A 191299-nucleotide genomic window follows, 5' to 3' on the forward strand; every position below is an offset into this window, starting at 1 on the left:
GGCCTCAAGGGGCGGGCCCGCTGGGTGGAGCGGGCGACAGTGCTTGGGTTTGGGCGGAGCCCGGCGTCGGGCGGGCGGTCACCCGCCGAGGGACAGCGCGATCAGCGCTGTTGTCGTCGCGGTTTCGGCGAGGGTGCCGAAGACGTCGCCGGTGATGCCGCCGAAGCGGCGGCGGCAGTGACGGAGCATCAGTTCGGCGGCGGCGAGGGAGAGGAGGAGGGCGCCCGCGGAGCGAACGGCGGGGGAGGGGCCGTAGGCGAGGCCCGCCGCCGCGCAGGCGATGGTCACGGCGGTCACGGCCACCGCCGCCGAGCGGACCGGGACCACGCCGGCGACGGCCGCGCCCAGACCTTCGGGCCGTGCCGCGGGCACCCCGGCCCGGGAGGCGAGGGTCAGGGCCGTACGGGCCGCGACCGCGGCCACCGCCACGGCGAGCGCGCCGCGCGCCCAGCCCGCGCCGTACAGCTCGTACACGGCGGCGACCTGGCCGAGCAGGACGAAGACCAGGGTCAGCACCCCGAAGGGGCCGATGTCCGACTGCTTCATGATGCGCAGCGCGTCCTCGGCCGGCTTGCCGCTGCCGAGCCCGTCGGCGACGTCCGCGAGGCCGTCGAGGTGCAGCCCGCGGGTGAGCACCGCCGGTACGGCGACGGTGGCGACCGCGGCGAGCAGCGGGCCGGCGCCCAGGAACAGCAGCGCCCCGCCGACCGCCGCCGCGCACAGGCCGGCCGCCAGCCCCACGAGCGGCGCGGCCAGCATTCCGCCGCGGGCGGCCGGCCGGTCCCATCGGGTCAGCCGTACGGGCAGCACGCTCAGGGTGCCGAAGGCGAAGCGCAGGGCGTCGCCGAGGGAGGCGCGGCCCGCGGCGGAGTCGGGGGCGGTGTCGGTCATCGCGCGCAGGTTATCCGACGTCTTGCGACGTCAGGGGCGTTAGGTTTCCCCTAGCGGGCAGATTCGGGAGCGTCGTCATGGGTCACTGGTGGAGTCGCAACATCGTCGAGCCGGGCAAGCTGCCGCTGCTGCTGGCGCTGGCCTCGTTCGTGCTGACGTTCCTGGTGACCCGGGTGATCACGCGGCTGATCCGGGCGGGCAAGGGCCCGTTCCGCAACATCCGGCCGGGCGGGCTGCACATCCACCACGTGGTGCCCGGCATCGTCTTGATGGTGGTCGGCGGGTTCGGCGCGGTGGCCGGCGGGCGGCACGGCTTCGGCACGGCGGTGACGGCGGTGCTGTTCGGGGCGGGCGCGGGCCTGGTGCTGGACGAGTTCGCGCTCGTACTGCACCTGGACGACGTGTACTGGAGCGAGCAGGGGCGCAAGAGCGTCGAGGTCGTGGTGCTGACGGCGGCGCTGGTCACGCTGATGCTGGCGGGCTTCTCGCCGTTCGGGGTCGACGCGCTGACACCGGAGGAGCTGCGCAGCCGCGGCCTGGTGACGACGAACGTGCTGTTCAACTTCGCCATCGCGCTGTTCGCGCTGGCCAAGGGGAAGCCGCGGATAGCGGTGATCGGGGTGGTGGTGCCGTTCGTGGCGATCATCGGGGCGGTACGGCTCGCCCGGCCCGGTTCGCCGTGGGCGCGGCGCTGCTACCGCCACCGGCCGCGGGCCCGGCGCAAGGCGCGGGTACGGGCGTACCGGCACGACGCGCGCTGGCAGGCGCTGCGCCGCCGCTTTCAGGATCTGGTGGCGGGGGCGCCGGACCCCTGACCGCAGGCGTCGGGCAGCGGCAGGCGCTCGCCCGGCCCGAGCCCGTACGAGACCGGGGGCCGCTCCGGGGCCTCCGGCGGCCTGGTGCGGCGCTCTGAACTCCGCCCGCCGCCGTCGGGGCCGCCCCGCGAACCGCCGCGGGCCGCCGGCCCCCGGGCCCGGTACGGGTCGCGCGGCTTGCGCCGCCTGCGCGCCTCGTCGAGTACGCACACCACGAGCATCGTGGTGATCGCGGCCAGGTGCTCCCGGCCCGCCAGGTTGGGCTTGAGGATCACCTCGGCGGTCATGGCCGCGATCACCACGGCGCAGCTCAGCCAGGCCCGGTAGCGCCAGGTCACATACACGGCGATGCCGACCACGGCGGCCGACGGGCCGGTGTCGATGGCCCTGGCGGCGTGCGCCGGCAGGCCGAGGACGGAGTCGGGGCCGATGTGCACGGCCAGCCGCGCGTACATCGTCCCGGCGAGGGTGGCGAGGTAGGCGATGGCCAGGGTGCGCTTGCGGCCCAGGCAGACCTCCGCGATGCCGAAGGCGAGGAGGAGCTGGGCGAGGGCGCCCCACATCGGCAGGTCGAGGGCGGGCACGAACAGCGACAGCGGGGTGCGCAGCAGCGCCAGCCACCACGGGAGCTGCGCCTGGACCGAGCCGATCCGCTGGACCGGCTCGTAGCCCCAGGGCTGGTTCTGGACGATCTGGAGCACCGAGGTGAGGCAGACCGCGGCGATGGTCATGGGGATGGCCCGCAGCTTCTTGCGGACCAGCGCCTCGCGCACGGTCCCCAGCAGGGGGCCCCACTCGGCACGTGCGGCGCGTCGGAGCGCCGCACGGTTCATCGCTTGCTCTCCAGATGCTTGCGGTTCAGCCACTTCGGCAGGCCCGGCGCTTCGAGGAAGCCCTCGGCCCGGCCGCTGGCGATGCCGATGCGCAGCAGGTCGCTGCTCTTCTCGAAGAGCATGAACCGGGGCTCCCAGATGGGCCGGTACTTCGCGTTGGCGCGGTACAGCGACTCGATCTGCCACCAGCGGGAGAAGAAGGTCAGCAGCGAGCGCCACATCCGCAGCACGGGGCCCGCGCCGAGCTTGGAGCCGCGCTCGAAGACGGACCGGAACATCGCGAAGTTCAGCGAGACCTGCTCGACCCCGACCTCGCGGGAGCGCTGCATCATCTCGATGACCATGAACTCCATCAGGCCGTTCTCGGACTCCCGGTCGCGGCGCATCAGGTCGAGCGAGAGGCCCTTGGGCCCCCACGGCACGAAGCTGAGCAGGGCGCGCAGCTTGCCGTCGGCGTCGTGGCACTCCAGCATCACGCAGCGGCCGTCGCCGGGGTCGCCGAGCCGGCCGAGCGCCATCGAGAAGCCGCGCTCGGTCGCGCCGTCGCGCCAGTCGTCGGCGTGGCGCAGCAGGTCGGCCATCTCGTCCTCGGGGATGTCCTCGTGCCGCCGGATGCGCACCGTGTACCCGGCGCGCTTGACCCGGTTGTACGCCTGGCGCACGGTGCGCATGGCCCGGCCTTCGAGGGTGAACTCGTCGGTCTCCACGATCGCCTCGTCGCCGAGTTCGAGGGCGTCCATGCCGTGCCGCGCGTAGACGGTGCCGCCCTCCTCGCTCGCGCCCATCACGGCCGGGATCCAGCCGTGCTCGCGGGCCTCGGTGAGCCAGGGCTCGATGGCGCCGGGCCACGCCTCGGGGTCGCCGATCGGGTCGCCGGAGGCCAGCGAGACCCCGCCGAGCACGCGGTAGGTGACGGCGGCCTTGCCGGTGGGGGACCAGATGACGCTCTTCTCGCGGCGCAGCGCGAAGTAGCCGAGGGAGTCGCGGTCGCCGTGCTTGTCGAGGAGGGCGCGCAGCTTCTCCTCGTCGTCGGGGGTGATCGGGTCGGTGGCGCGGCGCGAGCGGAAGGCCGCGTACAGCACGAGGAGCAGCAGGACCGTGGACATCACGTTGATGACGACGTTGACCCAGCTCGGCGCGGAGATGCCCGGGTACCGGGACTCGTCGCTGGCCAGCGAGATCAGCCGCATCACGCCGTAGTGCCAGCGGTCGAGGAAGCCGGCCTTGTCGTCGTCGTGCGCGTCGTTGGTGAGGGTGACCAGCAGCGCCGCGATCAGCGAGGTGACGAGCAGCCCGCCGACGGCGACGATCGCCGCCAGCTTGGGGTTGGAGCGGTCGCCCTTGGCATAGAACTCGCGGCGGCCCACCACGAGCGCCACCACGAACAGCACGGTGATGATCGTCGAGAACCAGTTCAGGCCGTGCCGGTTGAACTCGCGGAAGCCTATGGCGAAGACGTAGAGCACGCCCGTGGCCCCGGCCAGCACCAGGTTCAAGATCCACGCGGCGCGCTTGCGCCGGCGCAGCGTGATGGCCATGAACAGTGAGAAGAGGGCCGAGGCGAAGCCCGCGGTCGCCAGGTACGGGGTGTAGAACTCCTCGACGTTGTGGCGGCGGATGTCGGCCCCGAAGGACAGCCACACCGCGCTGAGGAGGTTGACGAACGTAACGGCGCGCAGATACCACACCGCGAAGCCGGCGGCTCGCCGCGGCCAGATGCCGTGACGGGCGCCCTCATCCGGAGTCAAGCGGACTTCTCCCATGAAAAGTGATCATATGGGGCGTCATGCGCGCCGGAGGCTCCGGCGCGGGTGACGCAGGGACGTCAGGGGCGCACGGGCAGCTCCGCTGCCAGGGCCGCCGCGGCCTGAACCATCGGCAGAGCGAGCAGCGCCCCTGTCCCCTCGCCTACACAGACGCCGTGATCGAGCAAAGGGTTGAGTGCCATCCGGTCCAAAGCTTTCGCCTGGGCCGGCTCGCCGCTCACCTGACCGGCCAGCCACCAGTCCGGCGCCCGGAACGCGACACGCTGCGCCACCAGCGCGCACGCCGCCGAGACGACTCCGTCGAGGATCACCGGCAGCCGTCTGACCGCGCTCTGCAGCAGGAAACCCGTGATCGCCGCGAGATCCGCGCCGCCGGCCGTCGCCAGCAGCTCCAACTGGTCCCCGAGGACCGGGCGGGCCCGGCGCAGCCCGTCCCGGATCGCCGCGCACTTGCGCATCCACGCCAGGTCGTCGATGCCGGCGCCGCCGCGGCCGGTCACCACGGAGGCGTCCGTACCGCACAGCGCGGCGATCAGCGTGCCGGCGGCGGTGGTGCCGCCCACGCTCAGGTCGCCGAGCACCACGAGATCCGTGCCGGAGTCGGCCTCCTCGTCCGCGACGGCCATCCCGGCGCGGAAGGCCCGCTCCGCCTCGTCCGCGGCGAGCGCGTCCTCGACGTCTATCCGGCCCGAACCCCGCCGCACCCGGTGCCGCGTCACCTCCTCGGGCAGCTCGGCCGGGTCGCAGTCCACCGACATGTCGACGACCCGCACCTGGGCCCCGCACCGTCGCGCCAGCACCGCCGCCGCGCTCTCCCCCGCCAGCACGGCCCGTACGAGCGCCACCGCGCCCTCGGCCGGGCCGCCGGACACGCCCAGTTCGGCGACCCCGTGGTCGCCCGCGAACAGCAGCAGCTTCGCCCGCTCGACGGGCTTCACCGGCACCGCCCCCTGCGCCGCCGCCAGCCACTCCCCGAGCTCGTCCAGGCGCCCCAGCGCCCCCGGCGCCGGCACCAGCCGTTCGCGGTGCTCCTCGGCGTCCCGGCGCACGCCGGAGTCCGGACGCTCGATCAAGGTGGCGAAGTCATCGAGATTCAGGCCGCTCATCCGCAGAACACTACCCGCCCCGCCCCACCCCAGTCCCCCGCGCCGGAGGCGCGCCCCCCCGTGGGCCCGGAAGGCCCGTGTGCGGGAAGGTCAGCGCAGGGTCATGGACTGGCCGGCCACGGTGAGGAGGACGTGTTCGCATTCGGCTGCGATGTTGGCGTTGAGGCGGCCCAGTTCGTCGCGGAAGCGGCGGCCGGCGGGGGTGGCGGGGACGACGCCGGAGCCGACCTCGTTGCTGACGGCGACCATGGTGCGGCGGGTGGCGCGTACGGCGGCGACGAGTTCGTCGACGCGCTCGCGCAGCGCCTTGGCGCCGCCGTTGGCCCAGGTGTCGTCGGACCAGGCGCCGACGGAGTCCATGGCGTCGGTGAGCCAGAGGGAGAGGCAGTCGATCAGCAGCGGCGGGCCGTCGGCGGCGAGCAGCGGCGGGAGGTCGCAGGTCTCCGCGGTGCGCCAGGAGGCCGGGCGCCGCTCGCGGTGGGTGAAGATCCGTTCGGCCCACTCCTGGTCGCCGTCGCGGGTGCCGCCGGTGGCCACGTACGTGACGTCCGGGAACGCCTCCAGCCGCCGCTCCGCCTCGACCGACTTGCCGGACCGCGCGCCGCCCAGCACCAGCGTGCGCCGCGGCAGGTCCGGCACCGCGTGGTACTCGCCGACCAGCAGCGTCGTGCCGTCCGGCACCGCCCGCGCGCCCGCCGCCGCGAGCCGCCGGCGCAGTTCGCCGCCGGGCGGCACCTCGTGGTCGAGGTGGACGGCGATGACGTCCGTGGTGGCCGCGACCGCACCCGCCGCCCGGAGCCGGGCCAGCGCGTCGGGCCGCCCGACGACGTCCAGCAGCACCATGTCGTACGGGTCACGGACGCCGCCCGGCGCCAGCCCGGCCGCGGCCGCGCCGGGCGGCAGGTAGAGCAGCCGCTCGCCCTCCGGCCCGACCACCTCGTACCCGGTGCCCGGCGCGTCCAGGGCCACGGCCCGTACCCGGTGGCCGCTGATCACCGCCAGCTCCCGGCCGTCCGCCACCCGGCCCGGCGCGGGCAGCCCGGCCGGGAACTCCACGGTGGGGCCGTCGTGCGGGTGCGAGAGCAGCACCTGCCGCACCCCGGCGATCGAGTGCCCGGCGCGCGCCGCCGCGAAGGCCGGCCCGGGGGTCAGGTCGAGGAGCAGCGCGCCGTCGACGAGCAGCGCCGTGGCGGCCCGCGCCGCGTCGCCGACCGAGGTGGCGCAGACCGCGCACGGGCATCCGGGGCGCGGCAGTCCGTCGGGGGCCCCGGTGCCGAGGAGAGTGAGTTCCACCCCCCGATCGTCTCGCGTCCCGGGGCCCCGGGCGCGCGGGGCTCGCCCTTTGCGGGGCTTTACGGGCCCTGTTCACCGACCGTTAGGCTGCGCTGCACAGTACGTGCGCAGCAGGTATTCGGGACTCAGGAGGCGGACATGGCCTGGACGTGGCGGTTCGAGAAGTCCGACGGGGCGGAGGTCCCTCCGGCGGTGGAGCCGGAGGAGTTCTCCACGCAAGGAGACGCGGAGTCCTGGATCGGCGAGGTGTGGAAGGACCTGCTGGACGGCGGCGCCGACCAGGTCAGGCTGTTCGAGGACGGCACGGAGATCTACGGGCCGATGAGCCTGCACGCCAGCGAGGGCTGACACCGCGTCCGGGGCGCGCTGCGGGCCGCCCGTCGCCGTACGCTGCGCCGCCCGTAGCCGTACGTACGGTACGGGCGGCCCGCGGCCCGCGCGAGCGCCCCGTCAGCCCCGCACGCCGCACAGGTGCAGCAGCGCCGCCACCGACCGGTACGGATCGGTGCGCCCGGCCCGGTCCTCGGCGGCGAGCAGCCGGTCCAGCGCCTCGCCCGCGGGCGGTGGCGCCTCGTCGTCGGCGGCCTGGTCGGTGAAGACGCGGACGCCGTACCAGGTGTGCAGCGGGGCGCCGATCCCCGTCAGGGTGGCCGTCAGCGCCTCCAGCCGGTCGGCGCGGGCCTTGAGGCCGAGACGGTTGGTGTAGTCGGGGGAGTCGAAGGCGGCGAGGGCGGCATCGAAGTCCCCGGCGAGGCCGGGGCGCATGGCGAGCGCGTCGGCGTTCCGCACGACCAGGGAGAGCAGTCCGCCGGGGGCGAGCACGCGGGCCATCCCGGCGAGCATCGGGTCGGGCTCGGTCACGTACATCAGCACGCCGTGGCACAGGACGATGTCGAAGGCGCCGGGCGGGAAGTGGGCGCCGGTGTCCCGGCCGTCGCCCTCGACGACCCGCACCCGTTCGCGGATGCCCTCCGGCTCGGCGTCGAGCGCCTCGCGGAACGCCGCGGCCATCTCGGGGTCGGACTCCAGGCCGGTCACGTTGTGCCCGGCGCGGGCCAGCCGCAGCGCCTGGGTGCCCTGGCCGAGGCCGACGTCGAGGACGCCGAGGCGCTGCCCCACCGGGTAGCGGGCGGCTATCTGCTCGTCGAGTTGGCGGGCGACGAGCTCCTGGCGGACGGTGTTCCGCAGTCCGCCGAGCCCGCCGAGCCAGCCCGCGGCGCCGCCGGTGAATCCGGCAGGGGCCGCGCTCAGGGCTTCTCCCCGCGCTTGACCTTCGGCTTCGGCAGGCGCAGCCGGCGCATCTGGAGCGTACGCATCAGGGCGTACGGCACGGCACCGCGCAGGTTCTCGTTCGGGAAGCGGGCGCGCAGGCCGCGCTTGAGGCCGACCGCGGTGATCACGGAGTTGGCCACGATCAGCAGGATGACGATCATCCACAGCAGCAGCACGTACGCCTGGAAGGCACCGCGGTTGATCATGCTGAGCACCAGGATGATCACCGCGAGCGGCAGGAAGTACTCGGCCACGGTGAACCGCGCGTCCACGTAGTCGCGGGCGAAGCGGCGGACCGGGCCCTTGTCGCGGGCGGGCAGGTACCGCTCGTCGCCGTTGGCGAGGGCTTCGCGCTGCTTCGAGAGGTCCGCCCGGCGCGCCACCTTCTGGCGCTTCATGGCGTCCTTGCGGTTGGCCGGCGTACTGGCCAGGCTGCGGCGCTGGCTGGTGGCCTCGCTGCGCTTCGGCGTCGGGCGGCCCTTGGGCGCCTGCGGGTCACGGGGCTGCTGGGGCTGGTCCGCGGTCACCTTGGTGGCGGCGGCCTGCTCATCCTTCGAACGGCTTCGGAACACAAAACCCAAGGGTACGTGGTGCGGACGCGTGGGCCCCAGCCGCGCGGGGAACGATCCGGCAACGGGCGCCCGCGCCGATCCGGGACCGAGGGTCGCCCGTCAAACGGGATGAAGCGGCACCTTTGCCGTCGTTCTCCCCGACTTCACCTTTCGCTTTCCGGTCATTTCGCACCCTCCCTGAGGCCCTCCTACTCCTTGGGCCGGAGAGCGGCGACCTTGTGATCGTCCTGTAGGAGGAGCGCATCGGGGGCTGAACAGTGCGGTAATGGACGCAGGGCCCGTACTGTGGGGTCTTGATAGATGCTGGAGTCCGTAGTCCGTCAGAAGGGGGCGCGCGAGGCCCATGAGCGGTGTCATGAAGCGTATGGGGATGATTTTCCGCGCCAAGGCCAACAAGGCCCTGGACCGGGCCGAGGATCCGCGCGAGACCCTCGATTACTCCTACCAGAAGCAGCTCGAACTGCTGCAGAAGGTGCGCCGCGGCGTCGCCGACGTGGCGACCTCCCGCAAGCGCCTGGAGCTGCAGCTCAACCAGTTGCAGGGACAGTCCTCCAAGCTGGAGGACCAGGGCCGCAAGGCCCTCGCGCTGGGCCGTGAGGACCTGGCGCGCGAGGCGCTGTCGCGCCGCGCCGCGTTGCAGCAGCAGGTCACCGACCTGGAGACGCAGCACACCACGCTGCAGGGCGAGGAGGAGAAGCTCACCCTCGCCGCCCAGCGGCTTCAGGCCAAGGTCGACGCCTTCCGCACGAAGAAGGAGACCATCAAGGCCACGTACACCGCGGCCCAGGCCCAGACCCGCATCGGGGAGGCGTTCTCCGGCATCTCCGAGGAGATGGGCGACGTCGGCATGGCCATCCAGCGGGCCGAGGACAAGACGCAGCAGATGCAGGCCCGCGCCGGCGCCATCGACGAGCTGCTCGCCTCCGGCGCGCTCGACGACCCGACCGGCACCGCCAAGGACGACATCACCGCGGAGCTGGACCGCCTCTCCGGCGGCACCGACGTGGAGCTGGAGCTCCAGCGGATGAAGGCCGAGCTGGCGGGCGGCAGCGGCGCCGGCAAGCAGGCGATCGAGGGCGGCGCGGGCGGTGCCGGGCAGGGCCAGTCGGCCCAGCAGCGGGACACCCCGCGCTTCGACAAGCAGTAGCCGGGATAAGCCTCTTCGAGATCCTCTGAGCACTGAACAAGGGAGACCGTCGTGATCGTACGGATCATGGGGGAGGGGCAGGTGAAGCTGGCCGACGGCCACTTCGCCGAGTTGAACGCGCTGGACGACGACCTGCTCACGGAGATCGAGGGCGGCGACGAGGAAGGCTTCCGGCGCACCCTCGGCGCCCTGCTCGACGCGGTGCGGCGGCTCGGCGAACCGCTCCCCGACGACGCGCTGGAACCCTCCGAGCTGATCCTCCCCGCCGCGGACGCCTCGCTGGACGAGGTCCGCTCGATGCTCAGCGACGACGGGCTCATCCCCGGCTGACCATCCGGGCCGACGCCCGGCAGCGTCCGGCGGCACCGCCCGCCAGCGGACCCCAGCACCGCCCGCGCCCCCGCCCTCACCGAGGGACGGGGGCGCGCGTGGTACGGGCACCCGCGCGCCACCCCGTACTTTTGACCCCGTGACCCCCCTCACCACGGCCCCGGGCCTCGGCCGGGTCCGCCAGTGGCTGAGCGCGCACCCGCTGGCCGCCGACGCCCTGCTCGCCGCCTTCGTCCTCGCCGCCGCGCTGCTCGGCACGGCCGTCGGCCCGCACTCCCGGCGCTTCCCGCTGGGCCTCGTCTTCGTGCTGTTCACCACCCTGGCCTGCGGCGCCCTGGTGCTGCGCCGCCGGGCCCCGCGGACCGTACTCGCCGCGACCGTCCTGCTGGCGGTGGCCGAGATCGTCGCGACCCGGCACGACGAGACGTACGGGCAGGTGACCGCGGCTGTCGTCATCGCGCTCTACACCGTGGCCTCCGGCATGGGCCGCACCGTCGCCTGGCGGATCGCGGCCCTCGCCGTCGGCGTGCTCACCGCCACGGTCATGGCCTTCGGCGCCCGCCCCTGGTACGCGCAGGAGAACTTCGGCGTCTTCGCCTGGACCGCGCTGGCCGGCGCCGCGGGCGACGCCGTGCGCAGCCGCCGCGCCTTCGTCGCCGAGATCCAGGAGCGCGCCGTACGGGCCGAGCGGACCCGCGACGAGGAGGCGCGCCGCCGGGTCGCCGAGGAACGGCTGCGCATCGCCCGCGAGCTCCACGACGTCGTCGCCCACCACATCGCGCTCGTCAACGTCCAGGCCGGGGTGGCCTCGCACGTCATGGACAGCCGCCCCGACCAGGCCAAACAGGCCCTCGCGCACGTTCGCGAGGCCAGCCGCTCCGCCCTCGACGAGCTGCGCGCCACCGTCGGCCTGCTGCGCCAGCACGGCGAGACGGCGGCCCCCACCGAACCGGCCCCCGGCCTCGCCGTCCTGGATCAGCTCGTCGACGGCTTCGCCCGGGTCGGGCTGCGCGTACGGGTCGCGGCGGCGGCCGCCGAACCCGTCGCGGCCGGCCGGCCCCGCGCCGGCGACACGGCCGCCGAGGTCGCCGCCGTCGTCGGACCGCTGCCCGTCGCCGTCGACCTGACGGCCTATCGGGTCCTCCAGGAGGCGCTCACCAATGTGCACAAGCACGCGGGCCCGGCGGCCACCGCCGAGGTCGGCATCCTGCGGGGCCGCGCGTCCCTGCTCCTGACCGTCCGCGACAATGGCGACGGACCTCCGCCGGACCGTACGGACGGCACGGGCCCGCGCCCGGACACCGGCGCCGGCCCGGGCGGACACGGTCTGATCGGGATGCGCGAGCGTGCGGTCGCGCTCGGCGGCACCTGCGAGGCGGGGCCCGGCCCGGACGGCGGCCCCGGCTTCGCGGTCCGCGTCGAGCTGCCGCTGCAAGCGCGTACGGGAGGGGACGCATGACGATCAAGGTGCTGCTCGCGGACGACCAGGCGCTGCTGCGCAGCGCGTTCCGGGTGCTGGTGGACTCCGAGCCGGACATGGAGGTGGTCGGCGAGGCGTCGGACGGCGCGGAGGCCGTCGAACTGGCCCGCGCGAAGGGCCCCGACATCGTCCTGATGGACATCCGGATGCCCGGCACGGACGGGTTCGCCGCCACCCGCGCGATCTGCTCGGACCCCGCCCTGGAGCACGTACGCGTGGTCATGCTGACCACCTTCGAGATCGACGAGTACGTCGTGCAGTCGCTGCGCGCCGGGGCCTCCGGCTTCCTCGGCAAGGGCGCCGAGCCCGAGGAACTGCTCTCCGCGATCCGCGTCGCGGCGGCCGGCGAGGCGCTGCTGTCGCCCGTCGCGACCAAGGGGCTGATCGCCACCTTCCTCGCCGAGAGCGAGGGCCCGGACGCGGCCTCCGGCGGCTACCAGGCGGAGCGGCTGGCCGCGCTGACCGGGCGCGAGCGCGAGGTGCTGATCCAGGTCGCGGGCGGCCACTCCAACGACGAGATCGGCGAGCGGCTGGAGGTCAGCCCGCTGACCGTCAAGACCCATGTGAACCGGGCCATGGCCAAGCTGGGCGCCCGCGACCGGGCCCAATTGGTGGTCATCGCCTACGAAACCGGACTCGTACGCCCAAGGGTGGAGTGACCCTTAGGGGCGCGTACTGCGCCTGCGGTACACGCCCGGTACGAGAATCGACCTGCGAGCGAGGTATTCACGCCGGGGCACGGGCGATGGTAGAGGCGGGCCGCTGCCGCGCCCGCCGATCCGCTCGGCAAGATCCGCTCAGCAAACAGAAGAGAGAGCCACCACCCATGTCCTGGCTGTCCAGAATCAGCCTCGTACAGCGGGGACTGATAGCTCTGATGGCGATAGTCGCCGTCGTGTTCGGGGCCATCGCCATCCCGCAGCTCAAGCAGCAGTTGCTGCCGACCATCGACCTGCCCATGGTGTCGGTGATCGCGCCGTACCAGGGCGCGTCCCCGGACGTGGTCGAGAAGCAGGTCGTCGAACCGCTGGAGAACAGCATCAAGGCGGTCGACGGCATCACCGGCGTCACCTCCACCGCCAGCGAGGGCTCGGCCGTCATCATGGCCAAGTTCGACTACGGCAACGGCTCCGACAAGCTCGTCGCCAACGTCCAGCAGGCCGTCAACCGGGCCTCCTCGCAGCTTCCCAAGGACGTCGACCCGCAGGTCGTCGCGGGCTCCACCGACGACATCCCGACCGTCGTGCTCGCCGCCTCCTCGACCGAGGACCAGCAGGCGCTCGCCGACAAGCTGGACCGCAGCGTCGTACCGGCGCTCAAGAACATCGACGGCGTCGGCCAGGTCAACGTGGACGGCGTGCGGGAGCGCGTCGTCGCCGTCACCCCCGACGACGCCAAGCTCGCCGCGGCCGGGCTGACCCCCGCCGCCCTCGGGCAGACGCTGGAGGCGAACGGCGCGTCCGTACCGGCCGGCGCGTTCTCCGAGGCCGGCAAGAGCCGCACCGTGCAGGTCGGCGGCGGCTTCACCTCGCTGAAGCAGATCGAGGACCTGCGGATCAACCCGGCCGCCGCGCCGGGCGCGGACGGCAAGGGCGGCAAGCCCGTACGGGTCGGCGACATCGCCACCGTCGAGCAGCGGCCGGCGGCCCCCACCTCCATCACCCGCACCGACGGCAAGCCCAGCCTCGGCATCGCCATCACCATGGACCACGACGGCAGCGCCGTCGCGATCTCCGACGCCGTCAAGGACAAGCTGCCGCAGCTCCGCGCGGACCTTGGCGCCGACGCCAAGCTGACCGTCGTCAGCGACCAGGGCCCCGCGGTCTCCAAGTCCATCGACGGCCTGACGACGGAGGGCCTGCTCGGCCTCCTCTTCGCCGTCGTGGTGATCCTGGTCTTCCTCGCCTCGCTGCGCTCCACGCTGGTCACGGCGATCTCCATCCCGCTGTCCGTGCTGCTCACGCTGATCGTGCTGTGGACCCGGGACCTGTCGCTCAACATGCTCACCCTGGGCGCCCTCACGATCGCCATCGGCCGCGTCGTCGACGACTCGATCGTGGTCCTGGAGAACATCAAGCGCCATCTGTCCTACGGCGAGGAGCGCCAGCAGGCGATCCTGACGGCGGTCCGCGAGGTCTCCGGCGCCGTCACCGCCTCCACCCTCACCACGGTCGCGGTGTTCCTGCCGATCGGCCTGGTCGGCGGCATGGTGGGCGCGCTCTTCGGCTCGTTCTCGCTGACCGTCTCGGTGGCGCTGCTGGCCTCCCTGCTGGTGTCGCTGACGGTCGTTCCCGTCCTGTCGTACTGGTTCCTGCGCGGGCCCGTCGGAGATGCAGCCAGCGAGGGCGCCGACCCGGAGGAGCTGCGGCGCAAGGCCGAGGAGAAGGAGACCCGCGGTCGGCTCCAGCGGCTGTACGTGCCGGTGCTCGGCTTCGCGACCCGGCGCCGCGTCACCAGCCTGGTGATCGCCGTCCTGGTGCTCGTCGCCACCTTCGGCATGGCCCCCCTGCTGAAGACCAACTTCATCGACGGCGGCGAGCAGGAAAGCCTCTCCGTCAAGCAGGAACTCCCCCCTGGCACCAGCCTGGAGGCGGCCGACGCGGCGGCCAAGAAGGTCGAGAAGCTCCTCGACGGCGTCGCCGGCGTCAAGGACTACCAGGTCACCGTCGGCTCGTCCGGCATCATGGCGGCCTTCGGCGGCGGTACGGGCGCCAACCAGGCCTCGTACGAGGTCAAGCTGAAGGACTCCGGCAAGGCGGACGCCGTCACCGACACCCTCCGCGCCGGCCTCAAGAAGCTCGACGGCATCGGCCGCACCACCGTCTCGGCGGGCGGCGGCTTCGGCGACCAGGACCTGAGCGTGGTGGTCAAGGCCCCCGACGCGAAGACCCTCAAGTCGGCGTCGGAGAGCGTGCGTTCCGCGGTGGCGGGCCTCGACCACGTCACCGACGTCCGCAGCGACCTCTCGCAGAGCGTGCCCCGCATCTCCGTCAAGGGCAACGACAAGGCCGCCGCGGCGGGCTTCACCGAGACCAGCCTCGGGCAGACCGTGGCGCAGGCGGTGCGCGGCACCACCAGCGGCAAGGCGGTCCTCGACGACACCGAGCGCGACGTGGTGGTGAAGTCGGCCCACCCGGCCACCACCCTGGACGAGTTGAAGAACCTCCAGCTCGGCTCCCCGGCGGGCAAGGTGCGGCTCGGCGACATCGCCGAGGTCAAGGTCGTGCCCGGCCCGGTCCAGATGACCCGCATCGACGGCGCGCGGGCGGCGACGATCACCGCCAAGCCGACCGGCGACAACACCGGAGCGGTCTCCACGGCCCTCCAGAGCAAGATCGACAAGCTGAAGAAGACGCTGCCCAAGGGCGCGACCGTCGACATCGGCGGCGTCTCCTCGGACCAGAACGACGCCTTCGCCAAGCTGGGCCTCGCCATGCTGGCCGCCATCGCCATCGTCTTCATGGTGCTGGTCGCAACGTTCCGCTCGCTCATCCAGCCGCTGATCCTGCTGGTCTCCATCCCGTTCGCGGCGACCGGCGCGATCGGCCTGCTGGTCGCCACCGGCACCCCGATGGGCGTCCCGGCGATGATCGGCATGCTGATGCTCATCGGCATCGTGGTCACCAACGCGATCGTGCTGATCGACCTGATCAACCAGTACCGCCGGCAGGGCCTCCCAGTCGTCGAGGCCGTCGTCGAGGGCGGCCGGCACCGGTTGCGCCCGATCCTGATGACCGCCCTCGCGACGATCTTCGCGCTGCTGCCGATGGCGCTGGGCGTCACCGGAGAGGGCGGCTTCATCTCCCAGCCGCTGGCCGTGGTCGTCATCGGCGGCCTCGTCACCTCGACGCTGCTCACGCTGCTGCTCGTGCCGACGCTCTACACCATGGTCGAGCTGCGCAAGGAGCGCCGGGCCAAGAAGAAGGCCGCCAAGCGCGACCGGAAGAACGGCGCCCCCGCCCGGAGCGAGGACGACCGCGCCCCGGAGACCGCGGGCGTCTGACGCCCCCGCCTCCCGCGCACGGAGCCCCCACGGCCGCGATGGCCGTGGGGGCTCCCGCCGTGTTCCGGCGCGCTGCGGGGGTACGAGCGCCCCCGCGGGTAGCCTCGTCGCGTACCCGCGCCGACCGCGGGTCCACCACCAGCGGATCCAGCACGTCCAGCACGTCCAGTACGTCCGGCAGAGCGAGCAGGGGGCCGTCTTGGCAGCAGCGACACTACATACGGGCCGGGTCGAGGTCGCCGACACCGCGCGGGGCGTCGGCGGGCTGGCGGCCGATGACTGGGCGGAGGCCGTCGCGGTCACCACGGGCGGCTCGTCGCTGTCCCCGCGCTCGCCGGAGCAGTGGGCCAGATCCGTCTTCGAGGACGCCCCCGGCCCGGTGCGCTGGTTCCTGGTCACCGGCTGGCGCTCGGTGCTCCGCCTGCGGCTCGGCCCGCGCCCCGCCCCCACCCATGTGCTCGGCTGGCGCATCCTGACGATGGCGACGGACGTGATCGTCCTGGAGCTGACCTCGCCGCTCATGACCGCCCGCCTCGTCCTGCGCGCCGAGGCGGCCCGCGTGGTCATGACCACCTTCGTCCGCTACGAACACCGCGCGGCCCCCGCCATCTGGTCCCTCGCCGCCCTCATCCACCGCCGAGCCGTCCCCTACCTCCTCAAGCGCGCGGCGGCCCAGCCCCCGAAACCCCGCTGAGGGTGCGGGCCGGGCCCGTATCCGCACCGATGGGGCCGGGCCCGGGCCGGTACCGATGGGGCCGGGCCCGGGCCGGTACCGACGGGCCCGGGCCCGGGCCCGTCTTCAGACGATCGTCGGCCCGCCCGGCATGACCGCGGTGAACGTGCCGAGCTCCGCCCGTTCCCGCTGCATCCGCGTCAGCTTCCGTACGAAGAGGATCGCGAGCGCGGCCGCCGCGAGGTTCAGCAGGTCGCCGAGCATCACGGTTCCCGCGGCCTGCTGGAGCGATTCCGGGGTGTCCGCGCGGTTGTAGAGGGTCTGGGCCGTCCTGCCCACCGCCAGTGACAGCAGCCACAGCAGCCACCAGGCGCGCACGGGCGCGCGGGAGATCTCGCGCAGCGTGCCCTCCGGTGTCTGCGGAGCGCTGGCCTGCCAGGTCTCGGCGGCCACGCGGAAGGGCAGCCAGAGGTTGGCGAAGGGGACGAACCAGCCGCCGATGGACCAGCCGCGGCCCAGGGTGCAGATGTCCTGCGTGAAGATCTCGGCGTTCGTCCGGACCCGGTAGAACCAGATGATGAAGACCACGGCGGTGGCGGTCGTGGCCAGCCCCTGAAGGCGGCCGGCCGTCGTGTAGAGGTCGTCGGCCCGCTTCAACTCGCCGGCCTGAATGGTCAGAAAGTCGTCCAGCAGCGAATAGATGTGGGAGTCCGCGTAGAGCGCGAAGAGGTCGCAGGCGGCGACCACGCCGAACAGCACGGTGACGGCCGTCGCGAGGCCGACGGGCGACCGGAGAACGGGGCCGCCGGCCGGGTACGGCGCGGGAGCGCCGAGCGGCGGGCCGACGGGGTGGTGAGACATGACGGAGATCCCCCCAGGGACGAAGAGGCCGCCCTCGGGGGCGGCTCGCAGAGGAGGAACGTACGCCATACTTCATGCGGTATCCAATTATTTGCCCGTGGCCTATGACTCCAGGGCGAATTGGGTGATTCGGTGGTCGCGGCCCAGGGCTCGTACGCAGTCGGCTATGAGGGCGGGGCGGGCGCGGTCGGCTTCGGTTATGGCTTCGGGGCGGCCGGTCTCGGTCAGGCTGGTCAGGTGGGACTCGCGGCTGCCCAGGGTGTCCGGGTGGTACGGGCCGAGCACGCGGGCCCGGTCGGCGGCCAGCGCGGCGTAGCGGCTCGCCTCGCCGTCGTGTTCGCCGAACTCGCAGTGTTCGGCGGCCTCTTCGTCCCGGCACGCGAACGTGTCCGGGTGGTCGGGCCCCAGAGCGTCGGCGTGCTCGGCCGCCAACTCGGCCCACAGCCGCAGCAACCGCCGATGGCCGTCCGGCGCGGGCGGCTCGTGCGCGGTGCGGTGGTCGAGCTTGTACGCGCGGCAGACGCACGCGACATGGCGGCGGCGCAGCCGCAGCGTCCGGGGGTGCCGGGGGCCCAGCAGTCGCGTCTGCCGCTCCACCAGCGACGCGAGGGCCGTCGGCGCCTCTTGCGCCGCCGCCCCCTCGTACTCCTCCAGCCGCTCCATCGCCTGAACGGCCAGTACGTCGATGGTCACTTGGTCGTCCGGGCCCAGCGCCCGGAGGCAGTCGGCGGCCAGCGGGTCGGCGAGGTCGAGTACGCGCTCGACGCAGCCGACGTGCTGGTGCGCGTACTCGACGAGGTCGCGCCGGGCCGCCAGCGCGGCGGGGTGCCCGGGCCCCGACGCCCGGCCCGCCTCGGCGGCGACGGCGCGCAGCCGCTTTGCCTCGCGCCGTTCCAGCGCGTCGCGCCGTGCGGTCTCGGCGTCGTGTTCGGCCTCCGACCACGTCAGGGCTTCGAGGTCGAGGGCGGGTTCGGAGGGGGAGGGGGCGTCGGGGGCTGACATGGCTGTGACCCTGCCAGAGCGGCCGCCGCCGCACCACCGCGTTCCGCACCGGCCCGCCGACCTGCGCGTACGGACCGGAGCGCGGATGGGCCGCGGGGGCGTACGGGCAGGAAGGGTGTATTGGCCGGCAGGGCGTACGGGCAAGGAGGACGTACGGGCCGGCAGGGCGTACGGGCCGGCGCGCCGGTGTTACGGGAGGGCCAGCATCCGCTCCAGGGCCAGCTTCGAGAAGGCCGCGACCTCCGGGTCGACCTCGATGCGGTTGACGACCTTGCCGTCGGCGAGCGATTCCAGGGCCCAGACCAGGTGCGGCAGGTCGATGCGGTTCATCGTGGAGCAGAAGCAGACCGTCTTGTCGAGGAAGACGATCTCCTTATTCCCGGCGGCCTCGTCGGCGAAGCGGTTCGCGAGCCGCCGCACGAGGTTGAGCTCCGTGCCGATGGCCCACTTCGAACCGGCGGGGGCGGCCTCCAGGGTCTTGATGATGTACTCCGTCGAGCCGACGAGGTCCGCCGCCGCGACGACCTCGTGCCGGCACTCGGGGTGCACCAGCACATTGACGCCGGGTATGCGCTCGCGCACGTCCCGTACGGACTCCAGGGAGAACCGGCCGTGCACCGAGCAGTGCCCGCGCCACAGGATCACCTTGGCCGCCCGCAGCTCGTCGGCGGTGAGCCCGCCGCCCGGCTTGTGCGGGTTGTAGAGGACGCAGTCGTCGAGTGACAGCCCCAGATCGCGTACCGCGGTGTTGCGGCCGAGGTGCTGGTCCGGGAGGAAGAGGACCTTCTCGCCCTGCGCGAAGGCCCACTTCAGGGCGCGCTCCGCGTTGGAGGAGGTGCAGATCGTGCCGCCGTGCTTGCCGGTGAACGCCTTGATGTCGGCGGACGAGTTCATGTACGAGACGGGGACGGTCGTCCCGGCCACGCCGGCGTCCGTGAGGACGTCCCAGCACTCGGCGACCTGCTCGGCCGTGGCCATGTCGGCCATCGAGCAGCCCGCGGCCAGGTCGGGCAGGACGACCTGCTGGTCGTCGCCGGTGAGGATGTCGGCGGACTCGGCCATGAAGTGCACGCCGCAGAAGACGATGTACTCGGCGCCGGGCCGGGCGGCCGCGTCGCGCGCGAGCTTGAAGGAGTCCCCGGTGACGTCCGCGAACTCGATGACCTCGTCGCGCTGGTAGTGGTGGCCGAGGACGAAGACCTTGTCCCCGAGCCGGGCCTTGGCCGCGCGGGCGCGCTCCACCAGATCCGGGTCGGAGGGCGCCGGCAGATCGCCGGGGCACTCCACGCCGCGCTCGCTCCGGGGGTCGGCCTCGCGGCCCAGAAGCAGTAGCGCCAGCGGCGAGGGCTGGACATCCAGGGGTTGGGCGGTGGTCACGACACGCACCCTTTCTCTTCCGCGAAACAGCCTTGTCGTCAATTTGACGCTATCTATCATATCTGCTTCACGTCACTTTGACGATGGGCCTTGTGTCAATGTGACGCACCCCGCTCGTGGTGATCTCCGGCGACGACCGCGACGGGCGGCCGGCGGCCGTAGCCCGGCGCCTGGAGTCCGGCGCCTGGAGTCCGGAGCCCGGCGGCCGGAGCCCGGCGCCTGGAGTCCGGAGCCCGGCGGCCCGTACCCGTAAGAGGGGTGGTGTGCGAGCATGAATGGAGAGAGAAAGTGCTGGGCCCGGAATGAATCCGGGGTGCCGGAGGTTGCATCCGACGGCAAGCGGTCCGAACAACCCGGGAGAGAACCAGATGAGCGTTCAGGACGAGACCACCGTGAGCGACGGCATCATCCTGTCGGACGCCGCCGCGTCGAAGGTCAAGGCCCTGCTGGACCAGGAAGGCCGCGACGACCTCGCGCTGCGCGTCGCCGTCCAGCCCGGAGGCTGTTCCGGCCTGCGCTATCAGCTCTTCTTCGACGAGCGCTCGCTCGACGGCGACGTCGTGAAGGACTTCGACGGCGTGAAGGTGGTCACCGACCGGATGAGCGCCCCGTACCTGGGCGGCGCCTCCATCGACTTCGTCGACACCATCGAGAAGCAGGGCTTCACGATCGACAACCCGAACGCCACGGGCTCCTGCGCCTGCGGCGACTCCTTCAGCTGAACCGGCCGGCCGGCGCGCACGGCCGGTACGGACGACGACAGAAGGCGGCGGCCCCACCAGGGCCGCCGCCTTCGTCATGCGCACGCCGTCGGACCGCGTCATCTGTCGCTTCTTCCACTTCTCACTGCGAGCGCCCCTTACTCGTCCGGCCCTTACGTCTCCGGCCTGTTACTTCCCCGGTCCCTTACTTCTTCGGCACCGCCTGGCCCGTCATCGCGTCCACGACCTTCCGGCCGTCCAGCGGCTTGTCCAGGCGCACCGTCTCATCGAACCCCTTCGCCATCATCACGCACATCCGCCCCGGGTGCTTCTCCTTGCCCGTCACGCTCACCGTGACCGACCCGGCGGACTGGTCCCGCGCCGCGGCGGTGTAGTCGCTGCACACCCCGCCCCAGAAGTGCAGCGTGAGCGTCCTGTTGTCCTTACCGCTCACGCTGTACGAGGCGATGCGCGTCGCCCCGGACGCGGCGGGACCCGACGACGGCCCGGAGGGCGCGGGCGACTCCGCCCCTGGCCGCGCCTCCTTGATGTATTTGGGATCGACGGCGGGCTGGTCCACGGTGAAGGTGCTCGCCTCGTCCGCCTTGTCTGCCTTGTCGTGGGTGCCCGGCACCTGCGTGGCGAAGAGCCAGGAGGGCACCAGCGCCTGCCGCCCCGCGACGGACCGCGCCGCCAGGGCGAACGTCGCCCCGCGCACGGCCACCGGATCGGGCTTCGCCTTCGGGGCGCAGGGGAGCGTCGAAGCGCTCTTTCCGGGCTTTCCGGCGCCCTCTTCAGCGCCCTTCTCAGAGCCCTCCTCGGTGCTTTTCTCCGTGCTCTTGCCGGCCACCGCCGTGAGCGGTGCCGCCGTGGCGCAGCCGCCGATGCCGACCTGGCCGTTCCCGGCGCGCTTGTTCAGCTCGTCGAGGGCGGCGCTCGCGCTGATCACCGGGTAGGTGCGGGTCTTCTCCGGCTTCGCCAACTGCCCGCTGCCGCCGGTCATCTGCCCGTCCGAGCCGACCTGGAGGCTGGTCTGCCAGCCGTACGTCGGCAGGCCGCCCAGCACCGGGTCGGCCTTCACCACCCGCGTCGCGCCGAAGTGCTGCGCCGCGTCGAGCTTCGCGTCCCGCTGCCCGACCGACTCCAGCACGGGCTCCGCCGCGCGCTTCGCCGCCGCCTCGGACACGGGCTCGGAGCCGCCGTCCGCCGCCCCCGAACCATCGCGGTACGTCGGGCAGGTGCTCGTACCGGAACCGGAACCGGAACCCGTCGCGGGTGCCGTACCGGAACCGGCGTCGGGGGCCGCGTCCGGCCGGGCGCCCGGCGGGTGCTCGCAGTGCGAGCCGCCCAGCGTGCCGTAGCGCGCGTACGACCAACTGCCCGGTCCCTTGTGGCTCACCTGGAGCGAGGGCCCGCCCTTGCCCTGGGCGGCCCCGACCTTCCAGGTGGCGCCGTCGAGCCGCGGCGTGCCCGGCACGCGCAGGGCCTTCGCCAGCCGGGCGACCTGCTCCCGGCCGATGTCGTCCTGGGAGAGATAGACCGGCGCCGACTCCGGGCCGTCCGGCAGCTTTCCGGTCGCCCGATAGCGCGCGTTTCCGTGCGGGTCCGGTTCGCCGGGCGCGATCCCCCGCGAACCCGGGTCCTGGGAACTCGGGTCCTGCGAACCCTGCGCGGCCCCGCGTACGTAACCGTCGAGAGCCAAGGGGGGTGGTGCGCCGTCCTCGCCGGGCGTGGCCGAGCCACCGCCGTCGCCGGCGGTCGAGGCCCAGTAGGCCCCGCCACCGCCGGCCAGCAGCACCGCGGCCGCCACCGAGACGACCACCAGCGGCGACCGGCGCCGCCGCGGCGTGCTGTCGGGGGGATCCTGGGTGCTCACAACATCGCTCCTTCAACTCCGCTCAATGTGTACTGCCCCATCCCCCGTGAGGGGGACGGGAATTGGACGGAGCGGGGGAGCGGGCGGTTCCATCCGCCGGTTCGGCCCTCGGTTCAGCCGCCGGTTCGGTCGCGGTTCAGTCGCCGTACTCGGACATTCCGTCCAGCAGCCGGGCCGAGGAGACCGGCACCGAGACGCCGTGGAGGCGCGTCGGCGGTACGGGCGCCGGCGCGGGGCCGGGCGCGGCGGTCTCCGGCGGCGTCCACCGCGAGGCCATGCGGGCGCAGTCGCCCCGCAGCTCGGCGAGCGACTCCGGCTCGGCGGCGGGGAGTGTGACGGGGTTCACAGGATTCGGCATATCCGCACCGTACGCACCACCCGACCCGCGAAGAAAGACCTACTATTGGGTAGTTTTGGCCGGTCGGAAAGGCGAATGCGCACCCGGTAGCTTGGACTGGCTGTTTTCTGTTTCCCTCTGCGTTCCGCGCTACGTCCCCCGCACGTTTCCTCTCCGCGCCTCTTCACCTTCCCCCTTCCTTCCTCGCTCCCTTCCTTCCTCGCTCCCTTCCTTCCTCCCTCCCTTCCTTACCGACTCCCGCCCTTCCTTTCCTTACTCCGCCCCTTCGCCCCGCAGGAGCACCCGCCGTGCGTATCGCTGTCACCGGCTCCATCGCCACCGACCATCTGATGACCTTCCCCGGCCGCTTCGCCGACCAGCTCGTGGCCGACCAGTTGCATACGGTCTCCCTCTCCTTCCTCGTCGACGACCTCGACGTCCGCCGCGGCGGCGTCGCGCCCAACATCTGCTACGGCATGGGGCTGCTCGGCCTCAGCCCGATCCTGGTCGGCGCGGCCGGCGAGGACTTCGCCGACTACCGCGCCTGGCTCGACCGGCACGGCGTCGACACCGGCTCCGTCCACATCTCCGACGTGCTGCACACCGCCCGGTTCGTCTGCACCACGGACACCGACCACAACCAGATCGCGTCCTTCTACACCGGCGCGATGAGCGAGGCCCGCCAGATCGAGCTGCAGCCCGTCGCCGACCGCGTCGGCGGCCTCGACCTCGTGCTGATCGGCGCGGACGACCCCGACGCGATGCTCCGCCACACGCAGGAATGCCGCTCGCGCGGCATCCCGTTCGCCGCCGACCCCTCCCAGCAGCTCGCCCGGATGCCCGGCGAGGACATCCGGGTGCTGGTGGAGGGCGCCGCGTACCTCTTCACCAACGAGTACGAGAAGGCCCTCATCGAGTCCAAGACGGGCTGGACGGCCGACGAGATCCTGGCCAAGGTCGACACCCGCATCACCACCCTGGGGGCCAGCGGGGTGCGCATCGAGCGCGTCGGCGAGCCCGTCATCGAGGTCGGCTGCGCGGAGGAGGAGGCGAAGGTCGACCCCACCGGCGTCGGCGACGCCTTCCGCGCGGGCTTCCTCGCGGGCACCGCCTGGGGCCTCTCCCTGGAGCGCTCCGCCCAGCTCGGCTGCATGCTCGCCACGCTCGTCATCGAGACGCTCGGCACCCAGGAGTACGAGCTGCGCCGGGGCCACTTCATGGAGCGCTTCACCAAGGCGTACGGCGAGGAGGCCGCCGCCGACGTACAGGCGCACCTGTCCTGACGCCATCCGCGTGACGCGGTCGCAGGCCCCCTCCCGCCGGGCGGGGGCCAGGCCCTACCCCTCCCGGCGGCGCACCGTATAAGCGGTGCCGCGCTCCGCCGCGCGCTCCCCGGCGTACTCGTGGCCGCGCATCTCGCACCACGCCGGGATGTCCAGGCGCGCCGCCTCGTCGTCCGCCAGCACCGTGACGGTCCCGCCGACCGGGACGTCGCCGATGACCTTGGCCAGCTCGATCACCGGGAGCGGGCAGCGCTTGCCCAGCGCGTCGACGACGAGGCCGGGGGCGGCACTGGAAGGGGCGGCAGGGGCAGAAGGGGCAGAAGCGGAAGCGGGGGAAGCGGGGGAAGCAGGGGAAAGGGCGGAAGCGGAGGGCGCCGACAGATGCTCGCGGACCGACGCCACCGTCTCCGGGAGCACCGCCAAGAAGCGCTCCACGTCCTTTGCCGAGGCCCCCGCCGGCAGCGACACCCGCACATTGCCCTCGGAGAGCACCCCCATCGCCCGCAGCACATGGCTCGGCGTCAGCGTGCTCGACGTGCAGGAGGAGCCGGACGACACGGAGAACCCGGCGCGGTCCAGGGCGTGCAGCAATGTCTCCCCGTCGACATAGAGACAGGAGAACGTCACCAGGTGGGGGAGCCGGCGCACCGGGTCGCCGACCACCTCCACATCCGGCACCAGCTCCGGCACCCGCGCCCGGATCCGGTCCACCAGTGCCCGCAGCCGCGCGCCCTCGGCCGCCGCGGACGCCCGTACGGCCCGTAGCGAGGCCGCCGCCGCCACGATGGCGGGCAGGTTCTCGAAGCCCGGCGCGCGACCCGACTCCCGCTCGTCCGCCGGCCCCTGGGGCGCGAACCGCACCCCCTTGCGCACGGCCAGCAGCCCGACCCCCGGGGGGCCGCCCCACTTGTGCGCGCTCGCGGTCAGCAGCGACCAGCCCGCCGGGGCGGGGCCCCAGCCCAGCGACTGGGCGGCGTCCACGAGCAGCGGCACCCCGGCCGCCCGGCACGCCTCGGCGGCCTCGGCCGCCGGCTGCTCCGTGCCCACCTCGTGGTTGGCGCTCTGGAGCACGGCCAGCGCGGTGTCCGGGCGCAGCGCCGCCGCGTACGCCGCCGGGTCGGCCCGGCCCGTACGGTCCACCGCGACCTCGGTGACCGAACCGCCCGCGGCCTCGTGGACCGCGGCCGAATGGAGTACCGACGAGTGTTCGACGGCGCTCACGATCAGGTGGCGGCCGACACGCCGACGTCCCGCGAGGGCGCCGGCCATCCCGTCGTGCACGGCGCGCGTCCCCGAGGCGGTGAAGACCAGCTCGTCGGGGCGGCACCCCGCCTCCTCGGCGGCGGTGGCGCGCGCGGCGTCCAGCAGCAGCCGGGCACGCCTGCCCTCGCGGTAGAGGCGGGCCGGGTCGGCCCACCCCTCGTCCAGCGCGGCGAGCAGCGCCTCGCGGGCGACGGGGTGCAGGGGAGCGGCTGACGCGGCATCGAAGTAGGGCACGTTCCGAACGCTAGCGCCCGGCCCCGGCAAGGGGTGCGGCGCGGCCCGCGGAGCGACCTGACGGACCTCCAGATCGCTCGCGGAGCGGGGGATTCCACCCCTTCGGGGAGTAGCGCGGCGCGTTGGGCACCCTCCCCGCGCGACCCCAAATAGCGTCCAGTAGGGTTTGGTCCGCATAAACATCCAAACCCCTGCCCGCGCCGGGCCGGCGACCGACCCATCAGACGGCCGCAGCCGGAACCGCGGGCGAGACTCTCGGGAAGGCGCTACGTGAGTCCCAACGGCTCCGACCGCTCGTCGCGGCGCCCGGTGCGGCGGAAGCTGCTGCAGGCGCTGGCCGCGGGCTTGGTCCTGGCGACCGCCACCGGTTGCACATCCAAGGACTTCCCCCGCCTCGGAATGCCCACCCCCGTCACGGAAGAGGCGCCGCGGATCCTCTCCCTGTGGCAGGGCTCGTGGGCGGCTGCGCTCGCCACGGGCGTACTGGTGTGGGGCCTGATCCTGTGGAGTGTCATCTTCCACCGACGCTCCAGGACCAAGGTCGAGGTTCCCCCGCAGACCCGGTACAACATGCCGATCGAGGCGTTGTACACCGTGGTCCCGATCATCATCGTCGCGGTGCTCTTCTACTTCACCGCCCGTGACGAGAACAAGCTGATGACCAACCCCAAGAAGCCGGACCACGTCGTGAACGTGGTGGGCTTCCAGTGGAGCTGGGCCTTCAACTATCTGGAGGACGTGAAGGGCAGTCCCCGGCCGTCGAAGCCGCTCCGCGACAACAAGGAACTCGCCGCCATCCCGGACCGGTACCTGGCGAAGGCGCCCCAGAACGCCGGCGGCGTCTACGAGGTCGGCACGCCGGCCACGAGGGACCCTGACACCAACAACCCGGGCCCGACGCTGTGGCTGCCGAAGGGCGAGACCGTCGAGTTCGTCCTCACCTCGCGGGATGTCATCCACTCGTTCTGGGTGGTGCCGTTCCTGATGAAGCAGGATGTCTTCCCGGCGCACACCAACAGCTTCACGGTGACCCCGAACAAGGAGGGCACCTTCCTCGGCAAGTGCGCCGAGCTGTGCGGCGTGGACCACTCCCGCATGCTCTTCAACGTGAAGGTCGTCTCTCCCCAGGAGTACAAGGCGCACCTTGAGGAGCTGGCGAAGAAGGGTCAGACCGGTTACCAGCCGGCGGGCATCGCGCAGACGGATCACGCGAAGAACGCGGAGACCAAGAACAAGTGAGCATCCTCAACGAACCCCAGGGTGCCGCCGCCGACACGGCTCCGGCAGCACCGCCCGTACGCCAGAAGCAACCCGGCGCCGCCGTGGTCAAGTGGCTCACCACCACCGACCACAAGACGATCGGCACGCTGTATCTGGTCACGTCGTTCGCGTTCTTCTGCATCGGCGGCGTCATGGCGCTGCTCATGCGCGCCGAACTCGCCCGTCCCGGCACGCAGATCATGTCGAACGAGCAGTTCAACCAGGCGTTCACGATGCACGGCACGATCATGCTGCTGATGTTCGCGACGCCGCTGTTCTCCGGATTCGCGAACTGGATCATGCCGCTCCAGATCGGCGCGCCCGACGTGGCGTTCCCGCGGCTGAACATGTTCGCCTACTGGCTCTACCTCTTCGGCTCGCTCATCGCGGTGGGCGGCTTCCTGACCCCGGACGGCGCGGCCGACTTCGGCTGGTTCGCCTACTCCCCGCTGTCGGACGCGATCCGCTCGCCGGGCGTCGGCGCCGACATGTGGATCATGGGTCTGGCCCTCTCCGGCTTCGGTACGATCCTCGGCTCGGTCAACTTCATCACCACGATCATCTGCATGCGCGCTCCCGGCATGACGATGTTCCGGATGCCGATCTTCTGCTGGAACGTCCTGCTGACCGGTGTGCTGGTCCTGCTGGCCTTCCCCGTCCTCGCCGCCGCGCTGCTCGCCCTGGAGGCGGACCGCAAATTCGGCGCGCAGGTCTTCGAGGCCGCCAACGGCGGCGCCCTGCTCTGGCAGCACCTCTTCTGGTTCTTCGGCCACCCAGAGGTCTACATCATCGCGCTGCCATTCTTCGGCATCATTTCCGAGGTCATTCCGGTCTTCTCCCGCAAGCCGATGTTCGGCTACATCGGGCTGATCGCCGCGACGATTTCCATCGCCGGCCTCTCGGTGACCGTCTGGGCGCACCACATGTACGTCACCGGCGGCGTGCTATTGCCATTCTTCTCCTTTATGACCTTCCTTATCGCGGTACCGACCGGTGTGAAGTTCTTCAACTGGATCGGCACCATGTGGAAGGGCTCGCTGAGTTTCGAAACACCGATGCTCTGGGCCATCGGCTTCCTGATCACCTTCACCTTCGGTGGTCTGACCGGTGTCATTCTGGCCTCGCCGCCGATGGACTTCCACGTCTCCGACTCGTACTTCGTGGTCGCGCACTTCCACTACGTCATCTTCGGCACCGTGGTCTTCGCGATGTTCTCCGGCTTCCACTTCTGGTGGCCGAAGTTCACCGGCAAGATGCTGGACGAGCGGCTCGGGAAGATCACCTTCTGGACGCTGTTCGTGGGCTTCCACGGCACGTTCCTGGTGCAGCACTGGCTGGGCGTCGAGGGCATGCCGCGCCGCTACGCGGACTACCTCGCGGCGGACGGCTTCACCACGCTGAACACCATCTCGACGATCAGCTCGTTCCTGCTCGGCCTGTCGATACTGCCGTTCTTCTACAACGTCTGGAAGACCGCCAAGTACGGCAAGAAGGTCGAGGTCGACGACCCCTGGGGCTACGGCCGCTCGCTGGAGTGGGCGACCTCCTGCCCGCCGCCGCGGCACAACTTCCTCACGCTGCCGCGCATCCGCTCCGAATCCCCGGCGTTCGACCTGCACCACCCGGAGATCGCGGCGCTCGACCAGCTTGAGAACGTCCCCGGGGCGCAGGACGACAAGGCTCTCGCGGGCGGCAAGGAGGCCGGCAAGTGAAGATCCAAGGACGGATGTTCATCTGGCTCGCCCTCTTCATCCTCGTCATGGCGATCGTCTATGGCGTGTGGTCGAAGGAGGCGGCCGGTACCACGGCGCTCTTCATGGCCTTCGGCCTGAGCATCATGATCGGCTACTACCTGGCCTTCACGGCTCGCCGGGTGGACGCCGGAGCGCAGGACAACAAGAACGCGGACGTCGCCGACGACGCCGGTGAGCTGGGCTTCTTCTCCCCGCATAGCTGGCAGCCGCTGTCCCTGGGCATCGGTGGCGCGCTCGCCTTCATGGGCGTCATCTTCGGCTGGTGGCTGATGTACTTCTCGGCCCCGATCATCCTGGTCGGCCTGTTCGGCTGGGTGTTCGAGTACTACCGCGGCGAGAACGCGAACCAGTAACCCGTCCGGCGCACAGCGCGGAACCGGCCCCCGCACACCCCACGGTGTGCGGGGGCCGACCCATTTGCACCCGCCCCGCGAGCCGCGGCCGCCGATCCTCCCTACCGTGTGACCATGAGTCACACTCCTCGCTGCCGGACCGTGCTGAGCTGGGCGCTGCTCCTCGCCCCCCTCGCGGTGGGGATCACCGCATGCGGCGGCTCGTCGTCCGACCCGCTGGCCGACAAGCCGTACGACGCGGCCGGCCAGGTCGCCCTCGCGGGCGTCGAGGGCGGCGGCAAGGCCGACCCGGACAAGCCCCTGGAGGTCCGCGCCAAGGGCGAGGACCGGATCACGGACGTCACGGCCACCGACGCGGCCGGGCGGTACGTACGGGGCGAACTCGACGCGGACGGCTCCCACTGGCGCTCCACGGTGCCGCTGGCCGCCGGCGCGCACTACACGGTGCGGGTCAGCACCGAGGACGAGGACGGCGCCCAGGGCCGCCGTACGGTCGGTTTCGACACGGCCCCGGCCGACAACCTGCTGCGGGTCAAGTTCGGCCCGGACAGCGGCACGTACGGCGTCGGACAGCCCGTCACCGCCGAGCTCAGCCGGCCCGTCAAGGACCCCGCCGCCCGCGCGGTGGTCGAGCGGGCCCTGAAGGTCGACTCACAGCCCTCCGTGGAGGGCGCCTGGCACTGGGTGGACGGCCGGACCCTGCACTACCGGCCGCGCGAGTACTGGCCCGCGCACGCCACCGTGCGCGTGCGCAGCGGCCTCGCGGGCATCAAGGTCGGCCCCGGGCTGCACGGCGGCCCCTCGAAGCCCGTGACGCTCCGCACGGGCGACCGGATCGAGGCCATCACGGACGCCGGATCGCACTACATGACGGTGCTGCGCAACGGCAAGGAGATCCGCTCGATCCCCGTCACCACCGGCAAGCCCGGCTTCTCCACCCGCAACGGCGTCAAGGTGGTCCTCGGGCGGGAGTCCTTCGTCCGGATGCAGGGCACCAGCATCGGCATCGCCGAGGGCAGCGCGGACTCCTACGACCTGCCCGTGCACTGGGCCACCCGGGTCACCTGGAGCGGCGAGTACGTGCACGCGGCGCCCTGGTCCACCGGCTCCCAGGGGGCCGCCAACGTCAGCCACGGCTGTACGGGCATGTCCACCGAGGCCGCCCACTGGTTCTTCGACACCGTGCGGGTCGGCGACATCGTCAAGGTCGTCAACAGCGGCGGCGAGATGATGACGCCGTTCGACAACGGCTTCGGCGACTGGAACCTGAACTGGCGGGCGTGGCGCGAGGGAAGCGCCCTGCACGCCGGGGTCCGAGAGGGGAGCGGCCCCGCCGATGCGGCCCGCCTCCGCCCCGGGATGTGAGCCGGCGGGCCGCCGCCCGCCGCGCCCCTCAGGCCCGTACGGCCGTCCGTACGCGCACCAGAGCGGCCAGCGCGTCCGCGAAGGCCACCGGGTCCAGCGGATGCGTCACCGCGGCGTCGGCGCGGCTCCAGGTGGCCAGCCAGGCGTCCTGCGGGCGGCCGATGAGCACCAGCACGGGCGGGCAGTCGAACACCTCGTCCTTGATCTGCCGGCAGACGCCCATGCCGCCCGCGGGGGCGCTCTCGCCGTCGAGCACGCACACGTCGACGCGGTGCTCCGCGAGGGTCTTCAGGACGGCCGGGAGCGTCGCGCACTCCAGGAACTCCACCGGCGGCACGTCGGCGGCGGGGCGGCGCCCGGCGGCCAGCCGCACCTGCTCCCGGGTGCTCGCGTCATCGCTGTAGACCAGCACCGTGGCAGTGGGCTGCATCGTTCCTCCACGCTTCTAGAGAGCACAGTTGTGGGACGGACCGTTGCGCGGATGCTACTCCGCGAGCACCGCGCCGGTGGAGGGTCCGGACCGGACCAAGATCGGGCCGATGGGCCGTCAGGAGGGGTGTGCGCAGGGTGCGCAGGAGGTGGCGCGGGGTGTGCTTCCCCCCTTCGGGGGACCCCCGCAATGGGCCGTACGAGCAGGGCATACGGTCTTGACACACCGAACGGCACCCCCCGGAGTGAGCGCAAGATAAGGGACCGACATAATGTCGGTCGTGGCGACAGCAACAGCAGTAGATACCGGGCATGCGCACCCCTCGGTCAACCGGCCGAACCTCACCAGCGTCGGAACCATCATCTGGCTGAGTTCCGAGCTGATGTTCTTCGCGGCCCTCTTCGCGATGTACTTCACCCTGCGATCGGTGACCGGAGCCGACCACTGGAAGGAAATGGCATCGTCGCTGAACGTTCCGTTCTCGGCGACGAACACCACCATCCTGGTGCTCTCCTCTCTCACGTGTCAGCTCGGCGTGTTCGCCGCCGAGCGGGGCGACGTGAAGAAGTTGCGCACGTGGTTCTCCATCACCTTCGTGATGGGTGCGATCTTCATTGGCGGCCAGATCTTCGAGTACACCGACCTGGTGAAGAAGGACGGGCTCTCGCTCTCCTCGGACCCGTACGGCTCGGTGTTCTACCTGACGACCGGCTTCCACGGCCTGCACGTGACGGGCGGTCTCATCGCCTTCCTGCTGGTCCTGGGCAGGACGTACGCGGCCAAGAGGTTCACTCATCACCAGGCGACGGCGGCCATCGTCGTGTCCTACTACTGGCACTTCGTCGACGTGGTCTGGATCGGGCTCTTTGCCACGATCTACTTGATCAAGTAATCGGTCCCGCACAGGACCACAGTCCAGAAGCATCGACGCAGAAGATCCTGACACCGGGGTAATCCGTGAAAAAGCTCTCCGCACGACGACGCCATCCGCTGGCGGCGGTCGTCGTCCTACTCTTCGCGCTGGCGGTCACTGGGGGGCTGTACGCCGCGTTCGCGCCGGCGGACAAGGCCAAGGCCGAGGACACCGCCCAGTCTCTTGCCATTGAGGAGGGCAAGAAGCTCTACTCCGTCGGCTGCGCAAGCTGCCACGGCACCGGCGGTCAGGGCAGCTCCGACGGCCCGTCCCTGGTGGGCGTGGGCGCCGCCGCCGTGGACTTCCAGGTCCGTACCGGCCGTATGCCGCTGCAGCAGCAGGGCGCGCAGGCGCCCAGCAAGAAGGCCATGTACTCGCAGGCCGAGACCGACCAGCTCGCCGCGTACATCGCCTCGCTCGGCGCGGGTCCCTCGGTTCCGACCAAGGGCCAGTACAACCCGGACGGCGCGGACATCGCCAAGGGCGGGGAACTCTTCCGTACGAACTGCGCCCAGTGCCACAACTTCACCGGCAAGGGCGGCGCGCTCTCGAACGGCAAGTTCGCCCCCTCGCTTGAGGGCGTCGAGCCCAAGCACATCTACGAGGCCATGCAGACCGGCCCGCAGAACATGCCTTCCTTCCCCGACACGACGATGCCGGAGAAGAACAAGAAGGACATCATCGCGTACCTCGGCGCGGTCAACAGCGACAAGTCGGAGAACCCCGGCGGCCTCGAACTGGGCGGGCTCGGCCCGGTCAGCGAGGGTCTGTTCGCCTGGATCTTCGGGCTCGGCGCGCTGATCGCCGTCGCCATCTGGGTCGCCGCCCGGACCGCAAAGGCCAAGAAGTCATGAGTAGCCAAGACATTCCAGAAGAGAACCTGCCGAGCGAGCAGGGCGACGCGCACGACGGCGCGGTCGCCACCACCGCCGACCCGTTCGCCGACCCGGGCCTGCCGCCGCACGAACACCGCGTCCAGGACATCGACGAGCGGGCCGCCAAGCGCTCCGAGCGCGTGATCGCGTTCCTGTTCCTGCTGTCCATGCTGGCCACGGTCGGCTTCATCGCCTCGTACGTGGCACTGCCGGTCGACAAGATCATTTATGTCTACCCGATCGGCCACGTCAGCGCCCTGAACTTCTCGCTGGGGCTCACCCTCGGCGTCGCGCTGTTCTGCATCGGCGCGGGCGCGGTCCACTGGGCCCGCACCCTGATGTCCGACGTGGAGGTCGCCGACGACCGCCACCCGATCTCGGCCGAGCCCGAGGTCAAGGCCAAGGTCCTCGCCGACTTCAAGGCGGGCGCCGAGGAGTCGGCCTTCGGACGCCGCAAGCTGATCCGCAACACCATGTTCGGCGCGCTGGCCCTCGTGCCGCTCTCCGGCGTCGTACTCCTGCGCGACCTCGGCCCGCTGCCGGGCACCAAGCTCCGGCACACCCGCTGGTCCGCGGGGAAGCTGCTGATCAACCAGAACACCAACCAGCCGCTGCGGCCCGAGGACATCTCGGTGGGCTCGCTGACCTTCGCCGTGCCGGAAGGCATGAAGGAGGACGACCACGACTTCCAGCAGGAGGTCGCGAAGGCCGCCCTGATGATCGTCCGGATCCAGCCGGAGAACATCAAGGACAAGAAGGAACTCGACTGGTCGGCGGACGGCATCGTCGCCTACTCGAAGATCTGCACCCACGTCGGCTGCCCCATCAGCCTGTACGAGCAGCAGACGCACCACGTGCTCTGCCCGTGCCACCAGTCGACGTTCGACCTCTCCGACGGCGGCCGGGTCATCTTCGGCCCGGCCGGCCACGCCCTGCCGCAACTGCGGATCAAGGTCAATGAGAAGGGCTACCTAGAGGCGTTGGGCGACTTCGCCGAGCCCGTCGGTCCTTCCTTCTGGGAGCGCGGATGAGTACTGAAAGCAGCAACCGCAAGGCGCCCGCCGGCGAGCGGGTGGCCGACTGGGCCGACGGCCGGCTCGGCATCTACGGCCTGGCCAAGGCCAACATGCGCAAGATCTTCCCGGACCACTGGTCCTTCATGCTGGGCGAGGTCTGCCTCTACAGCTTCATCATCATCATCCTCACGGGTGTGTATCTGACGCTGTTCTTCCACCCGAGCATGCAAGAGGTCACGTACCACGGCTCGTACGTGCCCATGCAGGGCATGAAGATGTCCGACGCCTTCCAGTCGACGCTGCACATCAGCTTCGACGTGCGCGGCGGTCTGCTCATCCGGCAGATCCACCACTGGGGCGCGCTGATCTTCCTCGCGGGGATGTTCGTGCACATGATGCGCGTCTTCTTCACGGGCGCGTTCCGCAAGCCGCGCGAGATCAACTGGCTCTTCGGCTTCCTGCTCTTCGTGCTGGGCATGTTCACCGGCTTCACCGGCTACTCCCTGCCGGACGACCTGCTCTCCGGCACCGGCGTCCGGTTCATGGAAGGCGCCATCCTGTCCGTGCCGATCATCGGCACGTACATCTCGATGTTCCTGTTCGGCGGCGAGTTCCCCGGCTCGGACTTCGTGCCGCGGTTCTTCTCGATCCACGTCCTGCTGCTGCCGGGCATCATGCTCGGCCTGCTGGTGGCCCACCTGATCCTGGTCTTCTACCACAAGCACACGCAGTTCCCCGGCCCCGGCCGGACGAACAAGAACGTGGTCGGCATGCCGCTGCTGCCGGTCTACATGGCCAAGGCCGGAGGCTTCTTCTTCCTGGTCTTCGGCGTGATCGCGGCCATCGCCGCCATCGCGACGATCAACCCGATCTGGGCCATCGGCCCCTACCGGCCGGACCAGGTCTCCACGGGCGCCCAGCCCGACTGGTACATGGGCTTCTCCGAGGGCCTGATCCGAGTGATGCCTGGCTGGGAGATCAACCTCTGGGGCCACACGCTGGTCCTGGGCGTGTTCATCCCGCTGATGATCATCTTCCCGCTGGTGCTCGCGTCCATCGCGGTGTACCCGTTCATCGAGTCCTGGGTCACCGGGGACAAGCGGGAGCACCACCTGCTGGACCGCCCGCGCAACGCCCCGACGCGCACCGCGTTCGGCGCCGCCTGGATCAGTTGGTACTTCGTGCTGCTCGTCGGCGGTGGAAACGACCTCTGGGCCACCCACTTCCACCTCTCGATCAACGCGATCACCTGGTTCGTCCGCATCGGCTTCTTCGTGGTGCCGGTACTCGTCTTCATCGCGACCCGCCGCATCTGCCTCGGGCTCCAGCGCCGCGACCGCGACAAGGTGCTGCACGGACGCGAGTCCGGCATCATCAAGCGACTGCCGCACGGTGAGTTCGTCGAGGTCCACGAGCCGCTCTCGCAGGAGCAGCTCCACACCCTCACGGCGCACGACCAGCCCAAGCCGCTGGAGGCCGGCCCCGAGGTCGACGAGAACGGCGTCGAGCGCAAGATCGGCCGGACCACCAAGCTCCGGGTCAAGCTCTCGAAGGGCTTCTACGGCGAGGGGACCCAGATCCCCAAGCCCACCGCCGAGGAGTACGAGGAGATCACCAGCGGCCACGGCCACCACTGATCCCACGCCCCCCAGCGTCACCCGCTGACCGCCACAGCGAGAGCCCCGTCCAGCGCATGGACGGGGCTCTTCGCCGTCCGTACGGCTCGATAGGGTGACCCCGCTGACCCAGACGACCACCAGGAGCGTGGACCATGAACGTTGCGACCCCGGCAGGCGGCGACAGCGCGACGGCCCGCACCTGGCCGGGCATCCTCGACGCGCTCCTCGGCCACCGCGACCTCGACGCCGCCGACACCGCCTGGGCCATGGACCGCATCATGCGCGGCGAGGCGACCGACGCCCAGATCGCCGGCTTCGCGGTCGCGCTGCGCGCCAAGGGCGAGACCGTCGCCGAGATCTCCGGTCTCGTACGGGCCATGTACGCGCACGCCAGGCTCATCGAGGTGCCCGGCCCCAGTGTCGACATCGTCGGCACCGGCGGCGACGGCGCCAAGACCGTCAACATCTCCACCATGTCCTCGATCGTGGTGGCCGGCACGGGCGCGAAGGTCGTCAAGCACGGCAACCGCGCCGTGTCCTCCGCCAGCGGCGCCTCCGACGTGCTGGAGAAGCTCGGCGTCAACCTGGACCTCCCCCCGCGGCGCGTCGTGCGGGTCGCCGAGGAGGCGGGCATCACCTACTGCTTCGCCGTGAAGTTCCACCCGTCGCTGCGCCACGTCGCCGCCGCCCGGCGCGAGCTGGGCATCCGCACGACCTTCAACGTCCTGGGCCCGCTGACCAACCCCGCCCGGGTCAAGGCCCAGGCCACCGGCGTCGCCGACGCCCGGATGGCGCCCATCCTGGCCGGCGTGCTCGCCGAGCGCGGCTCCAGCGCGCTGGTCTTCCGCGGCGACGACGGGCTGGACGAGCTGACCACGACGGCCACCTCGCGGGTCTGGATCGTGCGGGACGGACGGGTCCGCGAGGAGGCGTTCGACCCGCGGGACGTCGGCATCGAGCTGGTCCCGGTCTCGGCGCTGCGCGGCGCCGACGCCTCGTACAACGCGGACGTCGCGCGCCGGCTGCTCGCCGGGGAGACCGGGCCCGTACGGGACGCGGTGCTGCTCAACTCTGCGGCGGCGCTCGTCGCGCTGGAGCCCACCGACGAACCGCTCGCCGCGCAGATCTCGGCGGGGATCGCGCGGGCGGCGGAGTCCATCGACTCGGGGGCGGCGCGGGGGGCGCTGCGGCGCTGGGTCGAGGCGAGCAACGCCTGACGCCGGGCGGCGCGCCGCGGCTCCGATGTGACGCGAGGCGCGGTCCACACTGCGGACCGCGCCTTGCGCATCGAAGATCGTGTGGCAAGATACCGCACAGGTCATGAGTGACAGCGACACAGGCCCCGGCCCGCTGTCCGGCAACCCTCCGTCCGTGGCGGGGTGCCCCGGGTGAAGACCAGGTCGTGGTCAGCGAGGTCCACGGCAAGCGCGGGCCCCTCGTCCAGGGGTCCTGGTCTTGAGGGAGCAGTCTCGTGAGCAAGCGAATGCGATAGGGCCGAGGGCCCCTTTTCTGACGTTCTCTGAGTACGCCTCAGGATTTCTCAGACTTTCTCAGGCTTTCCCAGAGAGTTCTTTCTCTTCATCGCCTCCGTACGTGGTGCGACCCGTGCGTCGAGGCGTCCCGCACGCGTGCCCGAGCGCGTGCGCCACCGAAGACATTCCGCCTGCACCGCCGGGAGAGTTCAGCATGTCCGCATACGCCACCGCCGCCGCCCCCTCCGCCGCTTCCGACGCCCGTTGTGACGATGCCCGTTGTGGCGACGCCGACCAGCCGCTGCCGGTGCTCGGCCGGGACGTCAGCGTCCCGCTGGTCACCGGGGGCGAGGTCACGTACGCGGCGCTCGACTACGCCGCCAGCGCCCCCGCGCTCCAGCGGGTCTGGGACGACGTGGCCGCCTACGCGCCCTACTACGGCAGCGTGCACCGCGGCGCGGGCTACCTCTCGCAGCTCTCCACCGACCTCTTCGAGAACAGCCGCGCCGACGTCGCCGACTTCCTCGGCTGCCGCGCCGACGACCAGGTGATCTTCACCCGGTCCACCACCGACTCGCTCAACCTGCTCGCCGCGGCGCTGCCGCGCGGCACCCAGGTGTTCGTCTTCGAGACCGAGCACCACGCCTCGCTGCTGCCGTGGGAGCGGCGCGCGGCGGCGTCCGAGGTCACCGTCGTCTACCTCGACGCGCCGCGCAGCCCGGCGCAGGCCGTCGAGACGCTGGAGAAGGCGCTGGCCGACCGCCAACCTTCCCCCAGCTCTCAGCTCCGTTCGAGCAGGGGAGGCCCCATTGGGCCCGCGCTGGTCTGTGTGACGGGCGCGTCCAATGTGACGGGCGAGGTGTGGCCCGTACGGGAGCTGGCGGCCGCCGCCCACGCGCACGGCGCGCGCATCGTCCTCGACGCCGCGCAGCTCGCGCCGCACCACCCGGTGGACGTGGCGGCCTCGGACGTGGACTGGGTGGCGTTCTCCGGCCACAAGCTGTACGCGCCGTTCGGCTCGGGCGTGCTCGCCGGGCGCCGGGACTGGCTGCTGGCGGCCGAACCGTACCTCGCGGGCGGCGGCGCGAGCCGCCGGGTGGAGCGGCGCGCGGACGGCGGCGTGGCCGTCGAGTGGCACGAGACCGAGGCCCGGCACGAGGCCGGCTCGCCCAACGTGATCGGCGTCTACGCGATCGCCGCCGCCTGCAAGGCGCTGACGGAGGCCGGCTTCGACGCCCTCGTCGAGCGCGAGCAGCGGCTCGTGGCCCGGGTCCGCGAAGGGCTCGCCGAGCTGCCCGAGGTGAAGGTGCTCTCCCTCTTCGGCGACGACGCCCCGCGGGTCGGCGTCCTCTCCTTCGTGGTCGACGGCTGGAACAGCTCCCACTTCGCCGCCGCGCTCTCCGCCGAGTACGGCATCGGCGTCCGCGACGGCCTCTTCTGCGCCCACCCCCTGGTGCGCACCCTCCTCGGCGCCGACGACGACGAGGTCGGCGAGTGCGGCGCCCCCGAGGCCGCCCCCGGCGAACGCTCCCTCAACGCCATCCGCGTCAGCTTCGGCGCCGGCACCCCCGACGAGCACATCGACCGCTTTCTCACCGCCGCCCGCGAACTCATCACCTCCGGCCCCAAGTGGACGTACCGAACCGAAAACGGCCGCTGCGTCCCGGTGTCCGCCTGACGGCACGTACCGGACGGTCCGGCCGGCCCCGGCGCGCCGTCGTCCGCCCCGCGGGGACGCTGGTCCTCCGGCCGTGGTGTGTTCGGGCCGTGCGCCCGTACCGGACGGGGGCCGCCCCCTCCCAGGGGGCGGAGGGTTGTGGGGGAAGACCCCGCCGGAGGCGCTACGCGTCGAGGCCGATGGCGAAGGCGGCTTCCAGGTCGTGCTGGGAATAGGTGCGGAAGGCGATGTGGGTCTCGGTGGAGGCGACGCCCGGGACCTTGCTGATGCGGCCGGGGATGACGTCCGCGAGGTCGTCGTGGTCGGCGACGCGGACCATGGCGATCAGGTCGTGGGCGCCGGTGACCGAATAGACCTCGCTGACGCCCTCCAGGGCGGCGATCTTCTCGGCGATCTCGGGGATCTGGTCCACGCTCGTCTTGATGAGCACGATCGACGTGATCAAAGGCTGGCTCCTCCTCGCGGGTCCGGGGGCCCGTGGCGTCAGCCGCTGAGGTCGGGGTCCCCGGGTGGGCGCGCCCCCTCGCTGGGCGGGGCCGCGCCTTTCACTCTAGCCGGACGCCGGTAGCGGACCCACGCGTAGAGGAAGCCGAGCGTGAACCCCATGAGGTGGGCGAGGTAGGCGACGCCCGGCCGGGGGTCGGCGGTGCGGGCGGCGAGGCCCTGGAGCACGAACCAGAAGACCAGTACGGCCCAGGCGGGGAAGCGCAGGGGCAGGAAGAAGAGGAACGGAAAGAGACTCGTGACCCGCGCCGTGGGGAAAAGGCAGAGAAACGCGCCGAGCACCCCGGAGATCGCTCCGGACGCCCCGACCAGGGCCTGGGTGGAATCGGCGTGCACGGTGGCGTAACCGAGCAGGGCCAGATATCCGGTCGCGACGTAGAAGACGGCGAAGTGGAACCGGCCCATGCGCTCCTCCGTCATCGCGCCGAAGACGAAGAGGAAGAGCATGTTGCCCAGCAGATGCAGCCAGTTTCCGTGCACGAAGAGCGCGGTCAGCGGGGTGAGCGGTTCGAGCGGCACGCCGCGCCACAGATCGGCGGGGACGATGCCCCAGTGTTCGAAGTAACGGCTCTGCGCGGCGATCAGGGCGGCGTCGGCGCCGTACGACCGGTTGAAGCCGGAGGCGGGGCCGGCCAGGAAGACCAGGCAGCTCAGGGCGGTCAGGCCGTAGGTCATCACGGGTCCCGTGGAGGTGCCGGCCCGGCCGCCCGCCGCCTTCTTGATCATGCCCGGATCATCTCGTATCGGGCGGAACCTGTACGGACCGCCTCGCCGAGGCGGCCCGGCGGCACCAGGCCGTAGGGTTACGGAAAGCACTCCCGTAGTTCGACGGCGCACCGCGGCCCGTGAGAACAACCCGCGAGCAGACCTTCCGCGAGCAGACGAGCAGACATGAGGACGGACGACACGATGGGCGTTCCCCAGCCGACAGCCGAGACTCGGTGGCGCTGCACGCTGTGCGGCAACCTCACCCGCTTCGACGTGACCCGTGCCACCAAAGCCGTCGACTACGTCCATCTCGACCTGGCCGGAGAGCCGACGGTCGAGGAGCACGAGGTCGTCAGTGAGACCATCGAGTCCGTGCGCTGCCGCTGGTGCAACGCGGCCGACCAGATCGAGCTGGTCGGCCGCCCAGGTGCGAGCGCCTGAGAACGGAGCGATGAGCGGTGGCCCAGCACACAGGCGACGAGGGCGCGGCCGGTGACGCCGACGGCGCCTTTGAGGTGCTCGACCGCCCCCTGCCGGAGGCGGTGCGGCGCCGGGTCGTGGCCCTGGTCGCGGACGCCTTCGGCGGGCTGACCGTCTCCGAACTCCCGCCCCAGTTGCGGCAGTACGCCCGGTTCACCCCCAACCGCCGGGCCAAGTTCGCGGGCAACGCGATGGCCGCGGCGATCGAGAACGACGCCGTCTTCCGGCAGCGGATCGCGGCCCGGCTGCGCGAGGCGCAGCCGGAGCTGGCCGAGGCGCTGGACAACGGCGCGCCGCCGGCCGCCGCCGACCCGGTGGACGTGGCCGCGGTCGCCTATGTGATGCGGCCGGTGGGCTGGGCCAAGCTCGTCGCCGCGGCCGGCGAGGAGGCGCAGCGCGCCACGGCCGAGCGGGCGGGCGAGGAGGCGCAGCGGGAGCTGCGGCGGCTGCGCGAGGAGCTGGCGGAGGCGCGCGGGGCGGCCCGTACCGAGGTCGACCGCGTCCGCCAGGAGCTGGACGCGGCCCGTAAGGAGGCCGACGGCTATCAGCGCAAGCTGCGCAGCGCGGTGAGCGATGTGCGCCGCGGCGAGGCGGCCGTACGGAAGGCGGAGGCGGCGCTGGAGGCACTGCGGGCGTCGGCGGCGGCCGAGAAGACGGCGGCCGACAGCGAGGCGCGGCGGCTCAAGGCGCGGCTCGCCGAGGCCGAGTCGGCGCTGGAGGCGAGCCGGCGGGCGACCCGCGAGGGGCGCAGCGTCGAGGACATGCGGCTGCGGCTGCTGCTGGACACGGTGCTGGACGCCGCGCAGGGGCTGCGCCGCGAACTGGCGCTGCCGCCCGCCTCCGTACATCCGGCGGACACGGTGGAGGCCGTGGAGCCGGGGAAGATGACGCCGAAGGACATCGCGACGCGCGCGCTCTCCGAGATGGACCCGGCGCTGCTCGACCAGTTGCTGGCGCTGCCCCAGGCGCATCTGGTGGTGGACGGCTACAACGTCACCAAGACCGGCTATCCGACGATGCCGCTGGACAAGCAGCGGCTGCGGCTGCTGGGCGGGCTGGCGGTGCTGGCGGCGCAGACGGGCGCGGAGATGACGTGTGTCTTCGACGGCGCGGAGCTGGTCGCGCCGGTGCTGCTCGCGCCGCCGCGCGGGGTGCGGGTGCTGTTCAGCAAGCCGGGCGTGACCGCGGACGAGCTGATCCGGCAGCTCGTACGGGCCGAGCCGCCGGGCCGGCCGGTGGTGGTGGTCTCCACGGACCGCGAGGTGGCCGACGGCGTGGCGAAGGCCGGCGCGCGGCCGGTGGCATCGGCCCTGCTGCTGAAGCGACTTGCGCGCACCTGACTGTTTCATCCGAACAGTCGTCCCGCTATTAGTGCCTGAGCGTCAGTTAATCGTCACCGCGTGTGTGTTGTTGGTAAAAGATGTGCTCAGGGTGCAGATTTTGCCTATGAGGATTTGAACGGATCACAAGAAGGTCACTAGGGTCGGGCCTCGAACCTTCACGCGGTCGATCATCCATCCGGGATGACGGTGAAGGTCCCGCCGAATCCGTGCAGTTCACGCGGAGCCGGGGTCCTCCCCACCAGGCCCGGCAGGCGGTTGGAGGATGAAGGAGCTCGCCTTCGTGGCGTCCCACCGTCGACCCAAGCAAGCGAGCCGCACGCGGGTGACCGTACTCACCGCGACCGCAGCCGCAGCCGTCGCTCTCACGTCCCAGGCCGCACACGCCGACCCCAAGCCGGACAAGAAGGAAGTCAAGGCGAAGGTCGACGCGCTCTACGAGCAGGCGGAGCAGGCCACCGAGAAGTTCAACGGGGCCAAGGAGAAGCAGGACAAGCTGGAGAAGCAGGTCAGCGCCCAGCAGGACAAGGTCGCGCGCGGCCAGGAGGAGCTGAACAAGCTCCGCGACAGCCTCGGTTCGATGGCCACGGCGCAGTACCGTTCCGGCGGCATCGACCCCTCCGTGCAGTTGCTGCTCTCCTCCGACCCGGACACCTACCTCGACAAGGCGTCCACCCTCGACCAGCTCTCCACCAAGCAGGCCGACGCGCTCAAGCAGATCCGCGAGAAGCAGCGGACGCTCAAGCAGGAGCGCCAGGAGGCGACCGACAAGCTCGCCGACCTCGCGAACACCCGCAAGACGCTGGAGGAGAAGAAGAAGGAGGTCCAGGGCAAGCTGGCCGACGCCCAGCACCTCCTCAACACCCTGACTGCCAAGGAGAAGGAGGAGCTGCAGAAGCAGGAGAACGCGGGCTCGTCCTCCGACTCGCGCGCCGACCGGTCCGGCTCCGGCAGCCACGCCGACCTCGGTCACGACGTCCCCGACTCGCAGCGCGCCGCCGCCGCGCTGGCCGCCGCGAAGACCAAGCTCGGCTCCCCGTACGTGTGGGGCGCCACCGGTCCCAACTCCTTCGACTGCTCCGGGCTGACCTCCTGGGCGTACGCGCAGGCCAACATCCACCTCGACCGCACGTCGCAGGACCAGGCCAACAACGGCACGCGCCTGACGCGCAGTCAGCTCAAGCCGGGCGACCTGGTGCTGTTCAACTCCGGGCTGACCCACATCGGCCTGTACGCGGGCAACGGCCAGGTGCTGCACGCCCCCCACACCGGCGCGGTCGTGCGCTACGAGTCGATGGACAACATGCCCTTCCAGTTCGGCGTCCGCGTGGCCTGAAACCCCCCGCTGTACCGCCCGTTCGGGCGAATCGCGGCATTGACAGCCGACTGAGCGCCCCGCTGGTGACCTGCGTCTCCGGCGGGGCGTCGGTTTTGCCCCACGGCGCGTTCCGTGGACCCCGCGTGATCGCACGGCTACTGTCTGGCGCGCGGTTCCCCGGCATGTCGTACGCCCGTCCCCGGGCGGCAGGGGCCGCACACAGCGGAAGGAGTGCGGCTTCCAGTGGCGTCCCATCGCCGTCCCACGCAGTCCGGGCTCACCCAGGCCACCGTCATCTCCGTAGCCGTGGCCACCGCCGCGGCCGCGCTGGCGGTCACCCCGGCCGGAGCCGAGCCGAGGCACCCCGCGCCCACCCGGACCGTCAAGGCCCGCGTGGACCGGCTCTACGAGCAGGCCGAACGGGCCACCGAGCGGTTCAACGCCGCGGGGGAGCGCAGCCGGCACCTGCGCGGCCAGGTGGCGCGCATCCAGGACCGCGCGGCACGCGGCCAGGAGCGCGTCAACCGGATGCGCACGGCGCTCGGCGCCATCGCCGGCGCCCAGTACCGCTCCGGCGGCATCGACCCGAGCGTCGCCCTGCTGCTCTCCGCCGACCCGGACGGCTATCTGGAGAAGGCGGCCACCCTCGACCGCCTCTCGGGCCGCCAGGCCGGCCAACTGCGGGCGCTCCAAGGAGCCCAGCGCTCGCTGGCACAGGAACGCCTCGAAGCCTCCCGGCTCCTCGCCGACCTGGAGGCCAGCCGCCGGACGGTCCAGAGGCACAAACAGGAGGTCGAGCGGAAGCTCGCCGCCGCCCGCACGCTGCTCAACTCGCTGACCGACGCCCAGCGCCGCGCCTACGACCGGGCCTCGCGCTCCGGCGCCCGCCCCGCCTCGCTGCCGGACATCGCGGACGGCGCCGCCGCCTCCGGGCGGGCCGCCGCCGCGGTCGCCGCCGTACGGGCCGCGCTGGGGTCCCCGTACGTATGGGGCGCGTCGGGCCCCGGCTCCTTCGACTGCTCGGGGCTGATGCAGTGGGCGTACGGACGGGCCGGGGTGTCGCTGCCGCGCACCTCGCAGGCGCAGCGCGACGCGGGAGCGCACGTACCGGTGGGCCAGGCGCGCCCCGGCGACCTCGTCGTCTACCGCGACGACGCCAGCCACGTGGGCATGTACGTCGGCAACGGACAGGTGGTGCACGCCCCTTACCCCGGCGCGTCGGTCCGCTCCGACCCGGTCGGCATGATGCCGATCTCCTCCGTCACCCGGCCGTAGCCCCTGACGCCGCGGCCCCCTCGCCGCCCGCGGCGGAGGCGGGATCGTGACGGCGGGGACCGGGCCGCGCCGCCCGTACGATCGGGGAGTGGAGTTGCGGAGGCGGCGGGTCGGGCGGCGGACGGTGCTCTGCGCCGCGGTGGCGGCCCTCACGCTGCCGGGACTCGCCGGCTGCGGCTCCACCGGAGAGCACGCCCCCGGCACGGCGGGCGTGCAGCGGATGCTCGACCGGCGGGCCGCCGCGGTCCGGGAGCGGGACGAGACCACCTTTCTGGCCACCGTCGACCGGGACGCCACGGCGCTGCGCGCGCGGCAGCGGAAGGTGTTCGGCAACCTCGCCCAGGTGCCGCTGGCCTCCTGGGAGTACCGGGTGCGCGGCACGGGCGGCTTCACCCCGGCGGCGGGCGGCGGCAAGCGCCTCGCCGTCCGGGCCGACCTGCGCTACCGGCTCGCCGGGTACGACACCGCGCCCGTCACCGTCGAACGCGAGCTGACGCTGGCCGAGCGCGGCGGCCGGTGGTACGTGGCCGCGGAGGAGAGCGGCGGCGACCAGCTCTGGGACCAGGGCCCCGTCACCGTCGTACGGGGCGCGCACAGCCTGGTGATGGGCGTCGGCCAGGACCGCGCCAGGCTGCGGGCGCTCGCCGACGACGCCGACCGGGCCGTACCCGCCGTCGACGCGGCCTGGCGGGGCGCCTGGGCGCACCGGGTGGTGATCGAACTGCCCGCCTCCCTGGAGCGGATGGCCGGTCTGCTCAGCGCGCCCGCGGCCTCCTACAGCGGCATCGCCGCCGTCACCACCGGCGAGGTCGGCGGCGCGGGCGCGGCCCCCGCCGACCGGGTGATCGTCAACCCCGAGGCGTACGGCACCCTCGGCACGCTCGGCCGCCAGGTGGTGCTCACCCATGAGACCGCGCACGTGGCCACCCGCCCGTACACCTCGTCGGCCACGCCGCTGTGGCTCTCCGAGGGGTTCGCGGACTGGGCCGGCTACCGCGCCACCGACCGTACGGCCCGCGAGGCGGCCCCCGAACTCGCCCATGCCGTCGCCCGCGGCCAGCTCCCGGCACGGCTGCCGGCCGACGCCGACTTCGGCTTCACCGGCGAGGCGCGGCGGCTGGCCCGGGCGTACGAGGAGGGCTGGCTCGCCTGCCGCATGATCGCCGACAAGTGGGGCGACGCGAAGCTCGTCGAGCTCTACCGCGCGGTGGGCGCCGCCCGCCAACGGGACGGGGCCCTGGATGCGGCGCTGCACGACGTACTCGGCCTGGACACGGCGGAGTTCACGGCGCGCTGGCGCTCGTACACGAAGGCCGAACTGGGCTGAGCGGCGGGGGGCGCGTGCACCGGGCCGCGGGGAGGCCGGGGGACGCGCGGGGCGGGGGCGCGCCCGTCGGACGGCGGGCAGGTCAGGGGCCGAGTGGGGCGGGGCCCGGTCGTGGAGCACGGAAAGGTGAAGGGCCGGCGCGGTGGGGCCCGCTCGTGGCTCGCGGGGAGGTCAGGGGACCAGTGCGGCGGGGGTCCGGTCGTCGGGCCGGGGGAGGGGCGCGCGCTCGCGCGGCTCGGCGACCGTCTCGCGCCACAGCCGCCCGCACGCGATCACTGTCGCCGCCACCAGCAGGCCGTTGCGCAGCGCCAGCGGGACGACGCCCTGCCAGTCGCTGTGCGAGACGTGCGAGAACCAGACGGGGAATTCGAGCTGCGTCAGCGGGGCCGCGATCAGCACCAGGACCGCGGGCAGCCGCTGCCGGGTGGTCCGGGTCGTCAGACAGACGGCGGCCAGGCCGATCAGCCACACCACGTACTGCGGGCTGATGACCCGGCTGGTGGTGGTGAAGAGCAGGACCGCCGCGAACGCCGCGTCGAAGGGCGTACGCGCCGTGAAGCGTCTCGCCCGCAGCCGCCACAGCAGCAGCCCGCCGAAGGCGAGCACCGTCAGCGCCAGCGCGCACCGGCTGACCACCGCCACGTACGGGCCGATGAACTCCACCGAGCCGTAGGTGTACCGCACGTGGCCGCCCCACCCGAAGTGGCGGGCCATATGGAAGACGAGGGCGCCCAGCGACTCGACCTCGGTACCGCGGTCGCGTTGGAAGGTCAGGAAGGAGAACGCGCCCGGCATCGACGCCACGGCCAGCAGGGCGACGGCGAGGGCGGTCACGGCGGCCGCGCCCCACGCCGCGCGGGTGCGCCTGCCGCGCGCCACCCCGATGAGCAGCAGGACGGGCCAGACCTTCAGCAGCGCGCCGAAGCCGGCCAGCGCGCCCGCCGTACGCGGCAGGCGCGCGGCGACGAGCAGCGCGGCCACGGCGACCGCGGTGACCATCAGGTCGTAGCGGGCGTAGACGATCGGGCCGAGCAGCGGCAGCCCGGCGACCCACAGCCACGCGCCCGAGCCGCTGCGGCCCGCGCGCCGCCCCGCGACCAGCAGGGCGGCGAAGACGACCGCGTCCGTCAGGCAGGACAGCGCGAAGAACGCCGGGGCGTAGCCGAGGAACGGCAGCAGGCCGGGGGAGAGCACGGCCAGCGCGGCGGCCGGCGGGTACTGCCAGGTCACGTCGGTCTGCGGGAAGGTGCCGGAGCGCAGCACCTCGTACCAGCCGTGGTAGATGAACTGCACATCGAAGGCGACGTCCGAGCCGGGCAGCGGCCACACCCGGAACAGCTCCAGCAGCAGCACGGTCCGGGTCACGAGCCACGCGCCGCCGATGACCGCGATCTTGAGTTTCATCCCATTCCTCCGCATTCGGCCAGAAAGGCATGATGCCGTTCGCGGCGGCGCGGGACGGTGACGTGGCGGGGCGCGGCGCGGCTGCCGCCCGATCGCACCCGGTACTGTCACAGGCGATGGACAAGACCTTGATCGTCACCAACGACTTTCCGCCGCGCCCCGGCGGCATCCAGGCGTTCCTGCACAACATGGCGCTCCGCCTCGACCCCGAGCGGATCGTCGTCTACGCCTCCACCTGGAAGCGCGGGCGGGAAGGCACCGAGGCCACCGCGCGCTTCGACGCCGAGCAGCCGTTCCGCGTCGTGCGCGACCGGACGACGATGCTGCTGCCGACGCCGCGGGTGACGCGGCGGGCGGGCGAACTGCTGCGCGAACACGGCTGTACGTCCGTATGGTTCGGGGCCGCCGCGCCGCTCGGGCTGATGGCCCCCGCGCTCCGGGCGGCCGGCGCCAGGAAGCTGGTCGCCACCACCCACGGGCACGAGGCCGGCTGGGCGCAGTTGCCCGCCTCCCGGCAACTGCTGCGGCGCATCGGCGAAGGCACCGACACGATCACCTATCTGGGCGAGTACACCCGCTCCCGCATCGCCCCCGCGCTGACCCCCGCGGCCGCCGCCCGCATGGTCCAACTGCCGCCCGGCGTCGACGAGAAGACCTTCCACCCCGACTCCGGCGGCGCCGAGGTACGGTCCCGCCTCGGCCTCACCGACCGCCCCGTCGTCGTCTGCGTCTCCCGGCTCGTACCGCGCAAGGGCCAGGACACGCTGATCCAGGCCATGCCGCGGATTCTCGCCGCCGTCCCGGACGCCGTGCTGCTGATCGTCGGCGACGGGCCGTACGGGCGCGAGCTGCGCAAACTCGCCGCCGACAGCGGGGTCGCGGACGCCGTCCGCTTCACCGGCCCCGTGCCGTGGGCCGCCCTCCCCGCCCACCACGGCGCGGGCGACGTCTTCGCCATGCCGTGCCGCACGCGGCGGGGCGGGCTCGACGTCGAAGGACTCGGCATCGTCTACCTGGAGGCGTCCGCCACCGGGCTCCCCGTCGTCGCCGGAGACTCCGGCGGCGCGCCGGACGCCGTGCTCGACGGGGAGACGGGGTACGTGGTGCGAGGCGGCTCCCCCACCAGCGCCGCCGAGCGGATCATCGCCCTCCTGCGCGACGCCGATCTCCGGCGGCGGATGGGCGCGCGCGGGCGCGCCTGGGTGGAGGAGCGCTGGCGCTGGGACCAACTGGCCGACCGCCTCCAGTCTTTGCTGTAGCCGACGCCGATGCCCTCAATCGCCGGGCGGGCTCTGTCCTCAGGCGCCGGACGGGCTGGGCGGGCTCTGTCCTCAGGCGCCGGACGGGCTGGGCAGGCTTGTCCGCAGGCGCCGGACGGGCTACGGAACTTCTTCCTCAGGCGCCGGACGGGCTGGGCGGGCTTGTCCTCAGGCGCCGGACGGGCTACGGAACTTCTTCCTCAGGCGCCGGACGGGCTACGGAACTTCTTCCTCAAGCGCCGGACGGGCTGGGGGGCGTCCTCAATGTGGAACGTTCCGATCTGCCGTGTCCGGCCGGGTGTGCGCCGGGGGCGCGTTGTGACAAGCCGGCGCTGTTTCGAGCTTCCCCCTGGCTGCGTGCTCCCTGTTTCGGGCGGTGAGCCCTTGCGACTCTGTGCCGGAGGAAGGCGCGCGGCGAGGGAGGGCGGCGACCGGTGTTCGAGCGGGCAAAGAGCCACAGAGTCACGGCCTCGTCGACGGCCCTTGCCACGGCGCCTGGGGCGTTGCCGGGCCTCGGGCATGGCCTGCATCTGGCGCGTGACCCGCTGGCGTTCTTGTCGTCGCTGCCGGCGCACGGGGACCTGGTGTGGGTCGGCTTGGGCCCCCATCGGGTGCTCATGGTGTGCGATCCGGCCCTGACCCGCCAGGTGCTGTTGGATATGCGAACGTTCGACAAGGGAGGACCGTTCTTCGATCGCATCCGGGAGGTGGTCGGCAGCGGGGTCGGTACCTGTCCGGCCGATGAGCACGCGCGGTTGCGCCGCCAGTGCCAACCGGCCTTCCATCCGGACCGTATGCCCGCTTACGCCAGGCTGATGGCCGAGTCGGCCGCCCGGGTCACGGCCGGGTGGAAACACGGCGAAGTCATCGATGTCGCCCGGCAGACGGACCTGCTCGCCACGCACACCCTGGTACGGGCGATGTTCTCCGCCTCGCAGGACGGGCGACTGCACGACGAGGCGATCGAGGACGTCACCGTCGTGCTGCGGGGCATCCTGCGACGGATGTTCCTGCCCGAGGCGGTGAACCGGGCCCCGGTGCCGGCCAACCGGCGCTACGAGCGGTCCCTGCGCCGGCTTCGCGTTCGCATGGGGGCGATCATCGAGGCTCGCCGGGCCGATCCGACTGACCGCGGAGACCTGCTGTCCACGCTCCTCGGAGCGCCCGGCCCCGCCGGCCCCGATGGCCGCCCGGCCCCGGCCGAGCACGAAGTGGCCGCCCAGTTGATGACCTTCTTCATCGCCGGCACTCGTACCACCGCGGCTACGCTGGCCTGGGCCCTGTACGTGCTGGCCGCCGACCCCTTGGAGCAGGCCCGCGTCCAGGAGGAAACCGACCGGGCGTCGGCCGCCGAGGAGACGGCCGGATGGACGTCCCCGTCCGAGTTCGCCGCCATCGAACGGATCATCACCGAGACCCTGCGGCTGTTCTCCCCGGGCTGGCTGATGACGCGCCTGGTCACCCGCGACACTGCCCTGGGCGGCGTCCCGGTCGCGGCAGGGACGATGATCGCCGTCAGTCCCTGGATCATCCACCACCGCCCGGACCTGTACCCGCACCCGGAACGTTTCGATCCCTCCCGCTGGAGCGAACCGCCCGCCCGGGAGGCGTTCCTTCCCTTCGGCGCCGGGGCGCGCAAGTGCATCGGTGACCGCTTCGCCGTCACCCAGGTCTCGGTAGCCCTCGCCCATATCACTTCGCGATGGCACCTGGTGCCGGCCGGTCGGCCGCCCCGGATCACGCCGGGGGCGGCCCTGTTCCCCCGCGGCATGCGCCTGCAGGTCCGGGCCCGCGACACCGCCCCTCGTGGGTGACCTCGTGCACGACCTCTGGCACCCGCCCGACGCCCAGTCGGTCCGAGAAGAGGTGGAGGCACATCTGCGGTCCTTGGTCGCCGACCAGGCCCCGCAACCGGGCACGCGCGAACCCGCGGCGCCGCCACGCCTGCTGCGGGTACTGACCGACTACCTGTTCCCGGGCGGCAAGCGACTGCGCCCCCTGCTGTGCGTCACAGGATGGCGCGCGGCCGGCGGCCGCGGCCGCCCCGGGGCGCTGACCACTGCTGCGCGAGCGCGCCCGCGCTGCCGCCGGTCACACCGCTTTCCACCCCGCCACGACCGTGGAACTGCGCGGCTGGGCCGAACACCTGACAGCGTCGGCCGACCACGGCCGGCACCGAGAAGACGACGCCGGGGGACCTTCCCGATGACCAGCGCCCGCTTCGTCCTACCCGACCTGCCCTGCCCCTTCGCCTCGAACTTCACCCGCCGTGCCCATCCCCACGCCGAAGCCGCCGAGCAGGACGTCCTGGCGTTGCTGCGCGCCCGCCCGATGCCACCCGGCCTTCGGGACGCACTGGCCGGAATCCGGCTCGGCGAGTTCACCGGCAGGCTTCACCCCACCGCCTCTCCGGAAGGGCTGCGCCTGCTCATGCTGAACAGCGTCATGTTCAGCCTGCACGACGACTGGGCCGGCGAACCGGCGACGAACGGACAACCGCGCCCGGCAGCCGAACTCACCGCAGCCCACGACCGCACGCTCGAAGTCCTCGACGGCGCTCCCCTCACCCCTGGCGACATCTCCCTCGCCCACCTGGCCGCGCTCCTCGCCCAGTCACTGCGGCGCTCGGGCCCCTCCCCCCACGCCGCGCGCTACCGCACCGCACTGCGCGACTATCTACGTGCCCACCTGTGGGAAGTCGACCTGCGACGCCACCACCGCACACCCTCCCTCGGCGAGTACCGGCACCTTCGGCCCCACCTCCTGGGCATCCGGCCGCTGACCGCCCTCCTGCCCCTGGCCACCAACACACCGGTCCCCTCCGCCCTCCTGGACCACCCTGTCGTCCGTACCCTGCGCCGCATCCTGGCCTACCACCACGTCCTGGTGAACGACCTCTACTCCTTCGCCAAGGAACTGCGGACCGAACAGCCGGTCAACATCATCCTGGTGCTCCGCGCGGAGCAGGGACTGACCCAGCAGCAGGCCATCGACGCCACCGCCCGCGCGCTGGCCGAAGAACAGCAGGCCTACCTCCATCTGAAGTCCTCGCTGCCCCGCACAGGGCTGGACCACCCGGCACTGTTGAGACACCTCGGCGACCTCGAAGCCCTCGCGGCCGACGCGATCGCCTGGCACGCCGCAGCCCCCCGCTACGGCCACCCTCCACTGGACAGCGAGGCCGGCCCGTGAGCACCGCCCACGACAAAGCGCTGCACCGCCTGTGCGGCCTGGTCGGCGAACTCGGCACCGACGGCGGCACCCTCACCCCCGCGGTGTACGACACCGCCCGCATCGCCACCCTGCTGCCTTCCCGCCGGCACACCGACGGGATCCTCGACTGGCTCGCCTCCCGGCAGCGGGCCGACGGCGGCTGGGGCGCCCCGCGGATACCGCACGCCCGGGACCTGCCCACGCTCGCCGCCATCCTTGCCCTCCACCGCAGCCCGGCCCACCGTGCCGCCGCGCGCTACGGCGCGGACTTCCTGCGCCGGCACGCCCCACGGCACTGGGGCGGCCCGCCCGGACAGGACATCCCCGTCGGCCTGGAACTCCTCCTGCCCCCACTCCTGGACGAAGCCCGCGCCGCCCGCCTCCCCCTCCCCGACGCCCCATACGAAGCGCTGCGCGCGCTCAACGAACACCGGCGCCATCTCCTTCGCCGCCGAGCGCCGCACGCTCCCGGCACCGCGCCCGTCCACTCCTGGGAAGGCTGGGGCACCACCATCCACAGCCTGCCCGTCGACGGCAGCGGCAGCATCGGCCACAGCCCCGCCGCCACCGCGACAGCCCTGGCACAAGCCGCCGACCACCCCCTGGCCGACCGTCTGGAGGACTACCTCGCGCGAGCCGCCGGCTCCGCGCGCCCGCCCCTGCTGCCCACGGTCTGGCCCATCGACAACTTCGAACGCGTCTGGGGTCTCCACGCCCTCGCCCTGGCCGGGCTGCTCCACCACCGGCTGCTCGCCGACGTCTGCGCCCGGCACCTCGACCTCCTCCAGCGATCCCTGACCCCCGAAGGCATGGGGATGAGCGACCACTTCACGGCCGACGGCGACATCACCGCCACCGCGACCGCCGTCCTCGCACTGGCCGGCCGCCCGGCCGGCATCGCTGCGGTCGACCGCTTCCGGCACCGGGACCACTACCGCACCTACCCCCACGAACTCCAGACCTCGCTGACCACCACGGCCCACGCCCTCCACACCCACGCCCTCCACACGGCACCCGGACACCTGAGAAGCGGACGGCCCGAATCCGTCCTCCAGTTCATCCGCGAGCGCCAGCACCGTGACGGGCGGTGGAGCGGCGACAAGTGGCACACCTCCTGGATCTACACCACCGCCCAGATCATCACCGCCCTGCCCGCCGGCCCAGCCGTCCAGCACGGCGTCCAGGCCCTCCTGCGCGCCCAGCGAACGGACGGAGGCTGGGGAGCCGGCGGGCAGGCGACCGCAGGCGAAACCGGATACGCCGTCCTCGCCCTCCACACCGCCGCCCGCCACGAGCCCCTCACCACCACAGCCCTCCACCGCGCCGCCGACTGGCTCAGCCACTGGCAGGAGACCCGACAACCATGCGACTGCCGCCTCTGGACCGGCAAAGAGCCCTACTGCCCCACCCGCGTCGACCAGACCGTCGCCCTCGCGGCCCTCGCCACCCCACCCGCCCGGGCCACCTGACTCCGAACTCCGAACTCCGAACGCTGGGCCCGGTCAGGCCGTCCGGTGATTGGGGGCGTCGGGGGCGTAGAGGGAGTCGATGTCGGTGGCGAAGTCCTTGGCCACTACTCCGCGCTTCAGCTTCAGGGAAGGGGTGATGTGGCCCGATTCTTCGGTGAATTGGGCCGGGAGGACCCGGAACTTGCGTACGGACTCGGCCTTGGAGACGGCGGCGTTCCCGTCGTCGACGGCCTTTTGGACGTCGGCGAGGAGTTCGGGGTCGGAGGCGAGATCGGACGGCGTCAGGCCGGCCGGACGGCCGTGCTCGGCGAGCCAGCGCGGCAGGAACTCCTCGTCCAGGGTGATGAGCGCGCCCACGAAGGGGCGCCCGTCGCCGACGACCATGCATTCGGCGACGAGCGCGTGCGCCCGGACGCGGTCCTCGATGACGGCGGGGGCGACGTTCTTGCCGCCGGCCGTCACGATGATCTCCTTCTTCCGGCCGGTGATCGACAGGTAGCCCTCCTCGTCGATGGTGCCGAGGTCCCCGGTGTGGAACCAGCCGTCGGCGAGCGCCTCGGCGGTGGCCGCCTCGTTGTTCCAGTAGCCGGTGAACAGGTGCTCGCCGTGGAGCAGCACCTCGCCGTCGTCGGCGATGCGGACGACGGAGCCGGGCAGCGGCTGCCCGACCGTGCCGATCTTCTGCCGGTCCCAGGGGTTGAAGGCGCTCGCCGCGCACGTCTCGGTGAGCCCGTACCCCTCCAGGACCGCGAAGCCGATGCCGCGGTAGAAGTGGCCGAGCCGTTCGCCGAGCGGCGCGCCGCCGGAGATGGCGTGGGTGGCGCGGCCGCCGAGTACGGCGCGGAGCTTGCGGTAGACCAGCCGGTCGAAGATCTTGTGTCTGAGGCGGAGGCCCAGCGCGGGGCCCTGCGGGGTGTCGAGGGCGCGGCTGTAGGCGACGGCCGTCTCGGTGGCGCGGTCGAAGATCTTGCCCTTGCCGTCGGCCTGGGCCTTGGCCCGCGCCCCGTTGTAGACCTTCTCGAAGACCCGCGGCACGCCGAGGATCAGCGTGGGCCGGAAGGCGGCCAGTTCGTCGGTGAGGTGCTTGACGTCGCTGACGTGTCCCAGCTTGATCGGGGCCATCACCGCGGCGAGCTCCACCAGCCGGCCGAAGACGTGCGCGATCGGCAGGAACAGCAGGATCGCCGACTCGCCCGTGGTGAACAGCGGCTTCAGCCGCTCCACGACGTTGCCGACCTCGGCGAAGAAGCTGCGGTGGGTCAGGACGCACCCCTTGGGGCGGCCGGTGGTGCCCGAGGTGTAGACGATGGTCGCGGGGGAGTCGGCGACGGCGAGGGCGCTGCGCTTGTCGACGACGGCGTCGGTGAGCCCTTCGCCGGCGCTGCGCAGCCGCCCGATGGCGTCGCGTTCGAGCTGCCAGATGTTCTTGAGCTCCGGCAGCCGGTCGCGTACGGACTCCACGGCGGCCTCGTGCGCGGGGGTCTCCACCAGGATGGCGACGGCCCCGGAGTCGCCGAGGATCCACTGGATCTGTTCGGGCGAGCTGGTCTCGTAGACGGGGACGGTGACGCCGCCCGCGCTCCAGACGGCGAAGTCCAGCAGCGTCCACTCGTACCGGGTGCGGGACATCAGCCCGACCCGGTCGCCCGGCCGCACCCCGGAGGCGATCAGTCCCTTGGCGGCGGCGCGGACCTCGGCGAGGAAGGCGGCGGCGGTCACGTCCTGCCAGCGGCCGTCGACCTTGCGGCCGATGACCGCCACGTCCGGGCGCTGCGCGGCGTTGCGGCGGATCAGATCCGTCAGGTTGCCGTCCGCGGGGACCTCGTACAGGGCCGGAAGGCTGAACTCGCGCAAGACTGCTGCTCCTCGTCGGGCGCCGGCGCCGCTACGTCGTCGGGGAGCGTCGCGCCGGCTGCGGTCCATGTCAGGCAAGGATTGGACGGCCCGGACGTTACCCACCGGTATGGCCAGGGGATAGGGGGTGCCGTCCAGATGTTCGTTGCGTCACACGAGGCGCCGTATGACATGGGACTGGTCCTGGCAGACTAGTCCCTCCTTCCGGTGACCGGGAAGTAACCGCAGGTCGGGGACCTTCCGGCGGCGACGACATTCGGCCTAGGGTGATCCGTATGCGAGTCCATGTGGTCAGTGATGTGCACGGCAACAGCACGGATCTCGCCAGGGCGGGCGACGGCGCCGACGCGCTGGTCTGCCTGGGCGATCTCATCCTGTTCCTCGACTACGCCGACCACTCCCGCGGCATCTTCCCGGACCTCTTCGGCGTGGCCAACGCCGACCGGCTCGTCGAGCTGCGCACCGCCCGCCGCTTCGACGAGGCCCGCGAGCTGGGCCGCCGGCTCTGGGACGGGATCGACCGCGAGAGCGCCATCGAGACCGCCGTGCGCAAGCAGTACGCGGAGCTGTTCGCCGCCCTGCCCACGCCCACCTACGCGACGTACGGCAATGTCGACATCCCCCGGCTCTGGCCGGAATACGCGGGCCCCGGCACCACCGTGCTCGACGGCGAGCGGGTCGAGATCGGCGGCCGGGTCTTCGGCTTCGTCGGCGGCGGACTGCCCTCGCCGATGCGCACCCCGTACGAGGTCGACTGGGACGCGTACGCCGCGAAGGTCGCCGCCCTCGGCGAGGTCGACGTGCTCTGTTCGCACATCCCGCCCGAGGTGCCGGAGCTCTGCTACGACACCGTCGCGCGCCGCTTCGAGCGCGGCAGCTCGGCCCTCCTCGACGCCATCCGCGAACTGCGCCCGGCCTACTCCCTCTTCGGCCACGTCCATCAGCCGCTGGCCCGCCGGATGCGCATCGGGGCGACAGAATGCGTCAATGTCGGTCACTTCGCGTCCACGGGCAGGCCGTGGGCCTTGCAATGGTGACTTGCAATGGTGAATCGGGGCACTTCTAGGGAGAAGGCGCGGAGGCGCGGGCCCGCGGCCGGCGGTCCGGCCGGGCGAGGGCGGGGGCCGGCCGTCACGCCGAGTCGAGGTGCGGTCTGCCGTTCGACCGGCGCGCGGTAGCCTTCACCGGCAGGCACACCAGGCGGCGGACCGGTACGGAGGAGCCACGGAGATGGCGGAACACACCAGCTCAAGCATCACGATCGAGGCGGCCCCGAACGAGGTCATGGCGGTGATCGCCGACTTCGACCGCTATCCGGAGTGGACCGGGGAGGTCAAGGAGGCCGAGGTGCTGGCCAAGGACGACCAGGGGCGCGCCGCCCAGGTCCGCCTCGTCCTCGACGCCGGCGCGATCAAGGACGACCACGTCCTCGCCTACACCTGGGACGACTCCGGCGCCATGGTGAGCTGGTCGCTGGTCAAGTCCCAGATGCTGCGCCAGCTCGATGGCTCGTACAGCCTGGCCCCGGCCGCCGGAGGCAAGCACACCGAGGTGACGTACCAGCTCACCGTCGACGTCAAGATCCCCATGCTCGGCATGATCAAGCGCAAGGCCGAGAAGGTCGTCATCGACCGCGCGCTGGCCGGACTCAAGAAACGCGTCGAGGGCGGCGGGGCGCCCGGTACCGCCGCGAAGTAACGCCGCCAGGCCCCCCACCGGGCTTTTCCCCCACCACGCTCCCCCCCCAGCACCACCACGCTCCCCACCGCCGGAGGCTCCTCGTGCGCACGGTCCTCGTCACCGGAACCGGCGGGGCGGGCCGTACCACCGTCGCCGCCGCCACGGCGCTCGCCGCCGCCCGCGAAGGCCGCCGGACGTTGCTCCTCACCGCCGACCGCGGCCCCGTACCGGATGCGCTGCTCGCCACCGCGCTCCCCGCCGAATCGCTCGGGCCCGCCGAGCCGATATCCGCCGCCCCCGGCCTGTGGGCCGCCCGCATCGACGCCGCCGCCCGCTTCCGCGACCACGCCCAGGACCTCCAGGAGCGCGGCGCCTCCCTCCTCGACCTGCTCGGCGCGGCGCCCTTCGACGCCGAGGAACTGACCGAACTGCCCGGCGCCGAGGCCTTCGCGACGCTCGCCGCCCTGCGCTCCGCGCACGCCGCCGGCGGCTGGGACCTGATCGTCGTCGACGCCCCGACCGTGGCCCGGACCGTCCGGCTGCTCGCGCTGCCCGAACAGCTCCGCCGCTATCTGCGCCGGCTGCTGCCCACCGAGCGGCAGGCGGCCCGCGCGCTGCGGCCGGTGCTCGCCCAGCTCGTCGGCGTGCCGATGCCCGCGCAGCGGCTGTACGAGCACGCGGAGCACTGGGACGGCGAACTCGCGGCCGTACAGGGCATCGTCGAGTCCGCCGCGACGACCGTACGGCTCGTCGTCGAGCCCGGCGCGCACGCCGCCGAGTCGCTGCGCGCCGCCCGCGCCGGGCTCGCCCTCCAGGGCTGCCGCGTCGACGCCGTCGTCGCCAACCGGCTGCTGCCCACCGGCTCCGCGGACCCCTTCCTCGCCGCCCTCTCCGGCCGTCAGCAGACCGCGCTCAAGGAGATCCACGAAGCGGCCGAGGAGTACGCCCACGGCACGGCGGCCCGCTGCGAACTGCCCCACCTCGGCCGCGACATCCAGGGCCCGGACGACGTGGCGGAGCTGGCCGGCCGGTGCGTGACGGCGGCCGGCGACGACGCGGCACGCGCGCTCGTCCCCGAGGCCCGCGCGGCGCGGGAGGGCCGGGCGCCCGACCCGTGGAGCGTCGAGGACCGGCTCGCGGAGGACGGGGTCCTTCTGTGGCTGCTGCCGCTGCCCGGCGCCCGGCGCGACGGCCTCGACCTGGTGCGGCGCGGCGACGAACTCATCGTCAGCGTCGGCCCGTTCCGCCGCGTCCTGCCGCTGCCCTCCGCGCTGCGCCGCTGCGCCGTCTCCGGCGCGGGGCTGCGGGACGGCGTGCTGCGGGTGCGGTTCACGCCCGACCCCGACCTGTGGCCCAAGGGCCTCTGAGGCCGCGCGTCGCGCGGCGCGGCGGGGGAGACCACCGCTGTGCGCCGTTCGGGTAACGTCGAGGGGAACAGCAGCCTCGCCGCAGGAGTCCGCCATGAGCGATGCCACCGAGCGCCCCGTCGACGACAGGCCGGAGCCCGACGCCTGGGAGAAGGCGTGCGCCGAGGACCTCGCCGCGGAACGGGCGCGCCGCCGCAAGCAGTACGGCCCGCCCCCCGGCTCCGCCGCCGAGGAACTGCGCAAGCTGGTGGACGCCGTGGCGGACAAGGTCTCCGGCATCGAGCTGCCGATCGCCGGCATGGTCGCCCAGGGGGCCGTACGGCAGCTCATCACGCAGGCGAAGAGCGCCGTGGAACCGGTGATCGAGCGCAACCCCGAGGTCTTCGACCACCTGGCCGCGGCCGGCTCGGAACTGCTCGCCGCCTACCGGTCCGCCGTCGAGAACCAGGAGCGGCGCTGGACCAGGGGCGCGGAGGGCGCGGGCGGCGCGCGACGCGCGCCGGAGGCCCAGGGGCCGGCCGGTGCGGGCGGCGCGGCCGACGGGGAGGGCCCGGCCGGCGCGGGCGGCACGGAGCGGATCGACCTCGACTGACCCGCGGCCCGAAGCCCCTCTCGCGGTCCGGACCGGACGCCGCGCCCCCTCCGGTAACGTGGGCCCCGGCGGGGTTCGACCGAAAAACTGAGGGACACATGGGACTCACCATCGGCGTCGACATCGGCGGTACGAAGATCGCGGCCGGCGTTGTCGACGAAGAAGGCTCGATCCTCGCGACGTGCAAGGTGCCGACCCCGCAGACCCCCGAAGGCGTCATCGACGCCATCGCGGAAGCGGTGCGCACGGTCAGCGCGGGCTACGACATCGAGGCCGTCGGCATCGGAGCCGCGGGCTATGTGGACGACAAGCGGGCCACGGTCCTCTTCGCCCCGAACATCAACTGGCGCCACGAGGCGCTCAAGGACAAGGTCGAGCAGCGGATCTCGCTGCCCGTCGTCGTCGAGAACGACGCCAACGCCGCGGCCTGGGGCGAGTACAAGTTCGGCGCGGGCAAGGGCCACGAGGACGTCATCTGCATCACGATCGGCACCGGCCTCGGCGGCGGCGTCATCATCGGCAACAAGCTGCGCCGCGGCCGGTTCGGCGTCGCGGGCGAGTTCGGCCACATCCGCGTCGTGCCGGACGGGCTGCTCTGCGGCTGCGGCAGCCAGGGCTGCTGGGAGCAGTACGCCTCCGGCCGCGCCCTCGTGCGGTACGCCCACCAGCGCGCGTACGCCACCCCGGAGAACGCCGAGATCCTGCTCTCCCTCGGCGACGGCACCATCGACGGCATCCAGGGCCGGCACATCAGCGCCGCCGCCCGCCGCGGCGACCCGGTGGCCATCGACTCCTTCCGCGAACTCGCCCGTTGGGCCGGCGCCGGCCTCGCCGACCTGGCCTCGCTCTTCGACCCGTCGGCGTTCATCGTCGGCGGCGGCGTCTCGGACGAGGGCGACCTGGTCCTCGACCCGATCCGCAAGTCCTTCCGGCGCTGGCTGGTCGGCGGCCAGTGGCGGCCGCACGCCCAGGTGCTCGCCGCCCGGCTCGGCGGCGAGGCGGGGCTGGTGGGGGCCGCGGACCTGGCGCGCCAGGGCTGACCGCGAGACCCACCCCGTCAGCAGTACGGACCCACAACACCCACCACGGATACAGAACAGGGGCGATGCGATGCTCGCGGACCTGCCCGCTTCCCGTACCGAACCCGACGGCTCGGCGCTGGTCCGCGTGCTCAGCTACAACATCCGCTCCATGCGCGACGACACCGACGCGCTGGCCCGCGTCATCCGGGCCTGCGCCCCCGACGTCGTCTGCGTCCAGGAGGCGCCCCGGTTCTTCCGCTGGCGCAAGGCCGCCGCCCGGCTCGCCCGCGCCACCGACCTCGTCTACGTCGGCGGCGGCGCCACCGCCTCCGGCCCGATGATCCTCTCCACGCTCCGGCCGCACGTGGAGCAGGCCCGCGACATCCTGCTGCCCCGCACCCCCGGACTGCACCAGCGCGGCTTCGCCACCGCCGTGCTCCGCTTCGGCCGGGCCCGCCTCGGCGTCCTGAGCTGCCATCTGAGCATGAGCGACGCGGAGCGGTACGGGCAGGGCAGACTGCTCCTCGACGAGCTGGCCGCCCTCGGCGTCCCGCACGCCGTGGCGGCCGGCGACCTCAACGACCGCCCCGACGGCCGCACCTTCGGCCTGCTGGCGGACGCGCTGCACGACGGCTGGGCCGCGAAGCCCTGGGGCCGCGAGCACACCACCCGGCTGGGCGACCCCCTCCAGCGCATCGACGCCGTCTTCGCGACCGACGGCGTCGAGATCCTCGGCTGCGGCGTCCCCATGGGGCTGCCGGGCGTCACCGAGAGCGACCTGCGGGCCGCCACGGACCACCTCCCCGTGCTGGCCGCGCTGCGGGTGCCGGCCGCCGAGTCGTGAGCGTACGTCCGTAGCGCCGGTGGGCCGGGCCCGTGGATCGAGAGAGCGCCCGCCCGGGAGGGGATTCCGGGCGGGCGCTCGTACGTACCAGGGCTCTCGTACGTACCGGCGCTCGTACGTACCGGGGCCGGGGTTCAGACGACCGCGCCGCGGCCCGGGTCGTCGTCCTCCTCGTCGTCGCTGTCCTTCATCCGTATGACCAGCGTGGCGAAGCCGCCGAGGAAGCCGCCGACGCCCAGCGTGGTGATCCACCAGGTCAGCTCCTGGCGGAGCAGGACCATGACGAGCAGCAGCAGCGGGCCGCCGAGGACCGCGAGCCAGGCGAAGCGGGCCGTGACGTCCATGGAGGGGAGCGGCGGCGGCTCGGGCGGCACGAAATGGCCCTCGTCGGGGCCCTCCTCGGCCGGGGTGTAGTCGCGGGGGCCGACGCCGGGGGCGTACACGACGAAGCCGCCCGCGGACCGGCCGGGCCCGCCCGCCCCGCCCGGCTTGTCGAGCCGGTTCGGCTGGTCCTGCTCGGGCAGCGCCGGGTCCGGCGCCTCCTTGACCGGCCCCTTCCGCTCGTCGCGCGGCAGTTCGTCGCCGGGGCGCGCGTCCCCGGACCGCGCACCGTCGGACCGCGCGCCGCCGGGCGGTGTATCGCCGGGCGCGTCGTACGCCGTGTCGCCGCCGGTGGCGGGCCAGCGGCCGGTCTCCGGGTCGGGCTGCTCCCCGTACGCGGCGACGAGCCGCGCCCAGATCTCGTCCTCGTCGGCCTCGTCGGCCTCGTCGTTCACGTCGAGCGGCTCCGGCGCGGGGTCCGCCGCAGGCTTCGGCGCGTCGGCTGCGGGCGTGGCCGGCGCGGCGGGCCCCGCCTCCTCCGGCGCCCCGGGGGCCGGTTCGTCCGCGCCCTTCGCGGGCCGGCCCTCGCCGCTCCCGCCGCCCGTACCGCTCAGCGGATCGCGACCGTCCTCGCGATCCGCGTTTCGTTCAGCCACTGGCGGCCGTCCCCTCCTTGCCGGCGCGCTCGGCGGCGCTCGGGGCGAGCCGGCCGATGAACGCGTACGTCTCCTCGAAGACGAAGTCCGCGTCGTAGTCGAGCGTCGCCACGTGGTAGCTGCGCTCCAGCAGCCGCTCCGTGACGTCCCGCGAGGAGACACGGCCCAGGATGCGCGCCGAGTCGACCGGCGGCACCACATGGTCCTCGGGGCTGTGCATCAGCAGCAACGGCTGGGTGACCCGCGGCAGTTGGGCGTCGACCACCTGGAAGAGGCGGCGCAGCGAGTGCGCGGCGTGCAGCGGCACCCGGTCGTAGCCGATCTCCGGGGAGCCGGGCTTGGCGATGTCGCTGGCGATGCCCTTGGCCGTACGGACCAGATGCCGGGTCACGGGCAGCGTCCGGGCGGCCGGGCCGTGCAGCTTGTTGCCGGGGTTGACCAGCACGAGGCCGCGCACGCCCGCGGGGTGCTCGGCGGCCAGCCGCAGCGCCAGCGTGCCCCCCATCGACAGCCCGCACACGAAGACCTCCGCGCAGCGCTCGCGCAGCGCCCGCAGCTCCCGGTCCACCTCCGCGTACCAGTCCTGCCAGCCGGTGACCTGCATGTCCTGCCAGCGCGTGCCATGGCCGGGCAGCAGCGGCAGGGACACCGTCAGGCCCCGCCCGGCGAGGTACTCGGCCCAGGGCCGGACGGACTGCGGGGAGCCGGTGAAGCCGTGACACACGAGGACGCCTACCTCTCCGCCTTCGTGGCGGAACGGCTCGGCTCCGGGGAGGAGCGGCACCGATGTCTCCGATCGGTCAAGGGGGGCGGGAGGGTCTGCACCTCAGCGTACGCGGAGCGCCGCACGGCGGGTAGGCAGGTAAGGTCTCCTCGTCGCATACAGGAGGTCCTCGGTTGTTCTACGGCGCTATGAAGCTGTCCATCGGCGGGTCGTTGAAGGTCGCCTTCCGGCCGTGGGTGGAGGGCCTGGAGAACATCCCCGACGAGGGCCCCGCGATTCTGGCCAGTAACCACCTGTCGTTCTCGGACTCCTTCTTCCTCCCGGCCGTCCTCCACCGCAAGGTCACCTTCATCGCGAAGGCGGAGTACTTCACCTCCCCGGGGGTCAAGGGGAAGCTGACCGCCGCCTTCTTCAAGGGGGTGGGCCAGCTCCCGGTGGACCGCTCGGGCGGGCGGGGGGCCGGCGACGCGGCGATCAAGAGCGGCTTGGACGTGCTGGCGCGCGGCGAGCTGTTCGGCATCTACCCGGAAGGGACCAGGTCACCGGACGGCCGCCTCTACCGCGGCAAGCCGGGCGGGCTCGCCCGGGTGGCGCTGGCCAGCGGGGCGCCCGTCATCCCCGTCGCGATGATCGACACCGAGAAGATCCAGCCGCCGGGCAAGGTGATGCCCAAGCTGATGCGGCCGGGCATCAGGATCGGCGAACCGCTGGACTTCAGCCGCTACCACGGCATGGAGAGCGACCGGTTCATCCTGCGCTCGGTGACCGACGAGGTCATGTACGAGATCATGAAGCTCGGCGGCCAGGAATACGTGGACATCTACGCGACGGCCGCCAAGCGGCAGATCGCCGAAGAGGCGAAGAAGGCCGCCGAGGAAGAGAAGGCCGCGAAGGCCAAGGGGGCCGAGGCCGCCAAGGCGCGCAAGCCCGGGGCGTAGCCGCTCCCGGCGAGGGATGGGGCAATGGCACAGGACAGAGGCGGGCGGCGGACGAAACCGCCGCGTGTCATACGGATGTCGGTCGAGCTGCCGCTGTGGCGGGCGCTGACCGGCTACCGCATTCTGACGCTCGGCTACGCGCTCGCCCTCTTCATCGTCAACTACCGCGACTTCGCACACCCCCTCGGCGCCGCCTGCTACATGGCGGGCCTCACCGGCTGGATGGCGCTGACCTGGAGCCGGACCACGTCCCCGGAGCGCTGCACCAAACGGTTCCTGATCGCCGACCTCACGATCGCGCTCGGCGGCATCCTGCTCACCTCCGCCGTCGACTCCTGGGCCCGGATAGACGACGGGGCGCCCACCCTGCCGTCCATCTGGGTGGCCGGCGCGGTCCTCGGCTTCGCGATCAAGGGCGGCTGGCGGTGGGCCGCGCTCGCCTCCACCCTCGTGGCCATCGCCAACCTCGTCGAGCGCGGCGGCATCGCCCGCGACACCGTCCACAACGTGCTGCTCGTCTGGGTCGCCTCCATCGCCATCGGCTACATCGTCGAGGTGGCCCGCGCCAGTGAGCGGACCCTGGCCCGCGCCCTCCAGATCGAGGCGGCGACCCGCGAGCGCGAACGGCTCGCCCGCGACATCCACGACAGCGTCCTCCAGGTGCTGGCCATGGTGCAGCGGCGCGGCGCGGAGATCGGCGGCGAGGCCGCGGAGCTGGGCCGGATGGCGGGCGAGCAGGAGATCGCGCTGCGCTCCCTGGTCTCCAGCGGGCTGGTGCCGTCCCAGCGCACACCCGAGCAGGACGCCAAGGACGCCAAGGACGCCGAGCTGGTACAGGCCGTACGGGCGTCCGGGGAGCTGCCGGCCGCGCCGCGAGACGGCGACGACGGGCTCTGCGACGTACGGGTGCTGCTCGCCGTGCACGCCGGGGCGCGGGTCTCCTTCGCCGAACCGGGCTCCCCGGTGCTGCTCGGGGCGGGGGCGGCGGTGGAGCTGGCGGCCGCTGTCAGTGCCGCGTTGGACAATGTGCGCCAGCACGCGGGCGAGGAGGCGCGGGCCTGGATTCTGCTGGAGGACGAGCCGGGGGAAGTGCTCGTGACGGTACGGGACGACGGCCCCGGCATCGCCGAGGGGCGGCTCGCGGACGCCGAGCGGGAGGGGCGGATGGGCGTCGCGCTGTCCATCCGCGGGCGGCTGCGGGACCTGGGCGGCAGCGCCGAGCTGGTGTCCGTACCGGGGCAGGGCACGGAAGTCGAGTTGAGAGTTCCGCGGGGGAATGGAGGACGGCAGTGAGTGAGAGCGAGAGCGAGACGGTGGGCGGGGCGGCGGACGACCGGCCGCTGAAGGTCATGGTCGTCGACGACCACCCGATGTGGCGGGACGCGGTCGCCCGCGACCTGGCCGCGGCCGGGTTCGACATGGTCGCCACGGCCGGCGACGGCCCGCAGGCGGTGCGCCGCGCCCAGGCCGCCGCGCCGGACGTGCTGGTCCTGGACCTCAACCTGCCCGGCATGCCCGGCGTGCGCGTCTGCCGCGAGCTGGTCGGCGAGAACCCCGCGCTGCGGGTGCTGGTCCTCTCCGCGAGCGGCGAGCACGCCGACGTCCTGGAGGCGGTGAAGTCCGGCGCCACCGGCTATCTGATGAAGTCCGCCAGCACGGAGGAGCTGGTCGACGCCGTCCGCCGCACCGCCGCCGGCGACCCCGTCTTCACCCCCGGCCTCGCCGGCCTGGTCCTCGGCGAATACCGCCGCCTCGCCACCGACCCCCTCCCCGCCGCCCCCGACGAACCCAAGGCCCCCCAGCTCACCGACCGCGAAACGGAAGTCCTCCGCCTCGTCGCCAAGGGCCTCTCCTACAAACAGATCGCCGAACGCCTCGTCATCTCCCACCGCACCGTCCAGAACCACGTCCAGAACACCCTCGGCAAGCTCCAGCTCCACAACCGCGTGGAACTGGTCCGCTACGCCATAGAACGCGGCCTCGACGAGGCGTAGCCGAGCCGCCGCGCTCGCGTGCGGCACCGCCGTTCGCGCCTTCTCGCCGCCCGATCGTGCCGTCGTGTCGATTCGGCGTGCGCTCGTACGGGTGAACGCTTTGGGTCAAGTCGCCTGCCGGGGCGGGGAATTCGCCGGGTGGGGCATCCCTTGTGGCGTGGATCACTATTAGCGTGGCCGGGGTCGGGTCCCTGTGCGAGAAGGAGAGAATCCATGCGGGTCGGAGTGCTGACCGGTGGGGGCGACTGCCCCGGGCTCAACGCGGTCATCCGCGCGGTCGTCCGCAAGGGCGTCCAGGAGTACGGATACGAGTTCGCCGGCTTCAAGGACGGCTGGCGCGGGCCGCTCGAAGGGGCCACGGTGCCCTTGGACATCCCGGCCGTCCGCGGCATCCTGCCGCGCGGCGGCACGATCCTGGGGTCGTCGCGGACCAACCCCCTCAAGGTGGAGAACGGTATCCGCCGGATCAAGGAGAACCTTGCCAAGCAGGAGGTCGACGCGCTCATCGCGATCGGCGGGGAGGACACCCTCGGCGTCGCGGCCCGGCTCTCGGGCGAGTACGGCGTCAGTTGCGTCGGCGTGCCCAAGACCATCGACAACGACCTCTCGGCGACCGACTACACCTTCGGCTTCGACACCGCCGTCAACATCGCCACCGAGGCCATCGACCGGCTGCACACCACCGCCGAGTCGCACATGCGCGTCCTGGTGGTCGAGGTGATGGGCCGGCACGCGGGCTGGATCGCCCTGCACTCGGGGCTCGCGGGCGGCGCCAACGTCATCCTCATCCCCGAGCAGCGCTTCGACGTCGACCAGGTCTGCTCCTGGGTCACCTCCCGGTTCAAGTCCAGCTACGCCCCGATCGTCGTCGTCGCCGAGGGCGCCATGCCGAAGGACGGCGACATGGTCCTCAAGGACCAGTCGCAGGACTCCTTCGGCCACGTCCGGCTGTCGGGAGTGGGGGAGTGGCTGGCGAAGGAGGTCGAGCGGCGCACGGGCAAGGAGGCCCGGACGACCGTGCTCGGCCATGTGCAGCGCGGCGGCACCCCCAGCGCCTTCGACCGCTGGCTCGCCACCCGGTTCGGGCTGCACGCCATCGAGGCGGTGCGGGACGGCGCGTACGGCTCGATGGTCGCCCTGCGCGGCACGGACGTCGTCCGCGTCCCGCTCGCCGAGGCGACGGCGAAGCTCAAGACCGTCGCCCCCGAGCTGTACGCCGAGGTGGGTGTCTTCTTCGGCTGACGGCTTCTCCGGCCGGGGGCCGGGCGACCGTGCGGCCAGGACCGAGTGGCCGGGCCCGGCCCACGTCGCGGGAGCCCGGCGACTCCGCCAGAGCCCGTGCCCGGGCCCGGTCCGAGCGCCGGTCCGAGCGGGGCCTGGGCGCGGCCTCCCGCTCGGCGGTCTCTGTCGCAGGCCGCGCCAGGCGATCGTCAGCCGACCGACACCGCCGCCATCACGTCCGCCACGATCGCCGCCCCGTTCAGCGTCAGCACCGACTCCGGGTGGAACTGCACCCCGGCGAAGCCCGCGCCGCGCAGGGCGTGGACGTCGCCGGTCGCGGCGTCGCGGCTCAGCTCGACGCGGTGCATGGCGAGTTCCACCTCGGCCCGGTCGGTGCAGCGGGCGGTGAAGGTGTTGTAGAAGCCGACGGTCTCCGTACGGCCGAAGAAGTCGATGCTCTCCTGGGCGCCCTGGTGGGGCACCGCCTTGCGGGCGATCTCCAGGCCGAGTTCCGCCGCGATGAGTTCGTGGCCGAGGCACACGCCCAGCAGCCCGTGCCGGTGGCCGCGCAGCAGTTCGGCGGTGAGGGAGCGCAGGAAGCGCATCTTGGGGTGGGCGGTGTCCGTGGGGTCGCCGGGACCGGGGCCCAGGACCACCGGCCCGCCGTGGGCCAGCGCCGCCGCCCGTACCCCCGGCTCGTCGTAGCGCCGCACCGTCACCTGGAGCCCGGAGGAGCGCAGCAGGTGCGCGAGCATCGCGGTGAAGGTGTCCTCGGCGTCGACGACCAGCGCGTGGCCGCGCAGCCCGCCGGTCAGCTCCGCCGTCTGCATCCGCAGCCAGAACGGCGCGAGGTCGTCGCGCCGGGCGTCCAGGGCGGCCCGCACCCGCGGATCGTCCGCCAGCCGCGCCGCCGGCGCCGCCGTGTCGCGTACGGGCGCGGGCCGCACCCCGAGCGCGGCGAGCACCCCGGCGGCCTTGGCGTGCGTCTCGGCGACCTCGGCACGCGGGTCGGAGCGGCGTACGAGCGTGGCGCCCACCGACACCTTGAGCGCGCCGTCGCCGCCGATGTCGGCGGTGCGGATCAGGATCGGCGAGTCCAGGGTCTGCGCGCCGCCCGCGTCGCGGCCGATGAGGGCCAGCGCCCCGGCGTAGTAGCCGCGCCCGTGGTGCTCGTACCGCTCGATGACGCGGCAGGCGTTCTGCACGGGCGAGCCGGTGACGGTCGCGGCGAACATCGTCTCCCGCAGCACGTCCCGCACGTCCCGCGAGGTCCGCCCGCGCAGCTCGTACTCGGTGTGCGCGAGGTGGGCCATCTCCTTGAGCCGCGGGCCGACCACGACGCCGCCCATGTCGCCGACGGTGCACATCATCTTCAGCTCCTCGTCGACGACCATCGACAGCTCCTCCACCTCCTTGCGGTCGTGCAGGAACGCCAGCAGCCCGTCGGCGCCGGGGCCCTCGGCCGGGTAGCGGTAGGTGCCGCTGATCGGGTTCATCACGACGGTCCCGCCGGACATCCGCACGTGCACCTCGGGGCTGGCGCCGACCAGCGTCCGCTCCGCGGTGTGCACGACGTACGTCCAGTACGCGCCGCGCTCGCCGGCCAGCAGCCGCCGGAAGAGGGCCAGGGCGTCGGCGGCGCCGAAGCCGTCGATACGGCCGTCGAAGGTCCGCCGGATGACGAAGTTGGCGCCCTCGCCCGTGCCGATCTCGTCCTCGACGACCCGCTCCACGATCCGCGCGTACGCGTCGTCGCTCACGTCGAAGCGGCCGTCCTCGACCCGTACCTCGTGCGCGGGCAGGGCGGCCAGGGCGTCGGCGAGCGGCAGTTCGTGGCACTCGCGGGGGAGCAGCACCGACAGCGGCGTCCCGTCGTCGCGCACGTCGAAGCCGCGCTCGCGGATCTGCCGGAACGGCACCAGCGCGAGCGCGTCGTGCACCGGGCCGGTCCGCGCCCCGGGTGCCCCGGTGGGCAGGGGGATGTCGGTCAGCCGCTCGGCCTCGACGACCGGCCCGAGGAGGAGTTCGACGGTGTCCTCGGCGCGGCCGGGCGTGCGGCGGTGCAGCAGGGCGAACGGCGGGCAGTCGGCGTCGAGCAGCCGTGCCACCAGGGCGGCGGTGTCGTGTCGCATGGCGGGGTTCCTTCTGTCGTGAGGAGGAACGGCCGTGGAACGCACGGAAGGCCGCCCCTCGGGCGGCCTTCGCGAAGTCTGGATGTACGCGCGATCAGCGGGCCGCCGAGTAAGCGGTCCACCACCAAGCCTGGTTCGAGTGTGTCAGTACTGCGTGCGCGAACATGCCGGTCACCTTACCGGACGGACCGGCCCGGAACGCGGCGTTCGGGGAGACGAGCCGGCCCGTCCGTACCGGAAGGGTCAGTTCCAGGGGTTGGCCGGCTGGTCGTCGATCGCGGTCCAGAACCGGGTGTTCTTCGGCAGGTCGCCGTAGGCCCAGAACGACCAGCCGCCCGAGTACTGGAGGTCGGGGCCGTAGCGGCCGTCGTGGAACTCGGCCATCCGCCAGCCCGCGCCGAAGGCCGCCGCGCACACGCTGTCGGCGGCGGCCCGGCTGTTGAGCCGGGAGCCCTTCACGGGCCGGCTCGCCGCGACGGTGCCCTGCGCCCAGCCCCCGTAGAAGTCCGGGGTCAGCCCGTCCGGCAGCGGGCTGCCGTCGACTCTCAGGCAGAGCACCGGGAGCTGCGCGGTGGCGGGGGTGTCGCCCTTGTACGGGTCGCTCTGCGTGCCGCCGGGCCCGCCGACCCGGACGCTGCCGTCGGGGCCGTCGGCCATCCGCGCCCAGGTCATCCCCGGGTGGGTGGCGGGCGGCGCGGCCTCGGCCGGCGCGGCGGCGAGCGGCAGCAGCGCGGCGGCGGCCGCGGCGGCGGTGACGATGGTGGAGCTGCGGAAGATCTTCACAGGCACTCCTCGCAAGACGTCGGCCCCGGCCGTGACCCGACCGAGGCGGAGAGAGAGTCCCAGATGCGGTCACACCCTGACCACAACTCCTTCACCAAACGGTCATAATCGGCCATTTTTCGGGCTTCCATGGACTCGGGCCCCAAACGGAAGCGTGCGGAGGCTCGTACGGGCGTACGGACGCGGCGGCGCGGGCACGTACGACAAGCCGTACGGACGCCGACCGGGCCGCATAGGGAACGGCGTAAGAGGTGTCGGCAGAGCGCGTACGGGCATACCGGCCAAGAGACGTAGGGCGAGGCGTACGGGCGTGTCGGCCGTCTCATCTTCCGGGCGCGGGGCCGACGCGCCGCCGCGACCACGTAACCTGTGGCGGGTGACCGTGAACGCTGAATCCCACGCCGGTGGCAACACCTGGCGCTCCCTTCCCGCGGCGCAGCAGCCCGACTGGCCGGACCAAGAGGCTCTGCGCGATGTGATCGCGGAGCTTGAGTCCTATCCGCCGCTCGTCTTCGCGGGCGAGTGCGACCAGCTCCGTCAGCGCCTGGGAGCGGTCGCCCGTGGTGAGGCGTTCCTGCTCCAGGGCGGCGACTGCGCCGAGGCGTTCGACGCCGTCGGCGCCGACCAGATCCGCAACAAGCTCAAGACGCTGCTCCAGATGGGCGCCGTGCTGACCTACGCCGGGTCGGTGCCGGTGGTCAAGGTCGGGCGGATCGCCGGCCAGTACAGCAAGCCCCGCTCGAAGCCGACCGAGACCCGCGACGGGGTGACCCTGCCGACGTACCGCGGCGACTCCGTCAACGGCTTCGAGTTCACCGCCGCGGCCCGCACCCCGGACCCGCAGCGGCTCAAGCGGATGTACCACGCCTCCGCCGCCACACTGAACCTCGTGCGCGCCTTCACCACCGGCGGCTACGCGGACCTGCGCCAGGTGCACGCCTGGAACCAGGACTTCGTGAAGTCCTCGCCCTCCGGGCAGCGCTACGAGGCGCTCGCCCGCGAGATCGACCGCGCGATGAACTTCATGAACGCCTGCGGGGCGGACCCGGAGGAGTTCCGGACCGTCGAGTTCTACGCCTCGCACGAGGCGCTGGTCCTCGACTACGAGTCCGCGCTGACCCGCGTCGACTCGCGGACCGGCGACCTCTACGACGTCTCCGGCCACATGGTCTGGGTCGGCGAGCGCACCCGCCAGCTCGACGGCGCGCACCTGGAGTTCGCCTCCAAGATCCGCAACCCGATCGGCGTCAAGCTCGGCCCGACGACCACCCCGGAAGAGGCGCTGACCCTCATCGAGCGGCTCGACCCCGAGCGCGAGCCCGGCCGGCTCACCTTCATCACCCGGATGGGAGCCGACAAGATCCGCGACCGGCTGCCCACCCTGGTGGAGAAGGTCACGGCGTCCGGCGCGCAGGTCGTGTGGGTCTGCGACCCGATGCACGGCAACACCTTCGAGGCGGCCTCCGGCCACAAGACCCGCCGCTTCGACGACGTGCTGGACGAGGTCAAGGGCTTCTTCGAGGTGCACAAGGGCCTCGGCACCCACCCGGGCGGCATCCACGTCGAGCTGACCGGCGACGATGTCACGGAGTGCGTGGGCGGCGGCGACGAGATCTTCGTCGACGATCTGCACCAGCGCTACGAGACGGCGTGCGACCCGCGGCTCAACCGCAGCCAGTCGCTGGACCTGGCGTTCCTGGTCGCGGAGATGTACCGGGACCAGTGAGCGTCGTCCGGCATTGGTAAGCGGGCGGTACGGCTTACGCACAGTGGGGCTACGAACTGTGGGGCGCGGATCGATCCTGTGATCCGCGCCCCACGGCGTTGTTCGCGGCCCTCCGGAGCGGGTAAGGTAAGGGTAACCTCACTAAGCGATCTCGGGTGGTGAACCGCGTGTACGTCTGCTCCTGCTTCGGCATCACCGAGCAGCAGGTTCGCGACCACGCGGACACCGGGGCGTGCACCCCTCGCCAGATAGCGTCGGCCTGCAAGGCGGGCACGGACTGCGGAGGCTGCGTCAAGCGCATCCAGGCCCTGCTCGGCCGGGGCGCCTGCCCCCGCCGGCAACTGCTCGACCGGGGCGAGCCCACGGCGCTCGCGGCGCAGCCCTCGCGGATCGGGACCGATCAACCGTCGATCACGGCCGCGCAGACGCCGACGGGAACCGATCGGACGTCGATCGGGACGGATCGGCCGTCGGTCGGGGCCGAACCGCCGTCCATCGGGACCGAGCCGCCCTCCATCGGCGTCGAGCCCCCGCCGTACCGGGCCGAAGCCGCCTGACCCTCCGGCCGCCCACGCCTCGCCACCCGCCCGCCGCCGGGGCGCCCCGCGGTCAACTGTCCGGCTGCTCGATGACCTGCGCGATGTACAGCGCCTCCCCGAGCTTCTCGACCAGGTCGAGCTGGGTGTCGAGGTAGTCGATGTGGTGTTCCTCGTCCGCCAGGATCGACTCGAAGATATTGGCCGAGGTGATGTCGCCCTTGGCCCGCATGACCTCCACCCCGCGCCGCAGCCGGTCGATGGCCTCGACCTCCACCTGCCGGTCCGCCTGGAACATCTCGGTGACCGTCTGGCCGACCCGGACGTGGAAGAGCCGCTGGTAGTTGGGCAGACCCTCCAGGAACAGAATGCGGTCGGTGAGGATCTCCGCGTGCTTCATCTCGTCGAACGACTCGGAGCGGGTGTACTTCGCGAGCTTGGTCCAGCCGAAGTTCTCCTGCATCTTCGCGTGCAGGAAGTACTGGTTGATCGCGGTCAGCTCGGCGGTCAACTGCTCGTTGAGGAATTCGATGACCTCGGGGTCGCCCTGCATCGCCAAGGCTCCTTCCAAGCGGGGGGACGGGCAAGTTGCGCGCATCCTTCCACCGCCCTTACGGGCCGTCCAGTAAGTGCACGCTTAGTATGAGTTGCCCCAATAGTGGTTGTGCTGGTCATGGCCATACCCGAAGGTCTGACACCATGGACCCATGGGTCAGTCGCAGAGTCGTGAGGGAGACCACCTCAAGCTGCCCCCGGGGCAGCGGCTGCAGCGCGGCTGGCCGGTGACGCACTACGGGCCCGTCCCCAAGTTCCGGCCGGACCGCTGGGAGTTCCGGGTCTTCGGCGCCACGGCCGACGGCGACAAGCACTGCTGGACGCACGAGGAGTTCGCGGCGCTGCCGTACGACACCATCACCGCCGACCTGCACTGCGTGACGAAGTTCAGCATGCTCGGCTCCGAGTGGGGCGGCGTCCCCGCCACCGCGCTCGTCGCGCTCGCGCCGCCGGCGAGCGATGTGACCCATGTGATGGTCTGGGCCGAGTACGGCTTCAGCTCGAATCTGCGGCTGTCCGACCTCACCAGCCCGAAGACCATCTTCGCCACCCACAAGGACGGCGACCCGCTCACCGCCGAGCACGGCTTTCCGGCCCGGCTCGTGGTCCCGCACCTCTACGCGTGGAAGGGCCCCAAGTGGGTCCGCGGCATCGAGTACATGACCGCCGACCGCCGCGGCTTCTGGGAGGAGCGCGGCTACCACAACATCGGCGACCCGTGGCGCGAGCAGCGCTACTCCTACCAGGAGGAACCGGGCGACGGCCCGGAACTCTAGAAGCCGCTCGCGGGCGGTCCGGGGCAGCGGCCGACGCCCGCCCCGGCGGCAGGTCTCCTACGCCCCCGTCTCTTACGCCCCGGTCTCTTCCGGCCCGTCGCGCAGGGCCTTCAGCCGCGCGACGTCCGCGGCGTGGCCCTCCTTGCCGCCCGGCGTCTCGATCGTCAGCGGCACGCCCTCCGTCGCCGGGTGCGCGAACAGCTCGCGGAACGGCTCGGCCCCGATATGGCCGGAACCGATGTTCTCGTGCCGGTCCTTGTGCGCGCCCACGACGTCCTTGGAGTCGTTGGCGTGGATCAGTTTCAGCCGGCCCTCGCCCACCACCGACACCAGCTCGTCGAGCGTCTGCTTCATCCCGCCGGGCCCGGCCAGATCGTGGCCCGCCGCGAAGACATGGCAGGTGTCCAGGCAGACGCCGAGCTTCGGGTGGCGGTCCAGCGCGTCGAAGTACGGGCCGAGGTCCGCCATCCGGGAGCAGAGCGAGGCGCCCTGCCCGGCCGTCCCCTCCAGCAGCAGCCACGGGTCGTCCTCGTGGGTCAGCTCGTCCAGCAGCGGCAGCAGCCGCTCGCGGACCTGCGCCAGCGCCTCGCTCCGGGGCCGGCCGCCCGTCGCCGCGCCCGTATGGACGACGACGCCGCGCGCGCCGATGTCCCGGCCGCGCCGCAGCGAGTGGCGCAGCGACTCGACGGAACGTTCCGCCGTCGCCTCGGTGTGGGAGCCGAAGTTGATCAGGTACGGCGCGTGGACGTACACGGGCAGGGACCGCGCGGCGCAGCCGGCCCGGAACGCCTCGTCCTGCTTCGGGTCGCCCGCCGGCGTCGCCCAGCCGCGCGGGTTGGCGACGAAGACCTGCACGGCCTCCGCGCCCATCTCCGCCGCGTACGGCAGGCCGGTCTTCGCGAGTCCGCCGGCCACGGGGATGTGGCCGCCTACGGGGTTGCGCATGAGTCTCAGAGTCCCTTGAGCGTAATCGTGATCTTGCTGCCCTTGGGGGCCTCGTCGCCGCCGTGGACCGACTGCTTGTCCACGGTGTCCTTCGGGAAGAAGAACGGCTTCTTCACCTCGACCTCGAACCCGAGGTCGGACAGCTTCTTCTTGGCGTCGTCCACCTTGTCGCCCGTGACGTCCGGGACCTCGACCATCTCCTGGCCCTTGGAGACCGTGAGCGTGATGGTGTCGCCCTTCGCCGCCGGAGCGTCCTTGGCCGGGGACTGCCGGGCGACATCGCCCTTGTCCTCCTCGGAGAAGACCCGCTCGTCGGCGATCTTCACCTTGAAGCCCTTCTCGGTCAGCTCCTTGGCGGCGTCCTCGACCGAGTCGCCCGTCACCTCGGGGACGTCGAGCTTCTTGCCCTTGCTGACGGTGAGCGCCACGGCCGAGTCCGGCCTGCGCTCGCTGCCGGGCCCCGGTTCGGTGGTGAGCACCGAGCCCTGGGCCGTCTCGTCGCTGAACTCCTGGCGGACCGTGCCGACCGTCAGACCGGCGTCCTTGATCTGCTTCTTGGCCTGGTCGAGCGGGATGCCCGCGACATTGGGCACCTTGGTGTGCTCCGGGCCCCGCGAGACGGTCAGGGTCACCGTGCCGTTGCCGCGGACGCGGCCGCCCGGCTTGGGGTCGGTGCCGATGACATGGCCGCGCTCCACCACGTCGCTGAAGTCCTGCCGCGCCTTCGTCTTGAGCCCGGCCTCCGCCAGCTTGTGCTCCGCCTGCGCCCGGGTGAGGTCGAGGACGGCCGGCACCGTGGAGAACTGGCCGGAATTGATGTACCAGACGCCCGTGCCCACCAGGATCACCAGCACCGCTCCGAGCAGCGCCAGCACCGGGCGGCGCGGCCCGCGACGGCCGGCCGCCGCCGCTTCCGGGGGGCCGGCGGGCGGGGCGGGCGGCCGCTCCAGCCGGGTCGTACGGGCGTACGAGGCGTCGTCCGCGGCCCGCGCCGCCCGCGCCTCGATGGAGCGCGGCAGGACGCTCGTACGGTCCTCGGAACCGTCGTGCGCCACCGTCTGCGCCCGCGGCGGCATCGCGTCCAGCTCCGCGTCGCTCATCGCGGCCCGCGCCGCCCGCGCCAGGCCGAGCAGCGCCACCGCGTCGGCGGGGCGCGCCTCGGGGTCGCGGGCGGTCGCGGCGGCCACCAGGTCGTCCAGCACGGCGGGCAGCCCCGGCACCGTCTCGGACGGCGGCGGGATGTCGTCGTGGAGGTGCTGGTAGAGGACCTGCGCCGGGGTGCCGCCGGTGTGCGGCTTGGCGCCGGTCAGCATCTCGTAGAGCACCACGCCGCACGCGTACACGTCGGCCGGGGTGTCCGCGGTGCCGTGCTCGATCTGCTCGGGGGCGAGGTACGACACCGTGCCGAGCACGGACCCCGTGGAGGCGGTGGTGTTGTTGTCCACGGCCCGTACGAGCCCGAAGTCGGCGACCTTGACCCGGCCGTCGTCGCCGATCAGCACGTTCTCGGGCTTCATGTCGCGGTGCACGAAGGCCGCCCGGTGGGCGGCGCCCAGCGCGGCGAGGATCGGCTCCAGGATGTCGAGCGCGGCGCGCGGCTGGAGCGCGCCGCGCTCGCGCAGCACGTCGCGCAGCGTGCACCCGGCCACGTACTCCATCGCGAGATAGACGTACGTGCCGTCGGTGCCCTGGTCGAAGACGCCCACCACATTGGGGTGCGCGAGCCTCGCCACCGACTTCGCCTCCCGGATGAACCGGTCCACGAAGGCGCCGTCCGCGGCGAGCGCCGGATGCATCACCTTGAGCGCGAGCACGCGGTCGAGCCGCGTGTCGACGGCCCGGTAGACCGTGGCCATGCCACCGACGGCGATCCGCGCCTCGACTCGGTAGCGGCCGTCGAGCAACTGCCCGACGAGGGGGTCCTGAAGGGTCGTATCCACGACAGACGAGTCTACGAGCAGTCACCGACACCGCCGGTGCCGCGCGCCCGCCGCCGCCCGTACTGAAGCCGAACGGTGACAGCGACCGGCGCGTACGGGCGGGTGCGGGGCGATGCGCGCGGGCGCGTACGGGTGGGCCGGGGCGATTGCGCGGGCGCGTACGGGCGACGCGATGCGGCTTCGCGGCTGTGGTGCGTACGGGCGCGGGCGCGCGGCTGTTGTGCGGTGTACGGGCGGGGCGGCGCCTGCCGGAAGGGCCGGGCCGGTCAGAACGCCGGGCGTTCCGGGTCCAGCTCCGCCAGCCCCTCCATGGCCGAGGACGCCCGCGCGAAGTGCCGGCGCGGGATGCGGCCCGCGCGGTACGCGAGCCGGCCCGCTTCGACGGCGTGCCGCATGGCGGCGGCCATCAGCGCCGGCTCCTGCGCGCGGGTCACCGCCGAGGCGAGCATCACGGCGGCGCAGCCCAGCTCCATGGCGAGCGCGGCGTCGGAGGCGGTGCCCGCGCCGGCGTCCAGGATCACCGGGACGCCGGCGCGCTCGGTGATCAGTTGGAAGTTGTGCGGGTTGCGGATGCCCAGGCCGGAGCCGATGGGCGAGCCCAGCGGCATGATCGCGGCGCAGCCCGCGTCCTCCAGCTTGCGGGCGAGCACGGGGTCGTCGTTGGTGTACGGCAGCACGGTGAAGCCGTCGTCGACAAGGGTCTCGGCGGCGTCCAGCAGCTCGATCGGATCGGGCAGCAGGGTCCGCTCGTCGGCGACGACTTCGAGCTTGACCCAGTCGGTGCCGAGGGCTTCGCGGGCCAGCCGCGCGGTGAGGACGGCCTCGCCGGCGGTGAAGCAGCCCGCGGTGTTCGGCAGCACCCGGATGCCGTGCCGGGAGAGCACGGAGAGCACCGAGCCCTGCACGGTCGCGTCCAGGCGGCGCATGGCGACCGTGGTCAGCTCGGTGCCCGAGGCGAGCAGGGAGCGCTCCAGGACGTCCAGGCTGGGCGCGCCGCCCGTACCCATGATCAGCCGGGAGCCGAAGACGGTGCCGCCGATGGTCAGCGGGTCCTCTGCCGCTGCCGTCCCGGCGGCCTCTGGAAGGAACGCGGTGTCGGTCATGTCAGCCTCCCTGGACCGCGGTGAGGACCTCGACGCGGTCGCCGTCGCCGAGCGCGGTGGCCTGCCACTGGCCGCGCGGCACGACGGTCTCGTTGACGGCGGCGGCGACGCCGCTGTGCGCGGCGGTGAGCGTGGCCACCAGCCGGTCCAGGGTCAGACCGGCGGGGACCTCGCGGGGCTCGCCGTTGAGGGAGAGCCGGACGGAGGCGGGCGGGGAGGAGGTCATACGGGCTGCTCCTGGTTCATGCGGGCTGCTCCTGGTGGGCTGCGCGGGCCGGGAAACGCTGCGGGGAGAAGGGCCGGGCCGCCTCCGGGAGCGCCTCGCCGGCCAGCACCCGGCCCATCACGTCCCCGGTGAACGGGGTCAGCAGGACGCCGTTGCGATGGTGGCCGGTGGCCGCGAGGAGGCCGGGCAGGGCGGTCGGCCCGAGCAGCGGCGCATTGTCGGGGGAGCCGGGGCGCAGCCCGGCGCGGGTCTCGACGAGCGGCAGCTCCGTGATGCCGGGCACCAGCTCGTGCGCGTCGCGCAGCAGCTCGTACACGCCGCCCGCGGTGACGGTGGTGTCCCAGCCCAGCTCCTCGGTGGTCGCGCCCAGGACCAGCTCGCCGTTCTCGCGCGGCACCAGGTAGACGGGGCCGCCGCGCACCACGGCCCGTACGGTCCGGGAGAGGAACGGCGCGTACGGGCCGGGCACGCGCAGCCGCAGGACCTGGCCCTTGACCGGGCGGACCGGGGGCACCACGTGCGGGGGGACGCCCGCGAGGCGCGCGCTGTGGCTGCCCGCCGCGAGCACGGTCCGGTCCGCGCGGACGCGGGAGCCATCGGCCAGCTCGGCGCCGGTCGCCCGGTCCGCCTCCACCAGGAGGCGCCGCGCCTCGGCCCGGTGGAAGACGACGCCGGCGCGCTCGCAGGCCGTCAGCAGGGCGCGGGCGAGGCGCCTCGGGTCGGCCTGGTGGTCGCCGTCGACCCGCACGCCGCCGCGTACGCCCGGCGCGAGCATCGGCTCCAGGCGGCGGCACTCGCGCCCCGACAGCCACTGCGAGTCGAGGCCGGAGCGCTGCTGCAACTCGTGCAGTTCCCGCAGGTGGGCGCGGTCGTCGGCGTCGAGGGCGACGGCGAGCGTGCCGCAGGCGCGATAGCCGATCTCCTGGCCGCTCGCCTCCGCCAGCTCCGCCGCGAACGCCGGATAGCGGCGCGCCGAGGCCAGGTTGATGGCGAGCAGATCCTGCTCGCCGTAGTGCAGTTCGGTGACGGCGGCCAGCATCCCGGCCGCGACCTGGGCGGCGCCCCCGCCGGGCGCGGGGTCCGCGACGGCGGTGCGCAGTCCGAGCTGGGCCGACCGCCAAGCGGTGACCAGCCCGATGATGCCGCCGCCGATGACGAGAACGTCGACGGTACGGACGGTACGGCCCGTCCCCGAGACCTCGCCGATCTCGGAGACCTCTGGCGGCTGCGAAGAAGACGCGTGCATGCGTCCAGCCCCTCCCTTCGCCGGCATGACCCGGATCAGGTTCGTACGGTCGGAGGCCGCCCAGCCTCCCTCTCAGCCCGGTCCGCCCGGGCTCCCGCGAGTGCTCTACGCCCGCCACCCTAGTACGCGCCCCGAATCGGCCGGAAGCCGGCCGGACGAGAGTGTCGGATACGGGCCAGGGAGCCGCCCGGGGCGCAACCGGGCCGCCCCGGGCCCCGGTTGTGGTGGAGATCTCGCTGCGCGACGCTCCGGCTCGGCGCGTTCGCAGCCATACAGTGAGCGGGTGAGCGATCAGACGAATACCACCAGTGACCAGCGTCGTGTCGTGATCGTCGGCGCGGGGGTGGCCGGGGTGCAGACCGCCGTAGCCCTACGCGAACAGGGCTGGACCGGCGCGATCACACTGCTCGGCGCGGAGCCCCATCAGCCCTACGACCGACCGCCGCTCTCCAAGGCCGTGCTGCTCGGCAAGTCCGAGGGCTCCGCCTTCGAGGTGGACTTCGACTCCCTCGGCATCGACCTGCGCCTCGGCCGCGAGGTCACCGGGCTGCGGCCCGAGGAGCGCGTCCTGGACACCGCCGACGGCCCCGAGCCCTACGACCGGCTCGTCATCGCCACCGGCGCCGAGCCCGTCGTGCTGCCCGGCACCGAGGGCATCCCCGGCGTCCACCTGCTGCGCACCCTCGACGACGCGACGCGGCTGCGCCCCGTCCTCGCCGACCAGCACGATGTCGTGGTGGTCGGGGCGGGCTGGATCGGCGCGGAGTTCGCGACCGCCGCCCGCGAGGCGGGGTGCAAGGTGACCGTCGTGGAGGCCGCCGACCGGCCGCTCGCGGGCGCCCTCCCGGCCGAGGTCGCCGCCCACATGGTCGGCTGGTACGCCGACTGCGGCGCCGAACTGCTCACCGGCGCCCGGGTCGTCTCCCTCTCCGAGGGCGCCGTGCTGCTGGACGACGGCACCCGGCTGACGGCCGGCGCGGTGGTCGTCGGGATCGGCGCGCGCCCCTCGACCGACTGGCTGGCCGGAACCGGCATCGAGCTGGCCGCGGACCGGTCCGTGGTCACCGACGAGCGGCTGCGCACCAGCCTCCCGGACATCTACGCGGTCGGCGACTGCGCCTCCTTCCCGTCCGCCCGCTACGCCGAGCGGCTGCTCGTCCACCACTGGGACAACGCGCTCCAGGGGCCGCGCACCGTCGCCGCCAACATCGTGCGCGGCGAGGCGGAGGGGCCGCTGTACGACCCGGTGCCCTACTTCTGGTCCGAGCAGTTCGGCCGGTTCGTGCAGTACGCGGGGCACCACGCCGCCGCCGACGAACTCCTGTGGCGCGGCGATCCCGCCACCGCCGCCTGGTCGGTGTGCTGGCTGCGCCAGGGCGTCCTGGTCGCGCTCCTCGCCGTGGGCCGCCCCCGGGACCTCGCCCAGGGCCGCAAGCTCATCGAACGGGGCGCCCGGCTGGACCAGCGGCAGGCCGCGGACCCGTCGGTGCCGCTGAAGTCCGCGACCGTCTGAGGCTGCCCGAGGCCGGGTGGGGCGGGCCGGGCGCGACACGGGCGCCGCGCGTCCGACGGCCTCCCGGCTACCGACTGTCAGTCCTAGATGGCAGGCTTGTCCCGTGACCGAGATTGACGCAAAGATCGATGCTCTCGTCCCCGCCTGGCTCAACCTGCCCGACATCGCCGAACGGCTCGGCGTCGAGGTGACGCGCGTCCGGCAGCTCGTCAAGGAGGGCCAGGTGATCGCGGTGCGCCGTGGCGAGAACAGGGCGCTCCAGGTGCCCGCCGATTTCATCGGCGACGCCAAGGTCGTCAAGGGCCTGGCCGGCACCCTGACGCTCCTGCGGGACGACGGCTTCAGCGACGTGGAGATGCTGGAGTGGCTCTTCACCCCCGACCCGACCCTGCCGGGGACCCCGGCGCAGGCCCTGCGTGAGAATCGCGGCACGGAGGTGAAGCGCCGGGCTCAGGCGCTCGCCGTCTGACCCCGCCGGCCCGTCCGGGCCGCCGGCTGATCCGCCGCCTTTCGGCGGTCCCCCTGAGCCCGTATCAGCCTGTGGCAGTTCCCTCAGGCCGTACGGGCTCGCGGGGCCGTACGGACTGCATGGGCCGTACGGGGCGTATCAGCCGGGAATGTCCGCAGCCGCACAGCAATCACCTATCCAACCGCTCGGTGTACGGGCCGGGGCCGCGTGCCACGGTCCGTACACCGCCGACCCGGGGGGAAACTCGCCGCATGTCCGCCACAGGTGCCACAGACGCCGCTGATGCCGCAGCACTTTCGGGAGCCGCAGGCACCCCGGGGCCCGCGGGGAACTCCGAGGCTCCGGCGGCCCGCGACGCCCCTGGGGGCTCCGACGCTCCGGCGGTCCGCGGCGCCCCGGTGAGCGCGCGGGAGCGGCTCGCCGACGCCCGGCTCTACCTGTGCACCGACGCGCGCAAGCGCCAAGGCGACCTGCCCGAGTTCCTCGACGCCGTCCTCTCCTCGGGCGTCGACATCGTCCAGCTCCGGGACAAGGGCATGGAGGCGGGGGAGGAGCTGGAGCACCTGGCGGTCTTCGCCGCCGCGGCCCGCCGGCACGGCAAGCTCGTCGCCGTCAACGACCGCGCGGACGTCGCGCACGCCATCGGCTCCGACGTGCTGCACCTGGGCCAGGGCGACCTGCCGGTGCCGGCCGCGCGGGCGATCCTCGGCGCGGAGACGCTGATCGGCCGCTCCACCCACGCCGAGTCCGAGGCCGCCGCCGCGGCCGTCGAGCCGGGCGTGGACTACTTCTGCACGGGTCCCTGCTGGCCCACCCCGACCAAGCCCGGCCGGCACGCCCCCGGGCTGGCCCTGGTGCGGTACGCCGCCTCGCTCGCGACCGTACGGCCCTGGTTCGCGATCGGCGGCATCGACGGATCGAACCTGGACGAAGTGCTCGAAGCGGGCGCCCGGCGGGTCGTCGTGGTGCGCGCCATCACCGAGGCCGACGATCCGGGAGCCGCCGCGGCCGGGCTCGCCAAGCGCGTCCGCGCCTACGGAGCGTGATCACGAGGGGCGGCGTGGAGCCGCCCCGGGGCCTACCGATCGTCCGGGGGCTGGGCGAATGGTGTCCAAGGGGTGGACACGATCGTGGCGAAATCTCGGCTGAGGCGTGCCGAAAGCTCGCTGAAAGGGTCATAACGCGGGACAGGGTTGGGGGCCCGACGGGCCCCGGTTAACCTGCCCGTATGGCCCTTGGCACACCTTCCACCAGGACAGACCGCGCACGTACGGTGCGTGACCTGCTCGCCTCCGGTGAGCGCTCCTACTCATTCGAGTTCATGGCCCCGAAGACCGAGAAGGGCGAGCGGACACTGTGGAACGCCATCCGCCGGGTCGAGGCGGTCGCCCCCACCTTCGTCTCCGTGACCTACGGCGCGGGCGGCTCCTCGCGTGAGGGGACGGTGCGGGCCACCGAGCGGATCGCCACCGACACCACGCTCACCCCCGTCGCCCACCTCACCGCCGTCAACCACTCGCTGACCGAGCTGCGCAACGTCATCGGGCAGTACGCCGACGCCGGCATCCGCAACATGCTCGCCCTGCGCGGCGACCCGCCCGGCGATCCGCTCGGCGACTGGGTCCCGCACCCCGAGGGCGTCACCTACGCCGCCGAACTCGTACGGCTCATCAAGGAGTCCGGCGATTTCTGCGTCGGCGTCGCGGCCTACCCCGAAATGCACCCGCGCTCCACCGACTGGGACACCGATATCCGGCATTTCGTCGACAAGTGCCGCGCCGGGGCGGACTTCGCCATCACACAGATGTTCTTCAACGCCGAGGACTATCTCCGGCTGCGGGACCGCGTCGCGGCGGCGAGTTGTGCGACACCGATCATTCCGGAGATCATGCCGGTCACGAACGTCCGGCAGATCGAGCGGTTCGCACAGCTCAGCAATGCCGTGTTCCCGGCGGAGTTGGCGAACCGGATCCTCGCGGTGAAGGACGACCCGGCCGCTGTACGCTCAATCGGTATCGAGTACGCCACGGAGCTGTGCGCCCGGCTGATGGCTGAGGACATCCCCGGACTCCACTTCATCACCCTGAACCACTCCACGGCGACCCTGGAAATCTACGAGAATCTGGGACTGCATCAGCGGTCCTGACGGCCTGTCCGGCGAGCGGCGGCCGCACGAGAGGGGCGTATATGGGCTGGGCGGTCCTCTACATCGCGTTCGGCGCCGTCGCGCTCTGGCTGCTGAGCGAGGTGCTCCTGCAGCACAAGGCCCGGCTGCGCTGGCGGCTGCTCGCCTTCTTCGGCTTCCTCGGCGTGGTCGCCGGCGTGCTCATGCCCTCCGTGCCGGTCATCGCGGTCGGCGCCATCGCCTTCGCGGTCGGGCAGACCTATGTGACGCTCTCCTTCCGCCGCGGCTTCTCCGAGGGGTGGGCGATCGGCGGCCGGCCGTCCGTCAAGCGGCGGCGCAAGTCCTCCCGGTCCGCCCGGGCCGCCGAGCCCAAGCTCCAGGTCAGCGACGTCGAAGAGGAACCGGTCAAGGAAGCGGCCGAGGGCGCGGCGGCCGGGCGCGCGGGCGGGACCGGCGGCGGGAGTGGCGGGAGCGCCGCCGACGCGCCGCTGGTGGAGCAGACCGCGCAGATGCCGCCGATCGCCATGGCCGAGGACGCCTTCCCGGCCGCGCCGGCCCCGACGCCGGAGCACGTGCCGACTCCGGAGGCGGCGCCGATTCCGGAGTCGGCGCCGGAGCAGGTGCCGACCGGCCAGTACACCGGCTACGACCAGAACGGCTACGCCACCGGCCCCGCCGCCGCGGGCTACGGCACGTACGACGCCTACGCCGGCTACGCCCCCCAGGGCGACGGGACCGCTCAGGACCCCTACGCCGCCGGGCAGTTCGACTACGGCCAGCAGCAGTACGCCGCGTACTCCGACCCGTACATCGGCTCGGCCCAGCAGCCCTCGTACGACCCGTACGCGCCCTACGCCCCCCAGCAGAACGACGCGAGCGGCTACCCCGGCGGCTACGCCCCCCAGGCGTACGGCCCGGACGGCTACCCCGTGCCCCAGCAGCAGTACGACGCCGACACCCCGCCCGGCGGGGTCTGGGTGCCCCAGCAGCGCGGCCTCAACGCCCCCTACCCGCCCCCGGACCAGCAGCAGCCCGCGCCCTCCCCGTACGAACAGCAGCAGCCGGCCCCCGGCACGGGCCACGACACCGGCCATGGGTCGGGCCACGGCACGGGCTACGACGAGCGGTACCGCTACTGAGCGGCCGCCTTCCACTCCAAGAGGCGTGTACGAGCAGGGCGTTGGGCGCGCTCCGCTGACCCTCCTGGGCGACCGGCTCCGTGCTCCTCGCACCCGTGACCCGCCGCCCGTACGGGCGTTGGGGGCTTCGCCGGCCGCACGGCCCGTGGGGCGCGGGCCGCGCGGCTACTGGGAGCCGCGCCAGTCGGCTCCGTCCACGATCAGACCGGCCACCATCGCACCCGACATGCCCGCGTGGGCGAGGCCGCCGCCCGGGTGCGACCAGCCGCCCGCGAGGTACAGGCCCGGCAGCCGGGTCGCGTTGGCGGGGCGCAGGAACTCGCCGTCGGCACCGGCGAGTACGGGCCCGGGGACCGCGCCGTCCACCGCCCCGGTCTCGGCGGCGGTGTCCGCCGGCGTACGCACCGCGCGCCACAGCGTCCGGTCCCGCAGCCCGGGGACCGCCGCCTCGGCGACCGCCGCCAACCGGTCGGCGTATCTCTCCACCGCCTCGGCGTCCCGCCAGTCGACCGGGCCGTGCGGGGCGACGGCCGCCGTCAGCGTGACGGCCTCGTGGCCGTCGTCCGGGCGCGTGGTGGGGTCGTCCGGGCGCAGCACGGTCACCGTCGGCCGCTCGCAGGGCGTGCGCGCCCCGCGCGGGCGGCCGTCGCCGTCCCCGAAGACCCCCGCCAACTCGGCCGTACGGTCCGGGGCGTGGACGACCGTCCGGTGCGCCGCGCTCTCGGGGCGCGCGCCGCGCACCGCCAGGCAGACCGTGAACCGCCCGACGCCCCGGTCGCCTCCCGCGGCCCCCGCGTTCGGCTTCGGCCCCGCCCCCGGCCGTACGTCCTCTTCCTCCCAGGGGCCCGTCCCGCCGAGCATCGGGGCCAGCAGCGCGGGGTCGACGCCGCAGACCACGGAGTCCGCCGCCGCGACCGCCCCGTCCGCCAGCTCGACGCCCGCCGCACGGCCGTCCTTCTCGACGATCCGCGTCACCTCGGAGCCGAAGGAGAACTCCACCTTCCGCGCGCGGCACCGCTCGTACAGCGCGTCGGCCAGCGCCCGCATCCCGCCGCGCACGTACCAACTGCCGAACGTCTGCTCCAGATAAGGCAGCGCCGTGGCGCTCGCGGGCGCGCGCCGGGGGTCGAAGCCGTACGCCAGGGCGTAGCTCTCCAGGAGGGCGACGAGGCGCGGGTCCCGGAGCTCCCGCTTGCCGACGTCCGCCAGCATGGCCGGACCGGCGCCCCGGCGGAACAGCCCGCGCCTGCGGGGCGCCGGGTAGGGGTCGCGGCCCAGCACCCGCCAGTCCGGCCGCAGCGGCTCCTCCAGCAGCGGTCTGCGCGTCGCGTCCCACACCTCGCGCGCCCGGTTGACGAGATCGCTCCACCGCTCGCCCATGCCCGCGCCCACGGCCCCGTCCAGGGCCTGGACGACGCCCGCGCGCGAGGCGTTGGGCAGCGAGAGGACCGTGCCGTCCGGGAAGAGGTGCCGGCTCGCCGGGTCGACCTGGGACAGCTCGACGCTCTGCTCCAGCGACTCCTTGCCGGTCTTGACGAAGAGATCACGGTAGACCGCCGGGAGGTGCAGCAGCCCCGGCCCCGTATCGAAGGCGAAGCCGTCCCGCGCGAGCCGCCGCACGCCGCCGCCGTGCGTGTCCCCGCGCTCGTACACCGCCACCCGGTGGCCCGCGACGGCCAGCCTGGCGGCGGCCGCCATCGCGCCCATCCCGGCGCCGATCACCGCAATCCTTGCCATGCCCGTGACCTTATCCGCCGCCACTGACAACGCGGCCGGCCGCCGTGCTCGTGCGGGGCAGTCGGGGCCGGCGGGGCTGATGGGCCGGAGCGGGGGCTGTGGGGGTCAGCACTCACGTCTGAGTACAGGTACTCAGACGCCGAGATGAGTAGATACACGGATGGGCCCCGACCTGCACGGAAGAGAAAGTAGTGACCACGGAAAGGGCGCAGCGCCGAGACCGCCGACACGGGGCGGCGGAACCGGCGGGCGGCCTGGAAGGAAACGGTGGGGCACCACGGGGGAATCGCTGGTGCTCTGCCGGGAACGGGGGGTTCCACGGGGGAACGGGGGAACGCCGTGTTCCGGCGCGGACCGATGGGGGGATCGGTCCGCGCCGGAACAGCGTTGAAACGCCGCACCGTTGGTGAAGAGCCCCATCTTGAGGCCACGCGATTACCGCGGACTGCCGCCGATCCGCCCCTGCAACAGCCGGGACAGCGCCGCGTGCACGTCCTCCAGGGAGCGCTCCGGCTGGAAGGACTGCCAGTCCAGGGCGGCCACCAGGACCATGCCGAACAGCGCCGACGCCGTCAGCGGGATGTCGATCTCCTTGCTCAGCTCGCCCTCGGCCACCGCGTCCCGCAGCACGGACTCGATCACGGTTATCGCCTGCTGCCGCACCTGCATCAGGGTGGACTGCCAGGCCCGGTTGGTGCGCCACAGTTCGGCGACGTAGAGCTGGGTGAGCGAGGGGTAGCGGGCGATGAAGCCGAGCCCGGCCCGGATCATGGCGTCCAGCGCGTCGACCCTGCTGCCGCCGCGGGCCGCCGTCTCGTCGGCGGCCCGTTGCAGCGAGGTGCTGAGCAGTTCGATGCCGTGCCGCAGCAACTCCTCGAACAGCACGCTCTTGCTCGCGAAGTTGTAGTAGACCGTGCCCTTCGCCACCCCGGCCCGCTCGGCGATCTCGTCCACCGTCGTGGAGGAGAACCCCTGCTCCGCGATGAGGGTCACGGCCGCCTCGAAGAGCTTCCGCCGGGTCGTCTGCCGACGGGTGTCGCCCGGCGGCCGGGCCGGCATTCTCCGGATTGCTGCAGCGCTGCTGTCCATGGTGCCGATTCTGCCTGGCGCCGCCGCGCGCCTGGTCACAGGGACAGCCCCGGGCCGGCCGGTTCACGGACCACACCTGTTCGCGGCGGGCCGTCCCCTGAGCGGTAGTTTCCTCGCGTCCCAGGACCATGCCGTGTACGGGAGAGATATGACGCAGACCGCTGATCCCCAGTCCTTCGACCGGTTCGCCCTCGACTACGACCGCTTCGTGAGCCTCCTCCCGGGCCAGAACACCGCGTGGCTGCTCGGGCTCGGGCTGAGGGGCGAGCGGGCTCTGGACGCCGGCTGCGGGCCGGGGCACGCCGTCGCGGCCTTGGCGGACAGCTTCGGGGAAGTCGTCGGCCTGGACCTGAGCGGCCCGCTGATCGACATCGCCCGAGCGAAGAGGGCGCGGCCCAACGTGCGCTACGTGGTGGCGGACCTGTTCGACCTGGCCGACGCGGACGGCTTCGACCTGGTCTACAGCCATACGACGCTGCACCACCTGAAGGACTACCGCGCGGGACTGGAGCACCTGAAGAGCCTCGTACGGCCCGGCGGCACCGTCGCGCTGATCGACAACGTATGCGACCCGTACCCGACGCCGCCGCGCAGGGCGTACACCTGGCCGGCCCTGTGGAACTTCCCCGGCGAGATCCGGCGCGTGGGGCTCCGCGACGCGTGGTTCCAACTGCGCTTCTGGCACAGCCGGCCGTGGCTGGCGCACCTGCTCAGCGACCGCTACCTGTCGCGCGAGCGGTTCCGCGAGCTCTACGGGAGCGTCTTCCCCGGGGCCCGCTTCGACGATCTCGGCTTCGCCCTGGCCATGTCCTGGACGGCGCCGCCGAACGGGGGCGGCGACCGGTGACGAGCCGCCTCGCCTCCCGCCCGGCCGGGGCCGCGGGGGACCGGTGATTTCGGGGCGACCCAAGGGGTGTTCGTGCAGGTCAGGGCCGATTGTCAGTGGTGTGCCCCACGATGGGCACATACGGCGGTCATGCCACTACTCGACAGGCCGCCACACGACGACAGGAGGTTCGTCATGGCCGGTATCGCGAGCGACGTCCACCCCGTGCTGCGCCGCGCCGCGGCCCCGCCCGCCGCGCTCGACCTGCTGACCCAGGCCCACCAGGGACTGGCCGAGGCCGCCGACCTCGAAGCCCCCAACGAGCGGTACGCCACCGCCCACCTCGCCGCCCTGCGCACCGCCGCCGCCGTCCTGGCCGTCCGCGGCCGGCCCGAGACGACGCCGCGCCGCCGGCGGCGGATACGCAGCGCCTGGGAGGTGCTGCCCGAAGTCGCTCCGGAGCTGACCGAGTGGAGCGCGCTGTTCGCCGCGGGCGCGCCCCGCCGGGCCCGCGCGGAGGCCGGCATACCCGACGCGGCGAGCCGCCGCGACGCCGACGACCTGCTGCGAGACGCCGCCATGTTCCTGCGGCTGGTGGAGCGGATGCTGGTGCTCCAGCCCGCTCTGCCGCAGCAGGCGACGGTGGAGCGGAACAAGGCGGGCTGAGCCGTCGTGTCATGTCCCGGGCGGGCGGATTCCCCCGCGCGCGGCCCGGCCGCGGGCGCGCGGGGCGGGACGGGGCGGGCGCGCCGTAGGCAATAGGCTGGGGACGGCGCGGACGTCGGCGATTTCCGCCCTTCCGTCCGCCCGTTGCCCTCCAGCCGTTCCCGTCCGTCCGTTTCCGTCCATCTCTGCCCCTCCACCCGTTCCCCGCTATCCGTTTCCGTTTATCCGTCGCCGCCGAACCGGCGGCGACGCCGCGCCGAGGAGCCACCCGCCGTGTCAGACCCGCAGCGCCCCCGGGCGTCCCTCCGTACCGCCGTGGTCTGGGACGTCCTCAAAGACGCCTTGGACCGCAGGGGCAAGACCGCCGGGAACGGCGCGGCGGGCGCCCTCGACGTGCTGGACACCGGCGGCGGCACCGGCAACTTCGCCGTGCCCGTCGCCCGCCTCGGCCACCGCGTCACCGTCGTCGACCCCAGCCCCAACGCGCTCTTCGCCCTGGAGCGCCGGGCCGCCGAGGCCGGGGTCGCCGAGCGGGTCCGCGGCGTCCAGGGCGACGTCCACGGCCTCTTCGACGTCGTCGAGCGCGGCGGCTACGACGCCGTCCTGTGCCACGGCGTCCTGGAGTACGTGGAAGACCCCGCCGCCGGCCTGCGCAACGTCGTCGACGCGCTCCGGCCCGCCGGCACCCTCAGCCTGCTCGCCGCCGGACTGGGCGGCGCGGTGCTGGCCCGCGCCCTGGCCGGCCACTTCACCGAGGCCCGCCAGGCGCTCACCGACCCGGCCGGGCGCTGGGGCGAGGGGGACCCGGTGCCGCACCGCTTCACCGCCGAGACGCTCTCCGAGCTGATCGGCGAGGCCGGACTGGAGGTCGGCGCCATACACGGCGTCCGCGTCTTCGCCGACCTGGTGCCCGGCGTGCTGGTCGACACCGAGCCCGGCGCGATGGAGGCCCTGCTGCGCCTCGAAGCGGCGGTCGCCGAACTCCCCGCCTTCCACTCCGTCGCCACCCAGCTCCATGTACTGGCCGAGCGCGGCTGACCGTAGACCATCGGCCGCAGGCCACCCGATCAGCCGCTTCGCCCCGTATGATCGGGGTACACCGTCCGGCATGGCGGATCGGCGGGTGGGGAATGCACGTTCCGACGGTTTCGATTGTCACACTGGCAACGGTGAGTAATTGGCGCAGAGGGGCGGGTATCACGGGGGCGATTCCCTGCCTATCCTGAAAGGGTCGCACCCCGGTCGCCCCCCGCGACCGACGAGTAGGAGGACTCCGTGCCGCTCTCGGAGCACGAGCAGCGCATGCTCGAGCAGATGGAGCGAGCGCTGTACGCCGAAGATCCCAAATTCGCGACAGCGCTTGAGGGCAGCGGCCTGCGCACGTACACCCGGCGACGGGTCTACCAGGCGGTCGCGGGTTTTCTGGTGGGTATCGCGCTCCTCATGGCCGGAATGGTCGCCCAGCAGATCTGGATCAGCGTAGTGGGCTTCCTCGTCATGCTGGGGTGCGCGGTGCTCGCGGTCACGGGATGGCGCAAGGCGCCGAAACCGGGCGAGCAGCGGGCCTCATCAGGCGCCTCGGGCGGCACCGCCGCCCGCCGGCAGCCACGTCAGCGCCGGTCCATGATGGGGCGCATCGAGGAGCGCTGGCAGCGCCGCCGCGACGAACAGGGCCACTGAGCCCCGATATCTTCCACCGGGCGCGGCCCAGGACCCCGGTCCTGAGCCGCGCCCACGCGTTGCTCCAGCCGAGTCACGGCCGCCGCGGCCGGCCTCCCGGCCCAGCCGCCGGCCCCTCGGCTCACCGGCCCGTCGGCCTTTCGGCTCTCCAGCTCACCGGTTCCTGGCCTCTCGGCTCCTCGCCGCCCCGGCTCCTCCGCTCGTCGGTCTGGGCCCGTCGGCCCCTCGGCTCACCGACTTCCTCGGCCCCTCGGCCCGCCGGCGGCCGGTGCGCGCGCCCCTGCCGCAGGCGGCGGCCGCTCGGTTGCCCCCACCTGTCCGCCCGGCTGCCTGGCCGTCGGCGCACCAGCCCGTGGCCCTGGCCCGCCCCTCGTCCCGTCCGGCTGGACCTGGGCCTGGACCTGGACCTGGCCGGAGGGCTGCCCGTCACGCTCGCTGCCGTGAGAAGCGCAGCGCCGTCGTCGCCCGGCGGGTGAGGGAGGCGAGGCGGCCGGTGCGGAGCCGGGCGATCGCGGTGGTCCAGCGCCGGGAGAGCGCCCACGCGACGCGGATGGTCGAGCGCGGTGCCAGCAGCCCCCGCAGCCGGCCGGCCCGCCCGGCCGAGGCCCGCAGCCCGGTCCGTACGAGCTGGACGTCGGCCGCGAGCCCGCCGACCGGACGCGGGCGCGGCGCGTAGAGCACCTGCTCCACCGCCGCGGCCACCCGGTGCGCGGCCTCGGCCGCCGCGGTGTCCAGGCCGCCGAGCCGTACGATCCGGGCCGCGGCCTTGCGCGGGGTCTGCGAGTCGTCCGGCGGCACGCCGTAGTCCCAGCCGGAGTCGATGAGCTCCCGCCAGGCCGCGAGGGTGCGGTCCGCGCCGTCCCGCGGGGTGCGCCCGCCGGAGTCGCCGAGCCGCCGGGCCCGTACCCGGGTGCGCCACAGCATCGGGAGCGCCAGCGCCACCAGCGCCGCCAGGCCCACGGAGCCGCCCACGGCCGCGGTCGTCGACCGGCCGCCGTCGCCGGGGCCGCCGCCCGCCGGGTGCGCCGCGCCGCCGCACTCCCCGAGCCGTTTCGCCTGCGGCGGGCAGCTCTCGGCGGCCGACGCCCCGGCCGAGGGGGCCGCCGAGCGGCTGGGCACCGGCGTCGGGGTGCCGGGGTCCGTGCCGGACGGCGTCTGCGCGATCGTGTAGTCGGGCTGCGAGCCCCGGCTGGGCGTGGGCTCGAACCGGGTCCAGCCGACGCCCTCGAAATACAGCTCGGGCCACGCGTGCGCGTCCTTGGAGCCGACCGACATGGTGCCGTCGACCTGCGGGGTCCCCGGCGTGAAGCCGACCGCGACCCGCGCCGGGATGCCCAGCGTCCGCGCCATCGCCGCCATCGAGAACGAGAAATGGACGCAGAACCCCTCCTTGTCGTGGAGGAACTTCGTTATGGCGGTACTGCCGCTGCCCGACCGCACCTCGGTGTTGTACCGGAAGCCGCCGGTCGTGGAGAACCACTCCTGGAGCTTCACGGCCTGCCCGTACGCGGTCGTGGCCCCCGCCGTCACCTTCTTCGCCTGGTCGCGGACCGTGGACGGCAGCGAGCCCGGCACCTTCGTGTACTCGTCCAGGAGCCGCTTCGACGGCGCGGGCGCCGCCGCCAACTGGGAGCTCGTCGGCTGCACCAGCAGGCTCGACACCTGATAGCGCGAGCCCCGCGTGGTCTGCCCGTGGTCACCGACCAGGGTCCGCCCCTCGGGCTCGAACCGCCAGCGCCCGCCGACCGACACCCGCGTGGCCGGGTAGGGGAGCGGCAGATAGGTCTGGCCGTAGGTCTCGGCGGCCACGACGGAGGTGTTGACGGTGTCCGTGCGGACCTCGGGCGAGAGCCCGGACGGCGTGGGCAGCGGGTCCGGCACATCGGTGATGTGCCGCTCGGACGCCTTCCAGGACGAGCCGTCGAACTGGTCCAGGGCCACGATCCGCAGATACATGTTCTGGGTGTCGCTCGTCGACGTGCGGTACCGCAGCACCTCGTGGTTCTCGGGCTGGTTGAGGCTGTTCTGGAGCGAGACCAGTGGATTCACCGCCGAGATCGTCCCGCCGCCGGCGTCCTGGCTGCCGCCGGCCCCCCGGGACCCCAGCAGGCCGTCGTCCATCGTCGGCAGCACCGCGGGCACCGCCAGCGCGATGCCCAGCGCGAGCGCGCCGATCCGCCGCCCCGTACGGACCGGGGCGAGGGCGGTGCCGCCCGCCCCGGGGCCCAGGGTGCTGCTCGGGCCGGTGGGGCGCCGCGCGCCGCCCCCGGCGAAGACCCGCCCCCACTGGGAGAGCCGGTCCCGCCCCTCGGCGAGGAGCAGCAGCAGGAAGCCGCCGGCCGCCGCCAGGAACCACAGCCAGTCGGCGCCGCCCTTGGCCATCCCCGCCGCGACCGAGTACAGCGCGAGGAGCGGCAGCCCGGCGGGCGCGGCGCTGCGGTACGTGACGGCGAGCGCGTCCACCGCCAGCCCCACCACCAGCACGCCGCCGACCAGCAGCAGCCTGATACCCTCCGTCGTCGGAGCCGGTATGGCGTACCGCCCGACGTCGTCGGCGCCCTCCCGCAGCAACTGCCCGAACTCGTGGAAGACCTCCGGGCCGGGCAGCAGCCCCCCGACCGCCTCGCTCTGCGCGAAGACCAGGGTGAGCAGCAGCAGCCCGACGGCCGCCTGCACCAGCACCGTCAGCGCCCGGGCCAGCGGCACCCGGCGGGCCAGCGCGCCCACCGAGCTCTGGATCAGCACGAGGAGCGCGGCCTGCAGGAACCATGTCGCGTGGTCGACCAGCGGGAGCAGCGCGCAGGACGCGGCCAGCGTCGCCACCGCCGCGCACACCGCGAGCCGGGCGCGTCCACTCATGACCAGCTCCCTGCCGTCGTGCCGTCCTGCTCCGAGGTCCCGCTCGTGCGGGCGCGCTGCTGGTCGGCCCGGCGCCACAGCGCGGCCAGTGACGCCCCCGGCTCCACGGGCAGCGCCGTCCACCCCGCCTCGCGCAGCATCCGCAGCCGGTCCTCCAGCTCCTCGGCGTCGCCGCCGCGCACGTCCCGCGCCCAGGACGGCGAGTCGAGGAGGAAGGCGACCGCCGGGCCGCCGCGCTGCCGCATCCGCCCGGCGAGCGCCGCCTGCTCCTCGTCGAGGTCGCCGAAGAACGCGATGAGCAGCCCCTCGCCGCCGCCGCGCAGCGTGTCGTAGGCGGGGGACAGGGTCTCGCCCTCGGAGTGGTCCACCACCGCCAGGGTGTCCAGGACCAGCCCCGCCGCGTCCGCGGAGTCATGGGCGGAGCCCGCGTACCCGCCCATGCCGTCGGGGCCGGGGACCGAGTCGCCGGTGTCGGTCAGCAGCCGCACCGAGAAGCCCCGCTCCAGCAGGTGCACGGAGGTCGAGGCGGCGGCGGAGACCGCCCACTCGAAGGCCGAGTCGGGCCCTGCCCCCTGGAAGGCGATGCCGCGGGTGTCCAGCAGCACCGTGCAGTGGGCGCGCCGCGGCTGCTCCTCGCGGCGCACCATCAGCTCGCCGTAGCGGGCGGTGGAGCGCCAGTGCACCCGGCGCAGATCGTCGCCGTGGCGGTATTCGCGGGGGATGACATCGTCCTCGCCGGCCAGGGCGACGGACCGCAGCCGCCCGTCGCCGTATCCGGCGGCCTCGCCCGCGAGGCGCACCGCGGGCAGCGGCTCGACGCGCGGCACGACGGTCAGCGTGTCGTACGTGCTGAAGGCGCGGGTCAGCTCGCACATCCCGAACGGGTCGGTGAGCCGGAGCTGCAACGGCCCCAGCGGATAGCGCCCGCGCAGGTCCGAGCGGACCCGGTAGGAGACCTCGCGCCGGCCGCCCGCCTCCACCCGGTCGAGCACGAAGCGCGGCCGGGGCCCGAGCACGTACGGCACCCGGTCCTGGAGCATCAGCAGGCCGGTGGGCAGCCGCGAGACATTGTCGATCCGCAGATGCACGCGGGCCTCGGCGGCGGCGGGCACCCGGGCGGGCGACAGCCGCCGGCCGCCCGCGACCCGGTGCCGGGTGCGGTGCAGCACGACCACGCAGACCAGCGGCAGCACCGCGAGCAGCAGGCCGACCCGCAGCAGGTCGGACTGGCCGAGCACGTACGAGCAGACGGCGGCGGCCACGCCCGCGGCCAGGAACGACCGGCCGCGCGTGGTCAGGCCGGCGAGCGCCGACCGCAGGCCGCCGCCGTCGCCCACGTCGGCCTCCGCCGCTCCCGCGGACCCCCCGGGCCGCATCACAGCCGCCGGGAGCCCGGCGGCTGCCCGCCGTACGCCGGGGGCGCCGGCGGCATCGGCGGCGCCCCCCGGTGCTCGGCGGTGGGCACCGGGGTGCGCTGCAGGATGTCGGCCACGACCTGCTCGGCCGTGCGCCGGTTGAGCTGGGCCTGCGCGGTGGGCAGCAGCCGGTGCGCGAGCACCGCGACGGCGAGCGCCTGCACGTCGTCGGGGAGGGCGAACTCCCGGCCCTCCAGCGCCGCCGCGGCCTTGGCGGCCCGCAGCAGATGCAGCGTCGCGCGCGGCGACGCGCCGAGTCTGAGGTCCGGGTGCCGGCGCGTGGCGGCGACGAGGTCCACCGCGTACCGCCGCACGGAGTCCGCCACGTGGACGGTGCGGACCGCTTCGACGAGCTTGATGATCTCGTGCGCGTGCGCCACCGGCTGGAGGTCGTCCAGGGGGGACGCGCCGCCGTGCACGTCCAGCATCTGAAGCTCGGCCTCCGGGCTCGGGTAGCCGATGGAGACCCGGGCCATGAACCGGTCGCGCTGCGCCTCCGGGAGCGGGTACGTGCCCTCCATCTCGACCGGGTTCTGCGTGGCCACCACCATGAAGGGGCTCGGGAGCTGGTACGTCTGCCCGTCGATGGTGACCTGCCGCTCCTCCATCGACTCCAGCAGCGCCGACTGGGTCTTGGGGGAGGCGCGGTTGATCTCGTCGCCGATCACGATCTGGGCGAAGATCGCGCCCGGTTTGAACTCGAAGTCGCGCCGCTGCTGGTCGTAGACGCTCACGCCCGTGATGTCGGACGGCAGCAGGTCCGGCGTGAACTGGATGCGCCGCACCGAGCAGTCGATGGACCGCGCCAGCGCCTTGGCGAGCATCGTCTTGCCCACCCCCGGCACGTCCTCGATGAGCAGATGGCCCTCGGCCATCAGCACCGTCAGCGAAAGCCGTACGACCTCCGGCTTGCCCTCGATCACGCCCTCCACCGACCTGCGGATACGCTCCGCCGTGGTGGTCAGATCGCTGAGGCTCGCTCGCTCGTCATAGGTCGTCACCCGGCCCTCCTCGGCCCGCTCTCAAAGCCCTGGTCCTCCGTACGGACCGGCCCACCCCGAATGCGCGGCCCCAGCGCCCCGCACCGGCGGAGCGCTGGACCACGCACGTATTCTCGCCGTCCCGGCGGCGTCGCGTCACCGCCTGTGGATAACTCTCCGCCGGGGCCGGTTCCGAGCTCTCTCATGTGATCGTTCACGGCGTCAGGCGCGCCCGGCGACCTCCCGGAGCAGACCCGTCGTCACATCGAAGACGAAGCCGCGGACGTCGTCGGTGTGCAGCAGGAACGGCGAGGTGCGCACGCGCTGCATCGACTGCCGCACGTCGCTGTCGAGGTCCTTGAACGACTCGACGGCCCACGACGGCCGCTGTCCGACCTCGGCCTCCAGATCATGCCGGAAGTCCTCGGTCAGGCCCAGCAGGCCGCAGCCGGTGTGGTGGATCAGCACGACCGAGCGGGTGCCCAGCGCGCGCTGGCTGATCGTCAGGGAGCGGATGGTGTCGTCGGTGACCACGCCGCCGGCGTTGCGGATGGTGTGGCAGTCGCCGAGCTCCAGGCCGAGCGCGGCGTGCAGGTCGAGGCGGGCGTCCATGCAGGCGACGACGGCGACCTTGAGGACCGGGCGGGCGTCCATGCCCGGGTCGCGGAAGGCGGCGGCGTAGCGTTCGTTGGCCTCGACCAGACGGTCGGTGACGGTTCCTTCGGCGGGGGCGCCGTCGTGGTGCTGGGACGGCGGCTGAGACGCAGATATCGACATGTGTACGAAGGTAGCCCGCCGCAGGTCGCCCAGCCTCTGCGCGGGTCGATAAACCCGTGTCGCACGGATGCCTGTGAGGTAACCCACAAGGCCCATCGCCGCGCGGACGGGCAGGCGGGAGCGGCGGCCCCGGGCCGTCGCGGGACGCGCTGGCCAATTGGTTGACCGAGGGGACGAGTGGACTAAAGTGGCGCGAAGTGGGAGGCGTGACGCTCCCCTTGGATCCGATTACTCCACGTGCGCGGGGCGTACGTGCCGCTCGGCCTCCTCCCGCTCCGGTCGCCTGACGTCACTTCCCCGGCGCCAGACCGGCCGCTTCCCCTTCGAGCGGGCGGGGACCCGGCGGTACGCGCGGACCCGCGCCGAACCCTTCAGAAGGGCGCATGGCCAGCGAAGCGCGACATGTTCCGGTGATGCTCCAGCGCTGTCTCGACGTGCTGGCGCCCGCCCTCGCGGAGCCCGGAGCGGTCGTCGTCGACTGCACGCTCGGCCTCGGCGGCCACAGCGAAGCGCTGCTGTCCACCTTCCCCGCCGCCCGGCTCGTGGCCCTCGACCGGGACCCGGCCGCCCTCGAGCTCGCCGGCGAGCGCCTGGCGCCCTACGGCGACCGCGCCACCCTCGTGCACGCCGTCTACGACGAGATCGGCGACGTACTGGACCGGCTCGCCATCCCGCGCGTCCAGGGCGTCCTCTTCGACCTCGGCGTCTCCTCCATGCAACTGGACGAGGCCGACCGCGGCTTCGCCTACGCCCAGGACGCGCCGCTGGACATGCGGATGGACCAGACGACGGGCATCGGCGCCGCCGAGGTCCTCAACACCTACCCGCCCGGCGAACTGGTGCGCATCCTGCGCGCGTACGGCGAGGAGAAGCAGGCCAAGCGGATCGTGGGCGCCATCGTCCGGGAGCGGGAGAAGGAGCCGTTCCGCAACAGCGCCCGCCTCGTCGACCTGATCCGCGAGGCGCTGCCGCAGGCGGCCAAGCGGACCGGCGGCAACCCCGCCAAGCGCACCTTCCAGGCGCTGCGCATCGAGGTCAACGGCGAACTGGCGAGCGTGGAGCGCGCCATTCCGGCCGCCGTGGGCGCGCTGGCCGTCGGCGGCCGGATCGCCGTCCTGTCGTACCAGTCCCTGGAGGACCGCATCGTCAAGCAGGTCTTCGCCGCCGGGGCCGCCAACACCGCGCCGCCCGGCCTGCCCGTCGTGCCCGAGCGCTACCAGCCGCGCCTCAAGCTCCTCACGCGCGGCGCGGAGCTGCCCACCGAGGAGGAGGTCGCCGAGAACCGGCGCGCCGCCCCCGCCCGGCTGCGCGCCGCCCAGCGCATCCGCGAGGACGCCCCGTGACGGCCGCCGCGCGCCGGCCCGGCGCCCGGCTCGGCCGTCTGCTGCCCGCCGGGCCCGCGGGGGCCAGGCGCACCCCCTTCGTCCTGCTCGTCGTGGTGCTGCTCGGCTCCGGCCTGATCGGCCTCCTGGTGCTCAACTCCTCGCTCAACCAGGGCTCCTTCGAGCTCAGCAGGCTCCAGAAGCAGACCACCGAGCTGACGGACGAGCAGCAGGCGCTGCAGCAGGAGGTCGACAAGCTCTCCGCCCCCGACGCGCTGGACCGGCGCGCGCGCGAGCTGGGCATGGTGCCCGGCGGCAACCCGGCCTTCCTCGGCCCGGACGGCACGGTCCACGGCGTGCCGTCCCCGGCGCCCAAGGCCGGCGACGATCAGGTCTCGTACTCGGAACCGCTCCGGCAGCGGCCCCCGGCCCCCCTCCAGCCCGCCCCCGGCAGGTGACGCGTGAGCGACCCCAAGGACCCCCGCCGCCGCGCGTCCGGCCCCCCGCGCCAGCGGCCCGCGGCGGCCCGGCCGAACGCCAAGCGGCCCGGTTCGCGCCCCACCCGGCCGCGCGGCGGCCCACAGTCGATCCGGCTCGGCAGCCCGCGCCCCCGGCTGCGGCTCGTCGGCCTCGCCATGGCCCTCGTCCTCCTCGCGTTCGTGGTGCGCCTCCTCCAGGTGCAGGCGGTCGACGCGAGCGCGTACGCGGCCAAGGCCAACGTCAACCGCTACATCCCGGTGACGCTGACCGCCGAGCGCGGCACGGTCACCGACCGGGCCGGCGTGGACCTGGCGACCACCATCGACGCGTACGACGTCACCGCCGCCCCGGACCTGCTGACGCCGGACCGGGCCAAGATCCCCGACGCGGCGCGGCAGGCCGCGACGCTCCTCGCGCCCATCCTGGGCCAGTCGGAGAAGACCCTGGAGCGCAAGCTCACGGCCCACCCCAAGTCCAAGTACGCGGTCCTCGCCCGCCAGCAGACCCCGCAGGTCTGGAACCAGATCAAGGACCTCAAGGCGGCGCTCGCCGACAAGGCCGTCAAGACGAAGGGCACCAACGTCCTGGCCGGGGTCAACCGCGAGCCGCACAGCAAACGCGTCTACCCGGGCGGCGACCTCGCCGCCGGGATACTGGGCTTCGTCAACACCGAGGGCAAGGGCGGCGGCGGCATCGAGGCCAAGTTCGACAAGCAGCTCGCCGGGAAGAACGGCAAGCTCGTCTACGCCCAGTCGGGCGGCCGCCAGGTGCCCACCGCGGACGTCAAGGAACAGCCCGCCGTGCCCGGCTCCGACGTGGAGCTGACCATCGACCGCGACATCCAGTGGGCCGCCCAGAGCGCCATCACCAAGCAGGTCGAGAAGTCCAAGGCGGACCGCGGCTACGTCATAGTGCAGGACACCCGCACCGGCGAGATCCTGGCCATGGCCAACGCCCCGGGCTACAACCCCAACGACCTCGCCCACGCCAGCGCCTCCGCCATGGGCAACGCCGCCGTGGAGGACGCGTACGAGCCGGGCAGCGTCAGCAAGCTGATGACCATGTCGGCGGTGCTCAACGAGGGCGTCGCCACGCCGGGCACCAAGGTGGAGGTCCCCAACCGGCTGCCGCGCGCCGACCGGTCCTTCGCCGACGACATCGACCACGAGACCTGGCACCTGACCCTCAACGGGGTGCTCGCCAAGTCCAGCAACATCGGGACGATCCTCGCCAGCGAACAGCTCGCCAAGGGCAAGGGGCAGAAGCAGGCCAACGAGGTCCTCTACTCGTACCTCCGCAAGTTCGGCATCGGGCAGCCGACCGGACTGGGCTTCCCCGGCGAGACCCCCGGCATCCTCGCCAAGCCGAAGGACTGGAGCGCCTCCCAGCAGTACACGATCCCCTTCGGCCAGGGGCTGTCCCTCAACGCCGTGCAGGGCGCGTCCGTCTACTCCACCATCGCCAACGGAGGGGAGCGCATCACCCCCACCCTCGTACGCGGCACCAAGGGCCCCGACGGCCGCTTCCAGCCCGCCCCCGCGCCCGAGAAGAACCGGGTGGTCAGCGAGCAGACCGCCAAGACCCTGGCCACGATGCTCGAATCCGTCGTGGACGACCAGGGGGGCACCGGCGGCAAGGCGAAGATCCCCGGCTACCGGGTCGCGGGCAAGACCGGCACGTCCAACCGGGTGGATCCCAAGACCGGCCGCTACCACGGCTACACGGCCTCGTTCGCCGGGTTCGCCCCCGCCGACCAGCCGCGGGTGACGGTCTACTGCGCCATCCAGAACCCCACCAAGGGCAGCTACTTCGGCGGCCAGATCTGCGGGCCGGTATACCAGCAGGTCATGCGGTTCGCGCTGAAGACGATGCAGGTGCCGCCGTCCGGAAAACAACCCCCCAGGCTGCCCGTGACGTATGAGCCCGGACAGTGAGCCGGACCGGCCGTGACGACCATCACCCCCGACCCGGGGAACCGCGGCCCGGCGCGCCCCTCGCTTCGCGGCGAAGCGGGTGCGCCCGGTACGCTCACCGCCGTGCCCCAAGCTGATCAGTTCCAAACCACCCAGAAGGACGCCCCCGAAACGTACCCGGGAGCGCCCCGCCCCACCCAGGTCCAACCCGTGACCCTCGCGGAGCTGGCCGGTCAGCTGGGCGTCGCGGCCGAGGCGCAGGCCCCGCGGGGGACCGCGACCGGCATCACCCACGACTCGCGGGCGGTACGCCCCGGCGACGTCTACGCGGCCCTGCCCGGCGCCCGCTTCCACGGCGCGGACTTCGCGGCGCAGGCCGCGGGGCTCGGCGCCGTCGCCGTGCTGACCGACCCCACGGGCGCCGAGCGCGCCGCCGCCACCGGCCTGCCGGTGCTCACCGTCGACAACCCGCGCGCCCGGATGGGCGCGCTGGCCGCCACCATCTACGGCGAGCCCGGCCGCGACCTGCTCCAGATCGGCATCACCGGCACCTCCGGCAAGACCACCACCGCGTACCTCATGGAGGGCGGCCTCAAGGCCGCCGCCGCGCGCGGCGGCGGCGGGCTCACCGGTCTGATCGGCACCGTCGAGACCCGCATCGGCGACGAGCGCATCAAGTCCGAGCGCACCACGCCCGAGGCCACCGACCTCCAGGCGCTCTTCGCCGTCATGCGCGAGCGCGGCGTCCGCTCGGTCGCCATGGAGGTCTCCAGCCACGCCCTGGTCCTCGGCCGCGTCGACGGCTGCGTCTTCGACATCGCGGTCTTCAACAACCTGAGCCCGGAACACATGGAGTTCCACTCGGGCATGGAGGACTACTTCCAGGCCAAGGCCCAGTTGTTCACCACGGCCCGCAGCCGTGTCGGCGTCGTCAACCTCGACGACGAGTACGGCCAGCGGCTCGCCCGCGGCGAGTCCGAGGTCCCGGTCACCACCTTCTCCGCCGAGGGCCACCCGGACGCCGACTGGCGCGCGGACGCGGTCGAGGTCGGCCCGCACGGCTCGACCTTCACCGTGCTCGGCCCGGACGGGCAGCGGGTACGGGCCGCCGCGCCGCTGCCCGGCCCGTTCAACGTCGCCAACGCGCTCGCCGCGATCACCACCCTCGCGGTCGCCGGGATCGACCCGCAGACCGCGGCCGACGGCATCGCCGCCGTCCCCGGCGTGCCGGGCCGCCTGGACCGGGTCGACGCCGGCCAGCCCTACCTCGCCGTCGTCGACTACGCGCACAAGACCGACGCGGTCGAATCGGTGCTGCGCGCCCTGCGCAAGGTCACCAAGGGGCGTATTCACGCCGTTCTCGGCTGCGGCGGCGACCGCGACCCGCACAAACGCGCCCCCATGGGCGCGGCGTTGGCCCGGCTCGCCGACACCGCCGTGCTGACCTCCGACAACCCCCGCTCCGAGGACCCCCTCGCGATCCTCGCCACCATGCTCGCGGGCGCCGCCGAGGTGCCCGCCCACGAGCGCGGCACCGTCCTCCTCGCGGAGGAGCGTGCCGACGCCATCGCAGCCGCCGTCGCCCGCGCCGAACCCGACGACACCGTTCTCATCCTGGGCAAGGGCCACGAGCAGGGCCAGGACATCGCCGGAGTGGTCCGCCCCTTCGACGACCGCCAGGTTCTGCGCGAGGCCATCGAAGCGGCCCACCAGCACCGGACCAACCAGGGATGACAGACCGCCATGCGCGTACAACCCTCCCCCCGGAAGCTCTCCCGAACGGCCGGGGGTGAATCGCGGTGATCGACCTGTCCCTCGCCGAGATCACCGCCATCGTCGGCGGGCAGCCGTACGACCTGCCGGACCCGGAGCAGCGGGTGACCGGGCCGGTCGAGATCGACTCCCGCAACGTGCGGCCGGGCGGGCTCTTCGCCGCCTTCGCCGGTGAGCACGTGGACGGCCACGACTTCGCCGAGCGCGCCGTCGCGGCCGGCGCGGTCGCCGTGCTGGCCACCCGCCGGATCGGCGGCGCCGTGCCGTCGATCGTGGTCGACGACGTCGTCGCGGCCCTCGGCGCGCTCGCCCGGGCCGTCGCGCAGCGCCTCGGCGCCACCCTCGTCGCGCTCACCGGATCGGTCGGCAAGACCAGCACCAAGGACCTGATCGCCCAGCTCCTGGAGCGGATCGGCCCCACGGTGTGGACGCCCGGATCGTTCAACAACGAGATCGGGATGCCGCTCACCGCGCTGCGCGCCGACGCCGCCACCCGGCACCTCGTGCTGGAGATGGGCGCCCGGTCCATCGGCCACATCCGCTATCTGACGGAGCTGACCCCGCCGCGGGTCGGCGTCGTCCTCAACGTCGGCACCGCGCACATCGGCGAGTTCGGCGGCCGCGAGCAGATCGCGAAGGCCAAGGGCGAACTGGTCGAGGCGCTGCCGACGGAGGCCGAGGGCGGCATCGCCGTGCTCAACGCCGACGACCCGCTGGTGCGCGCCATGAGCGGCCGCACCAAGGCCCGTACGGTCCTCTTCGGCGAGGCGCGGGACGCGGACGTACGCGCCGAGGGCATCCACCTCACCGAGGACGGCCGACCCGCCTTCACGCTTCACACACCCACCGGGTGCGGGGCCGTGACCATGCGGCTGTACGGTGAGCACCACGTGTCGAACGCGCTCGCCGCGGCCGCCGTCGCCCATGAGTTGGGCATGCCCGCAGACGAGATCGCCAGCGCGCTCTCCGAGGCGGGCCGGCTCTCCCGGTGGCGGATGGAGGTCACCGAGCGCGCGGACGGCGTGACGATCGTCAACGACGCCTACAACGCGAACCCCGAATCCATGCGAGCGGCACTGCGCGCGCTCGTCGCCATGGGCGGAGCCGCTACCGCGGCGGGGGGCCGCACGTGGGCCGTACTCGGTCAGATGGCCGAGCTCGGCGAGGAGTCGCTCGCCGAGCACGACGCGGTCGGGCGGCTGGCCGTCCGGCTCAACGTCAGCAAGCTCGTGGCAGTCGGCGGCAGGGAAGCGGCCTGGCTGCGCATGGGCGCCTATAACGAGGGTTCGTGGGGTGAGGAGTCGGTGCACGTGTCCGACGCGCAGGCGGCGATCGACCTGTTGCGCAGAGAGCTGCGTCCGGGAGACGTCGTGCTGGTAAAGGCGTCCAGGTCAGTGGGGCTGGAGCGGCTGGCGGAGGCCTTGACGACCGGCGAGGGCGAGGTCGCCGGGTCATGAAGCAGATCCTCTTCGCGGGAGTCATCGGTCTTCTGCTGACCCTCATCGGCACCCCGCTGCTGATCAAGTTCCTCGCCCGCAAGGGTTACGGCCAGTTCATCCGCGACGACGGGCCGCGCGAGCACCACAGCAAGCGCGGCACGCCCACCATGGGCGGCATCGCCTTCATCCTCGCCACGCTCATCGCGTACGCGCTGACGAAGGTCTTCACCGGGGGCGGACCGACCCCCTCCGGCCTGCTGGTGCTGTTCCTGATGGCGGGCATGGGCCTGGTCGGCTTCCTGGACGACTACATCAAGATCGTCAAGCAGCGGAGCCTGGGCCTGCGCGCCAAGGCGAAGATGGCGGGCCAGTTGATCGTCGGCATCGCCTTCGCGGTGCTGGCGCTCCAGTTCCAGGACGCCCGCGGCGCCACCCCGGCCTCCACCAAGCTCTCCTTCGTGCAGGACTTCGGCTGGTCCATCGGCCCGGTGATCTTCGCGGTCTGGGCGCTGTTCATGATCCTCGCGATGTCGAACGGCGTGAACCTCACCGACGGCCTCGACGGCCTCGCCACCGGCGCCTCCGTGATGGTCTTCGGCGCGTACGTGTTCATCGGCGTCTGGCAGTACGGCCAGTCCTGCGCCAACCCGCTGACCGCGGGCGCCGCCTGCTACGAGGTCAGAGACCCGCTCGACCTCGCCGTCGTCGCCTCGGCCCTGATGGGCTCGTGCTTCGGCTTCCTGTGGTGGAACACGTCGCCGGCCAAGATCTTCATGGGCGACACCGGCTCCCTCGCGCTCGGCGGCGCGCTCGCGGGCCTCGCCATCTGCTCCCGCACCGAACTGCTCCTCGCGCTGCTCGGCGGCCTCTTCGTGCTGATCACCATGTCCGTGGTCATCCAGGTCGGCTCCTTCCGGCTCACCGGGAAGCGCGTCTTCCGTATGGCGCCACTCCAACACCACTTCGAACTCAAGGGGTGGAGCGAGGTCCTTGTGGTGGTCCGCTTCTGGATCATCCAGGGGCTGTGCGTCGCCGTCGGACTCGGCCTCTTCTACGCCGGTTGGCTGGCCATCAAGTGAACTGGGACGGCAAGCACATCACCGTCGCCGGCCTCGGCGTGAGCGGCGTCCCCGCCGCCCGCGCCCTGGCCGGCCTCGGCGCCCGCGTCACCGCGGTCAACGGCAGCGACGGCGACCGCGAGCGCGCCCAGGCCGCCGAACTGGAGGCGCTGGGCGTCACCGTCCGGCTCGGCGACGGCGACACCCTCCCCGAGGGCACCGAACTGGTCGTCACCACCCCCGGCTGGAAGCCGGGCAGCCCGCTCTTCCGCGCCGCCGAAGCGGCGGGCGTGCCCGTCTGGGGCGACGTCGAACTGGCCTGGCGGCTGCGCGGCCCCGACGCCGCCCCCTGGCTCGCGGTCACCGGCACCAACGGCAAGACGACCACCGTCCGGATGCTGGCGTCGATCCTGGAGGCCGCCGGGCTGCGGACCGCGGCCGTCGGCAACATCGGCGTCTCGCTGATCGACGTGGTCCGCTCCGCCGAGCCGTACGACGTCCTCGCCGTCGAACTCTCCAGCTACCAGCTCCACTGGGCGCCGAGCCTGCGCCCGCACTCCGCCGCCGTCCTCAACCTCGCCCCCGACCACCTCGACTGGCACGGCTCCATGGCCGCGTACGCCGCCGACAAGGGCCGGATCTACGAGGGCAACCAGGTCGCCTGCGTCTACAATCTCGCTGACCCCGCCACCGAGGCCCTGGTCCGCGAGGCCGACGTGGTGGAGGGCTGCCGCGCCATCGGCTTCACCCTGGGCGCGCCCGCCCCCTCCCAGCTCGGCGTCGTCGACGGCCTCCTCGTCGACCGGGCCTTCGTGGCCGACCGTCAGCAGCGGGCGCAGGAGCTGGCCGAGGTCGCCGACGTCGACCCGCCCGCGCCGCACAACATCGCCAACGCCCTCGCCGCGGCGGCCCTGGCCCGCGCCTACGGCGTCGAGCCCGCGGCCGTACGGGACGGGCTGCGGGCCTTCAAGCCCGACGCGCACCGCATCGAACACGTCGCGGACATCGACGGCGTCGCCTACATCGACGACTCCAAGGCCACCAACACGCACGCCGCCGAGGCATCGCTCGCGGCCTACGACCCGATCATCTGGATCGCGGGCGGCCTCGCCAAGGGCGCCACCTTCGACGAGCTGGTCACCACGGCCGCCGGGCGGCTGCGCGGCGTGGTCCTCATGGGCGCCGACCGGGCCCTGATCGGCGAAGCCCTCGCGCGACACGCCGCGGATGTCCCGGTCGTCGACCTCGACCGGACGGACACTGGTGCGATGGCGGCGGCCGTCCGGGAAGCGACGCGGCTCGCAAGGCCCGGGGACACGGTCCTCATGGCGCCCGCGTGCGCCTCGATGGATATGTTCGCCAACTACAACGAGCGCGGCGACGCCTTCGCGGACGCGGTGCGCGCACTGGCCACGGGCCGGGACGCCACCGAGCGGTAGCCCGCGGGACCCCGTGCGAGGACCGTGCGCGGGCACCCTGGAGGGGATACGAGATGAAGGCCGACCAGCCTGCCGCCAAGGCGCCGCGGGGGGCGGCGCGCGGCGGGGCGCCCGCCCGTACCGCGAGAGCCGCCGGCCCCCGCGGCCGCTCCGCGGCCACCGGCGGTCAGCGTCCTTCGCGCCCCCCGCGGGCGAGCGCGGCCGGCGGCCTCAAGGCGCTGCCCACCCGGCTCAAGCGGGCCTGGGACCGGCCGCTGACCGCCTATTACCTCGTGCTCGGCGGCAGCCTGCTGATCATCGTGCTCGGCCTGGTGATGGTCTATTCGGCCTCCCAGATCAAGGCGCTGCAGTACGGCCAGGCGCCCACCTTCTTCTTCCGCAAGCAACTGATCGCGGCCGTGCTCGGCGGCGTGCTCATGGTGATCGCCTGCCGCGCGCGGCTGCGGTTGCACCGCGCCTTCGCCTACCCGCTGCTGGCCTGCACCGTCTTCCTGCTCTGCCTGGTGCAGGTGCCGGGGATAGGGCAGACGATCAACGGCAACACCAACTGGCTCTCGCTCGGCGGCCCGTTCCAGCTCCAGCCCAGCGAGTTCGCCAAGCTCGCGCTCGTCCTGTGGGGCGCCGACCTGCTGGCCCGCAAGCAGGACAAGAAGCTGCTCACCCAGTGGAAGCACCTCCTGGTGCCGCTGGTGCCGGTGGCGTTCCTGCTGCTCGGCCTGATCATGCTCGGCGGCGACATGGGCACGTCGATCATCCTGACCGCCGTGCTGTTCGGCATGCTCTGGCTGGCGGGCGCCCCCACCCGGCTCTTCGCGGGCGTCCTCGGCGTCGCGGGGGTCCTCGCGGTGCTCGCCATCAAGACCAGCGCCAACCGGATGGGCCGGCTGGCCTGCATCGGGGCGACCGACCCCGGCCCGCACGACCAGTGCTGGCAGGCGGTGCACGGCATCTACGCGCTGGCCAACGGCGGATGGTTCGGTTCCGGGCTGGGTGCGAGTGTGGAAAAATGGGGTGAACTCCCCGAGCCGCACACGGACTTCATCTTCGCCATCACCGGCGAGGAACTGGGCCTGGCGGGGACGCTGTCGGTACTCGCTCTCTTCGCGGCTCTAGGCTATGCGGGTATCCGCGTGGCCGGACGCACGGAGGACCCCTTCGTGAGGTATGCCGCGGGAGGCGTGACCACCTGGATCATGGCGCAGTTCATGGTCAACATCGGTGCGGTGCTCGGTCTGCTGCCGATCGCCGGGGTCCCGCTCCCGCTGTTCTCCTACGGAGGGTCCGCCCTGCTGCCGACCATGTTCGCCGTCGGACTGCTGATCGCCTTCGCGCGCGAGCAGCCCGGTGCGCGAGCGGCGTTGGCCATGCGGCAGCCTGTCTTCAGCAAGAAGCGGGCTGGGGCGATGAACACGATGAGACGGCGCGTCAAGAAGCGACCGTCCGGAGAGCGGTGAATTTCGGTGCATGTCGTACTCGCCGGTGGGGGGACCGCCGGCCACATCGAGCCCGCGCTCGCCCTCGCGGACGCCCTGCGCAGGCAGGACCCGACCGTGGGGATCACGGCGCTCGGCACGGAGAAGGGCCTGGAGACCCGGCTCGTGCCGGAGCGGGGGTACGAACTGGGGCTGATCCCCGCCGTGCCGCTGCCCCGCAAGCCGACCCCCGAGCTGATCACCGTACCCGGGCGGCTGCGCGGCACCATCAAGGCGGCCGAGCAGATCCTGGAACGGACCAAGGCCGACTGCGTGGTCGGGTTCGGCGGCTATGTGGCGCTGCCCGGCTATCTGGCCGCCAAGCGGCTCGGCGTGCCGATCATCGTTCACGAGGCCAACGCCCGCCCCGGCCTCGCCAACAAGATCGGCTCCCGCTACGCGGCGTCCGTCGCGGTCTCCACGCCCGACAGCAAGCTGCGCGGCGCCCGCTACGTCGGCATCCCGCTGCGCCGCTCCATCGCCACCCTCGACCGGGGCGCGGCCCGGCCCGAGGCGCGCGCCTACTTCGGCCTCGACCCCAACCTGCCGACGCTGCTGGTCTCCGGCGGCTCGCAGGGCGCCCGCCGGCTGAACGAGGTCGTCCAGGCCGTCGCTCCGGCGCTCCAGCGCTCGGGCATCCAGATCCTGCACGCGGTCGGCCCCAAGAACGAACTGCCGTATGTCGACAACATGCCCGGTATGCCGCCCTACATCCCGGTAGCGTACGTGGACCGGATGGACCTCGCGTACGCCGCGGCCGACATGATGCTCTGCCGCGCGGGCGCGATGACCGTCGCCGAGCTGTCCGCCGTCGGGCTGCCCGCCGTGTACGTACCGCTGCCCATCGGCAACGGCGAACAGCGGCTCAACGCCCAGCCGGTGGTCAAGGCGGGCGGCGGCCTGCTGATCGACGACGCCGAGCTGACCCCCGAGTGGGTGCAGGGCAATGTCCTGCCGGTGCTCGCCGACCCGCACCGGCTGTACGAGATGTCGCGGCACGCCGCGGAGTTCGGCCGCCGGGACGCCGACGAGCTGCTCGTCGCGATGGTGTACGAGGCGATCGCCGCACGCAGAGCGGGCTGAACGGCCCGTGGGAGCAGGAGGCTAGGGGAGCGTGGCCGGACCGACGACCGCTCAGCGCGGTGACTCGAAGAGCGGAAAGTCGAAACTTCGGCTTAGGACGAAGCCGCGACTCAAACCCGAATCGAGGCCCGAACCGCAGCGGAAGTCGTCGGGGTCCGGCCCGCCCCGCCCCGGCGGCCGTCGGCTGCCGAGCCGCCGCACCCTGATCGTCTCCGCGGTCGCGGTCGTCCTGGTGGGCGGCGCCGCGATCTGGGCGCTGTACGGGTCGAGCTGGCTGCGCGCGACACAGGTGAAGGTCGCCGGCACCGAGGTGCTGACCCGCGACGAGGTGCGCGACGCGGCGCGCGTACCGCTCGGCGCGCCCCTCATCTCCGTGGACACGGACACCATCGCGGCACGGCTGCGGGCGGAGCTGCCCCGCGTCGACACCGTGCGCGTCGAACGGTCCTGGCCGCATGGAATCAGCCTGAAAGTGACCGAGCGGAAGCCGGCGGCGCTCATGAAGAAGGGCGCGAAGTTCGTCGAAGTCGATGCCGGGGGCGTGCGTTTCGCCACAGTGGACAAGGCGCCACGGGGGGTGCCCTTCCTGGCGGTGGAACCCGGGGACTCCAAAGAGGCGGCGGCCAGCCTGCGGCGGTTCGGGCCGGACCGGCTCCGCCGAGAGGCCGTCCGGGTGGCGGCCGAGCTGCCCGCCGCCGTCCGCAAGGACACCCGGACCATCCGCGTACGCTCATATGACTCCATCACCCTGGAGCTGACGGGCGATCGGGAGGTCGTGTGGGGGAGCGGTGAACGGGGGGCGGAGAAGGCCCGGACGCTCACCGCGCTGATGAAAGCCGCCCGTGGAGCGGATCATTTCGACGTAAGTGCCCCCAGCTCGCCCGCCGTGTCCGGAAGTTGACGCACATCGCAGCAGGCCAGCACCCTGGTTGGCTAGGGCTATGGGTGATCACATAGGGTGAAAAGAAAAACGGGAGGTTCGGCGTGTTCATTGAACGTGCGCCACTTGTCGACTTAGTGTCCTGTTCGGAGAACCCACGGAACAGTGACACCGGTAACCCTAAACTTCAACGTTAGGGTTCGGGTCGGCATTCAGAACCGTCCCCCAGGCATACGTAACTCGAGGCGAGAGGCCTTCGACGTGGCAGCACCGCAGAACTACCTCGCAGTCATCAAGGTCGTCGGAATCGGCGGCGGTGGCGTGAACGCCATCAACCGGATGATCGAGGTCGGTCTCAAGGGCGTCGAGTTCATCGCGATCAACACCGATGCGCAGGCCCTGCTGATGAGCGACGCCGACGTCAAGCTCGACGTCGGCCGGGAGCTCACCCGCGGCCTCGGCGCCGGCGCCAACCCCGACGTCGGCCGCAAGGCGGCCGAGGACCACCGCGAGGAGATCGAGGAGGTCCTCAAGGGGGCCGACATGGTCTTCGTCACCGCGGGTGAGGGCGGCGGCACCGGCACCGGCGGCGCCCCCGTCGTCGCCAACATCGCCCGTTCGCTCGGCGCCCTGACGATCGGCGTCGTCACCCGCCCGTTCACCTTCGAGGGCCGCCGCCGCGCCAACCAGGCCGAGGACGGCATCGCGGGGCTGCGCGACGAGGTCGACACCCTGATCGTCATTCCGAACGACCGGCTGCTGTCGATCTCGGACCGCCAGGTGAGCGTGCTCGACGCGTTCAAGTCCGCGGACCAGGTACTGCTCTCCGGCGTCCAGGGCATCACCGACCTCATCACCACCCCGGGCCTGATCAACCTCGACTTCGCCGACGTCAAGTCCGTCATGTCCGAGGCCGGCTCGGCGCTCATGGGCATCGGCTCGGCGCGCGGCGACGACCGCGCGGTGGCCGCCGCCGAGATGGCGATCTCCTCCCCGCTGCTGGAGGCGTCCATCGACGGCGCCCGCGGGGTGCTGCTCTCCATCTCCGGCGGCAGCGACCTCGGCCTCTTCGAGATCAACGAGGCCGCGCAGCTCGTGAGCGAGGCCGCGCACCCCGAGGCCAACATCATCTTCGGCGCGGTCATCGACGACGCGCTCGGCGACGAGGTCCGGGTCACCGTCATCGCGGCCGGCTTCGACGGCGGTCAGCCGCCGCCCAAGGGCAACCGCGAAAAGGTGCTCGGCTCCACCTACGGCAGCCGGGAGGAGAGCGCCCCCACCCCGCCCCCGGCCCGTACGCCCGAGCCGGCCCGGCCGTCCTTCGGCGGCCTCGGCAGCGTGGCACCGCCCCGCGAGGAGGAGCCGGCCCCGGCCGACCCGACCCCGGTCTCCGAGGTCCCCCCGCCCCCGATCAGCACGCCCCAGGTCCCGCCGGCCCGTCCGTACCAGGACAGCACGGCCGAGGAACTGGACGTTCCCGACTTCCTCAAGTGAACCGCCTGAAGTGATAGGGCAACAGCACGACGACAGCGGCGCGCACTTCGCTTTCACCGACCGGTGGGGCGGGGTGAGCGCCGCTCCGTATGACACGCTCAACCTCGGCGGCGCGGTCGGCGACGACCCCGCGGCCGTACGGGCCAATCGCACCCTCGCGGCCGGCGCGCTGGGGCTCGACCCGGCGGCCGTCGTCTGGATGCGCCAGGTGCACGGCCGCGACGTGGCCGTGGTCGACGGGCCCTGGGGGGACGCCGAACCCCCGGCCGTGGACGCGGTGGTGACCACCCGTCGCTCCCTCGCGCTCGCCGTCCTGACCGCCGACTGCGCCCCGGTGCTGCTCGCCGACCCGTACGCCGGGGTCGCGGGCGCCGCGCACGCCGGGCGGCCGGGGCTGGTGGCCGGGGTGGTGCCGGCGCTCGTGGCGGAGATGGTCGGGCAGGGCGCGGAGCCCGCCCGGATCGTCGGCCACATAGGACCGTCGGTCTGCGGCCGCTGCTACGAGGTGCCCGAGGCGATGCGCGCCGAGGTCGCCGAGGCGGTGCCCGAGGCGTGGTCCACCACCTCGTGGTCGACCCCGGCCGTGGACGTGACGGCGGGCGTACGCGCCCAACTCGCTCGTCTCGGCGTTGACATCAGTGTTCGGTCGAACGTCTGTACGTTGGAGTCGACGGACCACTTCTCCTACCGGCGCGAGCGCACGACCGGGCGGCTCGCGAGCTATGTCTGGTTGGACGGCTGAGCTGTGACGGATCGTAGGGAACAACTGGCCGAGAACCTGGCACGGGTGGAGGAACGTATTTCCGCCGCGTGTGCCGCCGCCGGCCGTGAGCGCGCGGACGTGACCCTCATCGTGGTCACCAAGACCTACCCGGCGAGCGATGTCCGGCTGCTCGCGGAGCTGGGGGTGCGTCATGTCGCGGAGAACCGCGACCAGGACGCCGCCCCCAAGGCCGCGGAATGCGCCGATCTGCCGCTCAACTGGCACTTTGTGGGTCAATTGCAGACGAACAAGGTACGGTCTGTGGTGACTTACGCCGATGTGGTGCAGTCCGTCGACCGGCCCAAGCTGGTCACGGCGCTGTCCGCCGCGGCGGTGCGGGCCGGCCGGGAGACCGGCGCGCTCATCCAGGTGGCGCTCGACGCGGAGTCGGGCGAGCGGGGGGAGCGCGGCGGGGTGGCGCCGGACGGCGTCGAGGCGCTGGCCGATGCCATCGCGGCGGCCGAAGGGCTCCGGCTGGACGGGGTCATGACGGTTGCTCCGTTGGCCGGAACGTACGCCGGCCGGCCGCGTGCGGCGTTCGAGCGACTGCGGGAAATCGCAACGGGCCTGCGCGTATCCCATCCGGCTGCGAACATGGTGTCGGCAGGTATGAGCGCGGACCTTGAGGACGCGGTGGCGGCGGGGGCGACACATGTACGCGTCGGCACTGCGGTACTCGGAGTCCGACCCAGGCTCAGGTAACGTCGCCAAGCAGGTCGGACCACAGCACAAAATATGGTCATTTCCGCCAAAAGGCGGGCAGGCCGAGTGGATCCAGGGCGACCGGTGACGGAGCCGATCCACCACAGAGCGGAGGATGCGGAGCATGGCCGGCGCGATGCGCAAGATGGCGGTCTACCTCGGCCTCGTGGAGGACGATGGGTACGACGGCCCGGGGTTCGACCCCGATGACGAGTTCGAACCCGAGCCGGAGCCCGACCGGGCTCGAAGGCAGCAGCAGCCCCAACAGACGCAACAGGACGAACCGGTGCGAGTCGCGCACCCGCCGGCGCAGCGGGAACCTGCTCCGCTCGTAGCGGAAACCGGACGACCCGCGCGAATCGCCCCCGTGGCGTCCATCACACCCGAACGTCAGTCTCTGGAGAAGAACGCACCGGTGATCATGCCCAAGGTTGTGTCCGAGCGGGAGCCGTACCGCATCACCACATTGCACCCGCGGACCTACAACGAGGCCCGTACCATCGGGGAACACTTCCGCGAGGGCACGCCGGTGATCATGAATCTGACGGAGATGGACGACACGGACGCGAAGCGACTTGTCGACTTTGCCGCCGGTCTGGTCTTCGGACTGCACGGCAGCATCGAGCGGGTGACACAGAAGGTGTTCCTGCTGTCTCCTGCTAACGTCGATGTCACGGCGGAGGACAAGGCCCGCATCGCAGAGGGCGGGTTCTTCAACCAGAGCTGAGACGCAACACCGGCAAGTCGGTGAGTAACGGCCAACTGGCCGAGTACGAGCAAGGGGAGAGGGACGCGCGAGATGGGCATCGCACTGCAGGTGATCTACATCGCGCTGTATTGCTTCCTCATCGTGCTGATCTTCCGGCTGGTGATGGACTACGTCTTCCAGTTCGCCCGCTCATGGCAACCCGGCAAGGCGATGGTGGTCGTTCTGGAGGCCACCTACACTGTCACTGATCCGCCACTCAAGCTTCTGCGGCGGTTCATCCCGCCGCTGCGTCTCGGGGGCGTGGCGCTCGACCTGTCCTTCTTCGTACTGATGATCATCGTCTACGTCCTGATCACCGTCGTGAGCTGGCTGTGAGCGCGATGTCACATACGTTCTTGCCGATTGCCGACGACTACGTTGAGGTGAAGAAGAGATGCCGTTGACCCCCGAGGACGTACGGAACAAACAGTTCACAACCGTCCGTCTCCGAGAAGGCTATGACGAGGACGAGGTCGATGCCTTCCTCGACGAGGTCGAAGCCGAACTGACCCGCCTCCTCCGCGAGAACGAGGACCTGCGAGCCAAGCTGGCCGCGGCGACTCGGGCCGCCGCGCAGAACCAGCAGCAGGGGATGCGCAAGCAGCAGGAGCCGCAGGACCAGCAGCCGCAGCGGCCCGGCGCCCCCGTGCCCGCCGCCATATCGGGTCCGCAGCCTGTGCCGCCTCAGCAGCAGCAACAGCAGCAGCAACAACAGCAGATGGGCGGGCCCCCGCAGCTCGCGGGCGGTGCCCCGCAGTTGCCGCCCGGCCCCGGCGGCCACGGCCCGCAGGGCCCGCACGGCCCCGGCCCGATGGGGCAGAACGGCCCGATGGGCGGTCCGCTCGGCGGCCCCATGGGTCAGAACGGCATGAACCCGAACGGCATGGGCCAGAACGGTCCGATGGGCGGCCCCGGCCCCCAGCTTCCGCAGCCGGGCCAGGGTCCGGGCGGCGACAGCGCGGCCCGGGTGCTCTCGCTCGCGCAGCAGACGGCCGATCAGGCCATCGCCGAGGCGCGGTCCGAGGCCAACAAGATCGTCGGTGAGGCGCGCAGCCGCGCCGAGGGTCTGGAGCGGGACGCCCGCGCCAAGGCCGACGCGCTGGAGCGGGACGCGCAGGAGAAGCACCGCGTCGCGATGGGCTCGCTGGAGTCCGCCCGCGCCACGCTGGAGCGCAAGGTCGAGGACCTGCGCGGCTTCGAGCGCGAGTACCGCACCCGGCTCAAGTCCTACCTGGAGAGCCAGCTCCGCCAGTTGGAGAACCAGGCCGACGACTCGCTGGCCCCGCCGCGGACCCCGGCGACCGCCTCGCTGCCGCCGTCCCCCTCGATGGCGGGCGCCGGCGCGGGCATGGGCTCGCACTCCATGGGCGGCAACCCGTCCATGGGCGGCCACGGCGGCCCCTCCGGCGGCGCTCCGTCCTACGGCGGTCAGCAGCAGATGTCCCCGGCGATGACCCAGCCGATGGCACCGGTCCGGCCGCAGGGCCAGCAGCCGATGCAGCAGGCGCCGTCGCCGATGCGCGGCTTCCTGATCGACGAGGACGACAACTGACCGGTCGGACCGCGCCTCGCGCGTAGCCGTCGGCGGTATCTACGGGCCGGGCCCCTGGGACTTCCCAGGGGCCCGGCCCGTTTTTCGCGCTCCATAGGGGCGCGTTTCCACGCTCTCATCGGCTCCCTATGGGCTCTCCCTATGAGGCAAACGGGTGCCCCTATAGGCGTCAAAAAGCCGGGCGGGCTCGGAGTTCGAGCCCGCCCGGCCGCAGTCCGCCCTGCCGGGCGGTTACACCTTGCGCAGTCGGAAGGTCAGGGACAGGGGCTCGTCCGTGAACGGTTCGCCGAAGGAGGCGTCGGGCTCCGCCGTCGCGAACTCATCGGCCAGCACCTCGTCGGAGATCAGCGCGGCGTGCTCGGCCAGCGCCTCCGCCGTCTCGGCGTCCGCCGCGTCCCAGCGGACCAGGATGCGGTCCGCGACATCCAATCCGCTGTTCTTACGGGCCTCCTGGATCAGCCGGATGGCGTCGCGCGCCAGGCCCGCGCGGCGCAGCTCCGGGGTGATCTCCAGGTCGAGGGCGACGGTGGCGCCCGAGTCGGAGGCCACCGACCAGCCCTCGCGCGGCGTCTCGGTGATGATGACCTCGTCCGGGGCGAGCGTCACCCGTTCGCCGTCGACCTCCACGGCGGCCGTGCCCTCGCGCAGGGCCAGCGACAGCGCGGCAGCGTCCGCCTCGGCGACGGCCTTCGCGACCGCCTGGACGCCCTTGCCGAACCGCCTGCCGAGCGCCCGGAAGTTGGCCTTGGCCGTGGTGTCCACGAGCGAGCCGCCGACCTCGGAGAGGGCGGCCAGCGAGGAGACGTTCAGCTCCTCGGTGATCTGGGCGCGCAGCTCGTCCGAGAGGGACGCGAAGCCGGAGGCCGCGACCAGCGCCCGCGACAGCGGCTGACGCGTCTTCACGCCGGACTCCGCGCGGGTCGCGCGGCCCAGCTCGACCAGCCGGCGCACCAGCACCATCTGCTCGGAGAGCGTCGGGTCGATCAGCGTCTCGTCGGCGACCGGCCAGGTGGACAGGTGCACCGAGTCGGGCGCGTCGGGCGCCACGGGTACGACGAGGTCCTGCCACACCCGCTCGGTGATGAACGGGGTGAGCGGCGCCATCAGCCGGGTGACCGTCTCCACCGTCTCGTGCAGGGTGCGCAGCGCGGCCGGGTCGCCCTGCCAGAAGCGGCGGCGGGAGCGGCGCACGTACCAGTTGGAGAGGTCGTCGACGAACGCGGACAGCAGCTTGCCGGCCCGCTGGGTGTCGAAGGCCTCCAGCGCCACGGTGACCTGGTCGACCAGCGCGTTCAACTCGCCGAGCAGCCAGCGGTCCAGCAGCGGCCGGTCGGCCGGGGCCGGGTCGGCGGCGGACGGCGCCCAGGAGGACGTACGGGCGTACAGCGCCTGGAAGGCGACCGTGTTCCAGTACGTCAGGAGCGTCTTGCGGACGACCTCCTGGATCGTGCCGTGCCCGACCCGGCGCGCGGCCCAGGGGGAGCCGCCGGCCGCCATGAACCAGCGGACCGCGTCGGCGCCGTGCTGGTCCATCAGCGGGATCGGCTGGAGGATGTTGCCCAGGTGCTTGGACATCTTGCGGCCGTCCTCGGCGAGGATGTGGCCCAGGCAGACCACGTTCTCGTAGGAGGACTTGTCGAAGACCAGGGTGCCGACCGCCATCAGCGTGTAGAACCAGCCGCGGGTCTGGTCGATGGCCTCGGAGATGAACTGCGCCGGGTACCGCTTCTCGAAGAGGTCCTTGTTCTTGTACGGGTAGCCCCACTGCGCGAACGGCATCGAACCCGAGTCGTACCAGGCGTCGATGACCTCCGGGACGCGGGTCGCCTCCAGCGCGCAGCCCTCGGCCGGGCAGCCGAAGGTGACGGCGTCGATGTACGGCCGGTGCGGGTCCAGCCCGGACTGGTCGGTCCCGGTCAGCTCGGTCAGCTCGGCCAGCGAGCCGACGCAGGTCAGGTGGCCCTCCTCGCAGCGCCAGATGGGCAGCGGGGTGCCCCAGTAGCGGTTGCGGGAGAGCGCCCAGTCGATGTTGTTGTTGAGCCAGTCGCCGAAGCGGCCGTGCTTGACCGATTCCGGGAACCAGTTGGTCGCCTCGTTCTCCGCGAGCAGCCGGTCCTTGACGGCGGTGGTGCGGATGTACCAGGAGGGCTGCGCGTAGTAGAGCAGCGCCGTGTGGCAGCGCCAGCAGTGCGGGTAGCTGTGCTCGTACGGCACGTGCCGGAAGAGCAGGCCGCGCTCGCGCAGATCCTCGACCAGCGCCTCGTCGGCCTTCTTGAAGAACTGGCCGCCGACGAGCGGCAGCCCGGCCTCGAAGGTGCCGTCGGGGCGGACCGGGTTGACGACCGGCAGGCCGTACGCGCGGCAGGTCCTGAGGTCGTCCTCGCCGAACGCCGGGGCCTGGTGGACGAGGCCGGTGCCGTCCTCGGTGGTCACGTACTCGGCGTTGACGACGTAGTTGGCGTCGGCCAGCTCGACGAGCGAGAACGGGCGCTCGTAGGCCCAGCGCTCCATCTCCCGGCCGGTGAACGTCTCGCCGGTGGCCTCCCAGCCCTCGCCGAGCGCCTTCTCCAGCAGCGGTTCGGCGACGACGAGCCGCTCCGCGCCGTCGGTCGCCACGACGTAGCGGACGTCGGGGTGGGCGGCGACGGCGGTGTTGGAGACCAGGGTCCAGGGGGTGGTGGTCCAGACGAGCAGCGAGGCCGTGCCCGCCAGCGGCCCGGAGGTCAGCGGGAGGCGGACGAAGACCGACGGGTCGACGACGGTCTCGTACCCCTGCGCCAGCTCGTGGTCGGACAGGCCGGTGCCGCAGCGCGGGCACCAGGGGGCGACCCGGTGGTCCTGGACGAGCAGCCCCTTGCCGAAGATCTCCTTGAGCGACCACCACACGGACTGCACATAGTCCGGGTCCATGGTGCGGTAGGCGTCGTCGAGGTCGACCCAGTAGCCCATGCGCTCGGTCAGCTCGGCGAAGGCGTCGGTGTGGCGGGTCACCGACTCGCGGCACTTCGCGTTGAACTCCGCGATGCCGTACGCCTCGATGTCCTGCTTGCCGTTGAAGCCCAGCTCCTTCTCGACGGCCAGCTCCACCGGCAGGCCGTGGCAGTCCCAGCCGGCCTTGCGGCCCACGTGGTAGCCCTGCATGGTGCGGAAGCGGGGGAAGACGTCCTTGAAGACGCGGGCCTCGATGTGGTGGGCGCCGGGCATGCCGTTGGCGGTCGGCGGGCCCTCGTAGAAGACCCACTCGGGGCGCCCCTCGGACTGGGCGAGGGTGCGGTCGAAGATCTTGTTCTCGCGCCAGAAGTCGAGCACGGCGTGTTCGAGGGCGGGCAGGTCCACCTGGGCGGGCACCTGCCGGTACTGCGGCGACGGGGTCATCTGGCTCTTCCTCCGGCGGAACGTCGTGTCGCTGTCCGTCGGAGGGACGAGAGCCGATGCGCTCCCGCGGTACCACCCTCCTTGGCCGCGGGCCGTGCCCGGGCCCCCTCATTGGGGTTCGCGAGGCCGGGTCTACTGGCCCGCCGGGGCGGGCGTTCTTCCGGCGGCTCCGGGGTGATCTTCACGTCGCGCACACCCCCGGGCTCACACCGTCCCCGGGTCGCTCTTGGCTGCGTACGGCGCTACTCGTCCCTTCCACGCCTTTCGCTGCGCCCAGTGTACGGGCCCGCACCGAGCGCCGCCGACCCGTTTTCCGCCGCGGGCCCGGCGGGGGGCTCGCCGTGCTGCGTCGGCTGAGGTAGCGGCCGGTCCTGGGTTGACCCGAATGCCGATACGCCCGACGTGCCCCTCCCACCGGCGGGCCCGGGCGCCCGGCCGTGGCGCCCGTACCGCCGGATTACCGGGCCATGGGCTGGGCACAACCGATGAGACCGGTCTGCTTTACGAGCAAGCCGGGGCGAATCCGGCGGCGTGCCCCGTTGCCGCGTGCCCGGAGTCGATTTATCGTTCCGGCACGATTCGCGAGCAAGATCACAAAATGTGAAGGGGCCGCGGCCATGGTGGCGAAGAAGACCGCCGCGAAGAAGAGCGCGCCGTCCGGCAGGGCGGCGGCAGCGACGGCGAAGAAGGCCGCCCTGGCCGCTGAGCAGCCCGGTGAAGAGATCGCGGAGCCTGAAGAGTCCGCGGGACCTGAGGAGACCGCTGGGGCCCCGGAGGCCGTGGAGCTCGTGGACGAGGGCGCCGTGGGCCCGCCGGCCCGCCCGGGGGCGGCCGGCGGGCCCACGGCGAAGAAGACGGCCAAGAAGACCGCGGCGAAGAAGACGGTGGGGAAGAAGACGGCAGGGAAGAAGACGGCGGCCGGGAAGACCGCGGGGAAGAAGGCGGCCGAGCAGGCCGGGGAGAAGAAGGCCGCGGCGAAGAAGGCGGCGGCGAAGGAGACGGTGGCCGAGAAGGCTCCCGCGAAGAAGGCCGCGGCGCGGCAGGCCATGGGGGAGGAGGCCCCGGACGCGACGGCCGTCGCCGGGAGAGCCGCGGCCGCGAAGGCTCCGGCGAAGAAGGCGGCGACGAAGAAGGCCGCGGCGAAGCGGGGCACGGCCGAGGAGGCCGTGGTGACGAGGGGCGCGGCAGGTACCACAGGCGAGACCACAGCCAGTAGGGCCGCACCGGCCGAAGAGGCGGTGCCCGCGAAGAAGACGACGGGAGCCAAGACGGTGGCTGCTAAGAAGACCACGGGTGGGGAACGGGCTGCCAAGGCCACGACAGCGGCCACGGCAGCGGCCGCGACGACGGTGCCGGGGGCCCGTACGGCCGCCGCCGAGCCCGAAGAGCTGGCCGTACGACCGGGCGAGGACCCCTGGTCGCCGGCGGAGGTGGCCGAGGCGCGGACCGAGCTGCAGAGCGAGGTGCTGCGGCTGCGGACCGAGCTGGCCGCCTCCGAGGAGGCGATCGCCGGGCTGATGCGGGACTCCGGCGACGGCGCCGGGGACGACCAGGCCGACACGGGCACCAAGAACATCACGCGCGAGCACGAGCTGGCGCTGGCCGGGAACGCCCGCGAGATGCTGGACCAGACCGAGCGCGCTCTGGAGCGGCTCGACGCCGGTACGTACGGCATCTGTGAGAACTGCGGGAAGCCCATCGGCAAGGCCCGAATGCAGGCGTTTCCGCGCGCCATGCTCTGCGTCGAGTGCAAGCAGCGGCAGGAACGCCGCTGACCGGCCCGCGGCGGCGTGCCGTACGCTCATCCTCAGCCGGGCGGGGCCGCCCGGTGCCCAGCGAACGCAGCAGTGCGCCGCGCTGCCGGGCAGCACCGCCGGACCGGGCGGTGGTGAGCGGCGGGCGGGACGACGTCGAAGGACTCAGGTGACAGAGGCGGAGCAGACCACCGGTACGCCGGGAGAGGCCGATGGGGACGGCGCCTCGCAGGAGGTGGGTCCGCCGCAGGGGAAGAAGCGGCGGATCGGCGTGCTGCTGACGGTCGCCCCCCTGGCCTACCTCCTGGACCTGGTCAGCAAGCTGGCCGTGGTGGCCAAGCTGGAGCACCACGACCCGGTCCAGCTCATCGGCACCTGGCTCCAGCTCCAGGTGATCCGCAACCGCGGGGCCGCCTTCAGCTTCGGCGAGGCGATGACCATCGTCTTCACCTGCATCGCGGTCATCGTGATCGTGGTGATCGCCCGGCTCGCCCGCAAGCTCTACAGCGTGCCGTGGGCGATCGCGCTGGGCCTGCTGCTCGGCGGGGCGCTCGGCAACCTCACCGACCGGGTGTTCCGCTCGCCCGGCGGCTTCCAGGGCGGCGTCGTCGACTGGATCGCGCCCGCGCACTTCGCGGTGTTCAACCTCGGCGACTCGGCGATCGTCTGCGGCGGCGTGCTGATCGTGATCCTCTCCTTCCGCGGCCTCGACCCGGACGGCACGGTCCACAAGGACTGAGGGGCGACAAGGACTGACGGCTCACAGGGGCGGCGCGGTCCACGCGGGCGTACGGGCGTACGGGCGGGTCCGCGCCGTCCTGCATACTCGACGGGTGAGCACGATTCCCGAGATCCGCACCCTGCCCGTACCCGACGGCCTCGAAGGCGAGCGCGTCGACGCCGCCATCGCCCGCATGTTCGGCTTCTCGCGGACCAAGGCGGCCGAGCTCGCCGCCGGGGGGAAGGTGCAGCTCGACGGCGCGCCGGCCGGCAAGTCCGACCGGGTGACCGGCGGCGCCTGGCTGGAGGTCGAGATGCCGGGGGCCCCGGCGCCGGTGCAAATCGTCGCCGAGCCCGTCGAGGGCATGGAGATCGTGCACGACGACGACGACGTGGTCGTGATCGTCAAGCCGGTCGGGGTCGCCGCGCACCCGAGCCCCGGCTGGACCGGCACCACCGTCATCGGCGGGCTCGCCGCCGCGGGCTACCGCATCTCGACGTCGGGGGCGGCCGAGCGCCAGGGCATCGTGCACCGCCTCGACGTGGGCACCTCGGGGCTGATGGTCGTCGCCAAGTCCGAGCGCGCCTACACCCTGCTCAAGCAGCAGTTCCGGGAGCGTACGGTCGACAAGCGCTACCACGCGCTGGTGCAGGGCCATCCGGACCCGATGAGCGGCACCATCGACGCTCCCATCGGGCGGCACCCGAACCACGACTACAAGTGGGCGGTGACGGCCGAGGGCAAGCCGTCCGTGACCCACTACGACCTCATCGAGGCGTTCCGGGCCGCCAGTCTTCTCGACATCAAGCTGGAGACCGGCCGTACGCACCAGATCCGCGTGCACATGGCGGCGCACCGGCACCCGTGCGTCGGCGACATCACGTACGGCGCGGACCCGACGCTCGCCAAGCGGCTCGGGCTCACCCGGCAGTGGCTGCACGCGATGCGGCTCGGCTTCGAGCACCCCGGCGACGGGGCGTGGGTGGAGTTCGAGAGCGCGTACCCCGACGACCTTCAGCGTGCGCTGGACATCGTGCGGGCGGAGAGTTCCTGACGCTGCGTCATTCGTAGGGTCCGGGGCGCGCCCGGACCGGTGCCGGGGCGTATGGCCCGGATATTCCGGCGAGCGGTGATATGTGATCAATGCCGCGTTCAGCGGTTTGTGTGATCAGCCATGGCAGGCTTGAGACGTTGATCGTAGGACCGACCCCGGAGCGAAGACGTCGTGGACCAGCTTGCCCTGCTGTTCGTACTGCTACTCGGGGCCGTGGTCATGGTGCCGCTCGGCGACCGGCTGGGGCTGCCCTCGCCGGTCCTGATGACGCTGGGCGGGATCGTCCTCGCGCTGCTGCCGTTCGTGCCCAACATCGACGTGCCACCCGAGTACATCCTGCCGCTGGTGCTGCCGCCGCTGCTGTACGCCTCGGTCCAGCGCACGTCCTGGCGGCAGTTCGCGGCCAATCTGCGGCCGATCTTCCTGCTTGCGGTGGCGCTGGTCTTTGTGACGACCGCCGCCGTCGCGATCGTGGCCAACGCCGTCGTGCCGGGGCTGCCGCTCGCCGCCGCCGTCGCGCTCGGCGCGCTGGTCGCCCCGCCCGACCCGGTCGCCGCGACCGCCGTCGCCGGGGCGCTCGGGCTGCCGCGCCGCCTCGTCTCCATCCTGGAGGGCGAGGGATTGTTCAACGATGTCACCGCGATCGTGCTCTATCACGTGGCCATCGCCGCCGCCGTCACCGGAACCTTCTCCTTCCCGCACGCCGTGGGCGAGCTGGTGCTGTCCGCCGTGGTCGCCATAGTGGTGGGCCTGGTGCTCGGCTGGGCCGCCAACAAGCTGATGGGCCTGCTCGGCGATGCCACCCTCCAGATCGGGCTGACCCTGCTGGTGCCGTTCGTCGCGTACGTCCTGGCCGAGGAGTTCCGCGGCTCGGGCGTGCTGGCGGTGCTCACCACCGCGCTCTTCCTCGCCGAACACGCCGTGGACGCCGATGACGTGATGGGCCGGCTGGCCGGCCACACCTTCTGGGAGATCGTCGACACCCTCGTCACCGGCGTCGCCTTCGGCCTCATCGGCCTCGAACTCCACAACGTCTTCGGCACCGCCTCCGGCCGCTGGGGCGAGATGCTCGGGATCGGCGGCGCGGTCATCGGCGTCGTGATCGGCGTACGGCTGCTGTGGCTGCTGCCGGCCGCCTGGCTCGCCCGCAAGATGCACCGGCACCGGGACGTCGAGGAGGAGATCCCGATGACCTGGCGGGAGACCGTCGTCATGTGGTGGTCCGGGATGCGCGGCGTCGCCTCCGTCGCGCTGGCCCTCGCCATCCCCCTCACCGTCGACGACGGCTCCGACTTCCCCGGCCGCGACGAGATCCTCTTCATCGCCTTCTCCGTCGTCATGGCCACCCTCGTCGTCCAGGGGCTGACCCTGCCCTGGCTGGTGCGGAAGCTCGGCGTGAAGGCCGACACCGACGCCGAGCGGGAGACGGAGCGCCAGCTCGCGTTCCGCGCGGCCAAGGCCGCCAAGCGGCGGCTCAAGGAGATCCAGGCCGTCGAGGAATTGCCCGACGATCTGTCCGAACAGCTCAACAGGCGCGCGTACGACGTGGGGGCGCGCATCAGCCCCGACATGGTCGACGACGAGCGCCGCGAGGCCCACGCCCAGCGCGTCAAGCGCCTCCGCACCGTCCAGCGCATCCAGAGCGAAATGCTCTCGGCCGCCCGCCACGAGGTCCTCTCCGCCCGCAGCGAGGCAGGCGCCGACCCCGAAATCGTCGACCGCGTCCTACGCCACCTCGACGTCCGCAGCCTCCGCTGACGCTCCCCTGGGCGGGGGGCCTGGGCGCCGAAAACCGTGCGGCCCGGTCGCGCCGCCCCGAGGCCGTACGGACCGGGGGCCGTACCGGGCCGGGTCGTACGGGCTTGCAGCCGTACGAGCCGGAGGCTGTACCGGGCGGGGAAGGTACGGGCTTGCAGCCGTGCGGGTCCGAGACCGCGTCGGCCCGAGGCGGTACGGGGCCTGACCGTACCGGACCGGCGTCGTACGGGCCTGGAGCCGTACAGGGGCGGAGGCCGTACCGGGGCGGGACGTGTGGGGGTGGAGCCGTACCGGGGCGGGGCCGCGCCCGGTGGTGCCGTGCGGATTGGGCGTTGGTGCGGGCCGGGAGGCCGCTAAGTGGTGCCGGGGCCGGGGCCGATGTCTTCGGAGGTCGGCGGTGCCTGGGGGCGGTCGGGGGCCTCGCGTAGGCCCGGGGCGTGGGCGGTGTTGATGCGGGGCAGCGCGTATGGGTGCTCGCGGCGCAGCCACTCCACCATCTGCTCGCGCACCACGCACCGGAGCGTCCAGATGTCGTCGGAGTCCTTGGCGGTGACGAGGGCCCGCACCTGGATCGTGGACGGGGTGGTGTCGGTGATCACCAGGCTCCAGGCCCGGCGGTCCCACTCGGCGGACTTCATGAGGACCTCGTGGAGTCGCTCCCGCATCAGGTCTATCGGCGTGGTGTGGTCCAGGTGGAAGAAGACTGTCCCGGTCATCCGCGGCGTGCCGCGCGTCCAGTTCTCGAAGGGCTTGCTCGTGAAGTACGACACCGGCATGGTGATCCGGCGCTCGTCCCAGGTGGTCACCACGAGATAGGTGAGGGTGATCTCCTCGACCGTGCCCCACTCGCCGTCGACCACCACCGTGTCGCCGATCCGCACCATGTCGCCGAAGGCGATCTGGAGGCCGGCGAAGAGGTTGCCGAGCGTCGACTGGGCGGCGACACCGGCGACGATGCCGATCACACCGGCCGAGGCCAGCATCGACGTGCCGACGGTCTTCATCGCCGGGAAGGTCAGCAGCATCGCCGCCACCGTCACCACCACGACGACCGCGGTCACGATCCGCTGGATCAGCGTCACCTGGGTGCGGACCCGGCGGACCCGGGCCCGGTCGTGGGCGTTCGCGGCGTAGCGGGCGTACGTCGACTCCACTATGGCCGCGGCGACGCGCACCGCGAGCCAGGCGACGGCGCCGATCAGCACCAGCGTCAGGGTCTGGCCGATGCCCGCCTCGTGCTCCTCGACCACCTTGAACCGCACGGACGTGTAGCTGCCGCGCAGCAGCGCCGCGCACAGCACGAGCTGGAGCGGCAGCCGGCAGCGGCGCAGCAGGTCCCACAGCGGGGTCTCGGGGTGGCGGGCGTCGATCCGGCGCACCACCAGGTCGGCGACCCAGCCGACGAGCAGGGTGATGGCGACCGAACCGCCGATCACGATGAGCGGACGCAACACGTCCTCCATGGACACCTCGGCTCCTTCCAGCACGATTCGGGTGGTCCGCGTCCCACCGACGGTAACTGGCACGATGGTGAGATCGCGATTCACCTACAGGGAAGTGGCTCCAGTGGCGTCCTCTACCACGATTGTCCTGTTTCACTCGGCCTACGGACTGCGGCCGGCCGTACACGCGGCGGCGGAGCGGCTGCGCGCCGCGGGCCACGAGGTGCATGTCCCGGACCTCTACGACGGGCGGACCGCCGAGACCGTCGAGGACGGCATGGCGATCAAGGACGAGATCGGCAAGGAGGAGCTGCTGCGCCGCGCCGTCACCGCCGTCGCCCCGCTTTCCGAGCGCGGCCTCGTCTACGCGGGCTTCTCGCTCGGCGGGTCGATCGCGCAGAACCTGGCGCTGGGCGACGAGAAGGCGCGGGGGCTGCTGCTCCTGCACGGCACCTCCGACCTCGCGGAGGACGCGTCCGTCGACGAGCTGCCCGTACAACTGCATGTCGCGGACCCGGACCCGTTCGAGCCGCAGGACTGGCTGAACGCCTGGTATCTGCGGATGCGGCGGGCCGGGGCGGACGTGGAGGTCTACCGCTACCAGGGGGCCGGGCACATCTTCACCGACCCCGCCCTCCCGGACTACGACGAGGAGGCGGCCGAGGCCGCGTGGAAGGTGTCGCTCGGCTTCCTCGCGGACCTCGGCGACGCGTAGCCGGTTCCGGACGACGCGTACGGTTCCGGGCGGCGGGCGGGCGGCCTCATCGCGGCCTCATCCGGCCGCCCACTCGCGGTCGCCCACCCGCGGCCGTACGGCTACTTCTTCTTCGGGGCGAATTCCTTGTCGATCGTCGCGACGAACTCGTCCTTGGTCATCGGGGCGCGGGTCATGCCCTCGGCGTGCAGCTTCTTCCCGTCGACGAGCAGCGTGGGCGTGCTGTCCACGCCGTTCTTGCCGAAGAGCTTGCCCATCTCCAGCGCCCACTTGTCGTACGTGCCGTCCTTGACGGCCTTCTCGAAGCCGGCGTTGCCCTTGAGCGCCGGGACCTGCTGGGCGATGTCGATGAGCCTCTGGTCCTTGGCGAAGGCGTCGTCGGTCTCCTCCGGGTGGTTCTTCTTCGAGTACAGGGCCTCCTTGTACTCGACGAACGCCTCCGGGCTGACGTTCAGGGCCGCGCCCAGGGCGCTGACGGCGTTCTTGGAGCCGGTCCCCGTGCCGCCGCCCATGGTGTCGATGAAGTTGACTATGACGTAACGCACCTTGTAGCGGCCGTCCTTGACGTCCTGGCGCAGTTCGGGCCCTGCGTTCTGCTCGAAGGCCGCGCACGCGGGGCACCGCGGGTCCTCGAAGACCTCCAGGGTCTTCTTGGCCTTGGCGTCGCCGATGGTGATCACTTCGCCGTTCTCGCCGGTGGTGTTGGCGGGTTTGACGAGGGTCTTCTTCGCGGCGGCGTCCCATTCCTTGCTGCCGGTGGACTCGTTCTTGCCGGAGCCGCTGTCCATGTTGCTGACCGCGTAGCCGATGCCGCCGGCTATCGCGAGGACCACCACGATCGCACCGCCGACGACGAGCTGGCGGCGGGTCTTGTCCTTCTTGGCCTGGCGCTCGCGTTCGGCGCGCAGCCGCTCGCGGGCGGCCTGCTTGTTCTGCGGGTTGTTGCGGTTGCTCATGATCTCGACTCCGTGGGATTGACGTGCGCGGCAGTGAAGAGGACCGGAGTGCTCAGACGCCCGGGAGGGCGTGAGCGGCCGGGTGGGGCGGACCGCGCCGTACGACGGAGTGGACGAGCTGGGGGAGCGTACGGGCGATGTGCGCGCGCCCGTACGCCGCGACGGGCGCTCCCGGACGCGCGGTGGTGCCGATCACGGCGACGGCGTACAGGAGCGGCCGGAAGGCGAGGGAGGCGACCGCGCGCAGCAGCCGCCGCAGCGCCACCTCGCCGCGCCGCAGCCAGGCCGCGGCCAGCAGCCCGACCGCGACATGCGCGGCCAGCAGCAGCCAGGGCATCGAGGCGCCGCCGAGCAGCGGCGCGGGGCCGTCGTGCCGGGCCGCCAGCCGGGCCAGCGGCGTGCCGAACTCGCCGCCGCGGCACAGCAGATCGACGCCCATGGAGCGCAGCGGCCCCGTGACGGGGCCGCCCGTGGGGCCATAACACGTGTGCTGGCCCGTGGTGAAGACCGTGTCGGCCACCAGCTCCAGGGGGACGAGGAGGGCGGCGATGTGTCCGTAGCCGCGCTCCCGGCCCGCCAGCGCGTACGCGATCGCGAAGAAGGCGGCGCAGAGCGCGGCGATCGTCGACAGCGGGAGGGGGGTGCGGGAGAGCGCGACGTGCGAAGCGGCGGACAGCGTGACGCACACGGCCGTGAACAGCGCGGCGCGTACGGCTCTCAACTGCTCTCCCGTCCCCTCCATGACGCCGAATTTTGCCACGGTGGCGGGTGGACGTCGTGTCAAGATTCGGACTCGGGTCCGTATCGGAGCCGGCTCAGAGACGGGCCTTCAGGGCCGACTCGAAGTCCGCCGGGGTCATCGGCACGCCGTCGCCCTTCTTCAGCTTCTCGCCGTCGAACTTGAGGGTCGGCGTCCCGGTGACGTCCTTGGCGTTGTCGAACGTCTCGGAGACGTTCAGCGCCCACTTGTCGAAGGTGCCCTTGGTGACGTTCTTCTTGAACTCGGCGTTGTCCTTGAGGGCCGGGACCTGCTGCGCGATCTTCAGCAGGTAGTCGTCGTCGGCGAACTTGTCCTGGGTCTCCTCGGGGTGGTTCGCCTTGGAGTACAGCGCCTGGTTGTAGGCGACGAACGCCTCCGGGCTGACGTTGACGGCGGCCCCGATCGCGCTGAGCGCGTTCTTCGACCCGGTCCCGCCCATGTTCCGGTCGAGGAACGTGCCGATGTGGTACGTGACCTTGTACTTGCCGTCCTTGACGTCCTTCTGGATCGTGTCGCCGACGTTCTGCTCGAAGACCGAGCAGATCGGGCAGCGCATGTCCTGGTAGATGTCCAGGGTGTGCTTGGCCTTCGGGTCGCCGACGACGATGTCGGTGCCGCCCTTGCCCGCGGTGTTCGCGGGCTCGACCAGCGTCTGCTTCGCGGCCGCGTCCCAGGACGCGTTGCTGCTCTTGCCGCCGCTGCCGCCGAGCTGCGTGGCGGCGATCCCGATGCCGGCGGCGACGGCCAGCACCGCGACGACCGAGCCGCCGACGACGAGCCGGCGGCGGGTCTTGTCCTTCTTGGCCTGGCGCTCGCGTTCGGCGCGCAGCCGCTCGCGGGCGGCCTGCTTGTTCTGGTGGCTGTTGCGGTTGCTCATGAGGGTGCTCTCTCTGCGTCGTGTGACGGTCGTCCGCGGACCGGCCGGCTGGTCGCTCGGCGGCCGGTGGACCGGATGGCTCAGGCGAACGCGGGGAGAGGCGGTCCCCGGCGGACGACCGAGTGCACGAGCAGAGGGTGCGTACGGGCGGGTGGGGTGCGGCGCGCGACGCGGCGCACGGCGGCCCGTACGGGGGTGGCCGAGGTGGCGAGCGCGGCGAGGGCGAGCAGCAGCGGACGGAACGCGGCCACGGCCGCGGCCCGCAGCAGTTGGCCCAGGGCGGCCTCGCCGCGCCGCAGCCAGGCCGCGCCCAGCAGCCCGAGCCCCAGGTGGGCGGCGAGCAGCAGCCAGCAGGCCGCCGAGGCGTCCGGGACGCTCGGCAGCGGCGAGCCGACGTCGCCCCCGCCGCAGAGCAGGACCAGCGCCCCGCCGGTACGGGCGGCGCCGGGCTGACCGTGGCAGGTCTCCTGTCCCGTGGTGAAGACGGCGTCGGCCGCCAGCTCCAGGGGGACGAGGAGGGCGGCGATGTGCCCGTAGCCGCGCTCCCGCCCGGCCAGCGCGTAGGCGATCACGAAGACGGCGGCCGACAGCGCGGCGACGGTCGCCACCGGCAGCGGGGCGCCGGAGAGCAGGACATGGGTCGTCGCGGACAGCAGTACGCACAGCGCCGTGAAGAGCGCCGCGCGCAGTGCCCGCAGTCGTACCGCTGAAATGTCCATCGAACGGAGTCTGTCATGAGCGGCGGTAGGGGCCGCTTAAGGAGAACCTGTCAGAGGCCGGGGATGCGGCCGTTGCGGAAGAGGTCCACGAAGATCTGGTGGTCGGCCCGCGCCCGCGCCCCGTAGGAGTGTGCGAAGCCGGTCAGCAGCTCGGCGAAGCCGTCCTCGTCGGCGGCGATGACGGCGTCGATCGCGCGCTCGGTGGAGAAGGGCACCAGGGAGTGGCCGCTCTGGTCGTCGGCGGCCGCGTGCATGGCGGCGGTGGCCCGGCCCAGGTCCGCGACGACGGCGGCGATCTCGGCCGGGTCGTCGATGTCCGACCAGTCCAGGTCCACCGCGTAGGGCGACACCTCGGCGACGAGCTGGCCCCACCGGTTGCCGTCGCCCTCCAGTTCCGTCCAGCCGAGCCAGGGGTCGGCGTGCGCCTGGAGGGCGCGCTGGGAGATGACCGTGCGGTGGCCCTCGTGCTCGAAGTAGTCGCGCACCGCCCGGTCGGTGATGTGCCGGGAGACGGCCGGGGTCTGGGCCCGCTTCATGTAGATGACGACATCGTTCTCCAGGGCGTCGCTGTTGCCCTCCAGGAGGATGTTGTACGAGGGCAGGCCGGCGCTCCCTATGCCGATGCCCCGGCGGCCGACGACGTCCTTGACGCGGTAGGAGTCGGGCCGGGCCAGGGAGGACTCCGGGAGCGTCTCCAGATAGCCGTCGAAGGCCGCGAGGACCTTGTAGCGGTCCGCCGCGTCCAGCTCGATCGTGCCGCCGCCGGCCGAAAAGCGGCGCTCGTGGTCGCGGATCTCGGTCATCGAGTCGAGCAGCGCGAACCGGGTACGGGCCCGCGCGTCGCGCAGCGCGCCCAGCAGCGGTCCCTCGGCGGTGTCCAGGGTGAACGGCGGCACCTCGTCATCCTTGGCGCCGGTCGCCAGGTCGTGGACGCGGGCCCGGTACGCGGCGGCGTAGACGCCCACCAGCTCGCCGATCTGCTCGTCGCTGAGCGCCTTGGAGTAGCCGATCAGCGCGATGGAGGCGGCGAAGCGCTTGAGGTCCCAGGTGAAGGGGCCCACGTACGCCTCGTCGAAGTCGTTGACGTTGAAGACCAGGCGGCCGTTGGCGTCCATGTACGTGCCGAAGTTCTCGGCGTGCAGGTCGCCGTGCACCCACACCCGGCTCGTCCGCTCGTCCAGATACGCGCCCCCGTCGTCGCCGGCCGCACCGGTCGCGCCGACTGCGCCATCGGGGCCTGCGGCCAGGTCGTTGTAGAACAGGCAGGCCGTACCCCGGTAGAAGGCGAAGGCCGAGGCGGCCATCTTCCGGAACTTGACCCGGAAGGCGGCCGGGTCGGCCGCGAGAAGTTCGCCGAAGGCGGTCTGGAAAACGGCGAGTATCTCCTCGCCGCGCCGCGTGGCCCGGTCCTGCTCGGTCGCCATCGCTGGGTCCTCCTGGGTTGTCGCGCACCGGGGCGTCCGCCCCACCGCCTCCAACGCGCGAGGCCGCCGACGAGTGCCCCGTCGTTGTCGGTGGGCCGTCGTAGACTTCGTAGCCGTCTCCTCAAGCCGTCGTCGACCGTTCGCCGGAGGTCCGCCACCGTGTCCAAGCCGCCCTTCACGCACCTGCACGTGCACACCCAGTACTCGCTGCTGGACGGCGCCGCGCGGCTGAAGGACATGTTCAACGCGTGCAATGAGATGGGCATGACGCACATCGCCATGTCCGACCACGGCAATCTGCACGGCGCGTACGACTTCTTCCACTCCGCCCAGAAGGCGGGGGTGACGCCGATCATCGGGATCGAGGCGTACGTGGCGCCGGAGTCGCGGCGCAACAAGCGCAAGGTGCAGTGGGGCCAGCCGCACCAGAAGCGCGACGACGTGTCCGGTTCGGGTGGTTATACGCATAAGACGATCTGGGCGGCCAACAGCACGGGGCTGCACAACCTCTTCCGCCTCTCCTCGGACGCGTACGCGGAGGGCTGGCTCCAGAAGTGGCCCCGGATGGACAAGGAGACCCTCGCCCAGTGGTCGGAGGGGCTGATCGCCTCCACCGGCTGCCCCTCCGGCGAGCTCCAGACCAGGCTGCGGCTCGGTCAGTACGAGGAGGCGCGCAAGGCGGCCGGGGAGTACCAGGACATCTTCGGCAAGGAGCGGTATTTCCTGGAGCTGATGGACCACGGCATCGACATCGAGCGCCGGGTCCGCGAGGACCTGCTCAAGATCGGCAAGGAGCTGGGCATCCCGCCGCTGGTCACCAACGACTCGCACTACACGTACGCGCACGAGTCCACGGCCCACGACGCGCTGCTGTGCATCCAGACCGGCAAGAACCTCTCCGACCCCGACCGCTTCCGCTTCGACGGCACCGGCTACTACCTGAAGTCCACGGAGGAGATGTACGCCATCGACTCCTCGGACGCCTGGCAGGAGGGGTGCAGCAACACCCGGCTGATCGCCGACATGATCGACACGACCGGCATGTTCGAGAAGCGCGACCTCATGCCGAAGTTCGAGATCCCGGAGGGGTTCACCGAGGTCACCTGGTTCCAGGAGGAGGTCCGGGTCGGCATGGCGCGCCGCTACCCGGGCGGCGTCCCCGAGGACCGCCAGAAGCAGGCGGAGTACGAGATGGACGTCATCATCCAGATGGGGTTCCCGGGGTACTTCCTCGTCGTCGCCGACTTCATCATGTGGGCCAAGAACAACGGCATCGCGGTGGGCCCGGGCCGCGGCTCCGCGGCCGGCTCGATCGTCGCGTACGCCATGGGCATCACCGACCTCGACCCGATCACCCACGGGCTGATCTTCGAGCGGTTCCTCAACCCCGAGCGCGTCTCCATGCCCGATGTCGACATCGACTTCGACGAGCGCAGGCGCGTCGAGGTGATCCGGTACGTGACCGAGAAATACGGCGCCGACAAGGTCGCCATGATCGGCACGTACGGAAAGATCAAGGCGAAGAACGCCATCAAGGACTCCGCGCGCGTGCTCGGATATCCGTACGCGATGGGCGACCGGCTCACCAAGGCCATGCCCGCCGACGTCCTCGGCAAGGGCATCGACCTCAGCGGCATCACCGACCCCAAGCACCCCCGCTACAGCGAGGCGGGCGAGATCCGGGGGATGTACGAGAACGAGCCGGACGTCAAGAAGGTCATCGACACCGCGAAGGGCGTCGAGGGCCTGGTCCGGCAGATGGGCGTGCACGCGGCCGGCGTGATCATGTCCAGCGAGCCCATCGTCGACCACGCCCCGCTCTGGACGCGGCACACCGACGGTGTCACGATCACGCAGTGGGACTACCCCCAGTGCGAGTCGCTCGGCCTGCTCAAGATGGACTTCCTGGGCCTGCGCAACCTCACGATCATGGACGACGCCGTCAAGATGGTGAAGGCCAACAAGGGCATCGACCTGGAGATGCTCGACCTCCCGCTGGACGACCCCAAGACCTTCGAGCTGCTCTGCCGCGGCGACACGCTCGGCGTCTTCCAGTTCGACGGCGGCCCGATGCGCTCGCTGCTGCGCCAGATGCAGCCCGACAACTTCGAGGACATCTCCGCCGTCTCGGCCCTCTACCGGCCGGGCCCGATGGGCATGAACTCGCACATCAACTACGCGGAGCGGAAGAACGGCCGCCAGGAGATCACCCCTATCCACCCGGAGCTCGAAGAGCCGCTGAAGGAGACCCTGGGTCTGACCTACGGCCTCATCGTGTACCAGGAGCAGGTGCAGAAGGCCGCCCAGATCATCGCCGGGTACTCGCTCGGCGAGGCCGACATCCTGCGCCGCGTGATGGGCAAGAAGAAGCCGGAGGAGCTGGAGAAGAACTTCGTCCTCTTCCAGGCGGGCGCCAAGAAGAAGGGCTACTCGGACGCCGCGATCCAGGCGCTGTGGGACGTCCTGGTGCCGTTCGCCGGCTACGCCTTCAACAAGGCCCACTCCTCCGCGTACGGGCTGGTCACCTACTGGACCGCCTACCTCAAGGCGAACTACCCCGCCGAGTACATGGCGGCGCTGCTCACCTCGGTCAAGGACGACAAGGACAAGTCGGCCGTCTATCTGAACGAGTGCCGCCGCATGGGCATCAAGGTGCTCCCGCCGAACGTCAACGAGTCCGTGCACAACTTCGCCGCCCAGGGCGAGGACGTGATCCTCTTCGGCCTGGAGGCCGTCCGCAACGTCGGCACCAACGTCGTCGAGTCGATCATCCGGTCCCGCAAGGCGAAGGGGAAGTACCTCTCCTTCCCGGACTACCTGGACAAGGTCGAGGCCGCCGCCTGCAACAAGCGCACCACCGAATCGCTGATCAAGGCGGGCGCCTTCGACACCATGGGCCACACCCGCAAGGGCCTGACCGCCCACTACGAGTCGATGATCGACAACGTGGTGCAGGTCAAGCGCAAGGAGGCCGAGGGGCAGTTCGACCTCTTCGGCGGCATGGGCGACGACGCGGCCGACGACGGGCCGGGCTTCGGGCTCGACGTGGAGTTCTCCGACATCGAGTGGGAGAAGTCCTACCTGCTCGCGCAGGAGCGCGAGATGCTCGGCCTGTACGTCTCCGACCACCCGCTCTTCGGCCTGGAGCACGTCCTGTCGGACAAGGCCGACGCGGGCATCGGGCAGCTCACCGGCGGCGACTACTCCGACGGCTCGATCGTCACCATCGGCGGCATCATCTCCGGCCTCCAGCGCAAGATGACCAAGCAGGGCAACGCCTGGGCGATCGCCACCGTCGAGGACCTGGCCGGCTCCATCGAGTGCATGTTCTTCCCGGCCACGTACCAGCTCGTCTCCACCCAGCTCGTCGAGGACACCGTCGTCTTCGTCAAGGGCCGCCTCGACAAGCGCGAGGACATCCCGCGCCTGGTCGCCATGGAGATGATGGTCCCCGACCTCTCGAACGCCGGGACCAACGCGCCCGTGCTCATCACCATCCCCACGGTGAAGGTCACCCCGCCGCTGGTGGAGAAGCTCGGCCAGGTGCTCAGCCACCACCGCGGCTCCACCGAGGTGCGGATCAAGCTCCTGGGCGCGCGCAAGAACACCGTCCTGCGGCTCGACCGGCACCGGGTCAACCCGGACCCCGCGCTCTTCGGGGACCTCAAGGTGCTGCTGGGCCCGGCCTGCCTGGCCGGGTAGCGAGCGACGCGGCAAAGAGGGGCGCACCCGATGCCGGGTGCGCCCCTCGCGCGCTCTGTGCGTCCGGTCAGTTGTGGCCGAACCGGCGCTCGCGCCCCTTGTGAGCCATGTTCGTCGGGCCCTGGGTCCGCATCTGCTCGGACTGGGCCTCCATGGAGGTGTTCTTCGACTCCTCCGCGCCGCGCTCCGCCGCGCCGCGCGCCTGGTGCTTGTTGCGGTCGCGGTTCTTATGCTTGCTCATCGCCATGCCTCCAGTCGGGGTCGCCCCCCGAAATCACCGTGGCATGGCCCGTAGCGCACCGCATTTCGGGCAATTACCGTGAGTGAAGTAGTTAATTGCCTGACGCAAGTGATTTCCGCCACGCCGATGATCGAGTTCCCGCTGATAACCCCGGCGCGGTCGGGCAGACTCGAAGGAAAGCCGAAGGAAAAGCACCGGGGCACCGCTGTACCGGGGGGCGACCGAACGTCTGGACTCCAGGAAAGAGGGTGGAACGTGGACCGCTGCGTCGTCCTGGTGGACGCCGGCTATCTGCTGGGCGCCGCCGCGAGCCTGCTCGCCGGGGAGCCGGCGCGATCACGCATCACCGTGGACCACGCGACCCTCATCCAAGGGCTGCGGGAGCGCGCGGAGGCCGAGACCGCACAACCCCTCCTGCGCATCTACTGGTTCGACGGCGCGCCCGACCGGGTGCCGCAGCCGGAGCACCGGCGGCTGCGCGTCATGCCGCGCGTCACGGTGCGGCTGGGCGCGCTGACCCGCAGCGACGGGCGGTGGGCGCAGAAGGGGGTGGACGCCGCGATGCACGCCGAGCTCACGGAGCTGGCCCGCAACCGCGCCTGCTCCGACATCGTGCTCGTCACCGGCGACGGCGACCTGCTGCCGGGCCTCATGTCGGCCAAGGAGCACGGCGTCGCCGTCCACCTGTGGGCCCTCCAGGCCGCCGACGGCGACTACAACCAGTCCGAGGACCTCGTCGCCGAGGCCGACGAACGGCGCGTCCTGGACCGTACGTGGATCACCAGGGCCGTACGGACCAAGGAGCTCAGCGGGGCGTGCGCCCCGCCGCCCGTGCCGCGCCCGGAGATCGCCGCCATCCTCTCCGCGCCGTTGCCCGAGACGGCCGCCGCGGCCGCCGTCTCCGGCAACGGCACGGTCGTCGAGCGGCCCCCGCAGCGCAACGGCTCCGGGCCGCCGGCCGGGCCCGCCGACGGTGACCCCCGGTCCCGGCCGGACCCCGCCGCGGCCGCCGAGCCGGCCGGCGGCAAGGGGGTGCCCACCCCCAAGGACCTGGCCGGCCTCGGCCCCGGGCGCGGCTCCGGCTCTCCACCGCCGGCCCAGCACCCGGTGCCCAGCGCCACCCTCCGCTGGTCCTCCGACAAAGGCTGGGTCGAACGGGGCTCCGGCCCCGGCGGCGGCGAACCGTCCGAGACCGCGGCCCTGCCGACGCTCGCCCAGCTCACCAGCGCCGAGCAGCGCTGGGCCGACAGGGAAGAGGACATCACCACCGTCGGCGGCGACCCCTTCGAGGTCGGCCAGGTCTTCGCGCGCCGCTGGACGGAGCGGCTCTCCGACACCGGCCACCTCCAGCTCATCTCCACCGAATACCCCCGCATCCCGCACCGCATCGACGGCGAACTCCTGCGCTACGCCGCCCGCTTCGGCCTCCTCGCCCACAAAGACGACCAAATCGACGAACACGACCGCTACGCCATTCGCGCCGGGTTCTGGCGCGAACTCGACTCCCACACCGCCGCCGAGCACTCACCGGCCGGCGACTGACCCCCAGCCGGCCCCACCGGCCATTGGCCTGCGGCCGGCGGCAGAGCGACGCGCCCGGCGTGGGCGGGACGGCCTTTGGCCTGCGGCCTGGGGCGCCGCGGGTGTCCCGCGAGGCGTCGGCGGCTGCCGCTGCGGGGAAACGACCCGGCGCGGCGCGCCCGCCGCAGACAGACGGGCCTCCGGCCCTGCCCGTGCGGCCTGCCGCCGGCGGTAGAGCGGCGCGCCCGTCACGGGCGGGACGGCCTTTGACCTGCGGTCTGCGGCAGAGCGGCGGGCCGGGCGCGGGCATGTGGTGCGGCCCCGGCGGCGCGGGGCGGTGGGGGTACGACCCCGGGCACGTGGGCGCCGGGGCGCGGGCATACGGCGCTCCCCCGGGGCGCAAGGGCCGTCCGGGGCGGGCGTGGGCGTACGGCGCGCGCCCCCGGCGCGAGGGGGTCGGGGTGTCGCGGGCACACGGCGCGCCCCCAGGCGCGAGGGGGCCCGGGGGCGGCGCGGGCATACGCGCACCCTCCCCCCCGTGGCTCACGTTGGGCGGCAGCGGAACCGCGGAGCGGGGTGGCGGGGGTGGACCCGCGGGTGGGGTGGGGTGGGTGGGCGCGTACCCTCGTAGTTCGTGAGGACGGGCGCGAGAGTGGCGGAGCGGGGCTCCGGCGGTGAGGTGGCGGGCGACGCGGTGTGCACCGTGCGCGGCCTGGTCAAGACCTATCCCGCCGCGCGCCGCCGCCGCGGAGCGGAGGGCGCCCCCGCCGTGCGGGCCAGCGACGGCGTCGACCTCGACGTGCGGCGCGGTGAGATCTTCGGGCTGCTCGGCCCGAACGGTGCCGGCAAGTCCACCCTCGTCCGGCAGCTCACCGGCCTGCTGCGGCCCGACGGCGGCAGCGTCGAACTCCTCGGCCACGACCTGGTCCGCCACCCCGAGCGCGCCGCCCGCCTCATCGGCTACCTCGGCCAGGAGTCCAGCGCGCTGGACGAGCTGACCGTCGCCCTCGCCGCCGAGACCACCGGCCGGCTGCGCGGTCTGGACCTGCGCACGGCCCGCGCCGAGCGCGACGCCGTCCTCGACGAACTCGGCCTCGCCCCCATCGCCGGCCGCCCCCTGAAGAAGCTCTCCGGAGGCCAGCGCCGGCTCGCGTGCTTCGCCGCCGCCCTGGTGGGGGAGCGGCCCATGCTCGTACTCGACGAGCCCACCACCGGCATGGACCCCGTCGCCCGCCGGGCCGTCTGGGCCGCTGTCGACCGCCGCCGCGCCGAGCACGGCACCACCGTGCTGCTCGTCACCCACAACGTCATCGAGGCCGAGACCGTGCTCGACCGGGTCGCCGTGCTGGAGCGCGGCCGGATCATCGCCTGCGACACGCCCGCCGGGCTCAAGGCGCTCGTCGCCGACGAGGTGCGCGTGGAACTGGTCTGGCGCGACGCGCCCCCGCTCGACGTGCCGGAGGTGGCCGCCCTGCGCGCCGGCGCCACCGAGGCGGGCCGCCGCTGGACGCTGCGGCTCGGCCCGGCCGAGGCCCGTGCCGCCGTCGCCGCCGTGACCGGCGGCCCCGCCTTCTCGGCCCTCGACGACTTCACGCTCGCCACGCCCAGCCTGGAGGACGTGTACCTGGCCCTCGGCGGCCGGGCGGAGGGGCTGGTCAAGGGGTGAGCCGCCGGACGACACAGGGGCCGGGCGCCGCCGCCGAGCGGTCCGTAGCGAAGGGGAGCAGCGCAACGTGAGTGCCGTGTCCGCCGAGGCGGTGACCGGAGGGGTCCGGACCGGGCCGGAGGCCGAGCCGCGTCCGCGAGGCGGCGGCGAGGCCGCTCCGCTCGCCCCGCGGGCCCGCCTGCTGCCGTCGCTCGCCGCCGTCTACCGGGCGCAGCTCTCGCGGGCCCGCGTCGCCCGCATCCCGCTGCTCTTCGTCGCCACCTTCCAGTCGGTCGGGATCATGATCCTGATGCGCGGCGTGGTCGACGGCGGCGACGAGGCGCGCGCCGTCGTCGCGGGCTCCAGCGTGCTGGTCGTCGCGTTCGTCGCGCTCAACCTGCTCGCGCAGTACTTCGGCCAGCTACGGGCCGGGGGCGGCCTCGACCACTACGCCACGCTGCCGGTGCCGCCCGCCGCCGTGGTGCTGGGCGCGGCCGCCGCGTACGCCTCCTTCACGGTGCCCGGTACGGCCGTCACCGCCGTCGCCGGCAGCGTGCTCTTCAAGCTGCCGCTGACCCACCTGTGGGTGCTCGTCGCCGTGATCCCGCTCTCCGGCGCGGCCCTCGCCGGGCTCGGCGCGGCGCTCGGGCTGCTCGCCCCGCGCCAGGAACTGGCCACGCTCTGCGGGCAGTTGGGGATGTCCGCCGCCCTGCTGCTCGGCGTGCTCCCGGCCGCCCATCTGCCCGCCGTGCTCGGTCTCGCACGCGACCTGCTGCCCTCCACCTACGGCGTCGAGGCGCTCGCCCGCTGCTTCGACGCGCGCCCCGACTGGCTCGCGGTCGCCGCGGATCTGGGGGTCTGCGCCGCGGTCGGCGTGGTGTCGCTGGCCGCCGCGACCTGGGCGTACCGCCGGGCGGCGGTGCGATGACGCGCCGGGGGAACCGTCCTGCCGCCGACGGCACGCCGCCGACCTGGCACGATGACGGGGTGACCGCACCGTTGACGCCGCACGAGCAGCCGCCCGAACAGCCCCCGGCCGGGGGCGCGCACCCGCAGGACGAGCCGGCGGAGCAGCCGGGTCTGGCCCGCGAGCTGCGGCAGGCGGCGGTGGTCGCGGTGGCCGTGGCGGTGGCGGGGGTGCTGCTGGGGCTGCTGTGGCTCTGGCTCGCGCCGCGCATGCCACTCGTCTCCGACGAGCGGGCCGTCTACCTCAAGGACCCCGAGGGCGAGCAGGCCATCGGCATGGACGGCACCTTCGTGCTGCTGGCGCTGGGCTTCGGCGTCCTCAGCTCCGCCGTCGTCTTCTGGCTCCGCCGCCGCGGCGGCATCGCCCTGGTCATCGGGCTCGCGATCGGCGGGCTGCTCGCCTCCGTGATCGCCTGGCGGCTCGGCATCTGGCTCGGCCCGGACACCGACATCGTGGCCGCCGCCCGTTCGGCCGGCAAGGGCGTGGTCTTCGACGCCCCCCTCAAGCTCAGCGCCAAGGGCGCGCTGCTGGCCTGGCCCTTCGCGGCCATGGTCGTCCACCTCGTGCTCACCGCCCTCTTCGGCCCCCGCGACCCGGAGCCCGAACCCCAGTGGCCGGACCCGGTCCCACCCCTCCAGGACGGCGACTGACGCACGTACGGCCCCCAGAGCCGCATCCCCGGCCCGTGACCCGGCCTCCGGGGCACGGGCCGGGCGTTCTCCGGCCCCGGCGGCGGTGCCCTACGCGGGGCGCTTTCCGTGGTTGGAGCGGTTCTTCTTGATGCGCCAGCGGCGCTTGCGGGTGCGCTTGGACATGGGCGGCCCTCCCTGGGCGGGCGCCCGTGCGGCGGCCCGCTCCTCGGTCCTAGCGGAAGGGGCCGCGCCGGTCCAGAGGAACCGTCGGTTCAGCCGGCCGAAGCGCTGCGAAAGTCCCGTCGCTGCGCTTCAAGCGCGCGCGATCGGCGCGACCACCGCGCCCGTGAGCGCCGCCAGGTCGTCCGGAGCCAGCTCGACCTCCAGGCCCCGCCGCCCGGCCGAGACGCAGATGGTGGGGTACGTGCTCGCGGACGCGTCCAGCGCGGTCGGGAGCTTCTTGCGCTGGCCCAGGGGCGAGATGCCGCCCCGTACGTAGCCGGTGGTGCGTTCGGCGGCGGCCGGGTCGGCCATCGCGGCGCGCTTGCCGCCCACCGCCGAGGCCAGGGCCTTGAGGTCCAGGGAGCCGGAGACCGGCACGACGGCGACCGTCAGCGCCCCGTCCACCTCGGCGACGAGGGTCTTGAAGACCTGGCCGGGGTCGACGCCGAGGGCCTGCGCGGCCTCCTCGCCGTAGGACGCGGCGGCGGGGTCGTGCTCGTACGCGTGCAGCGTGAAGGGGGTTCCGGCGGCGGTGAGGGCGACGGTGGCGGGCGTGCCGCCGGACTGCTGCTTCTTGGTCTTCTTCACCGGGCTCTCCGGGCTCTCCGTGGTACGCGGTACGAGATAAGGGCTGACCTCAGTTCGGGCTCGTCGGCCGTCGCGTCAGTTCCACGGCCGGCACCGACGGGAGCTTACCGATGACCGCCGCCTCCGCCCGCAGCACCTTCAGCTCCTCCGCCAGCCGCGACGCGGTGTCCGGGGCCTGGAGCAGCCGCTGCTTGGTGGGGGTGTCCAGCACCGCGGCGGCGGCGACGAGGTACGAGAGGACCGCGGGCTCGTCCGGCAGGTCCGTCTCGCCGGACAGGGACCGTTCGCGCGCTCCGGCCAGCCGCTTCTGGTACGTGCGGAAGGCCCGTATGACGCCGGAGGCGAGCGCTCCGGCGCCGTCGCCTTCCTCCTCCTCGACCTCCTCGACCTCGCCCGTCAGGTACGGGCCGCCGGCGTCGACGGAGAGCAGCCGGAAGCGGGTGGTGCCGGTGGCCAGGACCTCGTACGAGCCGTCGGCGCGCTCCCGGATGGTGGCGGCGTCGGCGGCGCAGCCGACCGTGTAGAAGGCGTTCATCGGGTCGGTTCCGAAGCCGGCCGCGGGGCCGCGCTCCAGCCGGCCCGTCTCGTCCGGCAGGCCCGGCGCGCTGAACGCGACCTCGCGGCCGTCGCGGATGGCGACGACCCCGAAGCGGCGGGGTTCGTCCTCGGGGAGGTCGGCCAGGTCGCGCATGAGCGCGCGGTACCGCTGCTCGAAGACGTTCAGGGGCATCACGAGGCCCGGGAACAGCACCGAGTTCAACGGGAAGAGCGGAAGGCGCGCGGTGGTCACAGCCCGCAAGCCTAATAGCCGCCGGAGCCATCGCGTCCGCCGTTCACTGGCGGCGCAGCGAGCAGGCCGCTCCGAGCCGTCGCTTCCGCCGGTCACCGGCGGCGCAGCGAGCGAGTTCACTGGCGGCGCAGCGAGCGAGCTCACTGGCGCCGCAGCAAGCGGGTCGCTCCGGCGGCCACCGTGGTGGCGAGTATCCAGCCGAGCAGGGTCAGCGCGGTGGCCGCCCACTGGGCGACGCCCATGGGTTTCCAGTACGTGTCCTGGCCCAGCTCGATGACGGGCAGCAGCAGGTCCAGGGCGTACAGCGGCGCGTTCCAGTGCGGGGCCTGGCCGCGTACGAGGGCGTCGGGCGGGTTGAGGGAGAAGTACAGCGCGCCGAGCGCCCACAGCACGGCCATCCATATGAGGGCGCGGCCGGGCTTGTAGCCGTAGGCGACCGTCCAGTCCTGGAGGTAGCCCCACACCTTCCCGGCGAGCGGCAGCGTCTCGCGGCGGCGGCGCTGCTTGGCGAGCAGCGCCTCCCGCGCGTCCGCGTCCTCGCCGCTGCTGCGCAGCGCCCCCGCCAACTGCTCGTACGGCTCGGGCGCGTACTCCGGGGTGGCCGCCGCCACCCACTCCAGCCGCCGCGAGAGCGGGAAGTGGCCGTGCGGGATCAGGGTCTCGTAGGCGAATCCGGCCATCACCAGGCCGCCCGGGCCCGGCCAGCTCGACGCCCGGTCGATGAGGTTGCCGACCTTGGCGCCGGAGAGGACGACCCGGCCGCGCTGCTGCGCCTCGCCGAGGAAGCGCAGCTCGGGCGTCTGGATGCGGCGCAGCGACAGTTCCTGTTCGGTCTCCATGACGAACCGCGCCTGGCTGAAGTCGATGGCGTCGCCGAACCGCCCGTCGTCGAGCCGCACCCCGCCCTGGCACTCGAAGGGCTGCATGCGCGTGCCGCGCTCGGGGGTGACGGGGATGCCGTACGGCGGGGTGGTGCCCGTGCTGAAGGGGGAGGCGCCGGTCAGTCCGGCGGCCGTCATGTAGAGGGTCCGCTCGACGGTGAGCTGCGGGGCGTTGAGGGCGCGCCGCCCGAAGGGGTTGTTGAGCCGGGAGCCGCGGAAGCTCAGCGAGACGCCGATCTGCGCGCCGCGCAGGCTCAGCTCGCCGTACGACTCCATCATCTCGGCCTGAAGGTCTTGTGCGACGGTCAGCCCGTCCGCGGCGATGGACCGGTCGTGCCGGTCCTTGTGCACGGTCATCTGGTTGAGGAGCAGGTCGGTGCCTATGTGGGCGTCGGTGAGGCGGATGCCGTTCTCGACCGTGCAGCGCGCGAGGTGCAGATCGCCCTCGGTGGTCAGCCGCGCCGCCTCCAGCCGGGGGATGGAGCAGCCGATCAGGCGGAGTGTGGTGAAGCGGGACTCGGGCAGCAGGATCTGCTCCTCGAACCGGCAGTTCTGCATCTCGACGTACGGGACGACCGTGCCGCCGGAGAGGTTGAGGACGCCGCTGATCTGCGCGCCGATCAGCTTCAGCGAGGAGACCCGGCCGGGCTGCGCGGGCGGGCCGTTGAGCATGAGCAGCGCGATGACCCGCGCCCGCACCGTGCGCTCGGGGCCCCAGGCGTGCGGGCCGACGGGGTCGTTCTGTTCGGGGTGAGGGGTGCGCAGGTCGTGGGTGCTGCCGTTGCGGAACGCCTGCCACATGCCCCATTCGGCCGTGGTGAGTTCGAGTCCGGCGGGCGGCTCGCTGGGCGGCTCGGACATGGCCACACCCCCTCTGGATTCGCCGTACGCCTGTACGGCACCCCATTCCCGCTGAGTGACTGCTTGAACGCGTGGCGTCAGGGAGAACTCGTCGCGGACATATCAGTGCGTGAGTCGTGGACATATCAGTGCGTGATACGGGGCGTCGGCCGCGGGAGCCGGTCTGCGACAATTGACCGTGTGATCTCCCGAATCGATCTGCGCGGCGCCGCCGCGGCCGAGGGTTCCCCCGCCGCCGGCATCGACCGCGACCTGCTGCCCCGAGCCGAACTCGACGTCGAGGCCGCCCTGGAGAAGGTGCGGCCCATCTGCGAGGACGTGCATCATCGGGGCACCGCGGCGCTGATCGACTACGCGGAGCGGTTCGACGGCGTGCGGATCGACCGGGTCCGGGTGCCCGCCGAGGCCCTGGCCCGCGCCCTGGACGGCCTCGATCCGGACGTACGGGCCGCCCTGGAGGAGTCCATCCGGCGCGCCCGCCTCGTCCACCGCGAACAGCGCCGCACCGACGCGACCGTCAAGGTCGTGCCCGGCGGCACCGTCACGGAGCGCTGGGTCCCCGTCGAGCGCGTCGGCCTGTACGTGCCGGGCGGCAACGCCGTCTACCCCTCGTCCGTCGTCATGAACGTCGTGCCCGCCCAGGAGGCCGGCGTCGCCTCGCTCGCGGTGTCCTCCCCGCCGCAGAAGGACTTCGGCGGCCTGCCGCACCCGACGATCCTCGCCGCGTGCGCGCTGCTCGGTGTGGACGAGGTGTACGCGGCGGGCGGCGCCCAGGCCGTCGCGATGTTCGCGTACGGCACCGAGGAGTGCCGCCCCGCCCAGCTCGTCACGGGCCCCGGCAACATCTGGGTGGCTGCCGCCAAGCGCCTGCTCAAGGGCCGTATCGGCATCGACGCCGAGGCCGGGCCGACCGAGATCGCCATCCTCGCCGACGACACCGCCGACGCCTCTCACGTCGCCGCCGACCTGATCAGCCAGGCCGAGCACGACACGCTGGCCGCCGCCGTCCTCGTCACGCCCTCCGAACCGCTCGCCGAGGCCGTCGAGGCCGCGCTGGCCACGCAGGTCGCGGCCACCAAGCACCGGGAGCGGATCACCGAGGCGCTGGCCGGCCGCCAGTCCGGGATCGTCCTCGTCGACTCCCTCGACCACGGCCTCGCCGTCGTCGACGCGTACGCCGCCGAGCACCTGGAGATCCAGACGGAGAACGCGGCCGAGGTCGCGGCCCGGGTCCGCAACGCGGGCGCCGTCTTCGTCGGCCCGTACGCGCCCGTCTCCCTCGGCGACTACTGCGCCGGCTCCAACCACGTGCTGCCCACCGGCGGCTGCGCCTGCCACTCCTCCGGCCTGTCCGTCCAGTCCTTCCTGCGCGGCATCCATGTCGTGGACTACACCCGCGACGCGCTCGCCGAGGTCACCCGCCATGTGGTGACGCTCGCCGAAGCCGAGGACCTGCCCGCACACGGAGCCGCGCTCAAGGCGAGGTTCGACTGGAAGGTGCCCGAGTAAGTGACCGGCAACCCCACTCCGCCTCCGGCCCGGATCGACGACCCCACTCCGCCTCCGGCCCGGATCGACGACCTCCCCATCCGGGACGAGCTGCGCGGCAAGTCCCCGTACGGGGCGCCCCAGCTCGACGTGCCCGTACGGCTGAACACCAACGAGAGCCCGTACCCGCTGCCCGAACCGCTGGTCGAGCGGATCGCCGAGCGTGTCGCCGAGGCCGCCCGCGCCCTCAACCGCTACCCCGACCGGGACGCCGCCCTGCTGCGCCGCGAACTCGCCGCGTACCTCACGCGCACCGCGGGGCACGCCGTCGCCACCGAGAACGTGTGGGCGGCCAACGGCTCCAACGAGATCATCCAGCAGTTGCTCCAGACCTTCGCCGGGCCCGGCCGCACGGCGATCGGCTTCGAGCCCTCGTACTCGATGCACGCGCTCATCTCGCGCGGCACGGGCACGGGCTGGATCTCCGGCCCCCGCCACGACGACTTCACCATCGACGCCGACGCGGCCGTGCGGACCATCGCCGAGCGCCGCCCCGACGTGGTCTTCGTCTGCTCGCCCAACAACCCCACCGGCACCGCCGTCGACGCGGAGGCCGTGCTGCGGCTGCACGACGCCGCCCAGGAGGCCCGCGGCGGGCGCGGCGCGCTCGTCGTCGTCGACGAGGCGTACGGCGAGTTCAGCCACCGCCCCTCGCTGCTCCCGCTCATCGAGGGCCGCCCCAACCTCGTCGTCTCCCGCACCATGTCCAAGGCGTTCGGCGCCGCCGGGCTGCGCCTGGGCTATCTCGCCGCCGACCCCGCCGTGGTCGACGCCGTCCAGCTCGTCCGCCTGCCGTACCACCTGTCCTCCGTCACGCAGGCCACCGCGCTGGCCGCCCTGGAGCACACCGATACGCTGCTCGGGTACGTACGGCAGCTCAAGTCCGAACGCGACCGCCTGGTCACCGAGTTGCGCGCCATCGGCTGCCAGGTCACCGACTCGGACGCCAACTTCGTGCAGTTCGGCCTGTTCGACGGCGAGGGCGGCGCGCAGGCCGCCTGGCAGGCCATCCTCGACCAGGGCGTCCTCGTCCGCGACAACGGCGTGCCGGGATGGCTGCGGGTCACGGCCGGCACCCCGGCGGAGAACGACGCGTTCCTGGACGCGGTGCGCACGCTTTTCAAGGACCGCGGTACCACGCAGGGCCGCACCACGAAGGAGACCAAGCGATGAGTCGCGTCGGGCGCGTGGAGCGCACCACCAAGGAGACCTCGGTCCTCGTCGAGATCGACCTCGACGGCACGGGCCGGGTGGACGTCTCGACCGGGGTCGGCTTCTACGACCACATGCTCGACCAGCTCGGCCGCCACGGCCTCTTCGACCTCAAGGTCAAGACCGACGGCGACCTGCACATCGACACCCACCACACCATCGAGGACACCGCCCTCGCGCTCGGCGCCGCCTTCCGGCAGGCGCTCGGCGACAAGGTGGGCATCTACCGCTTCGGCAACTGCACAGTGCCGCTGGACGAATCCCTCGCCCAGGTCACCGTCGACCTCTCCGGCCGCCCCTACCTGGTGCACACGGAGCCCGAGAACATCGCGCCGATGATCGGCACGTACGACACGACGATGACCCGGCACATCCTGGAGTCCTTCGTCGCCCAGGCCCAGGTCGCGCTGCACGTCCACGTGCCGTACGGGCGCAACGCGCACCACATCGTGGAGTGCCAGTTCAAGGCGCTGGCCCGAGCCCTGCGGTACGCGGCGGAACGCGACCCGCGGGCCGCCGGAATCCTCCCCTCCACGAAGGGCGCACTGTGAGCGAGGCACACGCGGCCACCGGGCCGCGGACGATCGCGATGGCCGCACCTTTGCGCCGCGTGGGCGGAGAAGCGAACGGAGAAGCAGCACTGTGAACGGCCTGTCCACCATTCTGATCGTCGTGGGGCTCTTCCTCGCCGGCGGCGTCTACTCCTTCTGGAAGCAGAAGATGTCGATGAGCCTCATCGTGCTCCTCTCGATCGGCACCGTGATGTGCCTGGTCGCGGGCGTGATGCGGCTGCAAGGAGTCTGGGACTGATGCAGACCTCCCCCAAAAAGGTCGTCGTCTTCGACTACGGATTCGGCAACGTACGCTCTGCCGAGCGGGCCCTCGCGCACGTCGGCGCGGACGTCGAGATCACCCGTGACTACGACCGGGCGATGAACGCAGACGGGCTCCTGGTGCCCGGCGTCGGCGCGTTCGCCGCCTGCATGGCGGGGCTCCGCGAGGCCCGCGGCGACTGGATCGTCGGCCGCCGTCTCGCCGGGGGCCGCCCGGTCATGGGCATCTGCGTCGGCATGCAGATCCTCTTCCAGCGCGGCATCGAGCACGGCGTGGAGACCGAGGGCCTGGACGAGTGGCCCGGCGTCGTGGAACCGCTCAAAGCGCCCGTCGTGCCGCACATGGGCTGGAACACCGTCGAACCGGCCGAGGGCTCCCGGCTGTTCGAGGGCCTGGACGCGGGCGTGTACTACTACTTCGTGCACTCCTACGCGGTGCGCGAGTGGGGCTTCGAGATCTCCAACGACCACATCGACCCCCCGAAGGTCACGTGGGCGACGCACGGGGAACCGTTCGTCGCCGCGGTCGAGAACGGCCCGCTGTGGGCCACCCAGTTCCACCCCGAGAAGTCCGGCGACGCCGGAGCCACGCTGCTGAGCAATTGGCTCAAGACCCTCTAGGACCTGCCTCCATGAGCTCCAACCGCCTCGAACTCCTCCCCGCCGTCGACGTCCGCGACGGCCAGGCCGTCCGCCTCGTACACGGCGAGTCCGGCTCCGAGACGACCTACGGCGACCCCCTGGCGGCGGCGCTCGCCTGGCAGCGGGCGGGCGCCGAGTGGCTGCATCTGGTGGACCTCGACGCGGCCTTCGGCACCGGCGACAACCGGGACCGGATCGCCGAGGTCGCGCAGGCCATGGACATCAAGGTCGAGCTGTCCGGCGGCATCCGCGACGACGCCTCGCTCGCCGCGGCCCTCGCCACCGGCTGCACCCGCGTCAACCTCGGCACCGCCGCCCTGGAGACCCCGGAGTGGGTCGCCCGGATCATCGCCGAGCACGGGGACCGCATCGCCGTCGGCCTCGACGTGCGCGGCACCACCTTGCGCGGGCGCGGCTGGACCCGGGACGGCGGCGACCTGTACGAGACCCTGGCGCGCCTCGACTCCGAGGGCTGCGCCCGCTACGTCGTCACCGACATCGCCAAGGACGGCACGCTCCAGGGCCCCAACCTGGAGCTGCTGCGCAACGTGTGCGCCGCCACCGACAAGCCCGTCGTCGCCTCCGGCGGCGTCTCCTCCCTTGACGACCTGCGCGCGCTCGCCACGCTGGTACCGCAGGGGGTCGAAGGCGCCATCGTCGGCAAGGCCCTTTACGCCAAGGCGTTCACCTTGGAAGAAGCGTTGGAGGCTGTGTCCGTATGACCGCACCCGAGCCCGTACAGCGCGTGAGTTCCCATTCGCCTTATGAGGAAGCCTTCGGATACTCGCGGGCCGTGCGGCTCGGCAGCGGACTGGTGCTGGTGTCCGGCTGTACCTCGGTCGTGGACGGCGCCATAGCGCACGAGGGCGACCCGTACGAGCAGGCCCGCGCCGCTTTCGGGGTGGCCTTCGAGGCGCTGGAGAAGTTCGGCCTCGGCCCCGCCGACGTGGTACGGACCCGGATGTACCTCACCCACGCCCGTGACGTGGACGCCGTGGGCCGTGCCCACAAGGAACTGTTCGACGCGGTCCGGCCGGCCGCCTCGATGATCGTCGTATCCGGCTTCGTCGACTCCCGCATGGTCGTCGAGGTCGAAGTGGAAGCATTCCGAGGAGCCTGAACCATGACCCTCGCGGTCCGAGTGATCCCCTGCCTGGACGTGGACGGCGGCCGGGTGGTCAAGGGCGTCAACTTCCAGAACCTGCGCGACGCGGGCGACCCCGTGGAGATGGCCAAGATCTACGGCGAGGAGGGCGCCGACGAGCTGACGTTCCTCGACATCACCGCCTCCTCCGGCAACCGCGAGACCACCTACGACGTGGTGCGCCGCACCGCCGAGCAGGTCTTCATCCCGCTGACGGTCGGCGGCGGCGTCCGCACCGCCGACGATGTCGACAAACTGCTGCGCGCCGGAGCCGACAAGGTCGGCGTCGCCACCGCCGCCATCGAGCGGCCCGAGCTGATCCGGGAGATCGCCGAACGGTTCGGCAGCCAGGTCCTCGTCCTCTCCGTCGACGCCCGCCGCACCGACGCGGGCACCGCGTCCGGCTTCGAGGTCACCACCCACGGCGGCCGCCGCGGTACGGGCCTCGACGCCGTCGAATGGGCGCACCGCGCGGCGGAGTTGGGGGCGGGGGAGATCCTCCTCAACGCCATGGACGCCGACGGCACCAAGGACGGCTACGACACGGAGATGATCGCGGCCGTACGCCGCCACGTCACCACCCCGGTCATCGCCAGCGGCGGCGCGGGCCGCCTCGAACACTTCGCCCCGGCGGTCGCGGCGGGCGCCGACGCGGTCCTGGCCGCCTCCGTCTTCCACTTCGGCGACCTGCGCATCGGTGAGGTCAAGGACGCGCTGCGAACGGCCGGCCAGCCGGTTCGCTGACGGTCGGGGCCGGGCCTCTGGTTCGGCCGCGCTGTCGCCCACGGGGCGGGTGGCGGCCGAGTCGGCCGTGCTGTCGCCCCACAGGGCGGGCACATGCCGGAGCGCCTTTCCCGCGGCCCGTGTGACGAATGGCTGAATCGTCGGCTCCGGGTCCGGTGTTCCACCGGTCGGTGGGGCTACGCTGAGCAGTGCACCGTGAGTCGCCCCGGCGAGGTGGAACTGGCCACAGCGGCGGCTCCGACGGGCAGACGCGAATCGAGGCGCCCGGAGCCATCCGTCATCGGGCAACTTTGGCTCTGTAGCCAGCCCTGCTTCGGCGCGCCTCGCGGTGCATTCCCCACGGGCCCGGCCCTCGCTCGTTCACGTGAATCGAGAGGCGCCGGAACGGATTTTCCATGTCTGTTATGTCGCGTGATGTCCTCGCGGCCCAGAGCGTGCTCGATCTGGCCTCGCGTACGGACGGTTTCGACATCCTGGAACTGCTGCATGATCTGACGACGCACACGGTCAGCCTGCTGGGCCTGCGCTCGGCCGGGGTCACCATCCTCGACGAGGCCGGCGAGGTCGACTATCTCACCGCCTCCGACGAGGCGTGCAGGCATCTGGAGGAAGACCAGATCGAACTCGGCGAAGGTCCCTGCCTGGACGCCGCCCGCACCGGCGCCCCGCTGGCCCCTGTCCTGCTGCGCGCCACCTACCCCGGCCACCAGCTCTGGCCTCGCTTCTCGCCCCGCGCGCTGAGCGCCGGTATCACCAGCGTCGCCGCCGTGCCCCTGCGCACTCCGCAGCACGGGCTCGGAGCCCTCAACTTGATGAGCGCCGGGCGCGTACCGACGCGGGAGGAGTTACGCCTGGCGCAGGTGCTGGCCGACGCCGCCGGCAGCTCCCTGCACCACCGGCAGACGCTGCGCAGCAAGGACGAGCTCATCAACCAACTGGAGACGGCCCTGGAATCCCGCATCGTGATCGAACAGGCCAAAGGCGTCATCTCCTCCAGACTGGCCATCGACGTGGAAGAGGCGTTCGCCCGGCTGCGCCACCACGCCCGCGGCCGGCAACTGAAACTCACCGAACTGGCCGCCGAGGTGGCGCGAGGGGTCGTACCGGTCGAACTCGACACCACACGCTGACATGCCACGCGACGAATGGGATGACGCCATGGACGGCACCCCATTACCCGACGATGGCCCGGCCGCCTTCCTGGCGCGCGTCGAGTGGGCCGCGCGCGACGGACAAGGTCCGGGAGACCTACTCGCTCCGGGCGCCGCCCGGCTGCTCGGCCTGGACGCCCTCACCTTGAGTATCTGTGCTCATGACGGGCACCTCGAACTGCTGTGGGGCGACCCGGAGAGCGGGCTCGGCACCGATCTGGAGACCCTCCAGTACACCCTGGGCGACGGCCCCACCCTGGAGGCCGCGCGGCACGGCCGCCTGCTGCACGAGCCGGACGTGCTGGTCACCGACCCGCACCGCTGGCCCCTCTTCCTGCCCGCCGCTTCCCGCACCCCGCTCCGTGCCGTCGTCGCCCAGCCACTGCGGCTCGGCGCCGCCCTCATCGGTGTGCTCGCCGGCTACCGCACCACCCCCGGCCCCCTCACCACCGCCCAACTGCGCGGTCTGCACCGCCTGGGGCGCAGGCTCCTCCTCCTCCTCCTGCACAGCGACCAGGCCGGCGCGGACGAACCGACCGGCCTGCGGCTGTACCGCGCCGAAGTCCACCAGGCCACCGGATTCCTCGCCGCCGAACTCGGCATCTCCCTGGAAGAAGCCCTCCTGCGCCTGCGCGCCCATGCCGCCGCGGAGGACCAGTCCCTCTCCGATCTCGCCCAGGCCGTCCTCACCCGCCGCCTGCCCGCCGGCACCTTCAACCGCGCCACGTGAGGAGAGCCGCGTACTCGTCTCCCCGGGTGGGGCGGCGGGTGCGCGGCTCTTCTGGGTTGCTCAGGCGTCGCGTCCGGCGGTGAAGGCGACGAAGGCGCTCCACGCGGTGGGCGAGACGGTGACCACGGGGCCGTGGGGGGTTTTGCTGTCGCGGATGGGGACGATGCCGTGGGTGTCGTGCCCTTTCGTTGGGGTCAGGCGTCGCGTCCGGTGGTGAAGGCGACGAAGGCGCTCCACGCGGTGGGCGAGACGGTGACCACGGGGCCGTGGGGGGTTTTGCTGTCGCGGATGGGGACGATGCCGTGGGTGTCGAAATCGGTGGACGTCACAGGGTGCCCTTTCGCGTCTGGTTGATCAGGTCTACGGACGCCGCCTGGGACAGCGCCTCGGCCTGAAGGTGATGGTAGGACCTCAACATGGGTAGCACCGAAGCGCTTTCCCGGTCGAGGTGCCCTTGAGCTTGGGATTCCGCGTACGCGACAACGGTCCGGTCCGGCAATGTCAGCAGATTGACCGGCAGATAGAACGGTCGCCGTGCCCCTATGTCGAAGGGCGAAATCTGTAGCACTGTGTTGGGAAGTTCGGCGAACTCGACCAGGCGGCGCATCTGATCGCCCATGACCTTCGCCCCACCGACCCAATGCCTGATGCAGCTCTCGTCCATCACGACCAGCATGGTCGGAGGGCGCAGCCGTTCCAGAGCTGCCTGACGCTCCGCGAGGAACGAGACACGCTCAGCCGCGTGCTCAGGCGAAATCGTCCCGCGTCGCACATGGCTCTCCGCCAGCGTCTGCGCGTACTCCGGCGTCTGGAGGAGGCCGGGGATGAGGCCGATGTCGAACAGACGGATCTCCACCGCTCGGCCCTCGTACGCGACGTACTCCGGGAAGCCCTCCAGCAACGCGCTGTGCCGAATGTCCCGCCACTCGCGCTCGAACGAATCGGCGGAGTCGGCGGTGCCGAAGGCGATATCAAGCTGGCGCGAGAACGGGAGAGTTGGCGGTTTCCGGCCAGTTTCGACGGCCGACACGTGCTGGCTGGAGTACTCCGTCTTTGCCGCCAGATCTTCCTGGCTCCACCCGTGATCCTCCCGCCGCCTGCGGACATGGGCTCCGTACGCTTCTCGCGGGCTGCCCTCGGGGTTCAGTTCCTTGCGATTGACCATGGTGCCGGCCGTCCCTTCCTTCTTCCCCGATTAGTTGAAGAGTCCCCGTATTCAGGCCACTCTGAACCCCTCAGTGGCTGAGCCGCTACGGAGAGGAGCAGCGGTGGCCGGAAAGAACCATCCCACAAACAGTCATGCCTATTGGGGTGAAATCACTCCAACGAGGGGCGAAGACAATGTGGTTGACGCGGTGCTCCGCGCCGGCGGCGCGTGGGCCATGGCACCGGCGTACTGGCCGGCGGCGAGTGAGTGCCGGACCGACCGGGCCGTACTGGCGCGCGTACGGTGCGAGTTGGGGCGGATGAAGTGGCTGTTCTCGTGAGGAGCGCGGCGCGGGCGGTGCTGTCGCGGCTGATGGCCGAGCACGGGGTCGACGGGATGCTGGTGTTCCCCAAGTGGTCGGCGGTGGAAGGGCGGTTGAGCGCCCCCGCGAGCGTGGCGAAGCCTCCGCCGCCGCCCGGCTCGATCGCGTTCCCGCCGTGTCAGTGCCCCGAGCACCGGGAGGGGCGGGGACGGGCGGATACGGACGTACGGCTGGGCGTACGCGGCGTCGGCGGCGCGAGGCGCGGGGGCGGACGGTGAGCCGGCCCGCGTCGGCCGGCTTCCGTTGGGCCTGCCGCGTGGCGGCGCGGTGGTGGGTGGTGTGCGAGGGGCGGCTGCGGCGGCGGCTCCTCGGGCCGGAAGCGGAACAGGACACGAGGAGGATGCGCCGATGAACCGCGTCTACCGGTACGTACCGTGGAAGATTGAACTAGACCCATTGGCCCTGCCCGTCTACCGGGCCGACTGTGTCACGGGGGAGGAGACGGATTGCGGCGAGATGATCCGCTCCGGCGGTCCGGAATGGATCGAGGAGTGGATGCGACGGCACACGCAGGAGACGGGGCACACCCGTTACTGCCGGACCGTGACCGAGTACGTGACGCTGGAGCCGCCGCCGGGCTGCGAACGGCGCCCGGCCATCGGCGAGACGACGCCGACCCTGCTCGTACTCCCTTCCCGGCCGACGAGCGGCGGCGCGGGGTGACCCTGGCCCGGGTCTCGGCGCTCGTCGTCACCATGGCCTCGTTCGTGAGCGTGCTCGCGTTCGCGCTCGCGCTGATCGTCTCCGTCCGCCCCTGAGGCCCCTGCTTGCCCCTGGTGCCACGGTCCGCCCTGATGCCACGGTCCGTCCTGATGCCAGGGGCAGCCCCTGGCATCACGGGCCTGGCCCTGGCATCACGGGCAGACCCTGGCAGAAGGACCATGAAAGCGCGTCAGGAACCGGTCCGGAGCCAGACGCCCGCCCCGGCCGGCAGGCCGAAGCGAACCCCCAGGGGGCCGGGCCGCCCGTCGGCGGTCCGATGGGGGCGGGGCACATGGCCGCGCTCCAGCGGACCGTGGGCAACGGCGCCGCCGCCGCGTTGATCGCGCGGGGCGGCCACCCCGAAGACCAGGCGCGGCACGGCCACACGGCGAACGCCGGCACCGTGGCCGCCGTGCCCGTACAGCGGCTGTTCAAGAGCAGCAAGAGCGGCAAGAGCGGCAAGAGCGGCAAGAGCGGCAAGAAGGGGCAGACGTCCGACAGCGGGCTCGTGCCGCAGTCCAGTGCGCAGGCGGCGGCCCACGCGGCCCCGCCGGTGGCCGTACACCCCGCCGACGACCCCCTGCGGCGCGACGAGCTGAAATTCCCGGACCCGCTCGCGGGGGGCGCCGACCGTTTCGCGGACTTGCTCAAGAACGCGCGGAAGTCGGGGGGCCGAAGGGGAATTGCGGGTCCGCGCCGACCACGAGCTGGCGTTCCAAAGATTCCTGATGAACTCCACCGACGAGCCCCTGGAAGAAGCCATCGCCATCCGCAATGGCTTCATCAGCAAGAAGAGCCTTTCCGTGCGCTCAAGTACGGGCGAACTGAAGGACCAGTTGCAGGGCGAGGTGAGCCGGCTCCGTACGGAACTCGACAAGCGCAAGGCCGCCGACCGATCGCAGAAGATGATTCCGGGACAGCGCGAGCAGCGGGTGCTCCCCGCCCTGCGGTCCGGGGGCGACGAGCCCGTACTGGCTCCGGAGGACTGGCCGGTCTACAACGCGCTGAAGGGTCGCGCGGTCGACTGGACGAAACTCCACGACGTGCAGTGCAGGCGATATCGCTGATCCTGGTGGAGCGGCGCGGCGCTGATGTCCCGCAACCGGCCGGCCGGGCTTCCGGCCTACGGCGAGGCGGCGGTCCACTGGAAGCCCGGCCTTCGGGACCGCGTCACGCTCACCCCGATCGACAGTTGGCAGAACGGCGTCGGCGGCGCACGCGGGGTCACCGGTTCACGGGACCTGTATCCACTGCTGGCCCACGGCCCCGAACAAGTGGTGCGGCTGACCGTCGCCGAGGCCACGGATTTCCGCTTCGACCCGGAGATGAAGAGCCAGATCGCCAGCGGCAGCGTGAACGAATTGCAGGAGTACTTCGAGGCCCGGATCCACGGGCCGCTGAACTGGTCCGAGATCGACCGCATCGTGCTGCACCGCTCGACGTGGACCCAGGAGCAGAAGACCCACCTCGAATTGTTCGCCCGGAAATTTCGCCCGGAAATACGGCCTCGACATTCGGGTGGAGACCCACTGAGAACGGGGGTTGACGAAGGCCGTGCGGATCGCGTGGCCTCAGCGGCCGCGCGACGATCGCGGAAATCCCTGCCTCCCCCGGCAAGGGTCAAGAAACGGGCGCGAGGGCCCACGGGCTGAGAACCACGGCCCCTCGGCCGCCTTGGGCGGCATTGAGCAGATGCTCGGAACTGAAACGGCCGCCGTAGCCGATGACGCGCCCGCCGAGCATCGGCGCGACCAGATCACGCAGGAACGGGCCGTCGGCCGTTTCGACGATTCCAGCGGCGACGCGTTCCTGGACCAGCCACCCCTGATGCGCGGCGTCGCCCACCGTGCGCTTCCAGAGCGCCGGGGGAGTGTCGACCCCCATGACGACGGATTCGCCGCGGCAACTGTAGGGGGCCTTGAGCACCAGCCGTTCCCGTTCGGCGGTCGCGTCGGCGGCGGTGATGCCGTCACCGAGTTTCCGGCTGAACGGCACCAGAGCGTCCAGGGCCGCGCACTCCCGCTGGGTGAACAGATAGCGGAAACGCGGGTCCGACAACGCGGCGAGGCACAGCTTGTTCTCCGCGACCCAACGCGCCGCGAGCGCGTTGGGAATCACCAGGTCTCCGTCACAGGCGCGGGCGCAGAACGCCTCCCAGCCCCGGACGTCGTCGGGGGCGAGGGGAATGTACTTCAAATACCCCAAACGCAGCTCGTCGCCGTCCGGCGCGCCGGGCGAGAGGAGTACGGGCCGCTGGCCGCGGTCCCGTAGCTGCCGCGCCATCTGCGCGAATTCGAACCGCCCCCGGGTATGGAAGAGCCCCACTTGCCGCCCGGCCCGGCGCGCGACGCCGCGCGCCTGACCGTAATCGAGAAGCCAGTCGGCGAACCACGTCGGAGACTCCAGCGGCGCCGGGGGCACGCCCCATTCCTCCAGGACCCGCCCGAAGGCCGATTCCCGCCAGAAACGGGTCAGCATTCCCATATTGAGCATGCCGCCGGGGCTGCTGGCGTTGAATTCCAGCACCCGCACCGTGCCCAGGGTCTCCCCGAGCAGATCCGGGCGGCACCAGTCCACCTCCAGCCGCTCGGGGGCGGGCTCCGCCCGCACCCACCGGTCCAGCGCCTCCGGCACATCGAGGAAATCCCGCAGCCGCCCATCGCCCGCATATCGGCGCACCAATTCGCGCAGGCAGCGCACCACCGTCTGAATCCGATCCCGCAGCACGGGCTCGACCCGAGGGTCCAGCACCGACACGGCCGGGACCACCCCCGGCCTGCTCCCGTCCGAAAGCCGCAGATCCTCCGCCACCACGCGGCTCCGCACATACCCGAACCCGTCGAGCACCTGCCGCCCCGCGGCCGTCGCACCCCCCGCCGCCCCCGCCAACGCCACCACGTCCCCCTCCACCCCGAACAACGGCAGCCCCTCACCCCCCTCCACCAACGCGCTCCGCTCCACACCTACGACCCTCCGGCATAAGGGGCCGGGGGGCTCGGTGGCGCCATGGCGCGTTAGGCAGGAAGAGTGAGTCCCCCGTTTCTCGTCCGCGCGTGCCGGGCCGGGCCCGGCACGAGGCGGCTGACTACGCCGGTTCCACCTCGATGTCCGGAGCGTCACCGAACTGCTGCATCACTGCGTCTTTGGTGGTCGTCACTGCGGATGGATACCCGGCTGCTGCCGCCACCTCCGCCATCACCTGGGCACGGGCGCCGTCGGGTCCGAGCCGACGTATGAGGTCAGCGAGTTCGGAGACGCGGTCCATCGTCATCACCCTGTCCCATCAGTACAGTCCCGGCGTCTCAACTTGGTTCTCCGCGCCCCGTTGCAGGTGTGCAGGAAGCCTGCCAGAGCCCGCCGCCAGGCGAGGCTCTTGTGGTACGACCAGGCGTTGTCGGTCAGGACCCGCTCGGCGCGGTCGATGCCCGCGGCCTGGAGGGAGGCGGCGGCCCGGTGCAGGAAGGCCGCGCGCGTTCGTAGCGGCGGATCACCGTCCCGGTGGCCCGGCCCCGGCCCAGAAAGGACCCAGTCGGTCCAGGCCGGCCAGGGCGCGGTGCACTGTCGAGGCGGGCAGGCCCAGGTTCGGGCCGGTGCGGGCCGAGCCGAGCCATGGCACTGTCGGTGGGCGAGGGCAGACTGGCCACATGACGTCATCTCGCAACAGCTCTCGGCACCTCCGTGCCGATCTCGCCTGGGTGCGGTCGATGGGCGGCCCGTTGATCGTCATTCCGGCATCGGCTGTGGACCAGTGGGGCGGCTGCACGGAGGACGGGGTCATCGTCGGCGGAACGGAAGTCCCCGACGACTACGACCGCGCGTGCGGTGTCGGCGGCTGGGCTGGGACCGTCGCCGTCGGCGGCGAAGCTTCCGGGCTGGTCCTGGCCGACGAGCCGGCCACGACCTGCTACCTCTCCGATCAGCACGTCTTCGTGCGGTGGCTCGCCGCTGACTCCGACGTCGAACTCCTTGATGCCGCGAGGGCCGTCTTGGACGACCCCGCCACCGAGTGGGAGGAGTGCGGGGTGTGGGAGACCGATGGATCGGCGATTCTCCTGGACTCCGCCGTAGCCGGAGCGGACCTCGCCGTGGAGTACCCGGACCGGGGCGGCCTGCCGGAGCAGGCCCAGGTTTCTGTGCCCGCCGGACGCTGGAGCGTTCGCGCGACGCATAAGACGGGCGACTACCCGTGGGTAGGGGTGGTCCAACTACGTCCGGTATGACGCCTGCGTATCCGAGCCGCGGGCCACCTTGCCGCGCAGGCGACGAGCCTGACGACTCCTGTCGCTCGCCGCTCGTGGCGAAGGAGCGGGCCCGAGGAGCCGTCGCAGGACGGCCGGGGTCCTCTGGACACGGAGACCGAGCAGGGCGCAGCGCACCGCGCGGCTCCGGACGGCAGGACGGTCGCCCCCTGATCGCCGAGCCATCCACTGAGCGCCGGGGCCACGCCGCCACGCGTCCATAGCGCAGAAGACATCGAGCGAAGTGAAGTCCGTGCTGGTCACCGCGGTTTCCTCCGCTCGGGAGTCGCAGCCGCCGGCTCACCGGCACCGGAGGGCGGCAGCCGCACTACGCAGCCCCGCCGCCTGGCGGACACGCTTCTCTCAGTGGTCACCCGCTGCCACCGGGGCCGGGGGCAGCGCCGCCGGGCCACCAACGACAGGGGCAAGAAGCCATACCGGCCCCAGAGATCACGAACCCAATGCGGGCTCGGCCCAGAAGGTAATGGGCGCTGATGCGGCTATCCGCTGACCGGCGCGGCGGTCGGGGCCTGGGGCCCCGCGCCCGTGTTCACGGCGTCGGCGGTGGTCATCGTGCTCGGCGCGGGGGCCGGGCTGTGCGCGCCACGTCTGCGGCGGGCCGAACTGCCGCGCTGAGGGGAGGGCGGCAACCGCGCAGGCACGAGAAACCCCGCCCACGCGCCTCGGAGGAGAGCGCGTGGACGGGGAAGGCCCGCCGTGCCCCGCTAGTAGGTCATGCTCACTCGCAGGCCGTTCGTGACCACCCTCGGCGCCGGGGTTTCGGTCGGCACCTCATAGTCGTTGAGGTGGACCGTCGAGACATGCCCGCAGTCGTCGCAGATGAGGCTGGCGATGGCGTGCCCCTGATCATTCACTCCCCCCAGCGTCCACGTGTGCCGCACCTGGCATGCGCGGCAGGGCGAGCCGTTGAGCCGCTGGGCGTATCCGTCGAGTTGTAGGACTTGCTGTGCGTTCACTGGCTACTCCTGATCGGCCTACAGGCCACCGGGGTCGTAGATGTAGTGGCATTTGTTGCATTTGTAGTTGCCGTGTCCGGTGTCCTCCAACTGCCCGTCACAGCCTGGCATGGGGCAAGGCATGGTTCCTCCGGTTGCTCAGGCGTAGGACTACGGTCCCACGTCCGGACAATCCGGTGCTGACCTATGGCGCAACTGCCCGAGTCGCCCCCGCCCTGCATGGCCCTGTACGCCTATGGCCCTGTACGCCCCTGGCCGGGACTCGGCGGGGCACTCCGCTCGCGTACGTGCGGACACTGACGGGCGGCCGACCGGCGCGGCGGTCGGGGCCCGGGGCTCCGCGCGCCGCTTCTGCGGCGGGCCGAACTGCCGCGCTGGGTGGGTCTGTTGGGGCGCCCGTAGGCGCCGTCGGCCAGGTTCACCGGACAGTCGTGGTGTCGCGGGAAATCGATTGACGCCCCGACGGGCGCTCGTGAACCATCTCCGTCCGTGACGACGGACACTCATCAGGAACAGCAGCCCGCCCCCAGCCACGGGGGCTCTGGCCGCCGGCCGGTCGCCCTGCTCACCGGGGTGGGCCGCACCGTCGGCATCGGCGCGGGGATCGCGCGGCGGCTGGCCGCGTCGGGGTGGGACGTCGCCTTCACCTACTGGACGCCCTACGACGAGCGCATGAGCTGGGGGAGCGAGCCCGGGGCGGCGGAGGCGATCGGCCGGGAACTGGCCGAGCGCGGTGCGTCCACCCTCGCGATCGAGGCGGATCTCGCCGAGCCGGAGACCCCGGCACGCGTCTTCGACCGGGTCGAAGAGCGCATGGGCGGCGTCACGGCGCTGGTGATGAGCCACTGCGAATCCGTCGACTCGGGGCTGCTCGACACCACCGTGGAGAGCTTCGACCGGCACTTCGCCGTCAACGCGCGCGCCACGTGGCTGCTCATCCGCGAGTTCGGGCGCCGCTTCGCCGCGGAGCGGGGGACCGGCCGGATCATCAGCCTCACCAGTGATCACACCGTCGGCAACCTGCCCTACGGGGCCAGCAAAGGCGCCCTGGACCGCATCACCCTGGCCGCCGCCCACGAACTCGCCCACCTCGGCGTGACCGCCAACGCGATCAACCCCGGCCCGATCGACACCGGATGGATGCCCGAGGACCTCCGAGAACACTGCATCCGCAACACCCCGCGCGGCCGGCTCGGCACCCCCCAGGACACCGCCCACCTCGTGGACTTCCTCTGCTCGAAGAAAGGCGAGTGGATCAACGGCCAACTGCTCATCAGCAACGGCGGCCTCACGTAAGAGCCTGTGTCTCTTCCTCTTCCCCTGATGTGGATCTGTAGGGCGACGACCAGGACGACACGGCGGGCCACCGGTGAACGGCACGCACGTCGTGCTCCACGACCCCCACGGCCAGAACGAGGCCCAACTCCCGCTGGTCCGCGCCCCGCACGAAGCGCTCGTCACCGCCGTCCTCGCCTGGAAGGCCCCGCGTCTCACCCCGCGCGATTACCAGCAGATCGCCCTCCATCTGACCGGCCACGCCCGCGCGGTCGCCGCCGGAGTCCGGCGCCATGCCGCCGTGCTGCCCAAGGACGACGGCCGCGGCGCCCTCGCCGAAGTCGTCCTCCGCGAAACGGACGGCTGCCTGTCCGCGCCCTCAGACCGCCTCGGCCGGGAGGCGCCGTGACCGCTGTGCCGCGCCCTCTTGCGGTCCGGCAGGGGCTGTTCGTTCCGTACGTCACGGCCTGGAGCGGGGAGCGGGAGGTCTCGCGCGCGGACCTGCTGCTGGACACCGGCGGCCTGCGTTGCCGCACCGAGCACGCCGAAGACCGGGACCCGCTCGGTGGGCTGTGGGAGCGGTGGACGGACGACCCCGGGGACGGAGCCCCGCTCTGGAGGACCGTCAATTCCGAACGGCAGCGCACCGCGATGGAGCATCTCCGATGCCAGGTGTGCGGCGGCCGGGCCAGCCACACCGGCAAAGCGTCCTGTTCCTCGAAGGCTGAAGAACGACGGGCGCCGCCGCCCGCCTGGAGGAGGGCACCGTCGCGCAGCCGCCGCTGTGCCTTCCCTGCGCCGCCGTCGCCCGCCGGCAACGCCCGCACCTGCGGCGGCACCGCCTCGCGCCGAGAGCGAAGAAGTACGCGGTCCGGGGAGTCCTCGGCGCGGTCTACACCGCGCGCCACCCTCGCGGCCCGCGGCCGACCGACCAGCTCGTGCTCGACACCGAGGCCCCCGTCGCGTACGGGACCCCGGCGCCGCGGTACGTACTGGCCGGCCAGCTTCTTCGGGAGCTGCGGCGCGTCACGGTCGTGGACCTGGACGCCGAGCTGAGAGCCGCCGGACTGCCCTGCTACGGTGGCCGGCCGACCAGGGCGGGGTAGCCGGCCCGGTACACAGGGGACGTCGGGGTGACCGACGACGGTTGCGCCCGTCAGCCGGGCATGACGATTCCCAACCTCCCTGCCGGACCAGCCGATCCGCTCCGCGCAAGTTGTAGGAGGGCGAGGCGAAGGCTCTGGCCGAAGCCGAAGCCGAAGCCGAAGCCGCGGCCGCCGGCCGGCGCACAGCGGCCTGTGTCCGGGCCCTGCCCGCTCAAGAGCGCGGAAACACCGCGTCCGAGGGCACGGTCACGAGATGGCTGAACTGGTGTGGTCACCCCAGCAGCGTCCCCCAGCTCCCAGCTCTCTGACCCGCGCTCCGCAGCCGGGCCCCCGCGGGCGGAGCCCATCGCAGTTCCCCCGTCGGCGGCGCCGCGTAGGGAACCCCGAGGAACCCCGCGGTTCCCTCGCCCACGAGCCCTTTCAACCGCCCCTCCCGCACCCGCGCCGTACCGCTCGCGACCGGACTGGCACCGTCTTTCTCCGCTCGCGGCGTACTACCGGAGTCGGAACAGGAGGCGGCGAGCCCGAGCACGGCCGCGACGGCGACGAGCAACGACATGCGGGGGGACGCTCTCGAAGACGTCATGGCCTCATCCTCGGCGGACCGCAAGCCGTGGCACACCGCTCCATCGGATGACGCTCCGCCTCGGATCTACCGCGCGCGGACGGTTGCCACCTGAGCCGCCACCGCGGTAATACCGGGCCCGCACGGTGCGGCTTTCGTCACGCCTCCGCTCCCCGGGCCGTCAGCCTTTGCGACGACGGGGCTGGGGCGGGTGGCTGACCTTGATTCGTCCCCGGTCGGCGATACCGGACAGGCGAAGGGTAGTCGCGGCGGGGTCCGCGGGATACGTGGTGTCGTTGACGACCTTGCCGTTGCCGCGGATGGCGATCGCATCGGTGTGCACGGCCCAGCCCCTCGGCACGACGAGGGTGATCGGGCCGTTGCTGACACATGCCGTCTCGACGACCACCTCCCGGTGGGGGCAGTGCGCCTGGGTGAAGTCCAGGTGGATCCGGCCGTCCTTCTCCGCGACGGCGCGGATGCGCTGCGGCACCGGCCACCGGCCCTCTTTGCGCACCCGGGCGTTGTGCCCCGCGCGCAGTTCCATGGGGGCGGGCTCGGGGGCCGATGGCGGGGTCACATCCCGGGCGAGGGCCGTGAGGTCGTCGTGGGTGGCGGCCTGCCACAGCGCGTCCAGGCGCTCGTGGAGCAGAGCAAGGTCCAGTCGCCCTTCGACGTATGCCTGTTGTAGAACCTCGGCCACGCGTTCTCGCTCGGTCTCCGACGCGCGCACAGGGAGCCGCTCACAGTCGGCACCGTCCACGGTGACCTCCCTTTCCTCGTCGTCCGGGGCCCAGGCTGGCACAGCCGTGAACGACGCTCATCGTCCTCAAGGGCGACCCCGCCCAGTAAGGGCTGCGCGGCCGAGGAGAGGCGGCGCCCACTCCGACGAGCCGATGCGCGCACGGCGGGTCGGTGCCGAGCGGGGACGACCCGTCCGGATGCGCCCACACCCACGGGCCGCCTTCCCCGCGCTACAGCTTCACCGCCTCCACCCCGGCCGCCGGCGCCCTGCGCCCGCTGCGCGACCCGGATGCCCGGAGCTGGACGAAGACGACGACGGCGGCGGGCAGGAGTGAGTATCGGAAGCCGATCGGATCAATCCATGATGGGCAGGCACTCGGCGAGCAGAGCGACGATGTCGCGCCAGGCTCGCTGCGCGTGCCGTGGGTGGTAGCCGACACCGGGACGCACGGTGTGGTCGACCGATGGATGGTGGAAGGCGTGCAGGGCTCCTCCGTAGACCACGAGGCGCCAGTCGACGCCCGCGGCCTGCATCTCTGTGGTGAACGCCTCCCGTTGCGCGGGCGCCATGATCGGGTCTTCCGACCCGACCCCGGCCCACACCGGGCAGCGAATGCGCGCCGCCTCGCCCGGTCGGCCCGTGATCAGCCCGTTGACGGTCGCGATCGCGCGCAGGTCGACGCCGTCACGCCCGAGTTCCAGCCCGATAGCGCCCCGGTGCCGTAGCCGACAGCGGCGATCCGGTCGGGGTCGGTCCGCGGTTCGGTGCGCAGCACGTCGAGCGCCGCATGGCCGATGCCCCGCATCCGGTCGGGGTCGGCGAGCAGGGGCATGCAACGGGCCAGCATCTCCTCGGGGTCCCCCAAATAGCGCCCACCGTGAAGGTCGAAGGCCAGCGCCACGTATCCCAGCTCCGCGAGGGCTTCGGCCCTGCGGCGCTCGACGTCGCTGAGCCCCGTGCCCTCTGGTCCGAGCAGCACCGCGGGTCGGCGGTCGACACCGGCCGGGAGCGCGAGGTGGCCGAGCATCGTCAAGCCGTCGGCCGGATACTCGACCGTGTGCGTCGTGATCGTTGTCATGAGTCCGGACGGTAACGCCCCGTTGCGCTCGCGCGGGGTGGCGTTCACCGATGGCTGACGGCAGTCCGTCCCGACTGCAACTCCCCGACGAACCTGCTGCCTGTCGGCAAAGGATGCCGACAGGCAGCAGGCGGTTACGTGGTCAGGCGGCGTTCGATGGGGGTGCGCAGGCTGGGACGGATGCGGTTGTCGCCCAGGAACGTGGTGAGGCGTTCGGCTTCGGCCTGGACTGCTCGGTGCGCGTCGGTGCCGGGGTCGGTGAGGAAGTGGGTGGCGATCTCGCCGTCCGGTCGCCGGCCCCGGCCGCCGACGCCGCCGCCTGCGCGACGGACGTCCTCGACCGCGTCCCGCCCGCCTGCGCGACGGACGTCCTCGACCGCGTCCCGCCCGCCTGCGCTCCACCTCACGCCGGCGCCTCGACAAGCTCACCGCCGAACGCGCCCCGGCAATCTCCACCGCCGGAGTCGCCGAATTGCGCGCCCTCGCCGGCCAAGGCCGCGCCCGCTCACCGGGTGCTGGGGCCGCCGGCGCACAGTGCGTGGTCGATCAGGGCGCCGGCCGCGTTCTCCTGCTCCAGTATGTGGTCTTTGGTGTCGCCGCGGGCCTCGGACATGGAGACCACAGCGCTTCGACGCCCGTCATCGGTGACGCCGTTGAGGGTGATGTAGCCGCCGTCCCCTCCCTCGTGGCTCCAGTAGGTTCCTCCACAGTTCAGGGGGCGTTCGACCAGGCCGAGTCCGTACCGGCCGTCGGGCCACAGCTCTTGGACCGCCGCGCTCACGGGGACGGTCCGCTTCATCTCGGCCAGTTGCCGTGCTGGCAGTAGGCGGCCGTCGAGCAGCGCGCGGAGGAGGCGGTTTTCGTCCCGTGTGGTCGTGACCCACGAAAGGTTCTCGTAGTCCACCGGTATCTGGTCGGTGACGTTCACCCGGGAGCCGGGGCCGAAGAACTGGTAGGCCTGGGCGTGAGGCCGGGGCAGGGCGGGCGAGGTGCCCATCCACCGGGTCTGGTTGAGGCCGAGCGGGCGCAGGATGCGGTTCTCGATCTCTTGGTGGGCGGGTTGACCGGTGGCCTTCTGAATGATCATGTCGAGCAGAACGTAGCCGGTGTTGGAGTACGCCCAGCCCTTGCCGGGCAGGAAGTCTTCCGGCTCGTGGGCCATGGCGAGGCCGACCAGTTGCTTGGGGGCGTAGACGTTGTGGCGCTGCTGGTAGTACTCCTCCGGCGTGGTGTATCCCGGCAGGTTGTCGCGGATGCCGCTGGTGTGCTGGAGGAGTTGGCCGATGGTGATTCGAGTGCCGTCGTTGCCGTTACCCTGCACCACTCCTGGCAGCCAGTGGTCGACCGTGTCGTCCAGGGACAGCTTGCTCTCGGCCTCCAGTTGGAGGACCACGGTGGCAACCAGCGTCTTGGACGTACTGGCCATGCGGAAGTAGCCGCTGGAAGAGACCGGGCGACCGGTGGTCAGGTCGGCGGTGCCGCTGGTGGCGACCGACTGCCGGCCGTCAGGCCCAATGGCGCGGGCCTGCGCACCGCTGACACCGAGGGCGTGGATCGTTGCGACATCCTGGCGTAACTGCTCCACGAGGGAGGGTCCGGCAGGCTGGGCGGCGGCCGTGCCCACCTCTGCGGCGAGCAGCGTAGCGACACCGATTGCCACGGCGAGGTGCTTTCGCAGGGTCGAGGTCATGGCCGGACGCTAGTTTCGCCCCAACGGGGGCGCGATCCGGCGCACCCCAAGATCAGAACGGGGGATAACCCCCGGTGCGGGCCGTCACAGTCTGGCGCTGACCTGCCGGGCGCCGTGTGACGGTTCTTGACCCAACCGGCACCGCCAGGGCACCCGGGCGAGCCCTCACCAGGCCCGTTACGAACCATGGGATGAGAAACACGCAGTAAGCGAACGGGCCGCCTGGGTCGACCGGACCGCCTGGGCTCCTACGGACCGGACGGCGGCCGCGAGCCGTACGGGCCGGACGGTCGACGGGGGCGGCGCGGCCCTGGCGTGGGTTCTCGCGGGCCGGACGGCGGCCGCGAGTCATACGGGCCGGACGGTCGGCCTAGGCGGCATGGGCGGCACGGACCACGCGCGGGCCGGGGCAGGCCCGGCGGGAGCTCCGGAGCGTCCGGCGGCAGGTCGGGCCGGGCGGCCGGCGGCGCGCCGGGCGGGGGCAGCCGTAGCGGCCGGCGGCGCGCCGGGTCGGGCGGCCGGAGCGGCCGGCGCGAGCCCCTGACGAGGCGTCAGAGGCCCAGCTTGGCGTCATAGAGCCGGGCCACGGCGTCCTTGTCCCCCTCCACCTCGACGCGCGCCGCCTCCTGGCGGCCGAAGGCGAAGAGCGTCAGCTCGCCGGGCTCGCCGGTGACCGTGACGACCGGCGTGGAGCGGTTCGCCACCGCCGTACGGCCGTCCGGGCGCCGCAGCACGAGGCCGACCGGGGACTTGCGGCCCAGCACGCGGGCCATCCGCTCCAACCGGGACCACAGGGCGTCCTCGAAGACCGGGTCCAGCTCGCGCGGTGTCCACTCCGGTGCCGCGCGGCGCACGTCCTCCGCGTGCACATAGAACTCGACCGTGTTGGACGCCTCGTCGACCTGCTTCAGCGAGAACGGCGACATGCGCGGCGGACCCGTGCGGATGAGCTGGACCAGCTCCGCGAACGGCTTCGACGCGAACTCGGCCTGCACCCGCTCCAGCCGCGCGGCCAGCGGCTTGATCAGGATGCCGCCCGCCGCGTCCGCGCGCCGCTCGCGCACCACGACGTGCGCGGCCAGATCGCGGGCGGTCCACCCGTCGCACAGCGTCGGGGCCTCCGGCCCCGCCGTCTCCAACAGGTCAGCAAGTAGCAGGCGTTCGCGCTTCGCGTGTGTCGACATGGCGACAGCCTACGACCGGCACCGGCCCCCTGCCACGCCGCCGCGCCCACCCCCGCACACCCGCCCGTAGGCCCTCCCCCGATGCCCCCCTTCGTTCGGTATTCCCCTCGACCGATGTCCCCCCAGCCCGATGTCCCCCCGCCCCGTTGTCCCCCCGTCCGCTCAGCCGTCCCCTGTCCCGCCTATCCCGCCTGTCCCGGCAGCGCCCCCGTCAGCTTCTTGCCGCCCGGCTTGTCGCTGAGCGTCAGAGAGCAGGAGACCTGGTCCCGGCCCTCCTGGGCGTAGGTCGCCCTGGACGGGAAGAGCACGTAGTAGTAATACGTGCGACCGTCGGCGCCTATGGAGCGCATGCGCTGCGTCGCGTCCGCCTTGCACAGCGCCAGGGCGTTGCCCTGCAACTCCTTGTCCGTCGTGTACGTCCCGGTCAGCGTCTCGTTGGCGATGACCTCACCGTCGTGGGGGCCGTCGCACGAGCGGACCTCTATTCGCTTCACGGCGCTGTCCAGGCCGGGGTGGTCGAAGCACTCGCCGGGCTTCAACTCCACATACCCCACCTGGCCGTCGGCCGGACTGCCCGCCGAGCCGGAGTCAGCGCCCGAGCCCGGGCCCGAGCCAGGAACGGAGCCCGCGCCGGGGTCCGCGCCCCCACCCGAGCCCGAAGGCCGCGAACCGTCCTCCCCTCCGCCCGGCGCGCCCTCCAGCGGCGCCCCCACACCATCCGACTCCGGCGAGCCGGAAGAGGCGGCCGTGGGGGAGGAGGAAGCGGAGAGGGACGGTTCGCTGCCCGCCGCCGTGTTGTTCTTCTTCCCGTCCCCGCTGGTCAGCACGACACCAGCCACCGTCAGCCCCGCGACGAGCACCGCCGCCACGACGATCGCCGCGATCATCTTGCCCTTGCCGCGCGGAGGACCACCCGAAGAGCCCCCCGAAGGCGGAGGCGGCGGAGGCGGCGGGGATGCCGGGAACCCCTGCCCGTACCCCGGCTCCGGCCCGTACCCCGGCGCGGGCGCCGGGCCGTACCGCTGCCCGTACCCCTCGGCCGGCGGCGGCCCGAACCCCTGCGGCGGCGGGCCGAAACCGCCGCCGGCACCCGGCGGTTGAGGCGGCTGCGAAGAGTTCGGCGGAGGCGGAAACGTCATGGGCGAAGCATGCCGTACGCCACTGACAATCCGCCCGGCGGGCCGTACCACCGCAGGTCAGAAGGGGAGGGCGGAAGCGATCACGGCGCACGCCGGCGAAGCGGCAGAATGGACCCATGACCGGTACCACCCGCCCCGGCGGCCCTTCCCCGCTCGACCCCGCCGTCGCCGCCCGCCTCAAGCGCGACGCCGACGGCCTGGTCCCCGCCATCGCCCAGCAGTACGACACCGGCGAAGTGCTCATGCTCGGCTGGATGGACGACGAGGCGCTGCACCGCACCCTGACCACCGGCCGCTGTACGTACTGGAGCCGCAGCCGCCAGGAGTACTGGGTCAAGGGCGACACCTCCGGCCACGCCCAGCACGTCAAGTCCGTCGCCCTCGACTGCGACGCCGACACCATCCTCGTCAAGGTCGACCAGGTCGGCGCGGCCTGCCACACCGGCGAACGGACCTGCTTCGATGCCGATGTCCTGCCCCTGGGCCAGTAGGCTCCGCTGCCATGGCTGCCACGACCACCGGTGACGTCACACCTGACCTCGACACCTTCCGGACGCTCGCGAAGGACCGCCGGGCCATCCCCGTCACCCGACGCTTCCTCGCCGACGGCGACACCCCAGTCGGCCTCTACCGCAAGCTCGCCGGCGAGCGCCCCGGCACCTTCCTCCTGGAATCGGCCGAGAACGGCCGCACTTGGTCCCGCTACTCCTTCATCGGCGTTCGCAGCGCCGCCACCCTCACCGCGCGCGACGGACAGGCGCACTGGCTCGGCACCCCGCCCGTCGGCGTCCCCACGAGCGGCGACCCGCTGCGGGCCCTGCGCGCCACCATCGAGGCCCTGCACACCCCGCGCGACCTGATCGAGGGCGCCGGACTGCCGCCCTTCACCGGCGGCATGGTCGGCTATCTCGGCTACGACATCGTCCGGCGGCTGGAGAAGATCGGGGACAGCACCCGCGACGATCTGCGGCTGCCCGAGCTGACCATGCTGCTCACCTCGGACCTCGCCGTACTCGACCACTGGAACGGCACCGTCCTGCTGATCGCCAACGCGATCAACCACAACGACCTCGACACCGGCGTCGACGAGGCGTACGCCGACGCCGTCGCCCGCCTCGACGCGATGGCCGCCGACCTCGTACGGCCCATAGACACCAGGCCCGCCGCGCTGCCGCCCTCCGAACTCCCCGAGTACACCGCCCTGTGGGGCGGCGAGGCGTACATGGAGGCCGTCGACGACATCAAGGAGCGCATCCGCGCGGGCGAGGCGTTCCAGGTCGTCCCCTCACAGCGGTTCGAGACGCCCTGCGAGGCGTCCCCGCTGGACGTCTACCGGGTGCTGCGGGCCACCAACCCCAGCCCGTACATGTACCTGCTGCGCCTCGACGGCTTCGACGTCGTCGGCTCCAGCCCCGAGGCGCTGGTCAAGGTCGAGGACGGACGCGCCATGCTGCACCCCATCGCCGGCACCCGGCCGCGCGGCGCCACCCCGCGCGAGGACGCCGCGCTCGGCGACGAACTGCTCGCCGACCCCAAGGAGCGCGCCGAGCACCTGATGCTCGTCGACCTCGGCCGCAACGACCTCGGACGGGTCTGCGAACCGGGCAGCGTCGAGGTCGTCGACTTCATGTCGGTCGAGCGCTACAGCCACGTCATGCACATCGTCTCCACCGTGACGGGCCGGCTCGCGCCCGGCCGCACCGCCTTCGACGTGCTCACCGCCTGTTTCCCCGCGGGCACCCTCTCCGGCGCGCCCAAGCCCCGCGCGCTCCAGATCATCGAGGAACTGGAGCCGAGCAAGCGCGGCCTGTACGGCGGCTGCGTGGGCTACCTCGACTTCGCCGGGGACTCCGACACCGCCATCGCGATCCGCACCGCCCTGCTGCGCGACGGCACCGCCTACGTCCAGGCCGGCGCGGGCATCGTCGCGGACTCCGACCCGGCCGCCGAGGACGCCGAGTGCCGCAACAAGGCCGCCGCGGTGCTGCGCGCCGTCTCCGTCGCCAACCGCCTCGCGAGGCAGTACGACTGACCGCGCGCCGGTACGACTGACCGCGCGCCGGTACGACTGACCCCGGCGGTACGGCTGACCGAGCCGGTACGACTGGCCCCGGCGGTACGACTGACCGCGCCGATACGACGGACCGCGCGCCGCGGGCGGGCCCCGGCGGGAGCCCCCAGGCGGGGCCGATCGGCGGCCTCCGCCGGGCCGGTCGGCGGCCCCGGCCGGGCCCGGCGCGCACGCCCGCGCGCACCGGCCGGGGCCCGCGCCCCACGCGTCCCGGCCGCCCCCGAGTGCGTACCGCGCGCCGTCCCGAGGGATAGTGGTGGGTGTGAGTGCAGCCGTTCCCCAGCCCCGAGTCCACGCCGAGCCCTCCTCCGCCGCCGTACGCAGGGGGCGGAGCAGCGTCGCCGCCGCCCTGTTCTTCGGCGCGCTCGGCGCCGCGCTCGCCCTCGTCTCCTCCGGCCGCACCTGGGCCAACGGCACCGCCGCCGTCGCCCGCGGCACCGTCGACCAGCACGCCAGCGGCCAGGACATCACCGGGCTCCCCGGCGCCCTCGCGATCGTCGGCCTCGCCGCCCTGGTCGCCGTCTTCGCCGTCCGCCGCGTCGGCCGGATCGTCGTCGCCGCGCTGCTCGCCCTGTGCGGCGCCGGCGTCGTGGCGGCCTCGGCGGCCGGCGCCTTCGACACCGCCGCCCTCCAGGCCAAGGCCGCCAAGGCCAGTGGCCTGACCAACGCCACGATCCAGGACGTCAGCTCCACTGCCTGGCCCTGGGTGGCCCTCGCGGGCGGCGTGCTGCTGCTCCTCGCCGGCCTCCTCGCGCTGCGCTACGGCCGCGGGTGGCCCGCGATGTCCGGCCGGTACGAGCGCGACGGCACCCCCCGCCCGCGCCGCTCCCGCACCACGGTCGACCCGGACCGCCCCGAGGAGCTGTGGAAGGCCATCGACCGCGGCGAGGACCCCACCGAGGACACGCGGAACTGACGGACCGACCCCGGTCGTCCGGGAGCGGGCGCGTCGAGAGACAATGGGGCCGAGCGTTCGTCGCGCCCGGAACCAGGCGCAACACAGCAATGAGGAGTACTCATGGCGGGAACCAGCCACGGACACACCCCGGCCGCCTGGACCGGTGTCATCATCGCCTTCATCGGCTTCTGCGTCTCCGGCGCGTTCACGGTGATGGCGATGCCGCTCGGCTTCTGGGCCGGAGTCGTGGTCATCGCCATCGGCGGCATCGTGGGCCTGGGCATGCGGGCGGCCGGCCTCGGCCAGCCCAAGCAGAAGGCCCCGCGGACCCAGACCCAGAGCTGACACCGCCGAGGCGCCGCCGCGCCTCGCGCGGCGCCCCCCCCCGCACCACCCGCAGGCGCGGCCCAGGGCCCGTACGCACGCGCGTACCCGCCCCGAGCCGCGCCTTCGCCGTACACCGGGCCCACCCGGGCCCCCTTCGCCGTGCGCCGGGCCCACCCCTCGCGGTACGTGATTCGCCGTTTCGCCGTTTCGCCGCTTCGCCGTGAGAGTCCGCGGCGGCAGGGGGAGACTCGGTGGTGTGACCGAGGAACCCGCGCCCCGAGCAGCCGCCCCCGAGCCCCTCGCGCGCCGACTCGCGGCGCCGCTCGGCGTCGCCGCCGGGCTCGCCGCCGCCTTCGGCTACGTCGGCGCGGTCGACCCCAACGAGAGCGGCCACTACCCCGCCTGCCCGCTGCTGCGCTACACCGGCGTGTTCTGCCCCGGCTGCGGCGGCCTGCGCAGCGTCCACGCCGTCGCGCACGGCGACCTCGCCGCCGCGCTGGGCGCCAACGCCCTGGCCACGGTGGGCTATGCCCTCTTCGCCGCCTTCTGGGCCGTATGGCTGCTGCGCTCGGTCCAGGGCCGTGCCGTCTCCCTCCCCCTGCGGGCGGGGCACTGGTGGGCGCTCGGCGGGCTCGTCCTGGCCTTCACGGTGGTGCGGAACCTGCCCTTCGGGGGCTTCCTCGCGCCGTGACCGACCCGCGCCGGGGCCCGCGGCCCGCTGGGTGTCGGCGGCCGTGACCAACTGGTGAATGTCCAGGTCGTGGACGCGGCGTCAACCGGATGCGGGACCTCGGCCCGTCGGCAGATACCATCGACCATGCATCGACAGTGACCGGTGGATCGGCTCGAACGGCCGACCTCGCCGGCGCGACTACTCGCTCCAGCCGGAAGGGGGCCGCTCGCGTGAGTGTGCTCGACGAGATCATCGACGGGGTCCGTGCCGACCTCGCGGAGCGGCAGGCACGCGTCACTCTCGACGAGCTCAAGGAGCGGGCGGCGAAGGCGCGCCAGGCCAAGGACGGCGTCGCGGCCCTCAAGGGCGAGAGCGTCACCGTGATCTGCGAGGTCAAGCGGTCCAGCCCCTCCAAGGGCGCGCTCGCCGCCATCGCGGACCCCGCCGGGCTCGCCGCGGACTACGAGGCGGGCGGCGCGGCCGTCATCAGCGTGCTGACCGAGCAGCGCCGTTTCGGCGGCTCCCTCGCCGACCTGGAGGCCGTCCGCGCCAAGGTCGACATCCCGGTCCTGCGCAAGGACTTCATCGTCACCGCCTACCAGCTCTGGGAGGCCCGCGCGTACGGCGCCGACCTGGCGCTCCTGATCGTCTCCGCCCTGGAGCAGGAGGCCCTGGTCTCCCTGGTCGAGCGGGCCGAGTCGATCGGCCTCACCCCGATCGTCGAGGTGCACGACGAGGACGAGGTCGAGCGCGCCGTCGACGCCGGGGCGCGGATCATCGGCGTCAACGCCCGCAATCTGAAGACCCTTGAGGTCGACCGGGACAACTTCGCCCGCGTCGCACCCGAGATCCCGGACCACATCGTCAAGATCGCCGAGTCCGGCGTGCGCGGCCCGCACGACCTCATCGCCTACGCCAACGAGGGCGCGGACGCCGTCCTCGTCGGCGAGTCCCTGGTCACCGGACGCGACCCGAGGACCGCCGTCGCCGATCTCGTCGCCGCGGGCTCGCACCCGGCGATCCGGCACGGACGGGGCTGAGCACCCATGGGCGCGTACGCACGGTTGGCCCGCGGCTGTCGGCCGCGCGGCTGCCGCGCGCCCGCCCGCCGGGTGCGCGGGCGCCGCGTGCGCTACCACATCGGCTGTGAGCCGGGCCAGATCAACGGCATGCGATGGCGTCGCCGCCGCACGCCCTAGTGCCCCGCCCGACAGGCCCTGACCCGTCGCGCCGCCCGGCACGCGCCTCCCGGCCTTCGCCGGACGGCGCCGCCCCCGGCGGCGTCGGCCGCCCGGCCCGGTAGCCCCGCTACCGGGACTTCCGGCCGCCTCGCGACCGTACCCCGCGGATCGTACGCATACGGACCGTACGGCGCTCCCTGCGGACAGGTCGGACACCGCCGGTCGCGGCACTGGCGCCGGGCGCTCCTCCGCGCGCCCGACCGGCGCGCGGCGGGGCTCCCCCGCTATCCGTACGCCCGCGTGAGCGCCGGGCCCGTACGCCCGCTCGGGCGACCGGGAGCCGGGTCGCGCGGCGCTCGATGCCCACAGACCGATACTTTGCGGGGCGCCCCAGCCCCGATCGAGGAGTACGTCGGATGTCATCTGACTTCTTCATCCCGGACCCGGAGGGTCACGTTCCGAGCACCGAGGGCTACTTCGGCGCGTTCGGCGGCAGGTTCATCCCCGAGGCGCTGGTGGCCGCGGTGGAGGAGGTCGCCGCCGAGTACGAGAAGGCCAAGGCGGACCCGTCCTTCGCGGCCGAACTGAACGACCTGATGGTCAACTACACCGGCCGCCCCAGCGCCCTGACCGAGGTGCCGCGCTTCGCCGAACACGCCGGCGGGGCCCGGATCTTCCTCAAGCGCGAGGACCTCAACCACACCGGCTCCCACAAGATCAACAACGTGCTGGGCCAGGCGCTGCTCACCAAGCGGATGGGCAAGACCCGCGTCATCGCCGAGACCGGCGCCGGCCAGCACGGCGTGGCCACCGCCACCGCCTGCGCCCTCTTCGGCCTCGACTGCACCGTCTACATGGGCGAGATCGACACCGAGCGGCAGGCGCTCAACGTCGCCCGGATGCGGATGCTCGGCGCCGAGGTCATCGCCGTGAAATCCGGCAGCCGCACCCTCAAGGACGCCATCAACGAGGCGTTCCGCGACTGGGTCGCCAACGTCGACCACACCCACTACCTCTTCGGCACCGTCGCGGGCCCGCACCCCTTCCCCGCGCTCGTCCGCGACTTCCACCGCGTCATCGGCGTCGAGGCGCGCCGCCAGCTCCTCGAACGCACCGGACGGCTGCCGGACGCCGCCATCGCCTGCGTCGGCGGCGGCTCCAACGCCATCGGCCTCTTCCACGCCTTCCTGCCCGACACGGACGTCCGGCTGATCGGCTGCGAGCCGGGCGGCCACGGCATCACCACCGGCGAGCACGCCGCGACCCTCACCGCCGGCACGCCGGGCATACTGCACGGCTCGCGCAGCTACGTACTCCAGGACGCGGACGGCCAGATCACCGAGCCGTACTCGATCTCGGCGGGCCTGGACTACCCGGGCATCGGCCCCGAACACGCCTACCTCAAGGACATCGGCCGCGCCGAGTACCGGGCGGTCACGGACGACGAGGCGATGCGGGCGCTGCGGCTGCTGTCCCGCACCGAGGGCGTCATCCCGGCGATAGAGAGCGCGCACGCCCTCGCGGGGGCCCTTAGAGTCGGCCAAGAGCTCGGCGAGGACGGCCTGTTGCTGGTCAACCTCTCCGGGCGAGGTGACAAGGACATGGACACGGCGGCGCGCTACTTCGGCCTGTACGACTCCGATCCGGCTGATCCGACCGATCGGCCGGATCAGCCGGATCAGACCCGGCAGGCCGAGCGTGCCGGTCAGTCCGAGACGAACCCGGAGCGAGTCAAGTGAGCGGCAACATCGAGCTGTTGAGCCAGGTCCTGGCCACGGCCAAGACCGAGGGACGCGCCGCGCTGGTCGGCTACCTGCCGGCCGGCTTCCCCACCGTGGACGGCGGTGTACGGGCCATCCGCGCGATGGTCGAGGGCGGCTGCGACATCATCGAGGTCGGGCTGCCGCACAGCGACCCGGTCCTCGACGGCCCCGTCATCCAGACCGCGGACGACATCGCCCTGCGCGGCGGCGTCAAGATCAGCGACGTCATGGACACCATCCGCGAGGTGCACACCGCGACGGGCGCGCCCGTGCTGTGCATGACGTACTGGAACCCGGTCGACCGGTACGGCGTCGAGCGGTTCGCCGCCGACCTCGCCGCGGCCGGGGGAGCGGGCTGCATCCTGCCCGACCTGCCGGTCGAGGAGTCCGAGGTATGGCGCAAGGCCGCCGAACTGCACGGCCTGGCGACGGTCTTCGTCGTCGCGCCGAGCAGCCGCGACGACCGGCTCGCCCGGATCACCGCGGCGGGCAGCGGCTTCGTGTACGCGGCCTCGCTGATGGGCGTCACCGGCACCCGCGAGTCCGTGGGCCGGCAGGCGCAGGACCTCGTCGAACGCACCCGGACCACCACCGAGCTGCCGGTGTGCGTCGGGCTCGGCGTCTCCAACCCCGAACAGGCCGCCGAGGTCGCCGGGTTCGCGGACGGCGTGATCGTCGGCTCCGCGTTCGTCAAGCGGCTCCTGGACGCCCCGGACCTGGAGTCGGGGCTCACGGCCGTCTCCGCGCTCGCGGGCGACCTCGCGAAGGGGGTGCGCAAACGCGCCTGACCCGCGCGGCGCGGACGGCCCCGGCGCCACCTGCGGCCTTGGGGGGGCTGAAGCGGTCTCGGCGACTCCGACGGCTTCGACGGTCTCGGCGACTCCGGCGGCTTCGGCGGTCTCGGCGACTCCGGCGGCTTTGTCGGCCTCGGCGACTCCGACGGCCCCGGTGGCTTCGTTCGAGTGACACCGCGGGTAACTCTTTGGAAGGAAACAGCGGCCGGGTACGCGCATGCGCGAGTGCCCGGCTCGTTGTACGGGGGCGTGAACCAGAAGAAGCCAGGCAACGACGACAGAACGCGCAGCGCCCGCGAGCGGCTGCGGGAACAGCGCGAGGCGGACCGGGCACGCGAGAAGCGGAAGCGGACGCTGATCGCGGCCGTCGCGGTGGTGGCGGTGCTGGGAATCGCGGCCGGGGTGGGCGCGCTCGTCAGCAGCACGGGCCAGGACAAGGACAAGAGCGAGCAGTCGTCCAAGGCGGCCGTCGCGCCGAAGGGCGCCACCGGCGAAGGCGACGTCGTGATCCCCGAGGGCAGGCCCGCCGCCAAGGCCACCCTCACCGTCTACGAGGACTTCCGCTGCCCCGGATGCGGCGGCTTCGAGGCCCAGTTCCACGACACCATCCGCGACCTCCAGGACAAGGGCCAACTCAAGAGCGAGTACCACCTGGTCACGATCATCGACGGCAACATGGGCGGCACGGGCTCCCTCAACGCGGCCAACGCCGCCGCCTGCGCCCAGGACGCCGACAAGTTCCCCGACTACCACGACCTGCTCTACAAGAACCAGCCCGACGAGCGCGAGGACGCCTTCGCGGACAAGGGGCACCTGATCAAACTCGCCGGCCAGGTCAAGGGCCTGGACACGCCGGCCTTCCAGAAGTGCGTGAACGACGGCGCCCACGACGGCTGGGTGAAGAAGTCCAACGACGCCTTCGGCAAGTCCTCCTTCCACTCCACGCCGACCGTCCTGCTCGACGGCAAGAACATCTACGCGGACCAGAGCAACCCGCTGACCCCCGACAAGCTCAAGAAGATGGTCGCGGACGCCAGCAAGAAGTGACGGTGACCTGTCACGGAGAGAGCGCCGCCGGGCCCCGCCAGGGTCCGGCGGGCGAGAGGCGGGCCCGAGACCGGCACCGGCTCGATCCCCACAGGCGGCGCCTCGTTACGCAGCCGTTGCGTCGGGTGGGTTGCCGTGCTCGGCGTTCGGCACGGTAGCGTCGTCCCTGTCATGGACCTCGCTTACATTCCCAGCCCGTCGACCGGCGTGATTCACCTCGGCCCGGTACCGCTGCGCGGCTACGCGTTCTGCATCATCATCGGCGTCTTCGTCGCCGTCTGGATCGGCAACAGGCGTTGGGTCGCCCGGGGCGGCACATCGGGGACCGTCGCCGACATCGCCGTGTGGGCGGTGCCCTTCGGGCTCGTCGGCGGACGGCTCTACCACGTGATCACCGACTACGAGCTGTACTTCGGCGCGGGTCGGAACTGGGTGGACGCCTTCAAGATCTGGGAGGGCGGACTCGGCATCTGGGGCGCCGTGGCGCTCGGCGCGCTCGGCGCGTGGATCGGCTGCCGCCGCCGCGGCGTCCCGTTCCCGGCCTGGGCCGACACCCTCGCGCCCGGCCTCGCCATCGCGCAGGCCATCGGCCGCTGGGGCAACTGGTTCAACCAGGAGCTGTACGGGCGCAAGACCGATCTGCCCTGGGCGCTGAAGATCGACGCCGACCCGTCGATCGGCCGCGTCGCCGGTACGTACCACCCGACCTTCCTGTACGAGTCGCTGTGGTGCATCGGCGTCGCGCTGCTGGTCATCTGGGCCGACCGGCGCTTCAAGCTCGGCCATGGGCGGGCCTTCGCGCTGTACGTCGCCGCGTACACGGTGGGCCGGTTCTGGACCGAGTACCTGCGGGTCGACGACGCCCACCACGTCCTCGGACTGCGGCTGAACGGCTGGACGTCGATCATCCTCTTCCTCGCCGCCGTGGTGTACATGGCCGTCTCCGCCAAGCGCAGGCCCGGCCGGGAGTCCGTCATCGAGACGGCCACGGGCGCCGAGACGGCCGACGGCCCCGCCGAATCCGAGGCCGCGGCGACCACCGCGAAGGCCGCGACGACCCCCGCGAAGGCCGCGGCGCCCCCCGCGAAGGCGGCCGCTGAGACCAAGGGGCCTGCCGGAGCCGGGGCCGCCGCCGGGGCTTCCAGCACGCCGGAGAAGAAGGAGACACCCAAGGCCGAAGAGCCCTCCGAGAAGCCCTGACGGGTCGCTCTCCCGTCGCCATTCCGTCGCTCTTCCGTCGCCACGAGGCCGCCGCACCCCACCGGGTCCGGCGGCCTCGGCGCGTACGGCCGCACATGGCCGCGCAGGGCACCGCGAGTCCTCGTGCGACCTCAATTTTCCGAGCCCTCTCGCGTTTGTGCAGGTCAGAGAGGTAAGTTCGGCCTTCCTTGCTAGCGGATCACCGCAAATCGTGCGTACTTTTGAATCGTTCGGGGTGGGGCATCGGGCCCGTCCCCGGGGTTAGGAGCACGCGCAGCAATGTCTGTCCTGGATACGGCCGAGGCGCCGCACATCGCCCACCGCGACAACCACACCCACCGCGATGTGAACGGCGGCTGGCTGCGTCCCGCGGTCTTCGGCGCCATGGACGGGCTGGTCTCCAACCTCGCCCTGATGACCGGCGTCGCGGGCGGTTCCGCGTCCTCGCAGACCATCGTCATCACCGGGCTCGCGGGGCTCGCGGCCGGCGCGTTCTCGATGGCCGCGGGCGAGTACACCTCCGTGGCCTCGCAGCGCGAGCTGGTCCAGGCCGAGCTGGACGTGGAGCGGCGCGAGCTGCGCAAGCACCCCGAGGACGAGATCGACGAGCTGGCCGCGCTGTACGTGTCGCGGGGCGTCGACGCGCCGCTGGCCCGCGAGGTCGCCGAGCAGTTGTCGCGGGACCCGGAGCAGGCGCTGGAGATACACGCGCGCGAGGAGCTGGGCATCGACCCCTCCGACCTGCCCTCGCCGATGGTCGCGGCGGTCTCCTCCTTCGGCTCGTTCGCGCTGGGCGCGCTGCTGCCCGTACTGCCCTACCTGCTGGGCGCGACGTCGCTGTGGCCCGCCGTGCTGCTCGCGCTGATCGGGCTCTTCGGCTGCGGCGCGGTGGTGGCGCGGGTGACGGCGCGCTCCTGGTGGTTCAGCGGGCTGCGCCAGCTCGGCCTGGGCGGGGCCGCGGCGGGCGTCACATACGCCCTCGGCATCCTCTTCGGCACGGCGGTGGGGTGATCCGGCGCGGCTGGGGGGGGGGCGACCCGGCGCGGCTCGGGGTGTGGCCCGGCGCGACGCTGGGCGACCGGTACGGCCGTGGGGTGACCCGGCCCGTACAGGGGGTGAGCAGCGCGGACGCGAGGCGGTTCGGCGCGGCTGAGGGTTGACGAGTTATGCGGTCCGCCGCATAGTAAGCGAATTACGGCGCGGTTTCAGTTTTCGGGCGGCCGGGCATAAGGCCGGAGCGCCGCGGGCAACGTCGCCCGCTGCACGTTGCCCCACCGGCGGGCGATCAATCCGCATTCGCCCCGACTCGCACGTAACGTCTGAAGTCCACATCCTGGAATCAGGCATCCGCTGTTCGAGAAGCAGGCCATCATGTAACCTGCGTGAAATTCTTCGCAGAGGGCCAAAGTCGTCCCTCGGCACCCTCAGATGCCATGACGACGACGGGAGAGCCGATGCGATCCGCATCCCACCCCGCCCAACAGGGTCTGTACGACCCGCGCAATGAACACGACGCCTGCGGTGTCGGCTTCGTCGCGACCCTCACCGGCGAGGCGAGCCACGCGCTCGTCGAGCAGGCCCTCACCGTCCTGCGGAACCTCGAACACCGCGGCGCCACCGGCTCCGAGCCCGACTCCGGCGACGGCGCGGGCATCCTGCTCCAGGTCCCCGACGCGTTCCTGCGCGAAGCCGTCACCTTCCCCCTGCCCGAGGCCGGCTCGTACGCCGTCGGCATCGCCTTCCTCCCGGCCGATGCCCAGGAAGCGGCCGCCGCCGTCTCGCACATCGAGACGCTCGCCGCCGAAGAGGGCCTCGACGTCCTCGGCTGGCGCGTCGTCCCCGTCGCCCCCCAGCTCCTCGGCAGCGGCGCCCGCGCCACCATGCCCGCCTTCTCCCAGCTCTTCGTCGCCGCCCGCGACGGCGGCCGGCGGCTCAACGGCCTCGCCCTCGACCGCAAGGCGTTCACGCTGCGCAAGCGCGCCGAGCGCGAGGCCGGCGTCTACTTCCCCTCGCTCTCCGCCCGCACCCTCGTCTACAAGGGCATGCTCACCACCGGGCAACTGGAGCCGTTCTTCCCCGACCTCTCCGACCGCCGCCTCGCCACCGCCATCGCGCTGGTCCACTCGCGGTTCTCGACCAACACCTTCCCGTCCTGGCCGCTCGCCCACCCGTACCGCTTCGTCGCGCACAACGGCGAGATCAACACCGTCCAGGGCAACCGCAACTGGATGCGCGCCCGCGAGTCCCAGCTCGCCGGCGACCTCCTCGGCGCCGACCGCCCGGAGCGGCTGTTCCCGGTCTGCACCCCCGACGCCTCCGACTCCGCGACCTTCGACGAGGTCCTGGAACTCCTCCACCTCGGCGGCCGCTCCCTCCCGCACAGCGTGCTGATGATGATCCCCGAGGCCTGGGAGAACCACGCCTCCATGGACCCGGCCCGCCGCGCCTTCTACCAGTACCACTCCACGATGATGGAGCCCTGGGACGGCCCCGCCTGCGTCACCTTCACCGACGGCACCCTCGTCGGCGCCGTACTCGACCGCAACGGCCTGCGCCCCGGCCGCTACTGGGTCACCGACGACGGCCTCGTCGTCCTCTCCTCCGAGGTCGGCGTCCTCGACATCGACCCCGCCAAGGTCGTCCGCAAGGGCCGCCTCCAGCCCGGCCGGATGTTCCTCGTCGACACCGAGCAGCACCGCATCATCGAGGACGACGAGATCAAGGCCGAACTCGCCGCCGAACACCCCTACGGGGAATGGCTCGACGCCGGCCTCATCGACCTCGCCGACCTGCCCGAGCGCGAGCACATCGTGCACACCCACGCCTCGGTCACCCGCCGCCAGCAGACCTTCGGCTACACCGAGGAAGAGCTGCGCGTCATCCTCGCGCCCATGGCCAAGTCGGGCGCCGAACCGATCGGCTCCATGGGCACCGACTCGCCCATCGCCGCCCTCTCCGACCGGCCGCGCCTCCTCTTCGACTACTTCACCCAGCTCTTCGCGCAGGTCACCAACCCGCCGCTGGACGCCATCCGCGAGGAACTCGTCACCTCGCTGATCTCCTCCCTCGGCCCCCAGGGCAACCTCCTCGCGCCCACCGCGGCCTCCTGCCGCAGCGTCACCCTGCCCTTCCCGGTGATCGACAACGACGAGCTGGCCAAGCTCATCCACATCAACGCCGACGGCGACATGCCCGGCCTCAAGGCCGCCACCCTCTCCGGCCTCTACCGCGTCAGCGGCGGCGGCGACGCCCTCGCCGCCCGTATCGCCGAGATCTGCGCCGAGGCCGACGCCGCCATCGAGGACGGCGCCCGCCTGATCGTCCTCTCCGACCGGCACTCCGACGCCGAGCACGCCCCGATCCCCTCGCTGCTGCTCACCGCCGCCGTCCACCACCACCTCATCGGCACCAAGCAGCGCACCCAGGTCGGCCTGCTCGTCGAGGCGGGCGACGTGCGCGAGGTGCACCACGTCGCGCTGCTCATCGGCTACGGCGCCGCCGCCGTCAACCCCTACCTCGCGATGGAGTCCGTCGAGGACCTGGTGCGCGCCGGCACCTTCCTGCCCGGCGTCGAGGCCGAGGACGCCATCCGCAACCTCATCAAGGCGCTCGGCAAGGGCGTCCTGAAGGTGATGTCCAAGATGGGCATCTCCACCGTCGCCTCCTACCGCGGCGCCCAGGTCTTCGAGGCCGTCGGCCTCGACGACGCCTTCGTCGACGCCTACTTCCACGGCACCGCCACCAAGATCGGCGGCGCCGGGCTCGACGTCATCGCCCGCGAGGTCGCCGCCCGGCACGCCAAGGCCTACCCCGCCACCGGCATCGCCGCCACCCACCGCCGCCTCGACATCGGCGGCGAATACCAGTGGCGCCGCGAGGGGGAGCCGCACCTCTTCGACCCCGACACCGTCTTCCGCCTCCAGCACTCCACCCGCTCCCGCCGCTACGACATCTTCAAGCAGTACACGGAGCGCGTGAACGAGCAGTCCGAACGGCTCATGACCCTCCGCGGCCTGTTCGCCCTCAAGACCACCGGCCGCACCCCCGTACCGCTGGAGGAGGTCGAGCCCGTCAGCGACATCGTCAAGCGCTTCTCCACCGGCGCCATGTCCTACGGCTCCATCTCCCGCGAGGCCCACGAAACCCTCGCCATCGCCATGAACCAGCTCGGCGGCAAGTCCAACACCGGCGAGGGCGGCGAGGACGCGGACCGCCTCTACGACCCCGCGCGCCGCTCCGCCATCAAGCAGGTCGCCTCCGGCCGCTTCGGCGTCACCAGCGAATACCTCGTCAACTCCGACGACATCCAGATCAAGATGGCCCAGGGCGCCAAGCCCGGCGAGGGCGGCCAACTCCCCGGCCACAAGGTCTACCCGTGGGTCGCCAAGACGCGCCACTCGACGCCGGGCGTCGGCCTCATCTCCCCGCCGCCGCACCACGACATCTACTCCATCGAAGACCTCGCGCAGCTCATCCACGACCTCAAGAACGCCAACCCCGCGGCCCGCATCCACGTGAAGCTGGTCTCCGAGGTCGGCGTCGGCACGGTCGCCGCCGGCGTCTCCAAGGCCCACGCCGACGTCGTCCTCATCTCCGGCCACGACGGCGGTACGGGCGCGTCCCCGCTGACCTCCCTCAAGCACGCCGGCGGCCCCTGGGAGCTCGGCCTCGCCGAGACCCAGCAGACCCTGCTGCTCAACGGCCTGCGGGACCGCATCGTCGTGCAGACCGACGGCCAGCTCAAGACCGGCCGCGACGTCCTGATCGCCGCCCTCCTCGGCGCCGAGGAGTTCGGCTTCGCGACCGCGCCGCTCGTCGTCTCCGGCTGCGTCATGATGCGCGTCTGCCACCTCGACACCTGCCCCGTCGGCATCGCCACCCAGAACCCGGTGCTCCGCGAACGCTTCGCCGGCAAGGCCGAATACGTCGTCAACTTCTTCGAGTTCATCGCCGAGGAAGTCCGCGAACTCCTCGCCGAACTCGGCTTCCGCTCCATCGAGGAGGCCGTCGGCCACGCCGAACTCCTCGACACCACCCGCGCCGTCGACCACTGGAAGGCCCAAGGGCTGGACCTCGCCCCGCTGCTGCACGTACCCGACCTGCCCAGCGGCGCCGTCCGCCACCACATCGCCGACCAGGACCACGGCCTCGCCAAGGCCCTCGACAACCAACTGATCAAGCTCGCCGCCGACGCGCTCGCCGCGACCTCCCCGGCCGACGCCCAGCCCGTACGCGCCCAGGTCGCCATCCGCAACATCAACCGCACCGTCGGCACCATGCTCGGCCACGAGGTGACCAAGAAGTTCGGCGGCGACGGCCTGCCCGACGACACCATAGACATCACCTTCACCGGCTCCGCCGGCCAGTCCTTCGGCGCCTTCCTGCCCCGCGGCATCACGCTGCGCCTCGAAGGCGACGCCAACGACTACGTCGGCAAGGGCCTCTCCGGCGGCCGCGTCGTCGTACGGCCCGACCGCGGCGCCGACCACCTCGCCGAGTACTCCACCATCGCCGGCAACACCATCGCGTACGGCGCGACCGGCGGCGAACTCTTCCTGCGCGGCCGGACCGGCGAACGGTTCTGCGTCCGCAACTCCGGCGCCACCGTCGTCTCCGAAGGCGTCGGCGACCACGGCTGCGAGTACATGACCGGCGGCGCCGCCGTCATCCTCGGCGAGACCGGCCGCAACTTCGCGGCCGGCATGTCCGGCGGCACCGCCTACGTCATCGACCTCGACCCCCGCAACGTCAACAAGGAACTGGGCACCGCCGTCACCACCCTGACCGCCGACGACCGGCGATGGCTGCACGACGTCGTGCGCCGCCACCAGGAGGAGACCGGCTCCACCGTCGCCGCGACACTCCTCGCCGACTGGCCGGCCGCCGCCGCCCGGTTCAGCAAGGTCGTACCGCCCACCTACCAGGCAGTGCTCGCCGCCAAGGACGCCGCCGAGCGAGCCGGACTCACCGAGTCCGAGATCCACGAGAAGATGATGGAGGCGGCGACCAATGGCTGACCCCAAGGGCTTCCTGACCACCGGCCGCGAGGTCGCCGAGACCCGCCCCGTCGGCGAGCGCGTCAAGGACTGGAACGAGGTGTACGTCCCCGGCTCCCTGCTGCCGATCATCAGCAAGCAGGCCGGGCGCTGCATGGACTGCGGCATCCCCTTCTGCCACAACGGCTGCCCGCTCGGCAACCTCATCCCCGAGTGGAACGACTACGCCTACCGCGAGGACTGGTCCGCCGCCAGCGAACGGCTGCACGCCACCAACAACTTCCCCGAGTTCACCGGCCGACTCTGCCCCGCCCCCTGCGAATCCGCGTGCGTCCTGGCCATCAACCAGACCGCCGTCACCATCAAGAACGTCGAAGTCACCATCATCGACAAGGCATGGGAGAGCGGCGACGTCACCCCGCAGCCCCCGGAACGGCTCTCCGGCAAGACCGTCGCCGTCATCGGCTCCGGCCCCGCCGGACTCGCCGCCGCCCAGCAGCTCACCCGCGCCGGACACACCGTCGCCGTGTACGAGCGCGCCGACCGCATCGGCGGCCTCCTGCGCTACGGCATCCCCGAGTTCAAGATGGAGAAGCGCCACATCAACCGCCGCATCGAGCAGATGCGCGCGGAGGGCACCAAGTTCCGTACGGAGGTGGAGATCGGCCGCGACATCGACGCCGCCAAGCTGCGCAAGCGCTACGACGCCGTCGTCATCGCCGCCGGCGCCACCACCGCCCGCGACCTGCCGGTGCCCGGCCGCGAGCTGAACGGCATCCACCAGGCGATGGAGTACCTGCCGCTCGCCAACAAGGTGCAGGAAGGCGACCTCACGGTCGCCCCGATCACCGCCGAGGGCAAGCACGTCGTCGTCATCGGCGGCGGCGACACCGGCGCCGACTGCGTCGGCACCGCCCACCGCCAGGGCGCCGTCTCCGTCACCCAACTGGAGATCATGCCGAAGCCGGGGGAGGAGCGCCCCGCCAACCAGCCATGGCCGACCTTCCCCATGCTCTACAAGGTCACCTCGGCCCACGAAGAGGGCGGCGAACGGGTCTACTCAGTCTCCACCACCCACTTCGAAGGCGACGAGGACGGGAACGTGCAGTTCCTGCACCTCGTCGAGGTCGAGTTCAAGGACGGCAAGCTCGAACAGCAGCCCGGCACCGAGCGGAAGATCCCCGCCCAGCTCGTGACGCTGGCCATGGGCTTCACCGGCACCGACCAGGAGAACGGCCTGGTCCGCCAGTTCGGCCTCGAACTCGACGCCCGCGGCAACATCGCGCGCGACGGCGACTACGCCACCAACGTTCCCGGCGTGTACGTGGCCGGCGACGCGGGCCGTGGCCAGTCGCTGATCGTCTGGGCCATCGCCGAGGGCCGCTCCGCCGCCCGCGGCGTGGACCGCTTCCTCGCCGGGGAGAGCGCGCTGCCCGCGCCCATCAAGCCCACGGACCGCTCGCTGATGGTCTGAGGCCGTCTGAGACCATTTGAGGTGGTCTGAGCCGACAGAGCGCTTGTGCCCTTGTGGCCGCTGACGGCTCATCGCGGCCCTTCGCGGTCGCTCGTCGGCCCCATAGTCGTCCGTACAGCGCCGTACGGGCCCCAGCGGCGCCTGCCCCTCCCCGACCGGAGGCAGGCGTCGCTCTCGTACGCGCGGTGCGGCACCGTACGGCGGCCCCGGCCCCGTGACCGTTCACGGGCGACTCGCGGCGGCCGTGCGGCCGGGTCCGCGAGCGGCTACGTGTCGCAGTCCAGGACCGTACGGCAGAGTCCGCACCGCGCCCGCACCCTGCCCTGGACCGGCACTCTGATCCGCTGATGGCAGGTCGGGCAGGGAAAGACGACGCGCAGCGGCGCGCGGCCCTCGAAGGCGTAGCCGCCGTTGGACAGGCTCGGGGGAGCGGGGGCGGCCGACGCGGGGGCCTGCGCCACATGGCGGCGGTCCCTGGCGTACCGGTGGCGGGCGAGCCGGCCGGCGGCGGCCAGCGGCGGCCGCTGCTCGTCGCGCCGCGCGCGGGCCAGCCCCGTCACATACGCCTCGTACGCCTGCGGGCTGGTGAACCACGGCGCCGGGTCCTCGTCGAAGGCGAGCGCCCGCTTCGCCAGTACGTAGCCGTACTCCTCGGGGGTGAGATAGCCGAGCTTCTGACTGGAGAGGGAGTCCTCCCGATACGCGTCCAGCAGCAGCCACCCCGCCCCGAGGTAGGCGGCGGCGGTGTCGGTGAGGATCTCGTTGTCCCGCGTGCCCGGGAACGCGAGGTCGAGGCGGTGCAGATAGACGTGCATCACCTCGTGGGCGAGGGCGGCGCCGATGTCGCGGCGGTGGTTCTTGAAGCGGTCGTTCAGCTCGATGAAGTACTCGGGCCCCGCCGCCAGTTCGACGTTGGCGGCGTGCTGCATCTCGCGGAAGCCGACGATCATCCGGGCGTCGGGCAGGCGCAGATGCTGCACCATCGCGCGGGCGACGCGCTGCACCCCGAGGTGCAGGTCCTCGTCGTCGTCGAAGGCGACGTCCACGGGCGGCACGCTCAGCCCGAAGGTGTGCACCGTGTCGTAGGAGAGCCGTTTGTAGAGCGCCGTGATGGCGCCGCGCACCGTCTCCAGGTGCGGAAAGCCGTGTTCGATATCGCTGCCCGGCCCCGCCATGCGACCACCCCCGTACTGCTCGGTCGACCCGCCCCGAGACGTCGGCGACGTCGGCTCCGAGACGTTGCCCCAACTGTACGGGCGGGCACTGACAGCGCGTACGGGACCGGGGGCCAGGAGGCCAGGAGGAGGCCACGGGACCGGGGGACCGGGGGAGGTGGGGGACCGGTGCGGCGGGGGACCGGGGCGGCCTGGTGTGGCCGGAAAGCCTCCCTTGTCACACCGTTCACGGCGTCCGGATAATCGCAGGGTTGTTTTGTCATGAGCCTGACCGTCCAACTCGCTGAGTGGTTGTCATGCGCTTGACATAGCAGCAGCGCAGCGCGTTCCGTTCCGCCCCCCACGGAAGGAAAACCCTTGCCCCGCCACCTCAAGCCCCTCAAGAGAGCCCTCGCCGTCGCCGCCGTCGCCCTGGCCGCCGTCAGCCTCCAGCCCGGCAGCGCCCAGGCCGACCACATCCACTCCGGCAGCGCCCGAGCCACGGCGCGAACGGCCGACCCCAGCCCCGGCGTCGTCGGCGGCACCCGCGCCACGCAAGGCGAATTCCCCTGGATGGTGCGGCTGTCCATGGGCTGCGGCGGCGCCCTCTACACCCAGCAGATCGTCCTGACCGCCGCCCACTGCGTCGACGGCAGCGGCCCGGACACCTCCATCACCGCCATCACCGGCGACGTCGACCTCAAGGGCGCCAAGGCCGTGTCCACACGCTCCACCGACGTCCTCCAAGCCCCCGGCTACAACGGCAAGGGCAAGGACTGGGCCCTCGTCAGACTCGCCAAACCGGTCAACCAGCCCACCCTGAAGATCGCCGACACCACCGCGCAGAACAACGGCGAGTTCACCATCGCCGGCTGGGGCGCCGACCGGGAGGGCGGCCGGCAGCAGCGCTACCTCCTCAAGGCGAAGGTCCCCTTCGTCGACGACGCCACCTGCAAGAAGGCATACGGCAACCAGCTCACCCCCGGCGACGAGATCTGCGCCGGATACATCGACAAGGGCGGCGTCGACACCTGCCAGGGCGACTCCGGCGGCCCCATGTTCCGCAAGGACGCGGCCGGCGGCTGGATACAGGTCGGCATCGTGAGCTGGGGCCAGGGCTGCGCCGAACCCGGCTACCCCGGCGTCTACACCGAAGTGAGCACCTTCGCCGCCGACATCAAGAAGGCCGCCAAGGGGCTCGGCGGCTGACCACGGCCGCTCGCGCGGAGGGGGCCGCCCGGCCGGCGCTCGGTCGGATACCGGTCGGCCGCCGGCCGGCTCCCGACCGACTTTCGTATGACGCGGACGGGACCGCCGTCATCCTTCGGACGGAGGCGAGAGTGACCGTTTGGCCGTCGTGCGGGCCGCCTCCGACTCCGTAACGTGCATCTCATGGTCCGGGGCCCCACTTCCTGACCCGGGGCCCCGGCCCGGGCCCCACGCCCGGGGCCCGCAGCCCGGCGACCGCGCCCCGAGACGCACACAGAAAGGACCGCCCGTGCCCACCAAGGCCCGCATCCTCCTCGCCACCGCCTTCGCCACGGCCACCGTCGCCGTCGGAGTCGTGGCCGTCCCGGCAGGCAGCGCCCAGGCCGCCGAGCGCGACGGGAAGACCGAGGCACTGGCCTTCACCAACCCCCTCAAGCAGGCGGTCGATGTCGGCAAGGACGTCCGCGAACACCACGACCTGCCCCGGCCCGTCCTCGCGGGCGCCGCCGTGCTCGTCGCGGGCACCGGCGCGTACGGGGCGCTGCGCCTCGCCCGCCGCCGCTCCGCGCGCTGACGAGCCCCACGGAAAGACCGGCCCCCGGGGGCGCGGCAGGGCGCTGGGCGTGCACCCGGCACACCGGAAACCCGCCCCCGCGACCCGGCCCCGCGCCGCGCCCCGCGAGCGTCGCCACATAAGGTCAGGGCCCATGACGAACAGCGACAGCGACACCGCTACGGGCACTGCCGTGGACACCACCGGCGACGCCGAGGACACCGTACGAGCGGAGCTCGGGCGGCTCCGCGACAGCATCGACAACATCGACGCGGCCGTCATCCACATGCTCGCCGAACGCTTCAAATGCACCCAGCAGGTCGGCCACCTCAAGGCCGCCCACAAACTCCCGCCCGCCGACCCCGCCCGCGAGGCCCGTCAGATCGCCCGCCTGCGCGAACTCGCCGAGAACGCCAAGCTCGACCCCGCCTTCGCGGAGAAGTTCCTCAACTTCATCATCGCCGAGGTGATCCGCCACCACGAGACGATCGCCCGCTCCTGACGGCCAGCCCCGCTCCGGTACGGATCACCCGCCCGTACCGGCGACCCCGCTCGTACGAATGCCTCCTCGGTACGGATCACCCGCCCGTACCGGCGACTCCGTGCCGGCGGCCCCGTGCCGGCCGCGTCACCCCCGTACGGACAGATAGTGCGCGCGGCGCTCCGCGTCGGCCGCCACCGCCACCCCGGTCCAGGCCATCGCCCGCGCCGCCGCCAGCACCGCGTCGTCCGCCGCGGCGCCCACCGTCCACCGCGCGAACTCCGGCGTGTGCGGCCAGCCCTCGGCGCCCAGGATGCCGATGCTCGGGTGGATCGCCGGCAGCGCCTGCGTCACATTGCCCATGTCCGTCGACGCGCCCAGCCGCACCGGCTGCGCGGGCGGCTCCGCCACCGTGCGGCCGACGGCCCGCAGCCCCTCCGCGTACGCGGCCATCAGCCACGGATCGTTGCGCAGATCCAGATAGTCGGGCTGGGTCGGACGGATCTCCACCGAGCATCCCGTCGCGATCGCCGCGCCCTCGAAACACGCCTGGACCCGCTTCTTCAGCGGGTCCAGCTCCTCGGCCGTCGGTGTCCGCACGTCCCACTGCAGGACCGTACGGTCGGGGATGATGTTCGACCGCTCACCGCCGTCCCGCACCACCCCCGACACCCGATAGCCATCCGGCAACTGCTGCCGCAGCAGCCCCACGGCCACCTGCGCCACCACCGCCGCGTCGCCCGCGTTCACCCCCGATTGCGGGTCCTGCGCCGCGTGCGCGGAGCGGCCCGTGAACGTCACCTCGAAACGCGACGCCGACGTCGTCGAGGACCGCGCATCCACGTCGTCGTGGCCCGCCGGATGCGCCATCATCGCGACCGTCACGCCGTCGAACGCCCCGCGCTCCAGCATCAGCACCTTCCCGCCGCCCGCCTCCTCCGCCGGCGTCCCCAGCAGCACCACCCGTATCCCCAGCACATCGGCGGCGGCCGCCAGCCCGATCGCCGCACCCGCGCCCGCCGCACAGATCACGTTGTGCCCGCACGCGTGCCCGAGCCCCGGCAGCGCGTCGTACTCCGCGCACACCCCCACCGTCAGATCGCCGCTCCCGTACGAGCCGACCACCGCGGTCTCCAGCCCGTACGCCCCCCGCTCCACCGCGAACCCGGCGCCCTCCAGCAGATCCGCGAGCCGCCCCGCCGAGGCATGCTCCTCGAACGACAGCTCCGGCTCCGCGTGCAGCGCCCGAGCGAGCTCCAGCAACCGCTCCGAGAACTCCCCGATCCGGGCCTCCACAAGGTCACGAGCACGATCGCGCACAGCGGCGACAGACATGGTCAACTCCAGACGGCCAAGCGGACAGAACCACGCCATAGCTTGCCCCAAACCCCTGTGCCTCCTCCGCACCGGCTGCGGCACCATGAGCCCATGCCCGTACTCACGCGCGACGAAGCGCAGACCCGAGCCCGCCTCCTCGACGTCCACCGCTACACCATCCACCTCGATCTCACCCGCGGCGAGGAACACTTCGGCTCCACCACCACCATCCGCTTCGACGTGCGCGAACCAGCGGCGGACACCTTCCTCGAACTGCCCGCCACCGGCCTGCGCCGCATCACCCTCGACGGCGCCGACCTCGACCCGGCCGCCGCCGCCGACGGCAGATACCCCCTCACCGCCCTCACCCGCGGCACCCACGAACTCCACGTCGAGGCCGAACCGCCCTACTCCCACACCGGCGAAGGCATGCACCGCTTCACCGACCCCCTCGACCAGGCCACCTACCTCTACACCCAGTGCTGCCTCGCCGACGCCCCCGCCGTCTTCGCCGCCTTCGACCAGCCCGACCTCAAGGCCGTCTTCCACACCACCGTCACCGCGCCGCCCGAATGGACCGTCCTCGGCAACGGCATCGCCACCCGCGCCGGAGACCCCGCCGAAGGCCGCTGGGACATCGCCCCCACCCCGCCCATCAGCACCTACCTCATGGCCGTCGCCGCAGGCCCCTGGCACTCCGTACGCGCCGAACACCGCGGCATCCCCTTCGGCCTCCACGTACGCCAGTCCCTCGCCCCCCACCTCGACGCCGACGCCGAGGAACTCCTCACCCTCACCACCCGCTGCTTCGACCGCTACCACCAGAAATTCGACGAGCCCTACCCCTTCGACTCCTACGACCAGGCGTTCGTCCCCGAATTCAACTCCGGCGCCATGGAAAACCCCGGCCTCGTCACCTTCCGCGACGAATTCATCTACCGCTCGGCCGTCACCGACGCCGAACGCCAGACCCGCGCCATGGTCATCGCCCACGAAATGGCCCACATGTGGTTCGGCGACCTCGTCACCCTCCGGTGGTGGGACGACATCTGGCTCAACGAGTCCTTCGCCGAATACATGGGCTACCAGACCCTCACCGAAGCCACCCAGTACACCGACACCTGGGCCGACTTCGCCATCGCCCGCAAATCCTGGGGATACGACGCCGACCAGCGCCCCTCCACCCACCCCGTCGCCCCCGCACCCGAGGACGTCCTCGACACCGCCGCCGCCGAACTCAACTTCGACGGCATCTCCTACGCGAAAGGCGCCAGCGCCCTGCGCCAACTCGTCGCCTGGCTCGGCGAAAAGAACTTCCTCGCCGGCATCAACGAACACTTCGCCCGGCACCGCTTCGCCAACGCCACGCTCGACGACTTCATCGACTCCCTCGCCCACGCCTGCGACCGCGACGTCCACGCCTGGGCCGAGAAATGGCTCCGCACTACCGGAGTCGACACTCTCACCCCGGAAATCAACGCCGAAATCGACGCGGAGACCACCCCGGGAGGCACCTCGGGAACCGCCACCCCGGAGGGCACCCCGGAAACCGCGCCAGAAAGCCGGCCCGGAGCGCCCGGTGATGGCGCCGACCGATGGCGGTTGACCATTCACCACCACGGCAGCCGCCCCCACCACCTCGCCATCGGCCTCTACGACCAGTCACCCGCCGACGGCCCCGACGGCCTCACCCTCCGCGAACGCGCCGAAACCGACCTCCCCGCGGACAGCACCACCCACACCCTCACCCGCCCCGGCCGCCGCCCCGACCTCATCCTCCTCAACGACAACGACCTCACCTACACCAAAATCCGCCTCGACCCCCACTCCTGGGACACCGCCCTCAACAGCCTCTCCGGGCTCCCCGACCCCCTCACCCGCGCCACCGTCTGGAACGCCGCCCGCGACATGGTCCGCGACGGCGCCCTAGCCCCCGCCGCCTACCTCGACGCCGCCCGCGCCCACCTGCCCCACGAAACCACCACCCCCATCACCCACGCCGTCCTCACCTTCGCCCGCACCCACATCGCCGACCACTACGTCACCCCCGAAGCCCGCCCCGTAGCCCTCACCACCCTCACCGACCTCTGCCGCGACCTCCTCGCCCGCACCGAGAACGGCGGCCAGGGCATCCGCCTCACCGCCGTACGCACCTCCATCGACAGCGCCACCACCCCCGACACCCTCCACGACTGGCTCCACGCCGGCACCGTCCCCGGCGGCCCCGACCTCGACCCCGAACTCCGCTGGCGCATCCTCGGCCGCCTCGCCGCCCTCGGCGCCACCACCCCCGCCGACATCGACGCCGAACTCGCCCGCGACCCCAGCGCCACCGGCCGCGAAGGCGCCGCCCGCTGCCACGCCGCCCTCCCCGACCCGGCGGCCAAGGAAGCCGCCTGGCACGCCCTGTTCGAGGCCGACGACCTCTCCAACTACCTCTTCAACGCCACCGCCCAAGGCTTCTGGCAGCCCGAACAACTCGACCTCGTACAGCCCTACCTCGCCCGCTACTACCCGGCCGCCGTCGCCCTCGCCACCCGCCGCGGCACCACCCTCGCCGTCTCCGCCGCCACCCACGCCTTCCCCCACGCGCTCGTCACCGACGAGAACCTCCGCCTCGGCGAGGAATGCCTGCGCACCACCGGCCCCACCCCCACCCTGCGCCGCAGGCTCACCGACCAACTCGACGACCTGCGACGGGCCCTGACCATCCGCAACACCACCTACTGACCCGGCCCGGCAACCGACCCAGGAGACGCAGGAGGCGGTCTGCCGGCGGGCAGTGCCGCCGGGAGCCGGGGCCGTCGGGGCCGGAGCCACTGGCCGCCGGGACCGTCGGGGCCGGAGCCACTGGCCGCCGGGGCCGTCGGGGCCGGAGCCACTGGCCGCCGGGGCCGTCGGGGCCGGAGCCACTGGCCGCCGGGACCGTCGGGGCCGGAGCCACTGGCCGCCGGGACCGTCGGGGCCGGAGCCACTGGCCGCCGGGACCGTCGGGGCCGGAGCCGCTGGCCGCCGCCGGCAGCCGGGCCCGCCGCAGATATGAAAAGGGCCCCCGCCACCCCGAAGGGTGCGGGAGCCCGCCCTGCCGGCGCTGCCCTCAGCGGCGGCGCCCCGGCTCAGCCGCGCGACTCGTCGGCGGCATCCGACGGCCGCGCCGTACGCAACTCCGCCACGAACCGCTCCACCACACCGCTCTGCCGGGCGAAATCCTCCACCGGCTCGCCCACGATCCGGCCCGCCAGCTCCGTGGCCAACGACCCGACCTGCCCCCGCAGCTCCGCCTCGGCCACCGCACGCTCCGCGTCGATCACCGCATGCCCCGCCGAGACGATCTCCTCACGCTGCCGCTGGCCCTCGGCCCGCAACTCCGCGATCAGCGCCGTGCCCTGCTCAGCGGACTCCTGCCGCAGCCGAGCCGCCTCGTGACGCGCCTCCGCCAGCAGCGCCTCGTACTCCGCATGGACCCGCGCGGCCTCCGCACGCGTCGCCTCCGCCACCTCGATACGGCCCTCGGTGGCCTTCTCCCGCTCCGCGATCACCCGAGCGATCCGCGGCAGCAGCACCTTCGCCATCACCAGGAACAGCAACAGGAAGAGAACCAGCCCCAAGACGAACGGCAAGGGCTCCGGCTTGAGCGGACCAATGTCCAAAGCAATGTCCATGACGTGAAGATTAGTCGAACCACGCCCGCCGCCGCGCGCGCCCCATTAGCAGACTCAACCGCCCCACACCGCACGGCAGTCCCACGATTGGGCGAACCATGACCGGATCACAACCGAAAATCGCACGAACCCAGTAACTTGATGCGGCTGTCACCCACCCCCACCACCCCACGGGCAGCCCCTCCCAGAACCGCCGCACCCCGAAAAGGCACCCCCATGCCCGCCCACGACCCCACCCGCGCCCTCGCCGGCGGCACCGAAGGCCCCGACGCCTTACGCCCCCTCCTCGCCACCGTCCTCGACGCACTCGCCCACGGCGCCACCACCCGCCACGGCCCCCTCCCCGCCGGCGGCCCCCACACCGTCGACCAGCGCGTACGAGCCGTCACCGAACCCGCCATCCCCGAAACCGGCACCGGCGCCCACGAGGCCCTCCACACCCTCGTCCACACTCTCACCGCGGGCACCGCCGACCCCGCGCACCCCCACTGCGCCGCCCACCTCCACTGCCCCCCACTCGCCCTCGCGGCCGCCGCCGACCTCGCCGCCAGCGCCCTCAACCCCTCCATGGACTCCTGGGACCAGGCCCCCGCCGCCTCCCAACTCGAAGCCCGCACCACCCGCGCCCTCGCCGCCCTCGCCTACCCCGACCGCCCCGCACCCGACGCCCTCGTCACCACCGGCGGCACCGAATCGAACCAGCTCGCCGTCCTCCTCGCCCGCGAAGCCCCCGCCCCCCACGCCTCCACGCCGGCCCCCGTCTCCGTCCCCACCCACGGCTCCACTCGCGCCCGCTGCCGCGCCGACCCGCTGCGCATCATCTGCGGCGCCAACGCCCACCACAGCATCCATCGCGCCGCCTGGCTCCGCTGCCGCGCCGACCCGCTGCGCATCATCTGCGGCGCCAACGCCCACCACAGCATCCATCGCGCCGCCTGGCT

General features: G+C 72.5%; 174 protein-coding genes, 3 pseudogenes and 2 riboswitches. Of the genes and pseudogenes, 114 read left to right on the forward strand and 63 right to left on the reverse strand.

Annotated features, from left to right (window positions below; genetic code table 11):
• Nucleotides 1–78: 78 nt before the first annotated feature.
• On the reverse strand, nt 79–891 hold the full coding sequence (locus IF55_RS21995) for an adenosylcobinamide-GDP ribazoletransferase (RefSeq protein ID WP_030883840.1): 813 nt from the start codon (nt 889–891) through the stop codon (nt 79–81).
• Between the two features lie 77 nt (nt 892–968).
• On the opposite strand from IF55_RS21995, the gene IF55_RS22000 reads away from it, so the two are divergent.
• The gene (locus IF55_RS22000) at nt 969–1706 is read left to right on the forward strand and encodes a hypothetical protein (RefSeq protein WP_030883838.1); all 738 of its coding nucleotides are present in this window, start codon (nt 969–971) and stop codon (nt 1704–1706) included.
• Here IF55_RS22000 and IF55_RS38695 read toward each other — a convergent pair.
• The 4 genes from IF55_RS38695 to IF55_RS22020 form a co-directional block, all read right to left on the reverse strand.
• A complete protein-coding gene (locus tag IF55_RS38695) occupies nt 1673–2539 on the reverse strand; it encodes a hypothetical protein (RefSeq protein ID WP_063764019.1) in 867 nt (288 codons plus the stop codon). The genes IF55_RS22000 and IF55_RS38695 overlap by 34 nt on opposite strands.
• Complete coding sequence (locus IF55_RS22010) at nt 2536–4302, reverse strand: phosphatidylglycerol lysyltransferase domain-containing protein (RefSeq protein ID WP_030883831.1); 1767 nt, start codon at nt 4300–4302, stop codon at nt 2536–2538. The genes IF55_RS38695 and IF55_RS22010 overlap by 4 nt, the downstream gene beginning before the upstream one ends.
• A gap of 62 nt (nt 4303–4364) precedes the next feature.
• Nucleotides 4365–5411, reverse strand: a complete 1047-nt coding sequence (gene cobT / locus IF55_RS22015; protein WP_030883828.1) for a nicotinate-nucleotide--dimethylbenzimidazole phosphoribosyltransferase — start codon at nt 5409–5411, stop codon at nt 4365–4367.
• Between the two features lie 90 nt (nt 5412–5501).
• Complete coding sequence (locus IF55_RS22020; protein ID WP_030883824.1) at nt 5502–6704, reverse strand: bifunctional adenosylcobinamide kinase/adenosylcobinamide-phosphate guanylyltransferase; 1203 nt, start codon at nt 6702–6704, stop codon at nt 5502–5504.
• Between the two features lie 138 nt (nt 6705–6842).
• On the opposite strand from IF55_RS22020, the gene IF55_RS22025 reads away from it, so the two are divergent.
• Nucleotides 6843–7052, forward strand: coding sequence for a hypothetical protein (locus IF55_RS22025; RefSeq protein WP_030883822.1), 210 nt, complete (start codon nt 6843–6845; stop codon nt 7050–7052).
• A gap of 102 nt (nt 7053–7154) precedes the next feature.
• On the opposite strand, the gene IF55_RS22030 is transcribed toward IF55_RS22025, so the two are convergent.
• Nucleotides 7155–7892, reverse strand: a complete 738-nt coding sequence (locus IF55_RS22030; RefSeq protein WP_078644987.1) for a class I SAM-dependent methyltransferase — start codon at nt 7890–7892, stop codon at nt 7155–7157.
• A gap of 59 nt (nt 7893–7951) precedes the next feature.
• Nucleotides 7952–8548: a DUF3043 domain-containing protein gene (locus tag IF55_RS22035; protein WP_030883815.1), complete on the reverse strand. Its 597-nt coding sequence runs from the start codon at nt 8546–8548 to the stop codon at nt 7952–7954.
• Between the two features lie 343 nt (nt 8549–8891).
• On the opposite strand from IF55_RS22035, the gene IF55_RS22040 reads away from it, so the two are divergent.
• From IF55_RS22040 to IF55_RS22065, 6 genes are all read left to right on the forward strand, one after another.
• Nucleotides 8892–9695 (forward strand): PspA/IM30 family protein, encoded by an 804-nt coding sequence (locus tag IF55_RS22040; protein ID WP_030883812.1) that lies wholly within the window; start codon nt 8892–8894, stop codon nt 9693–9695.
• Nucleotides 9696–9746: 51 nt separating this feature from the next.
• On the forward strand, nt 9747–10025 hold the full coding sequence (gene pspAA, locus IF55_RS22045; protein ID WP_030883809.1) for a PspA-associated protein PspAA: 279 nt from the start codon (nt 9747–9749) through the stop codon (nt 10023–10025).
• Between the two features lie 139 nt (nt 10026–10164).
• Nucleotides 10165–11484 carry a sensor histidine kinase gene (locus tag IF55_RS22050; RefSeq protein ID WP_030883806.1) on the forward strand — a complete coding sequence of 440 codons (1320 nt, stop codon included), beginning with the start codon at nt 10165–10167 and terminating at the stop codon, nt 11482–11484.
• On the forward strand, nt 11481–12164 hold the full coding sequence (locus IF55_RS22055; RefSeq protein ID WP_030883803.1) for a response regulator: 684 nt from the start codon (nt 11481–11483) through the stop codon (nt 12162–12164). Before IF55_RS22050 ends, IF55_RS22055 begins: the two co-directional genes overlap by 4 nt.
• Before the next feature lie 167 nt (nt 12165–12331).
• On the forward strand, nt 12332–15508 hold the full coding sequence (locus IF55_RS22060; RefSeq protein WP_030883800.1) for an efflux RND transporter permease subunit: 3177 nt from the start codon (nt 12332–12334) through the stop codon (nt 15506–15508).
• Between the two features lie 199 nt (nt 15509–15707).
• Nucleotides 15708–16202 (forward strand): DUF2867 domain-containing protein, encoded by a 495-nt coding sequence (locus IF55_RS22065; protein WP_245661322.1) that lies wholly within the window; start codon nt 15708–15710, stop codon nt 16200–16202.
• A 105-nt stretch (nt 16203–16307) separates the two neighbouring features.
• Here IF55_RS22065 and IF55_RS22070 read toward each other — a convergent pair whose 3' ends face one another.
• The 3 genes from IF55_RS22070 to nadA all read right to left on the reverse strand — a co-directional run bounded on the left by IF55_RS22070 (nt 16308) and on the right by nadA (nt 19421).
• Nucleotides 16308–17042: a DUF4328 domain-containing protein gene (locus tag IF55_RS22070; RefSeq protein WP_063764020.1), complete on the reverse strand. Its 735-nt coding sequence runs from the start codon at nt 17040–17042 to the stop codon at nt 16308–16310.
• 102 nt (nt 17043–17144) lie between these two features.
• On the reverse strand, nt 17145–18044 hold the full coding sequence (locus IF55_RS22075) for a hypothetical protein (RefSeq protein ID WP_030883790.1): 900 nt from the start codon (nt 18042–18044) through the stop codon (nt 17145–17147).
• A gap of 189 nt (nt 18045–18233) precedes the next feature.
• Nucleotides 18234–19421 carry a quinolinate synthase NadA gene (nadA, locus tag IF55_RS22080; protein ID WP_030883786.1) on the reverse strand — a complete coding sequence of 396 codons (1188 nt, stop codon included), beginning with the start codon at nt 19419–19421 and terminating at the stop codon, nt 18234–18236.
• A 368-nt stretch (nt 19422–19789) separates the two neighbouring features.
• Between nadA and IF55_RS22085 the strand changes: the two genes are divergently transcribed.
• Nucleotides 19790–20143, forward strand: a complete 354-nt coding sequence (locus IF55_RS22085) for a HesB/IscA family protein (RefSeq protein ID WP_030883783.1) — start codon at nt 19790–19792, stop codon at nt 20141–20143.
• A gap of 184 nt (nt 20144–20327) precedes the next feature.
• Here IF55_RS22085 and IF55_RS22090 read toward each other — a convergent pair whose 3' ends face one another.
• Nucleotides 20328–21998, reverse strand: a complete 1671-nt coding sequence (locus tag IF55_RS22090) for a hypothetical protein (protein ID WP_030883780.1) — start codon at nt 21996–21998, stop codon at nt 20328–20330.
• Nucleotides 21999–22134: 136 nt separating this feature from the next.
• A complete protein-coding gene (locus IF55_RS22095; protein WP_030883777.1) occupies nt 22135–22356 on the reverse strand; it encodes a hypothetical protein in 222 nt (73 codons plus the stop codon).
• Between the two features lie 287 nt (nt 22357–22643).
• Here IF55_RS22095 and IF55_RS22100 point away from each other — a divergent pair, with 287 nt between their 5' ends.
• A complete protein-coding gene (locus IF55_RS22100; RefSeq protein ID WP_030883774.1) occupies nt 22644–23618 on the forward strand; it encodes a carbohydrate kinase family protein in 975 nt (324 codons plus the stop codon).
• A gap of 54 nt (nt 23619–23672) precedes the next feature.
• Here IF55_RS22100 and IF55_RS22105 read toward each other — a convergent pair whose 3' ends face one another.
• The gene (locus tag IF55_RS22105; protein ID WP_030883772.1) at nt 23673–25115 is read right to left on the reverse strand and encodes a cysteine desulfurase/sulfurtransferase TusA family protein; all 1443 of its coding nucleotides are present in this window, start codon (nt 25113–25115) and stop codon (nt 23673–23675) included.
• Nucleotides 25116–25385: 270 nt separating this feature from the next.
• On the opposite strand from IF55_RS22105, the gene ctaC reads away from it, so the two are divergent.
• The 4 genes from ctaC (at nt 25386) to IF55_RS22125 (ending at nt 29847) form a co-directional block, all read left to right on the forward strand.
• Nucleotides 25386–26354 (forward strand): aa3-type cytochrome oxidase subunit II, encoded by a 969-nt coding sequence (gene ctaC / locus IF55_RS22110; RefSeq protein ID WP_030883769.1) that lies wholly within the window; start codon nt 25386–25388, stop codon nt 26352–26354.
• Nucleotides 26351–28087, forward strand: a complete 1737-nt coding sequence (ctaD, locus tag IF55_RS22115) for an aa3-type cytochrome oxidase subunit I (protein WP_030883768.1) — start codon at nt 26351–26353, stop codon at nt 28085–28087. Before ctaC ends, ctaD begins: the two co-directional genes overlap by 4 nt.
• Nucleotides 28084–28482, forward strand: coding sequence for a cytochrome c oxidase subunit 4 (locus IF55_RS22120; RefSeq protein WP_030883765.1), 399 nt, complete (start codon nt 28084–28086; stop codon nt 28480–28482). Before ctaD ends, IF55_RS22120 begins: the two co-directional genes overlap by 4 nt.
• Nucleotides 28483–28596: 114 nt before the next feature.
• Nucleotides 28597–29847, forward strand: coding sequence for a L,D-transpeptidase (locus tag IF55_RS22125; RefSeq protein WP_211270021.1), 1251 nt, complete (start codon nt 28597–28599; stop codon nt 29845–29847).
• Nucleotides 29848–29875: 28 nt separating this feature from the next.
• On the opposite strand, the gene IF55_RS22130 is transcribed toward IF55_RS22125, so the two are convergent.
• Nucleotides 29876–30277 (reverse strand): response regulator transcription factor, encoded by a 402-nt coding sequence (locus tag IF55_RS22130; protein WP_030883753.1) that lies wholly within the window; start codon nt 30275–30277, stop codon nt 29876–29878.
• Between the two features lie 271 nt (nt 30278–30548).
• On the opposite strand from IF55_RS22130, the gene ctaE reads away from it, so the two are divergent.
• From ctaE to IF55_RS22160, 6 genes are all read left to right on the forward strand, one after another.
• Entirely contained in the window at nt 30549–31169 is a 621-nt protein-coding gene (ctaE, locus tag IF55_RS22135) for an aa3-type cytochrome oxidase subunit III (RefSeq protein ID WP_030883750.1), read from the forward strand.
• 65 nt (nt 31170–31234) lie between these two features.
• A complete protein-coding gene (gene qcrC / locus IF55_RS22140) occupies nt 31235–32044 on the forward strand; it encodes a cytochrome bc1 complex diheme cytochrome c subunit (protein WP_030883747.1) in 810 nt (269 codons plus the stop codon).
• Nucleotides 32041–33096, forward strand: a complete 1056-nt coding sequence (gene qcrA / locus IF55_RS22145; protein WP_030883744.1) for a cytochrome bc1 complex Rieske iron-sulfur subunit — start codon at nt 32041–32043, stop codon at nt 33094–33096. The genes qcrC and qcrA overlap by 4 nt, the downstream gene beginning before the upstream one ends.
• The gene (gene qcrB / locus IF55_RS22150; RefSeq protein ID WP_030883741.1) at nt 33093–34718 is read left to right on the forward strand and encodes a cytochrome bc1 complex cytochrome b subunit; all 1626 of its coding nucleotides are present in this window, start codon (nt 33093–33095) and stop codon (nt 34716–34718) included. The genes qcrA and qcrB overlap by 4 nt, the downstream gene beginning before the upstream one ends.
• 134 nt (nt 34719–34852) lie before the next feature.
• The gene (trpD, locus tag IF55_RS22155; protein WP_030883738.1) at nt 34853–35917 is read left to right on the forward strand and encodes an anthranilate phosphoribosyltransferase; all 1065 of its coding nucleotides are present in this window, start codon (nt 34853–34855) and stop codon (nt 35915–35917) included.
• Between the two features lie 99 nt (nt 35918–36016).
• A riboswitch (SAM riboswitch) is annotated at nt 36017–36134 on the forward strand.
• A 252-nt stretch (nt 36135–36386) separates the two neighbouring features.
• Entirely contained in the window at nt 36387–37850 is a 1464-nt protein-coding gene (locus IF55_RS22160) for an aminotransferase class V-fold PLP-dependent enzyme (RefSeq protein ID WP_030883736.1), read from the forward strand.
• A gap of 163 nt (nt 37851–38013) precedes the next feature.
• On the opposite strand, the gene IF55_RS22165 is transcribed toward IF55_RS22160, so the two are convergent.
• Complete coding sequence (locus IF55_RS22165; RefSeq protein WP_030883733.1) at nt 38014–38295, reverse strand: Lrp/AsnC family transcriptional regulator; 282 nt, start codon at nt 38293–38295, stop codon at nt 38014–38016.
• A gap of 38 nt (nt 38296–38333) precedes the next feature.
• Nucleotides 38334–39080: a rhomboid family intramembrane serine protease gene (locus IF55_RS22170; protein WP_037965417.1), complete on the reverse strand. Its 747-nt coding sequence runs from the start codon at nt 39078–39080 to the stop codon at nt 38334–38336.
• A gap of 183 nt (nt 39081–39263) precedes the next feature.
• On the opposite strand from IF55_RS22170, the gene IF55_RS22175 reads away from it, so the two are divergent.
• From IF55_RS22175 to IF55_RS22195, 5 genes are all read left to right on the forward strand, one after another.
• A complete protein-coding gene (locus tag IF55_RS22175; RefSeq protein WP_030883729.1) occupies nt 39264–39503 on the forward strand; it encodes a hypothetical protein in 240 nt (79 codons plus the stop codon).
• Nucleotides 39504–39520: 17 nt separating this feature from the next.
• Nucleotides 39521–40882 (forward strand): NYN domain-containing protein, encoded by a 1362-nt coding sequence (locus IF55_RS22180; protein WP_030883727.1) that lies wholly within the window; start codon nt 39521–39523, stop codon nt 40880–40882.
• A gap of 283 nt (nt 40883–41165) precedes the next feature.
• Nucleotides 41166–42218: a C40 family peptidase gene (locus IF55_RS22185; protein ID WP_030883724.1), complete on the forward strand. Its 1053-nt coding sequence runs from the start codon at nt 41166–41168 to the stop codon at nt 42216–42218.
• 225 nt (nt 42219–42443) lie between these two features.
• On the forward strand, nt 42444–43475 hold the full coding sequence (locus IF55_RS22190; protein ID WP_030883721.1) for a C40 family peptidase: 1032 nt from the start codon (nt 42444–42446) through the stop codon (nt 43473–43475).
• Nucleotides 43476–43563: 88 nt separating this feature from the next.
• Nucleotides 43564–44802 (forward strand): hypothetical protein, encoded by a 1239-nt coding sequence (locus IF55_RS22195; RefSeq protein WP_030883718.1) that lies wholly within the window; start codon nt 43564–43566, stop codon nt 44800–44802.
• Nucleotides 44803–44973: 171 nt separating this feature from the next.
• Here IF55_RS22195 and IF55_RS22200 read toward each other — a convergent pair whose 3' ends face one another.
• Complete coding sequence (locus IF55_RS22200) at nt 44974–46206, reverse strand: glycosyltransferase family 87 protein (RefSeq protein WP_051776167.1); 1233 nt, start codon at nt 46204–46206, stop codon at nt 44974–44976.
• A 116-nt stretch (nt 46207–46322) separates the two neighbouring features.
• Between IF55_RS22200 and IF55_RS22205 the strand changes: the two genes are divergently transcribed.
• The 4 genes from IF55_RS22205 (at nt 46323) to IF55_RS22220 (ending at nt 52147) form a co-directional block, all read left to right on the forward strand.
• Nucleotides 46323–47465 (forward strand): glycosyltransferase family 4 protein, encoded by a 1143-nt coding sequence (locus IF55_RS22205; RefSeq protein ID WP_030883711.1) that lies wholly within the window; start codon nt 46323–46325, stop codon nt 47463–47465.
• A gap of 434 nt (nt 47466–47899) precedes the next feature.
• Complete coding sequence (locus tag IF55_RS22210; protein ID WP_048832310.1) at nt 47900–49279, forward strand: cytochrome P450; 1380 nt, start codon at nt 47900–47902, stop codon at nt 49277–49279.
• 391 nt (nt 49280–49670) lie between these two features.
• Entirely contained in the window at nt 49671–50657 is a 987-nt protein-coding gene (locus IF55_RS22215) for a terpene synthase family protein (protein ID WP_048832311.1), read from the forward strand.
• Complete coding sequence (locus IF55_RS22220; protein WP_030883699.1) at nt 50654–52147, forward strand: prenyltransferase/squalene oxidase repeat-containing protein; 1494 nt, start codon at nt 50654–50656, stop codon at nt 52145–52147. The genes IF55_RS22215 and IF55_RS22220 overlap by 4 nt, the downstream gene beginning before the upstream one ends.
• 33 nt (nt 52148–52180) lie before the next feature.
• On the opposite strand, the gene IF55_RS22225 is transcribed toward IF55_RS22220, so the two are convergent.
• Nucleotides 52181–54001, reverse strand: coding sequence for an AMP-dependent synthetase/ligase (locus tag IF55_RS22225; RefSeq protein WP_030883697.1), 1821 nt, complete (start codon nt 53999–54001; stop codon nt 52181–52183).
• A 275-nt stretch (nt 54002–54276) separates the two neighbouring features.
• Between IF55_RS22225 and IF55_RS22230 the strand changes: the two genes are divergently transcribed.
• From IF55_RS22230 to IF55_RS22255, 6 genes are all read left to right on the forward strand, one after another.
• Nucleotides 54277–55038: a metallophosphoesterase family protein gene (locus IF55_RS22230; protein WP_030883694.1), complete on the forward strand. Its 762-nt coding sequence runs from the start codon at nt 54277–54279 to the stop codon at nt 55036–55038.
• A 193-nt stretch (nt 55039–55231) separates the two neighbouring features.
• Entirely contained in the window at nt 55232–55699 is a 468-nt protein-coding gene (locus tag IF55_RS22235; RefSeq protein WP_030883692.1) for an SRPBCC family protein, read from the forward strand.
• An 83-nt stretch (nt 55700–55782) separates the two neighbouring features.
• Nucleotides 55783–57048, forward strand: coding sequence for an ArsA family ATPase (locus tag IF55_RS22240; protein WP_030883688.1), 1266 nt, complete (start codon nt 55783–55785; stop codon nt 57046–57048).
• A gap of 94 nt (nt 57049–57142) precedes the next feature.
• Complete coding sequence (locus tag IF55_RS22245; protein WP_030883684.1) at nt 57143–57640, forward strand: DUF5304 domain-containing protein; 498 nt, start codon at nt 57143–57145, stop codon at nt 57638–57640.
• Nucleotides 57641–57738: 98 nt separating this feature from the next.
• Nucleotides 57739–58680 (forward strand): ROK family glucokinase, encoded by a 942-nt coding sequence (locus IF55_RS22250; RefSeq protein WP_030883682.1) that lies wholly within the window; start codon nt 57739–57741, stop codon nt 58678–58680.
• 70 nt (nt 58681–58750) lie between these two features.
• On the forward strand, nt 58751–59506 hold the full coding sequence (locus tag IF55_RS22255) for an endonuclease/exonuclease/phosphatase family protein (protein WP_030883677.1): 756 nt from the start codon (nt 58751–58753) through the stop codon (nt 59504–59506).
• Nucleotides 59507–59640: 134 nt separating this feature from the next.
• On the opposite strand, the gene IF55_RS22260 is transcribed toward IF55_RS22255, so the two are convergent.
• Both IF55_RS22260 and IF55_RS22265 read right to left on the reverse strand, forming a co-directional pair.
• A complete protein-coding gene (locus IF55_RS22260) occupies nt 59641–60282 on the reverse strand; it encodes a hypothetical protein (RefSeq protein ID WP_030883675.1) in 642 nt (213 codons plus the stop codon).
• A gap of 193 nt (nt 60283–60475) precedes the next feature.
• A complete protein-coding gene (locus IF55_RS22265) occupies nt 60476–61267 on the reverse strand; it encodes an alpha/beta hydrolase (protein WP_030883673.1) in 792 nt (263 codons plus the stop codon).
• Between the two features lie 113 nt (nt 61268–61380).
• On the opposite strand from IF55_RS22265, the gene IF55_RS22270 reads away from it, so the two are divergent.
• The 4 genes from IF55_RS22270 to IF55_RS22285 all read left to right on the forward strand — a co-directional run bounded on the left by IF55_RS22270 (nt 61381) and on the right by IF55_RS22285 (nt 65381).
• Nucleotides 61381–62145, forward strand: a complete 765-nt coding sequence (locus IF55_RS22270; RefSeq protein ID WP_030883670.1) for a lysophospholipid acyltransferase family protein — start codon at nt 61381–61383, stop codon at nt 62143–62145.
• Nucleotides 62146–62169: 24 nt separating this feature from the next.
• Nucleotides 62170–63438 (forward strand): MacS family sensor histidine kinase, encoded by a 1269-nt coding sequence (gene macS / locus IF55_RS22275; protein WP_245661324.1) that lies wholly within the window; start codon nt 62170–62172, stop codon nt 63436–63438.
• 56 nt (nt 63439–63494) lie between these two features.
• On the forward strand, nt 63495–64139 hold the full coding sequence (locus IF55_RS22280) for a response regulator (protein WP_048832326.1): 645 nt from the start codon (nt 63495–63497) through the stop codon (nt 64137–64139).
• Nucleotides 64140–64352: 213 nt separating this feature from the next.
• Complete coding sequence (locus IF55_RS22285; protein ID WP_030883661.1) at nt 64353–65381, forward strand: 6-phosphofructokinase; 1029 nt, start codon at nt 64353–64355, stop codon at nt 65379–65381.
• A 188-nt stretch (nt 65382–65569) separates the two neighbouring features.
• Here the strand turns inward: IF55_RS22285 and IF55_RS22290 are convergent, their stop codons facing one another.
• Both IF55_RS22290 and IF55_RS22295 read right to left on the reverse strand, forming a co-directional pair.
• Nucleotides 65570–67492, reverse strand: coding sequence for an anthranilate synthase family protein (locus tag IF55_RS22290; RefSeq protein ID WP_030883659.1), 1923 nt, complete (start codon nt 67490–67492; stop codon nt 65570–65572).
• A 243-nt stretch (nt 67493–67735) separates the two neighbouring features.
• A complete protein-coding gene (locus IF55_RS22295; RefSeq protein ID WP_051776166.1) occupies nt 67736–68275 on the reverse strand; it encodes a hypothetical protein in 540 nt (179 codons plus the stop codon).
• A gap of 376 nt (nt 68276–68651) precedes the next feature.
• Here IF55_RS22295 and IF55_RS22300 point away from each other — a divergent pair, with 376 nt between their 5' ends.
• On the forward strand, nt 68652–70001 hold the full coding sequence (locus tag IF55_RS22300; RefSeq protein ID WP_030883654.1) for a class II 3-deoxy-7-phosphoheptulonate synthase: 1350 nt from the start codon (nt 68652–68654) through the stop codon (nt 69999–70001).
• A 158-nt stretch (nt 70002–70159) separates the two neighbouring features.
• A pseudogene (locus IF55_RS38700) lies at nt 70160–70363 on the forward strand ((2Fe-2S)-binding protein); the annotation flags it as partial.
• 247 nt (nt 70364–70610) lie between these two features.
• On the opposite strand, the gene bfr reads toward IF55_RS38700, so the two are convergent.
• A complete protein-coding gene (bfr, locus tag IF55_RS22310) occupies nt 70611–71090 on the reverse strand; it encodes a bacterioferritin (RefSeq protein WP_030883646.1) in 480 nt (159 codons plus the stop codon).
• 154 nt (nt 71091–71244) lie between these two features.
• Here bfr and IF55_RS22315 point away from each other — a divergent pair, with 154 nt between their 5' ends.
• The gene (locus IF55_RS22315; RefSeq protein ID WP_030883643.1) at nt 71245–71868 is read left to right on the forward strand and encodes a sulfite oxidase-like oxidoreductase; all 624 of its coding nucleotides are present in this window, start codon (nt 71245–71247) and stop codon (nt 71866–71868) included.
• Between the two features lie 72 nt (nt 71869–71940).
• On the opposite strand, the gene IF55_RS22320 is transcribed toward IF55_RS22315, so the two are convergent.
• The 5 genes from IF55_RS22320 to thiO form a co-directional block, all read right to left on the reverse strand.
• Entirely contained in the window at nt 71941–72813 is an 873-nt protein-coding gene (locus tag IF55_RS22320; RefSeq protein ID WP_030883640.1) for a deoxyribonuclease IV, read from the reverse strand.
• Between the two features lie 5 nt (nt 72814–72818).
• Nucleotides 72819–74753 carry a Stk1 family PASTA domain-containing Ser/Thr kinase gene (gene pknB, locus IF55_RS22325; RefSeq protein WP_030883637.1) on the reverse strand — a complete coding sequence of 645 codons (1935 nt, stop codon included), beginning with the start codon at nt 74751–74753 and terminating at the stop codon, nt 72819–72821.
• Nucleotides 74754–75019: 266 nt separating this feature from the next.
• Nucleotides 75020–75856, reverse strand: coding sequence for a thiazole synthase (locus IF55_RS22330; protein WP_048832312.1), 837 nt, complete (start codon nt 75854–75856; stop codon nt 75020–75022).
• A 1-nt stretch (nt 75857) separates the two neighbouring features.
• Nucleotides 75858–76082, reverse strand: a complete 225-nt coding sequence (gene thiS / locus IF55_RS22335; protein ID WP_030883632.1) for a sulfur carrier protein ThiS — start codon at nt 76080–76082, stop codon at nt 75858–75860.
• Between the two features lie 16 nt (nt 76083–76098).
• Nucleotides 76099–77328 (reverse strand): glycine oxidase ThiO, encoded by a 1230-nt coding sequence (gene thiO, locus IF55_RS22340; RefSeq protein WP_078644964.1) that lies wholly within the window; start codon nt 77326–77328, stop codon nt 76099–76101.
• Nucleotides 77324–77436, reverse strand: a riboswitch (TPP riboswitch). (Overlaps the previous gene by 5 nt.)
• Nucleotides 77437–77611: 175 nt before the next feature.
• On the opposite strand from thiO, the gene IF55_RS22345 reads away from it, so the two are divergent.
• The 5 genes from IF55_RS22345 to IF55_RS22365 all read left to right on the forward strand — a co-directional run bounded on the left by IF55_RS22345 (nt 77612) and on the right by IF55_RS22365 (nt 82574).
• Complete coding sequence (locus tag IF55_RS22345) at nt 77612–78841, forward strand: NAD(P)/FAD-dependent oxidoreductase (protein ID WP_030883625.1); 1230 nt, start codon at nt 77612–77614, stop codon at nt 78839–78841.
• Nucleotides 78842–78944: 103 nt separating this feature from the next.
• Nucleotides 78945–79310, forward strand: a complete 366-nt coding sequence (locus IF55_RS22350; RefSeq protein WP_030883623.1) for an Rv2175c family DNA-binding protein — start codon at nt 78945–78947, stop codon at nt 79308–79310.
• Between the two features lie 251 nt (nt 79311–79561).
• Nucleotides 79562–80356 carry a thiamine phosphate synthase gene (gene thiE, locus IF55_RS22355; RefSeq protein ID WP_106980447.1) on the forward strand — a complete coding sequence of 265 codons (795 nt, stop codon included), beginning with the start codon at nt 79562–79564 and terminating at the stop codon, nt 80354–80356.
• A gap of 182 nt (nt 80357–80538) precedes the next feature.
• Nucleotides 80539–81456, forward strand: a complete 918-nt coding sequence (gene metF / locus IF55_RS22360; RefSeq protein WP_030883619.1) for a methylenetetrahydrofolate reductase [NAD(P)H] — start codon at nt 80539–80541, stop codon at nt 81454–81456.
• Nucleotides 81457–81497: 41 nt separating this feature from the next.
• A complete protein-coding gene (locus tag IF55_RS22365; protein ID WP_030883615.1) occupies nt 81498–82574 on the forward strand; it encodes a hypothetical protein in 1077 nt (358 codons plus the stop codon).
• A 165-nt stretch (nt 82575–82739) separates the two neighbouring features.
• Here IF55_RS22365 and IF55_RS22370 read toward each other — a convergent pair whose 3' ends face one another.
• Together IF55_RS22370 and IF55_RS22375 are read right to left on the reverse strand one after the other, a co-directional pair.
• Nucleotides 82740–84311: a phytoene desaturase family protein gene (locus IF55_RS22370; protein WP_063764021.1), complete on the reverse strand. Its 1572-nt coding sequence runs from the start codon at nt 84309–84311 to the stop codon at nt 82740–82742.
• A gap of 435 nt (nt 84312–84746) precedes the next feature.
• The gene (locus IF55_RS22375) at nt 84747–85400 is read right to left on the reverse strand and encodes a TetR/AcrR family transcriptional regulator (RefSeq protein ID WP_078644966.1); all 654 of its coding nucleotides are present in this window, start codon (nt 85398–85400) and stop codon (nt 84747–84749) included.
• 148 nt (nt 85401–85548) lie between these two features.
• On the opposite strand from IF55_RS22375, the gene IF55_RS22380 reads away from it, so the two are divergent.
• From IF55_RS22380 to IF55_RS22395, 4 genes are all read left to right on the forward strand, one after another.
• Nucleotides 85549–86247: a class I SAM-dependent methyltransferase gene (locus tag IF55_RS22380; protein WP_030883604.1), complete on the forward strand. Its 699-nt coding sequence runs from the start codon at nt 85549–85551 to the stop codon at nt 86245–86247.
• Between the two features lie 174 nt (nt 86248–86421).
• Nucleotides 86422–86892 (forward strand): SAV_6107 family HEPN domain-containing protein, encoded by a 471-nt coding sequence (locus tag IF55_RS22385; RefSeq protein ID WP_030883601.1) that lies wholly within the window; start codon nt 86422–86424, stop codon nt 86890–86892.
• Nucleotides 86893–87165: 273 nt separating this feature from the next.
• Nucleotides 87166–87930 (forward strand): methyltransferase, encoded by a 765-nt coding sequence (locus IF55_RS22390; protein WP_030883597.1) that lies wholly within the window; start codon nt 87166–87168, stop codon nt 87928–87930.
• Between the two features lie 237 nt (nt 87931–88167).
• Entirely contained in the window at nt 88168–88572 is a 405-nt protein-coding gene (locus IF55_RS22395) for a DUF3040 domain-containing protein (protein WP_030883594.1), read from the forward strand.
• Between the two features lie 426 nt (nt 88573–88998).
• On the opposite strand, the gene IF55_RS22400 is transcribed toward IF55_RS22395, so the two are convergent.
• The 4 genes from IF55_RS22400 to IF55_RS22415 all read right to left on the reverse strand — a co-directional run bounded on the left by IF55_RS22400 (nt 88999) and on the right by IF55_RS22415 (nt 94603).
• A complete protein-coding gene (locus IF55_RS22400) occupies nt 88999–91431 on the reverse strand; it encodes a transglutaminase TgpA family protein (RefSeq protein WP_037965403.1) in 2433 nt (810 codons plus the stop codon).
• Entirely contained in the window at nt 91428–92807 is a 1380-nt protein-coding gene (locus IF55_RS22405; RefSeq protein ID WP_030883586.1) for a DUF58 domain-containing protein, read from the reverse strand. Before IF55_RS22405 ends, IF55_RS22400 begins: the two co-directional genes overlap by 4 nt.
• A complete protein-coding gene (locus IF55_RS22410; RefSeq protein ID WP_030883584.1) occupies nt 92807–93847 on the reverse strand; it encodes an AAA family ATPase in 1041 nt (346 codons plus the stop codon). The genes IF55_RS22405 and IF55_RS22410 overlap by 1 nt, the downstream gene beginning before the upstream one ends.
• 201 nt (nt 93848–94048) lie before the next feature.
• Nucleotides 94049–94603 carry a beta-class carbonic anhydrase gene (locus IF55_RS22415; protein ID WP_030883581.1) on the reverse strand — a complete coding sequence of 185 codons (555 nt, stop codon included), beginning with the start codon at nt 94601–94603 and terminating at the stop codon, nt 94049–94051.
• Nucleotides 94604–94986: 383 nt separating this feature from the next.
• On the opposite strand from IF55_RS22415, the gene rsmH reads away from it, so the two are divergent.
• The 16 genes from rsmH (at nt 94987) to IF55_RS22495 (ending at nt 112721) form a co-directional block, all read left to right on the forward strand.
• Nucleotides 94987–95946: a 16S rRNA (cytosine(1402)-N(4))-methyltransferase RsmH gene (rsmH, locus tag IF55_RS22420; RefSeq protein ID WP_030883577.1), complete on the forward strand. Its 960-nt coding sequence runs from the start codon at nt 94987–94989 to the stop codon at nt 95944–95946.
• Nucleotides 95943–96383, forward strand: coding sequence for a cell division protein FtsL (gene ftsL / locus IF55_RS22425; protein ID WP_030883573.1), 441 nt, complete (start codon nt 95943–95945; stop codon nt 96381–96383). Before rsmH ends, ftsL begins: the two co-directional genes overlap by 4 nt.
• A gap of 3 nt (nt 96384–96386) precedes the next feature.
• Nucleotides 96387–98339, forward strand: a complete 1953-nt coding sequence (locus IF55_RS22430; RefSeq protein WP_030883569.1) for a peptidoglycan D,D-transpeptidase FtsI family protein — start codon at nt 96387–96389, stop codon at nt 98337–98339.
• A 12-nt stretch (nt 98340–98351) separates the two neighbouring features.
• Nucleotides 98352–100052 carry a UDP-N-acetylmuramoyl-L-alanyl-D-glutamate--2,6-diaminopimelate ligase gene (locus tag IF55_RS22435; protein ID WP_030883566.1) on the forward strand — a complete coding sequence of 567 codons (1701 nt, stop codon included), beginning with the start codon at nt 98352–98354 and terminating at the stop codon, nt 100050–100052.
• A gap of 65 nt (nt 100053–100117) precedes the next feature.
• A complete protein-coding gene (locus tag IF55_RS22440) occupies nt 100118–101548 on the forward strand; it encodes a UDP-N-acetylmuramoyl-tripeptide--D-alanyl-D-alanine ligase (protein ID WP_030883562.1) in 1431 nt (476 codons plus the stop codon).
• The gene (gene mraY / locus IF55_RS22445; protein WP_030883560.1) at nt 101545–102609 is read left to right on the forward strand and encodes a phospho-N-acetylmuramoyl-pentapeptide-transferase; all 1065 of its coding nucleotides are present in this window, start codon (nt 101545–101547) and stop codon (nt 102607–102609) included. Before IF55_RS22440 ends, mraY begins: the two co-directional genes overlap by 4 nt.
• The gene (murD, locus tag IF55_RS22450; RefSeq protein ID WP_030883555.1) at nt 102591–104027 is read left to right on the forward strand and encodes a UDP-N-acetylmuramoyl-L-alanine--D-glutamate ligase; all 1437 of its coding nucleotides are present in this window, start codon (nt 102591–102593) and stop codon (nt 104025–104027) included. Before mraY ends, murD begins: the two co-directional genes overlap by 19 nt.
• 53 nt (nt 104028–104080) lie before the next feature.
• Complete coding sequence (gene ftsW, locus IF55_RS22455) at nt 104081–105481, forward strand: putative lipid II flippase FtsW (protein ID WP_048832313.1); 1401 nt, start codon at nt 104081–104083, stop codon at nt 105479–105481.
• A gap of 6 nt (nt 105482–105487) precedes the next feature.
• Entirely contained in the window at nt 105488–106582 is a 1095-nt protein-coding gene (gene murG / locus IF55_RS22460; protein ID WP_030883548.1) for an undecaprenyldiphospho-muramoylpentapeptide beta-N-acetylglucosaminyltransferase, read from the forward strand.
• A 31-nt stretch (nt 106583–106613) separates the two neighbouring features.
• Nucleotides 106614–107483 (forward strand): cell division protein FtsQ/DivIB, encoded by an 870-nt coding sequence (locus IF55_RS22465; protein WP_078644969.1) that lies wholly within the window; start codon nt 106614–106616, stop codon nt 107481–107483.
• 240 nt (nt 107484–107723) lie between these two features.
• Complete coding sequence (ftsZ, locus tag IF55_RS22470) at nt 107724–108956, forward strand: cell division protein FtsZ (RefSeq protein ID WP_030883542.1); 1233 nt, start codon at nt 107724–107726, stop codon at nt 108954–108956.
• A 10-nt stretch (nt 108957–108966) separates the two neighbouring features.
• Entirely contained in the window at nt 108967–109698 is a 732-nt protein-coding gene (gene pgeF / locus IF55_RS22475) for a peptidoglycan editing factor PgeF (protein WP_030883540.1), read from the forward strand.
• 3 nt (nt 109699–109701) lie between these two features.
• Nucleotides 109702–110421: a YggS family pyridoxal phosphate-dependent enzyme gene (locus IF55_RS22480; RefSeq protein ID WP_030883537.1), complete on the forward strand. Its 720-nt coding sequence runs from the start codon at nt 109702–109704 to the stop codon at nt 110419–110421.
• 124 nt (nt 110422–110545) lie between these two features.
• Nucleotides 110546–111148: a cell division protein SepF gene (locus tag IF55_RS22485; RefSeq protein WP_030883534.1), complete on the forward strand. Its 603-nt coding sequence runs from the start codon at nt 110546–110548 to the stop codon at nt 111146–111148.
• Between the two features lie 72 nt (nt 111149–111220).
• Nucleotides 111221–111505, forward strand: coding sequence for a YggT family protein (locus IF55_RS22490; protein WP_030883532.1), 285 nt, complete (start codon nt 111221–111223; stop codon nt 111503–111505).
• A 58-nt stretch (nt 111506–111563) separates the two neighbouring features.
• Nucleotides 111564–112721, forward strand: coding sequence for a DivIVA domain-containing protein (locus tag IF55_RS22495; protein WP_030883530.1), 1158 nt, complete (start codon nt 111564–111566; stop codon nt 112719–112721).
• Nucleotides 112722–112952: 231 nt separating this feature from the next.
• Here IF55_RS22495 and ileS read toward each other — a convergent pair whose 3' ends face one another.
• Complete coding sequence (ileS, locus tag IF55_RS22500; RefSeq protein WP_030883528.1) at nt 112953–116096, reverse strand: isoleucine--tRNA ligase; 3144 nt, start codon at nt 116094–116096, stop codon at nt 112953–112955.
• 617 nt (nt 116097–116713) lie between these two features.
• On the opposite strand from ileS, the gene IF55_RS22505 reads away from it, so the two are divergent.
• The 4 genes from IF55_RS22505 (at nt 116714) to IF55_RS22520 (ending at nt 121383) form a co-directional block, all read left to right on the forward strand.
• Nucleotides 116714–117871: a TraR/DksA family transcriptional regulator gene (locus tag IF55_RS22505; RefSeq protein WP_030883526.1), complete on the forward strand. Its 1158-nt coding sequence runs from the start codon at nt 116714–116716 to the stop codon at nt 117869–117871.
• Between the two features lie 148 nt (nt 117872–118019).
• On the forward strand, nt 118020–118589 hold the full coding sequence (lspA, locus tag IF55_RS22510; protein WP_030883525.1) for a signal peptidase II: 570 nt from the start codon (nt 118020–118022) through the stop codon (nt 118587–118589).
• 94 nt (nt 118590–118683) lie between these two features.
• Nucleotides 118684–119625, forward strand: a complete 942-nt coding sequence (locus IF55_RS22515; protein ID WP_030883523.1) for an RluA family pseudouridine synthase — start codon at nt 118684–118686, stop codon at nt 119623–119625.
• A gap of 171 nt (nt 119626–119796) precedes the next feature.
• Nucleotides 119797–121383, forward strand: coding sequence for a Na+/H+ antiporter (locus tag IF55_RS22520; protein WP_030883521.1), 1587 nt, complete (start codon nt 119797–119799; stop codon nt 121381–121383).
• Nucleotides 121384–121736: 353 nt separating this feature from the next.
• Here the strand turns inward: IF55_RS22520 and IF55_RS22525 are convergent, their stop codons facing one another.
• Complete coding sequence (locus IF55_RS22525) at nt 121737–122846, reverse strand: mechanosensitive ion channel family protein (protein ID WP_030883519.1); 1110 nt, start codon at nt 122844–122846, stop codon at nt 121737–121739.
• A gap of 64 nt (nt 122847–122910) precedes the next feature.
• Here IF55_RS22525 and IF55_RS22530 point away from each other — a divergent pair, with 64 nt between their 5' ends.
• On the forward strand, nt 122911–123540 hold the full coding sequence (locus tag IF55_RS22530; RefSeq protein WP_211270022.1) for a dienelactone hydrolase family protein: 630 nt from the start codon (nt 122911–122913) through the stop codon (nt 123538–123540).
• A 101-nt stretch (nt 123541–123641) separates the two neighbouring features.
• Here the strand turns inward: IF55_RS22530 and IF55_RS22535 are convergent, their stop codons facing one another.
• The 5 genes from IF55_RS22535 to IF55_RS22555 all read right to left on the reverse strand — a co-directional run bounded on the left by IF55_RS22535 (nt 123642) and on the right by IF55_RS22555 (nt 128276).
• Nucleotides 123642–124496, reverse strand: coding sequence for a thioredoxin domain-containing protein (locus tag IF55_RS22535; protein WP_030883516.1), 855 nt, complete (start codon nt 124494–124496; stop codon nt 123642–123644).
• 52 nt (nt 124497–124548) lie between these two features.
• Complete coding sequence (locus tag IF55_RS22540; RefSeq protein WP_030883515.1) at nt 124549–125238, reverse strand: hypothetical protein; 690 nt, start codon at nt 125236–125238, stop codon at nt 124549–124551.
• Nucleotides 125239–125311: 73 nt separating this feature from the next.
• Complete coding sequence (locus tag IF55_RS22545; protein ID WP_030883514.1) at nt 125312–126133, reverse strand: thioredoxin domain-containing protein; 822 nt, start codon at nt 126131–126133, stop codon at nt 125312–125314.
• A gap of 80 nt (nt 126134–126213) precedes the next feature.
• On the reverse strand, nt 126214–126852 hold the full coding sequence (locus tag IF55_RS22550; RefSeq protein WP_030883513.1) for a hypothetical protein: 639 nt from the start codon (nt 126850–126852) through the stop codon (nt 126214–126216).
• A gap of 50 nt (nt 126853–126902) precedes the next feature.
• Complete coding sequence (locus IF55_RS22555) at nt 126903–128276, reverse strand: DUF2252 domain-containing protein (RefSeq protein WP_030883512.1); 1374 nt, start codon at nt 128274–128276, stop codon at nt 126903–126905.
• 159 nt (nt 128277–128435) lie between these two features.
• On the opposite strand from IF55_RS22555, the gene dnaE reads away from it, so the two are divergent.
• A complete protein-coding gene (dnaE, locus tag IF55_RS22560) occupies nt 128436–131978 on the forward strand; it encodes a DNA polymerase III subunit alpha (protein ID WP_030883511.1) in 3543 nt (1180 codons plus the stop codon).
• Nucleotides 131979–132045: 67 nt separating this feature from the next.
• On the opposite strand, the gene IF55_RS39815 is transcribed toward dnaE, so the two are convergent.
• Complete coding sequence (locus IF55_RS39815) at nt 132046–132219, reverse strand: hypothetical protein (RefSeq protein ID WP_169767249.1); 174 nt, start codon at nt 132217–132219, stop codon at nt 132046–132048.
• A gap of 255 nt (nt 132220–132474) precedes the next feature.
• Here IF55_RS39815 and IF55_RS22570 point away from each other — a divergent pair, with 255 nt between their 5' ends.
• From IF55_RS22570 to IF55_RS22585, 4 genes are all read left to right on the forward strand, one after another.
• Entirely contained in the window at nt 132475–133761 is a 1287-nt protein-coding gene (locus IF55_RS22570) for an NYN domain-containing protein (RefSeq protein WP_030883510.1), read from the forward strand.
• 673 nt (nt 133762–134434) lie between these two features.
• On the forward strand, nt 134435–135406 hold the full coding sequence (locus tag IF55_RS22575) for an ABC transporter ATP-binding protein (protein WP_030883508.1): 972 nt from the start codon (nt 134435–134437) through the stop codon (nt 135404–135406).
• Between the two features lie 67 nt (nt 135407–135473).
• Nucleotides 135474–136313 carry an ABC transporter permease gene (locus IF55_RS22580; RefSeq protein WP_078644973.1) on the forward strand — a complete coding sequence of 280 codons (840 nt, stop codon included), beginning with the start codon at nt 135474–135476 and terminating at the stop codon, nt 136311–136313.
• On the forward strand, nt 136310–137002 hold the full coding sequence (locus IF55_RS22585; protein ID WP_245661328.1) for an ABC transporter permease: 693 nt from the start codon (nt 136310–136312) through the stop codon (nt 137000–137002). Before IF55_RS22580 ends, IF55_RS22585 begins: the two co-directional genes overlap by 4 nt.
• A 90-nt stretch (nt 137003–137092) precedes the next feature.
• Here the strand turns inward: IF55_RS22585 and IF55_RS41580 are convergent, their stop codons facing one another.
• From IF55_RS41580 to IF55_RS22600, 4 genes are all read right to left on the reverse strand, one after another.
• On the reverse strand, nt 137093–137167 hold the full coding sequence (locus IF55_RS41580; RefSeq protein ID WP_479200362.1) for a 50S ribosomal protein bL37: 75 nt from the start codon (nt 137165–137167) through the stop codon (nt 137093–137095).
• Nucleotides 137168–137296: 129 nt separating this feature from the next.
• Complete coding sequence (ybaK, locus tag IF55_RS22590) at nt 137297–137794, reverse strand: Cys-tRNA(Pro) deacylase (protein ID WP_030883504.1); 498 nt, start codon at nt 137792–137794, stop codon at nt 137297–137299.
• Between the two features lie 49 nt (nt 137795–137843).
• The gene (locus IF55_RS22595) at nt 137844–138584 is read right to left on the reverse strand and encodes an LON peptidase substrate-binding domain-containing protein (RefSeq protein WP_030883501.1); all 741 of its coding nucleotides are present in this window, start codon (nt 138582–138584) and stop codon (nt 137844–137846) included.
• A gap of 140 nt (nt 138585–138724) precedes the next feature.
• The gene (locus IF55_RS22600) at nt 138725–140326 is read right to left on the reverse strand and encodes a hypothetical protein (RefSeq protein WP_030883500.1); all 1602 of its coding nucleotides are present in this window, start codon (nt 140324–140326) and stop codon (nt 138725–138727) included.
• A gap of 180 nt (nt 140327–140506) precedes the next feature.
• Between IF55_RS22600 and hisD the strand changes: the two genes are divergently transcribed.
• The 10 genes from hisD to IF55_RS22650 all read left to right on the forward strand — a co-directional run bounded on the left by hisD (nt 140507) and on the right by IF55_RS22650 (nt 148330).
• Nucleotides 140507–141835 (forward strand): histidinol dehydrogenase, encoded by a 1329-nt coding sequence (hisD, locus tag IF55_RS22605; RefSeq protein ID WP_030883498.1) that lies wholly within the window; start codon nt 140507–140509, stop codon nt 141833–141835.
• Nucleotides 141836–141868: 33 nt separating this feature from the next.
• Entirely contained in the window at nt 141869–143047 is a 1179-nt protein-coding gene (locus IF55_RS22610) for a histidinol-phosphate transaminase (RefSeq protein ID WP_030883496.1), read from the forward strand.
• Entirely contained in the window at nt 143044–143637 is a 594-nt protein-coding gene (gene hisB / locus IF55_RS22615) for an imidazoleglycerol-phosphate dehydratase HisB (RefSeq protein WP_030883493.1), read from the forward strand. Before IF55_RS22610 ends, hisB begins: the two co-directional genes overlap by 4 nt.
• A 91-nt stretch (nt 143638–143728) precedes the next feature.
• The gene (locus IF55_RS39820; protein WP_030883492.1) at nt 143729–143896 is read left to right on the forward strand and encodes a hypothetical protein; all 168 of its coding nucleotides are present in this window, start codon (nt 143729–143731) and stop codon (nt 143894–143896) included.
• A complete protein-coding gene (hisH, locus tag IF55_RS22625) occupies nt 143896–144540 on the forward strand; it encodes an imidazole glycerol phosphate synthase subunit HisH (RefSeq protein WP_030883491.1) in 645 nt (214 codons plus the stop codon). Before IF55_RS39820 ends, hisH begins: the two co-directional genes overlap by 1 nt.
• A gap of 11 nt (nt 144541–144551) precedes the next feature.
• Nucleotides 144552–145283, forward strand: a complete 732-nt coding sequence (gene priA / locus IF55_RS22630) for a bifunctional 1-(5-phosphoribosyl)-5-((5-phosphoribosylamino)methylideneamino)imidazole-4-carboxamide isomerase/phosphoribosylanthranilate isomerase PriA (protein WP_030883489.1) — start codon at nt 144552–144554, stop codon at nt 145281–145283.
• Nucleotides 145280–145681, forward strand: a complete 402-nt coding sequence (locus tag IF55_RS22635; protein WP_030883486.1) for a RidA family protein — start codon at nt 145280–145282, stop codon at nt 145679–145681. The genes priA and IF55_RS22635 overlap by 4 nt, the downstream gene beginning before the upstream one ends.
• A gap of 3 nt (nt 145682–145684) precedes the next feature.
• The gene (hisF, locus tag IF55_RS22640) at nt 145685–146449 is read left to right on the forward strand and encodes an imidazole glycerol phosphate synthase subunit HisF (protein WP_030883484.1); all 765 of its coding nucleotides are present in this window, start codon (nt 145685–145687) and stop codon (nt 146447–146449) included.
• 404 nt (nt 146450–146853) lie between these two features.
• Nucleotides 146854–147579 carry an ANTAR domain-containing protein gene (locus tag IF55_RS22645; protein ID WP_245661330.1) on the forward strand — a complete coding sequence of 242 codons (726 nt, stop codon included), beginning with the start codon at nt 146854–146856 and terminating at the stop codon, nt 147577–147579.
• A 1-nt stretch (nt 147580) separates the two neighbouring features.
• On the forward strand, nt 147581–148330 hold the full coding sequence (locus tag IF55_RS22650) for a GAF and ANTAR domain-containing protein (RefSeq protein WP_245661332.1): 750 nt from the start codon (nt 147581–147583) through the stop codon (nt 148328–148330).
• 60 nt (nt 148331–148390) lie between these two features.
• Here the strand turns inward: IF55_RS22650 and IF55_RS37495 are convergent, their stop codons facing one another.
• Genes IF55_RS37495 through IF55_RS22655 form a run of 3 tightly spaced genes read right to left on the reverse strand, consistent with a single transcriptional unit; the run spans nt 148391 to nt 149495 of the window.
• The gene (locus IF55_RS37495) at nt 148391–148567 is read right to left on the reverse strand and encodes a DUF397 domain-containing protein (RefSeq protein ID WP_078644975.1); all 177 of its coding nucleotides are present in this window, start codon (nt 148565–148567) and stop codon (nt 148391–148393) included.
• A complete protein-coding gene (locus IF55_RS37500) occupies nt 148525–148659 on the reverse strand; it encodes a DUF397 domain-containing protein (protein ID WP_078644978.1) in 135 nt (44 codons plus the stop codon). Before IF55_RS37500 ends, IF55_RS37495 begins: the two co-directional genes overlap by 43 nt.
• Entirely contained in the window at nt 148656–149495 is an 840-nt protein-coding gene (locus IF55_RS22655; protein ID WP_030883478.1) for a helix-turn-helix domain-containing protein, read from the reverse strand. Before IF55_RS22655 ends, IF55_RS37500 begins: the two co-directional genes overlap by 4 nt.
• 306 nt (nt 149496–149801) lie before the next feature.
• Here IF55_RS22655 and IF55_RS22660 point away from each other — a divergent pair, with 306 nt between their 5' ends.
• The 4 genes from IF55_RS22660 (at nt 149802) to IF55_RS22680 (ending at nt 152213) form a co-directional block, all read left to right on the forward strand.
• A complete protein-coding gene (locus IF55_RS22660; protein ID WP_157854381.1) occupies nt 149802–150077 on the forward strand; it encodes a hypothetical protein in 276 nt (91 codons plus the stop codon).
• Between the two features lie 130 nt (nt 150078–150207).
• Nucleotides 150208–150522 (forward strand): DUF7848 domain-containing protein, encoded by a 315-nt coding sequence (locus tag IF55_RS22665; RefSeq protein ID WP_157854379.1) that lies wholly within the window; start codon nt 150208–150210, stop codon nt 150520–150522.
• Nucleotides 150523–151289: 767 nt separating this feature from the next.
• Nucleotides 151290–151628, forward strand: a complete 339-nt coding sequence (locus tag IF55_RS22675) for a hypothetical protein (RefSeq protein WP_157854377.1) — start codon at nt 151290–151292, stop codon at nt 151626–151628.
• Between the two features lie 24 nt (nt 151629–151652).
• Entirely contained in the window at nt 151653–152213 is a 561-nt protein-coding gene (locus IF55_RS22680; RefSeq protein ID WP_030883466.1) for a hypothetical protein, read from the forward strand.
• Here the strand turns inward: IF55_RS22680 and IF55_RS22685 are convergent.
• The 3 genes and pseudogenes from IF55_RS22685 to IF55_RS41495 all read right to left on the reverse strand — a co-directional run.
• Nucleotides 152182–153522 (reverse strand): hypothetical protein, encoded by a 1341-nt coding sequence (locus IF55_RS22685; RefSeq protein ID WP_030883463.1) that lies wholly within the window; start codon nt 153520–153522, stop codon nt 152182–152184. The genes IF55_RS22680 and IF55_RS22685 overlap by 32 nt on opposite strands.
• 124 nt (nt 153523–153646) lie before the next feature.
• Nucleotides 153647–153832 carry a hypothetical protein gene (locus IF55_RS22690; protein ID WP_030883461.1) on the reverse strand — a complete coding sequence of 62 codons (186 nt, stop codon included), beginning with the start codon at nt 153830–153832 and terminating at the stop codon, nt 153647–153649.
• A 77-nt stretch (nt 153833–153909) separates the two neighbouring features.
• Nucleotides 153910–154168, reverse strand: a pseudogene (locus IF55_RS41495) (hypothetical protein); the annotation flags it as partial.
• A gap of 37 nt (nt 154169–154205) precedes the next feature.
• On the opposite strand from IF55_RS41495, the gene IF55_RS22695 reads away from it, so the two are divergent.
• Complete coding sequence (locus IF55_RS22695; protein ID WP_048832317.1) at nt 154206–154781, forward strand: Imm21 family immunity protein; 576 nt, start codon at nt 154206–154208, stop codon at nt 154779–154781.
• A 743-nt stretch (nt 154782–155524) separates the two neighbouring features.
• On the opposite strand, the gene IF55_RS22700 is transcribed toward IF55_RS22695, so the two are convergent.
• Complete coding sequence (locus tag IF55_RS22700; RefSeq protein WP_030883458.1) at nt 155525–155776, reverse strand: hypothetical protein; 252 nt, start codon at nt 155774–155776, stop codon at nt 155525–155527.
• Nucleotides 155777–156265: 489 nt separating this feature from the next.
• Between IF55_RS22700 and IF55_RS22705 the strand changes: the two genes are divergently transcribed.
• The 3 genes from IF55_RS22705 (at nt 156266) to IF55_RS39490 (ending at nt 158157) form a co-directional block, all read left to right on the forward strand.
• The gene (locus IF55_RS22705; RefSeq protein ID WP_030883456.1) at nt 156266–157072 is read left to right on the forward strand and encodes an SDR family oxidoreductase; all 807 of its coding nucleotides are present in this window, start codon (nt 156266–156268) and stop codon (nt 157070–157072) included.
• 73 nt (nt 157073–157145) lie between these two features.
• Complete coding sequence (locus IF55_RS22710) at nt 157146–157460, forward strand: hypothetical protein (protein WP_048832318.1); 315 nt, start codon at nt 157146–157148, stop codon at nt 157458–157460.
• A 529-nt stretch (nt 157461–157989) separates the two neighbouring features.
• Complete coding sequence (locus IF55_RS39490; protein ID WP_157854375.1) at nt 157990–158157, forward strand: hypothetical protein; 168 nt, start codon at nt 157990–157992, stop codon at nt 158155–158157.
• A gap of 271 nt (nt 158158–158428) precedes the next feature.
• Here IF55_RS39490 and IF55_RS41500 read toward each other — a convergent pair whose 3' ends face one another.
• The 7 genes and pseudogenes from IF55_RS41500 to IF55_RS22740 form a co-directional block, all read right to left on the reverse strand.
• Nucleotides 158429–158743: a carboxylesterase family protein gene (locus tag IF55_RS41500; RefSeq protein ID WP_106980453.1), complete on the reverse strand. Its 315-nt coding sequence runs from the start codon at nt 158741–158743 to the stop codon at nt 158429–158431.
• A gap of 160 nt (nt 158744–158903) precedes the next feature.
• Nucleotides 158904–159527: a DUF1707 domain-containing protein gene (locus IF55_RS22715; RefSeq protein WP_048832319.1), complete on the reverse strand. Its 624-nt coding sequence runs from the start codon at nt 159525–159527 to the stop codon at nt 158904–158906.
• Nucleotides 159528–159820: 293 nt separating this feature from the next.
• Nucleotides 159821–160545 (reverse strand): annotated as a pseudogene (locus IF55_RS22720) (dienelactone hydrolase family protein).
• A 134-nt stretch (nt 160546–160679) separates the two neighbouring features.
• Nucleotides 160680–160952 carry a hypothetical protein gene (locus IF55_RS22725; RefSeq protein ID WP_030883450.1) on the reverse strand — a complete coding sequence of 91 codons (273 nt, stop codon included), beginning with the start codon at nt 160950–160952 and terminating at the stop codon, nt 160680–160682.
• A gap of 98 nt (nt 160953–161050) precedes the next feature.
• Complete coding sequence (locus IF55_RS22730; RefSeq protein WP_030883448.1) at nt 161051–162235, reverse strand: serine hydrolase domain-containing protein; 1185 nt, start codon at nt 162233–162235, stop codon at nt 161051–161053.
• 551 nt (nt 162236–162786) lie between these two features.
• Entirely contained in the window at nt 162787–163419 is a 633-nt protein-coding gene (locus IF55_RS22735) for a TIGR03085 family metal-binding protein (protein WP_030883445.1), read from the reverse strand.
• 182 nt (nt 163420–163601) lie between these two features.
• Nucleotides 163602–164306, reverse strand: a complete 705-nt coding sequence (locus tag IF55_RS22740; RefSeq protein WP_030883443.1) for a hypothetical protein — start codon at nt 164304–164306, stop codon at nt 163602–163604.
• Between the two features lie 368 nt (nt 164307–164674).
• Between IF55_RS22740 and hisI the strand changes: the two genes are divergently transcribed.
• The 14 genes from hisI (at nt 164675) to IF55_RS22805 (ending at nt 181982) form a co-directional block, all read left to right on the forward strand.
• Nucleotides 164675–165049: a phosphoribosyl-AMP cyclohydrolase gene (gene hisI, locus IF55_RS22745; protein ID WP_030883440.1), complete on the forward strand. Its 375-nt coding sequence runs from the start codon at nt 164675–164677 to the stop codon at nt 165047–165049.
• A gap of 11 nt (nt 165050–165060) precedes the next feature.
• On the forward strand, nt 165061–166590 hold the full coding sequence (locus IF55_RS22750; RefSeq protein WP_030883438.1) for an anthranilate synthase component I: 1530 nt from the start codon (nt 165061–165063) through the stop codon (nt 166588–166590).
• Between the two features lie 295 nt (nt 166591–166885).
• Nucleotides 166886–167545, forward strand: a complete 660-nt coding sequence (locus IF55_RS22755; protein WP_030883429.1) for a TIGR02234 family membrane protein — start codon at nt 166886–166888, stop codon at nt 167543–167545.
• Between the two features lie 102 nt (nt 167546–167647).
• On the forward strand, nt 167648–167872 hold the full coding sequence (locus IF55_RS22760) for an HGxxPAAW family protein (RefSeq protein WP_030883427.1): 225 nt from the start codon (nt 167648–167650) through the stop codon (nt 167870–167872).
• A 238-nt stretch (nt 167873–168110) separates the two neighbouring features.
• Nucleotides 168111–168545: a DUF2752 domain-containing protein gene (locus IF55_RS22765; protein WP_030883424.1), complete on the forward strand. Its 435-nt coding sequence runs from the start codon at nt 168111–168113 to the stop codon at nt 168543–168545.
• A 212-nt stretch (nt 168546–168757) separates the two neighbouring features.
• Nucleotides 168758–169567, forward strand: coding sequence for an indole-3-glycerol phosphate synthase TrpC (gene trpC, locus IF55_RS22770; protein ID WP_030883423.1), 810 nt, complete (start codon nt 168758–168760; stop codon nt 169565–169567).
• A gap of 6 nt (nt 169568–169573) precedes the next feature.
• Nucleotides 169574–169726, forward strand: coding sequence for a tryptophan biosynthesis modulator TrpM (trpM, locus tag IF55_RS41505; protein ID WP_398242931.1), 153 nt, complete (start codon nt 169574–169576; stop codon nt 169724–169726).
• Between the two features lie 398 nt (nt 169727–170124).
• A complete protein-coding gene (trpB, locus tag IF55_RS22775; protein ID WP_048832320.1) occupies nt 170125–171447 on the forward strand; it encodes a tryptophan synthase subunit beta in 1323 nt (440 codons plus the stop codon).
• A complete protein-coding gene (gene trpA, locus IF55_RS22780) occupies nt 171444–172259 on the forward strand; it encodes a tryptophan synthase subunit alpha (RefSeq protein ID WP_030883419.1) in 816 nt (271 codons plus the stop codon). The genes trpB and trpA overlap by 4 nt, the downstream gene beginning before the upstream one ends.
• Nucleotides 172260–172514: 255 nt before the next feature.
• Nucleotides 172515–173312, forward strand: coding sequence for a DsbA family protein (locus IF55_RS22785; RefSeq protein WP_030883417.1), 798 nt, complete (start codon nt 172515–172517; stop codon nt 173310–173312).
• 171 nt (nt 173313–173483) lie between these two features.
• Nucleotides 173484–174512, forward strand: a complete 1029-nt coding sequence (lgt, locus tag IF55_RS22790) for a prolipoprotein diacylglyceryl transferase (protein ID WP_030883415.1) — start codon at nt 173484–173486, stop codon at nt 174510–174512.
• A 279-nt stretch (nt 174513–174791) separates the two neighbouring features.
• Nucleotides 174792–175523 carry a VIT1/CCC1 transporter family protein gene (locus IF55_RS22795; protein ID WP_030883413.1) on the forward strand — a complete coding sequence of 244 codons (732 nt, stop codon included), beginning with the start codon at nt 174792–174794 and terminating at the stop codon, nt 175521–175523.
• A gap of 443 nt (nt 175524–175966) precedes the next feature.
• Nucleotides 175967–180529 carry a glutamate synthase large subunit gene (gene gltB, locus IF55_RS22800; protein WP_030883411.1) on the forward strand — a complete coding sequence of 1521 codons (4563 nt, stop codon included), beginning with the start codon at nt 175967–175969 and terminating at the stop codon, nt 180527–180529.
• Nucleotides 180522–181982, forward strand: a complete 1461-nt coding sequence (locus tag IF55_RS22805) for a glutamate synthase subunit beta (protein ID WP_030883409.1) — start codon at nt 180522–180524, stop codon at nt 181980–181982. Before gltB ends, IF55_RS22805 begins: the two co-directional genes overlap by 8 nt.
• A 266-nt stretch (nt 181983–182248) precedes the next feature.
• Here the strand turns inward: IF55_RS22805 and IF55_RS22810 are convergent, their stop codons facing one another.
• Nucleotides 182249–183157, reverse strand: a complete 909-nt coding sequence (locus IF55_RS22810; protein WP_030883406.1) for a hypothetical protein — start codon at nt 183155–183157, stop codon at nt 182249–182251.
• A gap of 357 nt (nt 183158–183514) precedes the next feature.
• Here IF55_RS22810 and IF55_RS22815 point away from each other — a divergent pair, with 357 nt between their 5' ends.
• The 3 genes from IF55_RS22815 to IF55_RS22825 all read left to right on the forward strand — a co-directional run bounded on the left by IF55_RS22815 (nt 183515) and on the right by IF55_RS22825 (nt 185400).
• Complete coding sequence (locus IF55_RS22815) at nt 183515–184345, forward strand: S1 family peptidase (protein ID WP_030883404.1); 831 nt, start codon at nt 183515–183517, stop codon at nt 184343–184345.
• Between the two features lie 289 nt (nt 184346–184634).
• On the forward strand, nt 184635–184919 hold the full coding sequence (locus IF55_RS22820; protein WP_030883402.1) for a hypothetical protein: 285 nt from the start codon (nt 184635–184637) through the stop codon (nt 184917–184919).
• Nucleotides 184920–185052: 133 nt separating this feature from the next.
• Nucleotides 185053–185400, forward strand: a complete 348-nt coding sequence (locus IF55_RS22825) for a chorismate mutase (RefSeq protein WP_030883400.1) — start codon at nt 185053–185055, stop codon at nt 185398–185400.
• A gap of 126 nt (nt 185401–185526) precedes the next feature.
• On the opposite strand, the gene IF55_RS22830 is transcribed toward IF55_RS22825, so the two are convergent.
• A complete protein-coding gene (locus IF55_RS22830; RefSeq protein ID WP_048832330.1) occupies nt 185527–186714 on the reverse strand; it encodes an amidohydrolase in 1188 nt (395 codons plus the stop codon).
• 93 nt (nt 186715–186807) lie between these two features.
• On the opposite strand from IF55_RS22830, the gene pepN reads away from it, so the two are divergent.
• Entirely contained in the window at nt 186808–189426 is a 2619-nt protein-coding gene (gene pepN / locus IF55_RS22835; RefSeq protein ID WP_030883396.1) for an aminopeptidase N, read from the forward strand.
• A gap of 386 nt (nt 189427–189812) precedes the next feature.
• Here pepN and atpF read toward each other — a convergent pair whose 3' ends face one another.
• Entirely contained in the window at nt 189813–190358 is a 546-nt protein-coding gene (gene atpF / locus IF55_RS22840; protein ID WP_048832321.1) for a F0F1 ATP synthase subunit B, read from the reverse strand.
• A gap of 216 nt (nt 190359–190574) precedes the next feature.
• Here atpF and IF55_RS22845 point away from each other — a divergent pair.
• Nucleotides 190575–191299, forward strand: a 725-nt coding sequence (locus IF55_RS22845; RefSeq protein WP_048832322.1) for a pyridoxal-dependent decarboxylase, incomplete at its 3' end; no start/stop codon positions are given.

Origin of the sequence: Streptomyces varsoviensis (assembly GCF_000718635.1) — a bacterium.
GTDB lineage: Bacteria > Actinomycetota > Actinomycetes > Streptomycetales > Streptomycetaceae > Streptomyces > Streptomyces varsoviensis.

Excerpts from the sequence above, each read along its gene's own strand:
- IF55_RS22540 (WP_030883515.1), bottom strand. The coding sequence starts at position 125,238 with ATGGAGGGGACGGGAGAGCAGTTGAGAGCCGTACGCGCCGCGCTGTTC.
- IF55_RS22825 (WP_030883400.1), top strand. The coding sequence starts at position 185,053 with ATGACGAACAGCGACAGCGACACCGCTACGGGCACTGCCGTGGACACC.
- IF55_RS22215 (WP_048832311.1), top strand. The coding sequence starts at position 49,671 with ATGACCAGCGCCCGCTTCGTCCTACCCGACCTGCCCTGCCCCTTCGCC.
- IF55_RS22075 (WP_030883790.1), bottom strand. The coding sequence starts at position 18,044 with ATGTCAGCCCCCGACGCCCCCTCCCCCTCCGAACCCGCCCTCGACCTC.
- IF55_RS22010 (WP_030883831.1), bottom strand. The coding sequence starts at position 4,302 with ATGGGAGAAGTCCGCTTGACTCCGGATGAGGGCGCCCGTCACGGCATC.
- cobT (WP_030883828.1), bottom strand. The coding sequence starts at position 5,411 with ATGAGCGGCCTGAATCTCGATGACTTCGCCACCTTGATCGAGCGTCCG.
- IF55_RS22830 (WP_048832330.1), bottom strand. The coding sequence starts at position 186,714 with ATGTCTGTCGCCGCTGTGCGCGATCGTGCTCGTGACCTTGTGGAGGCC.
- IF55_RS22760 (WP_030883427.1), top strand. The coding sequence starts at position 167,648 with ATGGCGGGAACCAGCCACGGACACACCCCGGCCGCCTGGACCGGTGTC.
- IF55_RS22040 (WP_030883812.1), top strand. The coding sequence starts at position 8,892 with ATGAGCGGTGTCATGAAGCGTATGGGGATGATTTTCCGCGCCAAGGCC.
- IF55_RS22060 (WP_030883800.1), top strand. The coding sequence starts at position 12,332 with ATGTCCTGGCTGTCCAGAATCAGCCTCGTACAGCGGGGACTGATAGCT.
- IF55_RS22495 (WP_030883530.1), top strand. The coding sequence starts at position 111,564 with ATGCCGTTGACCCCCGAGGACGTACGGAACAAACAGTTCACAACCGTC.
- qcrA (WP_030883744.1), top strand. The coding sequence starts at position 32,041 with ATGAGTAGCCAAGACATTCCAGAAGAGAACCTGCCGAGCGAGCAGGGC.
- hisH (WP_030883491.1), top strand. The coding sequence starts at position 143,896 with ATGCAGACCTCCCCCAAAAAGGTCGTCGTCTTCGACTACGGATTCGGC.
- IF55_RS22160 (WP_030883736.1), top strand. The coding sequence starts at position 36,387 with ATGTCCGCATACGCCACCGCCGCCGCCCCCTCCGCCGCTTCCGACGCC.
- macS (WP_245661324.1), top strand. The coding sequence starts at position 62,170 with ATGGCACAGGACAGAGGCGGGCGGCGGACGAAACCGCCGCGTGTCATA.
- pepN (WP_030883396.1), top strand. The coding sequence starts at position 186,808 with ATGCCCGTACTCACGCGCGACGAAGCGCAGACCCGAGCCCGCCTCCTC.
- IF55_RS22245 (WP_030883684.1), top strand. The coding sequence starts at position 57,143 with ATGAGCGATGCCACCGAGCGCCCCGTCGACGACAGGCCGGAGCCCGAC.
- IF55_RS22525 (WP_030883519.1), bottom strand. The coding sequence starts at position 122,846 with ATGGAGGACGTGTTGCGTCCGCTCATCGTGATCGGCGGTTCGGTCGCC.
- thiE (WP_106980447.1), top strand. The coding sequence starts at position 79,562 with ATGTCCGCCACAGGTGCCACAGACGCCGCTGATGCCGCAGCACTTTCG.
- IF55_RS22330 (WP_048832312.1), bottom strand. The coding sequence starts at position 75,856 with ATGACCGACACCGCGTTCCTTCCAGAGGCCGCCGGGACGGCAGCGGCA.
- IF55_RS22730 (WP_030883448.1), bottom strand. The coding sequence starts at position 162,235 with ATGACCTCGACCCTGCGAAAGCACCTCGCCGTGGCAATCGGTGTCGCT.
- IF55_RS22555 (WP_030883512.1), bottom strand. The coding sequence starts at position 128,276 with ATGGCGACCGAGCAGGACCGGGCCACGCGGCGCGGCGAGGAGATACTC.
- IF55_RS22085 (WP_030883783.1), top strand. The coding sequence starts at position 19,790 with ATGAGCGTTCAGGACGAGACCACCGTGAGCGACGGCATCATCCTGTCG.
- ctaE (WP_030883750.1), top strand. The coding sequence starts at position 30,549 with ATGTCGGTCGTGGCGACAGCAACAGCAGTAGATACCGGGCATGCGCAC.
- IF55_RS22655 (WP_030883478.1), bottom strand. The coding sequence starts at position 149,495 with ATGGTCAATCGCAAGGAACTGAACCCCGAGGGCAGCCCGCGAGAAGCG.
- IF55_RS22365 (WP_030883615.1), top strand. The coding sequence starts at position 81,498 with ATGGGCTGGGCGGTCCTCTACATCGCGTTCGGCGCCGTCGCGCTCTGG.
- IF55_RS22405 (WP_030883586.1), bottom strand. The coding sequence starts at position 92,807 with ATGCGGCCCGGGGGGTCCGCGGGAGCGGCGGAGGCCGACGTGGGCGAC.
- IF55_RS22055 (WP_030883803.1), top strand. The coding sequence starts at position 11,481 with ATGACGATCAAGGTGCTGCTCGCGGACGACCAGGCGCTGCTGCGCAGC.
- IF55_RS22650 (WP_245661332.1), top strand. The coding sequence starts at position 147,581 with ATGCCACGCGACGAATGGGATGACGCCATGGACGGCACCCCATTACCC.
- IF55_RS22750 (WP_030883438.1), top strand. The coding sequence starts at position 165,061 with ATGGCTGCCACGACCACCGGTGACGTCACACCTGACCTCGACACCTTC.
- IF55_RS22070 (WP_063764020.1), bottom strand. The coding sequence starts at position 17,042 with ATGTCTCACCACCCCGTCGGCCCGCCGCTCGGCGCTCCCGCGCCGTAC.
- IF55_RS22490 (WP_030883532.1), top strand. The coding sequence starts at position 111,221 with ATGGGCATCGCACTGCAGGTGATCTACATCGCGCTGTATTGCTTCCTC.
- rsmH (WP_030883577.1), top strand. The coding sequence starts at position 94,987 with ATGGCCAGCGAAGCGCGACATGTTCCGGTGATGCTCCAGCGCTGTCTC.
- IF55_RS22530 (WP_211270022.1), top strand. The coding sequence starts at position 122,911 with ATGGTGAGATCGCGATTCACCTACAGGGAAGTGGCTCCAGTGGCGTCC.
- mraY (WP_030883560.1), top strand. The coding sequence starts at position 101,545 with ATGAAGCAGATCCTCTTCGCGGGAGTCATCGGTCTTCTGCTGACCCTC.
- IF55_RS22095 (WP_030883777.1), bottom strand. The coding sequence starts at position 22,356 with ATGCCGAATCCTGTGAACCCCGTCACACTCCCCGCCGCCGAGCCGGAG.
- IF55_RS22585 (WP_245661328.1), top strand. The coding sequence starts at position 136,310 with ATGACGCGCCGGGGGAACCGTCCTGCCGCCGACGGCACGCCGCCGACC.
- IF55_RS22315 (WP_030883643.1), top strand. The coding sequence starts at position 71,245 with ATGGGTCAGTCGCAGAGTCGTGAGGGAGACCACCTCAAGCTGCCCCCG.
- IF55_RS22735 (WP_030883445.1), bottom strand. The coding sequence starts at position 163,419 with ATGTCGACACACGCGAAGCGCGAACGCCTGCTACTTGCTGACCTGTTG.
- IF55_RS22380 (WP_030883604.1), top strand. The coding sequence starts at position 85,549 with ATGACGCAGACCGCTGATCCCCAGTCCTTCGACCGGTTCGCCCTCGAC.
- IF55_RS22170 (WP_037965417.1), bottom strand. The coding sequence starts at position 39,080 with ATGATCAAGAAGGCGGCGGGCGGCCGGGCCGGCACCTCCACGGGACCC.
- IF55_RS22680 (WP_030883466.1), top strand. The coding sequence starts at position 151,653 with ATGTCCCGCAACCGGCCGGCCGGGCTTCCGGCCTACGGCGAGGCGGCG.
- IF55_RS39815 (WP_169767249.1), bottom strand. The coding sequence starts at position 132,219 with ATGAGCAAGCATAAGAACCGCGACCGCAACAAGCACCAGGCGCGCGGC.
- hisF (WP_030883484.1), top strand. The coding sequence starts at position 145,685 with ATGACCCTCGCGGTCCGAGTGATCCCCTGCCTGGACGTGGACGGCGGC.
- IF55_RS22385 (WP_030883601.1), top strand. The coding sequence starts at position 86,422 with ATGGCCGGTATCGCGAGCGACGTCCACCCCGTGCTGCGCCGCGCCGCG.
- priA (WP_030883489.1), top strand. The coding sequence starts at position 144,552 with ATGAGCTCCAACCGCCTCGAACTCCTCCCCGCCGTCGACGTCCGCGAC.
- IF55_RS22400 (WP_037965403.1), bottom strand. The coding sequence starts at position 91,431 with ATGAGTGGACGCGCCCGGCTCGCGGTGTGCGCGGCGGTGGCGACGCTG.
- IF55_RS22810 (WP_030883406.1), bottom strand. The coding sequence starts at position 183,157 with ATGGCGGGGCCGGGCAGCGATATCGAACACGGCTTTCCGCACCTGGAG.
- IF55_RS22370 (WP_063764021.1), bottom strand. The coding sequence starts at position 84,311 with ATGGCAAGGATTGCGGTGATCGGCGCCGGGATGGGCGCGATGGCGGCC.
- IF55_RS22255 (WP_030883677.1), top strand. The coding sequence starts at position 58,751 with ATGCTCGCGGACCTGCCCGCTTCCCGTACCGAACCCGACGGCTCGGCG.
- IF55_RS22230 (WP_030883694.1), top strand. The coding sequence starts at position 54,277 with ATGCGAGTCCATGTGGTCAGTGATGTGCACGGCAACAGCACGGATCTC.
- bfr (WP_030883646.1), bottom strand. The coding sequence starts at position 71,090 with ATGCAGGGCGACCCCGAGGTCATCGAATTCCTCAACGAGCAGTTGACC.
- IF55_RS22485 (WP_030883534.1), top strand. The coding sequence starts at position 110,546 with ATGGCCGGCGCGATGCGCAAGATGGCGGTCTACCTCGGCCTCGTGGAG.
- IF55_RS22320 (WP_030883640.1), bottom strand. The coding sequence starts at position 72,813 with ATGCGCAACCCCGTAGGCGGCCACATCCCCGTGGCCGGCGGACTCGCG.
- thiO (WP_078644964.1), bottom strand. The coding sequence starts at position 77,328 with ATGCACGCGTCTTCTTCGCAGCCGCCAGAGGTCTCCGAGATCGGCGAG.
- IF55_RS22415 (WP_030883581.1), bottom strand. The coding sequence starts at position 94,603 with ATGTCGATATCTGCGTCTCAGCCGCCGTCCCAGCACCACGACGGCGCC.
- lgt (WP_030883415.1), top strand. The coding sequence starts at position 173,484 with ATGGACCTCGCTTACATTCCCAGCCCGTCGACCGGCGTGATTCACCTC.
- atpF (WP_048832321.1), bottom strand. The coding sequence starts at position 190,358 with ATGGACATTGCTTTGGACATTGGTCCGCTCAAGCCGGAGCCCTTGCCG.
- IF55_RS22285 (WP_030883661.1), top strand. The coding sequence starts at position 64,353 with ATGCGGGTCGGAGTGCTGACCGGTGGGGGCGACTGCCCCGGGCTCAAC.
- IF55_RS22280 (WP_048832326.1), top strand. The coding sequence starts at position 63,495 with ATGGTCGTCGACGACCACCCGATGTGGCGGGACGCGGTCGCCCGCGAC.
- IF55_RS22675 (WP_157854377.1), top strand. The coding sequence starts at position 151,290 with ATGAACTCCACCGACGAGCCCCTGGAAGAAGCCATCGCCATCCGCAAT.
- IF55_RS41500 (WP_106980453.1), bottom strand. The coding sequence starts at position 158,743 with ATGACGTCTTCGAGAGCGTCCCCCCGCATGTCGTTGCTCGTCGCCGTC.
- ileS (WP_030883528.1), bottom strand. The coding sequence starts at position 116,096 with ATGACCCCGTCGCCGCAGTACCGGCAGGTGCCCGCCCAGGTGGACCTG.
- hisB (WP_030883493.1), top strand. The coding sequence starts at position 143,044 with ATGAGTCGCGTCGGGCGCGTGGAGCGCACCACCAAGGAGACCTCGGTC.
- IF55_RS22205 (WP_030883711.1), top strand. The coding sequence starts at position 46,323 with ATGGACAAGACCTTGATCGTCACCAACGACTTTCCGCCGCGCCCCGGC.
- IF55_RS22535 (WP_030883516.1), bottom strand. The coding sequence starts at position 124,496 with ATGAGCAACCGCAACAACCCGCAGAACAAGCAGGCCGCCCGCGAGCGG.
- IF55_RS22690 (WP_030883461.1), bottom strand. The coding sequence starts at position 153,832 with ATGACGATGGACCGCGTCTCCGAACTCGCTGACCTCATACGTCGGCTC.
- IF55_RS22600 (WP_030883500.1), bottom strand. The coding sequence starts at position 140,326 with ATGTCCGAGCCGCCCAGCGAGCCGCCCGCCGGACTCGAACTCACCACG.
- hisI (WP_030883440.1), top strand. The coding sequence starts at position 164,675 with ATGACCGGTACCACCCGCCCCGGCGGCCCTTCCCCGCTCGACCCCGCC.
- IF55_RS22200 (WP_051776167.1), bottom strand. The coding sequence starts at position 46,206 with ATGAAACTCAAGATCGCGGTCATCGGCGGCGCGTGGCTCGTGACCCGG.
- IF55_RS22545 (WP_030883514.1), bottom strand. The coding sequence starts at position 126,133 with ATGAGCAACCGCAACAGCCACCAGAACAAGCAGGCCGCCCGCGAGCGG.
- IF55_RS22175 (WP_030883729.1), top strand. The coding sequence starts at position 39,264 with ATGGGCGTTCCCCAGCCGACAGCCGAGACTCGGTGGCGCTGCACGCTG.
- trpM (WP_398242931.1), top strand. The coding sequence starts at position 169,574 with ATGGGCGCGTACGCACGGTTGGCCCGCGGCTGTCGGCCGCGCGGCTGC.
- IF55_RS22695 (WP_048832317.1), top strand. The coding sequence starts at position 154,206 with ATGACGTCATCTCGCAACAGCTCTCGGCACCTCCGTGCCGATCTCGCC.
- IF55_RS22130 (WP_030883753.1), bottom strand. The coding sequence starts at position 30,277 with ATGCAGCCCACTGCCACGGTGCTGGTCTACAGCGATGACGCGAGCACC.
- metF (WP_030883619.1), top strand. The coding sequence starts at position 80,539 with ATGGCCCTTGGCACACCTTCCACCAGGACAGACCGCGCACGTACGGTG.
- IF55_RS22740 (WP_030883443.1), bottom strand. The coding sequence starts at position 164,306 with ATGATCGCGGCGATCGTCGTGGCGGCGGTGCTCGTCGCGGGGCTGACG.
- IF55_RS22235 (WP_030883692.1), top strand. The coding sequence starts at position 55,232 with ATGGCGGAACACACCAGCTCAAGCATCACGATCGAGGCGGCCCCGAAC.
- trpB (WP_048832320.1), top strand. The coding sequence starts at position 170,125 with ATGTCATCTGACTTCTTCATCCCGGACCCGGAGGGTCACGTTCCGAGC.
- IF55_RS21995 (WP_030883840.1), bottom strand. The coding sequence starts at position 891 with ATGACCGACACCGCCCCCGACTCCGCCGCGGGCCGCGCCTCCCTCGGC.
- IF55_RS22290 (WP_030883659.1), bottom strand. The coding sequence starts at position 67,492 with ATGCGACACGACACCGCCGCCCTGGTGGCACGGCTGCTCGACGCCGAC.
- IF55_RS22665 (WP_157854379.1), top strand. The coding sequence starts at position 150,208 with ATGAACCGCGTCTACCGGTACGTACCGTGGAAGATTGAACTAGACCCA.
- IF55_RS22000 (WP_030883838.1), top strand. The coding sequence starts at position 969 with ATGGGTCACTGGTGGAGTCGCAACATCGTCGAGCCGGGCAAGCTGCCG.
- IF55_RS22250 (WP_030883682.1), top strand. The coding sequence starts at position 57,739 with ATGGGACTCACCATCGGCGTCGACATCGGCGGTACGAAGATCGCGGCC.
- IF55_RS22795 (WP_030883413.1), top strand. The coding sequence starts at position 174,792 with ATGTCTGTCCTGGATACGGCCGAGGCGCCGCACATCGCCCACCGCGAC.
- gltB (WP_030883411.1), top strand. The coding sequence starts at position 175,967 with ATGCGATCCGCATCCCACCCCGCCCAACAGGGTCTGTACGACCCGCGC.
- ftsW (WP_048832313.1), top strand. The coding sequence starts at position 104,081 with ATGAAGGCCGACCAGCCTGCCGCCAAGGCGCCGCGGGGGGCGGCGCGC.
- IF55_RS22805 (WP_030883409.1), top strand. The coding sequence starts at position 180,522 with ATGGCTGACCCCAAGGGCTTCCTGACCACCGGCCGCGAGGTCGCCGAG.
- IF55_RS22505 (WP_030883526.1), top strand. The coding sequence starts at position 116,714 with ATGGTGGCGAAGAAGACCGCCGCGAAGAAGAGCGCGCCGTCCGGCAGG.
- IF55_RS22375 (WP_078644966.1), bottom strand. The coding sequence starts at position 85,400 with ATGGACAGCAGCGCTGCAGCAATCCGGAGAATGCCGGCCCGGCCGCCG.
- thiS (WP_030883632.1), bottom strand. The coding sequence starts at position 76,082 with ATGACCTCCTCCCCGCCCGCCTCCGTCCGGCTCTCCCTCAACGGCGAG.
- IF55_RS22125 (WP_211270021.1), top strand. The coding sequence starts at position 28,597 with ATGAGTCACACTCCTCGCTGCCGGACCGTGCTGAGCTGGGCGCTGCTC.
- IF55_RS22550 (WP_030883513.1), bottom strand. The coding sequence starts at position 126,852 with ATGGACATTTCAGCGGTACGACTGCGGGCACTGCGCGCGGCGCTCTTC.
- qcrB (WP_030883741.1), top strand. The coding sequence starts at position 33,093 with ATGAGTACTGAAAGCAGCAACCGCAAGGCGCCCGCCGGCGAGCGGGTG.
- trpD (WP_030883738.1), top strand. The coding sequence starts at position 34,853 with ATGAACGTTGCGACCCCGGCAGGCGGCGACAGCGCGACGGCCCGCACC.
- IF55_RS22645 (WP_245661330.1), top strand. The coding sequence starts at position 146,854 with ATGTCGCGTGATGTCCTCGCGGCCCAGAGCGTGCTCGATCTGGCCTCG.
- IF55_RS38695 (WP_063764019.1), bottom strand. The coding sequence starts at position 2,539 with ATGAACCGTGCGGCGCTCCGACGCGCCGCACGTGCCGAGTGGGGCCCC.
- IF55_RS22635 (WP_030883486.1), top strand. The coding sequence starts at position 145,280 with ATGACCGCACCCGAGCCCGTACAGCGCGTGAGTTCCCATTCGCCTTAT.
- IF55_RS22025 (WP_030883822.1), top strand. The coding sequence starts at position 6,843 with ATGGCCTGGACGTGGCGGTTCGAGAAGTCCGACGGGGCGGAGGTCCCT.